This window comes from Rhizobium sp. NPDC090275, assembly GCF_044772225.1.
Lineage (GTDB): Bacteria > Pseudomonadota > Alphaproteobacteria > Rhizobiales > Rhizobiaceae > Rhizobium.
In genome coordinates this window covers 229305-431293 of record NZ_JBIVYL010000006.1, presented here as the reverse complement: position 1 = coordinate 431293, position 201989 = coordinate 229305, and the positions used below count along the sequence as shown (strand labels likewise).

191 protein-coding genes and 2 pseudogenes (1 of these 193 only partly in view) are annotated in these 201989 nt (G+C 57.3%); 86 read left to right on the top strand and 107 right to left on the bottom strand.

Annotated features, from left to right (window positions below):
• Positions 1–305 precede the first annotated feature (305 nt).
• Both ACIQUB_RS18210 and ACIQUB_RS18205 read right to left on the bottom strand, forming a co-directional pair.
• Complete coding sequence (locus ACIQUB_RS18210) at positions 306–608, bottom strand: putative quinol monooxygenase (protein WP_402931187.1); 303 nt, start codon at positions 606–608, stop codon at positions 306–308.
• 67 nt (positions 609–675) lie between these two features.
• The gene (locus ACIQUB_RS18205; RefSeq protein WP_402931185.1) at positions 676–1692 is read right to left on the bottom strand and encodes an NADP-dependent oxidoreductase; all 1017 of its coding nucleotides are present in this window, start codon (positions 1690–1692) and stop codon (positions 676–678) included.
• A 91-nt stretch (positions 1693–1783) separates the two neighbouring features.
• On the opposite strand from ACIQUB_RS18205, the gene ACIQUB_RS18200 reads away from it, so the two are divergent.
• On the top strand, positions 1784–2686 hold the full coding sequence (locus tag ACIQUB_RS18200) for a LysR substrate-binding domain-containing protein (protein ID WP_402931183.1): 903 nt from the start codon (positions 1784–1786) through the stop codon (positions 2684–2686).
• A 618-nt stretch (positions 2687–3304) separates the two neighbouring features.
• On the opposite strand, the gene ACIQUB_RS18195 is transcribed toward ACIQUB_RS18200, so the two are convergent.
• From ACIQUB_RS18195 to ACIQUB_RS18175, 5 genes are all read right to left on the bottom strand, one after another.
• Complete coding sequence (locus ACIQUB_RS18195) at positions 3305–3619, bottom strand: hypothetical protein (RefSeq protein WP_402931182.1); 315 nt, start codon at positions 3617–3619, stop codon at positions 3305–3307.
• Positions 3620–4634: 1015 nt separating this feature from the next.
• Positions 4635–6113 carry a sensor histidine kinase gene (locus tag ACIQUB_RS18190; RefSeq protein WP_402931180.1) on the bottom strand — a complete coding sequence of 493 codons (1479 nt, stop codon included), beginning with the start codon at positions 6111–6113 and terminating at the stop codon, positions 4635–4637.
• Positions 6110–6412, bottom strand: coding sequence for a circadian clock KaiB family protein (locus ACIQUB_RS18185; protein WP_402931178.1), 303 nt, complete (start codon positions 6410–6412; stop codon positions 6110–6112). The genes ACIQUB_RS18190 and ACIQUB_RS18185 overlap by 4 nt, the downstream gene beginning before the upstream one ends.
• Before the next feature lie 11 nt (positions 6413–6423).
• The gene (gene kaiC / locus ACIQUB_RS18180) at positions 6424–8109 is read right to left on the bottom strand and encodes a circadian clock protein KaiC (protein WP_402931228.1); all 1686 of its coding nucleotides are present in this window, start codon (positions 8107–8109) and stop codon (positions 6424–6426) included.
• A gap of 50 nt (positions 8110–8159) precedes the next feature.
• Positions 8160–8531, bottom strand: a complete 372-nt coding sequence (locus ACIQUB_RS18175) for a response regulator (RefSeq protein WP_402931176.1) — start codon at positions 8529–8531, stop codon at positions 8160–8162.
• 455 nt (positions 8532–8986) lie between these two features.
• Between ACIQUB_RS18175 and traR the strand changes: the two genes are divergently transcribed.
• The 3 genes from traR to ACIQUB_RS18160 all read left to right on the top strand — a co-directional run bounded on the left by traR (position 8987) and on the right by ACIQUB_RS18160 (position 13239).
• Positions 8987–9691 carry a transcriptional regulator TraR gene (gene traR / locus ACIQUB_RS18170; protein ID WP_402931174.1) on the top strand — a complete coding sequence of 235 codons (705 nt, stop codon included), beginning with the start codon at positions 8987–8989 and terminating at the stop codon, positions 9689–9691.
• A gap of 186 nt (positions 9692–9877) precedes the next feature.
• Positions 9878–10066: a hypothetical protein gene (locus tag ACIQUB_RS18165; protein ID WP_402931172.1), complete on the top strand. Its 189-nt coding sequence runs from the start codon at positions 9878–9880 to the stop codon at positions 10064–10066.
• A 2186-nt stretch (positions 10067–12252) separates the two neighbouring features.
• Positions 12253–13239, top strand: coding sequence for an aldo/keto reductase (locus ACIQUB_RS18160; RefSeq protein ID WP_402931226.1), 987 nt, complete (start codon positions 12253–12255; stop codon positions 13237–13239).
• A 60-nt stretch (positions 13240–13299) separates the two neighbouring features.
• Here the strand turns inward: ACIQUB_RS18160 and ACIQUB_RS18155 are convergent, their stop codons facing one another.
• From ACIQUB_RS18155 to ACIQUB_RS18140, 4 genes are read right to left on the bottom strand one after another with little or no spacing between them, the layout of a single operon-like run.
• On the bottom strand, positions 13300–14499 hold the full coding sequence (locus ACIQUB_RS18155) for a mandelate racemase/muconate lactonizing enzyme family protein (protein ID WP_402931170.1): 1200 nt from the start codon (positions 14497–14499) through the stop codon (positions 13300–13302).
• 17 nt (positions 14500–14516) lie between these two features.
• Entirely contained in the window at positions 14517–15878 is a 1362-nt protein-coding gene (locus ACIQUB_RS18150) for a mandelate racemase/muconate lactonizing enzyme family protein (RefSeq protein ID WP_402931168.1), read from the bottom strand.
• A 60-nt stretch (positions 15879–15938) separates the two neighbouring features.
• Complete coding sequence (locus ACIQUB_RS18145) at positions 15939–17105, bottom strand: mandelate racemase/muconate lactonizing enzyme family protein (RefSeq protein WP_402931167.1); 1167 nt, start codon at positions 17103–17105, stop codon at positions 15939–15941.
• 50 nt (positions 17106–17155) lie between these two features.
• A complete protein-coding gene (locus tag ACIQUB_RS18140) occupies positions 17156–17866 on the bottom strand; it encodes a GntR family transcriptional regulator (protein WP_026283198.1) in 711 nt (236 codons plus the stop codon).
• Positions 17867–18069: 203 nt separating this feature from the next.
• Here ACIQUB_RS18140 and ACIQUB_RS18135 point away from each other — a divergent pair, with 203 nt between their 5' ends.
• The 7 genes from ACIQUB_RS18135 to ACIQUB_RS18105 all read left to right on the top strand — a co-directional run bounded on the left by ACIQUB_RS18135 (position 18070) and on the right by ACIQUB_RS18105 (position 25518).
• The gene (locus ACIQUB_RS18135) at positions 18070–19548 is read left to right on the top strand and encodes an ABC transporter substrate-binding protein (protein WP_402931166.1); all 1479 of its coding nucleotides are present in this window, start codon (positions 18070–18072) and stop codon (positions 19546–19548) included.
• Between the two features lie 75 nt (positions 19549–19623).
• Entirely contained in the window at positions 19624–20583 is a 960-nt protein-coding gene (locus ACIQUB_RS18130; protein ID WP_402931164.1) for a carbohydrate ABC transporter permease, read from the top strand.
• Positions 20580–21467: a carbohydrate ABC transporter permease gene (locus tag ACIQUB_RS18125; RefSeq protein ID WP_402931162.1), complete on the top strand. Its 888-nt coding sequence runs from the start codon at positions 20580–20582 to the stop codon at positions 21465–21467. The genes ACIQUB_RS18130 and ACIQUB_RS18125 overlap by 4 nt, the downstream gene beginning before the upstream one ends.
• Before the next feature lie 10 nt (positions 21468–21477).
• Positions 21478–22575: an ABC transporter ATP-binding protein gene (locus tag ACIQUB_RS18120; RefSeq protein WP_113238413.1), complete on the top strand. Its 1098-nt coding sequence runs from the start codon at positions 21478–21480 to the stop codon at positions 22573–22575.
• A 28-nt stretch (positions 22576–22603) separates the two neighbouring features.
• Complete coding sequence (locus ACIQUB_RS18115) at positions 22604–23767, top strand: mandelate racemase/muconate lactonizing enzyme family protein (RefSeq protein ID WP_402931225.1); 1164 nt, start codon at positions 22604–22606, stop codon at positions 23765–23767.
• Positions 23768–23788: 21 nt separating this feature from the next.
• Entirely contained in the window at positions 23789–24538 is a 750-nt protein-coding gene (locus tag ACIQUB_RS18110) for a ribonuclease activity regulator RraA (protein WP_402931160.1), read from the top strand.
• Positions 24539–25281: 743 nt separating this feature from the next.
• Positions 25282–25518, top strand: coding sequence for a hypothetical protein (locus ACIQUB_RS18105; protein WP_402931158.1), 237 nt, complete (start codon positions 25282–25284; stop codon positions 25516–25518).
• Between the two features lie 326 nt (positions 25519–25844).
• Here ACIQUB_RS18105 and ACIQUB_RS18100 read toward each other — a convergent pair whose 3' ends face one another.
• Positions 25845–26714, bottom strand: coding sequence for an SDR family oxidoreductase (locus ACIQUB_RS18100; protein WP_402931156.1), 870 nt, complete (start codon positions 26712–26714; stop codon positions 25845–25847).
• 124 nt (positions 26715–26838) lie between these two features.
• Between ACIQUB_RS18100 and ACIQUB_RS18095 the strand changes: the two genes are divergently transcribed.
• Positions 26839–27729, top strand: a complete 891-nt coding sequence (locus ACIQUB_RS18095; RefSeq protein ID WP_402931154.1) for a LysR family transcriptional regulator — start codon at positions 26839–26841, stop codon at positions 27727–27729.
• A gap of 1126 nt (positions 27730–28855) precedes the next feature.
• Here ACIQUB_RS18095 and ACIQUB_RS18090 read toward each other — a convergent pair.
• Both ACIQUB_RS18090 and ACIQUB_RS18085 read right to left on the bottom strand, forming a co-directional pair.
• Complete coding sequence (locus ACIQUB_RS18090) at positions 28856–29449, bottom strand: hypothetical protein (RefSeq protein ID WP_402931152.1); 594 nt, start codon at positions 29447–29449, stop codon at positions 28856–28858.
• Between the two features lie 123 nt (positions 29450–29572).
• Positions 29573–30001 (bottom strand): hypothetical protein, encoded by a 429-nt coding sequence (locus ACIQUB_RS18085; RefSeq protein WP_402931150.1) that lies wholly within the window; start codon positions 29999–30001, stop codon positions 29573–29575.
• Positions 30002–30333: 332 nt separating this feature from the next.
• Here ACIQUB_RS18085 and ACIQUB_RS18080 point away from each other — a divergent pair, with 332 nt between their 5' ends.
• A complete protein-coding gene (locus tag ACIQUB_RS18080; protein WP_018899518.1) occupies positions 30334–30537 on the top strand; it encodes a cold-shock protein in 204 nt (67 codons plus the stop codon).
• An 801-nt stretch (positions 30538–31338) separates the two neighbouring features.
• On the opposite strand, the gene ACIQUB_RS18075 is transcribed toward ACIQUB_RS18080, so the two are convergent.
• Both ACIQUB_RS18075 and ACIQUB_RS18070 read right to left on the bottom strand, forming a co-directional pair.
• Positions 31339–31629, bottom strand: coding sequence for a hypothetical protein (locus ACIQUB_RS18075; RefSeq protein ID WP_402931223.1), 291 nt, complete (start codon positions 31627–31629; stop codon positions 31339–31341).
• A gap of 269 nt (positions 31630–31898) precedes the next feature.
• On the bottom strand, positions 31899–32177 hold the full coding sequence (locus tag ACIQUB_RS18070; RefSeq protein WP_162737554.1) for a BON domain-containing protein: 279 nt from the start codon (positions 32175–32177) through the stop codon (positions 31899–31901).
• A 645-nt stretch (positions 32178–32822) separates the two neighbouring features.
• Here ACIQUB_RS18070 and ACIQUB_RS18065 point away from each other — a divergent pair.
• On the top strand, positions 32823–33320 hold the full coding sequence (locus ACIQUB_RS18065) for an SRPBCC domain-containing protein (protein ID WP_402931147.1): 498 nt from the start codon (positions 32823–32825) through the stop codon (positions 33318–33320).
• Positions 33321–33389: 69 nt separating this feature from the next.
• Here the strand turns inward: ACIQUB_RS18065 and ACIQUB_RS18060 are convergent, their stop codons facing one another.
• The gene (locus ACIQUB_RS18060) at positions 33390–34253 is read right to left on the bottom strand and encodes a helix-turn-helix domain-containing protein (protein WP_402931221.1); all 864 of its coding nucleotides are present in this window, start codon (positions 34251–34253) and stop codon (positions 33390–33392) included.
• Positions 34254–34351: 98 nt separating this feature from the next.
• Between ACIQUB_RS18060 and ACIQUB_RS18055 the strand changes: the two genes are divergently transcribed.
• The 9 genes from ACIQUB_RS18055 to ACIQUB_RS18015 all read left to right on the top strand — a co-directional run bounded on the left by ACIQUB_RS18055 (position 34352) and on the right by ACIQUB_RS18015 (position 44011).
• Positions 34352–35668, top strand: a complete 1317-nt coding sequence (locus tag ACIQUB_RS18055) for an alpha-glucosidase/alpha-galactosidase (RefSeq protein WP_402931145.1) — start codon at positions 34352–34354, stop codon at positions 35666–35668.
• A 147-nt stretch (positions 35669–35815) separates the two neighbouring features.
• Positions 35816–36610 (top strand): DeoR/GlpR family DNA-binding transcription regulator, encoded by a 795-nt coding sequence (locus tag ACIQUB_RS18050; RefSeq protein WP_402931143.1) that lies wholly within the window; start codon positions 35816–35818, stop codon positions 36608–36610.
• Positions 36607–37557, top strand: a complete 951-nt coding sequence (locus ACIQUB_RS18045) for an N-acetylglucosamine kinase (protein ID WP_402931141.1) — start codon at positions 36607–36609, stop codon at positions 37555–37557. Before ACIQUB_RS18050 ends, ACIQUB_RS18045 begins: the two co-directional genes overlap by 4 nt.
• Positions 37558–37595: 38 nt before the next feature.
• Positions 37596–38849, top strand: coding sequence for an ABC transporter substrate-binding protein (locus ACIQUB_RS18040; protein ID WP_402931139.1), 1254 nt, complete (start codon positions 37596–37598; stop codon positions 38847–38849).
• Positions 38846–39763 (top strand): carbohydrate ABC transporter permease, encoded by a 918-nt coding sequence (locus ACIQUB_RS18035; protein WP_402931137.1) that lies wholly within the window; start codon positions 38846–38848, stop codon positions 39761–39763. The genes ACIQUB_RS18040 and ACIQUB_RS18035 overlap by 4 nt, the downstream gene beginning before the upstream one ends.
• On the top strand, positions 39763–40620 hold the full coding sequence (locus tag ACIQUB_RS18030) for a carbohydrate ABC transporter permease (protein WP_402931135.1): 858 nt from the start codon (positions 39763–39765) through the stop codon (positions 40618–40620). Before ACIQUB_RS18035 ends, ACIQUB_RS18030 begins: the two co-directional genes overlap by 1 nt.
• Positions 40621–40631: 11 nt before the next feature.
• A complete protein-coding gene (locus tag ACIQUB_RS18025; RefSeq protein ID WP_402931133.1) occupies positions 40632–41585 on the top strand; it encodes an SIS domain-containing protein in 954 nt (317 codons plus the stop codon).
• The gene (locus tag ACIQUB_RS18020; RefSeq protein WP_402931131.1) at positions 41582–42877 is read left to right on the top strand and encodes a D-tagatose-bisphosphate aldolase, class II, non-catalytic subunit; all 1296 of its coding nucleotides are present in this window, start codon (positions 41582–41584) and stop codon (positions 42875–42877) included. Before ACIQUB_RS18025 ends, ACIQUB_RS18020 begins: the two co-directional genes overlap by 4 nt.
• A gap of 66 nt (positions 42878–42943) precedes the next feature.
• Positions 42944–44011: an ABC transporter ATP-binding protein gene (locus ACIQUB_RS18015; RefSeq protein ID WP_402931129.1), complete on the top strand. Its 1068-nt coding sequence runs from the start codon at positions 42944–42946 to the stop codon at positions 44009–44011.
• Between the two features lie 209 nt (positions 44012–44220).
• On the opposite strand, the gene ACIQUB_RS18010 is transcribed toward ACIQUB_RS18015, so the two are convergent.
• From ACIQUB_RS18010 to ACIQUB_RS17990, 5 genes and pseudogenes are all read right to left on the bottom strand, one after another.
• The gene (locus ACIQUB_RS18010; RefSeq protein WP_402931128.1) at positions 44221–45162 is read right to left on the bottom strand and encodes an ArdC family protein; all 942 of its coding nucleotides are present in this window, start codon (positions 45160–45162) and stop codon (positions 44221–44223) included.
• 353 nt (positions 45163–45515) lie between these two features.
• Positions 45516–45938 (bottom strand): hypothetical protein, encoded by a 423-nt coding sequence (locus ACIQUB_RS18005; protein WP_402931126.1) that lies wholly within the window; start codon positions 45936–45938, stop codon positions 45516–45518.
• Between the two features lie 308 nt (positions 45939–46246).
• The gene (locus ACIQUB_RS18000; protein ID WP_402931124.1) at positions 46247–47314 is read right to left on the bottom strand and encodes a YihY/virulence factor BrkB family protein; all 1068 of its coding nucleotides are present in this window, start codon (positions 47312–47314) and stop codon (positions 46247–46249) included.
• 197 nt (positions 47315–47511) lie between these two features.
• A pseudogene (locus tag ACIQUB_RS17995) lies at positions 47512–47913 on the bottom strand (DUF4112 domain-containing protein).
• 108 nt (positions 47914–48021) lie between these two features.
• Positions 48022–48318 carry a hypothetical protein gene (locus tag ACIQUB_RS17990; protein WP_018899536.1) on the bottom strand — a complete coding sequence of 99 codons (297 nt, stop codon included), beginning with the start codon at positions 48316–48318 and terminating at the stop codon, positions 48022–48024.
• A 264-nt stretch (positions 48319–48582) separates the two neighbouring features.
• Between ACIQUB_RS17990 and ACIQUB_RS17985 the strand changes: the two genes are divergently transcribed.
• Entirely contained in the window at positions 48583–49014 is a 432-nt protein-coding gene (locus ACIQUB_RS17985; RefSeq protein WP_402931122.1) for a hypothetical protein, read from the top strand.
• 274 nt (positions 49015–49288) lie between these two features.
• On the opposite strand, the gene ACIQUB_RS17980 is transcribed toward ACIQUB_RS17985, so the two are convergent.
• Both ACIQUB_RS17980 and ACIQUB_RS17975 read right to left on the bottom strand, forming a co-directional pair.
• Complete coding sequence (locus ACIQUB_RS17980) at positions 49289–49423, bottom strand: hypothetical protein (RefSeq protein WP_402931120.1); 135 nt, start codon at positions 49421–49423, stop codon at positions 49289–49291.
• Between the two features lie 429 nt (positions 49424–49852).
• Entirely contained in the window at positions 49853–50374 is a 522-nt protein-coding gene (locus ACIQUB_RS17975) for a DUF992 domain-containing protein (RefSeq protein ID WP_402931119.1), read from the bottom strand.
• Positions 50375–50931: 557 nt separating this feature from the next.
• On the opposite strand from ACIQUB_RS17975, the gene ACIQUB_RS17970 reads away from it, so the two are divergent.
• Positions 50932–51456 carry an NUDIX hydrolase gene (locus ACIQUB_RS17970; RefSeq protein ID WP_113239033.1) on the top strand — a complete coding sequence of 175 codons (525 nt, stop codon included), beginning with the start codon at positions 50932–50934 and terminating at the stop codon, positions 51454–51456.
• Between the two features lie 124 nt (positions 51457–51580).
• Entirely contained in the window at positions 51581–53089 is a 1509-nt protein-coding gene (locus ACIQUB_RS17965) for a mechanosensitive ion channel family protein (RefSeq protein ID WP_402931117.1), read from the top strand.
• 75 nt (positions 53090–53164) lie between these two features.
• Here ACIQUB_RS17965 and ACIQUB_RS17960 read toward each other — a convergent pair whose 3' ends face one another.
• The 4 genes from ACIQUB_RS17960 to ACIQUB_RS17945 form a co-directional block, all read right to left on the bottom strand.
• Positions 53165–54415 (bottom strand): GGDEF domain-containing protein, encoded by a 1251-nt coding sequence (locus tag ACIQUB_RS17960; RefSeq protein WP_402931115.1) that lies wholly within the window; start codon positions 54413–54415, stop codon positions 53165–53167.
• A gap of 128 nt (positions 54416–54543) precedes the next feature.
• Positions 54544–55251, bottom strand: a complete 708-nt coding sequence (locus tag ACIQUB_RS17955) for a transporter substrate-binding domain-containing protein (protein WP_402931113.1) — start codon at positions 55249–55251, stop codon at positions 54544–54546.
• 26 nt (positions 55252–55277) lie between these two features.
• A complete protein-coding gene (locus tag ACIQUB_RS17950; RefSeq protein WP_402931112.1) occupies positions 55278–55610 on the bottom strand; it encodes a hypothetical protein in 333 nt (110 codons plus the stop codon).
• Between the two features lie 848 nt (positions 55611–56458).
• Positions 56459–57412: an outer membrane protein gene (locus ACIQUB_RS17945; RefSeq protein ID WP_402931110.1), complete on the bottom strand. Its 954-nt coding sequence runs from the start codon at positions 57410–57412 to the stop codon at positions 56459–56461.
• Between the two features lie 407 nt (positions 57413–57819).
• Between ACIQUB_RS17945 and ACIQUB_RS17940 the strand changes: the two genes are divergently transcribed.
• The 3 genes from ACIQUB_RS17940 (at position 57820) to ACIQUB_RS17930 (ending at position 60719) form a co-directional block, all read left to right on the top strand.
• Positions 57820–59256 carry a DUF6880 family protein gene (locus tag ACIQUB_RS17940; RefSeq protein WP_402931109.1) on the top strand — a complete coding sequence of 479 codons (1437 nt, stop codon included), beginning with the start codon at positions 57820–57822 and terminating at the stop codon, positions 59254–59256.
• Between the two features lie 567 nt (positions 59257–59823).
• Positions 59824–60276 carry a MarR family winged helix-turn-helix transcriptional regulator gene (locus ACIQUB_RS17935; protein WP_402931107.1) on the top strand — a complete coding sequence of 151 codons (453 nt, stop codon included), beginning with the start codon at positions 59824–59826 and terminating at the stop codon, positions 60274–60276.
• A 41-nt stretch (positions 60277–60317) separates the two neighbouring features.
• Positions 60318–60719: a DUF1398 domain-containing protein gene (locus ACIQUB_RS17930; protein ID WP_402931105.1), complete on the top strand. Its 402-nt coding sequence runs from the start codon at positions 60318–60320 to the stop codon at positions 60717–60719.
• 946 nt (positions 60720–61665) lie between these two features.
• On the opposite strand, the gene ugpC is transcribed toward ACIQUB_RS17930, so the two are convergent.
• The 8 genes from ugpC to ACIQUB_RS17890 form a co-directional block, all read right to left on the bottom strand.
• Positions 61666–62757: a sn-glycerol-3-phosphate ABC transporter ATP-binding protein UgpC gene (gene ugpC / locus ACIQUB_RS17925; protein WP_402931104.1), complete on the bottom strand. Its 1092-nt coding sequence runs from the start codon at positions 62755–62757 to the stop codon at positions 61666–61668.
• Positions 62757–63605 carry a sn-glycerol-3-phosphate ABC transporter permease UgpE gene (gene ugpE / locus ACIQUB_RS17920; RefSeq protein WP_402931102.1) on the bottom strand — a complete coding sequence of 283 codons (849 nt, stop codon included), beginning with the start codon at positions 63603–63605 and terminating at the stop codon, positions 62757–62759. The genes ugpC and ugpE overlap by 1 nt, the downstream gene beginning before the upstream one ends.
• Before the next feature lie 8 nt (positions 63606–63613).
• Positions 63614–64495, bottom strand: a complete 882-nt coding sequence (gene ugpA / locus ACIQUB_RS17915; RefSeq protein ID WP_018899554.1) for a sn-glycerol-3-phosphate ABC transporter permease UgpA — start codon at positions 64493–64495, stop codon at positions 63614–63616.
• A 69-nt stretch (positions 64496–64564) separates the two neighbouring features.
• Positions 64565–65872, bottom strand: coding sequence for a sn-glycerol-3-phosphate ABC transporter substrate-binding protein UgpB (gene ugpB, locus ACIQUB_RS17910; protein ID WP_402931100.1), 1308 nt, complete (start codon positions 65870–65872; stop codon positions 64565–64567).
• A 168-nt stretch (positions 65873–66040) separates the two neighbouring features.
• A complete protein-coding gene (locus ACIQUB_RS17905) occupies positions 66041–66841 on the bottom strand; it encodes an inositol monophosphatase family protein (RefSeq protein WP_402931099.1) in 801 nt (266 codons plus the stop codon).
• Positions 66842–66862: 21 nt separating this feature from the next.
• Entirely contained in the window at positions 66863–67936 is a 1074-nt protein-coding gene (locus tag ACIQUB_RS17900) for an ABC transporter ATP-binding protein (RefSeq protein WP_402931098.1), read from the bottom strand.
• A complete protein-coding gene (locus ACIQUB_RS17895; RefSeq protein WP_402931096.1) occupies positions 67933–70173 on the bottom strand; it encodes an ABC transporter permease in 2241 nt (746 codons plus the stop codon). Before ACIQUB_RS17895 ends, ACIQUB_RS17900 begins: the two co-directional genes overlap by 4 nt.
• A 70-nt stretch (positions 70174–70243) precedes the next feature.
• Entirely contained in the window at positions 70244–71272 is a 1029-nt protein-coding gene (locus tag ACIQUB_RS17890; protein WP_402931094.1) for an ABC transporter substrate-binding protein, read from the bottom strand.
• 159 nt (positions 71273–71431) lie between these two features.
• Here ACIQUB_RS17890 and ACIQUB_RS17885 point away from each other — a divergent pair, with 159 nt between their 5' ends.
• Positions 71432–72442 (top strand): LacI family DNA-binding transcriptional regulator, encoded by a 1011-nt coding sequence (locus ACIQUB_RS17885; protein WP_402931219.1) that lies wholly within the window; start codon positions 71432–71434, stop codon positions 72440–72442.
• Between the two features lie 163 nt (positions 72443–72605).
• Here ACIQUB_RS17885 and ACIQUB_RS17880 read toward each other — a convergent pair whose 3' ends face one another.
• The 3 genes from ACIQUB_RS17880 to ACIQUB_RS17870 all read right to left on the bottom strand — a co-directional run bounded on the left by ACIQUB_RS17880 (position 72606) and on the right by ACIQUB_RS17870 (position 76544).
• Positions 72606–73100 carry an MgtC/SapB family protein gene (locus ACIQUB_RS17880; protein ID WP_402931093.1) on the bottom strand — a complete coding sequence of 165 codons (495 nt, stop codon included), beginning with the start codon at positions 73098–73100 and terminating at the stop codon, positions 72606–72608.
• Positions 73101–73260: 160 nt separating this feature from the next.
• Positions 73261–75237 carry an EAL domain-containing protein gene (locus tag ACIQUB_RS17875; RefSeq protein WP_402931217.1) on the bottom strand — a complete coding sequence of 659 codons (1977 nt, stop codon included), beginning with the start codon at positions 75235–75237 and terminating at the stop codon, positions 73261–73263.
• Between the two features lie 1028 nt (positions 75238–76265).
• Positions 76266–76544, bottom strand: a complete 279-nt coding sequence (locus ACIQUB_RS17870; RefSeq protein WP_018899563.1) for an HU family DNA-binding protein — start codon at positions 76542–76544, stop codon at positions 76266–76268.
• Positions 76545–77164: 620 nt separating this feature from the next.
• Between ACIQUB_RS17870 and ACIQUB_RS17865 the strand changes: the two genes are divergently transcribed.
• On the top strand, positions 77165–78313 hold the full coding sequence (locus tag ACIQUB_RS17865) for a diguanylate cyclase (protein ID WP_402931092.1): 1149 nt from the start codon (positions 77165–77167) through the stop codon (positions 78311–78313).
• 117 nt (positions 78314–78430) lie between these two features.
• The gene (locus ACIQUB_RS17860) at positions 78431–78952 is read left to right on the top strand and encodes a 2'-5' RNA ligase family protein (protein ID WP_402931090.1); all 522 of its coding nucleotides are present in this window, start codon (positions 78431–78433) and stop codon (positions 78950–78952) included.
• A 386-nt stretch (positions 78953–79338) separates the two neighbouring features.
• Here ACIQUB_RS17860 and ACIQUB_RS17855 read toward each other — a convergent pair whose 3' ends face one another.
• Both ACIQUB_RS17855 and ACIQUB_RS17850 read right to left on the bottom strand, forming a co-directional pair.
• Positions 79339–80946: a DHA2 family efflux MFS transporter permease subunit gene (locus ACIQUB_RS17855; RefSeq protein WP_113239014.1), complete on the bottom strand. Its 1608-nt coding sequence runs from the start codon at positions 80944–80946 to the stop codon at positions 79339–79341.
• A 1-nt stretch (position 80947) separates the two neighbouring features.
• Entirely contained in the window at positions 80948–82102 is a 1155-nt protein-coding gene (locus tag ACIQUB_RS17850; RefSeq protein WP_402931088.1) for an HlyD family secretion protein, read from the bottom strand.
• Positions 82103–82607: 505 nt separating this feature from the next.
• Here ACIQUB_RS17850 and ACIQUB_RS17845 point away from each other — a divergent pair.
• The 10 genes from ACIQUB_RS17845 to ACIQUB_RS17800 all read left to right on the top strand — a co-directional run bounded on the left by ACIQUB_RS17845 (position 82608) and on the right by ACIQUB_RS17800 (position 89888).
• On the top strand, positions 82608–83081 hold the full coding sequence (locus tag ACIQUB_RS17845; RefSeq protein WP_402931086.1) for a hypothetical protein: 474 nt from the start codon (positions 82608–82610) through the stop codon (positions 83079–83081).
• The gene (locus ACIQUB_RS17840; protein ID WP_402931084.1) at positions 83062–83496 is read left to right on the top strand and encodes a response regulator; all 435 of its coding nucleotides are present in this window, start codon (positions 83062–83064) and stop codon (positions 83494–83496) included. Before ACIQUB_RS17845 ends, ACIQUB_RS17840 begins: the two co-directional genes overlap by 20 nt.
• A gap of 321 nt (positions 83497–83817) precedes the next feature.
• On the top strand, positions 83818–84075 hold the full coding sequence (locus ACIQUB_RS17835) for a DUF982 domain-containing protein (protein ID WP_113239011.1): 258 nt from the start codon (positions 83818–83820) through the stop codon (positions 84073–84075).
• Positions 84076–84570: 495 nt separating this feature from the next.
• Positions 84571–85341, top strand: a complete 771-nt coding sequence (locus ACIQUB_RS17830; protein WP_018899571.1) for a GntR family transcriptional regulator — start codon at positions 84571–84573, stop codon at positions 85339–85341.
• A complete protein-coding gene (kduI, locus tag ACIQUB_RS17825; protein WP_402931081.1) occupies positions 85338–86174 on the top strand; it encodes a 5-dehydro-4-deoxy-D-glucuronate isomerase in 837 nt (278 codons plus the stop codon). Before ACIQUB_RS17830 ends, kduI begins: the two co-directional genes overlap by 4 nt.
• A gap of 4 nt (positions 86175–86178) precedes the next feature.
• The gene (gene kduD, locus ACIQUB_RS17820) at positions 86179–86934 is read left to right on the top strand and encodes a 2-dehydro-3-deoxy-D-gluconate 5-dehydrogenase KduD (protein WP_402931079.1); all 756 of its coding nucleotides are present in this window, start codon (positions 86179–86181) and stop codon (positions 86932–86934) included.
• 40 nt (positions 86935–86974) lie between these two features.
• Positions 86975–87658 carry an amino acid ABC transporter permease gene (locus ACIQUB_RS17815; RefSeq protein WP_402931077.1) on the top strand — a complete coding sequence of 228 codons (684 nt, stop codon included), beginning with the start codon at positions 86975–86977 and terminating at the stop codon, positions 87656–87658.
• Positions 87659–87665: 7 nt separating this feature from the next.
• Positions 87666–88319, top strand: coding sequence for an amino acid ABC transporter permease (locus ACIQUB_RS17810; RefSeq protein ID WP_018899575.1), 654 nt, complete (start codon positions 87666–87668; stop codon positions 88317–88319).
• Complete coding sequence (locus ACIQUB_RS17805) at positions 88303–89031, top strand: amino acid ABC transporter ATP-binding protein (protein ID WP_402931075.1); 729 nt, start codon at positions 88303–88305, stop codon at positions 89029–89031. Before ACIQUB_RS17810 ends, ACIQUB_RS17805 begins: the two co-directional genes overlap by 17 nt.
• Before the next feature lie 59 nt (positions 89032–89090).
• Positions 89091–89888, top strand: coding sequence for a transporter substrate-binding domain-containing protein (locus ACIQUB_RS17800; protein WP_402931073.1), 798 nt, complete (start codon positions 89091–89093; stop codon positions 89886–89888).
• A 332-nt stretch (positions 89889–90220) separates the two neighbouring features.
• Here ACIQUB_RS17800 and htpG read toward each other — a convergent pair whose 3' ends face one another.
• The 6 genes from htpG to ACIQUB_RS17770 all read right to left on the bottom strand — a co-directional run bounded on the left by htpG (position 90221) and on the right by ACIQUB_RS17770 (position 99587).
• Positions 90221–92113, bottom strand: a complete 1893-nt coding sequence (gene htpG / locus ACIQUB_RS17795) for a molecular chaperone HtpG (RefSeq protein ID WP_402931071.1) — start codon at positions 92111–92113, stop codon at positions 90221–90223.
• A gap of 422 nt (positions 92114–92535) precedes the next feature.
• Positions 92536–93519 (bottom strand): sensor histidine kinase, encoded by a 984-nt coding sequence (locus tag ACIQUB_RS17790; RefSeq protein ID WP_402931069.1) that lies wholly within the window; start codon positions 93517–93519, stop codon positions 92536–92538.
• Between the two features lie 131 nt (positions 93520–93650).
• Positions 93651–94733 carry a response regulator gene (locus tag ACIQUB_RS17785; protein ID WP_402931067.1) on the bottom strand — a complete coding sequence of 361 codons (1083 nt, stop codon included), beginning with the start codon at positions 94731–94733 and terminating at the stop codon, positions 93651–93653.
• Positions 94733–95305 carry a chemotaxis protein CheB gene (locus tag ACIQUB_RS17780; RefSeq protein WP_402931065.1) on the bottom strand — a complete coding sequence of 191 codons (573 nt, stop codon included), beginning with the start codon at positions 95303–95305 and terminating at the stop codon, positions 94733–94735. Before ACIQUB_RS17780 ends, ACIQUB_RS17785 begins: the two co-directional genes overlap by 1 nt.
• The gene (locus tag ACIQUB_RS17775; protein ID WP_402931063.1) at positions 95305–96144 is read right to left on the bottom strand and encodes a CheR family methyltransferase; all 840 of its coding nucleotides are present in this window, start codon (positions 96142–96144) and stop codon (positions 95305–95307) included. The genes ACIQUB_RS17780 and ACIQUB_RS17775 overlap by 1 nt, the downstream gene beginning before the upstream one ends.
• Positions 96141–99587: a response regulator gene (locus ACIQUB_RS17770; RefSeq protein ID WP_402931061.1), complete on the bottom strand. Its 3447-nt coding sequence runs from the start codon at positions 99585–99587 to the stop codon at positions 96141–96143. The genes ACIQUB_RS17775 and ACIQUB_RS17770 overlap by 4 nt, the downstream gene beginning before the upstream one ends.
• A gap of 978 nt (positions 99588–100565) precedes the next feature.
• Between ACIQUB_RS17770 and ACIQUB_RS17765 the strand changes: the two genes are divergently transcribed.
• The 3 genes from ACIQUB_RS17765 to ACIQUB_RS17755 are packed head-to-tail and all read left to right on the top strand — an operon-like array spanning position 100566 to position 103661.
• Positions 100566–101618 carry a type III polyketide synthase gene (locus tag ACIQUB_RS17765; protein ID WP_402931059.1) on the top strand — a complete coding sequence of 351 codons (1053 nt, stop codon included), beginning with the start codon at positions 100566–100568 and terminating at the stop codon, positions 101616–101618.
• A complete protein-coding gene (locus tag ACIQUB_RS17760; RefSeq protein ID WP_402931057.1) occupies positions 101615–102112 on the top strand; it encodes an isoprenylcysteine carboxyl methyltransferase family protein in 498 nt (165 codons plus the stop codon). The genes ACIQUB_RS17765 and ACIQUB_RS17760 overlap by 4 nt, the downstream gene beginning before the upstream one ends.
• A complete protein-coding gene (locus tag ACIQUB_RS17755; protein ID WP_402931055.1) occupies positions 102105–103661 on the top strand; it encodes a DHA2 family efflux MFS transporter permease subunit in 1557 nt (518 codons plus the stop codon). The genes ACIQUB_RS17760 and ACIQUB_RS17755 overlap by 8 nt, the downstream gene beginning before the upstream one ends.
• Before the next feature lie 42 nt (positions 103662–103703).
• Here the strand turns inward: ACIQUB_RS17755 and ACIQUB_RS17750 are convergent, their stop codons facing one another.
• From ACIQUB_RS17750 to ACIQUB_RS17740, 3 genes are all read right to left on the bottom strand, one after another.
• Positions 103704–104372, bottom strand: coding sequence for a hypothetical protein (locus ACIQUB_RS17750; RefSeq protein WP_402931053.1), 669 nt, complete (start codon positions 104370–104372; stop codon positions 103704–103706).
• A gap of 253 nt (positions 104373–104625) precedes the next feature.
• Positions 104626–104943: a hypothetical protein gene (locus ACIQUB_RS17745; RefSeq protein ID WP_402931051.1), complete on the bottom strand. Its 318-nt coding sequence runs from the start codon at positions 104941–104943 to the stop codon at positions 104626–104628.
• 358 nt (positions 104944–105301) lie between these two features.
• Positions 105302–105571 carry a BON domain-containing protein gene (locus tag ACIQUB_RS17740; RefSeq protein WP_402931049.1) on the bottom strand — a complete coding sequence of 90 codons (270 nt, stop codon included), beginning with the start codon at positions 105569–105571 and terminating at the stop codon, positions 105302–105304.
• A gap of 474 nt (positions 105572–106045) precedes the next feature.
• On the opposite strand from ACIQUB_RS17740, the gene ACIQUB_RS17735 reads away from it, so the two are divergent.
• The 3 genes from ACIQUB_RS17735 (at position 106046) to ACIQUB_RS17725 (ending at position 108627) form a co-directional block, all read left to right on the top strand.
• On the top strand, positions 106046–106270 hold the full coding sequence (locus ACIQUB_RS17735; protein ID WP_402931047.1) for a hypothetical protein: 225 nt from the start codon (positions 106046–106048) through the stop codon (positions 106268–106270).
• Between the two features lie 345 nt (positions 106271–106615).
• Positions 106616–108010 carry a sensor histidine kinase gene (locus ACIQUB_RS17730; protein ID WP_402931215.1) on the top strand — a complete coding sequence of 465 codons (1395 nt, stop codon included), beginning with the start codon at positions 106616–106618 and terminating at the stop codon, positions 108008–108010.
• Complete coding sequence (locus tag ACIQUB_RS17725) at positions 108007–108627, top strand: response regulator (RefSeq protein WP_402931045.1); 621 nt, start codon at positions 108007–108009, stop codon at positions 108625–108627. Before ACIQUB_RS17730 ends, ACIQUB_RS17725 begins: the two co-directional genes overlap by 4 nt.
• Positions 108628–108638: 11 nt before the next feature.
• On the opposite strand, the gene ACIQUB_RS17720 is transcribed toward ACIQUB_RS17725, so the two are convergent.
• The 8 genes from ACIQUB_RS17720 to ACIQUB_RS17685 all read right to left on the bottom strand — a co-directional run bounded on the left by ACIQUB_RS17720 (position 108639) and on the right by ACIQUB_RS17685 (position 118417).
• Entirely contained in the window at positions 108639–109199 is a 561-nt protein-coding gene (locus ACIQUB_RS17720) for a hypothetical protein (protein ID WP_402931214.1), read from the bottom strand.
• Between the two features lie 79 nt (positions 109200–109278).
• Positions 109279–109581 carry a hypothetical protein gene (locus tag ACIQUB_RS17715; RefSeq protein ID WP_018899594.1) on the bottom strand — a complete coding sequence of 101 codons (303 nt, stop codon included), beginning with the start codon at positions 109579–109581 and terminating at the stop codon, positions 109279–109281.
• A 12-nt stretch (positions 109582–109593) separates the two neighbouring features.
• Positions 109594–110004, bottom strand: coding sequence for a response regulator (locus ACIQUB_RS17710; protein ID WP_402931042.1), 411 nt, complete (start codon positions 110002–110004; stop codon positions 109594–109596).
• Positions 110005–110400: 396 nt separating this feature from the next.
• A complete protein-coding gene (locus ACIQUB_RS17705) occupies positions 110401–111000 on the bottom strand; it encodes a BA14K family protein (protein WP_402931040.1) in 600 nt (199 codons plus the stop codon).
• Positions 111001–111103: 103 nt separating this feature from the next.
• Complete coding sequence (locus ACIQUB_RS17700) at positions 111104–111502, bottom strand: DUF1236 domain-containing protein (RefSeq protein ID WP_402931038.1); 399 nt, start codon at positions 111500–111502, stop codon at positions 111104–111106.
• A 1000-nt stretch (positions 111503–112502) separates the two neighbouring features.
• Entirely contained in the window at positions 112503–115811 is a 3309-nt protein-coding gene (locus ACIQUB_RS17695; protein WP_402931036.1) for a DEAD/DEAH box helicase, read from the bottom strand.
• Positions 115812–116415: 604 nt separating this feature from the next.
• Positions 116416–117426 (bottom strand): GlxA family transcriptional regulator, encoded by a 1011-nt coding sequence (locus ACIQUB_RS17690; RefSeq protein WP_402931034.1) that lies wholly within the window; start codon positions 117424–117426, stop codon positions 116416–116418.
• Positions 117427–118039: 613 nt separating this feature from the next.
• Entirely contained in the window at positions 118040–118417 is a 378-nt protein-coding gene (locus tag ACIQUB_RS17685; protein ID WP_402931212.1) for a DUF2147 domain-containing protein, read from the bottom strand.
• Between the two features lie 618 nt (positions 118418–119035).
• Here ACIQUB_RS17685 and ACIQUB_RS17680 point away from each other — a divergent pair.
• The 4 genes from ACIQUB_RS17680 (at position 119036) to ACIQUB_RS17665 (ending at position 121972) form a co-directional block, all read left to right on the top strand.
• Entirely contained in the window at positions 119036–119836 is an 801-nt protein-coding gene (locus tag ACIQUB_RS17680; RefSeq protein WP_402931210.1) for a DUF1295 domain-containing protein, read from the top strand.
• Complete coding sequence (locus ACIQUB_RS17675) at positions 119836–120864, top strand: cyclopropane-fatty-acyl-phospholipid synthase family protein (RefSeq protein ID WP_113238986.1); 1029 nt, start codon at positions 119836–119838, stop codon at positions 120862–120864. The genes ACIQUB_RS17680 and ACIQUB_RS17675 overlap by 1 nt, the downstream gene beginning before the upstream one ends.
• Positions 120864–121388: a hypothetical protein gene (locus ACIQUB_RS17670; RefSeq protein WP_402931031.1), complete on the top strand. Its 525-nt coding sequence runs from the start codon at positions 120864–120866 to the stop codon at positions 121386–121388. The genes ACIQUB_RS17675 and ACIQUB_RS17670 overlap by 1 nt, the downstream gene beginning before the upstream one ends.
• 89 nt (positions 121389–121477) lie before the next feature.
• Entirely contained in the window at positions 121478–121972 is a 495-nt protein-coding gene (locus ACIQUB_RS17665; protein WP_402931208.1) for a lipocalin family protein, read from the top strand.
• A gap of 836 nt (positions 121973–122808) precedes the next feature.
• Here the strand turns inward: ACIQUB_RS17665 and ACIQUB_RS17660 are convergent.
• The gene (locus ACIQUB_RS17660; RefSeq protein ID WP_113238983.1) at positions 122809–123468 is read right to left on the bottom strand and encodes a ChrR family anti-sigma-E factor; all 660 of its coding nucleotides are present in this window, start codon (positions 123466–123468) and stop codon (positions 122809–122811) included.
• Positions 123465–124091: a sigma-70 family RNA polymerase sigma factor gene (locus tag ACIQUB_RS17655; protein ID WP_402931029.1), complete on the bottom strand. Its 627-nt coding sequence runs from the start codon at positions 124089–124091 to the stop codon at positions 123465–123467. Before ACIQUB_RS17655 ends, ACIQUB_RS17660 begins: the two co-directional genes overlap by 4 nt.
• Positions 124092–124223: 132 nt before the next feature.
• Here ACIQUB_RS17655 and folE point away from each other — a divergent pair, with 132 nt between their 5' ends.
• On the top strand, positions 124224–124826 hold the full coding sequence (folE, locus tag ACIQUB_RS17650; protein WP_402931027.1) for a GTP cyclohydrolase I FolE: 603 nt from the start codon (positions 124224–124226) through the stop codon (positions 124824–124826).
• A 4-nt stretch (positions 124827–124830) separates the two neighbouring features.
• On the top strand, positions 124831–126378 hold the full coding sequence (locus ACIQUB_RS17645) for a cryptochrome/photolyase family protein (protein ID WP_402931025.1): 1548 nt from the start codon (positions 124831–124833) through the stop codon (positions 126376–126378).
• 79 nt (positions 126379–126457) lie between these two features.
• Here the strand turns inward: ACIQUB_RS17645 and ACIQUB_RS17640 are convergent, their stop codons facing one another.
• Positions 126458–126721 (bottom strand): hypothetical protein, encoded by a 264-nt coding sequence (locus tag ACIQUB_RS17640; protein WP_402931023.1) that lies wholly within the window; start codon positions 126719–126721, stop codon positions 126458–126460.
• A gap of 369 nt (positions 126722–127090) precedes the next feature.
• On the opposite strand from ACIQUB_RS17640, the gene ACIQUB_RS17635 reads away from it, so the two are divergent.
• From ACIQUB_RS17635 to ACIQUB_RS17615, 5 genes are all read left to right on the top strand, one after another.
• Complete coding sequence (locus ACIQUB_RS17635; protein WP_402931206.1) at positions 127091–130198, top strand: response regulator; 3108 nt, start codon at positions 127091–127093, stop codon at positions 130196–130198.
• Between the two features lie 244 nt (positions 130199–130442).
• Positions 130443–131735: a TadE/TadG family type IV pilus assembly protein gene (locus ACIQUB_RS17630; RefSeq protein ID WP_402931021.1), complete on the top strand. Its 1293-nt coding sequence runs from the start codon at positions 130443–130445 to the stop codon at positions 131733–131735.
• A 360-nt stretch (positions 131736–132095) separates the two neighbouring features.
• Positions 132096–133253 carry an efflux RND transporter periplasmic adaptor subunit gene (locus ACIQUB_RS17625; protein WP_402931019.1) on the top strand — a complete coding sequence of 386 codons (1158 nt, stop codon included), beginning with the start codon at positions 132096–132098 and terminating at the stop codon, positions 133251–133253.
• Entirely contained in the window at positions 133250–136396 is a 3147-nt protein-coding gene (locus ACIQUB_RS17620) for an efflux RND transporter permease subunit (protein ID WP_402931017.1), read from the top strand. Before ACIQUB_RS17625 ends, ACIQUB_RS17620 begins: the two co-directional genes overlap by 4 nt.
• A 31-nt stretch (positions 136397–136427) precedes the next feature.
• Positions 136428–137687: an arsenic transporter gene (locus tag ACIQUB_RS17615; protein WP_402931015.1), complete on the top strand. Its 1260-nt coding sequence runs from the start codon at positions 136428–136430 to the stop codon at positions 137685–137687.
• Positions 137688–137727: 40 nt separating this feature from the next.
• Here the strand turns inward: ACIQUB_RS17615 and ACIQUB_RS17610 are convergent, their stop codons facing one another.
• The 5 genes from ACIQUB_RS17610 to ACIQUB_RS17590 form a co-directional block, all read right to left on the bottom strand.
• Positions 137728–138951, bottom strand: coding sequence for a CHASE3 domain-containing protein (locus ACIQUB_RS17610; protein WP_402931013.1), 1224 nt, complete (start codon positions 138949–138951; stop codon positions 137728–137730).
• A gap of 1059 nt (positions 138952–140010) precedes the next feature.
• On the bottom strand, positions 140011–140415 hold the full coding sequence (locus ACIQUB_RS17605; RefSeq protein WP_018902675.1) for a helix-turn-helix domain-containing protein: 405 nt from the start codon (positions 140413–140415) through the stop codon (positions 140011–140013).
• A gap of 35 nt (positions 140416–140450) precedes the next feature.
• Positions 140451–142202, bottom strand: a complete 1752-nt coding sequence (locus ACIQUB_RS17600; RefSeq protein ID WP_402931010.1) for a methyl-accepting chemotaxis protein — start codon at positions 142200–142202, stop codon at positions 140451–140453.
• Positions 142203–142421: 219 nt separating this feature from the next.
• Positions 142422–142697, bottom strand: coding sequence for a hypothetical protein (locus ACIQUB_RS17595; protein WP_402931008.1), 276 nt, complete (start codon positions 142695–142697; stop codon positions 142422–142424).
• Positions 142694–143314: a hypothetical protein gene (locus ACIQUB_RS17590; protein ID WP_402931204.1), complete on the bottom strand. Its 621-nt coding sequence runs from the start codon at positions 143312–143314 to the stop codon at positions 142694–142696. Before ACIQUB_RS17590 ends, ACIQUB_RS17595 begins: the two co-directional genes overlap by 4 nt.
• A gap of 191 nt (positions 143315–143505) precedes the next feature.
• On the opposite strand from ACIQUB_RS17590, the gene ACIQUB_RS17585 reads away from it, so the two are divergent.
• The gene (locus tag ACIQUB_RS17585; RefSeq protein WP_402931006.1) at positions 143506–144219 is read left to right on the top strand and encodes a helix-turn-helix transcriptional regulator; all 714 of its coding nucleotides are present in this window, start codon (positions 143506–143508) and stop codon (positions 144217–144219) included.
• A 105-nt stretch (positions 144220–144324) separates the two neighbouring features.
• Here ACIQUB_RS17585 and ACIQUB_RS17580 read toward each other — a convergent pair whose 3' ends face one another.
• From ACIQUB_RS17580 to ACIQUB_RS17520, 13 genes are all read right to left on the bottom strand, one after another.
• Positions 144325–146277, bottom strand: coding sequence for a putative bifunctional diguanylate cyclase/phosphodiesterase (locus ACIQUB_RS17580; RefSeq protein WP_402931203.1), 1953 nt, complete (start codon positions 146275–146277; stop codon positions 144325–144327).
• An 868-nt stretch (positions 146278–147145) separates the two neighbouring features.
• The gene (locus tag ACIQUB_RS17575) at positions 147146–147679 is read right to left on the bottom strand and encodes a lipocalin family protein (protein WP_402931004.1); all 534 of its coding nucleotides are present in this window, start codon (positions 147677–147679) and stop codon (positions 147146–147148) included.
• A 559-nt stretch (positions 147680–148238) separates the two neighbouring features.
• A complete protein-coding gene (locus ACIQUB_RS17570) occupies positions 148239–149270 on the bottom strand; it encodes an L-idonate 5-dehydrogenase (protein ID WP_402931002.1) in 1032 nt (343 codons plus the stop codon).
• A gap of 10 nt (positions 149271–149280) precedes the next feature.
• Positions 149281–150228 carry a 2-hydroxyacid dehydrogenase gene (locus ACIQUB_RS17565; protein WP_026283587.1) on the bottom strand — a complete coding sequence of 316 codons (948 nt, stop codon included), beginning with the start codon at positions 150226–150228 and terminating at the stop codon, positions 149281–149283.
• 29 nt (positions 150229–150257) lie between these two features.
• Positions 150258–150803 (bottom strand): gluconokinase, encoded by a 546-nt coding sequence (locus ACIQUB_RS17560; protein ID WP_155947868.1) that lies wholly within the window; start codon positions 150801–150803, stop codon positions 150258–150260.
• Complete coding sequence (locus ACIQUB_RS17555) at positions 150772–151539, bottom strand: SDR family oxidoreductase (RefSeq protein ID WP_402930999.1); 768 nt, start codon at positions 151537–151539, stop codon at positions 150772–150774. Before ACIQUB_RS17555 ends, ACIQUB_RS17560 begins: the two co-directional genes overlap by 32 nt.
• A gap of 5 nt (positions 151540–151544) precedes the next feature.
• On the bottom strand, positions 151545–151886 hold the full coding sequence (locus ACIQUB_RS17550; RefSeq protein WP_220331162.1) for a hypothetical protein: 342 nt from the start codon (positions 151884–151886) through the stop codon (positions 151545–151547).
• Between the two features lie 12 nt (positions 151887–151898).
• Positions 151899–152780 (bottom strand): NAD(P)-dependent oxidoreductase, encoded by an 882-nt coding sequence (locus tag ACIQUB_RS17545; RefSeq protein ID WP_402930996.1) that lies wholly within the window; start codon positions 152778–152780, stop codon positions 151899–151901.
• Positions 152781–152841: 61 nt separating this feature from the next.
• The gene (locus tag ACIQUB_RS17540; protein ID WP_402930994.1) at positions 152842–153573 is read right to left on the bottom strand and encodes an amino acid ABC transporter ATP-binding protein; all 732 of its coding nucleotides are present in this window, start codon (positions 153571–153573) and stop codon (positions 152842–152844) included.
• Positions 153574–153634: 61 nt separating this feature from the next.
• Positions 153635–154420 (bottom strand): transporter substrate-binding domain-containing protein, encoded by a 786-nt coding sequence (locus ACIQUB_RS17535; RefSeq protein ID WP_018901713.1) that lies wholly within the window; start codon positions 154418–154420, stop codon positions 153635–153637.
• 71 nt (positions 154421–154491) lie between these two features.
• Positions 154492–155148 carry an amino acid ABC transporter permease gene (locus ACIQUB_RS17530; protein ID WP_018901714.1) on the bottom strand — a complete coding sequence of 219 codons (657 nt, stop codon included), beginning with the start codon at positions 155146–155148 and terminating at the stop codon, positions 154492–154494.
• A 1-nt stretch (position 155149) separates the two neighbouring features.
• The gene (locus ACIQUB_RS17525) at positions 155150–155836 is read right to left on the bottom strand and encodes an amino acid ABC transporter permease (RefSeq protein WP_289718631.1); all 687 of its coding nucleotides are present in this window, start codon (positions 155834–155836) and stop codon (positions 155150–155152) included.
• A 36-nt stretch (positions 155837–155872) separates the two neighbouring features.
• Complete coding sequence (locus ACIQUB_RS17520) at positions 155873–156505, bottom strand: HD domain-containing protein (RefSeq protein ID WP_052821381.1); 633 nt, start codon at positions 156503–156505, stop codon at positions 155873–155875.
• Positions 156506–156613: 108 nt separating this feature from the next.
• On the opposite strand from ACIQUB_RS17520, the gene ACIQUB_RS17515 reads away from it, so the two are divergent.
• Positions 156614–157513, top strand: coding sequence for a LysR family transcriptional regulator (locus ACIQUB_RS17515; RefSeq protein WP_402930990.1), 900 nt, complete (start codon positions 156614–156616; stop codon positions 157511–157513).
• Positions 157514–157530: 17 nt separating this feature from the next.
• On the opposite strand, the gene cynR is transcribed toward ACIQUB_RS17515, so the two are convergent.
• A complete protein-coding gene (gene cynR, locus ACIQUB_RS17510; protein ID WP_402930988.1) occupies positions 157531–158430 on the bottom strand; it encodes a transcriptional regulator CynR in 900 nt (299 codons plus the stop codon).
• Positions 158431–158541: 111 nt separating this feature from the next.
• Between cynR and ACIQUB_RS17505 the strand changes: the two genes are divergently transcribed.
• Both ACIQUB_RS17505 and cynS read left to right on the top strand, forming a co-directional pair.
• Positions 158542–159201 (top strand): carbonic anhydrase, encoded by a 660-nt coding sequence (locus ACIQUB_RS17505; protein WP_402930986.1) that lies wholly within the window; start codon positions 158542–158544, stop codon positions 159199–159201.
• A 46-nt stretch (positions 159202–159247) separates the two neighbouring features.
• Positions 159248–159718 carry a cyanase gene (gene cynS, locus ACIQUB_RS17500; RefSeq protein ID WP_018901720.1) on the top strand — a complete coding sequence of 157 codons (471 nt, stop codon included), beginning with the start codon at positions 159248–159250 and terminating at the stop codon, positions 159716–159718.
• Positions 159719–160110: 392 nt separating this feature from the next.
• Here cynS and ACIQUB_RS17495 read toward each other — a convergent pair whose 3' ends face one another.
• Positions 160111–161049, bottom strand: coding sequence for a GlxA family transcriptional regulator (locus ACIQUB_RS17495; RefSeq protein WP_402930983.1), 939 nt, complete (start codon positions 161047–161049; stop codon positions 160111–160113).
• Positions 161050–161337: 288 nt separating this feature from the next.
• On the opposite strand from ACIQUB_RS17495, the gene ACIQUB_RS17490 reads away from it, so the two are divergent.
• From ACIQUB_RS17490 to ACIQUB_RS17470, 5 genes are all read left to right on the top strand, one after another.
• Positions 161338–162174 (top strand): alpha/beta fold hydrolase, encoded by an 837-nt coding sequence (locus ACIQUB_RS17490; protein ID WP_402931201.1) that lies wholly within the window; start codon positions 161338–161340, stop codon positions 162172–162174.
• A 98-nt stretch (positions 162175–162272) separates the two neighbouring features.
• On the top strand, positions 162273–162518 hold the full coding sequence (locus tag ACIQUB_RS17485; RefSeq protein ID WP_402930982.1) for a hypothetical protein: 246 nt from the start codon (positions 162273–162275) through the stop codon (positions 162516–162518).
• A gap of 744 nt (positions 162519–163262) precedes the next feature.
• Positions 163263–164285: a sensor histidine kinase gene (locus tag ACIQUB_RS17480; protein ID WP_402930980.1), complete on the top strand. Its 1023-nt coding sequence runs from the start codon at positions 163263–163265 to the stop codon at positions 164283–164285.
• The gene (locus ACIQUB_RS17475; RefSeq protein ID WP_402930979.1) at positions 164282–164479 is read left to right on the top strand and encodes a response regulator; all 198 of its coding nucleotides are present in this window, start codon (positions 164282–164284) and stop codon (positions 164477–164479) included. Before ACIQUB_RS17480 ends, ACIQUB_RS17475 begins: the two co-directional genes overlap by 4 nt.
• A gap of 13 nt (positions 164480–164492) precedes the next feature.
• A complete protein-coding gene (locus ACIQUB_RS17470; RefSeq protein WP_402930977.1) occupies positions 164493–164714 on the top strand; it encodes a LuxR C-terminal-related transcriptional regulator in 222 nt (73 codons plus the stop codon).
• 31 nt (positions 164715–164745) lie between these two features.
• Here the strand turns inward: ACIQUB_RS17470 and ACIQUB_RS17465 are convergent, their stop codons facing one another.
• From ACIQUB_RS17465 to ACIQUB_RS17440, 6 genes and pseudogenes are all read right to left on the bottom strand, one after another.
• Complete coding sequence (locus tag ACIQUB_RS17465; RefSeq protein ID WP_402930975.1) at positions 164746–165345, bottom strand: pyridoxamine 5'-phosphate oxidase family protein; 600 nt, start codon at positions 165343–165345, stop codon at positions 164746–164748.
• 441 nt (positions 165346–165786) lie between these two features.
• On the bottom strand, positions 165787–166350 hold the full coding sequence (locus ACIQUB_RS17460) for a heme-binding protein (RefSeq protein ID WP_402930973.1): 564 nt from the start codon (positions 166348–166350) through the stop codon (positions 165787–165789).
• Between the two features lie 18 nt (positions 166351–166368).
• Positions 166369–166619 (bottom strand): annotated as a pseudogene (locus ACIQUB_RS17455) (acetolactate synthase large subunit); the annotation flags it as partial.
• A gap of 222 nt (positions 166620–166841) precedes the next feature.
• The gene (locus ACIQUB_RS17450) at positions 166842–167441 is read right to left on the bottom strand and encodes a TetR/AcrR family transcriptional regulator (protein ID WP_402930971.1); all 600 of its coding nucleotides are present in this window, start codon (positions 167439–167441) and stop codon (positions 166842–166844) included.
• 2 nt (positions 167442–167443) lie between these two features.
• Positions 167444–167908: a DUF1348 family protein gene (locus tag ACIQUB_RS17445; RefSeq protein ID WP_402930969.1), complete on the bottom strand. Its 465-nt coding sequence runs from the start codon at positions 167906–167908 to the stop codon at positions 167444–167446.
• Positions 167909–168707: 799 nt separating this feature from the next.
• Positions 168708–169403: a FadR/GntR family transcriptional regulator gene (locus ACIQUB_RS17440; RefSeq protein WP_402930967.1), complete on the bottom strand. Its 696-nt coding sequence runs from the start codon at positions 169401–169403 to the stop codon at positions 168708–168710.
• 155 nt (positions 169404–169558) lie between these two features.
• Here ACIQUB_RS17440 and ACIQUB_RS17435 point away from each other — a divergent pair, with 155 nt between their 5' ends.
• The 10 genes from ACIQUB_RS17435 to ACIQUB_RS17390 all read left to right on the top strand — a co-directional run bounded on the left by ACIQUB_RS17435 (position 169559) and on the right by ACIQUB_RS17390 (position 179378).
• Positions 169559–170356 carry an ABC transporter substrate-binding protein gene (locus ACIQUB_RS17435; RefSeq protein WP_402930965.1) on the top strand — a complete coding sequence of 266 codons (798 nt, stop codon included), beginning with the start codon at positions 169559–169561 and terminating at the stop codon, positions 170354–170356.
• 64 nt (positions 170357–170420) lie between these two features.
• Complete coding sequence (locus tag ACIQUB_RS17430) at positions 170421–171092, top strand: amino acid ABC transporter permease (protein WP_018901735.1); 672 nt, start codon at positions 170421–170423, stop codon at positions 171090–171092.
• A complete protein-coding gene (locus ACIQUB_RS17425; protein WP_018901736.1) occupies positions 171092–171841 on the top strand; it encodes an amino acid ABC transporter ATP-binding protein in 750 nt (249 codons plus the stop codon). The genes ACIQUB_RS17430 and ACIQUB_RS17425 overlap by 1 nt, the downstream gene beginning before the upstream one ends.
• Before the next feature lie 28 nt (positions 171842–171869).
• The gene (locus ACIQUB_RS17420) at positions 171870–173132 is read left to right on the top strand and encodes a cysteine desulfurase-like protein (protein ID WP_402930962.1); all 1263 of its coding nucleotides are present in this window, start codon (positions 171870–171872) and stop codon (positions 173130–173132) included.
• 28 nt (positions 173133–173160) lie between these two features.
• Positions 173161–174582, top strand: coding sequence for a dihydropyrimidinase (gene hydA, locus ACIQUB_RS17415; protein ID WP_402930960.1), 1422 nt, complete (start codon positions 173161–173163; stop codon positions 174580–174582).
• 1060 nt (positions 174583–175642) lie between these two features.
• Entirely contained in the window at positions 175643–177160 is a 1518-nt protein-coding gene (locus tag ACIQUB_RS17410; RefSeq protein ID WP_402930958.1) for a PAS domain S-box protein, read from the top strand.
• Between the two features lie 148 nt (positions 177161–177308).
• Positions 177309–177488 carry a CsbD family protein gene (locus ACIQUB_RS17405; protein WP_018901740.1) on the top strand — a complete coding sequence of 60 codons (180 nt, stop codon included), beginning with the start codon at positions 177309–177311 and terminating at the stop codon, positions 177486–177488.
• 66 nt (positions 177489–177554) lie between these two features.
• Positions 177555–177815 carry a BON domain-containing protein gene (locus ACIQUB_RS17400; RefSeq protein ID WP_018901741.1) on the top strand — a complete coding sequence of 87 codons (261 nt, stop codon included), beginning with the start codon at positions 177555–177557 and terminating at the stop codon, positions 177813–177815.
• A gap of 47 nt (positions 177816–177862) precedes the next feature.
• On the top strand, positions 177863–178381 hold the full coding sequence (locus ACIQUB_RS17395; protein ID WP_018901742.1) for a DUF992 domain-containing protein: 519 nt from the start codon (positions 177863–177865) through the stop codon (positions 178379–178381).
• Between the two features lie 109 nt (positions 178382–178490).
• Positions 178491–179378, top strand: coding sequence for a hypothetical protein (locus ACIQUB_RS17390; RefSeq protein ID WP_026283593.1), 888 nt, complete (start codon positions 178491–178493; stop codon positions 179376–179378).
• Between the two features lie 370 nt (positions 179379–179748).
• On the opposite strand, the gene ACIQUB_RS17385 is transcribed toward ACIQUB_RS17390, so the two are convergent.
• The 4 genes from ACIQUB_RS17385 to ACIQUB_RS17370 form a co-directional block, all read right to left on the bottom strand.
• On the bottom strand, positions 179749–180048 hold the full coding sequence (locus ACIQUB_RS17385) for a DUF982 domain-containing protein (protein WP_402930954.1): 300 nt from the start codon (positions 180046–180048) through the stop codon (positions 179749–179751).
• Positions 180049–180123: 75 nt separating this feature from the next.
• Positions 180124–180600 (bottom strand): Hsp20 family protein, encoded by a 477-nt coding sequence (locus tag ACIQUB_RS17380; protein ID WP_402931199.1) that lies wholly within the window; start codon positions 180598–180600, stop codon positions 180124–180126.
• A 73-nt stretch (positions 180601–180673) separates the two neighbouring features.
• Positions 180674–180949, bottom strand: a complete 276-nt coding sequence (locus tag ACIQUB_RS17375; protein ID WP_018901747.1) for a hypothetical protein — start codon at positions 180947–180949, stop codon at positions 180674–180676.
• A 172-nt stretch (positions 180950–181121) separates the two neighbouring features.
• Complete coding sequence (locus ACIQUB_RS17370; RefSeq protein ID WP_018901748.1) at positions 181122–181394, bottom strand: usg protein; 273 nt, start codon at positions 181392–181394, stop codon at positions 181122–181124.
• Between the two features lie 275 nt (positions 181395–181669).
• On the opposite strand from ACIQUB_RS17370, the gene ACIQUB_RS17365 reads away from it, so the two are divergent.
• Genes ACIQUB_RS17365 through ACIQUB_RS17355 form a run of 3 tightly spaced genes read left to right on the top strand, consistent with a single transcriptional unit; the run spans position 181670 to position 183902 of the window.
• Positions 181670–181984, top strand: coding sequence for a co-chaperone GroES (locus ACIQUB_RS17365; protein WP_018901750.1), 315 nt, complete (start codon positions 181670–181672; stop codon positions 181982–181984).
• 52 nt (positions 181985–182036) lie between these two features.
• Positions 182037–183665, top strand: coding sequence for a chaperonin GroEL (groL, locus tag ACIQUB_RS17360; protein ID WP_018901751.1), 1629 nt, complete (start codon positions 182037–182039; stop codon positions 183663–183665).
• A gap of 48 nt (positions 183666–183713) precedes the next feature.
• The gene (locus tag ACIQUB_RS17355) at positions 183714–183902 is read left to right on the top strand and encodes a hypothetical protein (RefSeq protein WP_402930950.1); all 189 of its coding nucleotides are present in this window, start codon (positions 183714–183716) and stop codon (positions 183900–183902) included.
• Positions 183903–184095: 193 nt separating this feature from the next.
• On the opposite strand, the gene ACIQUB_RS17350 is transcribed toward ACIQUB_RS17355, so the two are convergent.
• The 6 genes from ACIQUB_RS17350 to ACIQUB_RS17325 form a co-directional block, all read right to left on the bottom strand.
• Complete coding sequence (locus ACIQUB_RS17350; protein WP_018901753.1) at positions 184096–185055, bottom strand: NAD(P)-dependent oxidoreductase; 960 nt, start codon at positions 185053–185055, stop codon at positions 184096–184098.
• 74 nt (positions 185056–185129) lie between these two features.
• Entirely contained in the window at positions 185130–185918 is a 789-nt protein-coding gene (locus tag ACIQUB_RS17345; protein WP_402930948.1) for a transporter substrate-binding domain-containing protein, read from the bottom strand.
• A 60-nt stretch (positions 185919–185978) separates the two neighbouring features.
• Positions 185979–186938 (bottom strand): agmatinase, encoded by a 960-nt coding sequence (locus tag ACIQUB_RS17340; RefSeq protein ID WP_402930947.1) that lies wholly within the window; start codon positions 186936–186938, stop codon positions 185979–185981.
• An 8-nt stretch (positions 186939–186946) separates the two neighbouring features.
• On the bottom strand, positions 186947–187603 hold the full coding sequence (locus ACIQUB_RS17335) for an amino acid ABC transporter permease (protein ID WP_018901756.1): 657 nt from the start codon (positions 187601–187603) through the stop codon (positions 186947–186949).
• Complete coding sequence (locus ACIQUB_RS17330) at positions 187603–188412, bottom strand: amino acid ABC transporter ATP-binding protein (protein ID WP_402930944.1); 810 nt, start codon at positions 188410–188412, stop codon at positions 187603–187605. The genes ACIQUB_RS17335 and ACIQUB_RS17330 overlap by 1 nt, the downstream gene beginning before the upstream one ends.
• Positions 188409–189035, bottom strand: coding sequence for a DUF1989 domain-containing protein (locus ACIQUB_RS17325; protein ID WP_026283595.1), 627 nt, complete (start codon positions 189033–189035; stop codon positions 188409–188411). The genes ACIQUB_RS17330 and ACIQUB_RS17325 overlap by 4 nt, the downstream gene beginning before the upstream one ends.
• A 289-nt stretch (positions 189036–189324) precedes the next feature.
• On the opposite strand from ACIQUB_RS17325, the gene ACIQUB_RS17320 reads away from it, so the two are divergent.
• The gene (locus ACIQUB_RS17320) at positions 189325–190500 is read left to right on the top strand and encodes a M24 family metallopeptidase (protein ID WP_402930942.1); all 1176 of its coding nucleotides are present in this window, start codon (positions 189325–189327) and stop codon (positions 190498–190500) included.
• A 63-nt stretch (positions 190501–190563) separates the two neighbouring features.
• On the opposite strand, the gene ACIQUB_RS17315 is transcribed toward ACIQUB_RS17320, so the two are convergent.
• Genes ACIQUB_RS17315 through pxpB form a run of 8 tightly spaced genes read right to left on the bottom strand, consistent with a single transcriptional unit; the run spans position 190564 to position 197381 of the window.
• The gene (locus ACIQUB_RS17315) at positions 190564–190977 is read right to left on the bottom strand and encodes a VOC family protein (protein ID WP_018901760.1); all 414 of its coding nucleotides are present in this window, start codon (positions 190975–190977) and stop codon (positions 190564–190566) included.
• A gap of 34 nt (positions 190978–191011) precedes the next feature.
• The gene (locus ACIQUB_RS17310) at positions 191012–192196 is read right to left on the bottom strand and encodes a M24 family metallopeptidase (RefSeq protein WP_402930939.1); all 1185 of its coding nucleotides are present in this window, start codon (positions 192194–192196) and stop codon (positions 191012–191014) included.
• A 9-nt stretch (positions 192197–192205) separates the two neighbouring features.
• Entirely contained in the window at positions 192206–192844 is a 639-nt protein-coding gene (locus tag ACIQUB_RS17305; protein WP_402930938.1) for a GntR family transcriptional regulator, read from the bottom strand.
• Positions 192841–194094 carry a hydantoinase/carbamoylase family amidase gene (locus ACIQUB_RS17300; RefSeq protein ID WP_402930936.1) on the bottom strand — a complete coding sequence of 418 codons (1254 nt, stop codon included), beginning with the start codon at positions 194092–194094 and terminating at the stop codon, positions 192841–192843. The genes ACIQUB_RS17305 and ACIQUB_RS17300 overlap by 4 nt, the downstream gene beginning before the upstream one ends.
• Positions 194091–195038, bottom strand: coding sequence for an NAD(P)-dependent oxidoreductase (locus ACIQUB_RS17295; protein ID WP_018901764.1), 948 nt, complete (start codon positions 195036–195038; stop codon positions 194091–194093). Before ACIQUB_RS17295 ends, ACIQUB_RS17300 begins: the two co-directional genes overlap by 4 nt.
• Complete coding sequence (locus tag ACIQUB_RS17290) at positions 195035–195679, bottom strand: GntR family transcriptional regulator (RefSeq protein WP_018901765.1); 645 nt, start codon at positions 195677–195679, stop codon at positions 195035–195037. Before ACIQUB_RS17290 ends, ACIQUB_RS17295 begins: the two co-directional genes overlap by 4 nt.
• The gene (locus ACIQUB_RS17285; protein WP_402930933.1) at positions 195676–196647 is read right to left on the bottom strand and encodes a biotin-dependent carboxyltransferase family protein; all 972 of its coding nucleotides are present in this window, start codon (positions 196645–196647) and stop codon (positions 195676–195678) included. The genes ACIQUB_RS17290 and ACIQUB_RS17285 overlap by 4 nt, the downstream gene beginning before the upstream one ends.
• Positions 196644–197381, bottom strand: coding sequence for a 5-oxoprolinase subunit PxpB (pxpB, locus tag ACIQUB_RS17280; RefSeq protein ID WP_037112254.1), 738 nt, complete (start codon positions 197379–197381; stop codon positions 196644–196646). Before pxpB ends, ACIQUB_RS17285 begins: the two co-directional genes overlap by 4 nt.
• A gap of 251 nt (positions 197382–197632) precedes the next feature.
• Here pxpB and ACIQUB_RS17275 point away from each other — a divergent pair, with 251 nt between their 5' ends.
• A complete protein-coding gene (locus ACIQUB_RS17275; protein ID WP_402930931.1) occupies positions 197633–198406 on the top strand; it encodes a LamB/YcsF family protein in 774 nt (257 codons plus the stop codon).
• A 7-nt stretch (positions 198407–198413) separates the two neighbouring features.
• Positions 198414–199274 (top strand): D-amino-acid transaminase, encoded by an 861-nt coding sequence (locus ACIQUB_RS17270; protein WP_018901769.1) that lies wholly within the window; start codon positions 198414–198416, stop codon positions 199272–199274.
• A 182-nt stretch (positions 199275–199456) separates the two neighbouring features.
• Here the strand turns inward: ACIQUB_RS17270 and ACIQUB_RS17265 are convergent, their stop codons facing one another.
• Positions 199457–199879: a helix-turn-helix domain-containing protein gene (locus ACIQUB_RS17265; protein WP_018901770.1), complete on the bottom strand. Its 423-nt coding sequence runs from the start codon at positions 199877–199879 to the stop codon at positions 199457–199459.
• Between the two features lie 95 nt (positions 199880–199974).
• On the opposite strand from ACIQUB_RS17265, the gene ACIQUB_RS17260 reads away from it, so the two are divergent.
• On the top strand, positions 199975–200703 hold the full coding sequence (locus ACIQUB_RS17260; RefSeq protein WP_018901771.1) for an SDR family NAD(P)-dependent oxidoreductase: 729 nt from the start codon (positions 199975–199977) through the stop codon (positions 200701–200703).
• 145 nt (positions 200704–200848) lie between these two features.
• On the opposite strand, the gene ACIQUB_RS17255 is transcribed toward ACIQUB_RS17260, so the two are convergent.
• On the bottom strand, positions 200849–201586 hold the full coding sequence (locus ACIQUB_RS17255; RefSeq protein ID WP_402930928.1) for an SDR family oxidoreductase: 738 nt from the start codon (positions 201584–201586) through the stop codon (positions 200849–200851).
• A gap of 95 nt (positions 201587–201681) precedes the next feature.
• Between ACIQUB_RS17255 and ACIQUB_RS17250 the strand changes: the two genes are divergently transcribed.
• On the top strand, positions 201682–201989 hold the 5' end (the start) of the coding sequence (locus ACIQUB_RS17250) for a cupin domain-containing protein (RefSeq protein ID WP_402930926.1). Its footprint extends 580 nt past the window's final position; the window shows 308 of its 888 coding nt (coding positions 1–308); the start codon lies at positions 201682–201684; the stop codon falls past the right edge of the window.

Genomic DNA, 201989 nt, shown 5'->3' with positions numbered 1-201989 from the left:
GTCATCAGCGCACTCGCCAGACCAATGACGATAATCCGATGTCCCCACTGCAACGGGCTAATTCAAACCCCAGAATCTATTCTGCCAAAGTAGTGCTAGTTTTGTGACGGCCATATGAAGGGAAGGTCGCTAGACGGCTATGGCCGTCTACGCACTAGTGCATGCCAGGACATAGCTGAGTAGGTCTGATCCCTTCCGTAGAACTTGGAAGATGCGATGCTTGCATCAATGCCTGCCTGGCGATCACAATGACCACTATCCGCGCGAACGGGAAGACCGCAGTCGGCCCACCGCCGAAGTGCGCCTCAGCGATCCATTATGTCGCGTTCGTTCCATGCGTCATACTTTCGGACGTCACTTCGCATTTTACCGCGCCAGCGGCTGACAAACGCAAGCGTGTCGGCCGCCTGCAGGTGAGCGCTTAGTGCACCCTGATCGACCCAGCGTTCCGATATCAGCAGTCGCCCTGATTGTGAATCCTCCACGGCAGCATTGTAGGCGATGCTGCCAGAGCGTCTTCGTGTGGTGGAAGCCAGTGCTTTCAACTCTTTAAGGAATTGCGCCAAATGAGTCGGATCGACATGTATATAGCCGGTTATAATCAGCATTGGAGTTTCCTCTATCAGCGTCCTGACCGCTTTTCGCGGCGTGGAGCCTTGACCGGCCACATAGTGATCAGGCGGCGACCAGCACGATCTTGCCCTGGATGCTCCCTTCGGAAGCACGGCGATGCGCCGCCGATGTCTCAGCCAGCGGATAGGTGCTGTCGATCACCACCCGAACGGTTCCGTTATCGAGTAGGCCTTTAGCTGCCGACAGCTGCGCGCCGTTCGAACGCACCTGCGTCGTAGAAACGGTGATCCTTCGCCGGGCAGCCTCCTCATAGCCGGAAAAGCCCAGGGGGTTTACAAGAAACAGGGCGCCGTCTTGCTTGATGCTCGGCAGGAAGCGTTCCATGTTCACGCCGCCGACGGCATCCAGCACCAGATCGATGTCCGTCGCCACTGTCTCGGCAGCAGCCTTTGTGTAGTCGACGAAGATATCGGCGCGGAGATCGTTCAAAAGCGCCTCGTGCTTGCCGGAAGCAACTGCAATTACCTTTGCGCCTTGCCATTTCGCGAGTTGGACAGCGAGATGGCCGACGCCGCCGCCGGCTCCGTTTACCAACACTGTCTTACCGTCCAGCGGCACTGGTTCATGCGGGAAGGCCTGGAATGGGTTAGGCGCGTCATGTGCCAGATCGACCAGAAATTGCCACGCGGTCAGGAGCGACATCGGCGCGGCGGACGCTTGGATATGGTCGATCCCGGCAGGCTTTAGCGCCAGGTCGGATGCTGGAACGCGAACATATTCGGCATATGCGTTGCTTCCTGTCATGAGGTTATGCGGAAACCGAACCATCGCATAAACCTCGTCGCCGACCATGAACCGCGACACGTTTTCGCCGATCGCCGTGACCACGCCGGAAAAGTCTGTGCCAAGGATCAACGGAAAGTTCGGGCTGGGCTGCCATTCCGGTGGCAAAGCCCGGTAGCCGTCGCGCAGATAGAGATCCGGCGGGTTGATGCTCGCGGCATGGACGCGAACCAGCACGTCATCCGCCGAGATTTCAGGTAGGGGTGCGTCCTCATAGACAAGGACATCCGGCCCACCGAATGTGTGCAAGCGCACGGCTTTCATCATATCAGTCATCACTGCCTCATTGGGTATTTGCATCTATAAACAGACCATACGACCATATTCACGGATTGATAATCGTCGGATAAATCGCTTTAATAATGCCATGAAGGAACAAATCGTAATTGAACGGCTAACGGGGCTGATCGCATTCGCCCGCGCTGGCTCTCTTGGAAGCTACACTGCCGCCGCCCGCTCCCTAGCCATTTCACCATCGGCAGTGAGTAAGAGCATCCAACGGCTCGAGAAGCAGCTCGGTGTTTCGCTTTTTTCACGCACGACACGTTCCCTGACCCTGACGACCGAAGGGCGCGATCTGCACGAGCGTGCCCTCAGGCTGCTTCGCGATGCCGAAGAAATCCAGCAGGCGGCAAAAGCAGCCCGCACCGAGCCCGCCGGCACATTACGGATCGCGGCGTCGTTGCCGATCGGCTTGCACGTCATCGCGCCCGCGCTTCCTCGCTTTCGTAGCCTCCATCCGAAGGTGAACATTGATCTGCGTCTGAGCGATCATATGGTTGATCTCATCGAAGGTGGCTTTGATCTCGCAGTTCGCATGGGCGACGTGTCAGATTCGCGTCTACTCTCACGACGGCTCCTGCCGCATCGGTTATGTTGCTACGCCTCACCCGAATATCTCGCGGAGCGCAGCCCCCCGACGCATCCAGACGAGCTGGAAGAACACGAGACTGTTGGCATGCGCTACCAAAGTAGCGGGCAGATTTTCCGCTGGCCCTTCCGGATCGGGGACAAGGAGATTGAGATCGTGCCGTCCTCCGGCATCATCGTCGATGCGAGCGAGGCCGTGCTTGCAACGATTGCAGCGGGTGCTGGAATTGGGTTAGCTACTAGTTTCATGGCCAGCGTATGGGTGAGCCGGCGAGCCCTTGTCCCCGTTCTAGCCGACTATGCGGTGGACCGGCACAATATTACGGCGCTTTGGCCTGAAAGCCGACGGTCCAACCCGGCAGTGCGCGCATTCCTCGACACCCTGATACAGTTGTCGTAACAAGGGCAGTGAATGTCAGCTTTGGCGCGGCGGGAGACCACTGGCCCGAAGCAGACGTTCGAAGATACAAAATGGCAGACAGTGAGCGTACGACGACGGTCGCCTTCATCGAAGGATTAACGCCCGGCCGCCTTGGCCGTCGTCTCCCTGGGGTCTACATGTCCTTTTAACAGGCGCAATGCTCCGGGCCGGGAATTCGCGACCTTCAAAGCGGAAAGTTCGCGGCGACGAGCGGAGTTAACGTAACATGGCTTTTATCTGTCGCCGCCGGATTTTCGCCCTCGGTTCCTTCGTACAAGTGCCCTCTGCTGGTGGCAGGCGCGATACCTTGTTCAGGCGCCTGCCTCCGATTTGACGTACAGGCCGGACCATCGATCCCAAGTGAACGCATCTCCCGGTCGCTATCGGACTTGGTTCGCAAACTCCCGTCAGGGACATGATTTGCGCGGTGTTCGATGCATGACGGCGCCCTCCGCGTCGGGGACGCATATCCTAGCGAAGCATTAGAAGGCATTTCCAAGGCTTCAGCCTGCGTTCGCTTCGCTACGTCATCACAACGGCCCAGTCCTCACAACGCTTTGAGCGGCCTTGGTGCCGTCGATCAGGCGAAACGGTGGTTCAGGTTTTGCTGCCAGACACAGAAGTTTTCTTTGCTGTCATGGCAAGTTCGCGGAACACTCTTACCGCTTCGATCGCGTCGTGGCTTAGTTTGGCCATCGCGGACGATACATCGTGGATACCAGCCACCGCTTGAGTGTGGCCCACCGACCCAGCATCGACCGAGCTCGTTATGGTCGAAATCACCCGGAGCTGGACTGACGTAAAGGCAGAGTGGATTTCGATAACGAGTTGTCGCGTCGCGTCGACGGCTGCAACGGAACTCGTGTCGAACGCATCCCGGTTATTGCTGGACATCTCGGTCGATTTGGACATGCGCAATCTCTCTCATGCAATCCGGACTTTTGATATGAATGCTTCGACACGTCGATGCCCACCATAACGTTCGGCGCGCTAGATGGTTTGAAAATTGTTGGAAAATTGCTCAGCGGTAGAGATTGCGAGCGACTGCCGAGCCGCGGCTCACGCCTCCGATCCCGGGCTCGGTGACTTGATAGCTCTTCAAGCAAGTGCCTCCCTCGTGCGCGTTTGCTTTGTCGCCAGCTTCGTTGTCGACGGTAGCAGGAATTCAAGGACCACCGTGTTCGGTTGCCAAAATACCACGCAAACCGATGGAATCAGAGCTGCTCGATGCCATGACAGCGCGATCATTGATTGCAGAGCTCTTGGTGTCCGCTAAAACTCGCTGGCGGGAAAAATGGACCTGAAATGTGTCAACGATCGAATAAGCGGCTAATAGCCCGGACGTTCTTGCAGGCGGCGACGACCTGCGCCGCGGCTTTATTGCTGACGGGCGTGGATGTGTGCGCTCAGTCGGCCAATCAGGTAGCGCCTTTCTCACTTGTCGCAGCCGAACTCGACTTATTGGTGAGCGAGGACACGCGATCGGCAGAGGTTGACGGTGTAGGCTACTTTGTGATCGATGACCGTGGCACTGTGGTGCGCGGGCCCGTCGTTATCGTGAGAGGGTCACCTGCTTCCGCTCGGCAAGCGTTCGAAAGAGATTTTCGTGCCGCCATTTTGAACGCAGCTCCTTTCGATCCACTCAAGCAGTTTGTCGGAAAAGTACTGGTATTGCGCCTATCGACGTGTGGCTCCGGTGCAAACGCCTCTTGTGGGTATCGGCCCAAATCGACACCACCGAAGGTCGTGCAAAGCTGGCTAGCGCGGCAATAGGATGTTCCCCGTGAGCCAATGAGCGCTGTCGTGTGCGTCAGCGAGGCGTCATCTGTGCCCGCCGCCCCCGTTACTCTTGAGATCGGTTAATCAGGTATTGCCGTTACTTGGGAGGTCGGCGTACGCGCCGGCAGGATGGATGAGCATTTTCAACTCAATCGGGAGCTACCACATCCTCGCTGGGAACCCGGATACGGCATGTTAGTCCGCTCTCATTAAACATGGTCTCTGCCCCACCATGGACGGAATAGTTCAAGCTTCTTCCGATTACTGTGCTGCCAAACCCTTTTCGTGTTGGTTCCGCCACCTTGGGACCACCGCTCTCAATCCAGTTGATGACGCGCGATCCCGTACCCTGGTCCGGCTCAAGTTCGACGGTCACCATTCCGGCGTCGTTCGACAGGGCACCATATTTCGCAGCGTTTGTGGCCAGTTCGTGGATGATCAGCCCTAACGGAACAGCCGCTCTTGGAAGAATGTCGAGGTCGCCACCTTTAATGGCGAACCGCGTCCGAAAGTTTTCAACAAAGGGTTTTAACTCGGCTGCGATCAAGTCGCTCAGGCGGATCGATATCCAAGAGCGCTCCGCGAGCACATTGTGTGTCGCCGCGAGAGCTTGGATGCGGCCGGCAAATGCGCGTCTGAAGCCGTCGACTGTGTCTTCCGTCGACGCGGTGCGGTTTGAGATCGAGACGACTAGCGCAAGTGTGTTCTTCACACGGTGATCCAGCTCGCGCATCAGAAGGAGCTGTTGCCGTTCGGCTTCTTTGTGACGCGAAAGGTCGATCAGGGTCACCACCGCGCCTTTCGTTTCATTTTCGGCAACTCGCAACGGCGCAGCACTGACGAGCAGCGGCTGCGAGTTGCGCTCGTTTAAAGCGGAGGCCTCGATCCCCTGGACCGAATGACCAGAGAGCGCGAGCGATATGAAATCATCGCTTTGCATCAGCCCAGTCGTAGCTTTGAACTCGAGTTCGAAGACAGTACTGAACTTCGCACCTACTGGATCGCGCCGGCACAATGCCAGCGCGGCAGCATTTGCGTGTGAAACGAACCCTTGCATGTCGGTTACGATAACGGCTTCCGCCGCAGAGGAGAGAACCGCCATCGCCATTCGCTCTGCTTCGTGAGCTCGCTCGTCATGTATGCGATCAGTAATGTCATCGAAAGTGACCGCAATTGCATCAGAAACACCGAGCAAAAGTTTGTCAGCTTTCAGCAGCAGAATGCGGTAGCTTTCGTCGCGCGGAATTCGAATGTCTCTCGATGATCTCTTTTCACGCGCATCGGCAAGGAGATCAGAGAGCGTAGCACGGCTGTCGCCATCAAGCAGCTCGAGGACAGCTTCTCCTGCAACCCCTTCGGGAATATCTAGCAGCTGCGACAGCGCACCATTATGATAAAGAAGATTTCCTCCAAGATCGAAAGCAGCCGCGCCAATATCCATCGCTTCCATAAAGGAGCGATAGGAGTCGTCGCCGCCGAGGGTGAAGACCTCTTCGACATTGGCCCGCCCCTTTTGCACAACAAGTGCGTCAACTTCGCCCTCGCGGATCGCCCTTATAATCTCCTCAGCTTCCTCGAGGCGTTGGAGCAGCTCTGCGCGAGAAATTCTGTCACTGAGTGGGGTCATTCGGCTCCGCTAACCTGCAGATTAATGAGCACTTTTTCGGTGTTTGACAGATCGCCGATGACCTTTCGGATCGGGGTCGGCAGTTCTCGAACAAGCGTTGGAATGGCTACAATGTTATGCTCGCGCGCCAGATGCGGCTGCTTCTTCAGATCAACGACTTCAACAACATATCGCCCCGGAAGTTCTTCGCTGCATATTCTCTCCAAGTTGCGGATCGCCGCAAGGGATTTTGGCGTTTCGCCGGCTACATAGAGGGTGAGCTTCTTGGGGGTGCCACCTTCACCTTCGAGATTTTCCATGCCTGCTTTCCTTAAGTTTGGCTACGGCGGCTCGTTTTCATCTCTAGTTCATCGGCAACGGCCTGCCTGAGGTATTCGTTTTCAGCCTTTGCGGCTCGCTCGAGCTCAGCACCATCGGCCGCGATCTCGGCCTGCAATGCCTCGATCTGGGCCAGCGCCCTATCTCGCCTGCTTTCCAATTCTTGCTTCCGGCGGAAAAGCTCTTCTTTTCGTTCGGTCTCGACGCGTCTCAGACGCGCTTCTTCCGCTTTCCGGGCCGACCCTGTCAACGCCTTACCGTCTCCAATATAGGGTTCGAGCAGGGAGATACCCGATCCGGACATAACAAACTCCCGTACCTGGTTGGAGTGCGCAGTGCCACGGGCCTTCAAAAGATACAGCTCTCGGTTGAATTCTCCACCAACCTCCCTGTTCAAAAGCCAAATCCATGAATCCATTAGCGACGAGAGACCGGCGTCCGTTTCATCTGTACCAACCTGAGAGTGCATGAGATGGGTGAAGACCGCCGTGACGCCGCGTGATTTAAGGAAATCGACCATGCGCAACAGCATGGACTGGATTTCAAGACGCTCTCCGCTTCCGGTAAACGCAGATATCGGATCGAGAACGACGATGGCAGGATCAAACCGTCCGATTTCCCTCAACATGACGGCGAGGTGCATTTCCAAACTGTAGAACGTTGGACGGGTCGCGACGTGTCTAAGAAGTCCGCTATCTATGTGTGGTTTGAGGTCAGTTCCCACTGAAAGCATGTTTCGAACGGTTTGATCACGAGATTCTTCAAAAGAGAAGTATAACGCTTTTTCACCGCGGAGGCACGCTGCAGCTGCGAAACTGGCAGCAAGCGTGCTTTTGCCCGAGCCCGCCACGCCGCTCAAAAGTATGCTGCTTCCACGGTGGAAGCCACCCCCCGTCAACATCGCGTCCAAGTCTGCAACACCTGAAGAGACCCGCTCGTTGGAGACCTTATGATTCAAGTTCAGGCTGCTGACCGGAAGGACGCTGAAGCCATCTTCGTCGATAAGAAAGGGAACTTCGTTCGTTCCATGGGCGGTACCGCGGTATTTGACAATCCGTAGTCGTCGCGTCGAAATCTGGTTGTGCACGCGATGGTCGAGCAGAATTACGCAATCAGAAACATATTCCTCCAAACCCTGACGTGTGAGGCTTCCATCGCCGCGCTCCCCAGTGATGATGGTGGTGAGCCCCTTGTCCTTCAACCAATCAAAAAGCCGGCGGATTTCGGCACGCAGAATGGCTGGATTGGTAAAGGCGGAGAACAGGCTTTCGATCGTGTCAAGCACGATGCGTTTCGCGCCGACCTGATCAATGGCCAGTTCCAATCGAAGGAAGAGCCCCTCGAGATCATAATCCCCGATCTCCTCTAACTCCGACGGATCGATTGAAATATGCTCGATGTAGACCTTGCCGTCCTCGATCAGTCTATCGACCTCAATGCCCAGCGACGCCACGTTGCTGATAATATCAGAGGGGCGCTCTTCAAATGTGACAAAGACCCCTGGCTCGTCAAAGTCGCGAGCGCCTTTCAGGAGAAAGGTTGAGGCAAACAGCGTCTTTCCGCAACCGGCAGTCCCGCAGACGAGCGTCGGTCTCCCAGTGGGTAGACCGCCGAGCGTGAGTTCGTCGAACCCCTCGATGCCAGTGCGGGACTTACTTATTCCAGAGGAGGAGGACATCATTCAGTTTCCAGTTGGCGACACAAGATGCTCGCATCCGTATTGAGCGATCATGGGGTGCGAAGGGTGTCATGAATGGCGTAGACAACACTTTCTGGCAAGTATGGCTTCTCCAAAAAGACCGCCTCAGCAGGTAGACCAGTGACGTCTCTGACTTTTCCGGAGGTGATTACTACACCGATTTCTGGCCACCGAGCCCTGACGACGGTAGCCAAGCCCAAGCCGTCGATGTCACCAGGCATATTTATGTCGGTGAAGATCGCGTCTACTTTTTGACCCTGTTCAATTATCTGCAATGCCCGGTCAGCATTGAACGCCTCAATGACCTTGAAACCGGCTTCTGAAATCGATTCAGCGACATCTAGCAGGATGAACGGCTCGTCTTCGACAACGAGGACGACAGGCGGTTGTGAGGTGTGCATTCATCGGCCCTAGCGACAATACGCCGTCATATAATTGACAAGACGCGGAAGGCAAGGCGGGCAATCGACTGTGCGATACTGTACACAAGAGCTGCATGCAATTTGTGTATTTCTTTCCATCCGACCGGCCAAATAGGTTGTATCGGCGCGTAATTTTGGCCCTGCGGCGAATCGGGTCCATCGAGGGAGCACGCGTCCGATTAGGCCGGCGCCGCTGCCACACTCAGAGACCCTCCCTCGCGATACTGTCGATCGACGCTCGTGCCTTTGAAGTTCTGTTGTCTGCCGGATGTGGTGAGACAGCCCGCGAGCCCGTCCACCGTGACGGGAATGCAATCGTTGTCGAGCTCACCCGGCTCTCAAACGGCCACGCGGCAAATGCTCGCAAAAATAGAATTTTCATATATACTGCAAGTTAGTGTCGGGCCGTTGGCGGGCAACACAAGGAGATCACCATGAATGATTGGCTTGACGCATTACTTGATGAAACAGCCATAGCCCATGATCAACGCACACTTCAATCGGCGCTCTCCGACTTTGCCGCACGCTTCCAATTCTCTGGATACGCTTATATCGATCTCCGTTTCGGTCACACCTTTGCGATTTCCAACTACCATCCCGATTGGCAGGATTTCTACCTTAAAAACAACCTCAAATCGCTCGACCCTGTCATTCGGCATGCAAAGCAGCTGCGGCGTGCATTCTCATGGTCGGCGGATATGGCAACGAGACCGATGTCCAAGGCAGAAACGAGTTTCTTTGCGCAAGCGGCGACATTCGACATTCGATCAGGGATCACCGTTCCGGTTGCTCTGCCCAACCGCGGAACAGCCATGCTAACTATGGCTTCCAGCAAACCGAAGGTGGCTATAGATGACAAGATCGATGCCGTGATGGCGGCGTCGGTTGTCGCGCAGATCCACGCTCGCATTGAGGCACTGCAAGTGACCCCATCGGTGGAGGAACCTTTCCACCTCACGCCCAAGGAGAAGATCTTCACTCGCTGGCTAGAGCACGGCAAGACGGTGCAAGATGTGGCCGACGTTGAGAACTTGAAATACAATACCGTGCGCAAGACTTTAGAGGAATTGAGAGGCCGGTACGACCTTTGCAATAACACGCAGCTGGTGGCTTTGGCCATCAGGAGAGGATTAATTTGACCGGTGAAGAAGTCCCTCGGATGAGGCGAGAGGTCAAACTCGCTGAATTCGCTTCCGTCGCGAGTCGCAGTGATATGGCGTCCCAAGATGCACTTCAGCGATCATCACACAAACCGATCGAATGATATTGCACCTTGTCGCACGGCCACCACTCTAGTTATGGTAGCGAGAGTAGGGGACCTATACATGTCTGAAAACAACCAGTCACTATCCGTAGTCGTTCGATCCGATGACAAGGGTCATTGGGTAGAGTGGAACAACGACGGCGCCACCGGATCGCTCGGACCATACCAAACCGAAAAGATGTCCGCCGACGTGCGCACCGCCAAAGAACGCGAGTTCACTGAAAACATGGGACACATCGACGACGCTTGAGACCGTATCAAAGGCGGTTTTAAAGCTGGATCTGATTGACGATCATGAGCGCGTGGTTAGAGGTCCGTCCGTGACGGGATGGTGCTTTCGAGCCTGATATCACCAACCAGTCCTGGACAGCCCGGGATTGCAGGTCTTCAGAACGATTTAGCGCTTATCGGCCGAAGCGCTCTTCCCACCGGGTTGTTGTCGTTCCCGACACGACCGTCGAACGGGAAGACAGAAACGATCACAAGACGAGGGTCGAGATCGCGCTTTGTGAACTGAGGCCCGCTTTGAAAGAACGCCGATGTCACCGTCGGCCTTTGCGAGCCGCTCGCCAGTTGTACCACTGCTGTCATTTTTCCAGCATGGTCTGCTAGAGGTCGCAGCGGTTGAGGGCGAAGAGCTCTCGAAGCAAGAGACCCCGACTAGCGGGGCCACCTGCAACCGTTATCGTCACTGGCAGTTGGTCGGGACCTGACTGCCTGCAGTGGAAGTTCCAGCGCCATCGGTGGCTGTCGACGAGCTACCCGCCGTGCCGGATCCGCGGTTCACAGATCCAGCGCTGCAGTCAGTATTGTTGGTGTTGCCGCTGTTCGACTGTCCATCGCTGGTAGTCGAATTTCCGCCGCTTGTTCCGTTGTTGGTCCCAGTGTTGGAGCCGCTTCCATTCGCTCCTCCCCCGGTTCCAGAGTTGGTCGCGCCGTTTGTGCCGGACCCAGCCGAGGATCCGCCAGCCGACCCACCGCTACCGCTGCCCGAACCGCCGGACGATTGCGCGAGTGCCGAGGTTGCGAGACCAAGCGAGAGAATAGAAACGGCGATAAGTTTGTAGACCATGATCGGCTCCTTAGGGTTGCTGCCTTTGCCTAACCTAGCTTGATCGTAGTTGTTCCCCGCTTATGTGATCTGGTTCTATAATGATGGCCTCAAAATGCGGGCTCAGTCTCGACCAGGGGAAGCATCTCGCGTGATTTGCTCAGAGGTCCTTGGCCGGCAGCGGCTTTAAGTCTCTTGAGATCCGGCCAAGGTCGTCAGCGATCGTTGTCGCGGCATCTGCTAGGAAGAGGTCGTGCGTGCATCACAACCTGTGACCCCAAGACCGCGGTTTCGGCATGACCATACGCTATCGCTATCCGTCAATGGCGGGTAGCAGCTTGTAAAGGATAGCGACGAGATCAGGGAGCTGATACAGCTTGATGATAACCGGGGCTTGGACGGTGTGCCGAGAATGACGTCGAGTATCGCCGCGTCGGGTTGACCGCTCTCAGAGATCGCTACCGCGCCCGTGCATTCGCGGCAGGACTGTGAAACCGGCATCTATCAGATCATTCTTGAATTTTGAGCGATCAGATAGTCGTCCTTGACGATCAGGATCGCCACGCGCGGCCGTCCGTTTTCCGTCATCCGTGTCGCCGGATACTTTGCTCAAACTAAACCGCAGCGTTCAGGTCCAGTTGTTCTCTCGCAAAACATTGCACGGCCAGATACCCTGCCCAGACGACTGATGTCGATCGTACATTGGCTTGATCGGCCTGCCCGTTTCATGCCGTTGGAGAGAAACGGGAGCCTTGGACATCGCGGTCTTCCCGTATCCTCGCGATCGGGCATCGGTTGGAGACGCGGCAGTCTCCGATGCCGCGAACGGCGTGGAGTTGCTGCCCGCCGTCCATGTGGCCTGCCGAGCGCCATGGCGGACAGTCCCCTTCCCTATGAGGTCCCTGCGCACTTATCGCCAATCCCGGCAGGTTCGTTCGCCGAATTCCGATGCGCGACCGTCGTCATCGTCGCCGAAGGTGGCACGCCGTCCCCAGGACGTCACATTATAAACTTCCTCGCGCTTTCGATTGGAGCGACAGCCATCATGTTCGTGGCGTGTCACCGACAAGCTTATGGCCCGTGCTGTCAAACGTTGGCCAATGTTCTTGGCCGCGATCTTTCAGCTCCGCTTATCCGCGCCTTCGCCGGCTTGATCATTCCTGTAACGTCCTTCTGCGAAATGAAACAGGGGCCTGAAGACATCTTCGGGAACCGATGAATGACTTTATGGACCGCATGATTGACAACTCTATAAGCGCAAGCATTCAGTGATTGCCATTTCTAGCTCGCGAACTACATCCTTTCTGGGGTGATCAGAGAAAAAGGGTGCCTTGAGGACGCCGGTTGGATAAGTCGAAGTCTGTTCGGGGTTAGTGGGAACAATGTTGCAGAAACGCAAACTCGGCATTTCCGGTCCAGAAGTCTCAGCAATCGGCTTTGGCTGCATGGGGCTAAATCACCATCGCGGACCGGCCGTAAGTACCGAGGACGCGGTCGTGTTACTGAGAGCCGCATTCGACCGCGGCGTAACACTTTTCGACACCGCGGAGATTTATGGGCCATTCACGAACGAAGCGATCGTGGGAGAGGCTCTCGCGCCTATTCGTGACAATGTTGTGATCGCGACCAAGTTCGGGTTCAGGGACGGCCGTCCGAATACGGGCCTCGACAGTCGCCCTCAAAGCATCCGCCGAATGGTCGAGGCCGCGCTGCTTAGGTTGAAGACAGACAGGATCGACATTCTTTACCAGCATCGCGTTGACCCAGCTGTACCAATGCCTGAAGTCGCCGGCGCCGTGCGCGACCTAATTGATGAAGGCAAGGTATTGCATTTTGGTCTTTCGGAAGCGGATGATCACTCCATCCGCCTTGCGCACGCCGTACAGCCGGTCGCGGCGCTGCAAAGCGAATATTCGCTTTGGTGGCGACAGCCGGAGGCTAGCGTCCTTTCAACCGTTGAAGAGCTTGGCATCGGCTTTGTTTCTTATAGCCCGCTCGGTCGTGGCTTTCTGACAGGAACGATGGGAGACAATACAAGTTTCGAGGCCGAAAACGATCAACGAAAGACGAATCCTTATCTTGCGCCCGAAAACCGCGCGGCGAACCAGCCTATTATTGACGTCATACAATCAATGGCGAGAGCGAAAAACGCGACCGCCGCACAGATTTCGATTGCATGGCTTCTCGCTCGTAAGCCGTGGATCGTTCCAATCCCAGGCACCACCAAGATCCACCGCCTTGAGGAAAACATCGCCGCAGCGGCAATTGAGTTCTCTCAGGGAGAGATGGATAAGATCGGCGAAGTATTCGAAACAATAACGCCCCATGGCGAACGCTACGCGACGGCAGCTAGCGCGCAAACGGAAAAATGATCGCCGCGACGAAGAGCCGCGTTCCTCGACAGGAATTTTCGCGCGGCCTCGTCGAAGAGCCTAATCGAAGAAACCGGCGTCTTCTTCCGTAAGATATTTCCTGGCCGCTTCCGCGTTGATGTCGACGCCAAGACCCGGTGCTTCGAGCACATCAATCATGCTGTCCTTGACGATTTGGTCAGGCAGCCCAACAACCAGATCCTCCCACCAAGGGTCCGAAGCCGAGGGGTATTCAAAGGCCACGTAGTTCGCGGGCAGCGTCGCGCAGACATTGATCAGGGCGCCAAGGCCAAGCAGACCGTTCGCGGTGCCGTGCGGCGCCATCAGGATGGAATGCATAAAGGCGTGTTCAGCAACCCATTTCAGCTCCGCGATACCCCCGATGTCAGCGGGATCCGGTCCGATCACGCGCACGGCTTGGGTTTCAATAAGCTCCTTGAAGTTATGGCGTAGATAAATCTGCTCGCCGGTATGGATGGGCGTCGAGGTGGAGGTAGTGAGCTCCCTGTAGGCCTGAGGGTTAACCCACGGCACATAGTCGCCGGTCAGCATGTCCTCGAGCCACATCAGATTGTATTTTTCGACCGCGCGCGCGAACTTGATGGCGTCCGGCAACATCCATCCCGGCCCACAATCGAGCGCGAGACTGACCTTGTCGCCAAGAACCTCCTTCATCGCGATGACGCAGTCGAGCATGTGATTGAAGCCGCGCTCGCTGATGACACCTTGATCCATCGCGCCGTGGTAGCCCGCCTTTTTTTGCGTCACACCATAATGGAAATCTTCGATTGTGTCCTTCATGTTTGAGTGGAAGGATATTCCTTGTTTGATCATGAAGAAATTCTGTGGCTGCTCCATCATCCATTTGACATCGGCCGCGTAATCTTCCGGCCTGTCGCCCGAACGCTTCTGGCGGATCGAGCCATTATAGACCCGGACCTTATCTCTGACCTTGCCCCCAAGCAGTTTGTAGACCGGCATGCCACAGGCCTTGCCAGCGATGTCCCAGAGCGCGTGCTCGATTGCGCTGACGGCAGCACCATAAGGCTTGAAGGAACCACGTTGGCGAATCTTTAGCATCACGCGTTCAACATCCGTCGGATCCTCGCCGATGAGCGCATCGCGAAAATGCAGGACCCATGGCTTGAGATATGACTTCGTGAACTCGACTTCACCCAAACCGTAGAGACCTTCATCGGTGACAATTCGGACGATGGGGTGCTTGCCGATAACGGCGCAGCGTAGATCTATAATCTTCATCTTCGTTCCTCTTTGCCTCAGCTCCAGGTTCGATCCCAGGAATACTCGTCATCCCAGCGATCAGTTGGCTCCCAGATGCCGGCTACGCCCGGCTGCAGATGTTGCGAGATAACTTCGTCGACAACATCGTCGATCCCCAGGCCCGGCTTGTCGGTCACCGTGATGAAGCCATCTTTGACGAGGGGCTTAGGGACGCCACTGACGATATCGTCCCACCATTCCACGTCGGCAGAGTGATACTCGAGGGCCATGAAGTTCTCGGTGGCTGTTGCAACATGCGCAGCCGCCATCGCGGCAATAGGGCTTTCAGCCATATGGATCGCCATAGCGATACCGTGATCCTGGGCCATATCACCGATCTTTTTGGTCTCCAGTATCCCACCGCTGGTGAGAAGATCAGGATGGATAACGGACACTCCTCCGCTCTTCATCAGCGGCTCGAAACCTTCTTTAAGGTAGATGTCTTCGCCAGTGCAGATCGGCACCGTCGTCGCGTCCTGCAACTGGCGATATTGCTGCGTGTACTGCCAAGGAATGACATCCTCTAACCAGGCCGGCACGTATTTTTCGATCCGCCGCGCAAGGCGGATACCGTTTTGCATCGAGATATGACCGATATGGTCGATCGCCAGCGGCACGTCCATCCCGATCACCTCGCGAACTTCGGCGATGTATTGCTCAAGAAGGTCGAGGCCCTTGTCGGTGAAGTGGAGCCCGGTAAAAGGGTGCTGGATATTGTGATGATCGTAGCTCGCGTTTCGCATCCGCCGCTCATCGATCGTTTTGAGGGGCCCTCGAACTGGATCGGTACGATAGCCTTCGAGCGAACCTGCAGGGAACACAACAGCGCCCGGCACGTCTGCAATTTGCATCAGACCCAGATCCATTTTGAGAAAGGTGAAGCCCATGTCCATGCGCTGTTTGAGCCGCTTGCCTGTTTCCGTCCCGCTTGGAACGGTGGCGTCAGTATCGCAATAGACACGGACCCTCTCGCGAAACCGCCCCCCGAGCATCTGGTAGATCGGCACGCCGTAGGCTTTGCCCGCGAGATCCCAAAGCGCTATCTCCACTGCAGACACTCCACCACCTTGCCGCCCGTGCCCACCGAACTGTTTCATGCGACGGAACAAGCGGTCGATATCGCAGGGATTTTCACCCAGCAATCGGCTCTTCAACATAAGAGCATATGTCGCGCTCGCCCCGTCGCGAACCTCGCCAAGCCCGATAATTCCTTGGTTGGTGTAGATTTTAAGCAGAGCCGATGTGAACGGCGCACCGACGATTTCGGCGACCCGCATGTCGGTGATGCGAAGTTCGGAAGGCTTGGAATGAAAATTTACCCGGTCGAGGGCGTCTTCTACCCGGTTTGCCTCTAGCATGATGTCATCCCTGTTACGATCAATAAAGCTTCGCTTGGCCAGCGAGGCCGATAACGTTGATCAGTCCAATGCAATCTCGTGGGCTTGCAAGTAGTCGCGGTTCATTTCGACACCGAGGCCAGGTTTCGTGGTCAGTGTTAGGCTGCCATTTGATACATTAAGTGGGCGGTCGATAAGGTGGTCGTACTTCGCGAGGTTCCACTCCGACGTTTCAAGCTTATAGAAATTTGGAACGGTCATCATGACCTGCGCGCCCGCAACCACGTTGATGGGGCCGGCGGCGTCATGTGGCGACACGGGGATGTAATAGGCCTCGCACAGCGCGGAAATCTTTTTGAGCTCTGTAATGCCACCGGTCCAAGTGACATCGGGCATGATGTAATCGGCGAGTTTGTTTTCGAGAACAGGGACGAAATCCCATTTGGTATGGCCGCGTTCCCCCCAGGATATGGGGGCACTTACCTTTTCGCGGACCTGTTTAAGAGCGTTTAAGCTTTCGGGCGGGCACGGCTCCTCGAACCAGTCGATTTGGCCTGCTTCTTCGAGGCTACGGCAAAGGCGAATGGCGGTTGGAACATCAAACCTGCCGTGAGCGTCGATCAGAATGTCGACGTCGGGCCCCGCCGTCTCGCGAATGAGTGCCGTAAGCTCGGCAGCTTCACGCTCATCCTTGCGGGTCATGCCGCCGTCGAGATAGCCATCCCGTTGCTCGCGCGCCTGTCCATCGGCGGTGCGGCCCTGTTGTGGAAAGGGGTCGAACTTCAATCCTGTGTGACCGGAATCGACAATATCGCGGATTTCACGGATAACGCCCTCTTTGCTGGCGAATTTCGCCTGGTTGGGATGCGTGTAGAGCGAGATTTCGTCGCGGACTGGCCCGCCGAGCAACTCATAGATCGGCTTGCCAAGGACCTTGCCGCGAATATCCCAAAGAGCGATGTCGATCGCGCTCACGCATTCAACGGCTGCACCACGGCTGCCCATATAGGTGAAGCTGCGGAATATCTTGTGCCAAAGGTATTCGATACGCGCAGGATCCTCTCCTTTCAATGCCTGACCGATTTGACGGAGAATCGTGCAAAGTGCGCGATTGGCGAGCTTCGTCGTCGTCGTGATCTCACCCCAGCCACTCACACCCTCATCGGTGGTCACTTCGACAAAAAGAAACTCTCCCCAGTAAGACGCATCAGAGCTTATTAGCCATGGTCGTACGCTTGTGATTTTCATCTGAGCCAACTCCGACATTTGAGGATGAGGACAAGATCGGCGGGTGTTATCTATCCCGCACGGGCAGCACTACGGGCTCGCATATGCTCGAGAAGATGACGACCCGAACCTTCCACGTGACGGGCAATAAGGTCTGCTGCGGCCTCAGCGTTTCCCGCTTTTACATGCGCGATGAGATCGCGATGTTCAGCAAGAATGGCAGCTCGCCTGGCGAGCGTGAAGTTGAAGCGTCTACCGACCGCTCTGAGCACTTCGCGGTGCTTCCACCAGAGCTCGGCGGCATGACGGTTATAATGCTTCTGATACATCACCGTATGAAAGGCAGTATCCAGCTCGCTGTGCTTGAAGGTGTCGGCGAAGTTATTCTCCTCGATAAGCGCCTGAATGCGTTCGAGCTCCGCGATGTCTTCCACGGTCGCCATCGTTACGAACCATCGTGTCAATGCCGGCTCGATCAACACCCCGATCTCATAGACGTCCCGGACAAAATCCTGGTCGATCGGTCGCACCCGCGCCCCGCGGTTCGGTACGAATGTGACGAAACCCTCACCGCGCAGCAATTGCAGCGCTTCACGGACCGGATTGGTCGAGGTCCCGTGCCGTCGAGCGAGATCTGTCACCACCAGGCGCTCGTTTGCCGCGAGCCGACCTTCGATGATGTCGTCTCTAATCAGCTTGTAGAGGGAGGCCCCTTCGCTGGAGGCGCCGTCGGCGTCTATGCCTTCGGGCGGCCTTGCTCTGAAATCTGTAGTCTCGGTCAAAATATTCCCCATAAATACTCTATTTATTCGACTACCACGCAAATCTTCCGTAAACAATGTACGATTTTGCCGATTGACAGACATTCTTTGATCTGAAAACGTGCAATTCGTCCGATAGGATACACTGACTTGAGGAGGTCAGCTCCGGCGGATGGGGACCGCTCGCACGAGTAGAGCGGCATGGGAGAACCTGGAGGATACCTGTGATGAGGATTTCATTCGGCGGTGCCGTCCTGCGCGGCACTATCTCTACTGCGTTGCTGGTGTCGCTTATGTCTACTTCGGCAATGAGCGCGTCTGTCGACCTGAGCAAGTGGTCGCCAGACTACGTTCGTTCTATTGCCGGCACCAAGGACTTCGATACAGCAGCCGAGTGCGGCAAGGTAACGCCGTTGGACTATAAAGGTCGTCTGACGTTCTGGTACCAAGGCATTTTCGAAGGAGATCCAGATTCGCTGCGTGAGTATTACAAGGAATTCTTCGCAACGTTTCGCAAGACCTATCCGAACATCCAGCTGGAGGAACAGGGGCTCACCTACAACGATCTGCTCGACAAATTCCGTACCGCACTTCTGGGCAACGCCGCCCCGATGGCGGTTCGCCTTCAAATCCTTGGGGGCGTAGAGTTTGCGTCAAAGGGATACCTCCAGCCTCTCAAGCCGGAAGATATCGGCTATTCGACCCAGGATTTCTGGCCCGGCGCGATGAAAGCCGTCACGTGGGATGGCGTGGGCTATGGCATTCCGACCAACAACGAGACAATGGCCTTCATCTGGAATGCTGATATCTTTAAGCGAGCTGGACTTGACCCTGACAAGGCACCTGCGACCTGGGATGATGTCGTCAAGTATTCCAAGCAGATCCATGATAAGCTCGGCGTTTCCGGTTATGGGCTCGTCGCCCGAAAGAACGCCGGCAACACGCCCTATCGTTTCATGCCGCAGCTGTGGGCCTACGGCGGCGGCGTGTTCGATGAGGCGTCCAAAGATCCAACGTACAAAGAGGTCGAGCTCGCCAGCCCCCAAAGCAAGGCCGCGCTCCAGGCTTCTTACGACATGTACGTCCGCGACAAGTCGGTCCCCGTCTCGGCACTCACCAACCAGCAGGCCGACAATCAACCACTGTTCCTGGCTGGCCAGCTCGGAATGATGGTTTCGCATCCGTCCGATTATGACGTGATGCTGGATCTGCAGAAGAAGGCCACGGCAACCGACAAGGAAAAGGCGCAGACTGTCATCGACAACATGCGTTATGGCCTTATCCCGACCGGGCCCGACGGCAAACGAGCAGTCGTCTTTGGCGGCTCAAACATCCACATTTTGAAGCCAGAATATGTAGAGGGAGGAAAGGTAGACGAGCCCGCTGCCAAAGCGATCGCCTGCATGTGGGCAAGCCCAGAATGGTCATTGAAGCTTGCTTACGTTGGCTCAAACCCTGGAAACCTGAACGGTTTCACGACCAAGTGGATGAAGGATCGTCTGGAAAAGATCAAGTTTCTCGATGTGACCACGTCGATGCTGCCTTACGGCATCCCCTTCCCGGCACTACCGCAGTCTCCTGAGATTATGAACATTATTGTTCCAGACATGCTGCAAAACGCATTGACGGGAGCCATGACGGTCGACCAGGCAGCAGACGATGCTGCCGCGAAAGTCAAGTCTCTGATGGATGGTGGGCTCTAGAAGCGGTCCGCAATCTGACCGGCTGTCGACTAAACTGCAGCCGGTCTTTTCCCTCCGGATTAAGGGCTTCGAACAGTGACGATTCTAACCGGCAAGGCCGACGTGTCCCTCGTCAACCAGCATCGCAAGAGCAGTGTCGTGCGCAGGATATGGGATCACCGCTTCGATTATGCGTACGTGCTCCCCTCTATTGCCGTCATGCTCATCGTCATAGCGTATCCGATCTACTACACGATCGAGCTGTCTTTCTTCAATACGCCTCCTGGCCTACAGCTTCGCGACAAGATCTTTGTCGGAATCGATAATTACACGGCGATCTTGAAGAGCCCGGTCTTTTGGACGGTCACCAAGAACACGCTGATCTGGACTGTCGGATCGACGTTCATCTCCTTCGTCCTTGGCTTTGCCTGCGCATTGGCTCTGCATCGTGATTTCGCGGGCCGCGCAATTTTACGCGCCATCCTCATCATTCCGTGGGTGATCAGTGCGGTTGCCGCGTCCTACATCTGGAAATGGATATACCACTCGGATTTCGGCGTAATCGGAGCGGTGCTGGTAGGCCTTGGCCTTGCCGATCGACCACCAAACTTCATAGACAATGTGGATACGGTGCTTCCCGCGCTAATCGTCGTGAACATCTGGCGTGAGTTTCCATTCGCGATGATCATGATGATGGCGGGCCTCCAGACGGTGCCTGACCAACTTCTGCGGGCAGCCAAAGTCGACGGAGCCAATGCTTGGCAACGATTCTGGCACGTTACATTCCCGCATGTGAGAAATGTCTCGACAGTGACCATTCTCCTATTGGCGGTCGCCAACTTCAACTCGTTCATCATTCCGTGGATCATGACGGGCGGCGGGCCGTCGAACGCCTCGCATATCTGGATCACACACATCTACGAACTGGCGTTCGGCCGTCAGCGCTGGGGTGTGGCATCAGCGTATTCTGTCCTGTTGTTTTTGATCTTGATGTCCTTTGGCTACTTCTACGTCCGGGCACTCAGCAGCAATGACCAGAAGGGGGGAGCAGAATGAGTGCGATCGCGGACACGAAGCCAATTCAAGATCGCCGAAGAAGCCGGATCGACGGATGGCGCTGGGGTGGACGCATCTTTCTCGTCTTCATGTTGCTCTACACAGCGCTGCCCATGGTCTGGATGTTGATCACATCGATCAAGTCGGGCTTTGCCGCTATGCAGTTCCCGCCGCAATGGTGGCCAGACCAGCCTACGCTCGCGAGCTATAAAAAGCTGCTCGATCCACAAAACAGCGTAGGCCAGGACTTTCTGCGTTTCTTTTGGAACAGCTTGTTCGTCTCGACAGCCACGACGATCATGTCAGTCATTGTGGCAGTCCCCGCGGCCTACGCGTTCTCACGCTTCACCTTCCCAGGCCGGAACTTCATGTTCTTCGCGGTCCTTCTGCGCAACATGTTTCCCGCTGTCATCTTTCTCGTCCCGCTTTTCATTTTGATGCGTGCGATCGGCCTTGTGAACACCCATGGTTCCCTCGTTCTCACCTACCTTACATTCGGCCTGCCACTGGCTATCTGGCTGTTAAAAGGGTTTTACGACAACATCCCGATCCAGTTGGAACAAGCAGCTCGTATCGATGGCGCAACGCGCTTTCAGGCCTTCGTCTTGATTGTCGTGCCACTCTCCACGCCCGGGATCATCGCTACTGCGATCTATTCCTTCATTGGCGCGTGGAACGAGTACATCTATGCCTACACATTCCTATCAAAGAACGACCAATTGACCCTACCGGTTGGTATCCAGCGGTTTTTCTCAGAAAACACGACGGACTTTCCCGGTCTGATGGCGGCCAGTTTCATGATGAGCGTGCCCGTCGTCGTCCTGTTCCTTCTTCTGCAACGATACTTCGTACGCGCGCTCACCGAAGGCGCTGTCAAGCACTAAGGAGTTGCCTGTGGCCCATGTGGTCTTGAAAGATCTGATCAAAAATTACGGCAGCTTCAATGCTGTCAAAAGCGTTTCGCTAACGGTCAACGACGGCGAGTTCGTAGCGCTTGTCGGCCCTTCGGGCTGTGGCAAAACCACGACGCTCAACTTGGTGGCTGGCCTTACCTCAGTGACATCGGGCGATATTTTGATTGGCGACCAGGTCGTCAACGACCTCGACCCCAAGGATCGGGACATCGCAATGGTTTTCCAGAACTATGCGCTTTACCCTCAGAAATCCGTCTACAAGAACCTGGCATTCCCGCTCCAGATGCGCAAACTGCCGAAGGACGAGATCGACAGGAAAGTCAAAGAGGCGGCGCGTGTCCTCGATATGACGCAACTGCTCGAGCGCAAGCCACGCGAACTTTCAGGCGGTCAACAGCAGCGCGTGGCACTGGGCCGAGCCCTTGTCCGTGACCCGGCGGTGTTTCTAATGGATGAGCCCCTCTCAAATCTCGATGCGAAGCTGCGCGTACAGATGCGCTCCGAGATAAAGCGGTTCCATCAGGATCTGAAGGCGACGATTATCTACGTAACCCACGATCAGCTTGAAGCGGTAACAATGGCTGACCGAATGGCCGTAATGAATGGCGGCTATCTTCAGCAGTACGACACGCCTGCGCAAGTGTTTGCCAACCCAGTGAACATGTTCGTTGCAAGTTTCGTTGGCAGTCCGGCAATGAGCCTCGTTCCGCTTCAGGCCTCGACGTCCAACGGCAGCACTTTTTTGACAAGCGCGGAAGGTTGGCAGCTTGAACTCTCGCCGAAGAACGCCCGCAAGGTTGCGAAAGCATCCTCCAACAAGGTTGTTCTGGGCGCGCGTCATTCGACCATAAGGCTTCACAAGAACGCGGAACCGGGATGCGTCCCTGCAAAGGCGTACACGGTCGAGCCAACTGGAGACATCACGTTCGTACAGGCATTTCTATCTGGCGCAATCGTAAATATTAGCGTGCCGCCATCGGTTCCTGTCTCGCCAGACGAGCCAGTTTGGCTCGAATTCGATCAAGAGCGGCTGCACTTGTTCGACGGTGAAACCGAAATGGCCCTCAGGTCCGAGTAACGGTGGACGAGCGGATTATGGGGCGTCAATCACGATGAAGTTAAAAATTACAGCGATCAAGCCCTATCCGGTTTGGGTCGGCATACGCAACCAGATGCTCGTAAAGGTGGAGACCGACAGCGGCATCTTTGGGTGGGGCGAGAGCGGCTTGAGCGGCCGCGAAAAAGCGGTTGCCGCGGTTGTTGAGCACTATCGCGAATTCCTGATCGGGCGTGATGCGATGCAGATCGGTCGTATCTGGCAAGAACTTTATCGAAGTCAGTACTTTGAAGGCGGTCGCGTCCTGCAGGCAGCTATCTCCGCGATCGATATTGCACTGCACGACATCAAGGGGAAGGCGCTAAAGGTACCTGCCTACGAGCTGCTAGGGGGCAAACAGCGAGAACGGGTACCCACTTTTGCCTCAACCGGGGACGAGGCGGAGGGGGATAAAGCGATCGAACGTGCGATCGAACTGCGCGCACAGGGCTGGCAAGCGATCCGCTTCTTCCCGGCAGGGCAAAGCAGTCGAGACATTTTCGAGCCGCGCGAATCGATTGGCGCTACCGCTGCGATGCTGAACAAGGCTCGCGAGGCTTTGGGGAGTGAAGTCGTTTTGGGCATTGACTACCATCATAGGCTATCAGTCGCTGAAGCAGCAAGCTTCTGCAGCAAGCTTGACCGCGGCGTTCTAGACTTTCTAGAGGAGCCTATCAGGGACGAAACGCCGGGTGCCTACGCCGCGCTGCGCAAGATGACCGACATACCGTTTGCGATCGGCGAGGAGTTCGCCAGCAAGTGGCAGTTTATTCCTTACATCGAGCAGGACCTGCATCAGTTCAATCGCATTGATGTGTGCAATGTCGGCGGCCTCACCGAGGCGATGAAAGTAGCCGGCTGGTCCGAGGCTCACTACGTCGACCTTATGCCTCACAATCCTCTTGGTCCGGTATGCACCGCGGCTACGATCCACCTTGGCGCGGCCGTGGCAAACTTTGCCTGGCTGGAGACCAGAGCCCCCGAAACCAAGCTAGGCTTCGACAATTCCGACTTCTTTCCCGTGCAACCCAGACTGGACGGAACAGAATATCCGGTGAGCGACCTCCCTGGGCTCGGTGTCGAAGTCAACGAGGATGCGATCGCGGCTCAGAGCTTTCGTTTTTGGGAAGCGCCTCATCTCACACGCCGCGACGGATCCGTGACCAATTGGTAGACACTTAAACTGGAGATGATCATGAGTGAGACCCTAGATATCCAGCGACCTGCGAAAGAACTGATCGCTGCGCTGAAGGACGTCGGTGCAGCAACAATCGCTGGCACACTCGGCCATATGGGGTTTCGCAATCCGCACATGGTCGGCCCCGTCTCGCAGAGCCGAGGCAAGACAATTGTGGGGCCCGCCCTGACGCTTCAGTTCATGCCACAGCGACCGGATCTTTTCAGTGAAGGCGAGTACGCGGATCCAGAGACCCAATTGCACCGGCACGTTCTTTATCATGTTCAGGAAGGCGACGTCGTCGTTGTGGATGCTCGCGGAGACATGAGCTCAGGTGTCTTTGGTGATATGATGTCCACCTATTTCAAGGGGCGCGGCGGAGCTGGCATCGTTATCGATGGCTGCATGCGCGATAGGCCAAATGTTGAAAAGCTCGACCTGTCGCTATGGTTGCGCGGCTGGACGCCGAATTACCACGTCCAAACAAGTATCTATCCAAACGCGGTGAATGTTCCGATCGCGTGCGGCGGTGTCACGGTCATTCCTGGCGACATAATCGTGGCTGACGATGATGGCGTGGTGGTGCTTCCAGTTGCGATGGCTGCAAGGGTAATCGAAGAATCACAGTCGCATCATGAATGGGAGGAATTTTCGCGTTCGAAACTGATGGCGGGCGGATCGCTGCAACGCTACTATCCCCTTCATGACGACGCCAGGGCAGAGTATGAAGAATGGCGAGAACGAGCTCGGACGCCACAGGGATTGTGAGTGTCTTTGACGTCGTAGATATAAAGTCTCGCTCAGCCAGCCGCGGTCTCGGACATGGAGAAAATGAACCGCTGGATTATGGTCAGGTGAAACGATCGGATTGATCTCTTGGGGCTGGGAGAGGAGGACATGCGTATATTCGACCGCGGTCGCAAGCTGCTCTCCGGCACTCATCCTGATCACTCACCGGCCTGGTAAGGTTTAAGCACTCACGACCGTGACATCAAGGATTGATGGTAAGGTCGTCGAATGGGGGACTCCAGAAGTAAACCAAGGCAACTAGCCTTGTTTTCAAATCCCATGTCGCAACAGACAGCGGCTGTTTCGTTTGTCGCGTGCCGGAGGTCTAAGCATCGCGGCCGAGGCATCAATCTTCACGACAACGCTGGAGTGTCAGACCAGAGAGCACTTTGACCTGAGCGCCTTCGAGCTTTTTCGTTCGCAACCAAACTAGGCAGCCTTTGCGGCCAGTGTCTCGCTCATCTCACGACGCTCATCTTCTGCGAGCTTCTCGATGCCAGAGAGCTTTTCTCGGAGCCGGTGATGTCGAATTGAGCTCCTTCGGCAGCGCTTTGCCCTGGCGACTGGGAATTATGACGGACGAGGCATATTCCAGCCGGAACCGCGCCAGTTGTTATCAAATAAAACGACGGTGCTCGAATGACCACCGACACGTTGATCCGAGGATCGCGCCACTGGCACTAATGGGTAGGCGCGCAGGTTCGCAGTTGCTCTTCACGGGCATGACGGCAGTGATCCTGGGATTGGAACTCAAACCGTTGATCGTACGTTGTGTCGTCGCTGTCAAAGGAGCGACCATTTTTATGTCCAATGCTAACAAAGTCCGCCAACGCATGTATACTTTTGTCGCAGTTATCTTCGCCGTTGGTGTCGTGATCGCTGGTAGTTATTTGATTATGGCCAAGCCTGGAGAGAGCGACGACAAACCCGTCGCGGAAGTGATCAATCCGAACGGCTGATGAGAAGAATAGGTGAGGACGCTGTTTGCGAATGGATGGATATGTCCGAGGGTGTCGCGTATGACGGCGGGGGAGGATCCAAAAGGGAAGTGTTCTCAGCATCGTCAGTCGTATACAATCGGCTAATCGATACATGATTATAATGTGCCCTCTTTTCCAAAGCGGAGGGCAGCCTTCGGCAATTGCTGGGTGCTAGAAGTTTCTTCTCCCTCTTGTGAAGGCGAGGTTCTGATCCAGGTGCTTATCCGCCTCGCCTTATGGATAAAGAGCTAGGACGCCCTTTGATGAGGACGTCCCGATAATGGCTTGAGTCCGATGCGCACGGTTCATGCAGAGGCGGCAAGTTGTGACGCGAATTGGCGGTAGCTGTGTAACGGACGACCTAGGATTTGCGTCAGGCGCTCGACATCGCCCGTTTGCGGGACCATGCCATCGCTGACATATCGCTCTGCCATCAAGCGCATTTCGTAAGCCATCCACTTGGGCATGATGCTGGCAATGTTGTGCTCGAAGCTGGACGGGTCATCGCCGCCGTAGACTACAGAACGGCCCAGAGCTTCGGACCAGATGGCTGCTAGGCCTGCGCCAGTCAATGTATCCGGGCCAACCAGGTTGATGGTCTCGCTCGGTATTTTCTCAGCTGCCCGATCGCGACGAATGAGTTCGATTGCTGCGACCTCCGCGATGTCTCTAGCATCGACCATGGCGACACCCTTGCTACCAATCGGCATAGGGTAAACCCCATGATTGAAGATGACATCCCTGATCATCACTTCGTTGTCCATGAAGTAGGCCGGGCGCAGGATGGTCGCGCCGAAGCCCATCGCCTCCAGCATGCGTTCCGCACCAAACTTGACCGCGAAATGCGGGACGTTTACCGCCCGGTCGGCATCAAATACTGACAGATAGACGACGCGTTCTACGCGGGCTTCACGCGCAATGTTCAGGGCGATAATGGCCTGGGTGAATTCATCACCGGCGACCGCATTCAGTAGGAACAAAGTACGGACACCGTTGAAGGCCGTGCGTAGCGCGTCGATATCGAGCAAGTCACCCTGTACAACCTCGACATTGGAAGCAAAGTGAGCTTTGGCGGGATCACGCACAAGGACGCGGACATCAGCATTGCGGGCAATAAGCTGGTCAACGACGTGGCGGCCAACGCGCCCGGTAGCGCCTGTTACGAGAATGGTCATCGAATTTTCTCCTTGGTTCCGTCTGTGGAAGGCTTCGATATTGAAGACACGCCGAATATGGATGGTTCACATTTCCATCGATAGACGCTAAAAATAGACGCATCGTCTCATTGGTGGAACAGACATGGACCTGCTTGCGCTTACGGATTTCGTGACAGTCGCCCGACATGGCGGTTTCGGCCGCGCATCGCGCGCCTCCGGCCGGCCGAAGGCGACACTTTCGCGCCGCGTGGCTGAGCTGGAGACCAGTCTCGGCCTACGATTGTTCGAGCGCGGCGCGCGCATGCTCAAGCTGACAGAGGAAGGTCGAGCGCTTCACGAGCGGGCGGGTGCTCTGCTGACCGAACTTGACGAGACTGCCACCGCTATCGCTTCCGGTGGCAGCAAGCCGCAGGGTCGTTTACGGATTAGCGCGCCATTGTTGTTCACACAGATGGCGATGGGCAAACTTGCTGCCGGCTTTGCCCTGAAGTATCCAAAGGTACGGCTGGAAGTCACGACGGAGGACCGGCCCGTCGACATGGTTGAAGAAGGGTACGACCTTGTTATCAGGGTCAATCCCGATCCTGACGAGAGCCTGGTGGGCCGAGCCTTCCTGCGTGATGAATTGATAATTGCGTCGGCACCAGGCCTTGTGAATACCGCTGGAGAAGTTGTGCCAGCGGTCGTTCGCGGAAATCCTGGCCCAACGAGGTCATGGACGATGACCACGTCGGTGGGAAGCTCAAGTTTGAAATTTGACCCGGTGCTCACTCTTTCCTCAATGACAATGGTCCGCGACGCTGTGCTGATGGGCGTCGGGGCTGCATGCCTTCCTTTGTCACTGGCGAGCCAAGACCTGGAGACGGGCAGGCTTTTTCGATGGGGAAATGTCGAGGGATCGGAGACCGTGTTATGGGCGCTTTACCCCTCACGCCGCCTGCTGAGTGCGAAAGTGTCGGCCTTCCTGGACTATCTCAAGCAAGCGTTTCCTTCCGGCACCGCCGAAGAACTGGCGGCCTATATGGAGAAATGAGAAATAGAAACTACGCGTAATCTTTTTTGCGCAGAGCGAAAAGCCGCAGTTTGCGCCTCGCGGATATTTCGACCGATGCTGCACTTATCGTCGGCTACATGAGAGCCTCTTGCCGCGCCGTGTCGTCGGGACATCGCACCTACGCCTTTCGACGATCTGTCAACGCAAATTCCGAAATGCTTAAATGTCGCGTGTTCAAGCCGCACGAACACATTAGCAAATGCCCGTTGGCCCTCATCAGCGGGCATTTTTTTGATCCCCGACACGCTAAGCTCGCTCGCCGAGCGCCAAATCATCTGAACCTTAGCGTCGGGTCTTCATATCCCGGATTTCAGGGCGACGGCTCCCGGCCGACATTTCAACGTTAAACGCCGCTCACGAGCCTTGCTTTCGCATCCTTGCCCCTGGTCAAAAAAAAGGGTTGGGGAGTCCACAAGGCTGCTAGCTCAGCGGTCTCGACCTCATTCGATCGAGTTTGGTGATCCCGATTGCCGTCAGATACGGGGAGCCGCTGACCTTGGTCCACAGAAACCGCTCTCTCTACCTCAGTGTGACAGACAGGACACGAACATGGACGCAACAAAAGCGGGCCCTATCCTAAAGCGGTACGCCAAATCCGACTTAGGCCCGATAGCGTCATTCGAGCTGGATCGGCTTCTCGTTTACGTGGCGTTGACATGATCGCCGGTCCAGTGACGGCCCGCCGTGAGCATGTGCGCACGGCGGGTTTCGATCCTTATCCGCGCTCGATTGATTGAATAGAGATCGCCAGACGGCAACCACTGGCGATATCGATCGGATCGGCGCTTTGCCGGAGCCCCGTACGTCGGCAGCGAAAGACCTTCGATTTTTTTCCAATGCATGGAACTCCAGACATCTGGCTACGTTTACTAGCCACTCTAGATCAGCACCACTACCCCGCGCCCTCGTGCGGGGTCTTTTTTTGCCCGGTTGCCGCAGACATCATCGCGATTCGCCGCTTTGCTATTCCCGGACGATCGGCTGGCAACGGTCAGGTGTACGCGCGTTGCTCTCCGTCCAGCTCGAGGCAAGGTCGATTGGCCCGTCCTTGCCCACCAACGCGCGCCGCGCCCGATACCGACAGGACAAAAGGCGCGAGATGTTCCTACTGATCATATCGTTCGAGGAGCAGACGCAGATGTGTATTTTGCGCGTCGAGCTTTTGCGAAAGAAGCGCCCGAAGCGCGTTTATTTCCGTTTCGAGCACCATCGCTTGATCGACAACCGCAGGTTCATCTCGCCGGATGTCGTCATGATCGCTCGCGGCAGCCTTGATGGATCTCGTTCCTCGACGCGCCGGTTGCTTTCCATGCGCCTTGCTCACTTCGGTACGATCGTCCGTGGGAGAGCGTGGGACATCGCTCACGTGCGATGACGTGATTTCGGCAAGCTGGGGCGGGGGTGCATCTTCGCCGGCCGTCGACACGTCAGTTTGCGAAGGCGAGCGGGGATCAACGTCCGCCGCGGGCTGTCGTTGCTCAGGCGCTTCTTGGTCCCTTGCTGCGATACTGACACGAATCGAAACCGTATCCGAGTTTGTTATCGGATCTGGCAGATTGTTTTGTTGGGTGCTCTCGTCGGTCTGTACCCCGTCAAGCGGCGGCGCGTCGTCGCTCCCGGTCTCGTCAGGATGCCCGTGCGGGCCATCTGCCTTGCCGCGCGCAGCAAAGCCTTTCAATACCTGCCATGGCGATCGCATGAATAATACTCCCCGACTCGTTATCGTCGGGGCGATTGTACTAAGTCAAAGACCGGACTTGCAATGCAAGCCCGGTCTTTAGATGTGGGGGAACGTCCTTGGTAAGGCCGATGTCGCCCGCTATCAGGACAAACCGAGCTTTTTACGGAGATCGGCGTTCTCAGCGCGGAGCTTGTCCGACAAGGACTTGCGAAGCTTCTGGTTTTCTTCTTCCAGCTTCAACAGGTCCGAAAAGCCGTCGTTGTTAGAAGCCGCTGCCATCGTGGCCCGCGGCGCACGCTTTGCCGGCTGGTTCTTGGTAGCTGGTGCCGCCTTCTTTGCGGGAGCCGGCGCCTTGACCGCCGGTGCGGCGACAACGGCATCGCTCGCGGGAGCTGCGTTTTTGCGGGGTCCGCGGGTCTTTTTAACCGGCGCGCTTACCGACGAGCCAGAAGCGGCTTCCGTTGCGACTTTCGGTTTACGGGGCGCGCGGGTCTTCTTTTCCTTTGCAGTCGCGGATGCATCCGCAGATGCTATCTCATTTGCAGGAGCAATGTTGGTTTCGTCAGCCATTGTTTCAATCCTTGAGAACTACATAACCATTCGTGACAGAACTTAGTCTGGGACAGTATGCACCGCATGTAGTTTACAACTTGTTGACAATGAATTCATTGTCTTTGTCCCCGCGTCATGGAGGGCGCCAGCATGGACTTTACCTGCGAGCTTCTACCAGCCTGTTATGATCGGAAACTTGTCGGGTCAGCAATCGTTCTGCACTGAAGTCAAATGCAGTGGCAGTGATTTCAGCCCAACACCCGGCACGGGTTGATTTCGGGTCGGGATGATGTATCGATTGCATTCTATCTTAAACTTGAATTGGCGCCGGTTACGGCCAGGGGAATATAATGCAAACGGGAACTGTTAAATTCTTCAACGATGAAAAGGGTTTCGGCTTCATCACGCCTGACAACGGCGGCGTGGACGTATTTGTTCACGTTTCGGCGCTTGTTCGAGGCGGCTCACTTGGCCAAGGCGAGAAGGTTGAGTACGACCTTGGACAGGATCGCAAGACCGGAAAGTCCAAAGCGGAAAGAGTTTCTGTAATCTGAAGCCCAGAACAGACGGTCGAAGGCCGCTCTTTTTGCTGCCGCGTTCCCGCGAGTGACGATTGGACGGTCAACGGTCTTTTAGGCGCGTGGGTCCGCTTTGGTTCCTGCATATGCGGATCTACGGTATGCCTCCTTGTGCTGCGTCAGCCAGGCAGCAAAAATCGCTCCTGGTTGATCGATGCTTCTCGCTGACTTAGCGAGGCCTACTCATCTTCATGAGCGCGCCACCTCATAAGTTAACTTTAATCAATTCAGACTTGTCGGACCTCGCGATTATTGTTCGCGCGACTGAGTTGGGTCGACCAACAATGCGAGGGGCGACATGAGGCAGTGGCAAAGATGGAACAGATGTCTGACGTATCGACGATCAATAGCGCGTTGAAGGCCATTTGCCGTGAACTCGGTGTCGAGCGAGATCGAAGGTCGGTCCTTCACATCGCCACTTTTCTGGTTCGCTTGGTAAAAGAAGGGGCCCCGCTCACTACCGAACAGTTGATATCGACTGCTCGAGAACATCTTTCCGACGTAGCCCGTTCGTCTACTTGGGAAGGCTCCGCACTATCTTAAGTCAAAGCGCCGGGACGACGGGATGAGCCTCGAAGGCTATTCGGGCGCTCGAAGCTCGCTATGACCCATGCCAGAATCCGGGCAACGGATGATGAGCGGTCGATGAGCAATCTAGCCGCGATGCGTTTCGCGGTGCAAACCCCGGCAAAAGTCAGGGGCGGCGCGCCGAACGTCTTTCGGTTAAGCGGGCGAGCGCCTTCCGGCGCCCACCCCTCGGCTCGACCTGTTAACACATCATATCTCTGGGCAACCACGGGCATTGGCAAAGACGATCCTGTCCGGTCCGCGCCGTGTCATACCCTCGATTACAATCCTGCGAGAATTTGCGCTGGCAATTCTCGCGCGTCGGAAGCCTTCATCGCGGGCGGCATCCAAGGCCTCATCCGGGCTGCATCCGCGTCGATCATAGCGATCAGGATATCGGTCACGATCACGGACATCCACACCGCCGGGCCCGACACGCAGTTCTATACCCTGCGCGGCGACGGGCAAAACAGAGACCGTGATATCGGCGGCGACAATCATCGCGGCAAAAACGTACTTCGTAACCGTAAACATTCTCCATCCTCCAGAATTTCCTGGCGATAGAACCGATAAATTGTCTGTTTGTTCCAGCCCATGGCGGCTTGGTCAATAATTCAACGCTCGTCCTAAACCAAACTCGTGTCCCGTATAAAGGACAGCCGGGAAGCATTGAACGACGGCCATGAAATGGAGGCGCATTGATGTGCACCGTTGATGACCGGGTCGATCGAAAAGGCTGGGTGCCTCGCTATCCGCACGGTTCTAGTCGGTCACCCGTTCCCGGCGACGATTTCCAGGTCGTTGACGATAGAGCTAACTCCGTCAATCGATCCGGCGACTTCGGTGGCCCGCCGCGCTTCGGTCTTGCTCGATACTGCACCACGCAAGGTTATTTGACCATTGACATCGATCACCACGATGTTGGAAGCATCGAGCGATCCATCCTTTGCGAGAGCATTGGCAACTCTCGTTTCCAGGCTCGCGCCGTTCGGCGTTTCGAGATCGGACTGAGGTTTCAGTCCGTGAAAGTTCCGTTCCCGCATCACCATCGTCGTTTTCCTTGAACACTCTCGTTGTGTCACATTCAGCGCCATCGACCATATGCGGCGCTGGTCGAGTAACCAGAACGGGTACACATTTGTTCCTTGCAATCAGGCGTGCGGAACCATTTTGTGGCCGGTTGGCGACGATGATATGGCTGGACATTATCTTGCTGCTAGCATCCCTGCCGACGTCACTTCGGCCGCTGCGCCTTACGCAACGCACACCAGACAGCGCTGGCTAGGTTTTTGGCGCTCGACTTCATCCGAAAATCGCCCACGGTGGGTCTTCGGCCGCCGGCTGGCGCGCAGGATCTCGGCGTGGGATTAAGGTGACCAGCAGAAAGTCGCCCGGACAGCTGCCAAGTGGGATCGAGAGGCGGGCTCCTTTCAGGCTGAACTACCGGTCGTTGGTAACAACGGTCCATCCAAGCGGATCTCTGCAATCCCAGCATGCCGAAAAGGTGGCGGTGCTCTCCTAAATTTACCTTTTTGTGACGGGGGCTGGACAAACTTATCGGGGCGGCGATCAAGGGCGACGATCGAGAGGGTAAGACAAAGTTTTCTTCAAATGACTGTCGGGCGCCAAATCGCTCAACCGTCTTCGTAACGACAATCGAAGCAAAAACTGTAGCAACGTCGAGGAGGAGCGAGATGAAGCAGGTCAGCAATATAGACGATAGACAGACCCGGACGTCGGTCGAGCGCAGTGGAGACTGCGAATTCTTTGTGAAATGCACTTTCAATGCATCTGCCGCCGCCGTGTTCAGGGCGTGGAGCCAGCCAGATCTCTTCAGGCTCTGGTGGTTGCCCAAGTCAATGACAGGTGCTTCGCTGACATCGTGTGTCATGGACGTTCGCACCGGCGGCCGGTATCGCCTCGAATTCGGCGCCTGTGGCTCTGAAACGGTGGCGTTCCATGGCCATTATGTCGAGGTAATTCCGGATCGAAGTATCGTTTGGACCAATGACGAAGAGGAAGAAGGAGCGCTCACGACGGTGACACTCGAGGATCGGGATGGTCAGACCCAACTGACATTCCGTGAAATGTACCCGTCGACGGACGCGCTCGAAGAAGCGCTACAGGGCAGCGCGACCGCGTTGCCGGAACAGTTTCGGCAGCTTGATGAATTGCTCGCCTCGATGGTCTAGTCGGGGGCGAGGCTCGGTGTCAAAATTCGGCTGAATGCGGCGCTGCTTTGAAGCAGGTGTGGACAGACATCACGCGCGATCCAATCTTAGTCGCATCGTTGCTCGAAATTGGCGAGGTGTATCACGTGTGTGGTGCTTGAAAACGGCATAGAAGCGAGCTGACGACCCGAAACCACAATCAAGCGCGATCTCCAGAATCGGATCGTCGGTCTGCGCCAAGCGCTGCATGGCACGTGACAGGCGAAAACGCGTCAGATAGTCCATGACGGATATGCCAAGTATGTCGCGAAACGCTCTGTTGGCGGTTGTGGGATGGACGCCCGCCAGCTTGGCGATGGCGCTAAGCGCGAGTGGTTCACGGTAGCGCTTGCTGATGATCTCGGTGACAGCTTGCGCATAGCGAATACTAGGTCCGGCAAGGGCCGTCGCTGCACGGCGGGTAACGCCAGCGTCCGCGTGGTCGAGGATAAGCCTGCGCACTCGAAGAGCAACCTCGTCAGCGACCAGTTGGCGCCGCGCATGATCGCCAGTTCTCCATTCTTCAACCCATCGGATACTGAATAAAGACGCGCCATCAACGGGGTTGGGCTCGTGCAAGAACGCTCCTTGTAGGATTTGCTGTCTCGCGGTCGCGTCAATCGGCATTGCAAGAAAATCGCTAAGCGGTATGTAGATGCAGACGAGCGGCGATTGCGGTGTCACGACGATCGTCTGGTGGGGAATTGCCGCCCAGAATAAAACCAGACGCCCAGCATCGACATGCTCCTGCTTCCCATTGAACAGGTAGGTCATCGATCCCTCGCGAAGCAAGTTGATCTCGATATGATCATGCCAATGGGCCGATGTCATTGTGTCGGCTATGTGCTCCTCGACCAAAAAGTCACGCGGTGAACCTAGCCACTCTTCCTCTGAGGCGGATTTTTTTACGCGCATCTCTTCATGCTCCGATCCAAGAAACAATATGCCATTATCAAGAAGAACGTCCTGGTTAAAAGAGGCATTAAGGTCCAATCCACTCAAAGGAGACCGAAATGCCAAAAATTTGCCTTGTGGGAGCCGGAAGCACGGTGTTTGCCCAGAACATCCTGGGCGACGTGTTGTCGACGCCATCCGACCATGATTATGTCATCAGCCTTTTCGACATAGATCCGGAACGTTTGAAGACGTCGGAGATCGTTGCGCGACGCATCTGCGAAGCGCTGACGCTGACGTCGGTGCGTATCGAAGCGACGCTCGATCGTCGCCAGGCACTCAAGGACGCCGACTTCGTGATCTTGATGATGCAGGTCGGCGGCTACAAGCCCGCCACGGTGACGGACTTCGTCGTTCCGCAGAAATACGGCCTGCGGCAGACGATCGCCGACACGCTCGGCATTGGAGGCATCTTCAGGGGTCTTAGAACCATCCCTGTGCTTGAGGCGATCTGCCGTGACATGGAAGATGTGTGCCCCAATGCGCTGCTGATGCAATACGTCAATCCGATGGCGATAAACTGCTGGGCAATTAAGGAAATCGCTCCGAGCATCCGAAACGTCGGCCTCTGCCACAGCGTGCAGCACACCGCCGGCCATCTCGCAAGCTGCCTTGGCGAAAACATCGACAACATCAGCTACGTCTCTGCCGGTATCAATCACATCGCGTTCTTTCTCAAATACGAGAAAGTCGACAACAACGGTGTAAGGCAAGATCTCTATCCGAGACTGAAGGCGCTGGGAGCCGAGGGCAAGGTTCCAGCCGACGACCGCGTTCGTTTCGACGCGCTAAAACGGCTTGGCCACTTCGTGACAGAGTCCAGCGAGCATTTCTCGGAATATACGTCCTGGTACATCAAGAACCACCGACCGGAACTGGTCGAGCAGTTCAACATTCCGCTCGACGAGTACATCCGTCGTTGCGAGGTGCAGATCGGCGAATGGCAAGCGCTGCGCCAAGACCTTGAAGGCGGAAAGCCAATCGAGGTGTGCCGGAGCAATGAGTATGCCGCGGGCATAATCCACGCGGCGGTGACCGGACAGCCGGCGCTGATCTATGGCAATGTCCCGAACAACGGACTGATCGAAAACCTTCCCCCTGAATGCATCGTCGAAGTCCCCTGCCATGTAGACCGCAATGGCATCCAGCCGACGCGCATCGGCAGAATTCCGTCGCAGCTCGCCGCCGTCATGCGATTGAGCATCTCCGTGCAGGAACTGACCGTAGAGGCTGCGCTGACCGGTAAGCGGGATCGGATCTATCAGGCCGCGCTGCTCGATCCGCATACATCCGCCGAGCTGTCGCCGGACGAAATCTGGCACATGGTGGACGATCTCATCGACCAACACGGCGACCTGCTGCCAAAGTATCACTGAGCACACCCCGCCCTTTTCAGCGGCGCCTTTTTGAGGCGCCGTTTTCTTGCGCGCAAAGAAAACGATCAGAAAAAATCATAATTTTGATTGACATTGATCTTTTGAATTGAAAACGTGAGTGAAATTAAGATCTAAAGGGAACATGCCTTGAACCAGAGCGGTGGCCACAAGACTGATCGGCAGGACCTCATCCGCAGCCATCTCTATGCGAACGGCTTTTCTACGATCCAGGACATCGCCGATGCCGTCGGCGCCTCGCTCGCGACCGTGCGGCGCGATCTCCAGCTATTGCAGGAGGCAGGGGCGATCGACCGGGTACACGGCGGTGCTCGGATCGCCGAAGGGTCTTCGGTAGAGCTTGCATTTCAAGAGCGCGAGAAGCGCCAATTGGCCGCCAAGCGGGCTATTGCGAATGCAGCTTACGAGCGCCTTCATCCCCGTACCGCAATATTTCTTGATGCCGGAACGACGGTGCTCCAACTGGCCAAGCTGATCCGGATCAATCCCATGCCGCTGCGCATCTTTACCAACGGCCTGATCGTGGCGCAGGAGTTCTTGAATGTCCCAAACCTCGACGTCGTCCTGCTCGGCGGGCAATTGCGCAGCGAAAATGCATCGCTCGTCGGCCCCCAGGCCGAGGCCATGCTGGAATCGATCTGGTTCGACCAGCTGTTTCTCGGCGCAAGCGCCGTGAGCAATGACGGCGCGATCTATAGCGTGGATAGCGCCGAAGCGAGCCTCAATCGGAAGATGCTCACCCGATCCAGCCATCGTTTCGTACTCGCGGACTCCTCAAAATTCGGCACCACGGCAACCTACAAGGTGGCGCCGCTCAACAGTGCCAAGTTGATCACCGATGCCGATCTTTCAAACGACTGGCGCGCGCAGCTTGGCGACCTTGCCGTCGAGACAGTTTTTGCCGACCAGGGAGCGAAGTCTTGAGCGACGACCTGATCCTCGGCATAGACGGCGGCGGCACCAAAGTGATGGTGGCGCTCGCCGATCAGAACGGACGCATTCTTCGTACCGCTTTGGGTGGCGGCGTCAACGCCATGGACAATCCAGCCTGGCGTACCGAACTCGAGGCGCAGATCGAACCGTTTCGCGGCGAAAGGCGATTGACTGCCGTCGCGGCCGCGCTGCCGGTCTACGGAGAGGTCGCTCATCTTTCGCTCCAATTGGAAGAAGCCATCGCGCAAGCCTTCCCGAACGCGCGGACCCGTGTTCTCAACGATGTCGATGCCGCCCATCTTGGCGCGCTGGCCGGCAAGTCCGGTATTCTCGTGCTGTCTGGAACCGGTTCCATGGCCTGGGCGCGCAATGCAAAGGACGAACCCGCCCGGACCGGCGGTTGGGGCGACATCATAGGAGACGAAGGCAGCAGCTATTGGATCGGCAGGCTGGCGCTTAATCTTGTTAGCCAGAGCCTGGATGGGCGCCTGCCTCCGACCGCCCTGATAAAGGCTGTCTTTGATAGTCTGGGGCTTGACCCGTCCAACCCGATGGACAGCCTCGGTGCATGGGCGACGTCGGATGCGAAACGATCAAGCATCGCTGCCCTGGCCGCAGTGGTCGACAAAGTTGCACTCAACGGCGACACGAGCGCCATTGGTCTCCTCGACCTTGCTGCAGACGAACTCGCCAAACACCACAGGGCGATCGTCGGCCACTGTGGACCGGAAGCCGACTGGACGTTTGCCGGCGGCACGTTCAAGAGCACGATCCTTTTGAAAGCGCTCGAGCGACGCATCGGTCGTCCCCCGATCGCTCCGAAACTACCCCCGATCGGCGGTGCGATCTTTGCTGCCGCCCAACTTCTCGACTGGCCAGTAGACGACGGCTGGATCGAGCAGGTCGCTGCATCGGCAAATGCGGCGTTTGCGCAATAAAATCACGTAAATTCTTGATAACAAAGAAGGATGGGAACATGCGTAAGACAATCTTATCACTGCTTGCCTCAGCTGCCCTAGCCGTCGCTCTTCCGGCAGCCGCGCAAGACAAACCGCTTGCCGGTCAATCAATCACAGTCTTGATGCCCTCGCCGCAAGGCCCCGATATCGCTGCTGCATTCGAAGCTGAAACCGGCATCCATGTCGACCTGCAGACGCTTTCCTGGGACGACATCCGCCCGAAGCTGGTGACGGCACTGGTTGCCGGCACGGCGCCTGCCGACGTGACAGAGTTCGACTGGTCCTGGACGGGCCAGTTCGCCGCAGCCGACTGGTATATGCCGCTGAACGAAGTGATCGACGCGGAAACCACCAAGGACATCGGCGTTGCCAAGATCTTCACGGTCGAAGGAAAGCTGCTTGGCGTCCCTTATTCGAACGACTTCCGCGTGATGCTCATCAACAAGAAGCATTTCGCGGCTGCCGGCGTCACCGAGACCCCGAAGACGCTCGACCAGCTGGTGGCAGCGGCCAAGAAAATCAAGGAAAAAGGTATCGCCACCTATCCGATCGGCCTGCCGGTCTCGGCGACAGAAGGTGCCTCGACAAGCTGGTATCTGCTGACCAAGGCTTTTGGCGGCGAGCTGTTCGACAAGGATTTCAACCCGCTCTTCACCAAGCCCGGTTCGGCTGGCTACAAGGCGCTGGCCTTCGAACTGATGTTATTGAAGGAAGGCCTGGTCGATCCGGCCTCCACCGGTCTCAAAGACAGCCAGATCAACGAGGGAATGTTCTCCCAGGGTCTGACCAGCATCATGATCTCGGGCGAACCTGGGCGTCTCGGACAGATGAACGATCCCAAGCAGTCCAAGGTCGCTGGTCAGGTCGAGGCGATCCTGGTTCCAACCGAAAGCGGCGAGACCCGCAGCTTCGGCCTGCCGGAAGCGCTTGCGATCCCCAACGTCTCGCCCAACAAGGAAGCGGCTGTTGCCTTCGTCAAGTGGTTTACAAGCCGCGAATTCCAGAAGAAGAATATGGCAAACGGTTTCCTGCCGACCCGAACGTCGGCACTGGCGGAGCTCAACACAGAAGGCAAGCTGAACAGCGGCGATGCACTCGTCGCGCAGTCTAAGACGGTCGAGGCGCTCTTCCCGCAGGGCACGCCCCCTTGGTATCCGCAGTTCTCCAGCGGCGTGAACACCGCAATCAACAGCGCTGCCAAGGGTCAGATGAGCGTTGATCAGGCTGTCGAAAGCATCGCCTCCGCCGCCAAGCAGGCGATGGCGCAATGACTGCTGTCGCCTACAAGGAGACCGCAGTCAAGAAGGGTGTCGGCTTGAATGCCGACACCTCCCTCGGCGTGCTGCTGGTGTCCCCCATTCTCATCACGATGACGGCGCTCGTCTTTTATCCGATGACGCGAACGCTTTGGGATAGCCTCCACCGGGTCAATCCGATGCAGGCAGGCACGCCGTTCGTCGGCCTGGGAAATTACACGCGCATGCTGTCGGACGCGCAGCTCGGCACCACGTGGGTGAATACGCTCATCTATGTCGTTCTGGCAGTGCTTGCGGAAACGGTCTTCGGTGTGCTCGCCGCCTCGCTGATCAATCAGTTGAGGGTCGGCCGGCAGTGGGTTCTCGCGGCGGTCATCCTCCCCTGGGCGCTTCCCGGTGTCGTCAACTCCGTAATCTGGCTGTGGATCTATCAGCCTGGCGCAGGCCTGCTCAACGGCATCTTAACCTCGCTCGGGCTTCCGTTTGAGAACCACGTCTGGTTCAACGATCGGACGAGCGCGATCGTTGCCGTTACCATCGTGCATGTCTGGCGCATGATGCCGCTGACGATCGTCATCGTCCTTGCGGCGATGCAGAGCATTCCCTCGCATCTTTATGAAGCGGCTCGCATCGATGGCGCAACGCGTCCGCAGATGTTCGCGCTGGTCACGCTGCCGCTTGTTCGCAGCGCGATTGCGGTCGCCATGACCAACGCAACGGTCAACGCCTTCAATCTCTTCGACGAGGCCTGGGTTCTTGCTGGCTCCAGTCTCGAGACGCGGCCGATCCTCGTGCAGATTTACCTGGAGACCTTCCAGAACCTGCGGTTTTCCTACGGCATGGCGCTTTCTGTCGTCATCACCTTCGTCTCGCTTTTAGTCTCGCTCATTTACGTCCTTCGGGTCTATCGCAACACACGGTTCGACTGATGAAACCCACCCTTCTCTATCGCCTGATGATATGGATCGGCGTTGCCGTGCTGTTGATCTGGTCGCTTGGTCCGATCTATTGGACGGTTGCAAGTTCCGTGACGCCGACGGACGACTTCTCCGTCCGGCCAATCCACTTTTTCCCCCGGCATTTCACGCTGGATCACTATTCGCGCCTACTCGGCATCAACTTCGATCGCATCGGCGGCGTTGAGGTGTGGCGGCAGTTTCGCGCGGCGCTATTGAACAGCGTCGTCACCTCGGCGGCCGCGACGCTGCTTTGCGTGGCGATTTCCGCACTGGGCGCCTACGCCTTCACCCGCATTCGCTTCCCTGGCCGCAACGCGCTCTTCGGCCTTGTGGTCGCGACGCTGGCGATCCCGGCCTATGCGGTCCTGATCCCGCTTTACCAGATCATGATCAAGATGCATCTCGTCGATACCTATGTCGGCGTTGCCCTGATCTACGTCTCGGCCTACCTGCCGCTCTCGCTGTGGCTGCTGCGCAGCGTCTTCGAGGCCCTGCCTCTGGCGCTGGAGGAAGCCGCCCAGCTCGATGGCGCGGGACGTCTCTACATCTTCTTCAATATCGTGCTGCCGTTGGCCGGTCCCGGCCTAACTGCCGCTGCGATCCTCACCTTCCTCGGCGCCTGGGGGCAATATCTCGTGCCTTTCATCTTCTCGCCGCAGGCGACCAAGCCTTTGACTGTTCTCATTCCTGAGTTCGTCACGAAAAACTTCATCGACTACGGGCTGATCACGGCCAGCGGCTCGATCGCGATCGTCATCCCTGCCCTCGTCGTCATCTTTCTCAACCGATACCTCGTCAGTGGTCTGCTGGCCGGCTCGGTCAAGTAATCGGAGTTACCATGAACACGACCGAAAAAGTCATCCGCGAGCAGTTTCCGTTCTGGGAGAAGGCGCTGGGCTCAAACACCGCGGTGACGCGCGGCGAAGTCCTCGTCTATGTCGGCTGCGGGACATCTTACTACCTCGCCATGTCGCTGGCGGCCTACGCAAACAATGCCGGTCGTCGTGCAATTGCCGTCCCCGGCGCCGAATGGCTCAATCGCCCCTCATTCTTCTGGCCGGACTGGAAGAACACCCATGTCGTCGCGATCTCGCGCAGCGGCGAAACGACAGAGACGGTCGCTGCCGCCAAAATGAGCCGCGAGAACGGCGCCTTCGTCACCGCGCTGACTGTCGAGGCCGAGAGCACGCTTGCAAAATGCAGCGACGACGTCGTTGCCTCGCCGACCCACAGCGAGGAAGGCATCGTCATGTCGGTCTCCGCCAGCCTCATGCTGCTGCTTGGCCTGCAGATGATAGGCTACAAGATCCCTGCATCGACCGTGTCTTCCGCAAAAAAGCTCGCGGATGCGCTAGACGCTTGCCTCAGCAAACAGGTTCTCGATCGCAGCCATTTCGTCTTTCTCGGCGGCGGCCCGCTTTTCGGCATGGCGGCGGAAGGCGCACTGAAGCTTATGGAGATGAGCCAGGTCCTGACCCAGCCCTTCCATCCGCTTGAATACCGCCATGGGCCAATCAGCCTTGTGGACGAGAAGACTGCGGCCGTCCTGCTTTACAGCAGCGATCAGAAGGATGCCGAGGCCAAACTCGTGGCAGAGCTTCAGGAAAAGGGCGCTATCGTCATCGGCCTTGGCGGACCTGGCGATATCGAACTCGATGTCGACGTCGATCTTTCGCTCGCCGCACTCGTGGTTCTCCCTGCCCTGCAGATGCTCGGCGAGCGTGTCGCGCAATCGAGAGGCATAGACACGGTATCGCCGAGGCACCTGACCAAGGTCGTAACGCTGGCATGAGCGACGCTCTCGATCAAAATCGTGAGAGCGCGCTCTCGAAGCTATTTGGCGCGCGCCAACAAGCGTTGCCGCGCGGCATAACGTCGATCTGCTCGGCTCATCCATTGGTGATCGAGGCCGCTTTGCGGCGGGCGGCACGCGAAGGCACCGTGGCCCTCATCGAGGCAACCTGCAATCAGGTCAACCAGGAAGGCGGCTATACGGGCATGACACCGGCAGCTTTCCGGCAGTTCATCGAGCGGATCGCCACAAAGGTCGGTTTCCCGCTGGAGAAGATCATCCTCGGCGGCGATCATCTTGGTCCCAATCCATGGAAGAAGCTGGGTGTCGACGAAGCCATGGCTCGAGCCAAGGCAATGGTTGTGGCTTATGTCGAAGCAGGCTTTGAGAAGCTTCATCTCGACACGTCGATGGGATGCGCCGGAGAAGGAGCGGCGCTCGACGACGAAGTGACCGCCGAAAGGGCGGCACGTCTGGCAAGGGTCGCCGAGGATACGGCGCGCCGCATCGGGAAGAGCCTTCCGGTCTATATCATCGGAACGGAGGTTCCACCTCCAGGCGGCGCCACGCATGCGATCGAGGAGCTTGAGGTTACCTCTCCCGACGCCGCCCTGAAGACGCTCGCCATCCACACATCGGCTTTCCAAAAGGCTGGCGCCGGAGCTGCCATGGACCGCGTGATCGGCATTGTCGTCCAGCCTGGCGTCGAGTTTGGGAATGCGAATGTCGTCCTATATAAGCCGGACCGCGCCCGGGGATTGGCATCGTCGCTTCGCCGAATGCCGGGACTTCTCTTCGAGGCCCACTCAACGGATTATCAGACGGTTGCCGAGCTTTCGGCCCTCGTCAATGACGGGTTTGCCATCCTGAAAGTTGGTCCCGGCTTGACCTTTGCATTGCGCGAGGCGCTCTACGGGCTCGATGCCATCAGGAAAGTGCTCGCAGGTGGGCCGGACAGCCTCTATGCCGAGATGGAAACGATCATGTTGAGCCAACCGCAGCATTGGGCGGGTCACTATTACGGGTCGGCCGAGGAACGGCGGATGCAGCGCCATTTCAGCTATAGCGACCGTATCCGCTACTATTGGCCCGACAGGCGGGCCGCCGGCGCGGTGGATGCCTTGATGGCAGCACTTCCCGATATGGTCCCGGAAACGCTGATCAGCCAGTATCTCGCTCGCGTTTATCCCGACATCGTGACAGGACAGGCGGCGCCGCGACCTCGCGATCTTTGCCTTGCTGCCATCGATGCGGCGCTCGCGCCCTATTCCGCGGCCACGGCCAGCCGGTAATTTCAAGTGGTGCCTCAGGCTGCCGGCGGGCGGCCGCACGTCACACAGTTTTAGTCGGAGAGAATTATGGCATCAGTCAGCGTAGCGAATGCCCGAAAGAACTACGGTCACCTGGAAATCCTTCATGGGGTCGATATCGATATTCAGGATGGCGAGTTCGTTATTCTCGTCGGCCCCTCCGGCTGCGGCAAATCCACACTGCTGCGGATGATTGCAGGGTTGGAAGAGATCTCCGGCGGGCGCATCTCGATCGGTGGGCGTGTGGTCAACGATGTCGCGCCTAAGGAGCGCGACATCGCCATGGTGTTCCAGTCTTACGCACTTTATCCACATATGACGGTGGAGGCCAACATGGGCTTTTCCCTGAGACTAGCAAAGGCGCCGAAGGATGAAATCAAGGCGCGCGTACGCGAGGCAGCGGAGATCCTTGGACTGGAAAAATTGCTCGACCGCCACCCGAGAAACCTTTCGGGGGGACAGCGCCAGCGCGTGGCCATGGGACGCGCGATCGTTCGCCAACCGCAAGTATTCCTGTTTGACGAACCGCTTTCCAATCTCGATGCGAAGCTGCGCGTCCAAACGCGATCAGAAATCAAACAGCTGCACCAGCGCTTGAAGACCACGACAATTTATGTGACCCACGACCAGATCGAAGCCATGACGATGGCCGACAAGATCGTCGTCATGCGCGATGGTAATGTCGAGCAGATCGGATCACCGCTGGACCTCTACGATCGTCCAGCGAACCGTTTTGTCGCGGGGTTCATCGGCTCTCCTGGGATGAATTTCGTTGAGGGAAAAATCAGCGCAGATGGGCCGCTCGATTTCATCGCACACGGAGGCGCTAGGTTGCCGATACCAGCCGATGTCGCCGCGGCACGAGGTCAGGACGTTGTATACGGCATTCGGCCCGAACATCTGACGATTGGTCCAACGGGGACGCATGCCGACGTCATACTGATTGAACCCACGGGCGCCGAAACGCAAATATCATTGGTGATGGGAGGTGCGACTATCGTTGCAACGGTTCGCGATCGCCTCTCTTTGCGCGCGGGTGACACATTATCTATCTCAGGCGAGCCGGCGAAGGCGCATCTGTTTGATGCGGTGAGCGGAAAGACGTTGAGGCTGTGACCATGGCGTTCCGGCAGATCGTCTGGTCGCGGGAACGGAGAACATTTGAAGCAACGTGCATCTAAGCCCATTTTCACCTTGGGCGAGGCGTGCCTTACCTTATGACGCACTCGGGTCCTCCTTCCGCTAGCCCCGAGACACCGGGTATCGTCGCGACCGTTGAGGAATTGGGAACCGATTAAGAAAGTGGTATGTTAGGGGAAAGCGGCTCACGCCGCCTCCTCTTCGTCTTCTTCGCCTTCGCCAGTGATGCTGCGGGGCTGCAGATAGTGCAGGTAGTCGGCCGCGCGCTGTGCATGGGCTGCGGCCTGAAAGATGGCGCGCTTGTCGCCACGAAGCACGTTCAGCCATCCGTCGATATAGCTTGCATGGTCTGGCCGCGGTTCGAGTTCAGGCGTAATCCCGAGATCGGCGCAGAGGAAGGCACTGCCGAGTTCGGCGATCAGTTCTTCGCGGGCGCGCTCCGTGCGGTCTTTGGCGTAGCGGGATAAATCGCGATCCAGACGGCCTGCTGCTGACGTCCAATGCGTCATTTCGTGGCTGAGGACGGCAACGTAGCTCGCCTCATCGACGAAACTGTCGAGAAGCGGCATCTGAATGTAGTCCTTGGCAGCCGCATAGTAGGCGCACGACCCGCCATGGCGGATGAGCGCACCGGTATTGGCAAAGAACCGCCCTGCCCTGCCAATGCGATCGAACGGATCGGAGAGATCGACATTTGCCTGATGATGCCCTTCGAGCCCTTTGATCTGGTCGGTGTTGAAGACGGTGTAGGCCTTGATGAAGGGGATGGAGCGTTCGACGTCATCGCCATGTTCGACTGTCTCGGTGAGAATGATCGAACTGGCGAAGACGACGGTCGTGCCGGTCTCGCCCTTGCGTACGGCTGCCCCTAGTTCGAGTGCCTGACGATAGGTCATCCAGGTCGAGGAGGAAAAGCCGCGGGCGATTGCCTCAGACCAGAGGAGAAGAACGTTGATGCCGGAGTAGGGTTCGCCATTGTGACGCAGTGGACGGGTGACGATCGGTGATGGCGAGGTGCTTTGCCATGGCTGGGTCCAGGGGCGCACGCTGCGCTCGAGTTCGGCAATGATCTTGTCGGTAACGCGGCTGTAGATATCGGCTCGGTGATTGATGTGTTCTCTTGTCATGTCGGCCTCCGTTTGAGGTCGCGACCATCGCGACCTGCTACGGCGGTCCGAAAGCCGGGCTAAGAGCGGCGGCTGGCACCCGAAGGGCCGAAACGAAGAGCAGGACGGCAAGGCCGTTGCAGCCGGCGCGAGCCTGGCAGGACCAAAGCCGGGGCAGGACGCGGTGGTGCTGGCCTCAAATGGCGGTGATAGGCGCGGTCAGCATTACGCAGCAGGTGCCTCATCCTTGGTGGTGGACCCATTTCAGACCGCTATCGCTCAGCGATCTCTCGTCGTCCATGCCGCATCTTCAACGCAGAAGCAGTCAAGCCGCTGGCGCTTTTCGGGAAGTTGAAGGTTTTTTGGGGTTCAACTTACAGGTAACGGTTCAGCATATAACGCAGCATCCGATTTTCCCTGAGAAGCTGCTCGCGCTTACACCCAGCGACGGATCCGGCGTCACTTGCTTCGCGGGTGTCAGTACGGCCTGATATGAACGCCCTCGGTCGATGCCGCGGACTTGGCCCCGGGATGCTTTTTGCGCTCGCTGGGCAAGACATTGCATCGGAAGCTAGCCCCTTGGATGATTTCGACTGGACCTCGTCTTTAGTGGTCAAAGGCGGCCGATGGGCCTGTTCATCAAGTTGATATTTGGTTTTATCGGTCTTTAAGATGCGATCAAGCTCGTTGATCCAATCAACGTACCGCTGTCGAAGAGGATTATCGATTGGCATATCGCGTATCATCGCCTCAGCCAGACGTTTTCGATCCCGATTTAGTGCAACGGTGAAAGCCATGTTCTGCCCTGCGTTAACGAACGGAACATAAAGGGAACAAATAAAAAACGCAATATGATTGTCGTGGGCTTTGAGGCGTGACACCCTGTCTTGGCGCGATCCAAATCGGGCTCGTGCGCTTCGTGGCGCAGGTCGCGTCCTAATTGTCCTCCGCCACGCATGTCGGGAAAGCCATTTGTTTAGGCCGGGATGACATCGAGACTTGAGCGCTTGCGCCCAACATAGACGGAAGGTTGAAGAGGCTCAAAGGCATCATCGAGGGGCGCGGTAGATCGCTCTTAAAGGCTATTGGTATAAAGCGTTTCCCCTCAAACAATTTTGCCACCCACCGTTTGCCCCAGCGTGTCCGCGACATAGGCGCCGCGTGACCCCATAGGTAGCGGAGGCCCTGTGGTTGTGTCCTTCGCGGTCTGGTGTTCAAGTTCGGCATTGAGTTCGCCACCGACGATCAGTATGAGAATGGACAACCAGGTCCATACCAAAAACCCGATAAGCGCGCCCAAAGTCCCGTATGTTGCGTCGTAATTCGCAAAGTGCGTTAGATAAAACGAAAAACCGAGCGACATCGCGAACCAGCATAACGTGACAAGCACAGAGCCCCAGCTTATCCACCGAAGCCGGGCTGGTTGACGGCTCGGACCGAAGCGATAGATGGCGGTTGTGGCGGCCGCGACGATCAAGAAAAGAATTGGCCAGCGGAAAATGAGGGCCATCTGCTCTTCAAACCGGTCGAGCCAGATATAGGATAGAAGAACCGGGATGACCGCGACAAGGCCGACCACAAGCGTCGCCGAGGCCATCGCGCAGATCGTAAAGGCGAGACCAATGAGGTTTAATCGAATAAGCCCGCGTTTTTCCTCTTCATCATAGGCGACATTCATAGCATCGAATATCGCCAACGTCGCACTATGGGTGCTCCATAGTGCGACCGCCAAACCAAACACGAAGGTGACCCCAAGCGTCGAATTGCGGCTCGCTGTCAAAGTGCCGATGCGCTCGGCGATAAGATCGAAAGCCCCGGGGGGCAGTACGCCCGCAAGCTGGCGCAGATGATCCGCCATGGTCGAGGGATCGGCAACCAACCCGTAGAGCGACACGAGAGCCGAGATCGCGGGAAACAGACCGAGAAGGAGATAGAAGGTGACGCCGGCAGCGATCAGGGTGACCCTATCCTCCGAAATCTGATGAAAGACGCGCCAAAGCACATCTTTTAGACCGGTGATCGGGATGGCCTCTGGCACCTCGGCGTTGCGCCCGTGAGGGTCGTCACCGTCCGCAACCACCTTGGTGATCGGTTTGGCCTTCTGATTTATCACGAGAGAAATGCCGACGGCAGTTAGTAAAGCCGCTGTTGTAACGACGCCTCGCCGGCTCATTTCTTCCCTCCGATTTGACAAATATGGTCCGGGAAAACGCCGGAGCTGTGGAAAAGATGCATGCCAGGCTGAAACAGCACGAACCTTTGGCTGACGGCGAGATCGTCGTAGCCTGCTGCCCGGCGCGAAATCGCCTCAGAGTCACGCCCCCCGCGTTTCCGTACTTTTTATCGGCTTGCCGATCGGTACCCGATTTCCTATCGACGGGCACACCTGTTCGCCCGCCTCACGCGCTTCAGGTCGTCTCTAGACACCGCGAAGTGGTCGAGTACCAAGTCGACATTGCGGCGGTTGGATTTGAAGTACATGTCGAACAGGTCACCAAGGACTGGAACCGCGCCTCCTATAAGGTCGACGCCGACATTTCCAAGCATTCTTGCCAGTTTCTCGCGTGGGAGCCCAAGGCGGCGAGCCTAGTTGACGAGATAGAGGCTAACCAAGGTGCCAGCAGCATCCCCTGCCAGCGGCACCAGGCCGAGCACGGAGTCCGCGCCAATGCGCCACCGCGTGAAGGGGATACCAACGGCTGTGTCCATAAGCGAGGCGACATAGGAGAGCCGTCTCAGTCGACAAATGGTCGGCACCCAAACTCCTTTCAGTCTTGGGTTGCTCCGGGCCGCCCACACGGATTTCCGATTTTCGATGTTCGCCAAACGGCGTCAAAGCCATCACCATCACTTACCTCGAGCCTAGAACCGTCCAGATGCTCAATCGGCGCGTATATGGGAGCCAGGTGTCGCATTTGGGATCGGATCAGCGTCCGATCCGATGTTGGACGGCGTCAGACCGCCATTCGGCTGCAACACAGTTTCCCCCTGGCCAACGTCGTCGAATGCAGTCAATTGCACCATCATCTCTTTGGCGCGAAGAACAGCGCGGTCGCCATCAAGGCTCCCGTCACCACCTGCCATCGTGACAGAGACCAACTCAAGGCCCTCGCCCTTGAACTCCACGGTAACCGTACCATTCGCTGAAGTGCTGATGTGTGTATCGATAAGCTGCATCGCATTGCTCCTTTTACTGTCGAGGAAGAATGCGGATTGATCGAGTGAGTTCCGCCCATCTGAAATTCAGCCTTTTAACGACATAAGTTAGACCATGAATTTCGCGCTCTTAAGCCGGGTAGATCGCCACCTTTCGTCGGACTTTTGTCGCCTAGTCCCGTCTGCTGGCGTAAAGCACCGGTGGTAGCCAAGCCAAAATGATTGCCGCCAAAGTGGTGAACCATTCCAAATCTCTTGCGTTTGAAAGAAAACCAGGAGTGACCAATGCTTTACGAAGGACCATTTCACCGACGCCCGCCGGCGGATCGCTATGCCATCGCGTTGGAAGAGGCCAATGATGCAGTGTCAGAGTACGTGCGTTTTGTCCGAGACAACGACGTCGGCAACGACCTTGTCGACGAGATCGAGCTACCTATTCCCAAGCCCCTTCTCATTGAGGCGTTCACGCTTGTAATTGCGGCGGAAAATCGACCCGATATTCGCGCATTGCTGGTCAAGGCAGGGCTGACCTTGAGCCAGTATCACGTCGGCTTGGGTGAACGGATCAAGGTTCGCCCAATTCCTGCCGCCTCGAGATACCGGCCGTCCAATCCCAACGTTGCCCGGAAATTCGCGTGTGCCCTCCTCCTGACCGCGACTGACCGAACGCGTTTAACCGAGATCTATCAGAACGCACTGAAACGCGGTCGTCATTGATAGGCGACATTCCCAATGCGGATTTGACAGCTCATTTGCTGTCGGTTCGCGACAAGACAACGGTCTGGAGTTGCGCTACTCCGTCAACAATAGGTTGATGACGCATGAGGGTCGCCCCTCCGCACTCTTATCGCTCAACTAAAAAGCGAGCCAAAGAGCGCTCGCGTGGTGCGCGGCGCTGATCAACCTCCATTGCATGTCATTAAATGGGTTGGCCTCTTTGCTTGTTGCCGTCGGCACAGCTAATGACGAGCGATAGGTTGCTCGCCATCCTTCAACCCCGATCTCTGCAGAACTGCTCGCCAGCGCGGACGGCGGCCTTTTGGTTTTCAAAAGGACCGATCATCTTCACAACGTCGCGGAAGCTCACAACCAGTGTGCGGTCGACGTGATCAAAGACCAACTGCATTCCATCCTCATACGGCATCTGTGCGTATCCCCTTTTTCCGCCTGCCCTTTAACGACCCACACCCCAATAAGGTTCCCAAAAAGTAATACTAATCTCTGCGGATATCTGACAAGCGCTACCAGTGGATGGGTTAATCTCCGCGCGGCGGCGGGCTCGCGCTCCAAGCTGGCGCCTCGCCAGCGGGGAAGTCCCCGGTGGGACAGCGGCGCCGCCAACTATAATCGCTATCAAGTCCGCAACATTGAGTAATCCGACTGATATCCGTTTTGGACGACCCGTGCATGGTCTGCGAATGATCGAAAGAGCGATACGTTCGTTCGCGTCATTGGTTAGCAGGTCGATCGATTTCAGATGCCGAAGATTTCTCGGCCTGTCACACACGAAACGTGGTGAGCAGGCGCGGTTTGATACCGCGCCTGTCAATAATGCTTAGCGCGTAGCCGTAAGTCTCAGTCGAGACACGCCCGCTGCCACGTTAAGGCCAGTGTTCGCCTCGCCACTCAAAGGTTGCAGGGCATAATTCTTGGCGTTACCGCCCACGAGGGCGTTTGCGCCCAAGCCGACACCGACCGATGCCGCGGCGGATGCGCCGACGTAAGTTCCAGCCAGGGCCCCATCGCCAACCCGCGTCGGGGCTGTGTTAACGACAATCCAGCTGAGATAGGATTTCCCGGTGATGCCGACATCAACGCCGAGCTTTCCGATTGTCCCAGAATAGCGTTCAATTTTTCCGGTCCGCTGCTTGAAGGTGCAAGTCACAGCTTTGTTGGAACCGATGATCATTCCCACTCCGCCCGCGACCTCGCATGAAAGCGTGCCCAAGCGCTCCCTTGGTTCTGTCGCGGCGATGTGCTGGTTAGAATGCTTTGCCTGCTTGTGCATGGATGCCGCGTTGACCTGGGGCGCCAGGGAGAGTGATGCAGCGGCGGCGATTAGAATTGCGTTTTTCATCTCGGGTCCTTTCTTCAGCCTGTACAATAACGCCGCCACCGACTTTTCGTTCAAACGACCATACGCTTGTCTATTCGACCAAAAATACCACCGGCTATTTGTGCATGTCGCCTCTGAGCTTGCCCCGGTCTCTTAAACCTTTCAGGGCGTAAAACCCAAACGAGGACAAGGATGGTAGCGAGATCTTGACAATCCTGGACCTGTCAAGCTCTGATTGGCCCCCCGCTTTTTCCGTGGCCATGAGCTAGGGGTTTCACCTGCGCTTTGCCATCATAAGCGCACCAAGGCCGCTTCTTACCTCACGTCCATGCTTCTTCCCAGCCCGTCTACAGGGCTGACGATGCTGGCAGCGACGATGTTTATTGCGACATCCTCCTCCGGCATCATCACTTTTCGACTATCGAAAAGCCTAAGCCCGCAAAGACCGACAAATGCATCTTGGGCGGTATTGACCTCAATCCTGTGGATTGGCGTCCCTCGCGTCGATCAGACGGTGGGTCTGCCCTATGTATCATCCCCTGCGCCCGCTAGCGTGTACAGGTTCACGGAAGACACATATGCCAGGTAAAAAGCAGGCCACTGATAGTCGAGGGAAGCGCCGATCGCTGTTGGCGCAACTTGCCGACGAGCCAGAGAAGCTGTTCGCTGGCGCATTCCGGCAGCAATACGGCGCCATCTGCTTTCGCTACGTTGGTATGTCCTCGAAAATCGAGGTGCTTGTCATCTCGTCGCGAGACACCGGTCGCTGGATTGTGCCCAAAGGCTGGCCGATGAAGAAGAAAAAACCTCATGAGGCGGCGGCGGTCGAGGCTTGGGAAGAAGCCGGGGTCAGGGGTAGTGTGCGCAAGGACGCGGTTGGACGGTACACCTATCTCAAATTTCTCGATGACGGTAGCGTTGTTCCAACGATCGTCGATCTCTTCCAGATAGAGGTCACCGTCCAGAAAGACGAGTTCAAGGAAAAGGGGCAGCGCCGGATCGCCTGGGTCGAACCGGACGAAGCAGCGCGGCGCGTGCGCGAGTTGGAGCTAAAATCGCTACTGGTCGACTTCAAGCCAAAGGGAAAGCGCAAGGGAGCCTGACACAGGCCCACGCGCCGTCGTCGTGCCGACGCTGATCGTATCTGTAAAGGTTGAGGAATGGGTTCTTGACGAAGCGACCCCACACGCTGTCAATTGCCGGCGACGACAACAGTGAAACAGGCAAATGGGCCAAGAGCAAAGTTCAATCTTCCCTCTCATCGCGGATCCGATCGCTCAATTTGCGACGATCGTTCTTTTGCTTGTGGCCGCGAGATTTCTCGCCCGCGGAAGACCTACGCACCGCTTTCTGGTCCATATAACCTTCTTTGCTGTCCTCACTGTGCTTCTTGTCGGTAACAACGTCGCACCATGGACGACGGGCACCGTCGATGAGGATCTTACGCACCGAATGTTCATCGGCATTGCAAAGGCGACATGGTGGGCCGGAGGCGCGATGGTGCTCGCCAGCTCTGTTCGTGTATACCTCATTTTCGAGCGCAAGCCCCGTGAAGGCCGCCTGCTTCAGGACCTTTTGGTAGCCGTAATCTACCTTGGTGCTGTGCTCTCGATCGTGGCCTTCGTGTTTGATCTACCTGTGCGAACGTTGATTGCTACATCCGGCGTGTTCGCCATCGTCTTGGGTCTGGCCCTTCAAAGCACGCTCAACGACGTCTTCTCTGGTATCGCGCTTAACCTGGGCAGGCCGTACGCAGTTGGAGATTGGATCGAGGTGGAAGGTGGTGTCCGCGGACAGGTCGTAGAGACGAATTGGCGATCGACACACTTGCTCAGCGACACAAATGATCTCGTCATCGTACCAAATAGCGCCCTCGCCAAGGCGACGTTGACAAACCTCACAGGGGGCGACTCCGTTCATGGGAGCAAGATCATTGTGCGGGCCATGCCGACGCGCTCGCCAGCTGTCATAGAGGAGACTATGCGGACGGTGCTGTTAAGCGCGAATTCTATTTTGAAGACGCCTCCACCATCTGTATCGATCACCGGCCTTGACGGATCCTCAATCGAGATTGAACTGTCGTTCAAGGTCGCAAGTCTCGGACAGACTGGCGCTGCGAAAAACGAAATATTCGATCTGGTTTACAGGCATACGAAGGCGGCTGGCATACAGCTTTCAGCGCCTTCGAACGCGTTGGCGGAACCACACTTTTCAGACACAACAAGCAAGCATCCTGGAACTCCCTGGCGCCTGCTCACCTCAATTCCCCTGTTTTCGGCACTCACCGAAGATGAAATGGAAGCTGTCGCTAACAGGATGAAGCGACTGACTTTCAAAAAGGACGTCGTCATCGCTCCTCAGGACGCATCAATGACATCCTTGATGATAATCCGAAGTGGGGTTGTGGTGATAGAAAACGACAACGGCGCCGGCAGGACGGAATTGACCAGATTGGCGCCTGGTGATCTTTTCGGTGAACGCGGCGTCTTGATGGGCGCGCCAGAGCCGGCTGCGATGCGAGCATTAACTTTGGTCGTGGTATACGAGATCTCCAAGGATCATTTGGCGAGCGTGATGCATGACCGCCCGGCCTTGGTAGAAGAACTTAGCCAGCTTTTGGCGAAACGGGTCGAGACGGAAGAGCATCTGCGAGCTGACAACGAAAGCGCTTCGGGAGTACGCCCAGTTTCTCTGGCGGCTCGAATACGGCATTTGTTCAGTGTGCCCACCCACTAACGTGTCTGATCATCAAGAGCCTCAGTGCGGGTGGTGCCGCATAAACGCCCTTCTCATCAACAACGCGAGCAGCGTCTATCCTGCTGTCTGTCCTCTAGCGTTCGAAATGCGGCCTCGGGCTTGAACGGGGTGATCGGCGACGGCTCGGTTTCTACCACCGCTTTTCGCAAGGTAGAGCGCCTTGTCAGCGCGCAATATCAGCTCGTTCATTCCACCGGCATCGCCGCGCGGGTCGAACGAGACACCGATACTGGCTGTCATCGTCAGTGAATGCTCGCCTTCTAGCGGAATTCGCATGGCTTCAATTCGCCGGCACACAAAAGCCGCGTCCAGCAGTGCCTGCTCTTCGTTGTCCGCATTGTAGACGATGACAAACTCTTCACCTCCGTAGCGGGCTGCCAGCGAACTCGGTAAGCGATCAAGTGAGACGAGAAGCAGAGCTAAGCTTTGAAGGCATTGGTCACCGACCTGGTGTCCGTAGCGGTCGTTGATGGATTTGAAGTGATCAACATCGATTAGCAAGACCGCAGTGCCACCAATCTTGTCCTTGTCGGCAAGCGCCGACTGTAAATATGTCTCAAATGTCCGACGGTTCGCCAGTCCAGTCAACGGGTCTTCTTCGGCGAGTGCCTGCAACACCACGTTCTTTCGTCGGAGTTCACTTGCCGTATCTCCATAAGAAAGCACCGCGTCTCCGATCATCGCGAGCTCCGCGAGAACCGGACGCGTCTGTACAGGTAAGGTTGGCCTATTTTCACTGATGCGCTTGAGGTTTCCGATCGCCGCAAGAACGGGCTTTGCAAGATGCCGTCGAGCGAGCAGAACCAGCACGACGCAGAAAAGGCCGGGCATCAGCAACGTCAACAAGACGGTGTTCCTCGTGCTTGCGGCTCCCGCCTCTATTTCCTTGGCAAGTCTGTCGGCGGCGAGAGCCGCGTCTCCGCTCAGCTCCTTCCCCATTTCGTCGATGATCTTGATCGCTTGGCTGTATGCAGCCGTCGCACGTTCCTCGAAGGTGAAGGCGGCAGTGCTCTGCCCAGCACTGTCACGGGCCTGCTGCCGAGCCGCGGCGATCTCTTTCGCAAGCGTTGCCACGCTTTTCGATCCCGAAACGACGCGTTCGCCAGCGTCGAACGGAAATCCTTGCGCGAGCGCTTGTATCTGGAGCTGTATCTGCCGTTCGAGGCGTCTATCACGCGCAAGATAGATCGCCCTGACCAAAGACGCCAAACGCTCGGTCTTGACGGCATTTCGGGTCTGCGAGAGGATCAGCGGCAACTGCGTTTCGCGGGTGAACTTGGCTTCTCGTTCGATCTTCGTGAGCAAGACGCCAGTGAATATAGCGGCGGCGCCTGTGTACACCAGCGCGATGAGAAAGAGCGCCCTGCCCGCTGATCTAAGCGAGATTTGACGTGACGACCGCCACCGTAACCAAGACTTCAACATTTGCAGCCTTAGTATATGCTGAAGGGGAAGTAGGCGTCATTGATCCGATCGTATGTGCCGTTAAGCTTGATTTCCTTGAGGGCCGCGTTGACGCGAGCGAGAAGCGCCTGGTTGCCCTTGTGGGCGGTGATGTGTGCCGAGCTTTGCAGGAAGTCGCTCGAGATCGGGTCTCCGACGTAGCTGAATGCAGACCCCTCCGGGGTCTCCATAAAGGTCAGGAGCTCGATTGCGTCACCGATGAGGAGATCTGCCTTTTTTTCGATGAGCAGCTTGCGTGCCGCCGGCTGGTCCTCGCCAAGCAGGATCGTACTCTTTGGGTAAGCCTTTTTGAGATATTCCGCCTGGATCGTCCCGCTCTCCACGGCAATCCGCGCGCCGGCCAGCGCTTCCGGTGAGGTGTCCTGATATTTTTCGTCGCCGACGAGCACCGAGTGAGAGCGGTAATAGGGTTCAGAGAAGTCGATCCGGGCGGCGCGCTCTTTCGAAAAGGCCATGCTGGCGACGATCAGATCGTATTTGTTGGCTTCCAGGCCGTCGATGATGTTGTTCCACGCGACGGCCTGGAAGGAACATTCGACAACCATCTTGGCGCAGATAGCCTTTGCAATATCCACGTCAAAGCCCTTGAGCTCGCCGTTATCGAGGAAATTGAACGGGGGGTACGCGCCCTCGGTCGCTATTCGTAGCGTCTCGGCATGGCTCGCACCAACGGCCAACAGCGTCGTCAGGGCATATGCGATACTCAGTCGTCGAAGCATTCGTTGATCTCCTCAACCCGCATCAATAGCCCGCGACCGCTAATAAAGATTTTCGAAATAAAGTTAAATGTTATTGAGATCACAAACGGGCTTGGGTAATCCGATGAAACGACCCAAAGATTTTTGGCCCAGTTCAGGAACTTTCTCGACGCGCGCGAGTTGTGACGGTGCAAGGCGTTTGAAATCCATCTTGCCGCGGATGCGTACAGCATACGATCCGCCAGAAGCCCGGCGTCGGATTGTTCCGCACCGGGCTTTTCCTTTACAAGCGGCAGCTTAACCCTTTCAATATCAAGACTTGCTAAATCAGCATTCATGCATAAGGTGCGCTCTGATCTTATCCTGTGGGGATGAGCCGGCGCTCGAACTCACAACTTCAAATGCGTAAAATCAACTCGCTTGAGGACACGTGATGGCTGACAAAAATGATAAGACGCGGGCCTGCCCAATCTGCAAGGAAGAGATAAGGTTGCCGCTACCCGTTGTACTCACTGCCATACCGAAATCCCCCGGCGCAGACGGCCGCGCAAGGCCTCCAATGATCATGGGCCGGCGCATTCGTGCCATGGCGCACCGCGCATCCGCGGCAGCCTTCAACGCGGGACCATCATCCGCGTGTAACGACCTCGAGATCGATGACGCCGGCGTCTGGGAAATACATCGGGGAAGACGACGTCGCTACTACTGGGGTCCGTCCTAGCGCGATGGCACCACGCCGGCACCGTGGTCCATCGCAGGTGTCACCGCGTATTTTCGCAGGAGGCACTCTTCTTCCATGTGATGGGATATTCCGCGTTAGGTGTCCACCTGCCAGCCTGACCTGGACGCCAGCTTTTTCGCACCACATACCATCGCATCGAAAATCAGGTAGATAAAAGAACGCCGGGTTGAGGCGCTTCAAATAGCTGGGAAGTGCGCTGGCAACTGATAGTGGCGGTCTATGCTACGTCGCTAACGCCACGGAGCGATCGAAAAGTCGTTCTGATCGCGACCGGACGTGCGATAAACGACTGGGCGGTCGACAGCGCGCGGCGAGGAATCTCGGGGTCGCAAGCGAATGAGTTTCTAGCACCCCAAGAAACGAATTGGCTTTTGGACCTTCATCATCGATGACGGTCGCATGGCGATGGCGCAGCATTGGTCTCCCGACACTGCGCCTATGTCTTCAGAAACTCTTGCGGAAACCGAAGGTAACAGCGTTGCTACGGAAATCCGTGCTCGACGAGGTGCCCCCCTGCGAGGTAAAATCGAAATTATCTGCGGCTGTGAACCTGTATCCGATGTCGAGTGTCGTATTGTCGAACAGAGAAACGTCAGAGAACAACCCAATAGCCTGTAGGTTGATCCCAACACCCGCATCAAGATGATAGGCGAAGGCTGTGTCGCTGTCGTCCATCAACGTCCCGGTACCCGCAACGCCCTGCTTGCGAAGGTCAAGGTTCATGAAGCCGACACCACCGCCAACATATGGAGTGATGGCGCTCAACGCTCCGTCTGCCGCCAGAGGAATATCCAGGTATCCATTGACATAACCTTGGATCGAGCGAGCATCGCCGAAGGAGTTGATGCCGCCGAGACCTACGCCCCCAATGCTATGTTCATCGACCGAAGCTGTACCATAGCCGATTTCCAGTTCCATACGCGGCGAAACGAAACCGTACGCTCCAAAGTCGTAGCCAGCTCGAAGAGCGCTATAGAAACCGACGTCATAATCGGTCGAGACCGTGGTGCCGCCGACGCCGAAGCTGGTGTCGTCGAGAAAGTTCACGGACGATAGGGAACCGATGTAAAAACCGGATGACGACTGCACCACAGCCGGCTGCTCGACGGGCTGCACCAAATCTGCTGCAAGCAGCGAGGACGTGGAGGAGACGAGAGCGGTGAAAACGAGAGCTGGAATTTTCATTGTGAACCCAAACTTATGCGCCACAAGGAATTCGTGGGCTTCAGGTTTCGCAAGTAGGAAGGATTGGGCGGCGTTCCACCCACAGATCACGATGATGAAGAGAGCGTGACATAAATGCAACGCGAGATTACGCTTGCTTGCATCAAAAAACGCCGGCACGTCATTCGTGAGCGATTTTTCAACCGGATCGGCGACTGCACCGAGAGCCGCCACCTGCTGCCGGAAAGAAGTAAAGTTGTCTGCCCCTTCACCTTTGATATATGCGCAACCGCCCGTAATCTAGAAGAGCTGGAATGGTCCTGGAAGCGGCGTCGGTGTCTATGGTGTAAGCGGGACCACGGACATTCGCATTGGTAGATCAGACGCTGGAATATCCCTCCAACCGCTTGCAGACTGGGATCCTCAAGACCTTCGCGCCTTCGCAGCGTAACCATGGCGCCTTGATGGCCTCAAACTGGCTAGCGTGTCAGATACTTTGCAAATAATTCGGCCACCCTCGATGCGCCTCGTCCTCGATGTTTGTTAAGTTACAAGTCGCAAGAGGCGAACGAATGAACAAACTCAGCGCTCGAGAATGTGCAGAACCTATCCGGCTTTAGAAATGGTGATATGATCGTCCCATGGCAGCGAAGACTACACTCAACGCACAGAACCTCGAGGCACTCGGCGTGCAAAGGCTCGCCGAACTGCTTATTGAACTCAGCACTGGCAGCGCCGCCCATCAGCGACGTCTTCGCATGGAACTTGCTGGAAACCACGGTAGCGCCGAGTTGGCCCGAGAGGTCCGAAAACGGTTGTCCAGCATTGCACGCGCTAAGACTTTCATCAACTGGCGCAAGGTCAAAGCCACGAAGACGGATCTGGAGACTCAGCGGAAGATCATTGTCGAGACCATCGCTTCCCACGATCCGGTGGACGCTTTTGAGTTGATTTGGCAGTTCTTGGCGATCGCGGATCGTCTCTTTGAGCGCTCGGACGACGGCAACGGGTCGTTGATGCAAAGCTTCCATCAGGCAGGCATAGACGCTGGGAATATCGCCAAATCCGCGAAGATCGACGCCGACGTTCTTGCGGAGAAGGTATTCAAGGCAATTCAGCGCAACGGCTACGGACAATTTGACCGCCTGCTCACTGCGATGGCTCCGGCGCTCGGCCACAAAGGCCTGGAGCATGTAAAGGGGCTCTTCGTCGACTGGTCAAAAGAAGCAAGGGAGAAGCCGGCTCAAAATGATCGACAGATCATCGGCTGGAGCAGCGTAGGTGCGATCTACGAGGACGACGTCTACGAAAATCACAAAGATCTCACCATTCGCATCGCGCTGCAGGAGATTGCGGACGTCCAGAATGATGTCGACGCCTACATTGCGCAGCAACCGGAGAAGACACGTAGCGCCCCCCTGGTTGCCGCCGATATCGCCAACCGTCTTATCTCAGCCGGGCGAGCCGAAGAAGCACTCGCAGCGCTCGACAATGTCGAGGCCAAGGGATGGGAGAATGTTCCGTTCGAATGGCAGCTTGCACGAACCGCGGCACTAGAAGCGTTGGCGCGGAACGATGAAGCCCAAGCGTTTCGGTGGATGTGCTTCGAACAATCCTTAAATGAAGAGCACCTGCGTGCCTACGTCCGGCGCTTGCCTGATTTCGACGACATCGAAGCCGAGGAGAGAGCTTTCGCATACGCCCAGGCATTTCCAGATGCCAATCGCGGCCTTAACTTCTTCCTGCGGTGGCCATCACCGGCACAGGCAGCAAAGCTTGTGTTAAATCGGTCGGGCGAGCTTGATGGGGATTATTATGAGCTGATGACCCCGGCGGCCGAGATGCTTTCAACGAAGTACCCATTGGCCGCGACAATCGCCCTGCGAGCCATGATTGACTTCACTCTGGATAGTGGCCGATCGAGCCGATACAAGCACGCAGCGCGACACCTTACGGAACGCAAGTCATTGGCGAACCAGATTGAGGACTTCGGTAAGGTACGGGCGCACCAGGATTATCTGGCGGATTTGCAGCGGGAGCATGGGCGGAAGTCGGGATTCTGGAGTCTGGCATCTTAGCGGGCACACCCAGACTTGCCGGCTGCCTCTGAGCGACCTAACCGTCGAGAAGTAATCGGTTGGCAATTGAGGCTCACGCCCGCCCCTTTTCCCGCTGATATGAGAGAGGGATCATCCCGGCACTATGAGCGCTTGTGCCTTTGCACGGCCAGCGCACGTCGCTTTCGATACCACAATCGATGCACAATACTGTGACAGCGGGCGCGGGTGAAGGTCGACCTGGTCGTCCTTCTGCGAGCGACACCAGGTTGCGCGCCTTAAACAAAGGCTCTTGACGCGAACTCTTTGAGCCGGACCGCGCAAGGTCGCAGATCTTTGAAGACCCGCGACCTTGCGATCGCGTAACCGGTATCTTCATCGCACACACGAGAGTGCTCGTTCTAAAAATTCTGCGAACAGAGGCGGTCCAATTTTCTTGATGGCTTTGGATGACGAGGTCCGAACACCAAGTGTGCAATCCAGCCGATTGTGAACCATAAAAATTCTATGGCTCGTCGGGCAGTTTGCCAAATCTTGTTGACTAGGAAACTTTCTCGATTTAGTTTCCCAGTCAACAGGGAGCTCATTATGACATCAGTCGCGAAACTTACCGATCACACCGGCTATTGGATGCGAATGGTATCAAACGCGGTTTCGCAGGAGTTCTCCCGCAAGGTATCGTGTGAAGATGTCACTGTCGCAGAATGGTCATTCATGCGTTCGCTCTACGACCTGGAACCCACGCCTCCCTCGGTTCTGGCGGAAAGAATGACCATGACAAAGGGAGCCATCAGCAAACTTGCGGAACGCCTGATGGCCAAAGGGCTGGTTGCGAAGGCACAGAGCCGAGAGGACCGGCGCGCCCACAACTTGTCCCTGACGACAAAGGGACGAGCCAAAATTCCGGTCCTGGCGTCGCTTGCCGATCAGAACGACGCTGATTTCTTTGGCGTGTTGACGACGGAAGAGCATGAGACACTCGACCACATCCTAAGGGTCCTCACCGAAAAGCGCGACTTGAAGGCAACCCCGGTGGACTGAACCATCGACCGAACCCAACATTGAAATGAAAGGAAGCCACCATGGACGCGCAACGGATTGCTGTTGCCGAAAATTGCCTGCATTCTGCCCATGATGGAAGCTTGAGCTTCCCGGAGATTGTCGGAAAACTATTGGCGGCGGGCTTCGAGGGATACACAGTCGACTACCGCCGCAACACCCAAACCCATTACCTGCCAGATGGCGACAGTGTCGCCTTCGATATGCGTCTCTCCGCTGGCAAAGTCGCCGCTACATTCGATACGAGCGAGGTGGAGCGCCTGGTGCGATGGGCTCAGGCCAATCCTGAGAACTATAGCTACGTCGCCTTCTGCGAGAAAGCCAAGGCCGCTGGTTGCGCAGGCTACATCGTCTCGTTTCTCGGCCGCCGGGTCCTTTACTTTGGCCGTACCGCGGACACCCATATCGAGCAATTCCCTAATTGAAGACTAGGGTCATGATAAAGCTGATAGAACCGTCGACCATCCTTACCATAGCAAGCTCGTGCTCCGGCAATTGGCCTGCTGCGGCAAAAAAGCCACAGCACTCGTAAGCGGGCAACACTGCTGCCATCACAGACGCCGAACCATGAAAAAGCCTCGCCGAGGTCGTTCGAGAATAACGGCTCAACGCTTCCAAGGTTTTAAACAATGCGGCAACCAGTCAGTCCCAAGGTTCTTTGGCCGGCCGTGTGGAGCACGACCGCGGCTCGCAGGCTCGGCGGTGTCTGCTACCGAGCTCAGCTTTTTCGACATCCGGCTTGATACCGAGTACAAAGTCGATAACCTTCGATGAAGACATCTCGCACGGCTTCAGCAACGGACGCATCTGTCCGATTTGATAGAGATTGAAGGAGACGATGTCGTTTCCTGCAAGTTCCTCTGCGAAGAGCCAGATGCGACGCCCGTTGTCGGATCGGCGTAACGTTACACCCCAGCTCCGGCCGTCGAGCTCACCCCTAAAGTATCCGGTCGGAAGCCGCAGGAGAGCGCCTTGGAAATCCACGATTTCCGCCTCCAGAGCGGTCACGGCGCAAGGCACTCTTCGCAAATGCCGCAGCAATCCTTATCGAGTATGGCGGACTGCCCGCAGCAGTCGCATGCGGCCGTCTGCAACCCCGCGAGGATCCTCGGTTGAGGCGGCAAAATGTCGATCATGTCTTCGTTATAGTGGCTAGTAGATTGGTGTTCGTCCATGACTGGCTCCAGTATCTGGACTCCAGATAGTGAATGGTTTTTCGATAGCAAAGCAGGCGCCTTGAAGGCGTGGTTTTGGACGTCATTCCGCGTAGTCGGCTTACTCTAACTGCAACCCAGGGGCACTGCGAACGTTTCTCGTTACCAGGCGACGATGGATGAAGCTCTGTCCAACATCGAAGTGCGCTGCGCGAGCTCAACCAATTTGCGGATCGATCAAGCGGGTGGACCCGAATATGCCCGCAGGCGTCGCGACACGCCGACCTGCACTGTCGAAACAGTGGATGGCGTCCGGTTCGGCCTGAAGCATCACCCGGCTACCTATAGACATTGTTGATCTGCCCGCTACTCGAAAGACAATCTCCACGCCACCAGCCGTCGTGGCATGAATATAGCTTTCTGCACCGACAAGTTCGATGGCATCGATGTCGACAGCAAGGCTGAAGGTTGAACCTTCCCGCGTGTGACCGATTTTCAAGTCCTCAGGGCGAATTCCGATGGTTGCCACTCCGATGGGAAGTGACAGGCCGGGAGCGTCGGTGCCCAACGCGTCGGCGCTGACAAGGTTCATGGCCGGCGAACCAATGAAGGCTGCCACGAAAGTCGTGGCCGGCCGCTCGTAAAGCTCGATCGGCGTGCCGACCTGCTCGATCTGTCCACCATTCAGCACGACAAGGCGATCTGCAAGGGTCATGGCCTCCATCTGGTCATGGGTCACATAGACGCTGGTCGTGGCCAATTTACTCTGGAGTTTGCGGATCTCAACCCGCATCTGGACACGCAGCTTCGCATCGAGATTGGACAACGGCTCATCGAATAGAAATGCCTTCGGCTCGCGCACGATTGCTCTGCCCATTGCGACCCGCTGCCTCTGCCCGCCTGACAGTTGGCGTGGCTTGCGCTCGAGCAGGGAACCGATTTCCAAGGAAGCCGCCGCAGCAGCAATTCGCCGTTCTATCTCTGCTGCAGCCATCCCTCTATTTTTCAGGCCATAGGCCATGTTCTGCCTGACGGTCATATGCGGATAAAGCGCGTAATTTTGAAAGACCATAGCGATATCTCGCTCGGATGGTTCCAAAGCGTTGACGACGCGCCCGTCAATGGCGATCTCTCCAGAGGAGATTGCTTCCAATCCCGCAATCATCCGCAAGAGCGTGGATTTCCCGCACCCGGACGGTCCCACGAGAACCACCATCTCGCCATCGGCGATATCGAGCGAAATCCCCTTTATTGCCTCGAAGCCACCTGCATACGTCTTGCGAACGTCCCTGATCGTGATGCTTGCCATTACTTCTCTGTCTCCACGAGGCCCTTCACGAACCAGCGCTGCATCAAGACGACAACGAGGATCGGGGGAATGATTGCAAGAATTGCGGTAACCATGACGAGGTTCCAAGGCGTCGCCGCGTCGGCGAAATCGACCATCTTGCGCAACCCGATGATGATCGTCGACATGCTGGCGTCGTTGGTCACAAGCAGTGGCCAGAGGTACTGCGTCCAACCATAAATAAAGAGAATGACGAAAAGCGCCGCCAAGTTGGTACGTGAGAGCGGAAGCAGGATGTCGCGCATGAAGCGGAACGGCCCTGCATTGTCGATGCGGGCAGCCTCCACCAATTCGCCGGGTATCGTCAGGAAGAACTGCCGAAACAGGAACGTTGCCGTTGCCGATGCCATCAGTGGCAAGGTCAGCCCCGCATAGGTGTCAATCATGCCCAGATCAACGATGACCTTGTATGTCGGCAGGATGCGAACCTCTACGGGCAGCATCAGCGTCACGAAAATCATCCAAAAGAAGACCATGCGCAGCGGAAAGCGGAAAAACACGATCGCGAACGCCGACAGGAAGGAAATGATAATCTTGCCGATCGCGATCATAGCCGCGACGACAATCGTGTTGAACATCATGCGCTCGAGGCTGACCCCGACGACCCGCTCAACCCCGCCAACCAAGGCGTCGCCGTAATTCTCCACGAAATGGCCTTGCGGAAGCATGGTGATTGGCGGGCGCAGTATCTGCGCCGACGTCATCGTCGAGGCGACGAACGTGTAGTAGATCGGGAAGGCAACAATAATGATCCCGATCACGAGGATCAGATGACCAGTGATATTTGCGATGGGGCGCCGATCGATCATCTCAAACCTCAAGCGTAGTGGACGCGGCGTTCGACGAAGCGAAACTGCACGGCGGTCAGCGCGATAACGATCACCATCAAGACGACAGACTGGGCCGCGGACGAGCCGAGATCGAGATTGACGAAGCCGTCATTATAGACCTTGTAGACCAGTGTCTCGGTCGCCTTTGCTGGCCCACCTCCGGTCACGGCATGGATGATGCCGAAGGTATCGAAGAAGGCGTAGACCGTGTTGACGACAAGCAGGAAAAATGTCGTTGGTGCCAACAGTGGAAAGACGATTGTCCAGAACCGACGGCTGCCGCGCGCGCCGTCAATGGCTGCTGCTTCGATCAACGATTTCGGGATCGCCTGAAGGCCGGCGACGAAAAACAGGAAGTTGTAACTGATCTGCTTCCATGCGGCTGCGACAATCACCAGGACCATGGCCTGTCCGCCGTTCAAGAGCGGATCCCAGGCAAACCCTGCGCGTCGCAGGATATAGGCGAAGCTTCCCATCGCCGGATTGAACATGAAGAGCCACAACATGCCCGCAACTGCAGGGGCCACAGCGTAGGGCCAGATCAACAGCGTGCGATAAAACGTCTGGCCCCGCCTGATACGATCGACGGCGGTGGCAAGCGTCAACGCCACGATCATCGCCAGGGCTGCGGTCGCCACACTGAACACGACTGTCACCTGAAGCGAATGAATGTAGCTCGGGTCGCTGAGGATCCTGCGAAAGTTCGCAAGTCCAACAAATCCACTTTTCAGCCCGAACGGGTCTTCGCGCTGCATCGACTGATAAAGCGCCTGACTGGCCGGCCAGAAGAAGAACACGACCGTTAGAACGATCTGCGGCGCCAACAAGAAATAGGGAAGGACTTTATTCGGGAAGACGACATTTTGCACGTGGAGACCCCTTGAGCAAAGCGAGATGACCATCCGCGCGCGTGAGCGCGGATGGTCGACAGATCAAGCTTACTGGGCGATCGCCTGCTGGATGGCCGCGTTGCCTCGCTCGACCGCCTTATCGAGAGCGGCCTTGGCGTCCTGCTTGCCCGCGAGCATCGCTTCGAACTCCTCGTTCATGATGTCGCGAACCTGAGGCAGGTTGACGAGACGAACACCCTTGGAGTTTTCCGTCGGCGCCTTGCCCATCATCTGCAAGATCGGCGTCTCGCGACCGGGGTTCTTCTCGTAGAACCCCGACTTCTTCGTTTCCTCATAGGCAGCCATGGTAACAGGCATGTAGCCCGAGACCTGATGGAGGCGCGCCTGGATCTTGGTCTGCGACAGGAAATGGAAAAACTCGGCAATACCTTTGTATTCAGCGTCGCTTTTGCCAGCGAACACCCAAAGGCTTGCACCGCCGGGAATGGTGTTTTGCGGGCGGCCTTCCCCAGGCTCGTAGGGCAATTGTCCGATCCCGTAGTTCATGCCGCTCTTGACGATATCGCCCAGGCCGCCGGAAGATTCCGTGAGGATAGCGCACTCGCCCGAGGTGAAGAGCTGCTTTGCCTCAGACGTGCGTCCGCCATAGCGAAACGTTCCATCCTTGGCGAGGTCGGCGATATCCTGGAAGTGCTTGACGAAGTCAGGCGAATTGAAGGACAGTTTGACGTCGGTACCCGCCAAGCCGTTTTCGTTGCTGCCGTAAGAGAGATTATTCCATGCGGCAAAATTTTCGGTTTGGATCCAAGTGAGCCAGGTCGACGTCAGACCGCAGGCAGCGCCGCTTGCCTTGATTTTCTTGGCAGCTTCGATGACCTCAGGCCACGTCTTGGGTGCGGCCTCCGGGTCAAGTCCGGCCTTCTTGAACAGGTCCTTGTTGTAATAGAGGATCGGCGAGGACGAGTTATACGGGAAAGACAGCATGGTGCCGTCCGGCCTGGAATAATAGGCCGCAATACCCGGCAGATATTCGTCCTTGTTGAATTTGTAGCCGCCCTTCTCGAGGACCTCGGCGACCGGCATGATCGCCCCTTCGGCCCCCATCATCACGCCACTGCCAGCGTCGAACACTTGAAGGATGGCCGGCGACTTCCTGGCGCGGAAGGCTGCGATGCCGGCGTTCAGTGCCTCGGGATAGGTACCCTTGAACACCGGAACGATCTTGTAATCGGCTTGAGCCTCGTTGAATTCCTTGGCGAGCTGGTCGACGACCTCGTTGTTGGCGCCGGCCATGGCATGCCACCATTGCAGTTCGGTGGCGGCATACGCGCCGCCGGCAGTGGTGCTTGAAAGAAAAGCTGCGGCAAAGCCGATCGCGATTGAATGACGAAACATGTTTCCTCCCATTGGGTCAATTCGCGCACATTGCGCCTGCGTGGCGCAGCCGACCTCCCCGTCAGCCACGCCGCACATCTGTCAAAGCCGATAGACAGCTTCGAATTGGTTTCCTGTCACAATTAACGCCCCGGGGCGATCTGTCCAGATATCGGCAATCCTGCGTTGTCAGATTCCGGCGATAGCCCGAAGATCCTCGACCGCGCCAGGGGCTGCCGCAAGAACGGGCGCCCCCTTCGTCAATCGGTCTCCATCGGTCGGGAAGGTGTGATACCAGCCGCCGGCCTCCTTCACGAGGCAATAACCGGCCAGGCAATCCCAGGCATGCATGTAGGGTTCGTAATAGCCCACGAGACGGCCGGCAGCGACATAGGCAAGCATCAGTGCGCCAGATCCATTTCGAATGAAGTTGCCGCCGGCAGACAAGAGCTTTTCCACCATCGCGGCGACGAATGCCGGCGTGACATGATTGTTGGCGCCGATACCTGTTACGGAATTGCGGATTGTGCGAGAAGGATCAAGCGACAGCGATTTCCCATTCAACGTGGCTCCGGATCCGACAGCTGCCGCGTAGAGTTCACCGTGGCATGGCGCAAAGATAACACCGACAACCGGCACATTATCGTGAAGAAGTGCGATCGAGATGCACCAATTCGGCATGCCATTGACGAAAGGGCTCGTGCCATCAATCGGATCGACGACCCAGGTCAAGCCCGATGTACCGCCTTCAAGTCCGTATTCCTCTCCCAGGAAACCGTCGCCGGGATAGGCTTCGTGAACGGCGTCACGAATGAGGTTTTCGACGTCCCTGTCAGCGATCGACACCACGTCCTGAGGATCCCGCTTGGTTTCTATGACCAGGCTTTCCCTCTTTTCGAAATACCCGAGCGCCAGTGCGCCTGCCTTCTTTGCAATGGCTTCCGCAAAGGCCCTGCGAGCATCGAGGCCCAGTGAAGAATGCGATGTCATTTCAAACCCTCTTGCGATTTCTTACTTGGTTGGTGCGGTAATCAGCGCGATCCCGCGATCCTTGAGGCTGATGGCGACTTCGGTCGTCGTGTCGAATGGTGAATCCGCTGTCCTGTCGATGACGAACAGGTTCCCCCTGCCGGTTGCGACTTCGTATTCGACATGATCGCCGAGATAGGCCGCATGCGTGATCCTGCCGGTGAAGGCACCCTTCGTGGGCGTGCGATGCAACTGAATTGCATTGGGTCGGATGGCGAGTTCGGCCCTGCCGGCCGATGCATTCCTGGCCGCTACGCGGTGCTTCAGCCCTTCGATATCGATCAGGGCGATGCCGTCTTCGACACTTTCGACCTGGCAGGCCAACACATTGGCCTCGCCCATGAAATCGGCGATGAAAGCGGAGGCGGGCGCATCGTAAAGGTCGCGTGGTGCACCTTGTTGCGCGATCTCGCCATCCTTCATCACGATGATCTGGTCCGACACGGCAAGAGCCTCGTCCTGGTCATGAGTGACATAGACCGCTGTGAAGCCCAGTCGCTGTTGCAGATCGCGAATTTCGGTGCGCACCCTTCGACGCAAGCGTGCGTCGAGATTGGAGAGCGGCTCGTCGAGCAGCAGTACCTGCGGCTCAAGGACCAGGGCACGCGCCACGGCAACGCGCTGCTGCTGGCCACCTGACAATTCGGCCGGCAGCCGCTCGCCCATGCCGTCGAGCCCGACGAGCTTCATCGCCTCCTTGGCGCGTTCGCGCGCCTCCTTGCGCTTGATCCCGGATGATTCCAGGCCGTAGGCGACGTTGTCGAGCGATGTCATATGCGGAAAGAGCGCGTAGCTTTGAAACACCATCGACACATCGCGCTCGTTTGCCGGCAGCATCGTCACTTCCTTGCCACCGATCAGGATACGTCCCGCCGAGGGATGCTCGAGGCCGGCCAGCATGCGCAGCGTCGTCGTCTTGCCGCATCCCGACGGCCCGAGAAGCGTGACAAGCGTTCCCGGTTCGATGGTGAGCGACAGGTCGGGAATGGCTGTGAAGGCGCCAAATGTCTTTCTCACTCGTTCGAACGTAACGGAGCCGGGCACAGTCTTGCTCATGCGGTTTTCTCCTGATTGAGCGGCAGGGAGGTTTTGGCTGTCGGGGCAGCGAGCGTCACACGGTTTTCACGGCGAAGTCGGCGTTCGCCGACCAGCAACTGAAAACCACCGATCACAGTGACCATCACGACGATAAGGGCGGACGAGTAGGCGATCGCAACGCCATATTCGCCGTTTTCGACGAGGCCGACGATGTAGGCCGTGGACATGTTGTATTCGGCGCTGACGAGGAAGATCACGGCGCTGATCGAGGTAATCGCCCGCACGAAGGAATAGACAAGGGCCGCGGTGATCGCCGGGCGCAAAAGCGGCAGGATCACCTTTCTGACGGTTCTGAAGCTGTTTGCACGCAAGGTCAGGGATGCCTCGTCGAGGCTCTTGTCGAGTTGGCTCATGGCCGCCACGCCGCCGCGCACACCGACCGGCATGTTACGGAAGACGAAGCACGCGACCAGGATGAGTGCAGTGCCGGTCATCTCCAGCGGCGGCAGGTTAAACGCCATGATATAGCTGATGCCGATCACTGTGCCCGGAATGGCAAAGCTCAGCATGAGCGCAAATTCGAAGACGCCACGACCGACGAATTTCTGGCGGACGATCAAATAAGCCGTCAGAAGGCCGACAGCGGCCGTCAATGGCGCGGAGATCAGCGCGATTTCCATCGTCGTCCAGAAGGAGTTCCAGGCAACACCCGTCCAGGCTATGCCGCCGTCCTCGCGCCAGCCGATGGAAAAAGCACTGATGTAGTGCTGGAAGGTCAGGCTGTTATCCAGTCCCCAGGTTCGCACGAAGCCGCCGAAGAGGATCATCGCGTAGACTACGACAGTGAAAAGCGCCCAGGGAATGACGATTGAATGAACGGCGATTGAGAGGCTCCGCGGCAAGGCAGCATGCGCTCCAGAATCGCCCTTTCCGGTGACCGTGGCATAGCTTTTTCCCTGAAGCCAAAGTCGCTGGGCGAGGAAGGCTGTCATGGTGAAAGCCAAAAGGATCATCGCAAGGACTGCGGCGCGGGCGGGATCGTTTTGCGATCCGACGACGGCGAAGAAGATCTCCGTGGATAGAACACCGTGGCTGCCACCGAGAACCATTGGATTGCCGAAGTCCGCCATGCTTTCGATGAAGCTGATCAGAAAAGCATTGGCGAGGCCTGGCTTCATCAACGGCAGGGAAACCCGCCAGAAGGTGCGCCAACGATCGGCTCTGAGCGTCTGCGACGCTTCTTCCATCGAAGGGCTGACACCTTCGACGACGCCGATCAGGACAAGGAACGAGATTGGCGTGAATGACAGGACCTGGGCGATCCAGATACCGGTCAGACCGTAGAGCCAACGGCCCGGCTCGATACCGAGCGCTGATGCTGCGAACTGCGTGACCACTCCCGCGCGCCCGAACAGCAGTGTCAGTGCGAGACCGACGACAAAAGGCGGCGTGATGATCGGCAGGATGGTCAACAGCCGCAATCCCCGCTTGAAAGGGAACCGCGTGCGTGTTGCGACGAGCGCGAAGCAAAGACCAAGCAACGTCGCTCCGCTAGCCGTCATGATCGCGAGCCACAGCGTGCGCCAGGCCACGCCACAGCGCTCGCCCCCAACGACGCAGCCAAGGCTCCAAACCGACGAATCTTGAATTGTGTTGAAGAAGCCGCTGGGATCAAACGAACCATCGACGGATTGGAAAGCGGCAATGAACATGCTTCCGACGGGATAGAAGACGAAAACCGCAACCAGGACCACAAGCATCGAAATGGCGCTGACCACGAAGGCGTCACCCTTCATGACACCGCGATCGGCAAGACCGAATGAAAAGAACAGCACGAAAACGATACCGGAAAGAACGGCACCTGCCCCCATCGATGGCTGCCCGTCCGGCAAGGCGCCAAACACTGCTTCACTGACCGCCCACGACCAGCCGGAAAAGGTGATTGCCAGCCCCTGAAGTATGAGAAGCGCCAGTCCGGCGCCGCCGCAGACCGCCAATAGAAGGCCGCGGCTTCGGGCACTGGGAACGAAGCGCGCGACGCAACCAGCAACAAAGAGCAAGGCGACCAGGCCGAGCCACCAGCGTCCGAAGCTTGCGATCTCGATTGCCGCCGGTGCGGTTGCTGCATCTAAAAAGTAGCCGGAAAGCCATTGGAAGCCGAAGAAGCCGCTTTCGATGCGATACCAGGGCAACAACAAGAAGGCCAAACCACCCAGGAGGATGGTGATATCGAGACGGCGATTGCGAGAGATCATGTCCGTTGTCCGCAGCGTTTCGTGACGGTCGGAAAGGCAGGAACCACAAGCCCCTGCCCTCGCCATACGATCAGTTGGCTTTAGCGCCGATTTCCTTGTCCCAGCGGGACAGAAGAGCCTTGCGAACATCCGGATCGCCATACTTCTTGAAATCGTAGTCGATCAATTTGATATCTTCGAACTTCGGCGCCTCCTTCGGCACCTCGGCGGACTTGTTGGAGGGCAGCTGGAAAGACTTCGCGTCTTTCATGTGGGACTGAGCATCCGCGCTCAGCGCCCAATCGTACCACTTCTTCGCATTGTCGAGGTTTTTTGCGCCTTTGACGATTGACATCGAGCCAATCTCGTAACCGGTTCCTTCGCACGGCGCTATCGCCTTGATGGGGAAGCCCTCGACGGTCTGAGCGACCGCGTCATGCATGAAGACGACACCAATGGTCGATTCACCGCGCGCTGCGGCTTTCACCGGTGCAGAGCCAGACTTTGTGTACTGGGAAATGTTGGCGTTAAGTTTCGACAGATAGTCGAATGCCTTATCCTCGCCCATGATCTGAACGAGGGTCGCCAGAGTGTTGTAAGAGGTTCCCGAGGAGTTTGGATTAGCGATCTGGATTTCGCCTTTATAAGAAGGATCGAGAAGATCGGCCCAGCATTTTGGCTCCTTCAGGCCCTTCTTCTGCAAGATCTCAGTATTGTAGCCCCAACCAAGAGCACCTGCGTAAACGCCGACAGTGCGAAAGCCTGCACTTTCTGCCTGCTTTTTGGCCCAATCCTGCAGTTGGTCGAAGAGTGGTGACTTGTACTCAAGCGTTAGTCCCTCGCTGGCTGCCTGCAGGTGCGGATCGCCAGTGCCGGCCCACCATAGATCAGTCTTGGGATTTCGCGCTTCCGCACGGATTTTTGCATAGGTCTCACCAGCCGAAAGGCGAACCATGTTCACCGAAATATCCGTCTGTTTTTCAAAGAGACCCTTCATCAGGTCACAGACTTGCTGGTCTGCAGAGCAGATGACGTTGAGATTTCCGGCGGCATAGACAGGAAGGGCGAACAACGCGGTGGCTGCCGCTAACGCGGCTGTGGCGAGCTTGATCGAATTCATGATTTCCTCCTTTTGAGCGACGCCTCCACGTCGACGCTTGTTTGCAAGCGTGTGCAAAGCTTGCATGTGACAGAAAAGGCTGTCAATGGTTTTCTCGAAATAGAAGGGATTTTGCGTCTGCGAACAGCTTTGCAAGCGCGTGCAGCATCGGAGGGGAGTATGCCGCCAAAGGACTTCATCAGTGCACTTGAAGTAGCGCAACGCGCTGGCGTATCGAGATCTGCGGTCTCTCGAACGTTCACGCCAGGCGCAAGCGTTTCAGCGGAGACAAGAAAAAAGGTGACGGATGCGGCTGAGGCCCTGGGATATCACGTCAACGAGCTTGCGCGGGGATTAATGCGCAGCCATAGCGGAATTGTCTGTCTGATCGTGTCGGATGTCGCCACGCCCTATCGATCGGCGCTGCTGCGTGAGCTTACGGGCAAGCTCCAGAACGCCGGAAAAGTGGCGATGCTGATCAACACCGACCGCTCTGACGGCAGTGTGGATCGTGCTCTGTCACAGGCGATCCGTTATCGCGCCGATGCTTCGATCATATTGTCCGGACTACCTGACGCGTCGATCGTCAGGCTGTGCCTTAGAAACGGACAAAGACTTGTCCTGATCAATCGTGATGATGACGAGCCTGGGCCACTAAAAATAAATCTCGACGACTTCGAAGCTGGAGAGAGGATCGTCACGGCATTTGCAAGGGCAGGCTGCAAGTCACTGGCCTTTGCCAATTCTGACGCCGGGACGCCAAGCCTGATGGGGCGCGAGCGCGGTTTTGTTGCCGCGGCCACCAAATGTGGCCTTGAGGTTTCTGTAGAACGTTATGGCTGGACCGGTTACGAAGCGGGTCGTGTTCTGGCGCAACGGTTTCTCACCAGGTCCCGCAGGCCAGACGCGGTCTTTTGTGCAACTGATCTTCTTGCTTGCGGTTTCATGGATGCAGCACGCCATCAGTTTGGCATCTCGGTTCCAGATCAGATGTGCATTGCGGGCTTTGACGACATCGAGCAGGCATCGTGGCTGTCCTACGGGCTGACGACGTTTGCGCAACCAGTTGCCGAGATCGCCGCAAAGGCTGTCGGCTGGCTATCGGTCGACGACAATGGCAATGATAACGGTTTGCAGTCGGTCCGGCTCACTGCTGAGCTGGTCTGGAGAACGTCAATCCGGGCGGCTTGAGGTGGCACTGTCACGCAGCGTCGCTCGGCTCCCGTGATCGAATTTCGCTTTTATCAGAAATTTTCAACGCCGCAGGGCGTATCACGGACATCAATTTCTTCGCGATTGTGTTTGATGGCGCCGCTATCGCACGCTTTGACTTTTGACGGCGAGGAACGCTGGATCAAGGCGTGAGGTCGGGGGGATGTTTGCTGTTTTCCGGTTCCGCGATCCTGTCTCTTGTTTCGGTCTTGAAGTTCGCCATGAACCGGAGCGTGAAGAATGTCATCGCGGAGAGCACGATCGCGATATCGTAAGCGCCAAGACCGACCGCGGCCCCGATCGCTCCGGTCGCCCAAAGACTTGCGGCGGTTGCGGTTCCACGAATACTTGCCCTGCCGACGAGAATTGCCCCGCCTCCGATAAAGCCAACCCCGTTGATCAGACCTTCGACGATTCGCGCCGTGGCCTCCGGGCTGCCGTTTGTAACGGTTTCGGCGGCCTGAATGAAGCCGCAGGCCGCGATTGCGACGAGAGGGAATGTTCGAAGCCCGGCGCTGCGCTCGTTTCGCTCCCGGTCCCAGGCGATCGGGAGAGCCAAAACGTATGCTATCAAGAGTACAAGCAGATGGGTCGCCAAGTCAAACCGTGAAAGGAAGGGGTCCAGCAATGAATTCAAGAGCAATCTCCGTTACGTCACCATAGAGATGGCAGCCACTGGCTGATCGGCAAGGGCAGCACATGAGTAAGGTCGCCAAAAGGGTTGGCGCGACGCAGCCCTGACATCGCCGCCGCCCTAGCAGGCATTTTCGACTGAGCGCTCCACTAAAAGGCCAGTCCTAAGCGGCCGCATCCGTATGCATCTTTTCGAGGATGCTTCGAGCGTTCCAACTGCTGATGAACGCCGAAAGCTCGGCCGCTCCCACCGGTTTGCTGAAATAAAAACCCTGCACCTGGTCACAGCCCTGCTCGCGCAAGAAAGCAGCTTGCTCGGATGTTTCAACGCCCTCCGCCGTTGTCACCATCTTGAGGCTCTGGCCCAAACCAATAACCGACTTGACGATCGCTCCAGACTTTTCGGTGTCGCTTAGGTCGCCAATGAACGATCTGTCGATCTTGATCTTGTCGAAGGGAAATGAATTGAGATAGCCGAGCGACGAATAGCCCGTGCCAAAATCATCCATGGCAATTTTTACGCCAAGCGCTTTCAGTCCGTTCAAGATTTCAAGGGCGGCATCTGTGTCGTTAATCAAAATGCTTTCGGTAACCTCAAGTTCCAGACGTTCAGGCTCAAGGCCCGTCCGTTGAAGGACTTGCCGGACGGTTTCGACGAGCTCATGATTTTTTAACTGCACCGGCGAGAGATTAACGGCGATGCGCAATCGATCCCACTTCAGCGCCTCGCGGCAGGCCGTTTCAAGGACCCATTCACCAATTGCCACGATCAGACCGGTTTCTTCCGCCATTGGAATGAAGTCGGAAGGAGAAACAAGTCCGCGCCTTGGATGGCGCCAGCGCACAAGTGCTTCGACGGCAGCAACAGCGTGTAGTTCCAGGTCGATGAGTGGCTGATAGTGAAGCTCAAGTTCGTTTCTCAAGACGGCTTGTCTGAGATCATATTCGAGCGCGCGCCGCTCCTGAAGTTCGGCGTCCATCTGCGCTTCAAAGATTCGATAGGTTGCACGCCCGCCCTGCTTTGCGCGATAGAGCGCTATGTCGGCATTTTTGAGCAGCCTGTCTGCTGTGCGGTCGGTGGCATCGGCCAGGGCTATGCCTATACTCACCCCGATATGGAGGGTCTGGTCCTCGACGACAAAGGCAGTGCGGATGCTCTCGATAAGTCTCCGGCTAAGCTCTTCCGCGTCATGTGGCTGGTTTGCTCCGATCTGGATGACGGCGAACTCATCACCTCCTAGCCGCGCAACCGTGTCGTTATAGCTGACGCACGCCTGCAAGCGCTGCGAAACCTGCTGCAGCAACTGATCGCCGGCCGCGTGTCCCAAGCTGTCGTTGACTTCCTTGAAGCTATCGAGGTCGAGACAAATCACCGCCACCTCAGCGGAACCCAACACAGTCGGAGACAGGGCTGAGTCCAAGTGTTCGCGAAATAGTATGCGGTTTGGAAGACCGGTGAGCGCATCGTGATGTGCAAGGTGGGTTACCCGTGATGCCGAAGCCTCCAGGGCGCTGCTTGATCTGCGTGCGTTTCGCACGACGAGTGCCGAAAAGGCTGCAAGGATCAACAGCGCGATAGCAAGCGGTGGGATGACGAAGTTGAGAAGTTGGTCACCCGGCCTTGGCGCGGACCACGATATAGTACCGAGATACACACGATTTTGCGTCATTAGCGGAATGAAGGCATCCTTGGCATTCTCGCTATTAAGGGAGATCGAAAGGTCGTTGAGTAGGTAGTCGTGACCCATGTCGTCGAGAAACTTCTGGTCGAGACGCTTCGCAAAGACGAGCATGGTCAATTCGCGGGGATTGATGCGGGCGCGATCGATAGATGGAGGAACAATTCCATTGGCGGCGACGACGTAGATGTCCTTGCCTGACTTGATCAGGCTTGTCGTTGGATGGGGTTGTATTGCCGCCACATGCAGGAGGTCGCGTAAACCGCGAGGCATCACGTCGAAGGCGTCAGCCCTGGTCGGAACGCCATCGATCAGAGCGTAGATCGTCTTGTCGCCGGGCGCCACGACGAACACCAGCTCATACCCCAGATCGTTATGGATATTTGCTCCCACGTTCCCTTCCGTGACAGCCCACCCTAGATCGATTCCGTCGTGAAGATGTTCATAGACGTCCGGTCTGATCGTATAGTCACGAAGGTTGCGTCCGACCTCGCGGGCCTTGACCTGTAGTGCAGTCGTGGCAAGCCGAGTGGACCCCTCGACAGATAGTCGATTTTGCTGATGGGCAGACGCCTCAGAACGCCAATCACCACAATGATCATTATCACCATCATACCCGCCATGGGGTAGACAACGCGGTTCGTAAACTGGTGTCCCGAAAAACGGGTCAATTCGGGATTGGAAGCGTGCATCCGATTCTCCGCCTGAGCTGCGTTGAAACGCTAGTGCTCCAATCCCGAATGAGTGGTTAAAACGAATTTTCCTGTTTTTCTACAGTTAATGGAAAGCATAATCTTCGAGGCTAAAAACCACACTGCGCAGGCACATCGTTATGAACCAGTTGCGCGACACGATCCAACCGGGTCATTTCGGGGTTTTCCTGCATCACTCTTCGACATCAGTTCAAGTGTGGCGACCTCGCCTTGATAGCGGCACCGTTCCATATCGATGGAACTGTGAGCGTTAAATCTCGTTTTACAGTTTGAACCGTGAGGCAAAGGCGCGCGGTACCGGATCGCTTGAAAATTACATGTGACACTCAAGCCGGACGCGCCGATATAAGGTGGACCGCTGCTATGACTGAAATTGCCGAAGATGTTGTCATTTCCGCATCCGATATTGCCAGCGCATACGGGGTGTCAGAAGGACAAGCTGAGCGTCTTCTTAGTCGCTTTAGTCACTCCTGGAGGGAGCTGGACATGCTCCTGGGCGCGAATGGGCGAACAGGAAGGCATCGGGCCAGCGATTTGGAAACACCGCCGTCGAAAGTGCCTTACGGTATAGACTGAAGAAAAAAAGGGCCCGGCATGGTCTCTTCAAAGCCGGACATAGTCTCGCGAGCGTCTGCAGATCAAGAAGTAAAGCGTTTCTCGAGATCCCCGCGTGCGGTCGAGACACGGCGGTCGCGGGGCAGAAGGCGCTGTATCTCGCCGTGCCCTATGATGGCGGATCAATGTCCGCCATCTTGATGGGCTCAACCCAAGGTCAGCCTACTTGTTGAGGGATTCCTTGAGCGCCTTAGCGGGCTGAAACGTCAACTTCCGCGCCGCAGCAACCTTGATGGCCGCACCAGTCGACGGATTGCGGGCCTCGCGCTCCGGCGTATCCTTGACCTTGAACTTCCCAAAACCAGGAATGGACGTTTCAGCATTCGAAGATGCCGCATCGGTAATCGCGGCAAAAACAGCTTCAACGATGGCCTTGCCCTGGACCTTGGTCAAATTATGTTGCGCGGCAATCTTATCAGCAATTTCGTTTGTCGTAGTCATTGTTGATCCTTTCTGGAATAGCGAACCTTTCCACTTTGATCGAGCCATGTCATTCAATCGAAGTCGAAACGAGCTCTGAGCCCAGGTTTTTCCACAAGATGAGAACGCGCACGGCAGGCTGAAGCGTCGCTGGGCGCGCGCGCCACACCAATCAAGACGTAATAAAGCGCGATTAAACGCATTGCGGGCATCAATAGGCGGGGAAGCATCGCTCTCTCATACGAGGTGGGCGCCGCCTTGTCGCTTCGGTTACATTGACAGAATTTGGTTGCAGCGCGCTTTGAACCGCGACCTGCCTATCTCCCGGAAGAGATTTTTGATCGCACTTGCGGATGGCGGCAGACCGTAAGCGTCGATCGGACGATGCGGCATGCAATCCTAACGCTTGATTTGGACAAGATCGACGGCGATTGTGGTTTCCTGGCCGACCAATGCGCTATCGACGCGGATTGGTGAAGCCTCGAAATTTCCACGCGATGTCGAGAAGCCTCGCACACAGCAAACAGCAATGATTTCAAACGAGCGCCGCTGGCATGAGTGTCCCCGCCGCAAAAAATCCTTTACCTTTTGCGGCTAAGGTGTCCACTCACACCCAGTGCGATATTTAGAATGAAGACATAATGAACGGCGCTGCATCTCTCCTGGTGGTGAACTTCATAATCGCCGCGTCGTTTGGTGTGGTTTTTGTCGTTGTGGCCGGGCATAGCCGCTCGCGTAGGCCAGCGTATTGGATTGGCGCAGGCTATAACGTTGCCTCGCTTTCCGCCATCTGCGAACTGCTCGTTGCCTACGGCTTTATGCCGAAGCTTTGGGCTCTTGGCGCCTTCTCATCTGTACTAATTGGCATGGTCCTGCTGGGGATGGGAATTGGGGAACTTTACCGAACGCGGCTGCCTGGCTGGATGATTTGCGCGTTCGTGGGAGCGAGCGTCTGCCTCTCCTATCTCATCTTTGATCTTCCTCGTGGCACGCCACTACAAGCCTTTCTGTATCAGACCCCGTTTGCAATCGTGCTCCTGGTGAGCGCGGCGTCTGTGCTGCCCTTTCGCAAACGCTCCTCGATCGACAGGTTTCTTGGTATTCTCCTGTTGATCACAGGCCTACACTTCTTCGCCAAGGCAGGGCTAGCGGTGATTGCCGGAGCTGGCACCTCGGCTCGCGACTATGTTCATACCGATTACGCTATCATCTCACAGAGCATGACGGCCGTGCTCGTCGTCGCGGTTGGCCTGACGCTTCTAGCCGCGCTTATCCTCGAGATCATGTCTGATCAGCGGGACGAGTCAGACACCGACACACTCTCGGGCCTTTTCAACAGAAGGCGGTTTGAGAGGACAGTTCAATCTATTCTTGAGCGTTCTCCTGATGGCAAGCATGCGATCATCTTATGCGACCTTGATCACTTCAAGACCATAAACGACACGTTCGGTCATCACACTGGAGATCTCGTCATCCGTGAGTTTGGCCGACAACTGCTTCACCATTTGCCGCCGCATGCGGTGGCTGGGCGTATCGGAGGCGAAGAATTCGCAATCTTCGTTCCCGACACCGAGACCGATATCGCCGTTGGGCTTGCTCAAACACTGAGATCAGCCACGATGACGCTGCCGGGTTTGCCCGCAACGTTGCAAGTCACCGCAAGTTTCGGCGTCGCGTCGTTGACCGCTCCCGCCAACATCGCCGAAGCCCACAGGAAAGCCGACATGGCACTCTACGAGGCCAAGAACGCCGGCCGGAACAGGGTGAAGATCGCATTTGGTAGAGCGTGAGGCGCAACCGTTGCCTCTCGCATCCACCGCGAAAGGCCGTCGTGGTGGCGTCAACCGAGGCGAGCGGTTGCGCTCTCGAACAATCCCCTGCTCCAAACGAGGAAGGGCAGAACGCAATTGAAGACACGCCATCCCCTGATCCTCACCGCTCGGATTGCCGAGGCCGATCTTCAGATGTTCGACGATCTCCGCCAGACGCATTTCCCTCCGCAACGCAACTTCCTGCGCGCGCACCTGACCATGTTTCACCGGCTTCCGGGAGAGTACCTTGAACAGATCGTACGCGACCTGCAGAGCGTTTGCGAGCATCAAAGCCCCATCGTAGCAAATGTCACCGGTATTCGTCATCTTGGAGCCGGCGTCGCCTTTGCCATAGAAAGCCTCGCGTTGACCATCGTGCGCGACGAGCTGAAACGACGTTTCAACCACTGGCTCGGCCCTCAGGACATGGGAAAGTGGCAACCGCACATCACGATCCAGAACAAGACGTCCAAGGCCAGGGCAGACAGCCTGTATGAGGAACTATCGAACAAATTTCAGGCGCTTGAAATAATGGCCCCAGGGCTTGATCTGTGGAGATACCTTGGCGGTCCGTGGGCACCAGAATTATCCGTGACGTTCTCAGGAGCGCCATTTTGAATGCAGTTCTAAAGAGCGAAAGCGGTTTGGCTTCCTCCACATTTGATCGTAGCCTTGATCGTGCCAGCCCCATATCTCAGTTGTTATGTTGCGATCGCATCGTTTGTACTTCTCGCACTGCTTGGCGCGCTAGGCGGATGCCCCGGTAGGCATCCATCGTGAGAGTTATGGTTCGTGTGACCCTGTGGGGCGCACTTGCAGCGGCTTGACGCGGTGATTGGGCCATGTCGCCGTCGCGATATGACAAACATCCGTGGATTGAAATAGCTGCGATAGCCGCGCGTGCGAGAGAAGCAGGGTCTCGCAGGTCCGAGCGTCCTTCTTTTCGCGATGACTATGAGAGACCTCCGGGCCAACGGCAAAGTGTCTCGTTGCCTGCGATTATGTCAATGCCCCTGGGTTTCCGTTGCCTGTTTAAGGTCGATGCGCCGCAAAATGAGTGCGAGCGGCACCATGCAAGCCGAAATGACCATCAGCACCTTGAATACGTCGATATAGGCAAGGTAGCTCGCTTGCGTTTGCACTTGTTTTGCCAACCACCCGCTCGCCAGGGACTGCGCGTCCAATAAGCTCGACCCGCGCTCGACAAAAAACCGGGTGGCTTGATCGAAGCTGTTGAGGTACCCTGGGTCCGACGGAACAATATTTTCGACCAGCCTGCTTTGATGCCATTGCTCTCGGTGTGCGAGCACGTTCGAGGCGATCGAGACCCCTATGGACCCGCCAGTATTACGTGCCGCGTTGATAAGTGCTGAGGCTTGGTCCGTTTGATCCGGCCTCAGCCCATCGTAGGATGCTGCGGTGATCGGAATAAAGATCAGGGGTAGACCAAGACCAAGGTAGAGGCGGGACCAGACGAAGAAGCCGAAGTTCAAATCCGCGTTAAGTCTCGTCATATCCCACATCGCCAGCGCGATGATCCCCATGCCGACCGCGATGAGATATTTTGGTTGGAATATTGATGTGAGCCGACCGGCGGCAAACATCATAAACATTGTGACAAGCCCGCCTGGTGACAATGCTAGGCCCGCCCAGGTCGCAGTGTACCCGAAGCTTGTCTGTAGGACCTGGGGCACGAACTGCGTCGTGGCGATCAAAATAGCGCCAGTCGCCAACATAACGATTGCACAGGCACCGAACTGACGGCTTGCCAGCAGTCGAAGATCGATTACGGGGTTGGCCCTCGTTAGTAGCCATGGAATAGCGATGCAAAGCGCTAGCCCTGAAATGGCGGAAGCGGTTATGATAAAGCCGGAGCCAAACCAGTCTTCCGTCTGACCGCGATCGAGAACCAACTCGAGAGCCCCCAGAAAGGTGGCAACGAGCAGGAAGCCAGTAATGTCAAAGCGCGTCCCGGTCTCCCGCATTCGCGCGCGCTCCTCTCTAAGCGCTTCCGGCTCCTTAACCAACGTGTACACAAGAAAGAAAGCTAAGAAGCCCACCGGGCCATTGATCAGGAAACACCAGTGCCAGGAAAAATTATCCGAGAGGTAGCCTCCGAGCGTGGGACCGATCACGGGTGCGACGACGACGGCGACGCCAAACATCGCAAATGCCTGGCCGCGCTTGGAGGGCGGAAAGGAATCAGCGAGGATTGATTGTGATATTGGCACCATTCCCCCACCCGCGAACCCTTGGATCATCCGAAAGATGAGGAGAGATTCTAGATTCCAGGCGAGACCGCACAAGATCGAGGAAACTGTGAAGGTGGCAAGGCAAAGCAAATAGAAGCGCCGTCGGCCATAGCGTTTCGCGATGAAGCTCGATGCGACAAGAACGATTGCATTTGACACAAGGTAGGTGGTGATCACCCAGGACGCTTCATCGGCGCTAACGGCCAGACCTCCCGAAATGTACCGGAGAGCGACATTGGCAATCGTAGTGTCAAGAACCTCCATGAACGTCGCTATAGACACGACAATAGCGATGAGCCACGGATTGGGGGTGCCAGGCATGTCCGTTGGCGAGCTCGCAGTTATTGCATTGCTGGCCATCTTAGCTCCTCGGCCGGACCGTGACGGTTGGGACGACCGACATGCCAGGGCCTATAGCAACATCTTTCGGCCAGCTATCGACCGTGATCTTTACCGGAATGCGCTGCGTGACCTTCACGTAATTGCCGGTCGCATTCTCCGCCGGGAGCAACGAGAAGGCGGTGCCCGATCCAGGCTGGATGGAATCAACCCTACCCTTCAAGACATGATCCGGGTACGCGTCAATGACAAGGTCAACCGGCTGGCCGGGGCGCATATCGGCCAATTGCGTTTCCTTGAAATTGGCAGTCACCCACACTTCTTCGGGAACAAACATCGCGATCGCTTGACCCGCCTGAATGTACTGGCCTTTCGAGCCACTAAGCTTGACCACTCGACCGGGTTGAGCCGCGGTGATTTGGGTATAGAGCAGGTTTTGCTTAGCGGCTTCAGCTTGTGCCTGCGCTTGCTGTAGGCTCGCGGTTGCACTCGCCTTTTGGGCTTTGGCAGAGTTCTGGTTCTTGATGGCCGAGGTCACGCTTGCCTGCGATTGCGCGTAGCTAGCCTGGCTTTGGCGAAGACTTGAAGCGGCCTGCTGAGCTGCTTGCTGGGACCCTGCCCCGCTTTTGACGAGCTCCTGCTGGCGGTCGTTTTCGTCCTTGGCGTATTGAAGGGCAGCTGCGCTGGAGGCTTGTTGAGCTTGAGCTTCTTCGATTGCAGCCCCTGCTGCCGCAATCTGCGCCTCAGAACTCGAGATGGCGGCTTGAGCAACGCCTATCTGACCGTTCGCTTGGTCAAGCGCGATCTGGTAGTCGCGCGGATCGATCTTGGCAATAACGGCGCCCGCGCTGAGGCGCTCATTATCGCTTACAGGTACGTCGGCAATGTAGCCGGAAATTTTTGCGGCAACGGAGAAACTGCGCGCATCGACAAAAGCATCATCCGTGGTTTCATACGGTTGAAAATAGACTAGCCAGACGAAATAGCCGATCAGAGCAACGACAATCAGGGCCACCACGATCATGATGCTTGCGAGCGGATGACGACGGATTATCGACGCCTTCTTCACTTCTTGCTGCGGGGTGCCAATGTCGAGCCTTTTCGATTGCAGATCTTCGCGCTTTTCTACTTGATTGTTTTCATCCAGTTGCGTCTTGTTGCGCTCGGTCTGGGTCACGGCGGCTCTCGATTTTTAAGGAAAGGACAGCCCAGGAAACGCAACACGCCTCGATCAGTTCCTCAGGATCATCAAGCGCGATTCTCTTGGGGTCCTGACGCATCCGAACGCCCCGATCCAAGTCGGTAGATGCTCGAATTGACGGGTGTGATCACCATCGAACCGGACACGCCCAGTGAAGTCCAGTTTCTGGGTGAGCATCGCACTGACCGGCAGTCAACGTGGGCCGGACAGCTCGTCAACCAGAGCGATCACGCCCTGCGGTGCCGAGAAGACTTACTGCCTCGCCCCTAAACGACTGCGGGCTTTCCCGGCGCCACAGGCTGAACGACTAGGCTTGGCCGGCCTCGGGCATCCGTAGGACGACTTGAGCGCCTTGTGCGTCCAATATCCAATCTTACCCTTTACAAATTCAACGCCCCTCCCATCTCGCCTTGAGAGTTGAACCATTGAAGCCATCGGCGATTTCGATCATTGCTCGTTTGACAATTAAGACCAAAAGACTATGCAGCATAACGAACAGAAACGATCTGACGCGCAGGATGCCGGCAAACGATTGGTCGCGCGACACCTTCGCGAGGATCCCTTCGCTTCGGCGTTCAAAGCAACGCGCCTGCCGATGATTAGCACGGACGCAAATCACGAAGACAGCCCGATTATCTTTTGCAACAGGACGCTTGAAGACCGGCGGGCGATTTCAGGGGAGCGGTTGGGGAACGTAATTGTCGTTTTGCACGGCGGGGGAACCAGCGGCGAGAGCGCAGCTTGTATACGCGAAACAATTGCAGCGGGCTCGGACGTCTTCCATTCGGCATTAACGACCAGACCGAAATTAGTCGCATGCTTCCTTGAGAACCAAGCAGAACACGTCGGTGCGGAGATCGAAAAATTGACCGAGCGGCATCGATGTAAAATTGACGTTACACCAGCGGTGGAGACACCGCGCAGGAGAATGATTTTTGAAAGTACTTATCGTTGAAGATGAAATGCTCCTCGCGATCGAGCTTGAGAGTGAAGTTGAGCGGGCGGGCCATCATGTGACGGCAACCGCGATGTCAAGAAGCCAAGCGCAGGCGGCTATCTCGCTGGAGCGCCCCGAGCTCGCATTTGTTGATATTCAACTGCAGGATGGGCCCACAGGGATCGATGTGGGCCGCGATCTGGCCAGTGAGGGCATCCCGTTTGTTTTTGTAAGCGGTAATATCAAAAAAATTCCGAACGACTTCGTGGGAGCTCTGGGCGCTATCGAAAAGCCTTACACAGTCGCTGGGATGAAAAGCGCAATCGCTTATCTCTCCGGTGTGATCGACGGGCAGTCGGACCTTCCGCCTCCCACAAGTCTCGTCCTCGCTGAGGACGTCAAAATCATCCGCGGAAAACATCGCTTGCTCTAACACAGGCGCGCGCACCAGGGCTGTGTCTGAGCAGCAACGTTAAGCTCGACATCGCCAACCGTCGCTTTTGAAACAATCACCCGTCGCTCCCTCTTGGATCAATCACGGAAGAGGAAGCGCAGGCAAGGATCTCAACAACGTTCACATCTGTCTATTCGACTGCTGTGGTCTTTTATTACTGATAGATCTGCGTTTACCGGTTGATTTGTGGATTTGCGGGTCATCGGCGCCATCCACAAGATGATGAAAAAGGACCTAGCGGCTTGAAATCATCCGCTTTTTTCCTAGTTTCACCTCATCAAACTTTTAAGGTTAGAACACATGCCACGCACAATGTTCGAGCGCGCGATCTTTGCGCAGCTCGAGAACTATGTTCGAAAGATCGCCAGTGTGGATGATGTGCTCGACTTTCTCAACGACTGGCCCCAAGATCAGCGTGACATCACTTACGATGTCATGATCGGTGCATGCCGAAAGGCGATCACCGGCAATCTGCCAGACTCGGCGGTGGCAGAGAACTTTCGCCGATTTCTTAAGCGTCACGGAAGTCTCGCGGAAACCACCGGATTGCGGGCCTGATGCCCCTCTTTCCGGCTATTTCGATACACGAATTCGAAATTTTGCTCTTCCCTCACGCTCAACAGCGTCGCTACGGGTGCAGGACCACCGCACGCTTGAAACATCAAATTCTTTCAGCCTAAAAACTTCCAGCGGTTGGCTGGTGCCGCAACCTTGAGCATCTCGAAGTTGCAAGATCGAGCTGCGATTTGACGATGGCGTCTTGGCCTTCAGAGCCTTCAAAGCCAAACTCATACGCTTCATTCATTGAATGTCAGGTCACGTCTGCATTTGGACAGGGGCTCGTCCTCGCCCCACTATCAGCCACCACCTGACAACGACGTTCCTTGCGACACACGCTCCCGATCGGCACCGGGACCACCCCTATCTTAAGGCGGGCGACGGGGCGCTTGCGTAAGCTTGGATACTAATATACTACTTCCTTGCCAGTGGGAGGTGGCATCGGGTGGAGAAGACTGTCGGATACTTTTTCGCAGGCATGCGGGACGCCGCTCGATGAGCGAGGCGCGTAGAAGGCGATCGCTTGCGGGCGTAACACAGATCTCGCATCAGCGTGCAACGGCCCCGCGCGCAGCGACGATTGTCTACAATTCGCTGCGCGACGATATCATTTCACTACGCCGAAAGCCGATGGACCTCCTGAATGAAAAAGAACTGGAGGCTCAGTTCGGAGTGAGCCGCACGCCCATCCGCGAGGCAATCCTTCGTCTGTCCGACGACGGCCTAGTCGATGTCTTTCCGCAATCCGGCACTTTTGTTTCGCGCATCCCGCGCCGCGCGCTTTACGAGGCAATCCTGGTGCGCAAGGCGCTGGAGGACACCACGGTCTCCGTTGCCGTCGAGAAAATCACACCTTCAGGTATCCGCGCACTGGAACGCAATCTGGCCGATCTCAGTGCTTGCGTGCACGACGACGATGTCACGGCTTTCCACGTTGTCGACAACGAGTTTCACAAGCTGATCAGCGCTATCTCCGGTTTCCCTGGGATCTGGTCAATCATCGAGCAGGTAAAAATCCATTCAGATCGCTACCGCCTGCTGACGCTCCCGCAGGAAGGACGTCTCGCCCGCGTGATCGAGGAGCATTCGGCAGTCATCGATTGCATGAAAGCCGGAGACAAGACTGGCGCTGCCGCCGCTATGAGCTTCCATCTCGGCAAACTGCTCGGCGAAGTCGAGAAGGCCGAGATCTGGGACCCGAATTACTTTGTCGAGGATGCTGCATCTCCCTTGGCATCTATTGAAGAGAAGGGAAAAAACCTATGAAGATCGATGTCCGGCACGCGTCCCATCCAGACGCCGTCCGCGCCTTTGACACGGAAACACTGCGCCGCCATTTCCTGATCGAAAGGGTGTTTGAAGACGGCGAGATCCGTCTCACCTATTCCCACTATGACCGCATGGTCATCGGCGGCGCGATGCCTCTGGGTAAAGGGCTTTTACTCAGTGCGCCGAGGGAGATCGGCCAGGATACTTTTCTCGCTGAACGCGAGCTTGGCGCTCTGAACGTCGGTGATGTCGGCTGGGTGGTCGTGGATGGCAAGCGCCACGAGCTCCAGAAATACGACTGCATCTACGTCGGCAAGAGCGCCAAGGATGTCCGCTTCGAAAGTGTTGATGCTGCCAAGCCCGCGAAATTCTATCTGGTCTCGACGCCGGCACATGAGGTCCATCCGACCGTGCTCCTGACGCGCGACAAGGCGCGCCATCTGACACCCGGCGAGGCGGCGACCGCTAACAAGCGTTCGATCTATCAGTTCATCCACCCGGAGGTCTGCCAGTCCTGCCAACTGACCATGGGCTTCACCATGATCGACGGCGGAAGTGTCTGGAACACCATGCCAGCCCATACGCATGACCGGCGCATGGAAGCCTATCTTTATTTCGATCTGGACGCCGAACAACGCGTCTTTCATTTCATGGGCGAGCCGCAGCAAACCCGTCATATACTGGTTGCCAGCGAGCAGGCGATCATCTCGCCGCCCTGGTCGATCCACTCGGGTGCCGGCACCAAGAATTACAGCTTCATCTGGGCCATGGCCGGTGACAACAAGAGCTTCACCGACATGGATCATATCGCCATCGCGGATCTGAGGTAGGATGATGGCCAATCCCTTCGATCTTTCGGGCCACACCGCCATCGTTACCGGCGCCAATACCGGCATCGGTCAGGCCATCGCCATCGCGCTTGCTGAGGCAGGTGCTTCGATCTCTGCCGTAGGCCGTTCATCGATGGAGGAAACCGAAGCGCTGGTCAACAAGACAGGTTCCCGCTTCCACGCGATCAAGGCGGATCTTGGCACAATCGCTCCGGTCAAAGATATCGTTGCAGAAACCATCTCCGTATTCGGCTGCCTCGACATTCTGATCAACAATGCCGGCATCATCCGCCGCGCCGATGCGATCGACTTTACCGAGGAAGATTGGGATACTGTCATCGATACCAATCTGAAAACGGCATTCTTCCTATCGCAGGCAGCGGGTCGGCACATGCTGAAAAAGAGCAGCGGCAAGATTATCAACATCGCCTCGCTGCTATCCTTTCAGGGCGGCATCCGCATACCATCCTACACGGCTTCAAAGAGCGGCCTTGCAGGGATCACCCGACTGCTCGCCTGTGAATGGGCCGGCAAGGGCGTCAACGTCAACGCGATTGCACCCGGCTATTTCTCGACGAACAATACGACAGCGCTGCGCGAAGACCCAGACCGCAATGCCGCCATTCTAGCGCGCATTCCGGCTGGACGCTGGGGCTCGCCATCGGAGCTTGGCGGTACCGCCGTGTTCCTTGCATCGGCTGCATCCGACTACGTCCACGGCGCCGTTATCCCGGTCGATGGTGGCTGGCTTGCACGGTAAGGCATTAGCGCCGGCGTGACCCGCTGCGCACGGAGGAGTTATGCAGTATCAGTTCGATTTTCGTGCACTCTTGCCGTACTGGCAGGACTTCCTGGCCGGTGCACTGACGACCATCGAGATCACTGTGTTTTCGGTGATCATCGGCATGATTATAGGCCTGGCCTGCGCGATGGGTCGCCGCTCGAACTCAAGCATTCTACGCGGCATCGTCGGGGTCTACATCGAAACGGTGCGCAACACGCCGTTCATCGTGCAGATCTTCTTCATTTTCTTCGGCCTCTCATCGATCGGACTGCGGCTGCCGATCATCGCGGCTTCGGTCTTTGCAATGGTCATCAATGTCGGCGCCTACACCGCCGAGATCGTCCGCGCCGGGATGGATTCGATCCATCCAAGCCAGATCGAGGCGGCCGAAGCACTCGGCCTTTCGAAAATTCAGATCTACCGCGACATCATCCTCCTGCCGGCGATCGAACGCGTCTATCCCTCGCTCTCCAGCCAGTTCATCCTGATGATGCTTTCTACGTCGATCTGCTCGCAGATTTCGGCCGAAGAGCTGACCGGGGTCGCCAACAACATTCAGTCGAACACTTTCCGTTCGCTCGAGACCTATTTCGTCGTTGCGCTTCTTTATATCGCGATCACCTATCTGATGCGCGCTGCCTTCTTCGCGCTCGGCCTCATCGCATTCCCGCGCCGCCGCCGGCTCGGGCTTGGTGTGTGAGGTAACGATGCTCGGCGCGTTTTCGACCAACCATCTCTTGTATCTGGTAGACGGCCTGCTCTGGACCGTCGTGCTCTCGGCACTTGCCTTCGTTCTCGGTGGCATTGCCGGCTTCTTCGTCATGCTGGCTCGCGTCTCCCGCTTCCGCTGGCTGCGGCGCGCGGCGCTAATCTATATCCAGATTGTGCAAGGCACACCGCTGCTGATCCAGATGTTTCTACTTTATTTCGGCCTCGGCGTATTTGGTGTGGCGGTGGCGCCGCTCGTTGCTGCCGGCCTCGGCATGATGGTCTATTCGAGCTCCTACCTCGGCGAGATCTGGCGCGGCGCGGTGGAATCGATCGCGAAGACGCAATTCGAGGCGGCGGAATGCCTGGGCCTAACCCGTTGGCAGGCGTTGCGCGACGTTATCCTTCCGCAAGCGCTGAAGATCGCGACACCGCCAACGGTCGGCTTTCTCGTTCAGCTCGTCAAAAATACCTCGCTCGCTTCCGTGGTCGGCTTCCTGGAGCTGACACGCGCCGCGCAGGTCATCAACAACTCCCTGTTCCAGCCGTTCTTGGTCTTCGGCATCGCAGCGCTCTTCTATTTTTGCGTCTGTTATCCTTTGTCGGTCTGGAGCCGTTCGCTTGAGAGGAAACTCAATGCCGGCCGCCGTTAAGCTCACCAATGTCGTCAAGCGTTTCGGCGTCCTCGAGGTGCTGAAGGGCGTGTCCTTCGAAATCAATACCGGGGAGGTCGTGGCCCTGATCGGCCAGTCGGGATCCGGAAAGAGCACCGCGCTGCGTTGCATCAACCGGCTAGAGACGATCCAGGACGGCACGATCGAGGTCTGCGGCCACCGTGTCGAGGACCCGAAGCTCGATCTGCGCGCGCTTCGCCGCGATATAGGCATGGTCTTCCAAAGCTATAATCTCTTCCCGCACATGACCGTCGCACAAAACATCATGCTGGCGCTGCGCCGCGTAAAAGGAATTCGCAAGGACCAGGCCTATGAGATCGCCAAGCAGGTTCTTGCCAAGGTCGGCCTGTTGGAGAAGCTCGACAACTATCCCGAACAGCTTTCCGGCGGCCAGCAACAGCGCGTGGCCATCGCCCGCTCGCTCGCGATGCAGCCGAAGGTGATGCTCTTCGACGAAGTGACATCGGCGCTCGATCCGAAACTCACCGGTGAAGTGTTGCGCGTCATGGAAGATCTAGCCCGCGGCGGCATGACGATGATCGTCGTCACCCACGAGATGGGCTTCGCCAAGCGGGCCGCCAATCGCGTCATCTACATGCATACCGGTAAGGTTTGGGAGACCGGAGGGGCAGAGATCCTCTCCAATCCGCAGACACCGGAACTGAAGGAGTTCATGGCTGAAGAGCTATGAGCTTAGGAGGAGGACCTGCGTGACACCGCAGGGTCGGACAAACGAGAGAGGAGACTCAAATGCCGACGAAAATGATTTCGAAACTCGCGCTTATCGCCGGAGCTGGCCTCATGGCCCTTGCATCGGTCGCCAATGCCGACGTGCTTGACAACATCAAGAAGTCCGGGAAGGTCCGCATCGCCGTGGCGATGGGCATTCCGGAGTATTCCTTTGTCGACGTAAACCTGAAGCCGACGGGCTCGGATGTCGAGACCGCAAAACTCATCGCCAAGGATCTCGGTGTCGAACTGGAACTCGTGGAAATCACCAACGCTGCTCGGGTGCCCTCAGTCCAGACGGGCAAGGCAGACATGGTCGTCTCATCGCTCGGCATCACCGAGGAGCGCAAGAAGGCGATCGACTATTCGGTCCCCTACGCGACGCTTGCTCTCGTGGTGGCCGGTCCGGCTGACGTCGCGATCAAGGACTATGCCGATCTGGAAGGTAAGCGCATCGGTGTGACCCGCGCCACCACAAACGACCAGGATATTACCGCCAAGGCCAAGGGCGCCGATATCGTTCGCTTCGAGGACGATGCGACGTTGATCACTTCCGTCGTATCCGGTCAGGTAGATGTCCTGTCGAGCCAGTCGGCCGTCATCAACGGCATCAACAAGAAAATGACCGCAAATCCGCTGCAGGTGAAATTCACCCAGAAGGAAACCAATCTTGGCATCGGCATCCCAAAAGGCGAGACGGCTCTAAAGGGTTGGCTCGACCAGTGGGTAAAGACCAACTTTGACAACATGATACTGCGCGATATCTATCGCAAGTACCATAATGCCGAACTACCCGACGATCTGACCTCGCGTCAGTAATGCTAGCGTCGCTGGGGTCGGGAGGCCCCAGCGAAATTCTTGGGGCTTGGCTCATCACCAGCAGGTTCGCTAACCCACACGACAGTCATTTCCAAATCAAACCGAGCCTTCCCAGGCTGCGCCGGCTTTGCTGTCACGATTGGCAAATCTCACGCGGAGAGCCCCACATTTTTGAAGATGGATCACGCCGGATATTGTTTTCCAGTCAAGTCTCGCGCCTCCATCATCGCACATTCATCGATGAGCAAATCTGGACCAGCTCCAAGTAGCGCTGAGGCCTCATTCGTCCGTATTCCGGCGAGGTCGCGGCCACGACCTCGCCGGAATATTTCTCAGATGTCGCGGTTCATCGCAAGCGCAAACAGCCTTGCTTGCCGCTCGGCAAAGGCGCGCGGGTTAGCGGGCTTGTCGCCGTCCAGAATGCGTGCTTCATCAAGCAATAGCCATGCAGCATCCTCGCGAAATGCTTGATCGTGCGTTGACGCGATGTCTATGACTAGCTTGCTGCGCGCGTTTACCTCCAGTATCGGCTTCGAAAGCGTCTGCAACCTGCCCGCCCCCTGAAGAAGTTTTTCGAGTTGACGATCGGGGCCATGCTCCGGCGCAACAAGGCAGACCGCGCTCTCGGTCAACCGACCCGAAACACGCACATCGGCGACCTCCTCACCAAGAAGGTTTCGTGCGAACTCGACAAAGGCATCCACGTCGGGAGGCGTTTGTCGAGCGCTCTCGTCACTGTCTTCCTGACCAACAACGGCGTCCAGATCGGCGAGACCTTGGGTTACCGATTTAAAGGGCATGCCCTCGAAGTTCGCAACGTTCGTCGGCCAAAAATTATCAACGCCGTCAGTGAGCAGTAGGACTTCGATACCCTTGGCTCGGAAGCCCTCGAGTTGCGGCGACGACTGCAACTGTTCAAGGCTGGAGCCGCTGATGTAATATATGGCCGACTGTCCTTCCTTCATCGCGTCTCGGTAGTCTGCCAAGCTGCGTGTCGCTTCGTTCGACGCCGTGCTTCGGAAGCGCGCGAGCTTTAGCAACTGCGAGCGCCGTTCCAAATCCTCATAGATGCCTTCTTTGATAATCGCACCAAAGAGGTCCCAGAATTTGGAATACTTGTTAGCCTCGGTCTCGGCCATCTTCTCAAACGAGGAGAGGATCCGGCTCGTGACGCCTTTTTTGATCGCGGCAAGGACCGGGCTTTCCTGGATCATCTCGCGCGAGATATTCAGCGGTAGATCTGGGGTATCAATGACACCACGAACGAACCGCAGGTAACGCGGCAGTAATTCCGCCTCATCGGTAATGAACACTCTCTTCACGTAGAGCTTCATTCGACCTTGTCGATCGGGGTCGAACAGGTCAAATGGCTGAGAGCCTGGGATGAAGGCTAGCGTCGTGTACTCATATCGGCCCTCGGCTCGAAAATGCACGTTGGCGAGTGGCTCATCATACTGACCGGAGATGCCGTGATAAAAGTCGTTATAGTCCTGCTCGGATATATCGCTCTTCTGCTTGGTCCACAGCGCGGCACCATCGGAGACCTGTGATGGTTCGCCGCCAGCTTTCTCGACCAGACGTATAGGCACGGGGACATGGCCCGATTGATCCCGAATGATCTTCTCGACCGTCCACTTGTTGGTATATTTCTTGGCCTCTTCCGTCAGATGAAGCACGACTCGCGTACCGCGTACTGGCGCTTGTCCAGGATCCACCGAGACTATCTCATAGCGTCCCTTTCCATCAGAGGACCACTTTGCGGCCTCGACGTCTCCAGCGCGGCGCGAGATCACGTCGACGCGGTCAGCCACCATGAATGATGAATAGAAACCGACACCGAACTGGCCGATTAACTCCGCCTTCTCTCCAGTTTTAGCGGCATCGAGACGGTCCATGAACGCCTTTGTTCCTGAACGCGCGATCGTGCCGAGCGCGTCGATCATCTCTTCGCGATTCATGCCGATTCCGTTGTCTTCGACAATGAGCGTTCGCGCCTCTTCATCGAGTGCCACGAGAATTCCCGGCTCATGCCCATCGGACGATAGCCGTGGGTTGGAAATCGATTCATAACGCAGCTTTTCGCAGGCGTCCGCCGCATTCGAGATCAATTCCCGGAGGAACACGTCCTTGTCCGAGTACACCGAGTGCACCATCATGTGCAGCAGTCGGGTCACATCGGCTTCGAAAGCATGTTGCTCGTGCTGCGGCTCATCAACTGTCGTCATTCCATAACTCCATGCTAGAGAGATGGCGGTGAGATGGATTTTTCTTAAGGGAATTTCAAGCGCATCCCCCAAACAAGCGTCAGGAAAGGTTGCTTCTTTTTACCAGCCGTGCGGGCTTTTCAGGGCCGGCAAAGACGTCCTACAAAGTCTATCACAATCAAAAGGTAACTTCCTTGCCCTCCCGCAAGCTCGCGACCAGGTCTAGCATTGGATCTCCCAGGCCGGTCGCAGCCGGATCGCGGGCGTTCCCGTCTATAGTACGCAGGATAACCGAAGCGCCTTCGTCACATGTTCACAAACGCGACCTCGGTCGGAGGCTGAGATGAATCAAATTTCGGCTCGGAGCTCTTCGAGGGAGATCAAAGTCATCAGCGATCTGCCACCTCAACGCGACTAGCGACAACCCGGTCGATTTTCCAGAGCTACGGAAGGGTGACTTGGACAGCGGAGAGAGGGGCGTGTAGCGTCCACTCAATCAATCCGCCATGGATGCTCCACGCCGCTCGTCCAGATAGAGCTGACGGAACAAGTCGGCAGAGCACCAGCGCGCCAAAACCGTCCTCCTGCAACAGTAGATCCGCGTACTCCACCGCCGGCTCCGCCCATTTCAACTCGAAGCGTTGACCGTCTCCATCGTGCGCGGGCATTACTGCCCACGTCACCGACAGACCTTGTTTTTCCGCCGCTCCGAAGCGGATTGAATTCATTACCAGCTCGTGTATCGCCATGCCAATGTTTAAGACCGCGTTGGCGTCAAGGGTGATGTCGGGACCACTGACGTTTACACTCTGCATCATCTCGAACGTTTTGAGTTGATGCGAGACAAGCTGGGTAAGCTCTACCCCGGCCCAGTCGACCTGTGAAAGCAAATCGTGAGAGTGGGATAGCGCCATGACGCGCTCACGGATGCGTGCCTCGAACTCTCCTACCGAGGCGGAGCGCATCGCCGTTTGCCGGATGACTGCGAGCACGACCGCATATTGGTTCTTGACGCGGTGGTTGACCTCGCGCATCAACAGGTGAAGCCGCCGCTCGGTTTCCTTCGCTTGGGTGATATCCCTGGCGATGCTCGACGAGCCGACAAGTTTCCCCGCCCGGCTCTTGATCGGCGAGATAGTGATGGATATCGGGATGCGCCTTCCGTCATGATGGCGACGGATGGTCTCGAACGTGTCGATACGCTCACCCCGTTTGAGTTGGGCAAGGATAAGCGTTTCCTCATCGTGCTTGTCGTCCGGGACGATCAGGTAAATCGGCTTACCGACAGCCTCATGCTCTCGGTAACCGAACATTCGCTCGGCGGCCTTATTCCAGCTAACAATGGTGCCTGAAAGATCTTTGCTGACAATCGCATCAAACGACGATTCGACGATGGCTGCAAGACGCTCTTCGGTATGTTTTTTCATGTCTTACGGTGTCACTTTTACCCGATCGCTGAGAAATCTAGGCGGCTGTCAGAGAGATCAAGTCCAAAACGGGCCGGTGGCATGTGACAGCTTCGGCGGCCCATCCAAGGCGATATGGTTCGCTCGACCCGTCATAGCCTGACGAGAGACGGAAGTGGAATGCTGACTTGGAGCCTGAGCCCATCTTCGGTCCACTCTCGTAAGATTTGCCCACTCAGGCCCTGCAGAGCGGCCTTTTCGAGGGTCGATCCGAATCCCTCTCGTTTTGGTACTCCCTCGACTTTCATCGCCCCTGCCTCCGACCATTTGATCGACAACACCTCATCGGCCGCCTCGACTTCAATTTTCAGTTTACCGTCGGGAACCGAAAGCGCTCCATACTTGGCCGCATTGGTTGTCAATTCATGCAGCAGCAACGCAAGAGAGGTAAGCGCGCTGCCCGTCAGCGGCGCGTCCGCTCCCGAAATCTCGATGCGAGAATCCTCATCATGCTCATGCGGCGCCACGATAGCGCGAAGGAGTGCGGTCACGGTTGTTGCGATCTCACTCCCGACACCGTCGAGCGCAAGGTCCGGCAATGTCAATTCGTGTGCCCGAGATAGGGCGTGTAGTCGGGATCTGAGATCAGCCTCCAGTTCCGGAACGCTTCTGGCGGGCCGGGCACTTAAAGAGATCAGCCCCGCGGTCAAGCTGAACAGGTTCTTGATGCGGTGATTGATCTCTCGTAGCAGGACATCTTTATGACCCGCCGCCGCTTTGAGTGCTTCGGCTTGCGATGCGAGCTCATCACGCTGGGCTTTGAGTTCATCGCGCTGCGCAGCCAGCTGCTGGCGCTGTCGAAACAACTCGTAAAAGACCTCCACCTTGCTTCGCAAAACATCCGGCTCGATCGGCTTTTGAATGAAGTCGACCGCTCCGGCTTCATAGCCGCGAAAACGACGCTGCCCATCGGTGCTACCGGCGGTCACGAAGATAATGGGGATGCGCCTGGTGCGTTCATTGCCGCGCATTAGCTCGGCGAGCTCGAAACCGGTCAAACCCGGCATCTGAACATCGACGAGGGCAAGGGCAACGTCGTGATGAAGAAGCATTTCCAATGCCTCATCGCCCGATCGGGCCTTCAGTAAAACCAGGTCTTCACGCCGAAGAAGCGCTTCGAGTGAAAGAAGGTTCTCCTCCAGATCGTCGACAAGAAGAAAGGGAACGGCGTCCATTATGAATTCAAACCTTTTTGCAAATATTCCGTAATCGACGCAAGCGTCATAATAAGGGCTTCAGGACTTGCCTTGGCGGCAGCGTCCGGCATGAAAGCGGAGTGTGCGGTCGCGGGATCCTGGATTAGCCCGACGCCGCCTGCCTCAACCACCGCCTTCAGGCCGTGTGCGCCGTCGCTGTTGGCGCCGGTTAGAACGACCGCTATCAGCCTTTCTCTATAGGCGTCGGCCGCGGTTTCAAACAACACATCGACAGAGGGACGTGAGAAAAGGACCGGCTCATCGCTCGAAAGAGCCAGTGTTTTATCGACTTCCACGAGTAGATGATAGCCTGGTGGCGCGAAATAGATGGTACCGGGCAAGATCGGCTCCTTGTCCTCCGCTTCCTTGACGACCATCTGGCATTTGAGCGCGAAAAGCTCGGCCAAGGCACTAGGCCTGCCCGGCGGCAGATGAACGACGACCATGATCGGAAGCGGAAAATGCGGGGGAAGCAAAGGCAGAATGGCCGAAAGCGCCTCCAACGCGCCCGCCGACGCTCCTACGACCACCGCGTCAAAACGGGCCGCCATCAGCCGCCCCGCTTCTGGTAGAGTTTGTCTTCTCTTGACAGTTCCTCGAAGGACCCCGCAAGTGCCGAAAATCTCAGGCTTTCCTTGGCGCCGAGGCCTAGGAATCCCTTTCGGACCATGGAGGCCTCAAAGAGCCTTAGCGCACGGTCCTGCAGATCCCGGTCGAAGTAGATCAGCACGTTGCGGCAAGAGATGAGATGCATCTCGGCGAAGACAGCGTCCGTCACCAGGCTATGATCTGAGAAAACCACGTTGCGGCGTAGGCTTTTGTCAAAAGATGCCCTGCCATAGGCCGCCTGATAATAGTCGGACAAAGACGATTTACCTCCCGACATACGGTGGTTTTCCGTGAATAGTTGCATTCGATCGAGAGCGTAAATGCCGGCCTCCGCAACCTCAAGAGCTTGCGCATTGATATCTGTCGCGTAAAACAGGGTGCGCTCTTCCAAGCCTTCCTCGCGAAACAGGATCACCATCGAATAGAGCTCCTCGCCGCCACTGCATCCCGCAATCCAGACCTTCAGCGAAGGATATGTCCTCAGGTGGGGGACAACCTTTTCACGGATTGCCCTAAAGAAGGTGGGATCGCGAAACATCTCGCTGACCTGCACGGTCAGATATCCCAAAAGCTTTGGGAGCAATGACGGATCGTGCAGGACGCGTTCCTGCATTGCTGAGATCGTGGCAAACCCCAGAGCTTGGCGGGCTTGGCGCAGGCGACGTTTCACGGACGCCATCGCATAATCGCGAAAGTCGTAGTGATAGGTGAGAAACAACGCCTCCAAAAGTAGCCGGATCTCGATATCTTCAACGCTTTTCGGATCTTCCGCTCCCATCATTTGGGCATCCAAACCCGTACCAGCGACAACAGCTTGTCCACGTCGAGGGGCTTGGCCATGTAGTCATTTGCACCGGCTTCGATGCAGCGTTGCTGGTCGTCTGGCATTGCCTTCGCCGTCAGCGTGAGTATGGGCAGCTTTTTCCATGCGGGATTTTGGCGGATTGCGCGGGTGGCCGTCAGGCCGTCCATCACCGGCATCATCACGTCCATCAGCACGAGGTCTATCATCGAAGCATCGGCTTGAGAGGCCCTCTCAAGTGCGTTTATTGCCTCCTGCCCATTGCGGGCTATTTCTATAATCGCGCCACGGGGCTCGAGAATATTAGTCAACGCATACACATTTCGAACATCGTCTTCCACCACGAGAATACGACGACCCTCCAGGATGGAATCGCGATTGCGTGCTTTGCGGATCATCTTTTGCTGTTCGTGCGGCAACTCGGAGATCACCTGATGCAGGAACAGGCTGACTTCATCGAGGAGACGTTCAGGTGACTTTGCGCCCTTTATAATGATCGACTTGGAATAACGGCGCAGTCGCTGCTCATCGTCCTGCGATAGTTCTCGCCCGGTGTAAACGATAACCGGCGGAAACGCGTAGGCACTTTCCGCACTCAAGGTCTCAAGAAGGGCGTAGCCTGAAGCATCAGGGAGCGACAGGTCGAGAACCATGCAGTCGACGGTGCCATCCTTGAGCACTTGCAAACACTCCCCGGCAGTCCCAACCGTCAGCGTTTCGACCCCTCGCGAACCGAGAAGTTTAGCAACCGCCTCGCGCTGCACTGGATCGTCCTCCACGATCAGGATACGTCTAACATCCTGTGCCAGTTTGAGCTCCAACTTCTCCAGCACTTCGACAAGTTGTTCGCGTTTGACCGGTTTGACCGCGTAGCCGACGGCACCCAGGGACAACGCTGTTTCGCTATGATCCTCGGCGGAAATCATATGGATGGGCATGTGGCGGGTCTCGACGTCGTGCTTGAGGCGATCAAGCACCGCCAGGCCGGATTGATCGGGCAAGCCCACGTCCAGGATGACCGCGTTCGGTCTGTACTCCTTGGCAAGCCTTAGCGCCTCTTCCGCCGTGCCGGCGACCAAAGCTTGGAAGCCCATTTCGCGCGATAGATCTCTGACGATTGCCGCAAACGATGCATCATCTTCGATCACCAGCAAGACGCGCCTTGCGCTATCGAGCACGGCACGGTCGTCATCCAGGGCTCGCGCCCGTGGGGCCGCGGTTTGCATTCTGGCCGTTTGTTCAACCTGGTCGACCACGCCCGCCATCTGCGGCGTGAAGCGGGGCGTCACATCCGCCAGTGGAAGCAAGGCTCGCCGATGGCTTTGCGGCACGGTGACCGTGAAGGTACTTCCTTTATCGGGCTGGCTCGCCAATTCTATTGTCCCACCGAGCAGCCGTACGAGCTGGCGCGAGATCGAGAGACCGAGCCCCGTGCCACCATACCGGCGACTGATCGTGCCATCGGCCTGATGGAACGCCTCGAATATGCGCTGTTGCTGATCAGAGGGGATACCGATACCGGTGTCGGTGACAGCGAACGAAATTGCCTGCGCACCCTCCGCGGCAATCATGAGAGCGACGCTGCCCGACTGCGTGAATTTTATGGCATTCGAAAGTAAATTCTTGAGTATCTGCTCCAGGCGTAGCGGATCGGTCTCGATCGTCGCTGGAACATCCTCGGCATATTCAAATGTAAGAGCCAGTCCCTTTTCAGAGGCCAATGGTTGGAAGACCTGCCGTAGGTTGTTGGCAAGGCGCTCGATAACAACAGTTTCCGGCCTGACCTCCACATGACCAGCTTCAATCTTCGATAAGTCGAGAATGTCATTGATCAGGTTTAGAAGGTCATTGCCGGATGACTGGATCGTCTGAGCGTATCTGACTTGGTCGGCAGTCAGGTTCTCGTCCGGGTTGTCTGCAAGCAGCTTCGCCAAAATCAACGAAGAGTTGAGTGGCGTCCTCAGCTCGTGAGACATGTTTGCCAGGAAGTCGGACTTGTACTGGCTGGCCTGCTCAAGCTCTCTTGCCTTCAGTTCGACGGACGCGTTGACGCGCTCAAGATTGTCGCGCTGGAACTCGAGTTCCTGCGCCTGCTCTTCGAGCTGCGAATTTGTCTGTTCCAGCTCGGCCTGCTGCTGCTCCAGGCGAGTCTGCGTTTCTTTCAGCGCACGGCCTTGTTCCTCGAGCTCTTCGTTCGATACACGAAGTTCTTCACTCTGGGTCTGAAGTTCCTCCGACTGGCGCTGAGTTTCTTCAAGAAGGTCTTGTAAAGCGCTTCTATAGGCGGCAGATCGCACGGCGATGGCGACAGCCTCTGACGCCCGTTCCAGAAGTGTCTGTACCAACGCGTCGACAGGGCGCAGAAAACCAATCTCGATGACGGAATTTACCTTTCCATCGACCGTGCCTGGGAAAATTGCAAGATGACGAGGCTTATGCCTGCCAAGTGCCGAGCCAAAAACCAGGTATCCGTCGGGCACCTCGCCGAAGATCAGTGGTCGGCCTTGCGCCGCGGCCTGGCCTAGAAGGCCTTCACGCGGGCCAAAATGGTCTGGAATAGCTGCATTGACCGGTACACCAAAAGCGGCAATGCGCTTGAATTTGTCCTGGTCCATTGCAAAGGCCGCACCAGCTATTCCCCCCAGATAGCTTATCAAGAATTCCAAGATGCTGTTGCCTAACTGATCGAGTGCCTGGTCCCCCATCATGGCGTTCGCCAGTCCAACCTGACCCGACTGCAACCAGTCTTCGCGTCGACGCGCTAACGTTGCCCGCCGGATGAGCGCCCCGATGACCAAGGTCAGCACCATGCCGACCAGCCCGGATAATATTGTGCTCGTCAATGCTGTTTGCTGGGCACCTTTCATTTCCGCGATGCGCTGTAGGCGAACTTCCCCCTCGCGCTGTGCCATGGCGGATATCTGTGCGCGAATGGCATCCATCTCGATCTTGCCGCGATCCGAGTTCACGGCCGCCAAGGCCGCCTGCAACCCATCGTTTCGACGCAGGTCTATTGTTTCCTTCAACTCGGCGAGCTTGGCATCGACATGGTGCTTGAGGGTCGCAAGCCGCTCCGACTGGCCAGAATTTTCTCCCGTCAACCGATCAATGTCCTGCAACTTCGATGGTATTGCCTGCAGCGCGGCATCAAACGGTGCGAGGTAGGTCTCGTTGGATGTCAGCAGAAAGCCGCGCTGCCCGGTTTCGGCGTCCTGCACTCGCGAGAGCAGCTCATCAAGAGCAACGATTGCTACATGGGTCTGAACGATTCGCTGATTACTCCCTTCCAACGTCTGAAGATTGAGAAAGGCGATGAGACCGCTGATTACGAAGAAGACAAGCGTGCCCGCCAGTCCGATCGCGACGCCAGGATCGAGGCCCAAGGATGCTTTCTTCTGTTCAGAGGCAGGCGTATTTTTCATCAAAATCTCGCAATGTTGGTGGCACGTCACGAACCCATTACTCGCGGCACATTCTCATAGGCAAAGACAGACCCGTTGTCGAATTAAAGAGCACGAAATTGGAGGAGATAGGGCGTCCTGGACATATCGCGAGAGCGGAGGTCACGACTGCGAGTTCCGCACACCAGGCTTGCAGCGCCAATCTCGACCGTCATTGGTGGTCGAGGGCCGGTTTGCCGCCCTCGCAGCCTCGCCGGTCGTTGTTCGCGCTCACAGTCTTCGCGTCTGTCCAACGCTCGCAAAATGACGGGGGCCAATAATCGACACACTCGATGACGGCGCTTGACCAAAACTCGCGGGTGGACAGCGCGAACACGAGTGCCGGCCCTTCACTCGACGGCCAGGACGAGACCCGCGCGGCGCTATAGGTCGACACGTAGCCTTTCTTCGTTTCCGGCATGTCTCTTCTTGGCAGGCTGACGCGACAGCCCGAGCGCTGGAGCGTGCCCATTGAAATGAAACCGCTTCTTGGCCTCAGTCATGATGGGGCGCGAATGTTCGGTAGCTGCAGTTGGCGCAGATCCTTGATCCCAAGGTCGTGGCATATCCACTCGAAGCTCCATGTCGCCATCGGCTCTGCCGCATTTGCGAGCCCTAAACTGGTTTTCGAGGTATTTGAGCCATTTGACGACCTGCTGGCGACCGGCAGTTGATTGTGCCGTCCAGCTGGCGTCTTTGCCTCGCATTCCAATCGACTGGTCAATCGTTTCACTCTATCAGAAGTCCATGAATTGACGAGCGACCCGCTCGGCAGCTCGTGGCGGGATTTCAGACCGTAGATCTTCTTTTGAGGGCGGCTGACTTGCGCTATTTGGTGCAGCTACTCAAGCCTTTGGCACAGTTCCTTATGTTTTGAAACTTTCCTCCCGCGGATGACGTTCCTGCTCTCGATGGCCAACAACGCGAAGCGTGGCCGAGAAGGATCGCCAAAGGACCACCATGCCCGCATCCGTTAAATTGGTCTCGATTGGAACCGCCCTGCCCCCGTACTTGATTGACCAGCGTGACGCCGCTCTTGCTTCACACAAGGCTTTCTCGTCTCGCTTTGGCGACTTCGAGCGCCTGGCCAAAGTCTTCGAGAGCTCGGGCATCAGCCGGCGCTACGGCGTGCGACCTATCGACTGGTACCTCAACACTTCAGGATGGCCAGCCAAAAACACGGCTTTCATCGAGGGTGCGAGCACACTTTTTGTTGATGCGGCAACCCGTGCGCTTGATGTTGCCCAGCTCGCCGCGTCCGATGTCGATACCGTTGTCACTGTCTCATCGACCGGCATCGCGACGCCCAGCCTGGAAGCGCGCGTCTTTGAGACGATGGGTTTTCGCGAGGACGTTGAGCGCGTGCCCGTGTTCGGCCTGGGTTGCGCGGGCGGCGTTTCGGGTTTGTCGATCGCGTCGCGACTGGCGGCGTCGCGACCCGGTTCTGTCGTGCTGCTCGTCGCCGTGGAGACCTGCACGCTCGCGTTCCGCTTGGATCAACTCACAAAGGCGAATATTGTCGCCACCGCACTTTTCGGCGACGGAGCCGCCGCTTGTATTGTCAAGGCAGGCGAATATGGACTAGCGGAAATAGAAATGAGCGGACAGCACCTTCCCCCCGACACCCTCGACATAATGGGATGGAGTGTCGACCCCGAAGGTCTCGGTGTGATTTTCGATCGCGCTATTCCGCCATTCGCACAAGGCAATCTTCGTCCGGCGATTAAGACCATCTTATCGAGGTCCAACCTTGCCTTGCATGATATCGATCGCTTTGCGTGTCATCCAGGCGGCGCAAAGGTGATCGATGCCCTGGAATCCGCGCTGAAACTCGATCGGGGAGCACTGGACCACGAACGGCAAGTTCTACGAGAGTACGGAAACATGTCATCGCCGACCGCTCTGTTCGTTCTTGAAAGGGTCATTGCGGCAGGTCAGCCGCAGCGCACATTGCTAACGGCCATGGGACCGGGTTTTACGCTAAGCTGCGTGTCGTTGAAGGCCATGGCATGACCTGGTCGTCTATGTTGTTATTGGCGGTCACCGTGGAGCGGGTCGGTGAACTCTGGTTCGCGCGACGCAACACCAAAGCTTTACTTTCAAAGGGTGGCCGGGAGATTGGCAAAGAACATTACAGCCTGATCGTCGCGCTTCATACGTTGTGGCTGTCCAGCCTTTGGGTTGTGGCATGGAATGTGCGGGTTCACCCTATTTGGCTCGGTGTGTTTGTGTGTCTGCAGGCATTGCGGTTTTGGACGCTTGCCACACTCGGGAAACGTTGGACGACACGCATTATCGTCGTTCCTGGCGAGACGCTGGTGGCTGCCGGTCCCTACCGCTTCATCCGCCATCCCAATTACCTGGTCGTCATCGGCGAGATCGCGGTCTTTCCACTCTGTCTTGGCCAACCGCTCCACGCGCTGGTATTCTCCATCGCCAACGCACTCGTTCTAACGGTCAGGATCAAGACCGAGAACGCGGCCCTTTCGGGATCTCGACATGTCTGACACCGCTGATCATTCGCCAGCACTTCGAACATTCGTTTCGGTGTGGATCGGATTTGTGGCGATGTGCGCGGGCATGTTCCTGGCGATCCTTGACGTCCAGGTAGTGGCGACATCGCTTCCGACTATACAGTCGGCGCTCGAAATCAATCCTGACAGGCTAAGCTGGATCCAGACCGCTTATCTGATCGCTGAGGTCGTCGCCATCCCGCTGACCGGTTTTTTCACCCGGTTGCTGACCATGCGCTGGTTGTTTGTAGGATCACTCATCGTTTTCGTCATCGCTTCCGCTGGATGCGCAGCTAGCGGCGAATTCGGCGAGCTCGTCACCTTTCGAGTTCTTCAGGGATTTTCCGGGGGAACGTTGATACCTTCGGTCTTTTCCGCAGTTTTCATCCTCTTCCCCAATAAGCGCCAAGCATTGGCGACGACGATCGCGGGCGTGCTTGCTGTTCTCGCACCCACTGTTGGCCCGATCGCAGGCGGGTGGTTGACCCATACTTATTCATGGCATTGGCTCTTCCTGATCAACCTCGCGCCGGGACTAGTCGCCGCCGCGGTGGCGTCGCGGACCCTGCCACTCCACAGGGTCGATCCGTCAGCACTTCGAGGCTTCGACTGGCTGTCCCTGCTATGCATGGCCGGCTGTCTCGCCGCCTTGGAAATCGGCCTGAAGGAAGCGCCGACAAACGGGTGGATTTCCCTTTACGTGATCGGCTGCTTGAGCTGCGCTTTCATCGCTGGATCGCTTTTCGCCTGGCGTTCCACAATGCGCTCGCGACCTCTCGTTGAGCTCGGCAACTTCGGGGACCGTAATTTTCTCGTTGGCTCGATCCTGAGCTTCGTTCTTGGTATCGGACTGTTCGGCTCGGTGTATCTCATGCCAGTCTTCCTGGCATTTGTCAGGGGACACGACGCCTTGGAAATCGGTATGGTCATGCTGGTCACGGGCATTGCTCAACTCGTCACCGCACCAATTGCTGTGGCGTTAGAAAAGAGAACCGACCCGCGCCTGTTGTCAGCATGCGGATTTGGCCTGTTTGCGGTTGGCCTCGCAATGAGTGCTTACCAAGATCCTCGATCTGATTATGATGCGATGTTTTGGCCGCAGATCGTTCGCGGCGTCGCTATCATGTTTTGCCTTTTGCCGCCCACTCGTCTGGCCCTCGGCACGCTACCGCCCAATCGTGTTCCAGATGCTAGCGGCCTTTTCAACTTGACGCGCAACCTCGGAGGCGCGATCGGGATCGCCTTGATAGACACGATCATCTACACCCGTTCCGAGGCCCTGGGACAAAAGCTTTGGAAGGGCCTAGAGAATGGCGACAAAAACATCGCCGATTTTATTGGAGCTCCAATTGACATCGTCACCGCGCATCAGTCCGGCGGGTTCGACGCGGAACAGACTGCCGTGCTCGATCCGCTCGTTCAGACCGCAGGAACTGTCCAGGCGATCAACGAGGCTTGGCTTCTCGTCGCTATTTTGACTGCCTGCGCGATCATCGCTGTTGCGTTCGCGCAGCGTGTTTCAACCGAAAACAACACCGCATAGCCAGTCTCGCTCGATGGTCATAGGCATCCACGCCTCTTTTGCTCAATTCGGGCGGCCAACGACGGGGACGGCATCCTCGACTGCCGATGTCGGCGTGAGTGTGGCTCTGATTTGATCGATCTTTCCCTCGGCCTCACCGACACCAAGGATAGACTTGGCCCTCTGGAGTGCGACGGAGCTGATCTCCCCAGTCGTCGTTGCCGATGCGAGCGCGTCTTGCAGCGCCTGGTCTCCGAGGATTGGATCATTCTCGGACGGCTCGATCCCGTTATCGAGTTCGTATTGGGCATAGGCAACGGCGTAAGCTGAGATCGCTTTCATTCGTGGATCAGACGTATGAAGATAGGCTTTGTAGTTGCGATTGAGAGAGTTCAATCCAGCTAGCTCGGCGGACGCCTTGCGTTCGTTCGTGGTTAAAGATGTCGCGCGCTCAGCCTTGCCGCCCCGCGAATGATCACTAGCCTCGCCCGACTTTCCTTTCGCGATATTGCCTCGCGATGGCGAGGTGCCGTGTGTAGAGCTCCCGGCCTGGCCACCGCTGTTGCCATGGTTTCCGCCTCCATTGCCGCCGCCGCCTCCATGGCCACCGCCATTACCCCCACCATTTCCGTCCTTCGCCATGGCAGTGCAAGCAAAGCCTGCAACAGCGAGCGGGACCACGCAGACAGCGAGCAATAGGGCAGTCATCGAAGCCAGAATGGTGATGCGCATCGTTTCCTCCAGGTGAGCCGCCAGCAGGACGTCTCATTACCATTCAAGATTGATTTCAACGCTAACGGATCATCGCTGATCATACATCGGACGGAGGTCTGATGTCGTGTGGAGGAACGAACGCCGATGACCTCGACCCGACTGCTGGCATTGCAGCGGGCCTTTGGTAATCGGCTTTCAAACACAAGACGCAATCGACGGCTACGTTGTTAGGTGCGCGGTGGCCACTGACAGAAGATAGCCTGGGGACACTCTAAGTTGGACGGTGTAGCGCGCGCATCCGAAAATGATAAAGCGTCAGGGCAATGGCGAATGCTGTGGCCCATCGCCAAGAGTGACGACCAGATGCTTGCTCTTCCTGGTTCGGCTGGTTAACACCACGGACGACATGGAGTTGTGCTCGAAGATCAGAGACCTCCTTGCGAAGCCAGGCGGCCTCTCGTTCAAGGTCTTTGAGATCGTCTTGAACGTGGCCAGCTGCCCCAATCGCCTCCGCATCATCGGAGATCTCACCGAGGTGCTCTTCGAGTTCAGCCCGGCTTTTGAAACCTCTTAATCGCGTATCTGTCATCGCTATCGTCCTTAGGTGATGTCATCAGAAAACGGAACGTGCGACCATGCAAAAAGATGCAGGATGTTATACTTTTGTCGGCCTCGCATAAGCCGGCAGCCTCACATTCCCGCCTCGCTTCCACTTAACGTAGAAGTCGACACGTGCACGCGTCAAACGCATCGGATTCTCCAAAGTGGATCGATCGCAATGGAGTGAGGTGTCAGCGTTGAAAGTTCTAAGTGCATTTAAAGTCACAACATTCCCAAGATCAGTTGTGCTTCATCTAAGCTTGGCGCCGCAACAGCAGCGATTTCTTTGCAGTCTGGCATTCGAGTTGACTGCTGCCATCGACGCTATAGGCAAAGAGACATTGGAGTTAGTGAGGATAGTGGCTCAACATTCGATCGTGAACGTTTCCAAATCCAACGACCATCGCGGCAATCGCAATCGCGCTGTCACGATGAGCCGTATTCGAGATGTAGCCCTCCAATATTACAACTGGCCCGATCATGTGAACCTTGATCGCGCTGCTGTCAATGTCAGGCTCTGCGGAAAGTGCCGCCCGAATAGTTGCAATCGTTGACGCCGAACCATGACCTTGCAAGCACCAATCTTCATGGGTGAAGCTATCGGAACCAAATTTCATCGAGGTAAACCTTTCAAGTCCTGCCTGTAGAACCAAGCTATGGATGTGGAGGTAATCTCTCAAAATTCCTTTGGTTCCTCCGGTAGGACTTAGGTCCCACTTGCGAGGTTCGCACGCACATCTGTAAGCTATTTTTACGTAAGCTATTTTATGCTCCCAAGACGGATCGGAGGTCGCTAATACGATGGCTGTTTTCCTCACATCCCGCGTAGTCTCTTCGGCAACGGGTGCAAACCGTGAAATACCGACCGCTATGACCACAGATGGACTTCAATCGCGAGTTGGGCATGTCGCATCGCTGCCCGACACGGCGGCAGGTGTTGGAGCGCTTTTTGAGGAGAGGCTCAGCGAGCCACGAGTAACTGGGGCATCAAGCCGGTGCCGTCTTGCTCGAGGTCTTTGTGGGTATCGGATACGAGAAGTGGTCACGCTCAAGTTTTCTGATATCTTACCGCAATTGTGTGTGGAGTAGGCATGATGAAGAGTCTGGTACCAGGCTGCTTTTACTGGGCGCGATCAGCAAGCCATACCTCCGGCCAGACGACGATCGTCCAAGTCTCGACGGTTTTCGGCGAAGATCGTGATTTTTGGACCTTGGCCGTTCTTGGGTCCGATCAACACCACATGATTGGGGACTTCGAAATTATCTCTATCGTCGAACCCTTGGACAGCCTACAAATGAACCAAGCCGCAGAGTAGCGAAATCATCGCCTCATGAAACCAGAAGCGTGCTCGCCTAGGCGTCGATGATGCGTCGCTCGTGTCGCCTATCTGTTGCCCAGAACGATCTTGGAGTTGTCCCGTTTCACCGTGACCGTCACTCTTGTGTCACCCCTTGCATCGCTTTGATCGAAGGCACACCTGCAGAGCGCCTTTTGCACTGCGGATCGACGATCGGCAAATCCGTTAGCGCGCAGCGTACGTCGTCTCCCCCTCGGCAAGCGAACACCGCGCACCTTCGTCCATGGAACCCCCCGTTGTGCAGGGCTGGAAAAGATCCAAATGAGCATTAGGTATCGGGGATCTCATTACAACTGGTTGATCATGAACTGGATTTCCCGCTGGACGGCCCGCTCTCTCGCGCTGCGATTTGTCGTGGTTGGCGGCCTAGTGAGTTTGGCGGCGATGTTTATCGTCGGCTATCTGGTGTCGAAGGTAATCGAAGATGCCGTGATCCATAATTCGGGAGCCGCGACCGCGCTTTATGTCGACAGTGTCGTTGCTCCGCTCCTTCCCGACATGCAGAAGGCTGCGCCGCTCGACGAGGCGAGCGCGCTGGCGCTCGATGAAACGCTTGAGCAAGGAGCGCTTGTAAAGCGATTGGTGTCGTTCAAACTATGGCGCAGCGACGGGACAATTCTATACTCCAACGATAAGGCGCTTGTCGGAAAACAGTTTGCGGTCAACGACAAGCTTCGCCAGGCATTTGCGGGAACGCTGGTTGCGCGCTACGAGATCGCCGACGATCCGGAAAGCACCGCCGAACGTTCTCTCGGTAAGCCACTGATGGAGATCTACAATCCAGTGCTCCAGCCATGGTCCGGCCAGGCCGTGGCGGTCCTGGAATTTTACGAGACCGCCGAAGGACTTGCCGAGAGCCTAACGCAGGCACGACTGTGGAGCTGGTTCGCGGTCGCAGGTCTCACCTCCGTGTTTTTTGCCGTCTTGTCAGCACTGGTTTTTCGCGGGAGCCAAACAATCCAGGAACAGCAGAGGGATCTCACAAGACGCGTTGCGGAACTCTCCACGTTGCTCGCTGAGAACAAGGGGCTGCAGGTCCGGCTCCAGCGTGCATCCCAACGCGCTGCATCCTTGAACGAGACCTATCTGCGCAGCATCGGCGCCGACCTCCATGATGGCCCCGCACAGCACATCGCCTATGCTTCCCTGCGGCTCGATAGCGAATTGCTGATCAGTGCCGAAACTCAGCCCGAGGAGCGTGAGAAGGAACTGTCCTGGATCCGCTCCAGCCTGGCCGAGGCGATGACAGAGATCAGAAACATCTGCAAGGGACTGGTGCTTCCCGAGATCGAAAAGGCATCTTTTGCCGAAATCGTTAACCGTGTCACCGAAGCTCATCAAATGAGAACAGCCACGACCGTCAACACGGTAATCGAGCAGGATGGATCGGAGCCGGTGGCGGCGGTCAAGATCTGTATCTACCGGTTCATTCAGGAGGCCTTGAACAATGCCCATCGCCACGGCGGCGGCATCCAGCAGGCTGTTTGGGCCGCCCTTCATCGCGGGCATGTCACGATCACGGTCAGTGATCGCGGCGAGGGCTTCGATCCGAACCATGTCAGGCCATCAAGCCTAGGGCTTGTCGGGCTCCGCGAGCGGGTCGATAGTCTTGGCGGAACGTTTGAAGTGAAGACCGGGGACAAGGGCACGATCCTGACGATGACCTTCGAACCGATGGAAACGGGAGAGCAGAGATGACGTCCATTACTGTTGGGATCGTGGATGACCATCCATTGTTTCGCGAAGGTGTGACGCGCAGCCTTTCCGAAATCAAGGACTTCCTGGTGGTGGGAGAAGGTGCCACCTGTGACGACGCGGCGATGATTGCGGCCGACAAGCATCCTGATGTCATGCTGGTCGACGTGTCCATGCCAGGCGGGGGCTTGAGCGCAATCGGTGAAATCTTGCAACACAGCCCATCGACAAAGGTGTTAATGCTGACCGCTTCCGAGGAGATCGACACGTTGCTGGGCGCGCTCCAAAGGGGCGCGATGGGATATGTTCTGAAGGGCATCGGCTCCAGGGGGCTTGCGGAGGCGATCAGAACGATCCTCAAGGGCACCCGCTATGTGTCTCCAGCTATGTCCGCGAAAGTGGTGGATGTGTCGCTGGAAAAGGAGCCGTCCAAGAACAGCCTGACGCCGCGCGAACGGGAGGTCATGGACCTTGTAGGCGAAGGCCTCTCTAACAAGCATATCGCGCTACGGCTTGATCTGCAGGAAAAGACCGTCAAGCATCACATGACGCAAATCCTGACGAAATTGGGCGTTTCCAATCGAACCGAGGCGGCCCTGCGTTGGCGTGGGAAGGGTTAGGTCTTCAAATCCTAGCGAACAAACCGGTTCAGCCGCCGAACATCGTTGGATGTCGCCCGCCTGTCGACGATGGTGCGGCCCTTTGAATCCCGCATGATGTAGCGGCCGCGGCGCAGCGTTTCGGTTATGCCATTTCCGTGGCGGACATCGAGGCTGCCATCGCTATCTTGCGTGGCCTGAACGCCCGAAGCAGGCGATGCGGAGGAAGATGACGGCGAAGAGCTACCGCCTCTAGCGGAGTTAGCGCTTGCGCCTCCGTTGCCATTGCTGTTTCCGTTACCACCCGAATTGCTGGAACTGTTGCCGGCACTGCCCGCGCCGTTACCGTTGCTTGAACCGCCGCCGTTCCCGTTGCTGGCACCATTTCCATTGTTGCCGCCGTTGCCATTACCACCGCCATTGCCGTTACCTCCGCCATTGCCGTTGCCGTTATTGCCATCCTTCGCCTTGGCGGCATTCATCGTCGGCGCGGGAAACGTCCCCAAACTCAGCGTCAGTGGCATCGCCGAGATAGCAAGGGCGACAGTCGCTCCGCATCCCAATTTCAACAGGCAGCGCCTTGAAAGCATGATTGCGTCCTTTCCGGCCTTGTGCCTCTCTCTACGCAGGTGACGGCGCGTGGATCGACGCTACACCGAAATATTGCGACGTTTATTCGACCTCTAGGTGATCTGGCCGCTGCGTGTAACGAAATTCCACCACCTGCCGCATCTGTGCCAGCCGAAGCTCAAGCGCGGTTCTGTCCATTGAGGGGGCGAGTTTGGCGAGTTCTTCGGCCAGAATGTCCATCTCGCGAAGTAAGAACTTAACGTCGAAGCCGCGCCCACGTTCGGCGGCGCTTGCGTTGGAACGACGTAAGTTGCTATGTGACCGAACGGAGTGCGCCGGGATAATCTCGGCGGTTCGCTGCCCATCGGCGCCGCCGTTGGAGCGGCTGGCTTGAATGTTTGTCACGAAGTGCTCCTGTCAGTGCTGTATTGGTTTAAATGCGTTATTGGTTGGTTCATCGGGCGCAAGCTGTTGCCGCACACGACGACTTCGCCACGCCGCCGCCTTACGTAGGCCGTCGACAACGCCTGCAGCGCTCGGCGGTTTGACGACGACGTGCACGCCCTCCTTGTCGGAAATAAGGTCCGGATTTCCCGTGAGATAGACAATGCCAACGTCGAAGCGCTCGGCCAGTTGCGCGGCAATATCCGGCCCTGTCAGTCCATCGGCAAGGCGCACATCTAGGACTGCGATATCCGTCTCGCGCGCCAGTTCCATTGCCTCGGCTGTGTTACGGGCAATCCCCGCGATCTCGAAGCCTTCGGCAATGGCGATATCTTCGACCGTCAGCGCAAAGGCCGGCTCATCTTCAACAATCAGGACACGCATGATCGCTCCTATCGGATCGTCGGCGAAAACTTTCGACGTTCGGGGCCCCGTGCAAAAACCGCGCGCAGCTTCTCAAGCTCAATTGGCACAGGCTTGAATTCCTCATCACCCACGGCACAGCTGGACAGGGTCCAAGCTCGCGCGATGGGTGGGTGGGTGACCTATGCTTTTGGCCTCCGGGCGCGCCACTCCCCTGTCACTGTGGATGTCCCACAAGGCAACGACGAGACACCCGTCCCAGTCGCTCAACATCACGCCCTGACCTTTGCGCGCCGTTTCGGACTTGCCAAATCTTGGCCATCATCTTTAGCGGTTTGAACCTTGCTCCTGTCATGTCAACCAAGCCTATCACAACGTAGACGCTTGCAACACGGGCTTTGGTCCAAACTGGCTCGACTATTCGCTCGACGCGAGAGTCTGGCCGCCTGCTGGCGGCGTGCATTTCACGCGAGGTCCATTGTAGGGCTGATAGGTATTATCTTCCGCTCGATAGGATTTATAACGACTTGCGCACCAAGTTGCCTCACCGGTCAGCGGGCCGGCGGCGACGGGCGGCGTGTAAGTCACAACGTCGGCATTATTCTTAAAGGGGGACTGACAGACGCGAACCTGACCCTGGAATGTTCGATACGTGTTGGTCGCCGGATCAAAAGATCGGTAGCGCGACGAACACCAGTTCAAATGTTCCGGTGACATTGCACTCGGCGCCGGTAAGCTATCGGCGACAGGGTGCGCCGCAACAACGACCGGCGGCCTTGACGGAGCTCTGTGGATTTCCGCCACCGCATAAGTCGAAAGTGCAGGAGGTAAACGCTCGTAGGCTTGGTTCGTGGGATTGACGCGCGTGGGCTGTTCGGTCCAAAGGGTCGTATCGCCTTGCCCGCGCAAACCTTGCTCAGTGCTTTCGGCCATACCGATGGATGCCACCGACGCAGCGAGGGTGACGGTACCCAAGACCGTGACAATTCCAAACGCGACGCTTGCGAGCCCATTCATCATATCATCCGTTGCTATTTACTATGCTTTTTCGACGCCTTTGCGGCGGTGTTAGCCTGATTGGGCGGCACCGCGTTGCGCCGCGCCGCCCTGCCAAGCCTAATCAATTGATAACTTGGATAACCTTGCGGGACGAAGGCTCGATGATGACGCGCTCGTTGTTGACGATCGCATAGCCATACTTCGGATTTTCGGGGACCGGCGTGACGACGACGGTCTCCGGCAATGCATGGCCGACGACCACCTTTTCCTGCACGACGACCGGCGCTGCCGGAGCAGGCGCTTCGCGGACATAGGTAACGACCTTTGCCGGCGGCGGATCGATGATGGTTCCGACCACGGCGCCCGTAACGCCACCCACGGCCGCACCAACGGGACCACCAACGATGGCACCGGTAACCGCTCCGCCAGCCGCGCCGTTAACGGTTCCCGACTGGGCCATGGCCACGCCGGACATAAGTGCAATGGCCGCGATTGCGGTCGCTGTCAGTTTGTAAATCATCTTGATCTCCTTTAACGATGCTTTCTCGCAGCCAGAAAACGACTCAACCTGCTGGGAGTTCCCTGGTCGGACCTAGGTCGGAGACATTTCAGACCTTGGTCTGAAGTGACGTCGGACCTGATCTTTCGGTCCCCGTCATGCGCTCCGACCGCAAATCGCCGTCTGAAAAAGCCGGCTATCGCGAGGGTCACACAATTAGAACGCTGCTCAAGATGACATAACGAGCATGATCTAATCCGCCCCCGATGACACTTTTTTAAAGGGGCAAGTTTGGATGCTCATTCGCGCCGTTAAGGGCGGCGCATTGTGCTTCACGTCTAAGCTACACGATTAGCGCACAACAGAGGCGCTATCGCTACCTGATCCGACCGCGCCGCGTGACAACATATTAGCAGCAGCAACCACGCGGGTTGCGAACTCAACCACGAGTGCATAGCCGATGAAGCCTTGCGCGTCACAAACCTTCTCGCGCCCCTACCACCTACGTGAGAGCCCAGATCCGACATCGACGACGCGCCGGATCATTGCACCCCCTGGCACCAGAGGCAGCTTCTAATGAGGAGGGTCGCAGTCACACAGGTGGAGGTTCGGAAAGGCAGCCCGCAAGCATCAATTTCGGCCAGCGCTTGGCTTAAAATCGACCATCTCGTCGAGGCGTAGCGGTGAACCTCTTGTCACCGACATCATCACCTTCGTCTTATCCTCATGACGATTGCCGATGTTGGACCGATTTCGAGAGGCGCGAAAGCAATCTGCCGGCGCGCAGGCTTAAGCTCTTGGCTTCATTTGGTAGATCAACGAAGCAGATGAGAGAGAACCCGCGCGTCCGTTGAATTGCATCAAGGCGCCAACAGCCTGGTGCGGCACGCCAAGCGAAACTATCGCAAAGAAGGGTCGACCGCAGGTCCCAGTGTGTTCCCACGCGCTGAAATCATTGATGCAAGCTGTCGGATGAAACGGCTCGAACCGCCTAATAGCGTTTCTCCGACCAGACTATCATTCACGAGTGGATACCTAACAGCCTCTCGATGAATTCGATCCCTTCGGTACTGCCCGTCGCCTCGCCCTCGAAAACCAGTCTCTCGTTTTTATGCAGGCCGCCCATGCCGACGAATTTTGCTATTGTCTTGGCGGACACCCTTGGTGTTAGCGACAATGCAAGAGCTTTTGGCCCAGCGTCAAGTTGCGAAATGCCGATGCGACCGGCCGTAATTTTGACCCTGGCCAGTCTCAACAAGGTGACGACCTCCATCGGAGGCTGACCAAACCGGTCGTCGAACTCCTCTTCTAGATTATCGACTTCTTTCACCGACGCAGCGCGCAACAGCCTCGCGTGCAGATCGAGGCGAACCTCTGGATCAGAAATGTAATCACTGGGAATCCCGCCTGACACTCCGATATTGAGCGTTGCCCGGTCTGTGTCAGCAGTTTCCTTCCCATTGACCGTCGCCAGGGCGGCCTCGAGGAGCCTATGATAAAGGCCGGTTCCGATCACCCGCATATGCCCTGTCTGTTCTTCGCCTGCGATATCCCCACTGCCGCGTAAGTCAAGATCACGCAGACTGATGTCGAGCCCTGAACCCAAACGATCATTCTCAACCAGCGTGGTCAGCCGTAAGCGTGCCTCCTGCGACAGCTCTTCAATCGTTTCGGCCAGGAGATGGACGATACCCTGGACCCTCGTCCTGCCGACCCTGCCCCGCAATTGGTGCAATTGCGCGAGGCCTAGCTTTTCGGCATTCCAGATAAACATCGTATTGGCGCGGGGCACATCGAGACCGTTTTCGATAATGTTGGTCGACAGCAAAATGTCGCCCTCTCCATCCGCGAAGCCGACCATGGCTTCATCGATGTCGGCCGCCGGCATCTTTCCATGCGCGATCAGGACTTTTAACTCGGGAACGATCTCCTGGAGAACATCTGCCACGTCCGGGATATCCTCGATCCTGGGAACGACAACGAAACTCTGACCTGCGCGCCTAAACTCGCGCATCAACGCAATGCGCATTGTGGCGCGGTCAACAGTAGCTAGGGACGTCCTGACGGGTCGGCGCCTGGAAGGCGCAGTTGCGAGGACGTCGACGTCATGAAGGCCGACCATAGCTGACAGCAATGTCCGCGGGATTGGGGTCGCGGACATTGTAAGCGTGTGGAGGGAGGGCGCTAATGAGCTCATGGCCTGTTTATCCTTGAGGCCGAACCGGTGTTCCTCGTCAACGACAAGGAGCCCCAAGCGCGAAAAGGTCACATCCTTTGCCAAAATGGCGTGGGTGGCTATGACGATCCCAATATCACCGTCGGCGAGCCCGGCTTTGACTTTCTTGGCCGCCGCGGGTTTTACGAGACGCGACAACATTGCCACTTTGACTGGCGACCCCGCGAACCGTCGCTCGAATGTCATCAGATGTTGACGCGCGAGCACGGTGGTGGGGACGATCACGACGACCTGCCCTCCTGAAAGTGCTACCGCCGCAGCAGCTCTTAATGCCACTTCCGTCTTGCCGAAGCCAACATCGCCGCAAATAAGGCGGTTCATCGCTCTTCCGGAACTGAGGTCCGAGAGAACCGATCGTATGGCAGCGCTCTGATCAGCGGTCGCGGGATAGGGAAAGCGCCGCACGAAAGCGCCGTAGGTCGCGCGAGGGGGGACAAAAATGTCGGCCTTCGATGCTTTGCGTGCCTCAGCTAAGGCAGTTATATGAATGGCAGTCGAGCGGATATCGGCAGCGATCTTTGCCCGCTTTTTGTGCCATGCATCGGTATGAAGACGGTCAAGGGTCACGGCGTCAGGCTCTGCACCGTATCGCCACAGCCGGTCGAACTCATCGAACGGTACGAGCAACGATGCCCCATCACGATACTCAAGTCGCGCGGCATCGCGACAGGTGCCGTCGATCGTGATCGTTTCGAGCTCTGTCAGCACACCGACACCGTGCTCCTCATGGACGACGACATCGCCAATCCGCAGTTCGGGTTCAGCAAGCAGATCAGTCGATCGGGCAGTCAGCCCCGACTTGTGTCCCGAGCTGATCAGCACAATATTTGCATCGACATCGACAAAACCTTCGTCGATCTCCCCGTCGATCCTGAAGAGGCCAGAGTTCGAGCGCTCAATCTCCACCCAGTCCATCGCGCTCGATACCTCAATCTTCGCGACGCGCCGCAGGCGGTTACAGAAGGCGTCATGAGAACGGCCGCGGCCCGCCACGACGACCTTTCGTCCATTCCTTAGACAATCCGGTACCATGTCTATCAAAGCCTTACGTTGGTCAGACGCTTCGTCGAACGAGGCAAGTGCGCGGGGTGCGGTTGAGCCGATGTCGAGTGTTTCAGCCTTGCAGCAAACTGCCTGCCATTCGTCGCTGCTAAGGTAAATCGATCGCGGTGAAGATGCTTCCGTAGCGCGCAACGTCCGGTGGGCGTGGCGCGCGTCGTCGATAATATCATGATATTGGTCAGCGCGATCATCAAACCCAGGCTCGAACAGCAGCCGGGCATCGCCGAGCAGGTCGAAGACCGCCGGCATCTGGTCGTAACGTCGAAGAAGTCGGCGCTCCATCCCATCGGATGGCTCGTCTACAACCTTACCCCCTCTGTCGGGAATAGCTTCAGACGCTGGACCGAGTATGAGTGTTTCAAGCAGTTTGTCTGTCCGCTGCGTCTCGGGGTCATATGACCGCAGCTCGCTCACATGTAGATCTTTCGATAATACGATACGCATCGGAAAGGTCGCGCCGGCGGGAAAGATGTCGATCACCTCGTCTCGGACCGCAACTTCGCCTGGATCGTCCGCGACCCCTTCTTCCAGATAGCCTGTTCTTTCGACAAAGGCTTTGAAGGCCGCGCGGTTAAGTCGTTGACCGACACGCAGTTCGAGCCTGCTACCGCGGATGGTGTCTAAAGGAGGTACGCGCTGGAGTATCGCATCGAGCGATGTCAGGATAAGTCGCGGCGCCTGCGATGGTTCAGCCCAAACCCTAAGCGCGTCCATTCGCCGCCCCATACACTGCCGGGTCGGTGGTACGCGATCGTAGGGGAGGCAATCCCATGGTGGAAAGACAATCAAATTCAAGTTGGGGAAGAGTGACAGGATCGATCTTGCAATGGCCTCGAGCGCCTCTTCGCCAAGCGCGACATAACAAAGAGAGGTCGTCGATTTGCGAAGGACGTCAGCAAGGCGGGTGGCGACAAACGCCGCGGGCAGTCGTTCCGAAAATGTGTTTGTGTCGACAGGTTTTGTTTCTGATGCGTGGTTTTCTGTGCTGTACTCGCTAACGCGCAACTCGATCCCGCCCTCGTTTCCGGACATCACTCCCGGTAAAAGTCTCCGGCGACGTGCCGTGTTGGCGAAACTGCGGTGATAGCCACTTGTTCCGTTCCGCCTGCAATGAGTGAGCGGGTTTTTCATGTGCTCGTGCGCTCACACTAGAAGCGGGTTACCTTCTACCGCCCGCCACGCGACATTTCCGGCAATACGGCTCTTCTCGCCAGGGCGTTCGTTGGCTCGCGCGCGAAGCGGAGCAAGTGCCCGTTTAAAACGGCGGCAGTCGATATTGCCTCCAGGATGCAACGTCTTCAGGTGCTCGCCCAAGAATTTGTCAGGAGGTGCAGTGGCGATATGTCGTACTGATCGTGCGCGAAAGCCTCGCGCCGGCTCGCTTCCATCGTTTGCTCACAAGGCCGCAGGTTCCATCGAAGCTTCGCTGAGGCTGGTGGCAAGCCTATGGCCGTCGGCGCCTGTGCCGGTCGCATTCCCGCCCCGGCTGCGCTACGATAGCCGTTGCACGGTCGATCAAAGCATATCGGCGATCCCCGAACCCATCGGCGCAGGAGAGCTCACGTCTCGAACCCGCTCGCCCGTGACGGAACTGACAGGATAGCGACAAGCTGCCTGATGGTTCCAACGGGTTGCATCAGCTTACTGCGAGCAGAGCGGCTCGTACGCGCGATGGCGTCTGTCCGAATTCTCGCTTGAAAGAGTGGGTGAACTGCGAAGCCGTGCGAAAACCTACATCCATCGCGATGTCGATCATCGGCAACTTTGTCTGCGCAAGAAGCACCTTGGCTCGTTCAAGGCGAACTTTGGCATAGGCGCGTGCCGGTGACATGCCTGCTTCTTTCTCAAAAATACGCTCAAGCTGCCTGCGCGTAACACCCACAGATGCAGCGAGTTGCGCTATCGAAATATCGCTGTCAAGATGCTGCTCCATCATGATCAACACCGCTCTCAAGCGCGTATCCTTGTATTCCTCGTAAAGTGGCCGCCGTGGTTGCACCTCCAGGTGGGAGCGGGCTTTCTCGATCTGCAGCACCTCAAGAGCATTTCTTTCTGCTTCGCGGCCGATATGGCGGCGCACAAGGGCTGCGGCCATATCGGCGGCGCTGCTGCCTCCGGCGCACGAACCCCGACGCCGATCAAGATTGAAAATCCTGTCCGACCTAACCGACAACTCGGGAAACCGATCCCGGAAGGCTTTTGCATGAAGCCAGCTAACGCAGACGTCGTGGTTCTTCATCATCCCAGCCTCGGCAAGAATGAAAGTGCCTGTGCAAACCCCGAGCAGAGGAATCTTCTTGGTGTCAGCGAGTTTAAGGAACGCCACGGTATCACGATCGACAGGTTCCTGCCTGTTGAGCAACCCGCCCACCACGACGATATAGTCGAACCGGCCTGGATCGACGAAGTCCGATGTCGGCGCAACCTGCACGCCGCAACTCGATGTAATCAGGTGACGGGTGCTGCCAAGCACCTGCCAGTCGGCCCTCACCCTTCCCGACCGATCATGCTCGTCGCTTGCGAGACGCAGCGTATCGACGAACATCGCAAAGGCCGAAAGCGTGAATGACCGCGCGAGAACGAAGCCGACCTTAAGCCGGGTGCTTTGGTCCGCGGCACCTCCGTCTTTATAGTGTTCCGGACGCATCACATTGCTCCTTTAAAGCACACCTGCCCGCCTATCGTATCGCCACTTCGCTATCAGCGTCATGACCGTGCTAAGTTCTAGCAGACGACGCCTTAACCGGTCCAGCAGAAGGGTAATGTCGCCAACCTCTAGGCCGGCCCGAAGGCCGAACTCCATCTCCACTCGCCTCAGGCCGCGGTTTACCTAAGCCCGCGCCAAGCCTCCGCTCCGACAAGGCCTACAAGCACCACCAAGGCGAGCGATAGCGACATGCGCTAGCTGAGCCCAAGGAGCAGTGTCTGTTTGGTCAAAGAGACGGGGATCATAACCGGCGATGGCCCGGGAACGGGCTCTTCTAACCACTAATCGATCACAAAGAGCCTCATTGCCTGACGTTTGCACCATCCATAAATCGATCAGGTGGGTGGGAAGCGTAATTGTATTCCCTCGCCAGAGGCCAGAGCAAGCACCGATCTATGTGAGTATGTCGATGAAAGCCGCCTGCGCAAACCTATAAATCTTTCAATCGATAGCGCATCGGCAGCCGATAAAGCATGCCAGACGAAGCCGATCGCGACAAAGAGGAGTGGGTCACGATCATTGGCCTCACCTGCTTCGCTGCCAGCCTGCCTGTCTAATTAATCCGGGTCCAATCAATGCCTTTGCATAGCAGCCCGGCTACGACGCACCCTCTCGTGGTCATCTTGTCGCCATTGATTGTCACTGTAAGCTTGTAGGTCAGGTTTCGCTGCGGATCGAAGGCCGTCCCAGAATAGACACCGTCGGTTCCAGGCTCGATCGTCATGACAAGCCGATCGCCCTCTTTCTCCTTGGCCGTGCCCGGTTTGATCCAAGTGTTGGTGGCACAAATATCCGATCCACAAGATGCAATGCGGACCCTAGCGTTGCCGTCTCCTCGAGCCCAATTCCCGGCAATATCTGCGGCATGAGCCAACGTGAAACCCGGTATGGCAGATAGTACCGCAACGGTTGGGACTATGATCAACTTCATCATGCTTATTTCTCCTTCCATCGGCCTAAACGCTTCTCAAAACCTGTCGGCGCGATTGTGATGCATCGCTTGTAAAACACGCTCCTTTCCCCCAGCCCAACACGATCAGCAGCATCAAAAAACGTCGCCTTAAGTGATTGGGACAGGAGCCAATCAGTGGGTATTGCAGACATTCCGGCGCCCCAACCATCGCAATATTCAGCCTATCCGCCCTTCGACGTTTCAGTTCCTTCAACCCGTGCACCTCGGCGGCTCGATTGCTCTGTCGCGACATTGGTACGAAAGCCGACCGCCTATAGTTTCATTGCGGGCAGATATATTTCGTGAGCTCCTGTTGAACAGAGACCGTAAAGTTTCAATGGGTAGAAGATGGGCAGCCGCCAGAAAAGGCGAAAGGGCATGAACCAGCACTGTTGCGACGACGTCAGCAAGAGCGTCAGCGCGATCACTTCCTAGCACTGCGGCCCTTTCAAAAATTGACGTGTTAGACGCACCAGATGCACAGGCAGCGAGCTGCAAAACTGAGGAGTAATTGCAAAAATTCTTTCCCCCGGAGCGAAACCAAGTGCTTGTGGCCACCGTAGACACATGAAACGCCTTCGGGACCATACGGGAAGACTGATGGACATCCTCCTCCTCGTCGCCATCGCATTCTGGTTGTCACTGGCCATGGCCGGCGCGTGGGCGATACAGCGCGCCACCGGACAAAGTGGGTGGATCGACACGATTTGGTCGGTGGCGGTCGGCGTTGGAGGCATTGCCGCTATCGCGCTCGCTGATGGCGACTTCGACCGCCGGATCGTCCTCTTGGTCGTGATCAGCGCCTGGTCGCTTAGGCTCGCAAGCCATATCGGCTCACGCTGCAGGGGCGCTGCTGAGGATCCCCGTTATGCAAAATTCATCGAAGACTGGGGCGACGGCGCGGCCTGGCGGCTGTTCCTCTTTGTACAGATCCAGGCATTGGCCGCCTTTGTTCTCGTTCTGGCTGTCTATCTTGCTGCAGCCAATGAGCGGTCGTTTCCAGGGGCGATTGACGCTCTGGCCATGCTACTCGCCATCGTCGGGCTAGCCGGCGAGGCCATCTCCGATGCCCAGCTTGCCCGCTTCCGAAAGACGCCCGAGGCTAAGACGGAAGTCTGTGAGGTCGGGTTCTGGTCGTATTCAAGACACCCAAACTATTTCTTCGAATGGCTTATCTGGTGTTGCTGGCCGCTGTTTGCTTCGACCGGATCGATATGGAACTGGCTGTCCTTGCTCGCGCCACTCATGATGTACTGGCTGCTGGTGCATGTATCCGGCGTTCCACCTCTCGAAGAACACATGCTGCGCTCGCGCGGCGACAAATTCCGTGCCCTGCAGCACAGGGTCAACGCTTTCTTCCCAGGTCCTCGCAAATCTACCCTTCCAGGAGATCAGTAATGAACATGCTGGCATTCGCCATCAACACTGCAGAGCGCGCGCCGCTCACCGACGCAATGACACTGGCCGGCATCGATTTTCTCTGCGCGCGCACCAAGCGCAAGCTTGCGACAACGACGGCGGACACCGAGCGCGATTTCGTCCAGCTCATGAAACGATTTCCGGTCGCGACCCACACGGACGAGGCCAATCGGCAGCATTATGAGGTGCCTGCCGACTTCTTCGCGGCAGCACTTGGACCGCAGCGCAAATACTCCTGTTGCCTTTATCCGACGCACGATACGACGCTTGCTGAAGCAGAGACCCTGGCGCTCGCCGAGACCGTTGCGAATGCGGCGATCGAAGACGGCATGACTATCCTGGAGCTTGGCTGTGGTTGGGGCTCACTTTCGCTCTACCTCGCTCGACGCTTCCCCCATTCACGCATCACGAGCGTTTCGAACTCGGCCTCACAGCGAGCCCATATACTTGACGTCGCGCGGCGCGATGGCCTGACCAACCTTGACGTCATCACCGCAGACATGAACCATTTTTCCACTCAGGCGAAGTTCGACCGTGTCGTGTCGGTGGAAATGTTCGAGCACATGTCCAACTGGCGCACGCTTCTCGAGCGTGTCCGCAGTTGGATAAAACCTGATGGCAGGCTTTTCTTGCACGTCTTCACTCACAAGAACCGCTCATACAGGTTCGATCCCAACGACCCGTCCGACTGGATCGCACAGCACTTCTTTACTGGCGGGATCATGCCCGCGCACGACCTGCCGCATCGCTTCGGCGACCTGTTCGAGGTCGAGCGGGAATGGCGCTGGTCGGGAACGCACTATAGTCGGACGGCACTTGATTGGCTGGCGAATTTTGACCGTGACATTCATCGAATTCGGCCAATTCTTACAAGGGTGTATGGCAAGGACGTGTCCCTGTGGCTTCGCCGCTGGCGGCTCTTCTTCCTGTCGACTGCTGGTCTGTTCGGGCATGATAAGGGCGATGTCTGGGGTGTCGGCCACTACCTAATGGCGCCGGCCAAATGATGTCTGAGGCAATCAAACAGCCCGACGCGCTCACCCAGGCGACCGTGACGATTGCCTGGGTCATCGTGCTGAACAAGCCCTTTTATCCTGTCTATGTCTGGTATCTGGTCGGCGATGGCGTGGTGGCATCGCTTGCCACATTGCTCTCAGCGCCGCTCTTCCTAGCAATCCCGTTTCTGGCCGGACGATCTCCCTTGGCAGCCCGGATCGCGCTGCCACTGATCGGCACGTTCGACACTTTGTTCGAGACGAAACTGTTTGGCTCGGCCTCAGGCACGGAATTATTCTTCGCCGCCTGTGTCATGCTGGTCGCGCTGTCTTTCAAAGCGGACGAAAAGTGGTGGCAGCGCGGAATGGCTGTGCTCGTCTTTGCCGTCTTCGTGTTCTCGCGCAATTTCATTGATGCGCCGCTCCGTGTCTGGACTGCACCCGAACTTGTTACCTTCTTCAACCTGAATGCCTTCGCCGTTGCCAGCCTGTTGGCCTTTATCGCTCTTCGCTATGCGGGGATATCGCGGACTTGAAGCCCATCCGATGAAACAAAAGCGTGAACAAATGGGAGCTTGGTATGCAAAAAATTTCTCGTTGGTGTTTTGCCGCGGCGGTCGCATGGATGTCTTTATCCAGCCCAGCCCTCTCGGCCTCAGTCGAGCCGCGTCCGATTGCAGTGGGTATGGACCATTATCATGGGACATGGCTTGAGATCGGCCGTCGGCCTATGTGGCTGACTGATGGCTGTGTTGCAGGCTATTCAACCTACAAGCCCGGAAAAATGCCAGGCGCGGTCCAAGTGGAAGACGGTTGTCACGTCGGCACTCCTGGCGGACGGCTGAAGACTGTCAATGGCGATGGAAGGATCGTCGATCTCGGGCACGGCAATGGCAAGATGCGCGTCCGATATCCCTTCTTCATCGTGTTCAACTACTGGGTTCTCTACAAATCCCCCGACAAAACGTGGTTCATTAGTGCCGACCCTGAAATGCGGAACCTCTGGATCTACGCGCGGGCCGTCCCATCGAAAGCAAAACTGAAGGTGATGATCCGCAAGGCGAGCGAACTCGGCTATGATGTCACAAAGCTTGAGTTTCCCGCTCAAGCTGGTCGCTAATGTGCGCCCTTGCTGGCAAAGCTGTGGCGCGAGCGCAATCCCGCAACGCTGTTCTTAGCCCAGGCCTCGCTAGCGCGCACCAAGTCTCCGACCAAGTCATTATGATGTACGTCGGCAAGGTCATCGAGACCGGCACAAAGGAAGCAATTATCTAGGCCCGCGTGTCACGGGCCTAGGCGCTACCACCTGCGGTGCCGACACAACTTTGTGCGCGATGCTGCCACCGCATTGTCGCAACACCGGCCGCATTCCACCCCAAACTTGCCTGGATAGATGCATCCGCCTCGATGATATGAGAACCGCCGACATGTAGAGTCCAGTCGTCACTTATGTCGCTGGCCCAAACAACCCAACTGCGACATCCGGCCCGGCGGCTTAAGCGAAACGATCAGCAACATCCGGGACGACGTCTTTGAGATCAGGCAAAGGAAGGCGACCTGGTGAGTGAATGATTACCAACACATGCTAAAGTTGATAAGCTATATCCCCCGCCCTGAACACCGGATCGCTACAAAACATTAAACAGCATTTGCCGTGGCGCTCTTTGATGAACTAGGACACAACCCGTGGGAACCATTGCCCTTCTTGGATTCCTCTGGGGCATGTTCGTTCGGTCCGGTGACCTCGGCAGCTTCTCAAAGCTGCTAGGGCGACGGCAAGCACAATTGATGCACCAAGGAATATGCTTTTGCCCTACTCTTCGTGTGGTTTTATCCACTTATTACGGAGAGCCTTGGCGTCAAGGTTACGACAACGTCCCGTCGAGATTGACAGAACTCGTCGCATTGCCGCAATCAAACTCTAGACGACAGTCCGTTTCCTCCGATGTTCCGCGCTCATATTTTCAACCAAGGCTGGAGGAACCGCATAAGCCTGCTGGAAAATCTTAGCGGTGCATCGGTGACGGCCAGACAAATGCAATCCTCCTCTTCACCGGCACGTGGGGTGTGAATAATCTCCGTATCCGCCATTTCGACGTCTCCTCGGCGGAATGTTGAAATCTCGTCTGAGAACGATCCAGCTAGGACCAGCGTAAGCTCAACCCCGTTGTGTGTGTGCTCTGGTACGGGTTGTCCCTTCGGAATAAGCAACAGCCGCGCAGTTGTCGTTTCGTCGCCCGTAGGCACAATCATCTGGGCTGCACCTCCAGCCCCCAACCGACGCCAAGCAAGTCCACCTGCCTGGTCGACGTATGATCTAAGCGGTTCCGGTAAGAGGGTATTACCGGCAGGCCGCCTGAGAGGGATGACCTTATCGATCTCTCCGGCATCAATTCGGGCCTTCAACTGCTTCCAGCTGCGCGCAATGACCTCGTCATCGCTTTGTGGATTTTCGCTGTCCAGAAAATGGCCGCCTAACGCTTCGTAGACGCCCAGGCTGCTGCGGCATGACGGGCATAGCGCAAGATGCGTTGCGACGGCGACGCCCCATCCCTCTGTGAGCTTTCCCGCTGCGTAGCGCATCAGCATTTCATCGTCGATATGATGTCGGGTCATCGGGTTGTATGCTGCAATACCCATCTTAGTTTCTCACAGGCCATTCGAATTCGTGACTTAACTGTTCCAAGCGGTATGCCCAATGCAGAGGCTATCGCCGAGTGCGGCATCTCCTCGAAATATGACAGACGCAAGACTTCGAGATGCTCCTCCTTCAATTGTCCAAGAGCTCGTCTTAGCGCGTCTGCGTCCTGAGCATCCACCAGCAAACGATCTGCCGAGGGTGCCTCTTCCGGAACAAATGCCGGATCACTTTCGTCAAACTCTGGTATACGGCGGCGCAACGTATCGATGTAGAGATTTCGCGCAATCCTGAAGATCCACGTTGATACCTGCGCTCGGTTCGGATCGTACAAGTGCGCCTTACGCCAGACTGAAAGCATGACCTCCTGAGTGAGTTCGTCCGCCATGGTTCGATCTTTGGTCATCTTCCTCATGTGCGATCTGAGACGCGGGAACATGTAAGCGTAGATGTCCTCAAAGGCCGCACCGTCGCGCATCTCTGCGACGGCGGCCATAAGCCTTATCATCCTGTTCTGGACTGTTTCAGACCTCGATGTTTCCATCATCTGCTTCACCGCAAAGACGCGAGGTGATTGCTTTCTAACCGCTGCTGCCAACATGGTCGCCACTCTTTGGACGTTCTTTGTTGTTGTTACGCTTCAAATCTCGATCGGATCAATAAGTCCTCGCAGACATTTGCGTCGATCCAACTTGCAGTTCTTCGCGTAGCACTGCTCGTAAGGAGAGATGGAATGGATCAGATCAATATGGCTCCCGGGCAAGACGCACAGCGACCGACGGTGGAAGGCGCTCAAAATACGGTGCGCGTCCTTCTCGCCTGGGCAGGTGATGACCCCAATCGGGAAGGCCTGAAAGACACCCCCGCTCGTGTTGCCAGGGCGTACCGTGAGCTTTTTGCTGGATACCAGGACCAGCCACGCAATGTTCTTAGCACGACATTTGAAGAGGTCGGGGGGTACAACGATGCCGTGCTTGTCCGCGATATTCCGTTTTTTTCACATTACGAGCATCACATGCTACCATTCCGCGGCGTCGCCCATGTGGCATATGTCCCGAGTAAGCGAGTGGTCGGCCTTTCTAAGATTGCTCGCCTTGTCGAATTATATGCCCGGCGCCTGCAGGTTCAGGAGCGCATGACCAGTCAGATTGCGGACGCTCTCGAAGGGTCGTTGCAGCCGTACGGTGTCGCGGTGCTCGTCGAGGCCGAGCATATGTGCATGTCAATGCGTGGCGTCGCAAAAATCGGATCTAAAACATTAACGACAACCTTCAGAGGAGTCCTGCAGACGGACGCTTCACTCCAAGCGCGTATCTTCAGTAACGTGCGGGGCTAGCGTCATGGGCGAGAGCCACTCAATCGGGACGATGGTCTTTATTCTAGGCGACCAGCTGTCTCATTCTATATCCAGTTTAGACGGATTTGATCCTGACCATGATTTCATCTTCATGTGCGAGGTCATGGAAGAGGCAACATACGCACGCCATCACAAGAAGAAGATAGCGTTCATCTTCAGCGCTATGCGGCACTTCGCGCAAGAACTGCGGGATAAGGGCTTTCGTGTTCGATACGTCCCGATTGACGATCCGGATAATGCGGGGTCTTTTGACGACGAGCTTCGTCGGGCAATCGGACACTCTTCTCCGACAAGAATTCGACTGACTGAGCCTGGCGAATGGCGCGTTCTGGAAAAGATCACCCGGTGGCAATCTTCTCTCGAAACGCCGATCGAGGTCATCGACGATCGCAGGTTTATCTGCAGTCGTTCAGAGTTTGCCGATTGGGCGAGAGGGCGTAAGGACCTCGTCATGGAGTTCTTCTATCGCCAGATGCGACGCAAGACTGGACTGTTGATGGAGGGCGACCAGCCTGTCGGAGGACGGTGGAACTTTGATTCAGAAAACAGAAAGCCCGCGCGCCCAGACATGTTTCGTCCACAACGCCGCGCGATCGACAAGGACGCAATAACCCGAGAGGTCATAGACGTCGTCGATAGGCTGTTCCCTGATAATTTTGGCGAACTACGCGACTTCCATTTTGCGGTTAGCTCTAAAGACGCCTCACTTCTTGTGGAAGATTTCATAGACGGCCACCTCTCAGAATTTGGCGCCACCCAGGACGCGATGCTGACAGGAGATCCGTTTCTCAACCACTCTCTTCTGTCCTTCTACATCAACGTGGGACTGGTCGATCCGTTGGACATGTGCCGGCGGGCAGAAAGGGCATACCTTGAAGGCAACGCGCCGCTGAGTGCGGTGGAGGGTTTCATCAGACAAATCATCGGATGGCGCGAGTACATGCGAGGCGTCTACTGGATGAAGATGCCGGACTATGGCGATGCGAACTTCTTCGGCAATAAACGACCCCTGCCCGATTTCTATTGGACGGGAGCGACAGACATGAATTGCGTCGCGACGGTCGTCGGAGAAACTCGTTCGAACGCCTACGCGCACCACATCCAACGTCTTATGATAACCGGCAACTTCGCGCTGATTGCTGGAGTCGATCCTAAACAGGTGCATCAGTGGTATCTGGAGGTCTACGCCGACGCCTATGAGTGGGTCGAAATGCCCAACGTGATCGGAATGAGCCAGTTTGCCGACGGCGGTGTTGTCGGCACGAAGCCATATGCCGCGTCCGGAAACTACATTTCAAAAATGTCTGACTACTGTGACAGTTGTAGCTTCAACGTGAAGGATCGAACTGGGCCCAAAGCCTGTCCATTCAATTACCTTTACTGGGACTTCCTCTCGCGCAATCGCGGCCTGTTGGCGGACAACAGGCGCCTCGCAAGGCAGTATGCGACGTGGGATCGGATGGACGACGCCGTGCGCAGAGACATCCTCGCAACCGCCGCCCAATTTCTAGAAAACCTTAAAGGCTATTAAAAAAGGATCAGGACAAGCTCGGATCCTTGTCTACCGCATATCGTGCCTCGTCGTCGGTACGCGTTGTCTCGGTCCACCGCTACATGGTTTCGTCAAACGGGCCACAATCGCGAAGCACGTTGTTGACGCGATAGCTCATCGTCGTTGACGAGAAGCTCATGCCCCAGCTTCGTCTGGTTGCGACCGTCTCGTTGAGGAAAAGGCCGGTCGTGATGGCGGCGTCGCCTTCGTTACCATGCCGTCGTGCGCAAAGCCATCGCGCATCGCCGGGGCTCGCCAAAATACGCAAATCGTTTTCGAAGCGACCATCGACGCCGGGCATTGCGGCAAACGCTTTCTTCACCCCGTCCCGGTCGGAGGCTGCGCTTGGAAGAAAGTTGCTAGACGGTCAAGCTGTATCGACGGGGAGTGCCCAAAGCGCTTATCCCTTGGCCTCCACCGCGAACGTGCCGTCATCGACGACCTGATCGACGACGCAATACCGGCCAAATTGAGAGCTTGTCTGGGTCCAAAGGAGCTTCATTCCGGCTGCGAGACCACCTGGCCGATGGCCGATCTCTCACACCAGAAGCAAAAACTGGTCAGAATTTAGGACCGCGGGCTCGACAAGCGTTATCAATGGCCTAATTCAGCTTCGCAATCATTGCCTGGAAATGCCATGCCGCAAAAAAACTCTGATCAGTACCTGGATGTGTTCGTTGGCGAGGGCGAAATGGCGCAGATGATGCGCCAACATGATTGGGCAAACAGCCCACTCGGGTCGCCCGATACATGGCCGGAGGCCTTGAAGGTGGCGTTGCGGCTTCTCCTGACGTCGAAATTCGAAATGTGGCTCGGTTGGGGGCCCGAAATCGCGTTTTTCTACAACGATGCCTACCGACCGACATTGGGAAACAAGCACCCCCATGCACTCGCTGTCCCAACCAGGATCCTTTGGGCGGAAATCTGGGATGATATCAAAGGGCGCCTGGACACTGTATATGAGACCGGGCAAGCAACCTGGGACCGAGCGTTGCTTCTCCTGCTAGAGCGCAACGGCTATCTCGAGGAGACCTACCACACTTTCTCCTACAGCCCGCTGATCGGTGACAGCGGCGATGTCGAAGGCGTGTTTTGTGCTGTGGCCGAGGAGACCGAGCGGGTAATCAGCGAAAGGCGCATTTCGACGATGCGTGCACTGGCGTCGGGACTTGCGGCAGTCGATACGCATCGAGAGGTCATAGACGCCTCTTTTTGTGCTCTGAGGGAGAACCTTCGGGATCTTCCCTTCAGTGCTCTTTATCTCTTTGATGAACATGGTCACGCAACACGGCAATGGGTATGCGGTGCCTCAGATGACAATCCATTAATGCCAGCGAAAATTGACGGCGGCGCAGATTTCTGGAAGCTGAACCGAGCGTGGAACGAGCAAAGCGTCGAGCTGGTCGACCTGACGGGAAGAGATGACATTCCATCGGGACCTTGGCCAAAAGCCCCAATACAGGCAGCGGTCATCCCTCTGATCGGACAAGGTGGTGGCAAGCCGAAGGGCGTATTGATTAGCGGACTGAACCTCCATCGCGCCATCAACGACGCATATCTCGATTTTCTCAAGCTGATCGCAGGGCAGATCGCCTCGCGGCTGGCAAGTGCTGAAGCATTCGAGACAGAACGTCAAAGAGCGGCGGCATTGTCCGAGGCCGCCGAGATGCGTGAGCAAGCCGCGGTTGCGCTTGAACAGCTCAATCGCCAGCTATCCTCGGAGGTCGAAGTTCGCACCGCCGAGCGTGACCGGATGCGAGAGCTGTTCCAGCAGGCACCAAGTTTCATGTGCATCCTCAGCGGTCCAGACCATGTCTTCGAGCTCGTGAACGACGCCTACATGCAGCTGGTCGGCCACCGTCAGCTCCTGGGCCTCAGCGTGAGGGATGCCTTGCCCGAGGTTGAGGGACAAGGTTTCTTCGACTTGCTCGATGGCGTGTTCGAGTCGGGCAGGCCCTACATTGGACGAAACCTCCAAGTCACTTTGCGGCGTGAAGACGACGGGGAGAGCGACGAGCGATTTATCAATCTGATCTACCAGCCGATACTGGATGTCAGTGGCAAAGTTACCGGCATATTCGTCGACGGGTTCGACGTCACGCATCAAAAGCGGGCGGAAGATCAGCTTCAAAGCCTCAACCATACCCTTGAGCAGCGCGTCGAGCAGCGTACCCACGAACTGCGATCGGCGCTCTTGCAGTTGGAAAAGGAAACCGTCGAGCGCGAAGCAGCCCAGATCGCTTTGCGGCAAGCGCAGAAGATGGAGGCGCTTGGCAATCTGACTGGCGGCGTCGCCCATGACTTCAATAATCTTCTCCAGGTCGTCAGCGGCAATCTGCAGCTCCTATCCAAAGACATCGATGGCAACGCAAGGGCGGAGCAGCGCTTAAACAATGCTCTGGCTGGCGTCGCCCGAGGCGCAAAGCTGGCGTCCCAACTGTTGGCCTTTGGGCGCCGCCAGCCGCTAGAGCCCAAGGTCGTCAATTGCCGCAAGCTTATCCAGAATATGGACGACATGCTTCGCCGCGCCTTGGGCGAAGAGATCGAGCTCGAAACCGTGGTCTCCGGTGGGTTGTGGAACACACTGATAGATCCCGGCCAGTTGGAAAATGCAATCCTGAACCTCGCGATCAACGCACGCGACGCGATGGACGGCCGCGGACGGCTGACGATCGAGACAGCGAACGCCGTGCTCGACGATGACTACGCTCGCATCCACGAGGACGTTCGGCCTGGTCAGTATGTACTGGTCGCGGTGACGGATACAGGATCAGGAATACCAGCCGATATTATCGATCACGTGCTCGAACCGTTCTTCAGCACCAAGTCCGAGGGGAAGGGGACTGGTTTAGGGCTCTCGATGGTCTACGGGTTCCTGAAGCAGTCCGGTGGGCATCTCAAAATCTACACCGAGGTCGGCCATGGCACGACGATGAAACTCTACATGCCAAGGACGATGCAGGTCCAGGATGAATTGGCGAATTTAAATGCGGCTCCCTTGAAGGGTGGGAGTGAGACTGTTTTGGTGGTCGAAGACGATGACGGGGTCCGGGAGACCTCAGTCGCCTTGTTGACTGATCTCGGATATCGCGTTCTTAAGGCCCATGACGCCCAAGCGGCATTTGCAATTATCAATAGCGGCATGCCGATCGATTTGCTTTTCACCGATGTCGTGATGCCCGGCCCAATGCGGAGCACGGAACTCGTGAGAAAGGCCAAGGCAATGCTTCCGGGACTGGCCGTGTTGTATACGTCCGGTTACACGGAGAACTCGATCGTCCACGGCGGCAGGCTCGACGCGGGCGTCGAACTGCTATCGAAGCCATACACTCGCGAAGCACTTGCCCGTAAAATCCGGCACGTTCTGGGCAACGCGCGGCAACACCAGATCACTGCTGAGGGGCTCGAGCGACAGCAGCAAGCGCCTGATCCAGCGCCACAGCAAGGTGGCACGGACACTGCAAGGGTTCTTGTCGTGGAAGACGAACCTTTGATCCTAATGTCGACGGTCGATATGGTGAGCGAGCTCGGCTATATTGTTCATGAGGCGGGCTCGGGTCAAGACGCCCTTTTGGTGTTGGAAAAAGAAGGCATCGACATTCTCCTTACAGATGTCGGATTACCTGGCATGTCTGGCATTGATCTTGCTCGACAGGTCCGGGAACGCTGGCCCGCGATACGCATCGTGTTTGCCAGCGGCGACGAAAGCGCCAAGTCCGCTTCTGGAATTAGCGACGCCCGTCAGTTGCCGAAACCGTTTACCGTCGATGGGCTGGCCAAGATCCTATCGAGGTCCTAGCCGGCTCGTGAGCTGCATCTCGCAACCGATGGATGAAGGATATCCGACCTTTTGCGCGGGAGACGCTCTGAGCTCAGGTCATTCGCTAAAGCGTCGTTTTGACTTTCACCGACTAGAGGATGTCGCCGATGACAGGCTCTCGCAACAGGTGTAAGTGTTTGAATTTATTTTACCACGTGGGTTAGCGTCGATTTAAGCCGCAATCGCTAGAACTGGTCTATCGGTCAATCGGTATCGCCAAAAAATGAAATCCATTGTGACTCGCTTTAGTAACTGTCGTGCGGGCAATTTCGGCATACTGACAGCAATTTTGTTGGTGCCGATGATCGGCGCGGCCGGAGTGGCAATAGACTTTTCGCACGCAGTTGAGATACGCACGCAGCTCTACAATGCCGCCGATGCAGCAGCTGTGGGTGCTGTCGCAGAGAAGTCTGCCGCAGTCAGCCAAGCCATGACAATGTCAGGCGACGGCTCAATTGCCGTTGGGGAAAGCGAAGCGCGCAACCTGTTCTCCGGCCAGATGTCTGGCGAGGCTCTTTCTCTTCCTGTTAGCCTTACAGCCACCGTGACCCGAAACCTTAACCGGGTCACCTCGAATATAACTTTCAGGGCGTCAGTTCCCACGACCTTCATGAGCATCTTCGGCAAAAATAGCGTTGATGTTTCCGGAGCGGCAAGCGCTGAATTTCTTACTGCCTCTTTCATGGACTTCTACATCCTTATCGACAACACGCCATCGATGGGCGTTGGCGCAACGCCTGCCGATGTCGCAAAGATGCAGGCAAACACGTCCGACAGCTGCGCTTTTGCCTGTCATGACATCGCGAGCGGAAACAAGAGCTACTACAATCTCGCAAAGTCTCTTGGTGTGACGATGCGCATCGACACGGTTCGCCAGGCAACCCAACAACTGACTACGACTGCGAAGACCACACGCGTCGCTAGCAATCAATTTCGCATGGGCGTGTACACCTTTGGCACCAAAGCCGAGGATGCCAAGCTGACAACCATTTCCAATCCCACCTACGACTTGGATCAAGTCCGTTCGTACACCGATGCAGTAGACCTGATGACGATCCCAAGCCAAGGCTACAACAATGACCAGACAACGAGCTTCGACAGCGCTTTAACGCAGATGAATACCATCATCACAGCGCCTGGCACTGGGAGCACGTCTGCAGACCCCCAAAAGGTACTATTCTTCGTGGCCGACGGGGTCGGCGATAGCTACAAGCCTTCCATATGTACGAAGAGGACCACCGGCGGTCGCTGTCAGGAGCCGATCGATACAAGCTTCTGCGCCCCACTCAAGGCACGCGGCATCAAAATCGCCGTTCTGTACACGACTTACCTGCCGCTTCCCACAAACAGTTGGTATAACACCTGGATATCACCGTTTCAGAGCCAGATATCGACAAAGATGGCCGAATGCGCTTCGCCCGGCCTCTACTTCGAGGTCACACCGACCGACGGTATCGCTGAAGCCATGAAGACCCTTTTCCTAAGGGTAGTGCGGCAACCGAGGTTGACGTCGTAGGGGTTTGCAGTGTTTTGATTGCAACGCCTCCCGCAACCGTTCGACGAAAACCAAAACGCAGCGCACGTCCTGATGTCTGCTATCCGTTCGCCGCCGTGGCTCTCTCGTCCACAGCTGTCGCCATTCAATAAGACGAACAGGGCTCCAGAGTGTCTATAATCGCGCCTCCCTGAACGCGAGCTACATCGTTCAGGGGATGGCAAAACAGCGATCCTTGGACCGCCGCCAGCCCCGCCGCCGCATGGCGGCCGATGGCAGACGGTTGGCGTCACAGGAGACGTGAAGGCGAATGCCCGTAGATCACCGTTGAACTAAAACATTATCCGCGCGTTATATGGCGATTTCAATGGAGTGGCATGCATGAAGAAACCATGGTTCAACCTGCCTGCCTCTCCATGGCGCCTCGCGCTGCCCGCGGCATCACTATGGCTGAGCGCAGCCGTTGCGATGACTGCCGCCGCCCAACAGTCTCCCCCAGTCCCCGTCACCGCAGTAACTGCGCGCACGCAAACGATTGCCCGCGTGATCAACGGCATCGGAACCGTAGCGGCGCTTCAGTCAGTCGTTGTGCGCCCCCGCATAGATGGCCAAGTCACAGGGATTTCCTTCCTGGAAGGCCAGGTTGTCAAGAAAGGCGACGTGCTGGTGACCCTCGACGATCGAGAATTGACGGCTGCTCTTGCGTCCGCGCGAGCCAAGAAGGCCCAGGACTTAGCACAGTTGAACAGTGCCAGGACCGATGCAGAGCGCTATGCTAGCCTTGCACAAAAAGGTGTTGCCTCGGCGTCCACGCTTGAACAGAAGACCGCGTTGAGCCAGGAGTATGCAGCAGCCGTTCAATACGATGAAGCCATGATAAAGAACGCTGAGACGCAGCTCGGATTTGCGACAATAACTGCGCCCCTGTCAGGCCGGATCGGTTTCAAACAGGTTGATGTCGGTAGCGTTATCAGCGCGAGCTCAACGGACGGGATCGTGACGATCACACAGATGGATCCAATTGGAGTTTCGTTCGTAGCACCTGGCGATCGCTTCTCGGAAATCCGGCAGTCCCTGACCAAAGGTGTGGCCGAGGTTACGCTCGTGGCAACGGATGGCTCACGCACTCTCGCAACAGGCCGTTTGACGACGATGGACAATGCTGTCGATGGATCGAATGGATCAATCCACCTAAAGGCGACATTCGACAACAAAGACGGCTCACTGTGGCCCGGCCTGCCTGTTGCGACGATTCTGACAGTCGAGAAACGTGAGGGGGTGGTTGTTCCCGACAAAGCCCTCGCTCGCGGCCGCGACGGGCTCTACGCCTATGTTGTTGTCTCCGGCGCAACAGTGGCAAAGCGTCTTGTCAAGACAGCGTTTGTGACTGATGCCAGAGCTCTTGTTACAGAGGGAATTGCCGATGGCGACCAAGTCGTGATGGATGGCCAGTCGCGAATTGGTGACGGCGACAAAGTCGTAGTCACGCCATGGACGGGGTCGCAGACAGGTGAGCTTGCTGGAGAGGCTACGCCATGAGCGAGGATGTCCGCAGCACCAAGAGGGCTTCTGCATCCGGCTTTTTCGATTTCTTCATCATGCACCCTGTCGCGACCGGGCTGATCATGAGCGGCATCTTCCTGGTAGGGGTCATCTGCTATCCGTTCATGCCCGTCTCGGCATTGCCGCAGATCGACTTCCCAACGGTTCAAATCGCCGCCAGCCTTCCTGGCGCTTCGCCCGAAACAATGGCATCGAGCGTCGCGCAACCAATTGAGGAGGCGCTTTCGCGTGTCAGCGGCATATCGGAGATGACCTCCAACAGCTCTCTCGGAACTACATCGATCACCGTACAGTTCGGACTTGATCAGGACATCCAGACTGCGGCGAGTGACGTTCAAACCGCGATTAGCGAGGCCGCCGGACAGCTTCCGAAGGATATGACTGCGCTTCCGACCGTCAGGAAGGTCAACCCGGCCGATGCGCCGATCATGCAGCTTTCGGCAACCTCGGACACGCTGACGCTCCCGCAGCTTGACGAATACATTGAGCGGAACGTCGCCTCGAAGATCGGGCAGGTCTCTGGTGTCGCCTATGTCAACATCGGTGGGAAGCAGAAGCCTGCGATCCGGATCGCCGTCGACCCCGGACGGCTTGCTCAAGCGAACGTGACACTCGAGGATGTTAGGTCGGCCATCGGAGGACTGAGCCTCAGCGCGCCGAAAGGCAACATAGACGACCCGACCCGGACCTTCCCGATCTATACCAACGACCAGATCGGAAGCAGTGCGGAATGGAACGATGCAGTCATCGCCTATCGCAACGGAGGCCCGGTGCGCATTCGCGATATCGGTCAGGCAGTCGACGGCGCCGAAGACAACAAAATGGCACACTGGACGAATGGACAGCGCGGCATTGCTCTCGATGTCTTCCGCCAACCCGGTGCAAACGTCATCGCCGTCGTCGAGGCGGTGAAGGAGCAGCTCCCTGCCCTTCAGGCATCCTTGCCGAAATCCATAAAACTCGAACTCGTCACCGACAGGACGACAACGATCCGCGCGTCAGTTGCGGATGTGCAGTTCACCTTGATGCTGACGATCGGACTGGTGGTCGTCGTTATCTTCCTCTTCCTGCGAAACCTGCGCGCCACGATCATTCCAGCTGTCACCCTGCCAATTGCACTCGCCGGTTCGCTTGCACCGATGTGGGTCCTAGGCTTCAGCCTAGACAATCTATCGCTCATGGCCCTTGTCGTTGCGGTCGGGTTTGTCGTTGATGACGCGATCGTCATGCTAGAGAACATAACCCGCCACATCGAGGACGGTATGGAGCCGTTGGAGGCCGCCCGGACCGGGGCACGCGAAATCGGCTTTACTATCGTCTCGATCAGCCTTTCGCTTATCGCCGTCCTCATTCCGATACTTCTGATGGGCGGGATCGTCGGTAGAATGTTCCGCGAGTTTGCGGTTACCTTGACTGTCGCCATCATCATTTCTGCGGTTGTCTCGCTAACGCTGACGCCTATGTTGGCATCACGCTTCATTCGCAATGTCGAGAAGACAAGTCATGGACGGCTTTACAGGGCGGGGGAGGCGTTCTTCGAATCCATCACAAACCTGTATGTCCGCAGCCTGCAGCCCGTCATTCGGTTTAAATATCTGACATTTTCGTTCTTCCTCGCAACAATCGCACTTACAGCATACCTGTTCGTCGTAATCCCGAAGGGCTTCTTTCCGGAGCAGGACACCGGATTTATCGGCGGTCTGTCCCAGGCGTCACCAGACATCTCGTTCGCTGAAATGGCAAAGCTTCAGGAGCGGGTCAGCGCTATCGTCATGAAGGATCCGGCCGTCTATAGCGTATTCATGGATATTGGTGGCGGCAATGGCGGCAACGCGATGAACCAGGGACACGTCAATATCACCCTGAAACCGCTGGAAGAGCGGGATGCGAGCGCCAAGGAGGTCATTGCTCGCTTGAGCACCGCGCTCAATGCCCAGCAAGGCATCAAGCTCTTCATGCAGTCGGCCCAAGATATTAACATCGGAGCTCGTCCAGCAAAGACGCAATATCAGTTCACGCTTCAGGACGCAAACATTCAGGAACTTGCAGACTGGGCGACGAAGATAACCGCAAAGCTGCAAGGTCTGTCAGAGTTGCGCGATGTAGGCACTGACCAGCAGGCGGAAGCGCCGAACCTGTCCGTCAAAATCGATCGCGCCGCCGCGACGCTCTATGGCGTCCTGCCTTCGACTATAGACGACACCCTTTACGACGCCTTCGGACAGCGCCAAGTGGCCTCTTACTCAACACAGACAGACACGTTTCGCGTGATCCTGGAGGTCCTGCCAAACTTGCAGCGCGACCTGGCAACGCTTGATAGACTTTCTGTCCGCGCTAACAACGGGACCCTCGTGCCGTTGTCCGTTGTCGCCCATTGGTCGAGTGACGGGGTGGCTCCTGTTTCGATTTCACATCAGGGACAGTCGCCTGCGGTGACGGTGTCCTTTAACCTCGCACCGACAGTGGCACTTGGGCAAGCAACAGCAGCGATTGAGAATGCGGTTGCCGAAATGCATCCGCCTTCGTCCCTTCAGACAAGCTTTTCCGGCAGCGCCAAGGCGTTCAAGGATTCGCTGGCGACCATACCACTTCTCATCCTTGCCTCTCTGATCGTCGTCTACATCATTCTAGGCGTTCTATACGAGAGTCTCGTCCACCCGCTGACTATCCTCTCCACCTTGCCTTCAGCGGGTCTTGGAGCCTTGCTGGCGTTGGACCTAGCGGGATTCGACTTCGGGCTGGTTGCGATGATTGGCGCCATTTTGTTGATCGGCATCGTCAAAAAGAACGGCATCATGCTGGTCGATTTCGCCATACAGGTCGAACGAGAGGAAAACCTCAGCAGCCAGGATGCTATCGTGAAGGCTGCACGCATGCGGTTTCGGCCAATCCTGATGACGACGATGGCGGCATTGCTTGGTGGCGTCCCGCTAGCCCTTGGCCACGGATCGGGGTCGGAACTGCGCCAGCCGCTCGGCTACGCCATTGTCGGTGGGCTACTGGTCAGCCAACTGCTGACACTTTATACGACGCCCGTTATCTATCTGTTGCTGGATAAGTTGCGTGGGAAAGAAGATCGGCCGATCGTTCCCGTGATCGAGACTCGTCCGGCAGCTTGACAACAGAAGCCACATATCTCTTTAGGTCCTCATGAACAATTCGATTTTGACGTTTGCGATTGCAGCGGCAACCGCTGCCGGAGTTGTAGTCCGCCCCTTCCGTCTGCCAGAGGCAGTGTGGGCAGTTTGTGCGGCTTTGCTCATCGTCACGCTCGGTATCCTGTCGCCTGAAGACGGCTGGGCAGGCGTACTGAAGGGCACGGACGTCTACCTGTTTCTTGTCGGCATGATGCTTCTCTCGGAACTGGCTCGCAAGGAAGGCCTATTCGACTGGATCGCCGCGATTGCGACCTCACAGGCGAAGGGGTCGCCTAAGCGTCTATTCGTTCTGGTCTACATCATCGGTATCCTGGTGACTGGACTTCTCTCGAACGACGCGACCGCAGTCGTGCTTACTCCGGCTGTTTACGCTGCTTGCCGAGCCGCGCAGGTGAAGAATCCTCTTCCATATCTTTTCATATGCGCATTCATCGCGAACGCGGCAAGCTTCCTTCTGCCGATTTCGAACCCAGCGAACCTCGTGATATTTGCAGGTGGAGAAATGCCGCCACTGTCTCGTTGGCTAGCGACATTCATGCTGCCCTCTATAGCGTCGATCGCCGTAACCTTCATCGTCCTTTACTGGACGCAACGAAGCTCGCTCGCCAATGAGGAAATCGCACCGCAGATCGCAAGACCTGAGTTGAAGACGTCCGCAAAGCTAGCTGGCACAGGGCTGATCGTCACCGCGATGCTCCTTGTCGCGGCATCTGCTGTCCATGTCGATCTTGGCATTCCGACGTTTCTTGCCGGGGTCTGCACCGCGGCACTCGTACTCACTGTCGTCAGGGAGAGCCCGGTTGCAGTTATTAGAGGCGTGAGCTGGAGCGTACTGCCGCTAGTGGCGGGCCTATTCGTCGTGGTGGAAGCAGTCAATCGAACTGGAGTTACGGCAGCGCTCGCCGATGCTCTGCAAGATCTCAGTATGCGTTCGGAAACTCAAGCCATCGCGGTCTCAGGCATTCTCGTCGCGCTGATATCCAATCTGGCGAACAACCTGCCAGCAGGTTTGTTTGCTGGAAGTGCCGTCCAGGCGGCCCACGTCGCAGATAGGGTCGCCGGTGCCGTCTTGATCGGTGTCGACCTGGGACCAAATCTTTCCGTAACCGGTTCACTTGCGACGATACTCTGGCTCTCAGCGCTTCGCCGAGAAGGGATATCCGTGACCGGAATACAGTTCCTGAAGCTTGGAGTGCTCGTCATGACCCCTGCCCTGGCGCTGTCTTTGGCTGCACTGGCATTCACGCCTTAGCGTGCTGACCTTTTTGGCGGCATTTCTTCCGCCGCACTTGCTACCCCTGTGACGGATGTTCGCGCACCCGGAAGGCGCTTACTGGCTGAGCAATATTCTTCATTTGCTTAAAGCCGAGATCATCGAAGATCAGCGTCCGCTGCTTCCTGACATGGTCGCGCACCGTACGTGAGATACAAATCCCTCCTGGCTCGGCGATCGCCTCCAGCCGTGCTGCAACGTTCACCGTATCTCCAAAGACATCGCCATTCTGTACGACCACGTCACCAACATTGATGCCAATTCGAAAAAGAAGACGCTCGGTATCGTGGGAAGCCGAGTGCGCATTTGCCATCTCGCGCTGGATCTCAAGAGCGCAGTCAATCGCAGAGAGCGCGCTACTGAACGCGGCAAGCACGCTGTCGCCCGCAGTCGTCACAATCGTGCCAGCGTGGCTCTCGATGATTGGGTCAATCAAATCGCGGACCATTTGCAGGCGAGCCAGAGTCGCGGTCTCGTCCCCTTCCATCAGCTTACTATAACCAGCGATGTCTGCCGCCATTATTGCAAGCAGTCGCCTGTCGAGCCGCGACAAGAGCTCATCGCGCGTTAACTCTGCCGATCGAGCCCGCCGCGTTGTCGAGCGTATTGCCAGGATGGCGAAAACCGCTGTCACCAAGGCAAGGACAAAAACGACCATCTCCATCCGTCTGTCAGCGCTCCTCGCTTCCGACACGCGCTCGGCCAGCTTTCTCCCTTCCGCGGCCCTCATCGTCTTGAGTGTTTCACGCACACCGTCCATCAGCATCTTGCCTTGCCCGGTCCGCATGATTGCGAGAGCGCCACTGTTATCGCCCTCACTCTGACGGGCGATGCTCTGGCGCAGTTCGGACAGCTTCTGAGCGATCATTGATCGCAGTACTGCAACGTTGCCATCCTGACGGCTGTTATCCGATACACCTTCGCTCAAAGCGTCAAGCGTTCCAGCCACGGCCCGTGTCGCGACCTCATAAGGTTCGAGATAAGAGCGATCATTGGTGAGAAGGAACCCTCGCTGTCCAATCTCGGCGTCTTGCAATAGCGACTGAAGCTGGGACAGGTGTCTTTCGTTACCGATGGTGTGTGCGATGGATTGCTGTGCCTGACGCTCACGCTGCGAAATGTAAAATGAAGCCGCGACTGCTGCCAAGGTAATGAAAATGACGGCCGCGATTATCACACTGGCACTTTGACGGAACTCACTGCGGGCACGGCCGAACAACGTGTTTACAGAAGGTTTGGACATGTTTGCCTTATGCGAAGGGCACCGTGCCCTACCGTGTAGATACGCCACGTCGCCGATATTGGAAGGGGGATCATGCGAACGCAGTGCATTTACCTCTACCTTTAGCAATGCGATCATTTCGACCCAGGATTACCTTAACTGAAACTGAACCGATGTGTTCAGGCGAGGTCAAAGAGAGGACATTTAAGGTTTGAGCCGTGCGCGACAGGAGAAAGCTCGATGCCACATCCGGTTCCGGACAATCGGCCGGAAAGGTCCAAGGACGCTTTGCACGATCTGCGACGCTCCACGTGATATCAACCTGGTTATTGTCGAAGACAGTGCCCGGGAGCGAGCTATGCCGCTTAAACCGAAACAAGGACATCCATAAGATGAGAAAATATGTACTTCCAATCCTTCTCATGACCGCCCTCGCTGGGACAGCAATGGCACAACAAACCCCAGCTCCACCACCTCCAGCTCCTGGCGGACCGGGACATGTCGACGCGGACCGCGCCGGGCGTCCGCCAATCGGTCCTGAAGGCGACATGGGGCCGCGAGGTCAACGCCCTGCGCCACCTCCCCCGCCCTCCAAGGCCGCACACTTCCGCATAGAGGACGGTGCAAAAGTTATCGACATCAAATGCGCCGATGACGAACCGGTGAAAGCTTGCGCAGACATACTCTCGCAGGTTCTCGACCGCATGAGTGGACCTACGCAGCCAGCTCGATAGATGTAGCTAGATAAATGTGAAGTGCGGTCGTGTTTATAACGCGACCGCAATCTCGCAGACATGCTCCTAGGCCAGTTTGCACATTCACCTGATGATGCGCTTACTGGCACCATGACGGCGCTGCTGCGGTCTTTGTCTTTCTGCTTGCCTGAGACGGGCCAAATACCAAAATCCCGAGCCTAGGTCGACACGACCTTCGTCACACAGCTTCTCGGGGAAAGACGTAAGCAACAAATGTCTCTTCAGCGACGCGCCGCAGCCATTCACAGTCTTTCTAACGGTTAGTCCGCGCTCGCAGCGTATGTCCCGTTAATCGACCTATCGAATTCGTTTGGCGGCGACTAGCTCATTTGTCAGCCTCAGCGATCGCCTGAATAAGGCTGATTATGCGTCTTCTGGTTGGATCATCCAATATTTTATGAAAATAACGGTTGAGGGAGATGCCTTCCTTTGTTGCCACAAAGCTCGCTAAATCCTCAGGCACATCCACGCCAACGTCGCCGATCATGCGGGTGTCGTTGAAGAAGTACGAGACCTCGACCTTCAAGATTCGCGCGACTTCGGCAAGGCGGCTGGCACCGATTCGGTTCGTACCGCGCTCGTACTTCTGAACCTGCTGGAAGGTTATACCAAGTCCAGCGGCCAAGCCCATTTGCGTCAGGCCGAGAAGTTTTCGTTGAAGTCGAAGGCGACGGCCCACCTCCACATCGATTTCGTCTGGTTGCTTTGCGCTGCCGGGTTCGTGCCTCATCGTCGCTATCCCTATTCCTCGCACCGGGTTCGCCGTCAGAACTCTTCCCACGAGGCGGCCAAGGCCGCTGTGGAAGGCCGGGCCCGCCGAGGGGGCGTTGTCCGGATAGCGACGACCGTCGGCGATCGCGCGGGCTCAAGCTTATCCGATTGAGAGGTCCGAAATTGACCAACCAGTTCGAAGAGGCCGCGTGCATCTCCGGCAAGCGCGTGGCTTGCCGCGTTAGACTCCTCCACCATCGCAGCGTTCTGTTGAGTGCCCTGATCGATGGAGTTTACCGCTTGGTTGATCTCCTTCAATGCGGTCGATTGTTCCTGCGCAGCCTGCACGATCGCAATCACGTGTCCGTCGATCTCCTGCACTTCGTTGGCTATCCGTACCAGTGCCTCACCGGTTTCATTCACCAGTTTAACCCCGCCCGCCACTTCACCTGCGGAAGCGGTAATGAGGGACGAAATCTCTTTGGCGGCGCTCGCGGAGCGTTGTGCAAGCTCACGCACTTCCTGGGCGACGACTGCAAACCCCTTGCCGGCGTCTCCGGCCCTGGCTGCTTCCACCCCGGCATTGAGCGCCAAAAGGTTCGTCTGAAACGCGATGCCGTCAATAACGCTGATGATCGAAGAAATCGCACTCGATGAACGCGCGATCCCATCCATCGCCATCACCGCTCGCCTTACGATCTCGCCTGAGTGTTCGGCATTCGCCTTCGCCCTAGCCACTAGGCGACCCGCTTCGGCCGCGCGATGACTTGAATCAGCGACAGTCGTGGTAACCTCCTCGAGTGCAGCAGCGGTTTCTTCCACGGAAGCAGCCTGCTGCTCGGTCCGTCTCGCCAGACTGTCAGTGTTCGACTGGATGTTTGCGGAACTCTCGGAGATTGCCTTGGCATTGGTGGCGACGGTAGCCATGGCAGATGATAGCTTGCCAACCGTGTCGTTAAAATCAACTCTAATGGAGTCCAGCGACGGAATGAACGGTAGGTCTAGTGAGTGGTCGAGATCGCCCGCCGCAAGCTTGCGAAGTCCCGTAGCCAATTCGATAACGTTCTCGACCCGGCCGGTTACATCAGTCGCGAATTTGACCACCTTAAATACGCGTCCGTTCATGTCGAGAATAGGATTGTAGGACGCTTGGATATAGACCCGGCGGCCGCCTTTGGCAACTCGTTGGAATTCGGCGGTCTGGTGACGCCCCGCCCCAAGTTCTTGCCAGAAACGTTGATAGTCCGTACTTGCGGCATAGGCCGGGTCGCAGAACACCGCATGGTGTTTACCAACGATCTCCTCCATGCGATAACCCAGCGTCGCGAGAAATATTTCGTTGGCGGTAAGAATTTCACCTGATGGCGTGAACTCGATAATCGCTTGTGCCCGGCTCAAGGCGGCCAGCTTGCCACCGTCCTCGGCCGCCTTAAGTTTGATTGCTGTGATGTCAGTCGCAAACTTGATGATCTTTTCGACCCGATTTGCGCGCATCACGGGGTTGTAGGACGCTTCGATCCAGACTTCGCGTCCGCCTTTTGCTATGCGCTTGTATTGACGTTGATCGGGCTTACCATTCCCCAGGTTCGACCAGAATTGGCGGTACTCCGGCGATTTCACCTCGTCCTGATCGACGAACAGGCTGTGATGCTTGCCGACAATTTCGCGAAGGTCGTAGCCCAATACGCGACAGAAGTTCTCATTGGCTTTCAGTACGATTCCCTCGCAATCAAACTCGATGATGGCGAGTGTGCGATCGAGAGCCGAAAGAATGCGATCGGCGCCAGACTTAAACAGCATGCTCATTGCTACCTCCCTTGAAACGGCAAGGCATCGGCCCCGTCGACAGTCCAAGAATTGAGAGCGGAACGTCAATTTTTGGTTAAATTGTATGATTGTTGGCGCGGTAAGTGGGTTTTCTTGGGAATATAGCATCCGTAACGTGCGAAGGGTCGTGGCGATCCAACTTACGCTATCCTTTGCGGGTATCGTTCGCTCTCCGGCATTCGGGACAAGACACAACCCTCAGATCGACATGCGATACCGATGCACCAAATGGAAAGGTAGAGACGGGCGAATTCGCCAGACAAAGCAAAGCCCCATTTCCGCGCCACGCCCCTTATCGGCAGTCCGGTTCCAATCATCAGGTCCTGTCGCCCCCCCCGATCGTTGGAACGCCAGTTGCAGAGAGCGCATGCCAACTCCCAGATCTTTTGCGAAATGCGCTGTTTTGATCGGCAGGTGGGCGCGGGCAAGCATGCAGTCTGCCGCCGCAAGCGCAATCTTTGGCGGCAGGTTCATGTCGACCCGAGCTTGGACGAATAATTGTGCGGAACACCATGCAGCACAAGCTCGACAAGCCGCTCCTCCAGACGTGATAGCGCGATCGGGCTCGTCATCAGTGTCCCTCCTGGTCTGCAACCTGTATGAATTGCATCGCAGATCAGACGGCAACGGGAAAAGAAGTTTGCGCCCGGAGCACCATTGAAGAGTCGAATGCGCGCTGTGGTATCATCTGAGATCTCATCACGCAGATGGGCTTGGATGTCCTGAGTGAAGATAGCGACACTGCTGAAGTCGGATTGCTTTGAAATAGAAAGCTGAGTGACCGTCTCAGCATCAATGGCCAGACCGTGCCCCCTGGCTACTTCGAGCTCATGGTGAACTGCGATAACGCGGGACGCCCCTACCATCATCGATGAAAAAGTAAATCCGTCGAAGTAGCCGGTACGACTGAAATGCACGCCGTTATTGCTATCCGACCTGCAAATCTTAATCCCGTTCGAAAGCGTAGCTGACACCGTGAAATCGAAGGAGCTCCGCGCATGCGGCTGCAATGAAACTGGAGCGTACGATGTACTCAAAAACTTAGATACTTCATCCGCATCGCCAAACGTAAACGATACCGAGCGGGACACGTCATCCAAATGCGCGTCCTCCTTATCCAATCACGTCACGCGGATGAATTCTGCCGCACTAAACTGGCCGTATTGTGATCCGACCTCAAAGAATTCTTCCACTTGCACGCATAGCGGGAGAATGCTAGTTCAAGTTCGTAATTATCACCTTTTTGAATCGTGCTCAATAAAATGTAAATTGATCAGCCGCCATGCTCGATGTGACCAACGAAACTGAGTTTGTCGATATGCGGTCGGTCCCGCCGATTAGACCGCTGCGGGAAAACGCCTTTATCGCTCGCATGCGTCTTGCCGTTCAGTTCGATCGGATCGCCGTTAGTGGGCTCGACTTACCCCCATTTCAGATCGGGGCCTACCGGTCAATTGACACGGATTTCCCACTTAGCTTTATTGACGCGTACATCGCCGAGAGGCATCATCTCACCGACCCCTTGTACATTGTCGGCCGGAATTCATTAGATCCGGTGATCGACGCGGAGGCGCGAAGGCAATACCCGTTGACGGATAGGCTCGCGCGGCTTCTCGAGTTCCACGATATCCACCATCGAGTTTTCTTTCCGTTGCGGCGCGGCGAACTCATGTTCGCGGCCGTTACAGTGACACGAGGTACGCCATTTTCTGCAGACGAAATCGATGCCTTGGAGGTTCTATCTCCTGTGATGCATTTCGAGCTCACAAAGGAACTGATGCAGCGTTTTGCAGCGCAGACACTCAAATTGACGGAGGGCGAGCTGCTCTGTCTGCGCCTGAGTAGCCTCGGCATGACGAGTGAGCAAATCGGCCTTAAAAGTGGCTATAAGACGGAGACCGTGAATACCTACCTCAAGATCGCGACACGCAAACTGGACTCAAAAAATCGAACGCATGCCGTGGCCGAGGCGATCCGACGGAAGCTTATTGGGTAACACGCAAACCAGGCACCGTGTTTTCGATCTTAATTTGGATATGGCCCGTCCGTGAGAGTAAGACGAGCCTCCTCTGCGAAGAAGAGCATTTCACCTCGTTGGCCGTCACCCTGCTCTTGTGCGATATTCATGACCATTCAAAGTAGCGAATTCCATGACCTGATCTTCCGGTAGCGGAGGCGAAAACAGATAGCCTTGAACACTGATGCCGCCTAAAGCTATGATAGCCGCGAGCTCCTCCTCAGTCTCAACACCTTCGATGACGCAGTCCAGCCCCATATCCGCACTAAGGGTCAGGAGCGATTTGACAATTTTGTAGCTTGAGGGACTTTGGTGCAGGTTTGTTACGAAACTCCGGTCAATCTTGAATTTCGTCAGAGGCAGCGCGTGCAGTCGAGTAAGGCTCGAATAGCCGGTTCCGAAATCGTCGAGCGATATACCACAGCCGAGACAGCGCAGCATCGCGACGGATTGCGAAACCTGCTCGAAGTCGTGGGTGAACGCGGTCTCGGTAATCTCAAGATCAAGGCGTCTTGGATCAAAGCCGCTGCTCTCGATGATGCCAATGAGTGACAGGACCCCACTTTCCGAATTAAGGTCGTGCGCAGAAAGGTTGAACGACAAACGCAAGCTTGGATCCCAGCGGTTAGCTGCGGCGAGCGCCTTCTTAAAAAGAGGCCTGGTCAGAGAGCTTACAATGCCGGCGCGTTCGGCAATGGGAATGAAGTATGCGGGAGACACCTTTCCCAATGTTGGGCTATCCCATCTTGCGAGAGCTTCGAACCCAAGGGTGACCTGATTTCGGATGTCAACGATCGGCTGAAACACCAAAGAAAGCTCTTTGTCCAAATTTGCCTGCTTGAGAACGCTTTCGATCTTGGCATCAGTGTTGATCTGCTTCTCGAGATCGGAATTGAAGAGAACAGCGCGACCTCGCTGCTTTTTCTTGGCGTGGTAAAGCGCATAGTCTGCCCGGTCAAAAAGCTGTTCGCGGCTCAACGCCAGGTCGGGAAACACTGCAATACCCATGGAGGCCGAGACGTGTACCGTGCCTTCCGGCATATGGTACGGCTCTCTTAGCCTCGCAGTTATAGCATTCGCGTTGATAACGAGTTGATCACTTTCGGGTGGAAGGGGAGCAATTATCGCGAACTCGTCCCCACCGAGCCTGAAAGGTGTGCTTGCCTTCAAAACGTCCGACAGACGAATCGCGACCTCGACAAGAAGGCGGTCGCCGACAGAGTGGCCATAAAGATCGTTGACGGGTTTGAAGCCGTCGAGGTCCATCACCCCAAGAGCCAATCGATTCCCGCTCAGCCGCGCCTTTTCGAGCTCGACTTCCAGTGCTGCAAAGAAAGCGCGACGGTTCGCCAATCCCGTAAGGCTGTCGAGATTGGCGAGCTTGAAGTTCTCGGTGCTCAGCGCGTCGCTCCGTTGCCTCGATACAACCATGCTCTCGAAGTTTTGGTAGTTGGTGAGGAGAATGGACATCATTCCCGCACAGACCAGCAGCAAATTGACCGCTATCGCGACAAATGTCGGCTGAGCGGTGGAGATGAAGAAGGCAACAAACGCGCCATTGACGATAAGCGCCACGATAAATGCCGCCGAGCGCACATACATCAGACAGAAAATGCAAGAGATGACAGTGATTGCCATATAGAAGGCCACATGCGAGCGCAGGTAAGCATCGCCGTAGGGAACAAGCGCGAACGACCATAGCGTAAACGAAATCGCGATAAAACCTGCCAGCCTGTTGGCTCGCTTGAGCGCGGCGTACGCAAGGTCAGGAGATGGCTCAAAATGTCTGGTCCGGAGCCAGAACACCACCCTCAGCAGGCAGCCGCATGTAAGCAATAACGGCCCGCCGGTCGTCAGCCATGATGGCGCAACTCCAAAGTGGGTTATGGCAAGCGCCCAAGTGCTCGAAAGCAAGATGAAATACATCATGGGCATTTGACGGGTGAATGCTCGGTACTGCGCCTTGAGAAGTTCGGGATTTTCGCTCTGCACCGACATAAAACCCCGGATGCTGCGGCCTGCTCTTGTAATATTCATATATTCGCCCATCGCTTGATAATCGATTTCTAACAAACGTCTCCTTACAATCACGGAAATCAGTACGGTTAATCAAATCCCACCGGCACGAGGTCGTACCGACGTGGCGCAGCGAACCTTACGGGCAATTGAACGGTAGCTGGTCGAGATTAGACCGACATTCCTCGTTGAAGAAACGATGGCGATTGAAGGCTTGCCAATGGATTGCGCCAGACCCAGGACAGTTGCAACGACAGCGCTGGACGGCCTGCGCACGAAGGGAATTCGTCAACTTCGCGCGTCTCAACCTCCAGAAAGCCGAGGTTCTTCCGTATCAACGCCCTCGTCCGCGCTAATAGCACCTACAATCGATGTCGAGCGAAGCATAGGTCTCGTCGGTGCTTATTGCGCCGATAGGAACACGTTGACCGTACGAGGCGACCGCCACGTCGACAGGGGTGTTACACTTCCAGCTTAGCCCTCTCTCAGCCAAGATCGCAAATGGTGGGGCTATATTCCCCCGCTGAAAGGACAAGCCCGCTGCACGGCAGATCGACGCAGAATGTTGGCAAAGTTTCTAGATGCGACGAAATCCGCTAAGATGGTTGCCGCCTTGCCTAACGCCTATTCAGGCGGATCAATGACGAACTCAAGCCCGTCTCATCATTCGCCAGCCGCAAATGCTGCGACATCCGTCGGCGCGGTCGCAAGCCCTTAACTAAGGGACTGCCATTCGAGCGGGCGAAGTCAGGTAAATCAAGAGATGTCGTTCATTTGCTATCGAGTTCGCCCTGGACCCATTTTGCGAGTTATATGCTGTCGCGACGCCGAATCCACCCAGTCAGGACACCGATCGTCGTCCTAGAAAGCGGGTGTGTGTCATGAGCGTCTAGTGCTGCGTCCAGCGCAGCATAGCAATGTCGTAACCGAGAGCCCGTGCCTTCTCGACGAGCATCTTACGAGTCTTTTCTGAGGCTTTAGGCGACCGTGTCAGGATCCACAAATATCGACCCGAGGCTTCCCCAACAATCGACCATGAATAATCAGGTGCACGATCGAGTATCCAGTAATCTGCGTAAAACGGGCCGAAGAACGAGACTTTGAGCTTGGCGTTGCGGCTGTCCGGAACAATTTTTGCTTTGCCTTCGGCTTCTGTTCGCTTGCCGTTTATGCCGCCTTCGCGGCAGGTGTTCAGCACGCGGACCATGCCATCTGTGCGAAGTGTGTAGTCGGCAGTAACCGCCTCGCAACCGCGCTCAAACTGGTTCTCGTAGCGCGCCGACTCGAACCAGTGGCCTAAGTACCGGTTTAGTTCGATCGGTTTTTTAGGCTGAGGTACGGATAGATTGCCTGAGGGACCTGCCGGGCTGCACGCAGTCAAGCCAGCGGCTAACATCGTCATGATTGCTATATTGAGTTTCATTGCGTCAGAATGCTTCACACGCCCATAAGTTCCAGTCCCTAGATCCTCAGTAAGGGGCTAGAGAAAGTGGTTGATGGTGCTGACGATCGTACGCTTCAAATGGGTTGTTGTTGCTCGCTGCGTTGCCCGCGAAACCGAAATTGAGTGGCATCGCTACTGTGGCCGGGCCAGCACCGGCTGAACACGGTAGGCCAAGGCGCGTCATCTCGAAGAGCCTCTTGATGTGGGCTCTCGCTCGGAACCAATGACCGATACCGTTTATCCTATGATTTTCAATCCCAGAAGCCAACGCTGCGCCTCGGCGGCCCGGCATGTGCCGGCTCGATGGCAAAGAATAGCTTTGCTTTCTCTCCAGCTCCTCGGCGATGCGCCATTATCTCAATCAAGAACAATTGATGGCTAGGCGGCTAGAAGCAACGAAGCGACCAGCCTAAGAAGACTTGGCGGCTTAAGCCGTAGCGCCGGCTATGTTCGGTTTGCTGCCGTCTAGGTTTCCTGTTTCCAAATTGCAGCGCCTTCGCATCCCGATGTCTGCGCGATCTTTAACCTGCTACCGCGGTCAAAACGACAGTTGAACCTTCATCGATCTGCTCCTGTCGCCGGCAGTTTCGAATGCGGTGATTGCCTCCTCCATTGGAAAGGTCCCCGTCATCAACGGCTTCAGGTCAACGCGCCGCTTGTTGATCAGTGCAACGGCCAAGCCGAATTCTTCATGAAAGCGGAAAGTGCCCTTCATCTCGATTTCCTTGGACACGATCGTGTTCTGGGGAATGGATACATCGCCGCCAAGGCCGAGTTGCACAAGGGTCGAGCGCGGGCGAAGCACTTCGAGACCGGATCGCACAGCGCGCTCATTGCCTGAAGCCTCGAATTGCACGTCGAAATAACCCTTGCTTACCGAATAAGCCGACAACTGCTCCGGGTTATCGGCAACATTGATGACCCGGTCGGCGCCGATCTCCAGAGCCTTATTGAGAACCGTGTCCATTACATCCGTGGCAACGATTTCGCGAGCGCCATGGGCCCGAGCGGCGATAATGGCGAGCGCCCCGATCGGGCCGCAACCAGTCACCAGAACCCGCTTGCCGGTCAGCGCACCGGCGCGGTTGACGCCATGCAGCGCGACCGCGAAGGGCTCGGCCATAGCCGCCTCGTTGATCGATACCCCTTCGGCGATCTTATGACACTGATCGGCCTCGGCCACCAGCCTCTGCCGGAATGCACCCTGAACATGGGGCATGGGCATGGCAGAGCCGTAAAAGCGCATGTTCAGGCAATGGTGCTGTTGGCCAGTGAGGCAGTATTCGCAGGCATGGCAGGGGCGGGAGGGCGAGACTGCGACCCGGTCACCGATAGCGAGGGCCGACACCCCCCCGCCTAACGCATTGATCTTGCCCGCCACTTCATGGCCAAGGATCATCGGTTCGCGCAAACGGATCGCTCCGAAGCCGCCGTGTTGATAATAGTGCAGGTCGGAACCGCAGATACCACCGGCTTCGATCGCAACCTCGACCTGTCCCGGCCGAAGCGCTTCGACCTCGCGATCCTCGATGCGCAGGTCCTTGGCGGCATGGATGACGACGGCTTTCATGGCGATTTCCTTACAATACCGGGGTCGGAAGGGCGACACCCGCAAAATGAGCGGCGAGGTTGTCGCGCACCAGCTTACCCATCGCCTTTCGTGTCTCGATTGTACCTGACGCGTGATGCGGCTGCAGAAGAACATTGTCCAGCGCCAGGAAACGCGAGTTTAGCTTTGGCTCACCCTCGAAGACATCGAGCGCTGCCGAGCCGAGCTTGCCGCTTTCCAGCGCCTCCAGCAAGGCCTCCTCGTCGATATTGGAGGCGCGCGAGATATTGATCAGCATGCCCTCGCGGCCGAGCGCCTCGATCACCGGTTTGGAGACGATGTGGCGGGTCACGGCCGATGCGGCGAGTGTCACGAAGAGGAAGTCGGAATGCCTTGCCAATTCGATGGGGTCGGCGATGAAGGTCATATCCTTGGCAAAATCTTTCGCCGAGACATCGCTATAGGCGATATCCATGTCGAAGCCTTTGAGGCGCTTGGCGACCTCGAAGCCGATACGGCCGAGGCCGAGCACGCCGGCTTTGCGGCCCCAGACGCGACGTTTTAAAGGATAGAGGCCCTTCGCCGTCCAGCTCCCATCCTTGACCCAGGTTTCGGCGCCGATCATGCCGCGCGACTGGACCAGCATCATGGCGACGCCGAGATCAGCAACGTCGTTGGTCAGGACATCTGGCGTGTTGGTGACGCGGATGCCCCGGGCGCGAGCCGCATCCAGATTGACCGCATCGTAACCGACACCATAGACCGAGATTATTTCCAGCTTCGGCAACTGGCCGATGAGATCGGCCGAGGCGCCCAGTTCGCCGCGCGTGGCGATGCCGCTGATATCGGCGCCACGCTGCGCGAGAAACGCCTCGCGGTCGGGGGCTTCATAAAGCTTGTGTACTTCAAACTGCGCTTCCAACTCGACCATATCCCATTCCGGATAGGGTCCGATCATCAGGATGTTCGGCTTGCTCATGGTTTCCTCCATTTGTTTTGTATCCGGTCTCAAGGACCGTTTGGCGACGCCAGATATTCGAGCGCCGAGCAGACGATCGCCTCCAGCGGTTGATTGATCTCGATCGCAACGACCCGGTCCTCTGCGTGAGGAGGTTCAAGCGTCGCGAGTTGGCTGTCGAGGAGCGACAACGGCATGTAGTCGTGACTGCGCGCGGCCATCCGTGCGGCCAGGACGTCGCGGTCGCCATGCAGATAGATGAAGACCACAGGCCTGCCGGCCAGCACCCGAAGCCGATCGCGATATGTCCGCTTCAGCGCAGAACAGGAGACGACGACATTGCCGTCACCACCCAGCGCCCGACCGAGCGCATCGAGCCAGGGCCAGCGGTCGGCATCATCGAGTGGTGAGCCCGCCCGCATCTTTTCGACATTCGCCGCGGGATGAAGGCTGTCACCTTCGATGAAATCGGCGCCGATGCGGCGGGCAAGGCCGTCCCCCACCGAGGTTTTACCGCAGCCCGAGACGCCCATGACCACAACAGGCCCGACCAATGCCACCGGATCAAAGGCTGATTGTGATACCGCCGTCGACATAAAGCGTGTGTCCATTCACAAAAGATGAGGCTCGGGACGACAGGAAGACGGCTGCGCCGACCAGTTCCTCGACATTGCCCCAGCGACCGGCGGGCGTGCGTTTTTCCAGCCATGCGGTAAATTCCGGATTATCGACCAGCGCCTGATTGAGCGGCGTCCTGAAATAGCCGGGCGCCAGCGCGTTGATCTGCAGCCCGTATTTCGCCCAATCCGTCGCCATGCCACGGGTCAGATTTTTCACCGCACCCTTCGTCGCCGTATAGGGCGCAATCCCGGGACGCGCGAGTTCGCTCTGCACCGATGCGATGTTCACGACTTTTCCGCGGCCGCGGCCTATCATGTGTTTGGCGACCGCCTGCCCGACATAGAAGGCGCTGGAGATATTGGTCTTCAGCAACCGCTCCCAACGATCCGCCGGGAACTCTTCCAGTGGACTGCGAAACTGCATCCCGGCATTGTTGACCAGGATATCGATTGGACCAACATCGCTTTCGATCGCATCGACGCCGCGCTTGACCGCGTCGGCATCCGTCACATCGAAGTCACTGGCCGAAACCCGGGCGCCGGCATCCGCCAGCTCGCGCATCGCGGCGTCCAGCTTGCTGCGATCGCGGCCGTTGAGCACGACCTCAGCACCGTGCTCGGCGAGCCCGCGCGCAAGCGCGAGCCCGATCCCCTGCGAGGAACCCGTGACGAGCGCTCGCAGACCTGTAAGGTCGAAAAGCGGGAACGTCATTGCACTCACGCCTGTGCCACGAGATCGTGGATCGCGGCGCTGGTAACGCGGTGATAAACCTTGCCTTCGAACATGGTCAGGAGATGCTGCGTCTGTTCGCGCGACTGGAAGCGTGCATCGCACGCCATGGCGCGCTCAAGCGCGGCCTGGTCCGGATAGGTGATGGCCAGAAGCAGGGGCATGGAGGGCGCGCCCTCGTCGCGTTCGAGCTCGCGGCAGACGGAAACGCTCACTGCACCGTCAAATTTTGTCCATAGTGGTGTCAGCGTGGTCTCTACGAAATCGTAGAACTCTTCCTGTTTGCCGGCTTTGATCGTTCCGACGAATTCGGCGTAGCGGATCAGCATATCATTCCTCCTTTAGGCCTTCGGGCCATCGTAAAACTTCATCAGCGCGGCATTGTCGGCCGCGCCAAGCCCTGCGGACACCATCAGCCGATGGATCTCCATGCAAAGCGACGTCATGGGCATCGCGGTGCCTGTGTGGACGGCCAGCGACTGCACGGCGGAAAGGTCCTTGACCATGTTGTCGATGCGGCCGGTGGGCGAGTAATCGTTGCGCGCCATTTTGCCCATGAACTCCTGCAGGATGGCGCTGTCGGCACGGCCACCGCTCAGCGCCGCGGGGATCCGCTGCGCATCGACACCGGAGTCGATCGCCAGTTTGGTGGCTTCGGCCACGGCGACGAAATTGAGCGCACACAGGACCTGATTGATCAGCTTGGTCGTCTGGCCAGCGCCGCTTGGGCCCATCAGGGTCAGGTTCTGGCAAAGGTCGTCGAGGATCGGCTTCGCCTCGGCGAAATCGGAGGGATTGCCACCGGCCATCACCGTCAACTTGCCTTCGTAAGCCTTTGGCGCCCCGCCGGAGAGCGGGCAATCCAGCCACTTCAGGCCCGCCGCTGCGGCATCCGCGCTGAATTGCCTGGTCAGGATTGGGTCGATCGATGACATGTCGATCATCACCGTTCCGGCTGCAGCACCTTTGACGACGCCGGTAGCCCCGAACACAGCGTCGCGAACGATCGCTGCGGAATTGAGGCTGAGAACCACGGCGTTTGAACGCGACGCCGCCTCCGATGCGGACGCGGCTGCCTCCGCGCCTTGGGCCGTCATCTGCGCTACCTTGGACGGATCGACGTCAAAGGCGATGACGGTATGACCGCTTTTCAGGAGCCGTGTGCCAATTGCGTGACCCATGACGCCACAACCGATCAGTGCGATTTTCCGTTTTTTAGACACAGCTGTTCCTCTCCTCCCGACCGGGGGCTCCATGTGATAGCCAAAATGCGTTCTGTGGCGGTCAGCCGATCTCTGATCTGAGGAAGGCTTGCAGCTCGGGCGTTCTGGGATTTGTGAAAAATTCGGCGGAGGGCCCTTCCTCGTGGATGATGCCGTCCTTCATGAAGATCGTGCGGTTGGCGACGCGGCGCGCGAAGCCCATTTCGTGGGTCACGAGCAGCATGGTCATGCCCTGGCGCGCTAGATCCTCTATGACGGCGAGCACTTCGCCGGTGAGTTCCGGATCAAGAGCCGAGGTCACCTCGTCGAACAACAAGACCTTGGGGCGCATGGCAAGCGAGCGAGCGATTGCCACGCGCTGCTGCTGGCCGCCCGAAAGCATGTCCGGATAGGCATCGAAGCGATCGCCGAGCCCAACCATGGACAGGCAGCGCTGCGCTTCGTCCCGCGCGGCGACCTTGGTCTCGCCTTTCACCTGAACGGGGGCAAGCATGATGTTTTCGCCTGCCGTCAGATGCGGGAAGAGATTGTAGCTTTGGAAAACGATGCCGACGTCGCGCCGGAGTTCCCGCAGGGCCGCCGGCTTGCGTGACATGGCATGGCCTGCGATCTGGATGAGGCCGCTATCAACCGTCTCCAGCCCGTTGAGACAACGCAGGAACGTGCTCTTGCCGGAGCCGCTCCGCCCGATCAACGCGATAACCTCGCCGGCCTCGACATTCAGGGAAACGCCCTTGAGCACTTCGAGCGGCCCAAAGCTCTTGCGGATATTATTTGCGACTACGATAGACATGTTTACCTCTCGATGGAAATGCGAGGGCAGCGGCATAGGCTGCCCTCTGCGGCCATTGGGGTCAGAAGGACGGCAGTTCAGGCATCGGCGTCTTCATCCACTTTTCGTAGATCTGGCCGAGCTCGCCGCTCTGCTTGTGAACGAAGAGAACCGTGTTCAGCCAGTGCAGGAGGTCCGGATCGCCCCGACGCAGGCCCACACCATAAAAGCTCTGCAGATAGGTCGTCTTTTCCTCGAACTTGTCGGGATAGCGCTCCTGCAGCTGCGCGCCGATATAGTTTACGGTCCCGATCGCATCCACCTGACCGGCGACGAGCGCGTTCAGCGTCGTGCTGTCATCGTCGAAGCGGATCAGCTCCATTCCAGGAATATTGGCAGCCGACAGCACTTTCTCATGCGCAGTTCCGCGTGGCACACCGACCTTCTTGCCCTTCAGGTCTGCGAGGCTCTTAATCTCGGTGCCTTTCGGCGCGATGATCACCGACTTGTGGCCACCATAGGGGTTGGAAAAGGCGACCGACAGCGCGCGCTCGGTGTAGATGCCGAAGCTTGCGACGACGAAGTCAACCTTGCCTGTCTGCAGCGACGGAATGCGGCTCTGGCCGGTGACCGGCACGAGCTCCAGCTGGACGCCCAGATCCTTGGCGAGCAGCTTGGCGACATCGACGTCGAGACCATCAGGCTGCATTTCGGCGTTCGTGATGCCGAAGGGCGGGACCGAGAGATCAACGCCGATCATGACCTTCTTGCGGGCGATGATTTCGTCGAGAGAGGCGGCGGAGGCCGCAGTGGCGCCCAGAGCGATGGCGAGACCGATCAGGGGCATGAATAGGGATTTCAGGCGCATGTTGTATCCTCTCAGTTTTGGGTTCCGGTTATGATCAGCGACCTTCTTCGTGTCGTTGATGATGAGGTGGTTCAGGCGCGGGCTCCCCGCTTTGCGGCGCGGCTCTCGAGCCAGAGGCTGAGCTGGGTGAGCGGGAAACACACAGCGAAATAAAAGGCGGCTACGGCCAGGAAGGATTTCAGTGGCTCGAATGTCGCATTGCTGACGAGCTGGCCGGCACGGGTAATCTCGACGAAGCCGATGATGGAGGCGATCGAGGTTTGTTTGATAATCTGCACGAGAAAGCCGACGGTCGAGGGCATTGCCAGCCGGATGGCCTGCGGTGCAATCACATAGCGAAGGACCTTGTAGGGGTGCAGTGCCAAGGCGTCCGCACTTTCCCACTGCGCCTTCGGAATGGCCCGAAGCGCGCTTTCCCATATGGCGCCGAGAAACGCGCTGGAATTGATGGTCAGTGCCACGGCGGCAGCTGCAATCGCGCTGACTTCGAAGCCGAACAGTGATGGGGCGTAGTAACAGATGAACATCAGGATAAGCAGCGGCAGACCCTGGACGAACTGCATATAGGCGGAGGTCGCGACGCGCAGAGCCTTTGAAGACGAGATGCGCATCACGGCGAGCGCGATGCCGACCAGACCCCCGCCCACGAAAGCGATGACAGTCAGCGTCAATGTCCAGCGCAGCGCGTAAAAGATGAAGAGGAATTCCGGCGAGCCAAAAGTACGCATGTCAGATCCCCCGGAAAAGATTGCGGCGCGAGCGGCGGAAGATCAGCAACCCGGCAAGGTTCAGGATGGCGCGGAAGACGAAATTCATCAGGACGTAAACCGCGGCAATCACGAGATAGACCTCCATCGTGCGGAAGGTTTCCGAACTGGCGATCATCGCAGCCCCTGTCAGATCTTCGACGCCGATCGCCGACACGAGACTGGTAGACAGCATGAGCAGCACGCATTGCGACACGACGGGCGTGAACACCTTCTCGAGCGCCGGCGGCAGGATGACGAAGCGAAGCGTCTGGAAATAGGTCATCCCGAGGCTCTCGGCCGCCTCAACCTGGCTGCGATGCGTCGACTGGATGCCGCCGCGGACGATCTCCGCGATATAGCCGCCATTGTTGAGAACCAGCGCGATGAAGACCGACGTCAATGGCGACATCCGCACGCCGAGATTCGGAAGTCCGAAGAAGATCACAAAGATCTGCACCAGAAGCGGCGTGTTGCGCATCGCCTCCACGTAGCACCGGACGAGAAAACGCGGCAAAAAGCCCGGTAAGGTGGAGGCAACGGCACAGCCGACGCCCAGGGCAATGCCCCCGAAAATTCCCACGAACGCCAGCAGCATCGTTAGCCAAAAGCCGCTGATGAACTGCGGTAGGTAGTTTACCAGTGGGCCGAATTGGAAGGTGTAATCCATGCTAACCTCGGCTTTCGCGCCTTACAGTTACAGTCGTCACTCGGTCCCGAGCGGTCGCACGCGGATATTCTTGCCCGCTTGCGCGATCGTATCGGGATGGCAAAGATCGAGCGCTGCCGCGACCAGCCACCAAGTGTGATCGGCCTGTCGGATGATGAAGCATTCCGTGCTATGGCCGATCTGACCGAATTCCATTGCGTGGCCCATGCAGATATGGCCGATTTCGTCGGGAAGGCCGACGGACAGGCAGACATGTGCGCCATAGGCGGAATGACGGTAGGTCGGGTCGCCGTAGCGATCGCCGCGCTCGGCCGAGCGCTTCAGCTTGACCGGATCGAATTCCCAGGTCTTGCCAATGTCATGGCAAAGACCGCCGGCCAGAATGATGTCGCGATCGACCTTGGCCTCGGGATAAGTCGCCTTGAATTCTTCATAGATCGACAGAGCCAGACGGGTGACGCCACGCAGATGCGCATCCTGAGTGCCCCGCTTCAGCGAAAAGATGTTCGGGCTGCCCTCGCCCTGAATGTCGGTGACGCGATCGAAGGACGAGCGTTCGAGAGCGAACACCCAGGCGTCGATAACCTTCTCTCGCAATTCGGCTGACTCGATATCCGCAATCTCTGGCAGATCTTCGAGGATATGCGCGCGGGAAATGGTTTTGTACATTTTTTGACCACCTAGCTGAACTGCTTATTGAGTGAGCTTAGGAGTGATTGAATTCAAAATCCAATTAGGATATTGCCAGGTATCGATCGAATTTTTCTATAGGTTGACATGGCTCTCAGCTTTTCGGCGGTCGAGGCATTCTATTGGGCCTCGCAACTGCGCAGCTTCAATGCGGCAGCGGAGAAGCTGAGCATCACCCAGCCGACCGTGTCCTATCGGATCAAGGAATTGGAGGAGCAACTCGGCGTACAGCTGTTCATCAGGCAGAAACGCCAGCTGCAGCTGACCAGCGAGGGGGAGGCTCTCAAGCACTATGCCGAGGCTATGATCGGCATTGCCCGGGACATCGAATCCAACATCAAAACGCGCAATACCCGCCTGCCGACGCTCAGAGTGGGTGTAATGGACAGTTTCGCAGTCGTATGCCTTCCCGCATTGCTGGACGAACTCGACGGTCGCTTTGCCGACACCCGCGTTGCAGCCACCGTCGACACGAGCCATAACCTCGCCCGACAACTTTCTGAGGGGCTCCTCGACATCGCCGTCCTGTCGACACCACCGGAGCACGACAATGTTGCGCTGGAACTGCTCGGCCGTCAGACGGTGGAGTGGTTTGCGAGCCCCAAACTTGAGATGCCGCGCGAATTCGTCTCGGAAGCGATGCTTCTCCGACAGAGAATATTCTCAACCCCCGCCCCATCCAATCTCCACACTTTGACGACCAATGCCCTGAGCGGCAACCGCGAGCTTGGCCTTCGCCTCAACGTCTGCAACAGCCTTGGCGCCATCCTCAACCTGGTTGAGGCAGGCACGGGCATCAGTATCCTGCCAGGCAGATTGCTTCATACCCAGCTGAAAGCGGGAACGGTACATTTGCTGAGGACCCACTCCCGCCTCCCCATGCAGGACGTGTTCATCGGGACCAACAAGGGCGCGGTGGTGCGGGCGTTACCGCAAGTGGCGCAGATGATCCGCAAAGTGAGTGTGGACGTCGCCTTCTGCGGCTGATCACCGGCGCGGTGGCGTCACGCAGCCTGAAACCCTTCCAACCCGGCCGCGACCTCCCTTGCCAGGGCAACAAATGTCTTGGCCGCAGCGCTTTGGTAGGCGTCCCGGCGCTGCATCAACACGGCGGTGCGCTGCAGGCGCACCGGATCGAGGGCAATTGCTTTCAGGTCCTGATGGGCGAAGGCGATCGTTGCGGGCAGGAGTGTCGAGAGAGACGTCCTGCGGACAATCTCGATCACTGCGCTGATGGAGTTGGCCTCTATCCGGACCTGCGGTTGAATGTTGTGCTGACGGCAGAAACGATCGATCTGCTCGCGCGTGGCGAACTCTGCGCTGAGCAGCACCAAGGACGCCGCACTCAGGGCCTCAAGTCCGACTGATGCTTCACCCGCCAAGGGATGTCCGGTTCTGACCACCAGGGCCAGTGTTTCCACCAGCAGGGGCTCAAGATCGAGGTCTGCTGTCGACGTGCCGGAAAACGCAATCCCGACATCGATCTCGTCAGACAGAAGCAGATCCTCCATGTGCTCTTGCGAAATCTCCCGCAGGTTGAGGGAGATATTCGGGTAGCGACTGTGGAACGCCTCGACGAGGGGGCCGACCAGATAGGTCGTGAACGTTGGCGTCACTGCCACCCGCAGCGCTCCACGGCTGAGGTCGTTCACATCGTGGAGGGCGCGCTTGGCTTCCCGGAACTCCTGCGAAGCACGGCGCACATATTGGAGATACACCTCCCCGGAATCCGTCAATCGTGTCGTGCGCCCTGATCTGTCGAACAACTGCACGCCAAGGCTTTCCTCCATCAGCCTGACCTGCTGCGAAAGCGCCGGCTGCGAGACATGCAGGGCCTCCGCGGCCCGCGTGAAGCTTTGGTGCTCCGCCACTGCAAGGAAATAGCGAACCTGTCGAGAAAGCATATTCAAACCTATAAGATTATCTAATCCATCGCATAATAAACGAGACTTTTACATTATTCCATGCGGCCCGTAGCTTTCATTTCAACAGATCGCGAAATGGAGGTTGCAGCGATGAAAGACATTATCGACGGCTTTCTGAAGTTCCAGAAGGAAGCCTTTCCTGAGCGGGTTAAGCTCTTCAAGGACTTGGCAAATCAGCAGAACCCGCGGGCTCTCTTCATTTCCTGCTCGGACAGCCGCCTGGTGCCTGAACTGGTTACCCAACGCGAACCGGGCGACCTCTTCGTCATCCGCAACGCCGGCAACATCGTCCCGTCCTACGGCCCGGAGCCGGGCGGCGTCTCTGCCTCGGTGGAATATGCTGTCGCGGCCTTGCAGGTTTCGGACATCGTCATCTGCGGCCATTCCGACTGCGGCGCGATGACCGCCATCGCAACCTGCAGGTGCCTTGATCACATGCCAGCCGTGAGCGGCTGGCTGCGTTACGCAGACTCTGCCCGCGTCGTGAACGAGGCCCGCGAGCACAAGAATGAAAGCGCCAAGGTTGCATCGATGGTGCGTGAAAACGTTGTCGCCCAGCTCGCCAATATCCAGACCCACCCGTCGGTGCGGCTCGCTCTCGAAGAAGGGCGCATCACCCTCCATGGCTGGATTTACGATATTGCGAGCGGCCTTATCGAAGCTTTCGATGGCAGCAGGAGCGCCTTCGTTTCCCTCGCCGACAATCCTGACGTCCAGGCCATTAGATATCAGGCCAGGCGCGTCGCTTGAGCCCGACCACATTAACAGCCACATTCCCAATATGGAGACAATAGCAATGTTGCAGTCCCAAGCCACAAAGACCACTCGCCAGGACCTGACCAACGCCATCCTCGCATCGAAACTCAAGAAGGACTTGAGCTTCGCAAAGATTACTGAGGGCACGGGCCTGTCGGAGGCGTTCGTCACTGCTGCCCTTCTCGGCCAGCATCCGCTGCCGGCGAATGCAGCCAAGACAGTGGGCAAGACGCTCGATCTCGATAACGACGCTGTTGCCCTGCTTCAGACCGTTCCGGTCCGCGGCAGCATCGGAGAAGGTGTGCCGAGTGACCCGACCATCTACCGCTTCTACGAAATCGTGCAGGTCTATGGGACCACACTGAAGGCTCTGGTCCACGAAAAGTTCGGCGACGGCATCATCAGCGCCATCAATTTCAAGCTGAGCATCGAGAAGGTCGACGATCCAGAAGGTGGCTCCCGAGCAGTCATCACGCTCGACGGCAAGTATCTTCCGACCAAGCCGTTTTGACAACGCTTATGGGCGGGAGTGCGAATAGAGCGCTCGGGCTGCGGCTTGCCGGTCGCAAGGGTACGCATCGCAGCTAGCATGGCCGCAACCGCGAGCACCGACGTGACTTTCCACAGGCGCGAGTTCTGATCCGAGCTCATGTGCAGACAGCTCGGATCGCCTGGTGGCGCGCCACGGTAAAGGCGATTATTTCCAAGCAGCGCGCCAATGCCCCCTCTCCCGCCCCGTCTCTACAGGCAATTGCTTGACAGGTAGGTCTTGTGACTTCCTACCGTTTCACTGACCCCGGTCCGGCTTCTTCGTGGCGTGAGGATATCGCAATCCGCTGCAGGACATTTTATTTAAGCTTATCGTCCCGGTCGGCGAGATCAAGACCCGCATATCCCCGGCGATCAAGTCCGCGCATCACCGCGATAGACATTCGGTTTCGCGCCCGTAAGCCGGCCGAATACCTTGCGAAATGCTGCAGGATCCGAATAGCCTACTGCCCAGGCAATGCTCTCGACAGAAGCATTCGTCGTCTCAAGCAACTGTCGCGCCTTCATGATGCGCACGTTCTGTAGATATTCGGTCAGCTTAAGCCGTGTCGCGCGAATAAAGCGGCGCTGCAGCGTCCGTTCTGAAAGACGCACGCTGTCTGCCAGTTCGCCGATCGATTTCTGCAACTCCGGCTTCGCATGAAACTGATGCTGGACCTGCAGGACCTCCTTGTCGCCGTGATCGAAGCGCGGAAGAAAAGCCTTGTACTGGCTCTGGCTGCGACGCGGCGGGTCTACGACAAGAAAACGTGCCGTCTCCAGCATCACGGCCTGCCCAAGCAGTTTCTCGACAAGCAGAAGACCGAGATCGGCCCAGGCGAGAATACCGCCGGCGGTGATCACGTCCCCATCGTCGATAATCATGTTGTCGGGCGAAACGTCGATATTGGGAAACCGTTCGGCAAGCCTTTCGGCAAAGGCCCAGTGCGTTGTGGCGCGCCGCCCGTCAATGAGCCCTGTCTCTGCAAGGACAAAGGCTCCGGCGCAAATTGAGCAGACGGTCACGCCACGCGCATGCTGAAACGCAAGCCATTGCGACGCGGGGCTCATGGTCTGCATTTTCTCCGGCATGATGATGCTCGGTGGCGCGATAGCGTAGGTCAGCGAGTGGGGGATTTCAGGATGTGAATCCCATGTACAGGATATATCCACATTCTCCATCTTCCAATAACTGACGCGGATGCTGCGGAGCCTTGTCGGGGCCTGCAGATGCGTCGACCAGTCGCTGGCGATGCAAAACAGATCGGTCAATCCGTAGACGGCAGCCAACTGGCAATCCGGATAGATCAGCAAACCAACCTCTATGAAATCAACGTCGTTTCGATTTGGCACTTTTGCCTCGGATAAAGTCATTTGCGCCACGCGCGTTCGACATAAGATGGCGATATCTTCTGCTTGTCAAATAAGGAATGCGCACACATAGCGCGACAGGAGAATGCAATGACATCCGAGACAAATCGCTTCTTCGTGTCGAGACGCAGCGTACTGCTCGGCAGCATCGCACTTGCCAGCGTGACCATCCCGGGGCTCGCGTTCTCACAGAATTCTTCAACCGGCAACTTTTCACGAGGAGATATCGACATGGGCTTCGTAACAACTAAGGACGGCACCGAAATCTTTTACAAGGACTGGGGTCCGAAGGACGCTCAGCCGATCGTCTTCCACCACGGCTGGCCGCTGTCGTCGGACGACTGGGACGCGCAGATGCTGTTCTTTCTCTCGAAGGGTTATCGCGTCGTTGCCCATGATCGCCGTGGCCACGGCCGTTCCGCGCAGGTCGCCGATGGTCACGATATGGACCACTATGCCGCTGACGCTTTTGCCGTCGTCGAAGCGCTGGATCTGAAGAACGCCGTGCATATCGGCCATTCCACCGGTGGCGGTGAAGTTGCTCGCTACGTTGCCAAGTTCGGCCAACCGGCCGGGCGCGTCGCCAAGGCGGTTCTGGTGTCGGCCGTTCCGCCGCTGATGCTGAAGACCGAAAACAACCCTGAGGGCCTGCCAATCGAAGTGTTCGACGGCTTCCGTTCGGCACTTGCCGCCAACCGCGCACAGTTCTTTCGCGATGTCCCGGCCGGCCCTTCCTATGGCTTCAACCGGGATGGCGCCAAGGTGCAGGAGGGCGTGATCCAGAATTGGTGGCGCCAGGGCATGATGGGCGGCGCCAAGGCGCACTATGATGGCATCAAGGCCTTCTCGGAAACTGACCAGACTGAGGATCTGAAGGCTCTCACCGTGCCGACGCTCGTCCTGCATGGTGAAGATGACCAGATCGTCCCGATCGCGGATGCCGCCAGGAAATCGATCAAGCTGCTGAAGAACGGCCAGATCAAGACCTATCCGGGCTTCTCGCACGGCATGCTCACCGTCAATGCCGAAGTGCTGAACGCCGACCTGCTAGCCTTCATCAAGGGCTGACGCCTATCCGGTGTGGGCGATCCTCGCCGCGGCGCTTTGGGCCGATCGAAAAACAGAGGGGCGTCAGCGCCCCTCCTTGGCGACCAGCATTTGGCAAGTTGCGTGCCGCCGCACGCCCGATCGGCGCGCCGGCGCCGCCGCACTACTGGCAGATGTATTTCGGCTCTAACTCAAGACCAAGAATTTACTGTGGCATGTCCGCGTCGCATTCCCGCGATTACCATCTGCTGCTCGACGAGCATGGCTACGAGTTGTTGGCGATGAAAGATCCGCTTGCCAAGCGGATCGGCGGCGACGCCCTGCGATCCGGATATCTCTTGCAAGCAATGCATCGCTGCTCATGATGCCAACTTCGTCCATCCTCTGAGAAATCTAACGATGGCGCGATCGTCAGCCTGCTTGAAGCTGGAGCGACGAGACCGAGAAACGTATCTGGTTCCTGTTCGAGAGCCTCCTCCACACCAACAATTGATCACGTGAAAGCCGGCATTGCGATCCTGTCCCGGTAGGATTACCGATTGCCGCTTTGCGCCCGATGGGTATTGATTTGACCATCACCACTCACACACGGAGTGGATGCTTAGCAGCATCCTGTGTCATGCGACGATTTCTATACGAGCGCCGAGTTCCCGCAAAAACCGCACTTGCATGGGTCGCAGTCAGTGCGCTGTCTGTTCTGGTCCTCGCCGTTGCCAACTATAGAGCGGGTCAGCAGGAGCTTGTTGAAAGATCAGGTAACACCGAAACGCTCCTTGCTGAAAAACTGGCGCAACACGATGCCCATCTAAGCGCACTCGGCGCGATCGTTCGCATGTCACCAGTTGAGCCGTCGCCGATCATTCAAGGCCTCTCGGAAAACATTCTGGTCCGGTATCCCCCGTATTGTCCAAATCACCACATTCCGGCTCGATACCGCTGCCCCGCGGGCATTCTTGTATGGCCAGCCGCTTGGAGCCACAGAGGAAGATGGCCGCTCGCTCAGCGAATTACCACAGCTCTCCAATGTTGGCGATATCGTGAGCCGCGCCCTGCCCGGCGGGCAGGCCTACCATATCTTCAAGCTTGTCTAGCCCGGCCGCCTCTTGCGTATGCGTATCGACGTCAATGCGTTGCTGGGCCGCGATATAGCGCCCCTTAACTACTCCACCAAGCTGACACTGAATGGCGAGACACTCGCGAAACATGGCCCCGGCGACAAAACGCTCCTTTCGGCTACGACAAGCATCGCGATGATGAGCCATACTCAGCCCCTCGAGCTGGAAATCAGCCGGAATCTCGGCATCGATGAACTCGTCCCGCTTCGGTTGGCCGTACCGCTGATTGTCGGCTGGGCCGCGGTCATCTGGTTGGCCATGTCCCATAGGCAAACCCGGGCCGAACGGCGGCGCCATGAGACGAAGGCAGCGATGCTGAAGCAGGAAGCGATGCTCGCGCATGCTGGCCGGGTCAACGCTCTCGGTGAGATGGCCTCCGGAATTGCCCACGAACTGGCTCAACCGGTGACCGCAGTGCTCAGCCAGAGCCAGGCCGCAAAGCGCGCGCTGGCAATCGGCCGCCAGGACATCCTCGCAAAGGCACTCGACGCAAATATTCGCGAAGCAAAGCGTGCGGGTGATATCCTGGGACGCATGAGGGCCTATATCTCAGGTGCGCCGGCCGATATCAAATTGGTCCCTCTTGATGAGGCAGTTAGGGCCGCCATCGGCCTGATCCAGGCGGATATCAAGGCGCGGTCAATCGCCTTGAATGTCGAGGTTCCCTCGGGTCTGCCCATTGTGCCGATCGACGTGGTTTCATTTCAGCAGGTCATTCATAATCTCGTGCGTAATGCCGCAAATGCGCTCGCCGAATGCCCGTCACCTCTCATTACACTAAGGGCTCGGCGCGAAGAAAGCGGGGTTGCCATCGTAGTGGCAGACAATGGGCCACGCATAGAAACCGCTTCACTTCATCGGATCTTTGAACCGTTCTTCACCACAAAAGCTGAGGGCATGGGCCTTGGGCTGCCTTTGTCGTCGCGGCTGATCGAGCGCATGGATGGTAGTCTCGAAGCATTTAATGACTGCGGCGCCACCTTCATTATCCGCCTGCCACTGGGAGAACCCTCGTGATCTACCTTGTCGACGACAATCTCGCGGTGCGAGAAGCAATGACGCTACTGCTCGCCACCTACGCCAAGGAGGTGACCACCTTCTGTGATGCCGAGCACCTGCTCAATAATCTGGGAAACGTGCAGCCGGGGATCATACTTCTCGATCTCAGGATGCCGGTCGTCAGTACTCGACGATCTTCTCGTCTGCAATGAAAGCAACAGACTATTGGACCACCTCACCTCCCGCGAGCGGGAAGTGATCGAACTCGTATCAAAGGGCTTTGGAAGCAAGGAGATCGCCTCAGCACTTAATGTGTCTGCGCGAACCGTTGACAGTCATCGGGCGAGCATCGCAACAAAACTCGGAACACCCGCAGTCGCGGAGCAGACCCGCATCTGGCTCATGGCGTATGACAGGCATGCGAAACTGCCATTGAGACTAAGGTGAGCCTGCAACACTAAATTTGTTCGCAACCCGGCTAGGCGTCATCGAACATGCCCGTCGGCAGGCCGTCCATGCTGTAGGCGTTTTTTTCCCGCCGATAGATCTCGATACCATCTGGTCCCTTTGCGTCGGTCCATTGATCGAGGCTCGGCCGCTCGGCCTTGTAGTGGAAAAGAGGAACGCCGAAGCAGCAAGAAGTCTGCACGAGGTCAATGTCCAGCAAAATGACCTGCCGGGCTCCTGAAGGTTCCGCACCGTCGTAATGACAGATCAGGATATTGTTATATTCCTGGCTGCCGCGGGGGATGGATCGCCCGCGGCCGTAAAGGCGCAAGATCATCGGTGGCCCGTCAACCGCACAAAACATGATCGTTAGCCGGCCATCTGCGCGCAAGTGGGCCGCAGTCTCGTTGCCACTGCCCGTTCTATCCAGGTAGACCACCGTATTCCCATCGATTACGCGCAGACAACCCGCCTCACGAGGCGAAACATTCACCCGTGAACCATCCGTTGCCGAGGCGGTGAAGAAAATATGCTGCCGGTCGATAAAATCCTTGAGACGATTGTCTATGCTCTGGAATTGTTTCGCCACGACGGGTGCGTCCTTTTGCTTGAAAATGCGATCGATAGGCATCCAGCGGCCAGGAGATCACGCGTGCGCAGCTTCGTCCAGAGCTTCTCCTAAAGCACTGCGAGGTGCGCCACCAAAGACACTCCATGTTACGGCGCCGACCTCAGGTCAGCGTAAGCCCTGCTTGGCACCTCGCAGTGAATGCGACGATATCAAGGCAGGTTTAGGTCTAGTCCAAGCATCCGGCTCGCAAAAAGCGCGACGAGCCCAACGCCGGCTAGCGCAACCAGAAACAATGCGACCACTTTTGTGCCCGTTTGCAGCAACGCGCGTGTCGTCCGCTTCTCGCCTCGGTCGTAATGCCATTTGACAGCGAAATACATTCGCGACAGCCAATGCGGTAAGCTTGAACGTTGCAAAGACTACAGGAACCCAGTTCATATCTGAGACTTTCACAGCCGAGGGCGTCGATCGCTTCGATCGACGCCGCGTGACATCGCTTTCCTATTTGATGCGTGCGCCGACTTTTTCGATCGCCTGGTTCGCGCATGCTTCATCCAGATTGCCGCCTGGTGCACCAGCTACGCCGATCGCGCCGATCGTATCCGCACCGACCTTGATCGGTACGCCACCCGCCAACACGAGAAAGCCTGGGATATCGACCATGCCGGCGGCAACCGGGCTCTTTGACACGTTCTCGGCGATCGCGCTGGTGGGGTTACGCGACGACGCCGACGTGAAGGCCTTCTGCGTGGAGGCGTTGGTGGTATGCGGGCCTGCTTTGTCGGCGCGCACCAAGGCAAGAAGGACACCCGACCGATCCGTTACGGCTGCCGAGACGTTGTAACCATCAGCGCTGCATGCCGAGACGGCGGCCTGGGCGATATCAACCGCGAGGGTGGTTGCGATGCTTGTCTGCTGCAAGGTGTCTTGAGCATAAGAGGAGGTCGCAACCAGCGCGCTGGTGGCCAGGGTGATCAGGAGGATCTTCACTTTGGTAACTTTCTTTCGGTTGTCGATAATTCTCAGCTTACTGGAAGCCATGATCAGGTGAATTCGCGTCGCCACGGAGTGGAATCGGTAGAATTACCGAGCCGCCTGCACGATCGGCAGCCTCGCCGCTAAATCTCGCACCAGCACGCGCGTGTGCTTGGCATAGTCGATTGGACCTTCGACAAGATGCACGTTGCCGATCGCGAACCCATTGTTCAGGGTCGACGACTACCGAAGGTCATCCCGAAATCGGCAAAACGGTCGACAGCCTGCTTCCAGTGGATCATCCCGTAGCCATCTCCTTTGATCAGAAGAATAACGAGCGTTAGCCGCAAACGCACCGCTTTTATGGGTCACAGACGTTAACGAAGAAGATCCTCATGGTGTCAACCTCTTCCGATGACGCGCGTTGAGGCGAACACGTTGCCGTGGACATCGGCTTCGGAAAAATCAGCGAGGTTATCGCAAAGAGGATGACGTTATGATGATAAGCTGCCTCTCCAGCTCGCGAAGGCCACGGGGCATGTCTCCGCAAGCAAAATCTTAGGCCAGGCAGCGGCGAGGGGTCAAAACGACCTTTTACCCGAGGAATTGTCGAGTGCCGTCCCGTCAAACGCCAATCGACCATGAAGCTGATCGATAGCGCGTTGGAAAACGGCGGGATCGTCGAGTGCCCTGGACAAAACGATCGCGCCCTGGATGGCGAGAACGGCGTCTTCCGCGAGGATGCGCGCCTGCTCGACGTCACGACCTTGCCGAACGAGCGCCGCTTGCAGAGCGTCTACCCAGCCGACGAAGTAACCTCGGATGGCCTGGGCGAAGAGGTCTCGGGTGTTGGCGACAGCGAGCGCACCAACGAGACAAACGCGCCCGCCCGACCTGAAGTATTTCGTGGTTTCCTTGAGCATCGTCGCGATGGCAGCATCGGCATCCTCTTCGTCTCTCAGCGGAGAATAGACGGAATCTTCAAACCATTGTCCGATGTCGGCGAGCACGGCCCGGACCATCTCCTCCTTCCCATTTGGGAAGAAGTGATACAGGCTGCCCTTGCCAAGACCTGTCGCCTTGCCGATCAGGGCAAGGCTCGCACCTTCGTATCCATGCTCGCGAAAAACTTCGGCCAGGGAGGCAATGGCATCGGATCTTTCAGCGACCATGCGGGCCATGATCAGAGACCAAGATCGCTGAGGCTGGGATGGTCGTCCGGACGACGGCCGAGCGGCCAGTGAAAAAGGCGATCATCGTCAGCAATTGGCATTTCATTGATGCATGCGTGGCGGTGCGCCATCAGGCCGTCCTCTGCGAATTCCCAGTTCTCGTTACCATAGGCACGGAACCAATGGCCACTGTCGTCACGATATTCATAGGCGTAACGCACAGCAATGCGATTGCCGGTGAAGGCCCAGAGCTCCTTGATGAGGCGGTACTCATGCTCCTTGTTCCATTTGCGCTCCAAAAACGCCTGGGCTTCCTGGCGGTTGGTGGCGAATTCGACGCGGTTTCGCCAGCGGGTGTCGAGAGTGTAGGCAAGCGCCACCTTGGCTGGGTCGCGACTGTTCCAGCCATCTTCAGCCAGACGGACCTTTTCGATTGCGGTTTCGCGTGTGAACGGCGGGAGAGGAGGACGTGACATTTTGTGTTTCCTTTGCAAATCGTTAGTTTGTACTATTCGGTAAACTGTTTACTGATCGGTACAGTATTTTCGATCAGTTTGTGTGTCAACGTGTTTTTCAGCTCTCGAAACTTTTTTTGGTGGGCACTCATCTGCCGAAAAGCGATCCCGTCGGCGATCGACCAATCCGCGCGAAATCGAGCGTTGCCAGCGGCCGAAAGCGCGAGAGCTTAGCTCCAGGGAGTGAAGCGTCTCGGGACACACGCACGACGAAATCGGCCAAGGCCAAAGACGGATTGCCTCTCCTCAGCCCTTGGCCGAATTTTTGCGTACTGGCGATGTGACTTTGGAAATGCTTCTTGAGGGCGCAAGCTCTCCTCGCGACCAGAAGCGTGCCAGAAGGTTTGCGACGGAACTTTGACAAGTTTCCGCAGCTGACGCTGCATAGTTGGAAGATCAGAAAGGCATCGGCTTCGATGCCATGATCGAAAACGCCAATCGCTTGGCAGAGGAGCCCCGTGAGAGCCCCATCCTGCCGTTTTGGTCAAGGCACGAGAGCCCGAGAGGCCATTTTTGGCGATCTTGTCAGTCGAAGACGACCAGCGGTCGGTTTTTCGTTTTTTGCCGGCTCCGATATAGCATCATCGTCCAATTCGAGGCGGAATTCGGCGCGAGCTGGCTGGGCCTGCCTGAACGAATTTCAGATGGAACCAAATGACCGTCGACGCTGACGCCAACTTCATACAGCCGAACCGAGCTGGAAAAGCCCAGTTTGCTCTGTCAGCCCAGTTTCACGTTCACGTCTTCCTCGATCACTTGTCTACGGCTGCAACCCGGCGCAGCGCGCGGTATTTCGAATGTGCGTTTCCATCTCAACGCGAGCCATATCTCCGGCATTGGACTTTAGAGCTGTGATAATGCGGCGGTGTTCCGCGATTGATTGACGCATTCGTTCCGGATCCGTGATGGGGATAGGCTGACGCTGGGTTTCCGTGACCTGATCGCGCACCGTCTTATAAAGCGCCTTTAGCATGGTGTTGGAGCAAGCGGACACGATGATACCGTGAAACTCCAGATCGGCATCGACATTGGCGAGCAGGTCCTGACTAGCCCAGCACTCCTCCATGGTCTTGGTTGCTTTTTCCATCAAATCGAGCTGTGCCTGCGACAATCGCCCAGCCGCGAGGCGTGCGATCTCGCCCTCCAGCAGGATCCGGGTCTGGAAGACGTCAAAAACAGAATAGCTTTCGGAATAACGCCACGGCGCCATGTTGCCACTTGGGCCGGCCGTCCCATCACCGGCGGCCACGAATGTCCCTCTCCCAGCTTCCGTCTTCAGCAAGCCCAATGTCTCGAGCGTTAAAAGTGCCTCGCGTAACGACGCCCGGCTGATGCCAAATCTTTGGGAGAACTCACGTTGAGAGGGGACTTTCTCACCTGCTTTCAATTCCCCAGACTGAATCATGGCCTGGATTTCGCGGGCAACCGATTGTGGCAAAAGCGTTTTATTCAGCATCCGATCCTAGCTCCCTTAAACCCGCACTGCCGCTTTCGATACATTTTTCAATTGGGATCTTGCAAAGGATTAATGCACGTGCTTGTCTGGTCATACTGGTCTGACCAGTTAGACCAACGTAGATTGGCTTGAATCATAAAACAAGGGGTTCTCAAATGCTTCACGTTTCGCGCATAAAAACTACTTTTCTAGCCGGGCTGGTGTCGGCGCTCGGCGTGTTCAGCGCCCAAGCCGCTGATCTGACGGTTGGTGCCAACATTGGTAACGTGCCGTGGGAGTTTCAAGATGCCAGCGGAAAGACCGTTGGCTTCGAAGTCGATCTCGTCAACGAAATCGCAAAGCGCCTGGGCAAGTCGGTAGAGTTCGTCAATACGCCGTTCAACGGTCTCTTTTCCGCTGTTCAGTCCGGCCGTATCAATATGGCGATTTCATCGATTACCATCACAGAGAAACGCCTGGCGTCGGTTAGCTTCGCCCAACCATACTATGACAGCGATCAGTCTCTAACAGTGACAGCAGCTTCCGGCATTACCGGGCTGAAGGACATGAGTGGCAAGGTCGTTGGCGTAGATACCGGATCGACGGGTGATATGTGGGCGGAAGCCCATAAGGGTGATTACAAGCTTGGCGAAATCCGCAAGTTCGAAGGATTGCAGCCCGCCATGCTCGATCTCGTTGCAGGACGGGTCGATGGCTATATCTCCGACATTCCCGCACTGCTCTACTACGCCAAGGACAAGCCGGAGCTGAAGGTCGTCGAGCGTATTCCGACAGGCGAAAAATACTCGATCATGTTCAACAAGGGCGATCCGTTGGCTGCAGAGGTCAACGCAGTCATCACCAAGCTAAAGGGCGAGGGCTTCATCGCTAAGTTGCACGAAACTTGGTTCGGCGCAAAGGCCGAGGACACGACATCGACCGTTCCTGTACTCGATATGCCCAAGGCCAAGTAGGGCTTACACTGCGTCTGGCGGGGCCGCACGTGTCCCGCCAGGTTGCCAAGGGAGCCTATCCGGCATGAACCTCATAACGACCTTCTTCAATATTCCGGTCTTTCTTAATAGCCTGCCGCAATTGCTTTGGGGACTTGTTGTCACCGTTCAGATCGGCGTTGCCAGCATCCTTTGCGGTCTGGTCGGGGGTCTATTTCTGGCGATAGCACGTCTTTACGCCCCGGCCATTTTCACGCTGCTGATCCGAATCTACATCGACATCTTCCGGTCGATCCCTTTGCTGGTGCTGTTGATCATTATCTATTACGCGCTCCCATTCGTCGGGATCCGGCTGTCTCCATTCTTTTCTGCTGTCACCGCGCTGTCGCTGGTGTCTGCCGCCTATACCGCGGAAATCTTTCGCGCTGGCATTGAGGCTGTTCCCCACGGTCAATTTGAAGCATCCGCAGCGCTTGGCTTCTCCAACCGCAACACCATGGTGGATATCATCCTTCCGCAGGCCATCCGGATCGTTATTCCACCGCTCACCAACAACTGCATCAATGTCATGAAAGACACCGCCCTTGCGTCGGTCGTCGCCATGCCGGACTTGTTGAAACAGGCAACACAAGCGCAGGCGCTCAACGCCAACCCGACGCCGCTGATCGGTGCGGCCGTGATCTACATCGCACTGCTTTGGCCAATGGTTGCTCTGGTTGCGCGGCTTGAAAGACACTTCAATCGGGGGAAACGTTGATGGGAAAGACCACAACCCCACTGATTTCCATCCGCGGGCTGACCAAAGCGTATGGGTTATACACCGTTTTGCATAGCATTGACCTCGATGTGGCTGAAGGCGAGGTCGTCTGCGTAATCGGTCCTTCCGGCTCCGGAAAATCGACGCTCATTCGCTGCATCAATCATCTGGAGGCCTTTCAGCCAGATAGCAGCATCACGGTAGATGGCATTCGCGTGGCGCCTGGCCCGGCACTTGCCAAAGTGCGTGCGGAAGTCGGCATGGTTTTCCAGTCGTTCAATCTGTTTCCGCATATGACCGTTTTGAGAAACGTCATGATCGCTCCCATGAGGGTTCGAAAGACACCAGAGGTGGAAGCTGGACGCAAGGCGCGCGAGCTTCTAGCCCGCGTCGGCATTGCCGAGCAGGCTGCGAAATTTCCAGGTCAACTCTCTGGCGGCCAGCAGCAGCGTGTGGCAATCGCCCGGGCGCTGGCCATGGAGCCACGAGTTCTTCTGTTTGACGAGCCAACATCGGCTCTCGATCCGGAAATGGTCGGCGAAGTGCTGGATGTCATGCGCACACTGGCCGGCACCGGAGTGACCATGGTGATTGTCACGCACGAGATGGGTTTTGCACGTCAGGTGGCAGACCGCGTCATCTTCATGGATGGCGGGCGCCTCGTCGAAACTGGCACACCTTCCGACATCTTCGACAATCCTAAAGAGGCAAGGACGCGTGAGTTCCTTCGTGCCGTCCGCGACCACTGAATAAAAGACCATTAGGGAGACACTAGGAATGATTACCTCATCACCGCTCGACCTCGACTACGTGCGCAGCCAGTTCCCAGGCCTTCACCGCGGCTGGACCTATTTCGACAATGCGGGTGGATCTCAAATCCTCAAGGGCGCACTGGAGCGCATCAATAAATTCCTGATCGAAAAAAACGTGCAGATCGGCGGCTCCTACGCCGTATCGCAGGCGGCCGCCGAAGCGCTCTACGAAGCGCGGACCGCAGCCATGCACTTGGTCAACGCTTCGCATCCCGAAGAGATCGTGTTCGGCAATTCCACCACAGCGTTGCTGCAGAACCTAGCCCGTGCGATGCAAAGCCAGCTTTCGCCAGGCGACGAGATCGTCGTTACGGTCAGCGATCACGAATCCAACATCGGCCCCTGGGACCGGCTGAAAGAGGCCGGCATCACGCTGAAGATCTGGCCGCTCAACAAAGACACCTTGATGCTCGATCTCGCAGACCTGGCGCCGCTGATGAGCGGTCGCACCAAACTCGTCTGCGTGACCCACGTCTCCAACATCCTTGGATCGATCAATCCGATCCGCGAGATCGCCGATTTCGTGCATGCGCGTGGTGCAAGAATATGCGTCGATGCCGTGGCCTTTGCCCCGCACCGTGCCGTCGACGTACAGGCCTTAGACGTCGATTATTACGTTTTCAGCCTCTACAAGACCTACGGCCCACATTACGCGCTGATGTATGGCAAATATGATTATCTGCTCGAACTCGACACCCTATATCATTATTTCTACGGCAAGGACAAAGTGCCAGGAAAGCTGGAGCCGGGTAATCCCAACTATGAACTGGCCTATTCCACATGCGGCATCGTCGATTATCTGGCCGCACTTGGCGAACAGGCAGGCGAGACTGGACCGGTGCGCCAGAAAATAGAGGCAGCCTTTGCAGCAATCACCGAACAGGAAAATCTTCTGACGGAGAGGCTCCTGGGCTACCTTCGCTCTCGAAACGACTGCCGGATTGTTGGACAGGCCAATCAAGACGAGAAGCGCGTGCCTACTATTGCCTTCCGCTTCGATGGCCGTCAGGCTGGCGCGTTGTGCAAAGCAATGGACAGCGAAAACATCGCCATGCGTTTTGGGGATTTCCATTCGAAACGGCTTGCCGAATATCTTGGGCTCACCGACCATGGCGGCATGCTGAGGGTGTCCATGGTCCATTATAATACGCTGGAAGAGGTCGATCGCTTCACGGCAGCACTTGACCGTATTCTGGCGGGAGATGCGGGATTTGCGAAAGCAAGCTGAGCAATGACGACAAGAAGGATAGGGAATGATGCGTTTCGATACGGTGATCAGGCACGGAACAGTGGTGACGGCAAGCGACACGTTCGTCAGTGATGTCGGCATCAAGGATGGTCGTATCGCTGCACTTGCCGCTGACCTGACCGATGCCGACGAGATAATAGACGCCACCGGACTGTTCGTGATGCCCGGTGGTATCGACAGCCATGTTCATCTTGACCAGCCCTCCGGTGATGGCATCGTCATGGCCGATGACTTCGACAGCGGCACCCGCTCCGCCGCCATTGGTGGCAACAGCACAGTTCTGGCCTTCTGCATGCAGGAAAAGGGGCAGACGCTTCGGGAGGCATTGAAGGTCTATCATGCCAAGGCAGAAGGGAAATGTCACGTAGACGTTGCCTTCCATCTCGTCATCACCGATCCGACCCCAGAAGTCCTCGGCCAGGAACTCCCAGCATTGGTGCAGGATGGCTATACCTCGTTGAAAGTCTTCATGACCTATGAAGGACTACGGTTGCGCGACGACGAAATCCTTGCGACGCTGGATACGGCACGCCGCACCGGCGCTCTCGTTATGGTGCACTGCGAAAACGAGGATGCGATCCGCTACCTTATCGGCCGGCATGAAGAAGAGGGCAAGTTCGCGCCGAAATTCCATGCCACGACGAGGCCCGTTGCAGCCGAGCGAGAAGCCACCCACCGCGCACTTTCTCTTGCCGAAATCGTGGATGTGCCGGTCGTGATCGTCCACGTTTCGAACCGCGAGGCGATGGAGGAAATACGCCGTGCCCGCCAGCGCGGCCAGAAGATTGTAGGCGAAACGTGCCCGCAATATCTTATGTTGACCGCCGGTGATCTAGATCAGACCGAGATGGAGGGCGCCAAATACGTCTGCTCTCCACCACCGCGTGACAAGGCAAGCCAGGATGCCTGCTGGGAGGGTTTGAAACAGGGCGTGTTTGATCTGTTTTCCTCCGATCATTGCCCTTTCCGTTTCGATGATCCCGAAGGAAAATTGAACGAGAAAGGCAAGCGGCATTTCCGTTGGATCCCGAACGGCATTCCCGGCGTTGCCACACGCTTGCCGATTCTTTTCTCGGAAGGTGTCATGAAAGGCCGGATCGACATCAACCAGTTCGTTGCAGTCACCTCTACCAACCATGCCAAGCTATACGGTCTTTATCCGCGCAAAGGCACGATTGCGATTGGTGCCGATGCCGACATTGCCCTATGGGATCCGGATAAAAGGGTCATTGTGACGAATGACATCCTCCAGCACGGCGCTGACTATACACCTTATGAAGGGCAGGAGGTGCGTGGTTGGCCTGTCCAGCTGCTCTTGCGTGGCGAGACGACCATGAAGGACGGGGTGCTTGCCCAGCGGAAGGGATGCGGCACCTACCTCCAGAGAAATCGCTCTTCGCTGGTGTTGAGCAGCGCGACACCCAGCTAGACAAAGCGTCGAAAGGCCAAAGCCTGCTCAATTTTGTATGCCGGGCTCGGCGACGGGCGATCCACCGCAAGCTCTTGATACGATACGAACCAAGTACGTCTCTTCAGACTCTAGGCCGAAAAAAATCGTTGTCTGACGCACTCCGTGCGGCTAGCAATCGTTCTGATCCAACCGAGGTAAGCTGCAAAGTGGAGACATCAGCCGGCACCGGCGTGGCTCGGCTTCATCTTACGTTTCACGATCGAACGGGTCTATGTGATGGCCGCCATTCATCGGCGCTTGTGTTAGGACGGAGATGTTCGATTTTCGCGCTCTCTTGTGTTGTTCCAAGTTCGATCCTGGATGCAATCTGTGCAAACATCTACGACACGCAGACGTTAGGCTCCAGTGTCAGACGGAGTTTTGCCCTCGGGCCGAGCGACGCCAGTCAGGCTCCTGATGAACGAAATGCTTTATACCTGCTTGATACCTCTCGAAGGCGTGGCACTTACCTGTCGCTCAGACGGAAAATGATCCCGACACTCGCAACCGGCTGTGAACTAAACGCCGCAGGCTGACCTAACCGCAAAGGCCGACCTCAGTCAGCGCTTGGTTGCAGTTCCAGATATGCCGCCACAGTTCTGCAGGGCTATTGCCCAGGGCGCGAGGATGGCTTTCCTATGCGATCGTCGCGTCGCTATCCATATACACCATCACATGCCCCGGCCCCGCATCAGCACTTTGGCAACGCGGGCCGCTACTCGGACGACTTCACTGGCGTTGCCATAATTGCGTGTGAGACCTTTGGCCACAACTGCCCGTCTCATAAAATTTTTGTTGTGTCTCTGTGTGCCTGCCCTCACTTGATTTTTTTCTCGTCAGTCTTGGCTACTTTGCAAAACTACGGTCGCAATACCCGCACTCACAAAATTGGACAGTCGGCCAAAGCTGCGCGGCTGCAGACATACGTCTCGTGATTGACGTTCCATTGCCGAGAAATCAAAGAAACGATGAACACCGACCCTTTACATCGCTTCCAGGGACGCAACCTATTGGTCCGCCACTGAATCTGAGGGACGACATGAGGGAAAATCCTGAGCCGCCAAAGATCAACAAGGGCAGCCTTCAAGAGCTGATTGGGGGCCTGAGTGACGGCATTATCCTTGTTGAGCAGGCTGGACGTATCGTTTGGGCCAATGCCGCAGCCATCGCCATGCATCGAGCGAGTAGCATCGAGGAGCTCGGGGGCGACGCAGCGGGATATCGGCGAACGTTTACTCTGCGGTATCGCAACAATCATCCTCTGGAGGAAGGCCAGTACCCTATGGAGCGGCTCCTCGCTGGCGAGACAATCGACGACGTGACAGTCGAAGTATCGCCGGCAGCCGATCTTGACTTGGTTTGGGTGCACACTGTTCGCACAATGTTCATCACCGATGCTGGCGACAAGCCTGACGCACTGGCTCTGATCATCAAAGATGAGACGCCGCGCTTTGAAGCAGAGGAGCGGTTTGAGCGGTCATTTAATGCCAATCCAGCCCCAGGTCTGATTTGTCGGCTCGATGATCAGCGTTTCATGCGTGTCAATGAAGGCTTCCTTGAAATGACAGGCTTCTCAAAGGAAGACGTCATCGGCAGAACCGTCGAGGCGATCGGACTATTTTCGAACTGCGAAACCGGAGACGACGCCCTTTCGAAACTGAACGAAGGCCGGGTGATCCGCCATCGAGAGGCCTTAGTGCCTCTTCCCGATGGTGGCGACCGGCTCGTCATCGTTGCCGGTGAGCCGATCTCCGTCGTCGAAGAGCCTTGCATGCTTTTCACCTTTGCCGACCTTGACGCCAGACGAAAGGCCCAGAACGCCCTTCGTCAAAGCGAAGAGCGGTTCTCAAAGTCTTTCAGGCTCTCTCCCGCGCCAGCCGCCATCTCCCGGCTCGATGACTTCGTTTTTACAGAAGCGAACGACGCTTTCCTGCAGATCTCAGGTTACGGGCTGACTGAAGTGGTCGGCCGCACTGCCGGCGAGCTTCGTCTTTGGGAGGACATTGCGTCCAGACGCGGAGTGGAGCAGAAGCTGCGCGACAACATCTTCGTGCGAGACGAACCGATGCGGTTGAAACAAAGGGACGGTGACACGGCCGACTGCCTTGTTTCGGCTGAACGCGTGGAGATCAATGACGAACAATGCATCATTTGGGCCTTTCAGGACGTAACAGAACGCCGGCGCAGCGAAGCGCAACTCGTCGAGGCGATCGAAAGTGTCATGGCCGATACGTCCTGGTTCAGTCGCTCCATTGTTGAGCGTCTCGCGACCTTGAAGCAAGGCTCGACGACAAGGTCGACAGCCGGACTGCTGGAGCTTAGCGAGCGGGAGCGTGAGATCCTCGGCCTGATCTGCAATGGGCAAAGCGATGCGGAGATGGGACAGACGCTCCATCTTTCAAAGAACACCATCCGCAACCACATCGCCTCCCTTTACGGGAAGATCGGCGTTAACCGGCGTGCGGCTGCTGTCATCTGGGCGCGGGAACGCGGCTTTACGGGCGGCACCGACGGAAGATCATCAACGCGCGGGGGTAAAAAAGCGCGCGGAAAGTGACGTGGAGCCCACAAAAAGGTCATTTGATACTAATTGCGATAGTACTTTCCACTCTCAACTTTCATCGGGAACGGTTCTATTTCCAATGTCATGACACCGCAGTCGCCGGTGTCTGATGATCGAAACGCTATCTAAGGAAGGCTGCATTATGGATAAGAACCGTATCGAAGGTGCCGCAAAGGAACTGAAGGGCACGATCAAGGAGGTGGCGGGCAAGGTCACCGGTAACAAGGAACTGGAAACCGAAGGCAAGGTTGACAAGGCTGCCGGCCAGGCTCAGAGCACCATCGGCAAGGGCAAGGACGCCATAAAAGATGCGTTGAAGTGAGTGTCTTGCAACCGACTGGCTCGCCAAAATTGGCGAGCCGAAATCTCCCAGCCGAGGTCATTCCCGATGCTATTTCCGCTGTTCACGAGCGCAGCAACTGCTGCGAACTCCATCGCGGCAGGTGCTGCGATCAAATGCCTCCTGGCTTATACCCATGGATTTGAGGACTGCCTGATTGACGTCGAGATAGCACAGGGCGTCGTCATGCTCACGGGAACGGCGTCATCGCAGCAAGCCGCACGCAATGCGATCTCGCTTGCCGCGGACTTCACGTCGATGCCGGTGATCTGCAACCTGCGGATCGCTTCTGTTTCGCAGCCCGCCTGACAGGCGCCAGGGCAGACCTAAAAGCTACATCAAACAAGGAGCCAACCATGAAAAAGATGCTCATCCTCGCGCTTTCGGGCACAGTTGCTTTGGCATCGGTCGCTTCGGCGGCCGGCACCCATCACAGCAAGAAACCGCATCACCAGCAAGTTGCTTCGCAACCTAGAGAGCGACTTGGAACACTGTCGTGCGAAGTCGCTGGTGGGGTCGGTTTGCTCATCGGTTCCAGCCGCACTGTCGATTGCCAGTTCAAACAGCGCACTGGCAAGGTCGAACGCTATACCGGCACAATTGGCAAGCTCGGTCTCGATGTGGGCGTTACCGGAAAATCATATCTAAGCTGGATCGTCGTCAACACGACGCCGACGACAGTTGGAGAAGGCAGCCTTGCCGGGACCTATGTCGGAGCATCCGCTGGCGCATCTCTTGGCGTCGGTCTCGGAGCGAATGCGCTCGTTGGCGGCAACGCCAAAAATTTTGGCCTTCAGCCGCTGAGCGCGGAAGCGGGCACAGGTCTTAATGTTGCGGCCGGCGTTTCGCGCCTACAACTGCGCAAAGCGAGCTGATTTTAGCTTGAAGGACCCCAAATCTTTGGATGTGCCAAGCATCGGGGCGCCCTAAAGCCCCGTGCTCTCGCTCCGAACTCACATGCGCCAAATTCGAAAGGACACGCTCATGACTGAGCCGATTGGTGTAAATCGTCGAGATGACAGAGAAGATTATGTGCCGGAGACGGCAATTTTGAACAAGGTTTCCTGGGGCGCTGTCTTTGCCGGTGTTGCACTTGCACTCTCCGTTCAAGCCCTGTCGAACCTACTTGGCCTTGGGATCGGTTTAGCGGTTTTCGATCCATCGTCGTTTGGCAACCCCGCAGCCGGAAATGTCTCGACAGCTAGCGCTGCGTGGTTCCTTGCCTCAGGCGTTGGCGCGTCCTTCGTCGGCGGCTACATCGCCAGCCGCCTGTCTGCCCGTCCCAGTAGAGCGACTGGTGGTTATCAAGGCCTGACGGCATGGGCTGTCACGACCTTGCTGGTTCTCTATCTGCTGACCACATCTCTTGGTGCGATTGTCGGTGGCGCATTCAGCGGCGTTTCGGGCATACTTGGCGGTGTCGGCCAGACAGCGACATCGGCGGCAACTGTTGCGGTGCCGGCATTGGCAACCAACGGGGATCAGTTTTCAAGCATCGAACAGCAGATCAGATCTGCAACCGGCGGCAATGATCCCCAGGCGCTACGCGACACTGCCGTTACTGCCCTGCGGGCAGTGATCTCCGGGGATCAGGCGACACTGGATGACGCCCGTAACAAGGCGGCGGCCGCGCTCGCTCGCGCGCAGAATATTCCGGCCGATCAAGCCAAGACACAGGTTGCGGACTACGAAGCCCAATACAGGCATTCGATCCAGATAGCAAAGCAAAAGGCGATTGAGGCGGCTCAGTCGGCCAGCGAGGTGCTGTCAAAGGGCGCGATCTTAGCATTCGTTGCGCTTTCGATCGGGGCGGTCGCAGCCTGGTTTGGCGGCGTGGCAGGCACGGTGCGAGCCGGATTGCCGCGACATTAAAGACATGACGATGACGACCTGCGCAAAACCAGCTCACGCCGCCAACCTGAAAGGCTGGCAGCGCACGCCAGCCTTGTCCCGCCGAAATTACGGCATCAGCCGATGGTCTCGTTGATTGCTAGCCTTACCGACTTTCGAACTCCCGGAACACGCGTTGAACTTCGTCGATCGAGGTTGCTCGCTCGTCCCGGGCAATGCCGGAAATCAAGCGTTGAATTGACGGCATAAAAAGTTCGATGCCCATGCGGCTAGGACGTTCCGCTTGTCATCTACCGACAGAAAGCAGGATCTGACGGCGCCGATCGGCCGCCGAGACCGATCTCATCAATATCGCCGGCCCCGTTATACTTGGTGATCGACCGCATGCTTCTCATTGCACGTGTGGATCGCGGTCTCGTCGCATTCGAGAGGCAGCAATCGCGGCTGTTTCGGGAGCCAGTAGATCATGCTTGGCGGCGAATGCTGCGAAGAGGCCGCGCGCCGTCTCTGCTTCGATTTCACCGCGAAGTGCGGCTTGACACGCTTTCATAGCCACGCAGTGCGCCGTGTCTCTGAATGATGTAGGCCATTCGGCAAGGTGTCGGTAAGCGTCCATCACGCTGCGAACTTGCGCGGGAAAGCCCAGGCCAACTAGAATTGTGACAGGGTCTTTGAACATATCGGGTTTCATCGCTGTCTCCTTCCCAACCCGGAATGTTGATGGGCGCCAGCGCTTGGCGCCCTCGCCTATGATTGCATCTGAAAATTAAGCAGCCTTCTGCGCTTCGATTTGCGCCGCGGCGGCCGGTTTTGCGAGGGTCGGCGTGCTCTGGATGTGGATCTTCCTCGGCTTGAGGGCTTCCGGGATTTCACGGACAAGATCAATCGAGAGCAGACCATTCCTCAAATCGGCTCCCTTCACACGCACGTGGTCGGCAAGCTCGAACCGGTGCTCGAACGGACGGCCGGCTATGCCACGATGCAGATAGCCCTCATTCGTGGCCTCCTGCTTCTTGCCGGTGACGATCAGCAGATTGGACTGGAAGGTAATGTCGAGATCGTCTTCGGCGAAGCCTGCGACTGCGATCGAAATTCGGTAGCTGTCGTCACCGCTCTTGACGATATCATAGGGTGGCCAGTCGCTGATCGAGCGTGCGCGCTGGGCATTTTCAAGTAGGTTGAAGATCCGGTCGAAGCCAACGCTCGAGCGGAAAAGTGGTGCATAATCGTAAGATGTTGCCATAGCCATATCCTCCTTGAAGCAACATGGATACGGGAATGCCAAAAGCGGCGCTCCCGGCGAAACCAACCCTGTCTCAGCGGCTGGCGCCAAACGATCTGGTTTGAACGGCTATCCCTTTCAAGATCCGCTTCAAAAATTTTTTGCCGACCGCAAGTTTGGTATCGTCAATGCACCTATCGGCTGACAACGCAATGTCGGTAAGCGGCATCCTCGCTAAATACCCGCTCAGCATTTGGGGTCTTTCGCCTTCCAGTTCCTCGACATTTAATTGGATCACTTCCGCATAGTCGCAGACATCGTCGAGACCCGGCCCCACCCCAGACGAGAGCCGGCCTGCGGCGCTTTGCAATCACAGCATCACATCGACCATGACCTCTTCCCTGCGGGCGATCTTGGCATCCAAATGATTTTAGACACTCCGCTTCTCGTTCTTCCATTCCTCACAGACGTTGAAGGCGATCGCCCCTGGTCAAGGCCGATCGGTAGGGATAGTGAGGAGGTGGAAATCTCAGTTTCAAGAGTTAGTGCATCTTGAATTCGCCATCGACACGGCGCCATTGGTTCGGCCCGATCAAGTGCTGGTGGCTATAGCGAACCGAGTGAAGAGGACCATCGAGGGTGGCTTTCCAAAAGTCCAGAAACTTGTGCATCTGAGGAAAATCCGGGGCGAGATCGTAGTCCTGCCAGACGTAGGTCTGCAGGACGGATCCAAAGTCCGGAATGCGATAGAGAATATGGGCGGTGGTCAAGCCGTAGCCGTTCAGTTGGCGTTCGAGGTCCGTTGAGAATTGCATGCTTCATCTCCGTTTCGTAACGCGATGATGGTGATCCAAAACGTTGCCCCGATCAACAGAATCGAGGAACCCCGCGTCGATTTTCTGCGCTTTTTCAGCATGTTAGCAGCAATCATAGCTGAGTGCTAATTTTTCGCAGCGCCCCTCTTGAAATTGGAAAATCCCGAAAATAAATTTTTCGCGCGAACGCTCGATGAGGTTCGCACCTGCCCGGACTGGTCATCCGGTCCGGCCAGGGCATTCAACGTCATCATTTTTGCTCAACGGAGGAAAACATGTCGTTCCGACCGCTTCATGACCGCATTCTTGTCCGCCGGGTTGAATCCCAGGAGAAAACCAAGGGCGGCATCATCATTCCCGATACTGCCAAGGAAAAGCCGTCCGAGGGCGAGGTCGTCGCAGTTGGCACTGGCGCTCGTAACGAGGCAGGCCAGATCCAGGCGCTCGACGTCAAGCCCGGCGACCGCATCTTGTTCGGCAAATGGTCCGGCACCGAGATCAAGATCAACGGTGAAGACTTGCTGATCATGAAGGAAAGCGACGTATTGGGTATCATCGAAGCCCAGGCCGAGCAGAAAAAAGCGGCCTAATCCGTCCTACCCAACCATCAGTCAAATAGCTGCCTATAGAGGAGTTAGATAAATGGCTGCAAAAGAAGTCAAATTCCACACTGACGCCCGTGAACGCATGCTGCGCGGGGTCGACGTTCTCGCCAACGCTGTGAAGGTAACGCTTGGTCCGAAGGGCCGCAACGTGGTGGTCGACAAGTCCTTCGGCGCGCCGCGCATCACCAAGGACGGTGTATCGGTAGCCAAGGAAATCGAACTCGAGGACAAGTTCGAAAACATGGGTGCCCAGATGCTGCGCGAAGTGGCGTCGAAGACCAACGATCTTGCCGGCGACGGCACCACGACGGCGACCGTTCTAGCCCAGGCAATCGTCAAGGAGGGTGCCAAAGCGGTTGCCTCAGGCATGAACCCGATGGACCTGAAGCGTGGCATCGATATCGCCGTGGACGCTATCGTCAAGGAGCTGAAGACCAACGCCCGTAAGATTACCAGCAATTCGGAAATCGCCCAGGTGGGCACGATCTCGGCCAATGGTGATGAGGAAATTGGTAAGTACCTCGCCGAAGCCATGGAGAAGGTCGGCAACGAAGGTGTCATCACAGTCGAGGAAGCCAAGACCGCAGAAACCGAGCTCGAAGTTGTCGAGGGCATGCAGTTTGATCGAGGTTACCTCAGCCCTTACTTCGTCACCAACCAAGATAAAATGCGGGTCGAACTGGAAGACCCCTATATCCTTATCCACGAAAAGAAGCTTTCGAACCTGCAGGCCATGCTTCCGGTTCTGGAAGCGGTCGTTCAGTCCGGCAAACCGCTCCTAATCATCGCCGAAGACGTCGAAGGCGAAGCGCTGGCCACCCTCGTGGTCAATAAGCTGCGCGGCGGTCTGAAGATTGCCGCCGTCAAGGCTCCGGGCTTCGGTGACCGCCGTAAGGCCATGCTGGAAGACATCGCTATCCTTACGGGTGGCACTGTTATCTCCGAGGATCTCGGTATCAAGCTCGAGAGCGTGACACTGAACATGCTCGGCCGGGCAAAGAAGGTGGCCATCGAGAAGGAGAACACGACCATCATCGATGGCATCGGCTCGAAGGCCGAGATCGACGGCCGCGTCGCGCAGATCCGTGCTCAGATTGAGGAAACGACCTCCGACTACGACCGCGAAAAACTGCAAGAACGGCTTGCCAAGCTCGCCGGCGGCGTCGCGGTCATCCGGGTTGGCGGTTCGACGGAAATCGAGGTCAAGGAGAAGAAGGACCGCGTCGACGACGCGCTTCATGCAACTCGCGCGGCCGTCGAGGAAGGCATACTGCCCGGCGGTGGTGTTGCTCTGCTTCGCGCGGTCAAGTCTCTCGACAATCTCGCCACGCCCAACCAGGATCAAAAGGTCGGCATCGACATCGTCCGGCGTGCCATCGAGGCACCCGTGCGGCAGATCGCAGAAAATGCCGGTGCGGAAGGCTCGGTTATCGTGGGCAAGTTGCGGGAGAAAACCGACTTCTCTTTCGGCTGGAATGCCCAGACGGGCGAATACGGTGATCTTTATGCTCAAGGCGTCATCGACCCCGCCAAGGTCGTGCGGACCGCGCTTCAGGATGCCGCATCCGTCGCTGGTCTCCTTGTGACCACGGAAGCGATGATCGCCGAAAAGCCGAAGAAGGACGCCGCACCGGCTCTGCCGACCGGTGCCGGAATGGACTATTAAGCAGGATTGCCCGCCAAAAATTGGCGGGCATTCCAGGCTAAGGATCAGATGGCAAACAATCTTTCAAAGGAAGATCTGCGCATCTGCGTCGATGTCGTTAAGACGATCGCACGTGAACGCGGAACAGCCAAGGACCCGGCGGCGGTCGCGGAACTCATGAGTGCAGTTGCCCGCAATTATAACAGGGGCGTCCGCAGCTTCGAACAACTGATAGCCGCCATGAAGGCCGGCACCTGACAGGAAGCGCCTGGCTGATAACCGGCCGGGCGCTTCTTATACGCTCCACCGCGCGGTGCACTGCGGATGGACTAGGATTCGGCCGAATGGCCTGCCGACGCCTCCATAAAACATCCACTGCAATCAACGGGTCAAGCAGTCGGGAATTCGTCGCAACGGCGTGTTCGACCTTGCAAAGGATATCGATCGAAGACTAATAGCCGCGATTGAAATCGATCCCATCGGGCAGAAGACCATCTGCGCGGTACTGAACAATCCTGTCAGCGACAATCTGCGCGGCAGTTGACGGATTGGTGGGAGCCGAAATGTGTGGCAGTACGGTCACCCCGCGGTGCCCCCATAGAGAGCTCTTCCCATCGAGGGGTTCGTTCTCGAAGACGTCAAGCACTGCGTGCTTCAAGGCGCCGGTGTCGAGTGCGGCAACGAGATCAAGCGTTTTAATAATGCGGCCACGCCCAAAATTAATGAAGCCAGCATTCGCGGGCAGCAGCTCAAACTCGCGCGTGCCGAGGAGAGCGGTCGTTTCGGCCGTCAGCGGCAACAAGCAAACCACGATGTCGGATGCCTTTAGCATGGCTTCCAAGCCCCCCGGGCCGAAGTAGGTCGTCACACCCTCGACCTTCTTCTCGGTCCGGCTCCAGCCACTGACCGCAAAACCCGCTAGCTGCAACTGCTGGGCGGCGGCGCGACCAAGAGCCCCCAGTCCCAATAGGCCGACCCGGGTGTCGGGTGCCGATCGGTAGGGGAGTTGCTGCCAAAGACCTTGGCGTTGCTGCAGGCCATAGGCCGGCATGTCGCGGGAGAGATAAAGCGTCCAGGCGAGCACAGCCTCGGCCATGGTTCGCGCAAGATCCGGGTCGATGAGGCGCACGATCGGATGCGAGAAACCTTTGAGTTCCAGAACCAGCCGCTCGACGCCCGCCCAAAGGCTATGAACCCATTTCAGGTTCGGCAGCCGCCCGAGATCGACAGGATCGGGATTGGCGACGATCGCGATATCGACGCGGTCAAGCTCTTCGGTCGACAGCGCATGAATGGGACGGATGGTTTCACGTGGCATAGCCGCACTGAGGACTGTGAGCCAGTTGTCTTCGGCTGCTTTGGATAAGCGCGTGATAAGCGCGACGCGAGACGACATCGATATGCTCTGCATGGGTTGCCCGTTGTGGACGCCGGGCGATACTAAGAAGGAAGGCCGGGCACTTTTTGTGCCCGGCCAGGCGATCATTACTGAATGGTCTTGATCGGGTCCTTGGGTGTCGGATCAAATCCGACCAGATCGGTGGTCAGCTTGGCGTAGGTGCCGTCGGCAACCATGTCGGCCAGTGCCTTATTGACTGCCTCGACCAGATGCGGCTTGCCCTTCTTGAAGGCGAAGCCCTTCTGGACATGGCTGACATAATCGTCGGTCATGGTCAGCGGCATTTTCGCGGACTTGATGGCGTATGCAGCGGCGATCGCATCGGTGATGATAGCGTCGACATTGCCGTTGACGAGGTCCTGCATGGCATCGGATTCGGCCTTGTAGCCCTTGGCGGTCGCGCCCTTCTCTTCGGCGATCTTCGTCCAGCTCGAGGCGACAAGGGCACCGACCGTCTTGCCTTTGAGATCGGCAGCACTCTTGATTGCGGAACCATTGGGCACGACGATACGGCCACCGGATTCCAGCCATCCGTTCGAGAAGGTGACCTGCTGCTGACGGGCCTCGGTGATGTCCATGGCGGCGCTGATGACATCGTACTGGTCCGCCTGAAGGCCGACGAGCAGCGAATCCCATTTGATCAGGACGGGCGTGTATTCGAGGTTGAGGCGCTTTGCGACTTCCGTCATGACGCGGATTTCGAGGCCATCGAGCTTGCCGTCAGGTGCGCGCATGCTGAACGGCGCGTAGGTGCCTTCGGTGGCGACCATCAGCTTGCCAGGCTGCAGGAGTTCAAGGTCGGCAGCGTGGGCGATGGAGCTCACGGCCATGCCCGCAAGTGCGGCGGCGGTGATGATCAGAGACTTCAATTTCATGGTCAGTTCCCTTTTATGTTGTTTCGGTGCATTCACTCGGCGTCGCGCCGCCGGTTTTCGTCAGCCCTTCGCCTTGGCGCGTTGGGAAGCAAGCAAAGCCATCAGCTCCGCCGTCACGGTGGCGGCCATCAAGGCGGTGATCTGTCCTGGCCCGTCGTAAAGCGGATTGGCCTCAACCACGTCGCAGCCGACGAGGTTGAGGTCGTTAAGGGCGCGCAGGATTTGAAGCGTCTCGCGCGCCGTCGGTCCACCCGCCTCGGGGGTCTGGACCGCGGGTGCTGCGGACGGATCGATGAAATCCATGTCGAAGGATATGAAGGTCGGGCGCCCACCGACGCGATCGGCGATCCGCTGTGCTAGACCACGAAGACCGAGATCGAGTGCATCGTCAGTCGTCAGCACCTCGTAGCCGAGATCGATCGATTGGCTGATATCGTCCCTCTGGAACAGCGAGCCGCGCATGCCGATCTGGATCGAGTGCGCGGGATCGATGATCGCTTCCTCGGCGCCACGACGAAACGGCGTTCCCGCGCTGTATTTCTTGCCGGCGAAATACTTGTCCCAGGTGTCCGTGTGGGAATCGAAATGAACAAGCGCGATCGGGCCATGAACCTTGGCGAGCGCCCGGATCTCGGCAAGCGTGATCGAGTGATCGCCGCCGATCGCGAAGGGGACGATGCCGGCATTGACCAGAGCCGCGACCGACTCCTCGATGCGCTCCAGGGATTCGATCTCGTATCCCGGCACGACGTTGGCATCGCCGACATCCGCGACAACAAGCTCTTCGAAGACGTTGATGTTGCCGCGATACGGGTTGATCGGACGCAGCATCACCGACATGGCGCGCACCGCGTTCGGTGCGAAGCGCGCGCCGGTGCGATACGGACCGCCGGAATCGGAGGGGAGCCCGATCACGGCCGCATCCAGCCCGCTCAGCGTCGTCGCCTGCGGCAGGCGCATGAAGGTCGGAACGCCGCAGAACCGTGGTGTTTCAAGCGAGTCGATCGGAAGGACACTCATGGCTCACCTCAACCCAGGTTCGCGTAGCGTCGCTCAAGCCAGGAGGCGACGAATGTGAGGATCGTGGTCAGGACGAGATAGATGACCGCCACGGCGATGTAGAATTCGAAGGGACGGAAGGTCGCCGCGATCAACGTCTGTGCGTAAAGCGTCAGCTCGACGACGGTGATGGTCGAGAGAAGCGAGGTGTTCTTCAGCGTCGAAATCGCCTCGTTGGTGACGGCGGGCAGAACGATGCGGAAGACCTGCGGCAGGATGATCGTGCGCATCGTCTCGCTCGGGCTGAAGCCAAGCGCCAGGGCCGATTCATTCTGGCCGCGCGGGATGGCGTTCAGGCCACCGCGGATGATTTCGGCAACATAGGCGCCGCTGTTGATACCGAGCGCGATGACACCGGCGGTAAACGGCGAAAGCCGGATGCCTATCTGCGGCAGGCCGAAATAGATGATGAAGACCTGGATCAGCGTCGGCGTGCCGCGAATGAACCAGATATAGAAGCCCGCCGCCACGCGCGCGGATTTCCATTTGGAACGCTGCGCCAGCGCTGCCAGAAGGCCGCATGCCCAGCTGACGACGATCGTCAGGATCGTCAGGCCGAATACCGTCCATGCGGCTTCAAGAAAGCCTGGACCATAAAGCTGAACTTCTTCGATAAAACCGCTCATTACGCCTGCGCTCCCTGACCTTGATCGTTCGAGAAGGAATGACCAACGTCGTCATGCAGGATGCGATGAAGGAACTGCTTCAGGCGGTCGCTTTCGGGATGCCTCAGAATATCCGGCGGCCCCTCTTCGGCGATCACGCCCTTGTCGAAAAACAGGACGCGCGAAGAGACGTCGCGCGCGAAGGCGATCTCGTGGGTAACGAGCAGCATGGTCATGCCCTCGGACGCCAGAGATGCCATCAAAACCAGAACTTCGTGGACGAGCTCGGGATCGAGCGCCGAGGTGACCTCGTCGAACAGCATCAGGCGCGGCTTCATGGCAAGCGCACGGGCGATCGCCACGCGCTGCTGTTGGCCGCCCGACAGGCGCGACGGATAGCTATGGCGCTTTTCGAACAGGCCGATGCGCGACAGAAGTGCCTCCGCCTCCTCGATTGCCTGCGCACGCGGCAGCTTCAAGAGACGGATCGGCGCATGCGTGACGTTTTCGAGCACCGTCATGTGCGGCCAGAGATTGTAGCTCTGGAACACCATGCCGACGCGCGCCCGCAAGGACTGCAGCTGCGACGGCGTGGGGAAGAAGCGCGAGGCCGGACGGAAATCGAAAGACAGGCCCTCGAACTCCATGAAACCCGATTGCGGCATTTCGAGCGCGTTGATCGAGCGCAGGAAGGTGCTTTTGCCCGAGCCGCTGGCGCCGATGATGGAAACCACCTCGCCTGCCTTGACGTCCAGTGAAACGCCTTTCAGCACTTCATTGTCGCCGAAGCTCTTGCGGATTTCGCGCAGTTTTAGAAGCGGTTCGCTCATGCTGGCACCTCCGACGGATAGGCATCGAGAATGTTCACCGCCACGTCGCGCGGGGTGCGCGCGGCGCCGTTGATCGGCGTGATGTCTTGCGGACAGGCGGAGAGAACGAAGATCAGATCCATCTCGGCGCGCATGACGACGTAGTCGCCGGCAGCGGTATCCGGCGGGACGCGATCGACGGTGCCATCGGAAGTAACCGGCACATTCATGAAGAGGTTCAGCGAGGCTGGCGTGAAGGGCATTTCGATACCCACGTCAGACAGCGCCTCGTGGAAATTGTCGGTGCAGCTGCGGTGATATTCCTGGCATCCGAGTTGCTGATAGAGCTCGCGATTGCAGGGGCAGAGCAATGTGTCGTGCCTCACCTTGGCGCTATCTGCGACCATCGTCAGCATCGGGCGGCGGCGGGAGCTCATCAGCGCCATACCCTCGGTGAAGAAGATATTGCTGTTCATTGAACGCGTGTGATCGAGCGAAGACGTCTCGAAGTGATCACTGTCGGCAAGTGCCCAGGCATCGACGACCTGGTTGCCGTGGGTGTTCGTCACGAGGGCGAATTGCCCCGCCTTCATCCTGAAGGAGCGCCCTCTGGAGGCGGGCACGATGTCTGCGTCTAGGCTCATTTCAAACTCGTCTTTCTTCGATGCGATCGGTGCTGGGATGGTCCGATCGATCAAGTCCTGGCAACCCTATTCAGTATACCAGTGGAGTTCAAGTAGCAATTTCAATAAATTATAGCCTTTATAATCGCCTTCTTGTATATAATTTAGACACGAAATGCTTATCGCGTAAGCATATTAGACCGGTTGGCGCATTAATCAGCAGAAGGGCAACAGGCTCGATTGACGTTCGGATACTCGTGGTGTACCGAAAATCAAGGCCTTAACAAATGAGTGCATACGGAGTGACATGATGGAGCGCTATTTTCCGCTGGACGAATACGAGGCCCGCTGGGCTCGCGTTCAAAACGAGATGAAACTGCGCGGCTTCGCCACGACTGTCGTCTTCGGGCGCGGCGGCGGAACGACCGACAATTGCGGCGACATCCTCTACCTCTCCAACCACTATGCAATCAGCAGCGGCATGGACTCGCTGATCTGGACAGCACGCTCCTTCGCGGGCGTCATCCTCCAGGAAGGGCGGGCGCCGCAGCTGCATATCGATGAGCCGGAAGTGCGTCGCGATCTGGTTTCGATCGATGACGTGCTGAGCAGCAACCATCCATTTGAAAGCGTTGCCCGCTCGCTCGTCGAACGCGGAGTTACGGGTCCGGTCGCGCTCGTCGGCACCAACCTGATCCCGGTGAAATATTACCGGCAGCTGGAAGCGATCGCGCCCGAGATCGAATGGGTCGCGGCCGACGATCTCGTCAGATCGGTCCGGCGCATCAAGAGCAAACGCGAACTCGACTGTTATCGTGTCGCGGGAGAGACGGCGACGGCGGGAATGACAATCCTGATGGAAAGCCTGATCAGCGGCATGTCGGAGCGCGAAGCGGCCGGCGAGGCGGCGCGTGAGGTCGTGCGCCGCGGTGGCCGGATCCAGATGATCGGCACCAACCATGGCGACACGCTGGGCTTCGACCAGCGCTTCCCGTTGACAGGCTACAGCGCCGATGTGCCTGCTGTCGGCGATCTCGTCACCGGCACGCTGCATGGTCCCCTGTTTCAGGGATATTACCTCGATCCGGGCCGGACAGCGGTGCGTGGCAAGGCTAACAGCGAACAACTGCGGCTGATCGAAGCCGCCGGCGATATCGTGCATCGCCTGTCGGATATGATGAGGCCGGGGACAAAATTGCTCGATGTTGCGGCGGAAGGCGATCGCATGACGGCCGCGTTCGGCGGCTCGATCTCTTCGATCATGAAGAACTTCCCCTTTTTCGGCCACGGCATTGGTCTCGGCTTCGAGCTGCCGCGCATCTCGACGACCATGTCGATGCCAGAGGACGTCGTGGAAGAGGACATGGTCTTCGGCGTCGAGGCGTTCTTGTCGCTCGACGGCGTTGGTGCTGCCTTCTTCGAGGACATCATCATCATCGGCAAGGATGGCAACGAGCTGCTGACGAAGTCGCCGAGCGTCTTCTAGGTCAGGCGGCGGTAACCGCGATAACAAAGGACCGGGCGAGATAATCGCCCGGTCCTTTTCTTTTTAGTGCGCGAAGACGCTGTCGAAATCCTTGAAGCCCTTGACCTCGATCGGGTTGCCGCTCGGGTCGAAGAAGAACATGGTCCGCTGCTCGCCCGGCTCACCCTCGAAGCGGACGACCGGCGGAATATCGAAGGCGATACCGCCCTTTTGCAGGCGTTCGGCGAGAGCGAACCAATCTTCAAGGGGCAGCACGACGCCGAGATGAGGCATCATCACCATATGATCGCCAACCTTGCCGGTACGCGTGACTTCGAACGGCTTGCCGAGGTGCAGCGAGATCTGGTGACCGAAGAAGTCGAAATCGACCCAGGTATCGGTCGAGCGGCCTTCGGCGCAGCCGAGGACGTCGCCGTAGAAGCGTCTTGCCGCGTCGAGATCGGTGACATGGTAGGCGAGATGGAAGAGTGAGCGCACGGTGGTCTCCTTTGTGATGGCGAAATGGTCTTGATCAGCGAATGGTGAGGGTTCTGGGTAGGCTCGACAGCGGCTCGGCCCCGTGTTCGGTAACGATCACCGTCTCCGACGCACCGACCGTCCAGTGGCCGTAGCTGCGCAGCGTCGCCGGCAGGTGGAACACCATGCCCGGCTCGATCAGGCGCGAGACGCCGGTAAACAGGCTGAGGATTCCCCCTTCGCCCCAATCGGGCGCGAAGGCGACGCCCATCGAGTAGCCGATACGCTTGCGAAACGCGGCGGTGTAGCCGGCCTCGTCGATGATGCGCTGTGCGGCTTCATGTGGCGCCGAACACGACGCACCCGGCTGGATCGCCGCAAGCGCGCCGTCGAGGGCGCGTAGCGAGCAATCCATCATACGCTGTGCGGCATCGGGCGGGCCGCCGATCCAGACGCTGCGCATGAGCGCGGAATGATAACGAGCATGGCTGCCCGCGAGTTCGAGGAACACCGGATCGCCCGCCTCCAACAGGCGCCGGCGCCAAGTCATGTGCGGCAGGCCGCTACGCGGTCCCGATGAGACGAGCGGCTCCATCGCCATGGCCTCGGAACCGGCCTGTGTCGCCGCCTGCAGCATGGCCGCCGCGATGTCGTTTTCGCTGGCCCCGTCCCCGCAGGCGTCGATGGCCGCGATCATGCCCGCCTCGGCATAGCCCGCGGCAGCGCGGATGGCGGCGAGCTCATCGGCCGATTTGACCATGCGCAGCGGCGGCAGGATATCCGAGCCATCGGCAAGACGCTCTTGCCCGAGCTCCCTGGAGATCTCCTCGGCCACTCGTGGGGGAAGGAACCAGCCACCGAGCTCGATCGCCGGCCGCGCGATTTTTCGGTCCCGCAACAGCGCCATAAGCGTCGAGACCGGGCTCTCGCCATCTTGGTAGACGACGATATCGGAGAGCCAGGTGTTGGCCACCGTGCCGTAGAACTCCAACTGCCGAACAAGCAGCGTCAAGTCCCCCGATGCCGTCAGGATCAAGGCCTGAAACGCGAAATATCCGGCGGTCTGGCGCCCGGTCAGCCAGTAGATCGTCTCCGGCCCCGTGACGACAAGCGCCTCATGGCCGCTGGCGGCAAGCGCCGACACCGCACGTGCCTGGCGCCGCGAGAACTCGTCGCGCGAAAACGCTGCCTCGCTTGCGCGGAGCGTATCGATGCTTTCATTCAGTATCTTGGATTGCATGTTCAATATCTAACTCCGCGCTAGCCAGCCGAGGAAGCGGGCACGCACGCTGTCGAAATGGGTCTCCATCGCCATTCGCGCCGCCGCGCTGTCCCCGACTTCGATAGCGTCGATGACCGCGATGTGTTCAAGCGCCTGCTGGTCGAAACGGTCGTGGGTGCGAGTAATGGTGCAGCGGCGCGCAACGCCGCGCATCTCGGTCAGCATGGCCGCGAGCAAGGGAAGGTCGGCTGCATAGGCAACGGCGTTGTGAAATGCATCGTCGTCGAGCCAGAAGTGATCGAAAGCGATGTCGCCACCACTGGCGTAGGCACGCATGAGTTCGCGCGAGCGGATGAGATCGGACGTGAGGGGCCGGGTCGCTGCCGTCTCGGCCGCGGCTCCTTCAAGCAAGCGTCTGAGCTGGACGATCTCGAGCAACTGCTCGACGGTCACTTGGCGCACCATGAGCGCGCCGTTCGGCAGCCTTGAGATTACGTCCTCTTTCTCCAAGCGCGAGATCGCCGCGCGCAGCGGCGTGCGTGATATGCCCGAGTCCTGCGCGAGCGAACGTTCGGTCAGCATATCGCCGGAGGAGAACTGCCCCTCGAGGATGCGCTGCTTCAGATCGCGATAGACCTGTTGTGTCAGGTTTTCCTTTCCACTCATCGTGAACCGCCCGTCTCGCCGGCAATCGCGGCGTACAAGGTTTCGACCGCGGCAGCCAAATCCGCATTGTCCATGGCTTCATCGGGATTGTGGCTGCCGTTCCAGTTGCGCAGGAACACCATGACGGAGTCCCAGCCCGCCTGCGCGAAAGCCGCCGCATCATGGCCGCCTCCCGACAGCATCCGGCGCGGGGAGTGGCCGAGCCGTTTCGCCGCATCGGCAATCATGTTGCCGAGACCAGCCGACAGCCGCGTCGGCTGGCTGCGCGACTGTTGCCCGAAGTCGAAGCGCACGCCGCGCGACGCGGCGATGGATGCCGCCTCGGCCTGCAGCAGCGCATCGGCGCGTTCGAGAACCGCGACATCGTCGCTGCGCAGATCGACGCAGAAATCGACCCGGCCCGGCACCTTCGCGAAGGCGTGTTCAGAACTCGCCGCATCGACCCGACCGAAGGTCACGGCGAGATCGTCGCCGCCTTCGAGGATGTTACCCCAGTGCTTGTCCATTGCGACAATCAGATCGGCGAGCGCGAAGACCGCGTCCGAGCGTGCCGCACGCGCCGCGCCGCCGGAATGCGCCCAGGTGCCGCCGATGCGCGCCTCACGATAGCGCAATCCGCCGCGCACCCCATCGACGATGCCGAAGGCTTCCTTCGCGTCGTCAAGCACCGGCCCCTGCTCGATATGCAGTTCGATGAAGCGTGCGGGCGAAAGGCCCGGACCGCTCAATATGGCATCGGGATCACCGCCTTCCGCGCGGATATGGTCGCTGAGGGTGCGGCCGTTATCGGCCCGTTTCGCCTGCAGCTCAGGCGCGGTCAGGCGTCCGAGGGCGGCCCGCGAGCCGGCATAGGAGACGGGGAACCACACGCTTTCCTCTGCGCGCGTCACGGTAACGACAAGATCGACCGGCGGCACCTGCCCGCTGTCCACGAAGGCCGCCGCAAGCGCAACGGCGCCAGCGACACCGGCCGCGCCGTCATAAGCGCCGCCCATTGCAACAGTATCGACGTGCGAGCCGATATAGATCGGGGGTGCATTGCGATCGCGGCCTGGTAGGCGCGCGAAGAGATTGAGGGCCGCATCCCGCGATACCGCCATGCCCAGCCGCTCGACCTCCTCGGCTACCACATCATACGCGCGGCTTTCGAGGGGGCTGTAGGATGGGCGGGTGAAGCCCGGACCGGGATCGGAAATGGCGTTGATGCGATCAAGCAGGCGATCGATCGTGTCCCTGATGATTGCGCTCATAAGGCTACCTCCGGTAGGAAATCAATGGTTGTGGCCGGCTTCTCGCCGGAAAGCGCCAAAAGCGCATTGCGGGCAGCACCAACAGCGACGCGCTGCAGCGCCTCGGGCGTCGTGCCGCCAAGATGCGGGGTGAAGATGACGCGCTCGGTGGCGCCCAGCGGACCGCTCGGCGCTTGCGGCGAATAGACATCCAGTGCGGCAGCGGCAACGACGCCGTTCGCGAGCGCGTCGCAAAGTGCCGTCTCGTCGATCAAACCGGCACGCGCAGTGTTGACGAGAATGGCACCCGGTTTCATGGCCGAAAAAGCGCTGGCGCCGATCATGCCCCGGGTTTCGTCGCGCATGGGTGTGTGGAGCGAGACGACATCGGCCTGCGCCAGACCTTCGGCGAGCGTGCTCACCCGCTGGAACGAGCCGATGTCTGTGCTTCGCGGCGAAAAGACGAGAACCCGCATGCCGAGCGCTGCATAAAGCATCCGCCCCAAGCCGGCGCCGGTCGCGCCCCACCCGACGACAAGCGCCGTCTTGGCGGACAATTCATGAAACGTATGGGCTTCGCGAAAGCCGCGCTCGCCGGAGCGCACCGCACGATCCGCGGCCGGAACAAGCCGGGCCGCGGCGAGCGTGAGCCCCAAGGCGAGTTCCGAAACCGATTGCGCGTTCGCGCCGGGTGTGTTGCACACCAGCACGCCCTTTTGATGCGCCGCGCGCTTGTCGACGGCATCGTGGCCCGCGCCGTGAACGACAACGACCTTCAGGCGATCGCTTGCGAGGATGGGCGCAGCCGAGAGGCCCGCATCGCGGGTGATGGCGGCGTCGCAGCCCATGATCATTGTCGATACGGTCTCAGCGTCCGGCGATGGGCACAGCACGGGTTCCACGCCGGCCTGCTGCAGAAGATCAAGGCCATCCTTGTGAATGGGCTGAACGATCAGGCACTTCATCGCGTTGCTTTCCGCTCGTTGGTTTCCAGCCGCCCGACAATCGCGTCGCGGGCGTTGAGGACATGCTGGCTCATCAGCTTTCCAGCCTGCTCGCCATCCTTTGCGCGCAGCGCCGCGATGATTTCGAGATGCTCCTCGCAGCCCTTCAGATAGCGTGCGGGTACAAGGCTGTGGTCGAACATGCAGGTCCGGCGCCTGAGGTCGCTGATCGTCCGCACCATCATCTGGTTGGACGTGGAGCTGGCCAGCGTCAGGTGGAAATCGTCGTCGACCCGGCGCTGTTCGTCCTCTTCGCCCGGCCCTTCCGTCATCAGAGCAGCCACGCGCCGTTCGAGACTGTCGAGAACTGATGGTGCGACCGCCGTCGCATGGCGAGCGCAATAGCCTTCGATGACGCTTCTCAGAAAGAAGATCTCGTTCACCTCGCCCGGCGTCAGCGTACGAACCTTGAGAAAGCGCCCTTCCTGGATGGCAAGGCCCTCTGCCTCGATGCGCTTGATCGCCTCGCGCACCGGGGTACGCGACATGGCAAGCTCCTCGCCGAGCTTCGCCTCCTGCAGGACGTCGCCGGGCTTGAGGCCACCGGCGAGGATCATCTCGATGATTTTCGCATAGGCCTGCTTGGCAAGCGGTTGGCTCATGATTGTTGTTCCTCCGCCTTTGTCGCGGCCTCTGGTTTTTCTTCGAGAGATGCAAGGATATCCGCGAGCGCCTCGTTGCGCGCAATCAGCAGATCTTCAGCCTCATCCTGGGATATGGATTTGAAGCGAATGGTGCTGCCCGTCGCGGTCTGCGCCAACCGTGGCAGGTCGACCGAGGCAACCGTCGCGATCTTGGGGTAGCCGCCCGTCGTCTGGCGCTCCGCCATCAGCACGATCGGCCGGCCGGATGAAGGCACCTGGATCGAGCCTGCCACTGTGCCATCGGAAACAATATCGTGCCCTGTAAAGGCATGGATCGCCGGCCCGTCGAGAACCTGCGCCATGCGGTCTCGAGTTGGCGTGACGCCGAAGGGTTGCTGCAGAAAATTCTTCCAGGCCTTCGCGTCGAAATGATCCGCCTGCGGCCCCGGAACGACCCGCACCGGCCCACCGGAGCGGGAGAACGGTTTACGCAGCGCCAGCAGCGGCGCCGGTTTCGTCTCGCCGAGCGGCAGATGGTCGCCGATCGCAAGCCGCCGACCCTTGATGCCACCGAGACCGGAGCGAAGATGCGTCGAGCGCGCCTCCAGAACCATCGGCGTCTCTATGCCGCCCGAGATCGCAAGGTAACCCCACACCGCCTGTCGCAATGCACCGATCTTCAGGACCTCGCCCGGCATCAGCCAGTGGCTTTCCCAGCCGTGTCTGACCTCACCATCTACCGTGATGTCGACAGCGCCGCCGGTCACAACGAAACGCACCGGCTTCTCAACCACGAAGGCCCCGCCGACATGCGCGAATTCCAACGCCGCGTCGCCATCAGCGTTGCCGACCAGCCGGTTGGCGATCAGCATCGATGCGCGATCCATCGCGCCGGCCCCGGAGACACCGAGGTGCATAAGCCCGGCGCGGCCGAAATCCTGGACCGTCAGCATCGGGCCGGCCTGTTTGATATGGAGCACGGTCATGGCGTCTCCCACTCCTCCACCGCCTTGCCTCGGCTGATGGCGGCATCGAGGCTTTCGGCCTCATCGACATCAACATGGCGGAACCGCACGCGATCGCCGGCGCGCAACAGGAATGGCTCGGCGCGAGAGGGATCGAACAGTTTGAGCGGCGTGCGCCCGATGAACCGCCAGCCGCTCGGGCCGGGAACGGAATTGATGCTGGCCTGCCTGCCGCCGATGCCGATCGCGCTCGCCTCGATCCGCTGGCGCGGAACGGCCAGGCGCGGCGTGTGCAACGGCTGCGGCAGGCCGCCAAGATAGGAAAAGCCCGGCGCGAAGCCGATCATGTAAACGCGATAATCCGCAGAAACATGCAACGCGATCAATTCCTCGCGCGACATCTGCTTCATTTCCGCCAATTCATCGAGATCGATCCCGACCTCGTGGCCATAGAGAACGGGCACGGTGATCCGGCGCGCGGTAGCGCTAGCCGCCGACAGCTGGCCGAGCCGTGCTTCGAGCGAAGTCGAGAGGTTCTTCGCGCGGATGACGGTTGGGTCATAGGCGACGAGAAGCGAGCGGTAGGTCGGAACGGTTTCGACGATACCTGTGATTGGCTGTGTCGCCAGCATATCTGCAAGCGCAATCACCCGCTGATTCGTTTCTTCATCGATCTGGTCGGAGAATTCGACGACGAGCGCGCTGTCGCCACAGGCGATGATGCGCGGATATTTGTGCTTTACCGACTGGGTCATCACCATATCCGGGACTTCACCTTTACGAGGGCTTTGGGCGCAGTAGAATGCCGCTCAGGCGGGAGTGCCGAGCGCAAACTTAGAGCGAGAGATATTTCCACCATCACCATCAAACACGTCTCGACAAGCGAGATTCTCAATCGACAATGCACTTGTCATTTCAGTACACCAACTGTATGTCAAGCATTATCCTACATGCGCCGGCAATTGAAGAACGACCGGCAGCACCCTCGCAAACAAGGAGTTCGACCATGGTATCCGTAGATTTGAACTGCGACATGGGCGAGAGCTTCGGCGCCTACAAGATCGGCGACGACGCGGCCATGATGGAGATCATCACCACGGCCAACGTCGCCTGCGGTTTCCATGCCGGCGATCCCGTTGTCATGCGCGACACGATCCTGAGCGCAAAGAAGCATGGGGTCGCCGTCGGCGCCCATCCCTCCTTCATGGATCTCTATGGCTTCGGCCGACGCAGAATTTCGGGCGAACGGCCTGAAGATATCGAGGCACAGATCGTTTATCAGATCGCCGCGATCCAGGGCATGGCAACAGCACTCGGCTGGCCGATCACCCACGTGAAGACGCACGGCTCGCTCGGAAACATGGCGGCCGAGGATGCGGAACTGGCTGCGGTTTGCGTGCGCGCCATCCGGGCGGTCGATCCGAACCTCGTCTTCATCACCCTCCCCTACTCGCAGACCATGCGCGCCGCGGATAGCGCCGGCCTCAGCGTCGCGTGCGAGGTCTATGCCGATCGCCGCTATCTCGACAATGGCATGCTGGCGCCTAGACAGATGGAGGGCGCTGTCATTCATAATGTCGAGCAGAGCGTCGACCAGGTGCTCTCGATGGTCTGCAACAACAAAATCCCGACGGTCGGCGGCGCAAGCCTTGCCGTCGACGCGGCCACCGTCTGCATTCACGGCGACACGCCGGGCGCTGCGGTGACGGCGCGTGCGTTGCGTGACAAACTCATCGCCGCCGGAATCGACATAGCCCCCTTTTCCAAGCCTGAAATCTGAACGAGGAATGATCTTGACCCGTACCGTATATTTGAACGGCAGCTGGCTCGCCGAAGCTGACGCAAAAATCTCCGTCTTCGACCGCGGCTTCCTGTTCGCCGACGCGATCTACGAGGTTACTGGCGTTGTCGATGGTAAGCTGCTTGAATATGCCGGGCATTCAGCTCGCCTGCATCGCTCGATGGCCGAGCTCGGCATCGACTGCCCGCTGACGGAAGAGGAACTTCTGTCTGTTCATCGCGAGATCGTCCTGAAGAACGGTCTTCAAGAAGGGCTTATCTATTTACAGATTTCCCGCGGCGCGGCCGACCGCGACTTCGCTTTTCCTGAAAATGTGACGCCGACGTTGGTTCTGTTCACGCAAGCAAAGTCTGTACTTGACAATCCGAAGGTAAGGACCGGAATTTCCGTCGCCCTGGTTCCCGATCAGCGCTGGGCTCGGCGCGACATCAAGACGGTTCAGCTGCTTTACCCCTCGATGGCGAAGATGCAGGCAGCATCCATGGGCGCCGATGATGCCTGGCTGGTGGAGGACGGTTTCGTTACCGAGGCGAGCGCCGCGACGGCGCATATCATCAGCAAGGACGGCAAGCTGATCACGCGCGGCCTGTCGAACGCGATCTTGCACGGCATCACGCGCTTGAGCGTTCTCGACATCGCCCGCAACGCCGGCCTCGGCGTCGAAGAACGTGCATTTACTCCCGAGGAAGCGAAAAACGCTGCGGAAGCCTTCATCACCTCGGCCACCAACTTCGTTCTACCGGTCACCAAGATCGATGGGCAACCGGTTGGAGACGGCAAGCCGGGCCTGCAGACGCTCAAGCTTCGGCAACTGTATATCGACAACAAGCTGGCGAACGCGATCTGACCAACCGTTGTCGCCCCTCAGGGGCGACAACGATCCATTTGCAGCGTGGATTGCGATGGCAGCTTCAAGTGGGCAGAAGACTTCGTTCGCGGTCTTGAGAATGCTCCTACAAGGCAAGAATTTTGGCATGCAGATCGTCAGAGTGTCAGGCTGGAGATAAAACTCTGCCCCGTGACAGCGAATTAGTCTCGAACGCGATCGTATTGCCGACGGGCGGCCTCAAGCTCCGGACCGTAGGCCATCGACCATGCATAAAGCGCCTCGAACGGTTGCTGGAGTGAGCGGCCGAGCGGAGTAATCGTATATTCAACGCCAACCGGTGTCGTTGTCGTCAGAACTTCGCGGTAAATGAGCCCATTGCGTTCCAGCCGCTTCAAGGCTTCGGAAAGGGCCTTGTGCGTAATCCCGTCGAGGCGCCGCATGATTTCGTTGAACCTGGATGGCCTGGAGCACAGGACCGTCAGGATCAGCACTGACCACTTGTTGGCGATCTGCTCCAGCACCGGACGCGCTTTCTCCACATCCAGCAAGGCCTCAGTAGACACAGCTTTGGGCCGGCGGGAGGGGTCTACTTTGAGAAAAGGACCTTCATCCGGTGCAGTCATAGGTATACTCCTCGATATCTGCTTTACCTTTAGTGCGTAATTGACGGTAGGTATAGAGCGTATATCTAGGCTTCATCAACGATGATGGAGTTCACATGAGCAGATTGGCAAACAAGGTCGCCCTCGTGATTGGCGGAGTCGGTGGCATCGGTGGAGCGATTTCTCAACGCTTCGGCCGCGAAGGCGCGCAGGTCTATGCAACTAGCCGCAAAGGTGGAGAGAGTTTGCTGGAAACAGGAGGCTCCGGCAGCATCCGGGTCATTCAAGCAAACGCCAGCGAGAAGGCCGATCTTCAGCTTGTTCTAGAACAGATCAGGTCAGAACATGGCCGGATCGACGTCCTCGTGATCAATGCAGGCCTGTCGGAATATGCGCCGTTGGAAGACATTTCGGAGGATCATTTCGATCGGACATTTGGCCTGAATGTGCGGTCTCTCGTCTTTGCGGCACAGGGCGCGCTCGACCTCATGAAGGCTGGTGGAACGATCGTGCTGATAGGCTCGATCGCCGGCGATATCGGCACGAAGGGATACGGCGTCTATGGTGCGACGAAGGCGGCAGTTCGTTCGTTTACCCGCACATGGGCCAATGAGCTCGCTTCGAAAGGAATCCGCGTCAACGTTGTCAGCCCCGGACCAACCGATACGGCAATGATGGCAAGCGCCTCGAAGGAGGTTCGAGATGCCTTGTCCAGCATGATCCCGCTTGGTCGCATGGGTCGGCCTGAAGAGGTGGCGGCAGCAACGCTCTTCCTTGCAAGTGACGAGAGCAGCTTTACGACAGGCGCAGAACTAGCTGTCGATGGCGGCATGGCACAGATCTGACACGCACCCTCGGTTGGCTTGGGCAACAGAGGTATGAAGCCGACTTAAGCCGCGTGGTCACGGGAATGGCGACACCCTCACTGGCTGCACGGCGTCGTGGCGAGCAAAAACCAGGACCAACATCCGACGGCGCGCGGACGCGACTTCAGTCCTGCGCTGTCGGACGAACAACGATGCTTCCAACCTCGACATCGCCGGGCTGTTCGATCGCAAAGGCGATGGCGCGTGCGATAGCGTCCGGCGAGATTGCCAGCTGCTCTTTCTGCGTATTGATCCTAGCCCTCACGGTTTCGTCGGCAATCGATGAATCGGTGAAGGTGGTGTCGATGAAGCCCGGAGACACTTCGGTCACCCTCAGGTTTGGACCTGCTTCCTGACGAAGGGCTTCGGTAGCGGTGCGAAGCGCGTTCTTGGTGGCGGCATAGACCCCCATCGTCGGGACGATCTTGAGGCCGGCGGTCGACAGGACGTTGATCACATGGCCTCCACCCTGCCGCGCGAAAACCGAAAGTGCTGCTGCAATACCATAGAGCGTGCCGCGAAGGTTGACGTCGATCATGGCGTCCCAGTCATCGACACGCAGCGCATCAAAACGAGAAATCGGACCAATGCCTGCATTGTTGACGATCACGTCCAAGCGACCGAATGCTTGGCAGGCGCGGCCAACCAGCATGTCGAGGTCAGACCGCTTCGTAACATCGGTCACGCAAAATATGGCCTTGCCACCTGCCCTAACGATTGCGTTCGCCACGTCGGCAAGCTCGACCTCGCTGCGAGCGCCGAGAACGATACAAGCGCCACGCGCCGCCAGGTGCAGCGCTGTCGCGCGCCCTATTCCCCGGCCAGCGCCGCTGATGACGATGACCTTATTTTCGATGGTCATGGAATGCTCCTTTAAAGTTGCTAACAATATACCGTGGCAAAGCTGGACCATCCATGCTTGGGTGGCTCATTCTTTGTCGAGATCGGCCAAACCTCATGAATGACACCTTCTCAGACGTTCTAACGGCTCTTGGCACCAGCAGTGTCCGCGGAACCAGCCTGGAAGCAGGCGGCGCGTGGGCACTAAGCTTCGACGGAAGGGAGCGGCTGAAATTTGTCGCGGTCGTCAAGGGCCAATGCTGGCTCGTGCTTTCCGATCGGCCTCCTGAAGCGCTGAACGAGGGAGACGTGATCCTTCTCAGCGATACATCCTACACGGTGACGAGCGATCCTGGCCTTGATGCGTCAGATGGCATGGAGCTTTACGCGTTTCCGGGCCACAACACGGTGCGGATCGGAAAACA

Excerpts from the sequence above, each read along its gene's own strand:
- ACIQUB_RS18210 (WP_402931187.1), bottom strand. The coding sequence starts at position 608 with ATGCTGATTATAACCGGCTATATACATGTCGATCCGACTCATTTGGCG.
- ACIQUB_RS18205 (WP_402931185.1), bottom strand. The coding sequence starts at position 1,692 with ATGACTGATATGATGAAAGCCGTGCGCTTGCACACATTCGGTGGGCCG.
- ACIQUB_RS18200 (WP_402931183.1), top strand. The coding sequence starts at position 1,784 with ATGAAGGAACAAATCGTAATTGAACGGCTAACGGGGCTGATCGCATTC.
- ACIQUB_RS18195 (WP_402931182.1), bottom strand. The coding sequence starts at position 3,619 with ATGTCCAAATCGACCGAGATGTCCAGCAATAACCGGGATGCGTTCGAC.
- ACIQUB_RS18190 (WP_402931180.1), bottom strand. The coding sequence starts at position 6,113 with ATGACCCCACTCAGTGACAGAATTTCTCGCGCAGAGCTGCTCCAACGC.
- ACIQUB_RS18185 (WP_402931178.1), bottom strand. The coding sequence starts at position 6,412 with ATGGAAAATCTCGAAGGTGAAGGTGGCACCCCCAAGAAGCTCACCCTC.
- kaiC (WP_402931228.1), bottom strand. The coding sequence starts at position 8,109 with ATGTCCTCCTCCTCTGGAATAAGTAAGTCCCGCACTGGCATCGAGGGG.
- ACIQUB_RS18175 (WP_402931176.1), bottom strand. The coding sequence starts at position 8,531 with ATGCACACCTCACAACCGCCTGTCGTCCTCGTTGTCGAAGACGAGCCG.
- traR (WP_402931174.1), top strand. The coding sequence starts at position 8,987 with ATGAATGATTGGCTTGACGCATTACTTGATGAAACAGCCATAGCCCAT.
- ACIQUB_RS18165 (WP_402931172.1), top strand. The coding sequence starts at position 9,878 with ATGTCTGAAAACAACCAGTCACTATCCGTAGTCGTTCGATCCGATGAC.
- ACIQUB_RS18155 (WP_402931170.1), bottom strand. The coding sequence starts at position 14,499 with ATGAAGATTATAGATCTACGCTGCGCCGTTATCGGCAAGCACCCCATC.
- ACIQUB_RS18150 (WP_402931168.1), bottom strand. The coding sequence starts at position 15,878 with ATGCTAGAGGCAAACCGGGTAGAAGACGCCCTCGACCGGGTAAATTTT.
- ACIQUB_RS18145 (WP_402931167.1), bottom strand. The coding sequence starts at position 17,105 with ATGAAAATCACAAGCGTACGACCATGGCTAATAAGCTCTGATGCGTCT.
- ACIQUB_RS18125 (WP_402931162.1), top strand. The coding sequence starts at position 20,580 with ATGAGTGCGATCGCGGACACGAAGCCAATTCAAGATCGCCGAAGAAGC.
- ACIQUB_RS18110 (WP_402931160.1), top strand. The coding sequence starts at position 23,789 with ATGAGTGAGACCCTAGATATCCAGCGACCTGCGAAAGAACTGATCGCT.
- ACIQUB_RS18105 (WP_402931158.1), top strand. The coding sequence starts at position 25,282 with ATGACGGCAGTGATCCTGGGATTGGAACTCAAACCGTTGATCGTACGT.
- ACIQUB_RS18100 (WP_402931156.1), bottom strand. The coding sequence starts at position 26,714 with ATGACCATTCTCGTAACAGGCGCTACCGGGCGCGTTGGCCGCCACGTC.
- ACIQUB_RS18095 (WP_402931154.1), top strand. The coding sequence starts at position 26,839 with ATGGACCTGCTTGCGCTTACGGATTTCGTGACAGTCGCCCGACATGGC.
- ACIQUB_RS18090 (WP_402931152.1), bottom strand. The coding sequence starts at position 29,449 with ATGCGATCGCCATGGCAGGTATTGAAAGGCTTTGCTGCGCGCGGCAAG.
- ACIQUB_RS18085 (WP_402931150.1), bottom strand. The coding sequence starts at position 30,001 with ATGGCTGACGAAACCAACATTGCTCCTGCAAATGAGATAGCATCTGCG.
- ACIQUB_RS18080 (WP_018899518.1), top strand. The coding sequence starts at position 30,334 with ATGCAAACGGGAACTGTTAAATTCTTCAACGATGAAAAGGGTTTCGGC.
- ACIQUB_RS18075 (WP_402931223.1), bottom strand. The coding sequence starts at position 31,629 with ATGATTGTCGCCGCCGATATCACGGTCTCTGTTTTGCCCGTCGCCGCG.
- ACIQUB_RS18070 (WP_162737554.1), bottom strand. The coding sequence starts at position 32,177 with ATGGTGATGCGGGAACGGAACTTTCACGGACTGAAACCTCAGTCCGAT.
- ACIQUB_RS18065 (WP_402931147.1), top strand. The coding sequence starts at position 32,823 with ATGAAGCAGGTCAGCAATATAGACGATAGACAGACCCGGACGTCGGTC.
- ACIQUB_RS18060 (WP_402931221.1), bottom strand. The coding sequence starts at position 34,253 with ATGCGCGTAAAAAAATCCGCCTCAGAGGAAGAGTGGCTAGGTTCACCG.
- ACIQUB_RS18055 (WP_402931145.1), top strand. The coding sequence starts at position 34,352 with ATGCCAAAAATTTGCCTTGTGGGAGCCGGAAGCACGGTGTTTGCCCAG.
- ACIQUB_RS18040 (WP_402931139.1), top strand. The coding sequence starts at position 37,596 with ATGCGTAAGACAATCTTATCACTGCTTGCCTCAGCTGCCCTAGCCGTC.
- ACIQUB_RS18035 (WP_402931137.1), top strand. The coding sequence starts at position 38,846 with ATGACTGCTGTCGCCTACAAGGAGACCGCAGTCAAGAAGGGTGTCGGC.
- ACIQUB_RS18030 (WP_402931135.1), top strand. The coding sequence starts at position 39,763 with ATGAAACCCACCCTTCTCTATCGCCTGATGATATGGATCGGCGTTGCC.
- ACIQUB_RS18025 (WP_402931133.1), top strand. The coding sequence starts at position 40,632 with ATGAACACGACCGAAAAAGTCATCCGCGAGCAGTTTCCGTTCTGGGAG.
- ACIQUB_RS18020 (WP_402931131.1), top strand. The coding sequence starts at position 41,582 with ATGAGCGACGCTCTCGATCAAAATCGTGAGAGCGCGCTCTCGAAGCTA.
- ACIQUB_RS18015 (WP_402931129.1), top strand. The coding sequence starts at position 42,944 with ATGGCATCAGTCAGCGTAGCGAATGCCCGAAAGAACTACGGTCACCTG.
- ACIQUB_RS18010 (WP_402931128.1), bottom strand. The coding sequence starts at position 45,162 with ATGACAAGAGAACACATCAATCACCGAGCCGATATCTACAGCCGCGTT.
- ACIQUB_RS18005 (WP_402931126.1), bottom strand. The coding sequence starts at position 45,938 with ATGGCTTTCACCGTTGCACTAAATCGGGATCGAAAACGTCTGGCTGAG.
- ACIQUB_RS18000 (WP_402931124.1), bottom strand. The coding sequence starts at position 47,314 with ATGAGCCGGCGAGGCGTCGTTACAACAGCGGCTTTACTAACTGCCGTC.
- ACIQUB_RS17990 (WP_018899536.1), bottom strand. The coding sequence starts at position 48,318 with ATGCAGCTTATCGATACACACATCAGCACTTCAGCGAATGGTACGGTT.
- ACIQUB_RS17985 (WP_402931122.1), top strand. The coding sequence starts at position 48,583 with ATGCTTTACGAAGGACCATTTCACCGACGCCCGCCGGCGGATCGCTAT.
- ACIQUB_RS17980 (WP_402931120.1), bottom strand. The coding sequence starts at position 49,423 with ATGCAGTTGGTCTTTGATCACGTCGACCGCACACTGGTTGTGAGCTTC.
- ACIQUB_RS17975 (WP_402931119.1), bottom strand. The coding sequence starts at position 50,374 with ATGAAAAACGCAATTCTAATCGCCGCCGCTGCATCACTCTCCCTGGCG.
- ACIQUB_RS17970 (WP_113239033.1), top strand. The coding sequence starts at position 50,932 with ATGCCAGGTAAAAAGCAGGCCACTGATAGTCGAGGGAAGCGCCGATCG.
- ACIQUB_RS17965 (WP_402931117.1), top strand. The coding sequence starts at position 51,581 with ATGGGCCAAGAGCAAAGTTCAATCTTCCCTCTCATCGCGGATCCGATC.
- ACIQUB_RS17950 (WP_402931112.1), bottom strand. The coding sequence starts at position 55,610 with ATGAATGCTGATTTAGCAAGTCTTGATATTGAAAGGGTTAAGCTGCCG.
- ACIQUB_RS17940 (WP_402931109.1), top strand. The coding sequence starts at position 57,820 with ATGGCAGCGAAGACTACACTCAACGCACAGAACCTCGAGGCACTCGGC.
- ACIQUB_RS17935 (WP_402931107.1), top strand. The coding sequence starts at position 59,824 with ATGACATCAGTCGCGAAACTTACCGATCACACCGGCTATTGGATGCGA.
- ACIQUB_RS17930 (WP_402931105.1), top strand. The coding sequence starts at position 60,318 with ATGGACGCGCAACGGATTGCTGTTGCCGAAAATTGCCTGCATTCTGCC.
- ugpC (WP_402931104.1), bottom strand. The coding sequence starts at position 62,757 with ATGGCAAGCATCACGATCAGGGACGTTCGCAAGACGTATGCAGGTGGC.
- ugpE (WP_402931102.1), bottom strand. The coding sequence starts at position 63,605 with ATGATCGATCGGCGCCCCATCGCAAATATCACTGGTCATCTGATCCTC.
- ugpB (WP_402931100.1), bottom strand. The coding sequence starts at position 65,872 with ATGTTTCGTCATTCAATCGCGATCGGCTTTGCCGCAGCTTTTCTTTCA.
- ACIQUB_RS17905 (WP_402931099.1), bottom strand. The coding sequence starts at position 66,841 with ATGACATCGCATTCTTCACTGGGCCTCGATGCTCGCAGGGCCTTTGCG.
- ACIQUB_RS17900 (WP_402931098.1), bottom strand. The coding sequence starts at position 67,936 with ATGAGCAAGACTGTGCCCGGCTCCGTTACGTTCGAACGAGTGAGAAAG.
- ACIQUB_RS17895 (WP_402931096.1), bottom strand. The coding sequence starts at position 70,173 with ATGATCTCTCGCAATCGCCGTCTCGATATCACCATCCTCCTGGGTGGT.
- ACIQUB_RS17890 (WP_402931094.1), bottom strand. The coding sequence starts at position 71,272 with ATGAATTCGATCAAGCTCGCCACAGCCGCGTTAGCGGCAGCCACCGCG.
- ACIQUB_RS17885 (WP_402931219.1), top strand. The coding sequence starts at position 71,432 with ATGCCGCCAAAGGACTTCATCAGTGCACTTGAAGTAGCGCAACGCGCT.
- ACIQUB_RS17870 (WP_018899563.1), bottom strand. The coding sequence starts at position 76,544 with ATGACTACGACAAACGAAATTGCTGATAAGATTGCCGCGCAACATAAT.
- ACIQUB_RS17865 (WP_402931092.1), top strand. The coding sequence starts at position 77,165 with ATGAACGGCGCTGCATCTCTCCTGGTGGTGAACTTCATAATCGCCGCG.
- ACIQUB_RS17855 (WP_113239014.1), bottom strand. The coding sequence starts at position 80,946 with ATGGCCAGCAATGCAATAACTGCGAGCTCGCCAACGGACATGCCTGGC.
- ACIQUB_RS17845 (WP_402931086.1), top strand. The coding sequence starts at position 82,608 with ATGCAGCATAACGAACAGAAACGATCTGACGCGCAGGATGCCGGCAAA.
- ACIQUB_RS17835 (WP_113239011.1), top strand. The coding sequence starts at position 83,818 with ATGCCACGCACAATGTTCGAGCGCGCGATCTTTGCGCAGCTCGAGAAC.
- ACIQUB_RS17830 (WP_018899571.1), top strand. The coding sequence starts at position 84,571 with ATGAGCGAGGCGCGTAGAAGGCGATCGCTTGCGGGCGTAACACAGATC.
- kduI (WP_402931081.1), top strand. The coding sequence starts at position 85,338 with ATGAAGATCGATGTCCGGCACGCGTCCCATCCAGACGCCGTCCGCGCC.
- kduD (WP_402931079.1), top strand. The coding sequence starts at position 86,179 with ATGGCCAATCCCTTCGATCTTTCGGGCCACACCGCCATCGTTACCGGC.
- ACIQUB_RS17815 (WP_402931077.1), top strand. The coding sequence starts at position 86,975 with ATGCAGTATCAGTTCGATTTTCGTGCACTCTTGCCGTACTGGCAGGAC.
- ACIQUB_RS17810 (WP_018899575.1), top strand. The coding sequence starts at position 87,666 with ATGCTCGGCGCGTTTTCGACCAACCATCTCTTGTATCTGGTAGACGGC.
- ACIQUB_RS17805 (WP_402931075.1), top strand. The coding sequence starts at position 88,303 with ATGCCGGCCGCCGTTAAGCTCACCAATGTCGTCAAGCGTTTCGGCGTC.
- ACIQUB_RS17800 (WP_402931073.1), top strand. The coding sequence starts at position 89,091 with ATGCCGACGAAAATGATTTCGAAACTCGCGCTTATCGCCGGAGCTGGC.
- htpG (WP_402931071.1), bottom strand. The coding sequence starts at position 92,113 with ATGACGACAGTTGATGAGCCGCAGCACGAGCAACATGCTTTCGAAGCC.
- ACIQUB_RS17790 (WP_402931069.1), bottom strand. The coding sequence starts at position 93,519 with ATGAAAAAACATACCGAAGAGCGTCTTGCAGCCATCGTCGAATCGTCG.
- ACIQUB_RS17785 (WP_402931067.1), bottom strand. The coding sequence starts at position 94,733 with ATGGACGCCGTTCCCTTTCTTCTTGTCGACGATCTGGAGGAGAACCTT.
- ACIQUB_RS17780 (WP_402931065.1), bottom strand. The coding sequence starts at position 95,305 with ATGGCGGCCCGTTTTGACGCGGTGGTCGTAGGAGCGTCGGCGGGCGCG.
- ACIQUB_RS17775 (WP_402931063.1), bottom strand. The coding sequence starts at position 96,144 with ATGATGGGAGCGGAAGATCCGAAAAGCGTTGAAGATATCGAGATCCGG.
- ACIQUB_RS17770 (WP_402931061.1), bottom strand. The coding sequence starts at position 99,587 with ATGAAAAATACGCCTGCCTCTGAACAGAAGAAAGCATCCTTGGGCCTC.
- ACIQUB_RS17765 (WP_402931059.1), top strand. The coding sequence starts at position 100,566 with ATGCCCGCATCCGTTAAATTGGTCTCGATTGGAACCGCCCTGCCCCCG.
- ACIQUB_RS17760 (WP_402931057.1), top strand. The coding sequence starts at position 101,615 with ATGACCTGGTCGTCTATGTTGTTATTGGCGGTCACCGTGGAGCGGGTC.
- ACIQUB_RS17755 (WP_402931055.1), top strand. The coding sequence starts at position 102,105 with ATGTCTGACACCGCTGATCATTCGCCAGCACTTCGAACATTCGTTTCG.
- ACIQUB_RS17750 (WP_402931053.1), bottom strand. The coding sequence starts at position 104,372 with ATGCGCATCACCATTCTGGCTTCGATGACTGCCCTATTGCTCGCTGTC.
- ACIQUB_RS17745 (WP_402931051.1), bottom strand. The coding sequence starts at position 104,943 with ATGACAGATACGCGATTAAGAGGTTTCAAAAGCCGGGCTGAACTCGAA.
- ACIQUB_RS17740 (WP_402931049.1), bottom strand. The coding sequence starts at position 105,571 with ATGAAATTTGGTTCCGATAGCTTCACCCATGAAGATTGGTGCTTGCAA.
- ACIQUB_RS17735 (WP_402931047.1), top strand. The coding sequence starts at position 106,046 with ATGATGAAGAGTCTGGTACCAGGCTGCTTTTACTGGGCGCGATCAGCA.
- ACIQUB_RS17730 (WP_402931215.1), top strand. The coding sequence starts at position 106,616 with ATGAACTGGATTTCCCGCTGGACGGCCCGCTCTCTCGCGCTGCGATTT.
- ACIQUB_RS17725 (WP_402931045.1), top strand. The coding sequence starts at position 108,007 with ATGACGTCCATTACTGTTGGGATCGTGGATGACCATCCATTGTTTCGC.
- ACIQUB_RS17710 (WP_402931042.1), bottom strand. The coding sequence starts at position 110,004 with ATGCGTGTCCTGATTGTTGAAGATGAGCCGGCCTTTGCGCTGACGGTC.
- ACIQUB_RS17705 (WP_402931040.1), bottom strand. The coding sequence starts at position 111,000 with ATGAATGGGCTCGCAAGCGTCGCGTTTGGAATTGTCACGGTCTTGGGT.
- ACIQUB_RS17700 (WP_402931038.1), bottom strand. The coding sequence starts at position 111,502 with ATGATTTACAAACTGACAGCGACCGCAATCGCGGCCATTGCACTTATG.
- ACIQUB_RS17695 (WP_402931036.1), bottom strand. The coding sequence starts at position 115,811 with ATGTCCGGAAACGAGGGCGGGATCGAGTTGCGCGTTAGCGAGTACAGC.
- ACIQUB_RS17690 (WP_402931034.1), bottom strand. The coding sequence starts at position 117,426 with ATGCGTCCGGAACACTATAAAGACGGAGGTGCCGCGGACCAAAGCACC.
- ACIQUB_RS17685 (WP_402931212.1), bottom strand. The coding sequence starts at position 118,417 with ATGAAGTTGATCATAGTCCCAACCGTTGCGGTACTATCTGCCATACCG.
- ACIQUB_RS17675 (WP_113238986.1), top strand. The coding sequence starts at position 119,836 with ATGAACATGCTGGCATTCGCCATCAACACTGCAGAGCGCGCGCCGCTC.
- ACIQUB_RS17670 (WP_402931031.1), top strand. The coding sequence starts at position 120,864 with ATGTCTGAGGCAATCAAACAGCCCGACGCGCTCACCCAGGCGACCGTG.
- ACIQUB_RS17665 (WP_402931208.1), top strand. The coding sequence starts at position 121,478 with ATGTCTTTATCCAGCCCAGCCCTCTCGGCCTCAGTCGAGCCGCGTCCG.
- ACIQUB_RS17660 (WP_113238983.1), bottom strand. The coding sequence starts at position 123,468 with ATGACCCGACATCATATCGACGATGAAATGCTGATGCGCTACGCAGCG.
- ACIQUB_RS17655 (WP_402931029.1), bottom strand. The coding sequence starts at position 124,091 with ATGTTGGCAGCAGCGGTTAGAAAGCAATCACCTCGCGTCTTTGCGGTG.
- folE (WP_402931027.1), top strand. The coding sequence starts at position 124,224 with ATGGATCAGATCAATATGGCTCCCGGGCAAGACGCACAGCGACCGACG.
- ACIQUB_RS17645 (WP_402931025.1), top strand. The coding sequence starts at position 124,831 with ATGGGCGAGAGCCACTCAATCGGGACGATGGTCTTTATTCTAGGCGAC.
- ACIQUB_RS17635 (WP_402931206.1), top strand. The coding sequence starts at position 127,091 with ATGGCGCAGATGATGCGCCAACATGATTGGGCAAACAGCCCACTCGGG.
- ACIQUB_RS17630 (WP_402931021.1), top strand. The coding sequence starts at position 130,443 with ATGAAATCCATTGTGACTCGCTTTAGTAACTGTCGTGCGGGCAATTTC.
- ACIQUB_RS17625 (WP_402931019.1), top strand. The coding sequence starts at position 132,096 with ATGAAGAAACCATGGTTCAACCTGCCTGCCTCTCCATGGCGCCTCGCG.
- ACIQUB_RS17620 (WP_402931017.1), top strand. The coding sequence starts at position 133,250 with ATGAGCGAGGATGTCCGCAGCACCAAGAGGGCTTCTGCATCCGGCTTT.
- ACIQUB_RS17615 (WP_402931015.1), top strand. The coding sequence starts at position 136,428 with ATGAACAATTCGATTTTGACGTTTGCGATTGCAGCGGCAACCGCTGCC.
- ACIQUB_RS17610 (WP_402931013.1), bottom strand. The coding sequence starts at position 138,951 with ATGTCCAAACCTTCTGTAAACACGTTGTTCGGCCGTGCCCGCAGTGAG.
- ACIQUB_RS17605 (WP_018902675.1), bottom strand. The coding sequence starts at position 140,415 with ATGAGGCACGAACCCGGCAGCGCAAAGCAACCAGACGAAATCGATGTG.
- ACIQUB_RS17600 (WP_402931010.1), bottom strand. The coding sequence starts at position 142,202 with ATGAGCATGCTGTTTAAGTCTGGCGCCGATCGCATTCTTTCGGCTCTC.
- ACIQUB_RS17595 (WP_402931008.1), bottom strand. The coding sequence starts at position 142,697 with ATGAACCTGCCGCCAAAGATTGCGCTTGCGGCGGCAGACTGCATGCTT.
- ACIQUB_RS17585 (WP_402931006.1), top strand. The coding sequence starts at position 143,506 with ATGCTCGATGTGACCAACGAAACTGAGTTTGTCGATATGCGGTCGGTC.
- ACIQUB_RS17580 (WP_402931203.1), bottom strand. The coding sequence starts at position 146,277 with ATGAATATTACAAGAGCAGGCCGCAGCATCCGGGGTTTTATGTCGGTG.
- ACIQUB_RS17575 (WP_402931004.1), bottom strand. The coding sequence starts at position 147,679 with ATGAAACTCAATATAGCAATCATGACGATGTTAGCCGCTGGCTTGACT.
- ACIQUB_RS17570 (WP_402931002.1), bottom strand. The coding sequence starts at position 149,270 with ATGAAAGCCGTCGTCATCCATGCCGCCAAGGACCTGCGCATCGAGGAT.
- ACIQUB_RS17565 (WP_026283587.1), bottom strand. The coding sequence starts at position 150,228 with ATGAGCAAGCCGAACATCCTGATGATCGGACCCTATCCGGAATGGGAT.
- ACIQUB_RS17560 (WP_155947868.1), bottom strand. The coding sequence starts at position 150,803 with ATGTCGACGGCGGTATCACAATCAGCCTTTGATCCGGTGGCATTGGTC.
- ACIQUB_RS17555 (WP_402930999.1), bottom strand. The coding sequence starts at position 151,539 with ATGACGTTCCCGCTTTTCGACCTTACAGGTCTGCGAGCGCTCGTCACG.
- ACIQUB_RS17550 (WP_220331162.1), bottom strand. The coding sequence starts at position 151,886 with ATGCTGATCCGCTACGCCGAATTCGTCGGAACGATCAAAGCCGGCAAA.
- ACIQUB_RS17540 (WP_402930994.1), bottom strand. The coding sequence starts at position 153,573 with ATGTCTATCGTAGTCGCAAATAATATCCGCAAGAGCTTTGGGCCGCTC.
- ACIQUB_RS17535 (WP_018901713.1), bottom strand. The coding sequence starts at position 154,420 with ATGCGCCTGAAATCCCTATTCATGCCCCTGATCGGTCTCGCCATCGCT.
- ACIQUB_RS17530 (WP_018901714.1), bottom strand. The coding sequence starts at position 155,148 with ATGCGTACTTTTGGCTCGCCGGAATTCCTCTTCATCTTTTACGCGCTG.
- ACIQUB_RS17525 (WP_289718631.1), bottom strand. The coding sequence starts at position 155,836 with ATGGATTACACCTTCCAATTCGGCCCACTGGTAAACTACCTACCGCAG.
- ACIQUB_RS17520 (WP_052821381.1), bottom strand. The coding sequence starts at position 156,505 with ATGTACAAAACCATTTCCCGCGCGCATATCCTCGAAGATCTGCCAGAG.
- ACIQUB_RS17515 (WP_402930990.1), top strand. The coding sequence starts at position 156,614 with ATGGCTCTCAGCTTTTCGGCGGTCGAGGCATTCTATTGGGCCTCGCAA.
- cynR (WP_402930988.1), bottom strand. The coding sequence starts at position 158,430 with ATGCTTTCTCGACAGGTTCGCTATTTCCTTGCAGTGGCGGAGCACCAA.
- ACIQUB_RS17505 (WP_402930986.1), top strand. The coding sequence starts at position 158,542 with ATGAAAGACATTATCGACGGCTTTCTGAAGTTCCAGAAGGAAGCCTTT.
- cynS (WP_018901720.1), top strand. The coding sequence starts at position 159,248 with ATGTTGCAGTCCCAAGCCACAAAGACCACTCGCCAGGACCTGACCAAC.
- ACIQUB_RS17490 (WP_402931201.1), top strand. The coding sequence starts at position 161,338 with ATGGGCTTCGTAACAACTAAGGACGGCACCGAAATCTTTTACAAGGAC.
- ACIQUB_RS17480 (WP_402930980.1), top strand. The coding sequence starts at position 163,263 with ATGCGTATCGACGTCAATGCGTTGCTGGGCCGCGATATAGCGCCCCTT.
- ACIQUB_RS17465 (WP_402930975.1), bottom strand. The coding sequence starts at position 165,345 with ATGCCTATCGATCGCATTTTCAAGCAAAAGGACGCACCCGTCGTGGCG.
- ACIQUB_RS17450 (WP_402930971.1), bottom strand. The coding sequence starts at position 167,441 with ATGGCCCGCATGGTCGCTGAAAGATCCGATGCCATTGCCTCCCTGGCC.
- ACIQUB_RS17445 (WP_402930969.1), bottom strand. The coding sequence starts at position 167,908 with ATGTCACGTCCTCCTCTCCCGCCGTTCACACGCGAAACCGCAATCGAA.
- ACIQUB_RS17440 (WP_402930967.1), bottom strand. The coding sequence starts at position 169,403 with ATGCTGAATAAAACGCTTTTGCCACAATCGGTTGCCCGCGAAATCCAG.
- ACIQUB_RS17435 (WP_402930965.1), top strand. The coding sequence starts at position 169,559 with ATGCTTCACGTTTCGCGCATAAAAACTACTTTTCTAGCCGGGCTGGTG.
- ACIQUB_RS17430 (WP_018901735.1), top strand. The coding sequence starts at position 170,421 with ATGAACCTCATAACGACCTTCTTCAATATTCCGGTCTTTCTTAATAGC.
- ACIQUB_RS17425 (WP_018901736.1), top strand. The coding sequence starts at position 171,092 with ATGGGAAAGACCACAACCCCACTGATTTCCATCCGCGGGCTGACCAAA.
- ACIQUB_RS17420 (WP_402930962.1), top strand. The coding sequence starts at position 171,870 with ATGATTACCTCATCACCGCTCGACCTCGACTACGTGCGCAGCCAGTTC.
- hydA (WP_402930960.1), top strand. The coding sequence starts at position 173,161 with ATGCGTTTCGATACGGTGATCAGGCACGGAACAGTGGTGACGGCAAGC.
- ACIQUB_RS17410 (WP_402930958.1), top strand. The coding sequence starts at position 175,643 with ATGAGGGAAAATCCTGAGCCGCCAAAGATCAACAAGGGCAGCCTTCAA.
- ACIQUB_RS17405 (WP_018901740.1), top strand. The coding sequence starts at position 177,309 with ATGGATAAGAACCGTATCGAAGGTGCCGCAAAGGAACTGAAGGGCACG.
- ACIQUB_RS17400 (WP_018901741.1), top strand. The coding sequence starts at position 177,555 with ATGCTATTTCCGCTGTTCACGAGCGCAGCAACTGCTGCGAACTCCATC.
- ACIQUB_RS17395 (WP_018901742.1), top strand. The coding sequence starts at position 177,863 with ATGAAAAAGATGCTCATCCTCGCGCTTTCGGGCACAGTTGCTTTGGCA.
- ACIQUB_RS17390 (WP_026283593.1), top strand. The coding sequence starts at position 178,491 with ATGACTGAGCCGATTGGTGTAAATCGTCGAGATGACAGAGAAGATTAT.
- ACIQUB_RS17385 (WP_402930954.1), bottom strand. The coding sequence starts at position 180,048 with ATGAAACCCGATATGTTCAAAGACCCTGTCACAATTCTAGTTGGCCTG.
- ACIQUB_RS17380 (WP_402931199.1), bottom strand. The coding sequence starts at position 180,600 with ATGGCAACATCTTACGATTATGCACCACTTTTCCGCTCGAGCGTTGGC.
- ACIQUB_RS17370 (WP_018901748.1), bottom strand. The coding sequence starts at position 181,394 with ATGCAATTCTCAACGGACCTCGAACGCCAACTGAACGGCTACGGCTTG.
- ACIQUB_RS17365 (WP_018901750.1), top strand. The coding sequence starts at position 181,670 with ATGTCGTTCCGACCGCTTCATGACCGCATTCTTGTCCGCCGGGTTGAA.
- groL (WP_018901751.1), top strand. The coding sequence starts at position 182,037 with ATGGCTGCAAAAGAAGTCAAATTCCACACTGACGCCCGTGAACGCATG.
- ACIQUB_RS17355 (WP_402930950.1), top strand. The coding sequence starts at position 183,714 with ATGGCAAACAATCTTTCAAAGGAAGATCTGCGCATCTGCGTCGATGTC.
- ACIQUB_RS17350 (WP_018901753.1), bottom strand. The coding sequence starts at position 185,055 with ATGCAGAGCATATCGATGTCGTCTCGCGTCGCGCTTATCACGCGCTTA.
- ACIQUB_RS17345 (WP_402930948.1), bottom strand. The coding sequence starts at position 185,918 with ATGAAATTGAAGTCTCTGATCATCACCGCCGCCGCACTTGCGGGCATG.
- ACIQUB_RS17340 (WP_402930947.1), bottom strand. The coding sequence starts at position 186,938 with ATGAGTGTCCTTCCGATCGACTCGCTTGAAACACCACGGTTCTGCGGC.
- ACIQUB_RS17335 (WP_018901756.1), bottom strand. The coding sequence starts at position 187,603 with ATGAGCGGTTTTATCGAAGAAGTTCAGCTTTATGGTCCAGGCTTTCTT.
- ACIQUB_RS17330 (WP_402930944.1), bottom strand. The coding sequence starts at position 188,412 with ATGAGCGAACCGCTTCTAAAACTGCGCGAAATCCGCAAGAGCTTCGGC.
- ACIQUB_RS17325 (WP_026283595.1), bottom strand. The coding sequence starts at position 189,035 with ATGAGCCTAGACGCAGACATCGTGCCCGCCTCCAGAGGGCGCTCCTTC.
- ACIQUB_RS17320 (WP_402930942.1), top strand. The coding sequence starts at position 189,325 with ATGGAGCGCTATTTTCCGCTGGACGAATACGAGGCCCGCTGGGCTCGC.
- ACIQUB_RS17310 (WP_402930939.1), bottom strand. The coding sequence starts at position 192,196 with ATGCAATCCAAGATACTGAATGAAAGCATCGATACGCTCCGCGCAAGC.
- ACIQUB_RS17305 (WP_402930938.1), bottom strand. The coding sequence starts at position 192,844 with ATGAGTGGAAAGGAAAACCTGACACAACAGGTCTATCGCGATCTGAAG.
- ACIQUB_RS17300 (WP_402930936.1), bottom strand. The coding sequence starts at position 194,094 with ATGAGCGCAATCATCAGGGACACGATCGATCGCCTGCTTGATCGCATC.
- ACIQUB_RS17295 (WP_018901764.1), bottom strand. The coding sequence starts at position 195,038 with ATGAAGTGCCTGATCGTTCAGCCCATTCACAAGGATGGCCTTGATCTT.
- ACIQUB_RS17290 (WP_018901765.1), bottom strand. The coding sequence starts at position 195,679 with ATGAGCCAACCGCTTGCCAAGCAGGCCTATGCGAAAATCATCGAGATG.
- ACIQUB_RS17285 (WP_402930933.1), bottom strand. The coding sequence starts at position 196,647 with ATGACCGTGCTCCATATCAAACAGGCCGGCCCGATGCTGACGGTCCAG.
- pxpB (WP_037112254.1), bottom strand. The coding sequence starts at position 197,381 with ATGACCCAGTCGGTAAAGCACAAATATCCGCGCATCATCGCCTGTGGC.
- ACIQUB_RS17275 (WP_402930931.1), top strand. The coding sequence starts at position 197,633 with ATGGTATCCGTAGATTTGAACTGCGACATGGGCGAGAGCTTCGGCGCC.
- ACIQUB_RS17270 (WP_018901769.1), top strand. The coding sequence starts at position 198,414 with ATGATCTTGACCCGTACCGTATATTTGAACGGCAGCTGGCTCGCCGAA.
- ACIQUB_RS17265 (WP_018901770.1), bottom strand. The coding sequence starts at position 199,879 with ATGACTGCACCGGATGAAGGTCCTTTTCTCAAAGTAGACCCCTCCCGC.
- ACIQUB_RS17260 (WP_018901771.1), top strand. The coding sequence starts at position 199,975 with ATGAGCAGATTGGCAAACAAGGTCGCCCTCGTGATTGGCGGAGTCGGT.
- ACIQUB_RS17255 (WP_402930928.1), bottom strand. The coding sequence starts at position 201,586 with ATGACCATCGAAAATAAGGTCATCGTCATCAGCGGCGCTGGCCGGGGA.